This is a genomic window from Methanoculleus horonobensis, assembly GCF_001602375.1.
Lineage (GTDB): Archaea > Halobacteriota > Methanomicrobia > Methanomicrobiales > Methanoculleaceae > Methanoculleus > Methanoculleus horonobensis.
This window is the reverse complement of sequence record NZ_BCNY01000014.1, coordinates 281,122-504,041: the sequence shown is the minus strand read 5'-3', so window position 1 is coordinate 504,041 and position 222,920 is coordinate 281,122. Positions and strand designations below refer to the sequence as shown.

At 62.5% G+C, this 222,920-nt stretch carries 221 protein-coding genes, 3 tRNA genes and 3 pseudogenes (2 of these 227 only partly in view); 122 read left to right on the top strand and 105 right to left on the bottom strand.

Annotated features, from left to right (window positions below; genetic code table 11):
• The 6 genes from MCUHO_RS07560 to purH all read right to left on the bottom strand — a co-directional run.
• A protein-coding gene (locus MCUHO_RS07560; RefSeq protein ID WP_067076064.1) for a DUF4013 domain-containing protein crosses the window boundary here: on the bottom strand, nt 1-340 show its 5' portion. It extends 338 nt beyond the left edge of the window; only the first 340 of its 678 coding nucleotides appear in the window; it begins with the start codon at nt 338-340; the stop codon falls past the left edge of the window.
• 171 nt (nt 341-511) lie between these two features.
• Complete coding sequence (locus tag MCUHO_RS07555; protein ID WP_067076058.1) at nt 512-1,195, bottom strand: DUF4013 domain-containing protein; 684 nt, start codon at nt 1,193-1,195, stop codon at nt 512-514.
• A 256-nt stretch (nt 1,196-1,451) separates the two neighbouring features.
• The gene (locus MCUHO_RS07550; RefSeq protein WP_067076055.1) at nt 1,452-2,102 is read right to left on the bottom strand and encodes a DUF4013 domain-containing protein; all 651 of its coding nucleotides are present in this window, start codon (nt 2,100-2,102) and stop codon (nt 1,452-1,454) included.
• Between the two features lie 182 nt (nt 2,103-2,284).
• The gene (locus MCUHO_RS07545; RefSeq protein WP_235808203.1) at nt 2,285-2,977 is read right to left on the bottom strand and encodes a DUF4013 domain-containing protein; all 693 of its coding nucleotides are present in this window, start codon (nt 2,975-2,977) and stop codon (nt 2,285-2,287) included.
• A gap of 76 nt (nt 2,978-3,053) precedes the next feature.
• Nucleotides 3,054-3,497 carry a GNAT family N-acetyltransferase gene (locus MCUHO_RS07540; RefSeq protein ID WP_067076047.1) on the bottom strand — a complete coding sequence of 148 codons (444 nt, stop codon included), beginning with the start codon at nt 3,495-3,497 and terminating at the stop codon, nt 3,054-3,056.
• A 14-nt stretch (nt 3,498-3,511) separates the two neighbouring features.
• A complete protein-coding gene (gene purH / locus MCUHO_RS07535) occupies nt 3,512-4,996 on the bottom strand; it encodes a bifunctional phosphoribosylaminoimidazolecarboxamide formyltransferase/IMP cyclohydrolase (RefSeq protein WP_067076044.1) in 1,485 nt (494 codons plus the stop codon).
• A 301-nt stretch (nt 4,997-5,297) separates the two neighbouring features.
• On the opposite strand from purH, the gene MCUHO_RS07530 reads away from it, so the two are divergent.
• The 5 genes from MCUHO_RS07530 to MCUHO_RS07510 all read left to right on the top strand — a co-directional run bounded on the left by MCUHO_RS07530 (nt 5,298) and on the right by MCUHO_RS07510 (nt 10,803).
• Nucleotides 5,298-5,807, top strand: a complete 510-nt coding sequence (locus tag MCUHO_RS07530) for a nucleotide exchange factor GrpE (protein WP_067076040.1) — start codon at nt 5,298-5,300, stop codon at nt 5,805-5,807.
• 4 nt (nt 5,808-5,811) lie between these two features.
• Nucleotides 5,812-7,641 carry a molecular chaperone DnaK gene (gene dnaK, locus MCUHO_RS07525; protein ID WP_067076037.1) on the top strand — a complete coding sequence of 610 codons (1,830 nt, stop codon included), beginning with the start codon at nt 5,812-5,814 and terminating at the stop codon, nt 7,639-7,641.
• 5 nt (nt 7,642-7,646) lie between these two features.
• Nucleotides 7,647-8,801 carry a molecular chaperone DnaJ gene (gene dnaJ / locus MCUHO_RS07520; RefSeq protein ID WP_067076033.1) on the top strand — a complete coding sequence of 385 codons (1,155 nt, stop codon included), beginning with the start codon at nt 7,647-7,649 and terminating at the stop codon, nt 8,799-8,801.
• A 634-nt stretch (nt 8,802-9,435) separates the two neighbouring features.
• Nucleotides 9,436-10,389: a TRM11 family SAM-dependent methyltransferase gene (locus tag MCUHO_RS07515; RefSeq protein ID WP_067076029.1), complete on the top strand. Its 954-nt coding sequence runs from the start codon at nt 9,436-9,438 to the stop codon at nt 10,387-10,389.
• Nucleotides 10,390-10,434: 45 nt separating this feature from the next.
• Nucleotides 10,435-10,803 (top strand): hypothetical protein, encoded by a 369-nt coding sequence (locus MCUHO_RS07510; RefSeq protein ID WP_067076024.1) that lies wholly within the window; start codon nt 10,435-10,437, stop codon nt 10,801-10,803.
• 547 nt (nt 10,804-11,350) lie between these two features.
• On the opposite strand, the gene MCUHO_RS07505 is transcribed toward MCUHO_RS07510, so the two are convergent.
• Nucleotides 11,351-11,914, bottom strand: a complete 564-nt coding sequence (locus tag MCUHO_RS07505) for a diacylglycerol/polyprenol kinase family protein (RefSeq protein WP_067076019.1) — start codon at nt 11,912-11,914, stop codon at nt 11,351-11,353.
• A gap of 105 nt (nt 11,915-12,019) precedes the next feature.
• Between MCUHO_RS07505 and MCUHO_RS07500 the strand changes: the two genes are divergently transcribed.
• Entirely contained in the window at nt 12,020-12,793 is a 774-nt protein-coding gene (locus tag MCUHO_RS07500; protein WP_067076016.1) for a TIGR04255 family protein, read from the top strand.
• A 6-nt stretch (nt 12,794-12,799) separates the two neighbouring features.
• The gene (locus tag MCUHO_RS07495; RefSeq protein ID WP_067076010.1) at nt 12,800-13,600 is read left to right on the top strand and encodes a class I SAM-dependent methyltransferase; all 801 of its coding nucleotides are present in this window, start codon (nt 12,800-12,802) and stop codon (nt 13,598-13,600) included.
• 3 nt (nt 13,601-13,603) lie between these two features.
• On the opposite strand, the gene MCUHO_RS07490 is transcribed toward MCUHO_RS07495, so the two are convergent.
• The gene (locus MCUHO_RS07490; protein ID WP_067076006.1) at nt 13,604-13,789 is read right to left on the bottom strand and encodes a DUF2795 domain-containing protein; all 186 of its coding nucleotides are present in this window, start codon (nt 13,787-13,789) and stop codon (nt 13,604-13,606) included.
• On the opposite strand from MCUHO_RS07490, the gene malQ reads away from it, so the two are divergent.
• Complete coding sequence (malQ, locus tag MCUHO_RS07485) at nt 13,773-15,428, top strand: 4-alpha-glucanotransferase (protein WP_328585629.1); 1,656 nt, start codon at nt 13,773-13,775, stop codon at nt 15,426-15,428. The genes MCUHO_RS07490 and malQ overlap by 17 nt on opposite strands.
• 520 nt (nt 15,429-15,948) lie before the next feature.
• Here malQ and MCUHO_RS07480 read toward each other — a convergent pair.
• Both MCUHO_RS07480 and gpmA read right to left on the bottom strand, forming a co-directional pair.
• A complete protein-coding gene (locus tag MCUHO_RS07480; RefSeq protein WP_067075998.1) occupies nt 15,949-16,146 on the bottom strand; it encodes a hypothetical protein in 198 nt (65 codons plus the stop codon).
• 161 nt (nt 16,147-16,307) lie between these two features.
• Complete coding sequence (gene gpmA, locus MCUHO_RS07475) at nt 16,308-17,054, bottom strand: 2,3-diphosphoglycerate-dependent phosphoglycerate mutase (protein ID WP_067075993.1); 747 nt, start codon at nt 17,052-17,054, stop codon at nt 16,308-16,310.
• A gap of 255 nt (nt 17,055-17,309) precedes the next feature.
• Between gpmA and MCUHO_RS07470 the strand changes: the two genes are divergently transcribed.
• Together MCUHO_RS07470 and MCUHO_RS07465 are read left to right on the top strand one after the other, a co-directional pair.
• A complete protein-coding gene (locus MCUHO_RS07470) occupies nt 17,310-18,884 on the top strand; it encodes an META domain-containing protein (RefSeq protein WP_067075989.1) in 1,575 nt (524 codons plus the stop codon).
• A 217-nt stretch (nt 18,885-19,101) separates the two neighbouring features.
• Nucleotides 19,102-19,950: an META domain-containing protein gene (locus MCUHO_RS07465; protein WP_067075985.1), complete on the top strand. Its 849-nt coding sequence runs from the start codon at nt 19,102-19,104 to the stop codon at nt 19,948-19,950.
• Between the two features lie 52 nt (nt 19,951-20,002).
• Here the strand turns inward: MCUHO_RS07465 and MCUHO_RS07460 are convergent, their stop codons facing one another.
• From MCUHO_RS07460 to MCUHO_RS07445, 4 genes are read right to left on the bottom strand one after another with little or no spacing between them, the layout of a single operon-like run.
• A complete protein-coding gene (locus MCUHO_RS07460) occupies nt 20,003-20,431 on the bottom strand; it encodes a nuclear transport factor 2 family protein (RefSeq protein WP_067075981.1) in 429 nt (142 codons plus the stop codon).
• Between the two features lie 51 nt (nt 20,432-20,482).
• Nucleotides 20,483-22,282: a molybdopterin-binding protein gene (locus tag MCUHO_RS07455; RefSeq protein WP_067075978.1), complete on the bottom strand. Its 1,800-nt coding sequence runs from the start codon at nt 22,280-22,282 to the stop codon at nt 20,483-20,485.
• A 16-nt stretch (nt 22,283-22,298) separates the two neighbouring features.
• Nucleotides 22,299-23,117, bottom strand: a complete 819-nt coding sequence (gene tsaA / locus MCUHO_RS07450) for a tRNA (N6-threonylcarbamoyladenosine(37)-N6)-methyltransferase TrmO (protein ID WP_067075975.1) — start codon at nt 23,115-23,117, stop codon at nt 22,299-22,301.
• 56 nt (nt 23,118-23,173) lie between these two features.
• Nucleotides 23,174-23,815: an FmdE family protein gene (locus tag MCUHO_RS07445; protein ID WP_067076263.1), complete on the bottom strand. Its 642-nt coding sequence runs from the start codon at nt 23,813-23,815 to the stop codon at nt 23,174-23,176.
• A 321-nt stretch (nt 23,816-24,136) separates the two neighbouring features.
• Here MCUHO_RS07445 and fdhF point away from each other — a divergent pair, with 321 nt between their 5' ends.
• The 4 genes from fdhF (at nt 24,137) to MCUHO_RS07425 (ending at nt 29,110) form a co-directional block, all read left to right on the top strand.
• Entirely contained in the window at nt 24,137-26,203 is a 2,067-nt protein-coding gene (gene fdhF, locus MCUHO_RS07440) for a formate dehydrogenase subunit alpha (protein WP_067075972.1), read from the top strand.
• Nucleotides 26,204-27,442, top strand: coding sequence for a Coenzyme F420 hydrogenase/dehydrogenase, beta subunit C-terminal domain (locus tag MCUHO_RS07435; protein WP_067075969.1), 1,239 nt, complete (start codon nt 26,204-26,206; stop codon nt 27,440-27,442).
• 422 nt (nt 27,443-27,864) lie between these two features.
• On the top strand, nt 27,865-28,329 hold the full coding sequence (locus MCUHO_RS07430; protein WP_067075966.1) for a VOC family protein: 465 nt from the start codon (nt 27,865-27,867) through the stop codon (nt 28,327-28,329).
• A 49-nt stretch (nt 28,330-28,378) separates the two neighbouring features.
• Nucleotides 28,379-29,110, top strand: coding sequence for a formate dehydrogenase accessory sulfurtransferase FdhD (locus tag MCUHO_RS07425; protein WP_067075963.1), 732 nt, complete (start codon nt 28,379-28,381; stop codon nt 29,108-29,110).
• Between the two features lie 631 nt (nt 29,111-29,741).
• On the opposite strand, the gene MCUHO_RS07420 is transcribed toward MCUHO_RS07425, so the two are convergent.
• Nucleotides 29,742-32,381, bottom strand: a complete 2,640-nt coding sequence (locus MCUHO_RS07420; protein WP_067075960.1) for an aminotransferase class V-fold PLP-dependent enzyme — start codon at nt 32,379-32,381, stop codon at nt 29,742-29,744.
• A 244-nt stretch (nt 32,382-32,625) separates the two neighbouring features.
• Between MCUHO_RS07420 and MCUHO_RS07415 the strand changes: the two genes are divergently transcribed.
• From MCUHO_RS07415 to MCUHO_RS07405, 3 genes are all read left to right on the top strand, one after another.
• Nucleotides 32,626-32,934 carry a DUF1894 domain-containing protein gene (locus tag MCUHO_RS07415; protein ID WP_011843884.1) on the top strand — a complete coding sequence of 103 codons (309 nt, stop codon included), beginning with the start codon at nt 32,626-32,628 and terminating at the stop codon, nt 32,932-32,934.
• A 178-nt stretch (nt 32,935-33,112) separates the two neighbouring features.
• Nucleotides 33,113-33,742 (top strand): DUF47 domain-containing protein, encoded by a 630-nt coding sequence (locus MCUHO_RS07410; protein WP_011843883.1) that lies wholly within the window; start codon nt 33,113-33,115, stop codon nt 33,740-33,742.
• A gap of 5 nt (nt 33,743-33,747) precedes the next feature.
• Nucleotides 33,748-34,932 carry an inorganic phosphate transporter gene (locus tag MCUHO_RS07405; protein ID WP_067075957.1) on the top strand — a complete coding sequence of 395 codons (1,185 nt, stop codon included), beginning with the start codon at nt 33,748-33,750 and terminating at the stop codon, nt 34,930-34,932.
• Between the two features lie 503 nt (nt 34,933-35,435).
• On the opposite strand, the gene nth is transcribed toward MCUHO_RS07405, so the two are convergent.
• From nth to pyrH, 3 genes are all read right to left on the bottom strand, one after another.
• Entirely contained in the window at nt 35,436-36,104 is a 669-nt protein-coding gene (nth, locus tag MCUHO_RS07400; RefSeq protein WP_067075954.1) for an endonuclease III, read from the bottom strand.
• 6 nt (nt 36,105-36,110) lie between these two features.
• A tRNA-Pro gene (locus MCUHO_RS07395) sits at nt 36,111-36,185 on the bottom strand.
• Nucleotides 36,186-36,241: 56 nt separating this feature from the next.
• Nucleotides 36,242-36,946: a UMP kinase gene (gene pyrH, locus MCUHO_RS07390; protein WP_067075951.1), complete on the bottom strand. Its 705-nt coding sequence runs from the start codon at nt 36,944-36,946 to the stop codon at nt 36,242-36,244.
• 41 nt (nt 36,947-36,987) lie between these two features.
• Between pyrH and MCUHO_RS12845 the strand changes: the two genes are divergently transcribed.
• The 4 genes from MCUHO_RS12845 (at nt 36,988) to MCUHO_RS07375 (ending at nt 40,011) form a co-directional block, all read left to right on the top strand.
• Nucleotides 36,988-37,146: a ZPR1-type zinc finger protein gene (locus tag MCUHO_RS12845; protein WP_162839712.1), complete on the top strand. Its 159-nt coding sequence runs from the start codon at nt 36,988-36,990 to the stop codon at nt 37,144-37,146.
• Between the two features lie 44 nt (nt 37,147-37,190).
• On the top strand, nt 37,191-38,204 hold the full coding sequence (amrS, locus tag MCUHO_RS07385) for an AmmeMemoRadiSam system radical SAM enzyme (RefSeq protein WP_067075947.1): 1,014 nt from the start codon (nt 37,191-37,193) through the stop codon (nt 38,202-38,204).
• Nucleotides 38,185-38,676 carry a Mut7-C RNAse domain-containing protein gene (locus MCUHO_RS07380; RefSeq protein ID WP_084385959.1) on the top strand — a complete coding sequence of 164 codons (492 nt, stop codon included), beginning with the start codon at nt 38,185-38,187 and terminating at the stop codon, nt 38,674-38,676. Before amrS ends, MCUHO_RS07380 begins: the two co-directional genes overlap by 20 nt.
• 180 nt (nt 38,677-38,856) lie before the next feature.
• Entirely contained in the window at nt 38,857-40,011 is a 1,155-nt protein-coding gene (locus tag MCUHO_RS07375; protein WP_067075941.1) for a glycosyltransferase family 4 protein, read from the top strand.
• A 2-nt stretch (nt 40,012-40,013) separates the two neighbouring features.
• Here the strand turns inward: MCUHO_RS07375 and MCUHO_RS07370 are convergent, their stop codons facing one another.
• Nucleotides 40,014-41,066: an RNA-binding protein gene (locus tag MCUHO_RS07370; protein WP_067075937.1), complete on the bottom strand. Its 1,053-nt coding sequence runs from the start codon at nt 41,064-41,066 to the stop codon at nt 40,014-40,016.
• A 218-nt stretch (nt 41,067-41,284) separates the two neighbouring features.
• Here MCUHO_RS07370 and MCUHO_RS07365 point away from each other — a divergent pair, with 218 nt between their 5' ends.
• A complete protein-coding gene (locus MCUHO_RS07365; protein WP_084385958.1) occupies nt 41,285-44,779 on the top strand; it encodes a HEAT repeat domain-containing protein in 3,495 nt (1,164 codons plus the stop codon).
• On the opposite strand, the gene MCUHO_RS07360 is transcribed toward MCUHO_RS07365, so the two are convergent.
• Nucleotides 44,776-45,444 (bottom strand): flavodoxin family protein, encoded by a 669-nt coding sequence (locus MCUHO_RS07360; RefSeq protein WP_067075931.1) that lies wholly within the window; start codon nt 45,442-45,444, stop codon nt 44,776-44,778. The genes MCUHO_RS07365 and MCUHO_RS07360 overlap by 4 nt on opposite strands.
• A 53-nt stretch (nt 45,445-45,497) precedes the next feature.
• Nucleotides 45,498-45,965 (bottom strand): FxLYD domain-containing protein, encoded by a 468-nt coding sequence (locus tag MCUHO_RS07355; RefSeq protein WP_067075928.1) that lies wholly within the window; start codon nt 45,963-45,965, stop codon nt 45,498-45,500.
• A 92-nt stretch (nt 45,966-46,057) separates the two neighbouring features.
• On the opposite strand from MCUHO_RS07355, the gene msrB reads away from it, so the two are divergent.
• The 11 genes from msrB to MCUHO_RS07300 all read left to right on the top strand — a co-directional run bounded on the left by msrB (nt 46,058) and on the right by MCUHO_RS07300 (nt 54,362).
• Nucleotides 46,058-46,543 (top strand): peptide-methionine (R)-S-oxide reductase MsrB, encoded by a 486-nt coding sequence (msrB, locus tag MCUHO_RS07350; RefSeq protein ID WP_067075925.1) that lies wholly within the window; start codon nt 46,058-46,060, stop codon nt 46,541-46,543.
• Between the two features lie 31 nt (nt 46,544-46,574).
• Nucleotides 46,575-47,303 carry a class I SAM-dependent methyltransferase gene (locus MCUHO_RS07345; protein ID WP_235808200.1) on the top strand — a complete coding sequence of 243 codons (729 nt, stop codon included), beginning with the start codon at nt 46,575-46,577 and terminating at the stop codon, nt 47,301-47,303.
• 456 nt (nt 47,304-47,759) lie between these two features.
• Nucleotides 47,760-47,984, top strand: a complete 225-nt coding sequence (locus MCUHO_RS07340; RefSeq protein WP_011843868.1) for a HypC/HybG/HupF family hydrogenase formation chaperone — start codon at nt 47,760-47,762, stop codon at nt 47,982-47,984.
• On the top strand, nt 47,984-48,325 hold the full coding sequence (locus MCUHO_RS07335) for a hydrogenase maturation nickel metallochaperone HypA/HybF (RefSeq protein WP_067075921.1): 342 nt from the start codon (nt 47,984-47,986) through the stop codon (nt 48,323-48,325). Before MCUHO_RS07340 ends, MCUHO_RS07335 begins: the two co-directional genes overlap by 1 nt.
• A complete protein-coding gene (gene hypE / locus MCUHO_RS07330) occupies nt 48,322-49,317 on the top strand; it encodes a hydrogenase expression/formation protein HypE (RefSeq protein ID WP_067075917.1) in 996 nt (331 codons plus the stop codon). The genes MCUHO_RS07335 and hypE overlap by 4 nt, the downstream gene beginning before the upstream one ends.
• Nucleotides 49,318-49,396: 79 nt before the next feature.
• Nucleotides 49,397-49,846, top strand: coding sequence for a GNAT family N-acetyltransferase (locus MCUHO_RS07325; RefSeq protein WP_394328824.1), 450 nt, complete (start codon nt 49,397-49,399; stop codon nt 49,844-49,846).
• A gap of 3 nt (nt 49,847-49,849) precedes the next feature.
• Nucleotides 49,850-50,764: a DUF2156 domain-containing protein gene (locus MCUHO_RS07320; protein ID WP_067075914.1), complete on the top strand. Its 915-nt coding sequence runs from the start codon at nt 49,850-49,852 to the stop codon at nt 50,762-50,764.
• On the top strand, nt 50,761-52,023 hold the full coding sequence (gene pyrC / locus MCUHO_RS07315; RefSeq protein ID WP_067076255.1) for a dihydroorotase: 1,263 nt from the start codon (nt 50,761-50,763) through the stop codon (nt 52,021-52,023). The genes MCUHO_RS07320 and pyrC overlap by 4 nt, the downstream gene beginning before the upstream one ends.
• Before the next feature lie 197 nt (nt 52,024-52,220).
• A complete protein-coding gene (locus MCUHO_RS07310; protein ID WP_067076242.1) occupies nt 52,221-52,538 on the top strand; it encodes a DUF167 domain-containing protein in 318 nt (105 codons plus the stop codon).
• A 258-nt stretch (nt 52,539-52,796) separates the two neighbouring features.
• Nucleotides 52,797-54,014, top strand: a complete 1,218-nt coding sequence (dnaG, locus tag MCUHO_RS07305; protein ID WP_067075911.1) for a DNA primase DnaG — start codon at nt 52,797-52,799, stop codon at nt 54,012-54,014.
• Nucleotides 54,015-54,077: 63 nt separating this feature from the next.
• Entirely contained in the window at nt 54,078-54,362 is a 285-nt protein-coding gene (locus MCUHO_RS07300; protein WP_048112360.1) for a UPF0058 family protein, read from the top strand.
• A 43-nt stretch (nt 54,363-54,405) separates the two neighbouring features.
• Here the strand turns inward: MCUHO_RS07300 and MCUHO_RS07295 are convergent, their stop codons facing one another.
• A complete protein-coding gene (locus MCUHO_RS07295; protein ID WP_067075908.1) occupies nt 54,406-55,200 on the bottom strand; it encodes an ATP-grasp domain-containing protein in 795 nt (264 codons plus the stop codon).
• Nucleotides 55,201-55,291: 91 nt separating this feature from the next.
• On the opposite strand from MCUHO_RS07295, the gene MCUHO_RS07290 reads away from it, so the two are divergent.
• The 11 genes from MCUHO_RS07290 to MCUHO_RS07240 all read left to right on the top strand — a co-directional run bounded on the left by MCUHO_RS07290 (nt 55,292) and on the right by MCUHO_RS07240 (nt 63,437).
• Nucleotides 55,292-55,771, top strand: a complete 480-nt coding sequence (locus tag MCUHO_RS07290) for a hydrogenase maturation protease (RefSeq protein ID WP_067075905.1) — start codon at nt 55,292-55,294, stop codon at nt 55,769-55,771.
• 157 nt (nt 55,772-55,928) lie between these two features.
• Complete coding sequence (locus MCUHO_RS07285; protein WP_235808198.1) at nt 55,929-56,501, top strand: hypothetical protein; 573 nt, start codon at nt 55,929-55,931, stop codon at nt 56,499-56,501.
• A 21-nt stretch (nt 56,502-56,522) separates the two neighbouring features.
• Nucleotides 56,523-57,044 (top strand): hypothetical protein, encoded by a 522-nt coding sequence (locus MCUHO_RS07280; protein ID WP_067075899.1) that lies wholly within the window; start codon nt 56,523-56,525, stop codon nt 57,042-57,044.
• Nucleotides 57,045-57,075: 31 nt separating this feature from the next.
• Nucleotides 57,076-57,864 (top strand): cell division ATPase MinD, encoded by a 789-nt coding sequence (gene minD, locus MCUHO_RS07275; RefSeq protein WP_067075896.1) that lies wholly within the window; start codon nt 57,076-57,078, stop codon nt 57,862-57,864.
• Between the two features lie 285 nt (nt 57,865-58,149).
• On the top strand, nt 58,150-58,392 hold the full coding sequence (locus tag MCUHO_RS07270) for a 4Fe-4S dicluster domain-containing protein (RefSeq protein ID WP_067075893.1): 243 nt from the start codon (nt 58,150-58,152) through the stop codon (nt 58,390-58,392).
• Entirely contained in the window at nt 58,392-58,955 is a 564-nt protein-coding gene (locus MCUHO_RS07265; protein ID WP_067075890.1) for a hydrocarbon binding protein (contains V4R domain), read from the top strand. Before MCUHO_RS07270 ends, MCUHO_RS07265 begins: the two co-directional genes overlap by 1 nt.
• A 10-nt stretch (nt 58,956-58,965) precedes the next feature.
• Nucleotides 58,966-59,883: an NADH-quinone oxidoreductase subunit B family protein gene (locus tag MCUHO_RS07260; protein ID WP_067075887.1), complete on the top strand. Its 918-nt coding sequence runs from the start codon at nt 58,966-58,968 to the stop codon at nt 59,881-59,883.
• Nucleotides 59,880-61,247, top strand: a complete 1,368-nt coding sequence (locus tag MCUHO_RS07255; RefSeq protein ID WP_067075884.1) for a Ni/Fe hydrogenase subunit alpha — start codon at nt 59,880-59,882, stop codon at nt 61,245-61,247. Before MCUHO_RS07260 ends, MCUHO_RS07255 begins: the two co-directional genes overlap by 4 nt.
• Nucleotides 61,248-61,257: 10 nt before the next feature.
• The gene (locus tag MCUHO_RS07250) at nt 61,258-61,605 is read left to right on the top strand and encodes a roadblock/LC7 domain-containing protein (RefSeq protein WP_067075881.1); all 348 of its coding nucleotides are present in this window, start codon (nt 61,258-61,260) and stop codon (nt 61,603-61,605) included.
• Between the two features lie 4 nt (nt 61,606-61,609).
• The gene (locus MCUHO_RS07245) at nt 61,610-62,281 is read left to right on the top strand and encodes a roadblock/LC7 domain-containing protein (protein WP_067075877.1); all 672 of its coding nucleotides are present in this window, start codon (nt 61,610-61,612) and stop codon (nt 62,279-62,281) included.
• Between the two features lie 217 nt (nt 62,282-62,498).
• Nucleotides 62,499-63,437, top strand: a complete 939-nt coding sequence (locus MCUHO_RS07240; protein WP_067075875.1) for an ornithine cyclodeaminase family protein — start codon at nt 62,499-62,501, stop codon at nt 63,435-63,437.
• Between the two features lie 174 nt (nt 63,438-63,611).
• Here MCUHO_RS07240 and tes read toward each other — a convergent pair whose 3' ends face one another.
• Nucleotides 63,612-65,081 (bottom strand): tetraether lipid synthase Tes, encoded by a 1,470-nt coding sequence (tes, locus tag MCUHO_RS07235; protein ID WP_067075872.1) that lies wholly within the window; start codon nt 65,079-65,081, stop codon nt 63,612-63,614.
• A 142-nt stretch (nt 65,082-65,223) separates the two neighbouring features.
• Here tes and MCUHO_RS07230 point away from each other — a divergent pair, with 142 nt between their 5' ends.
• Genes MCUHO_RS07230 through argF form a run of 4 tightly spaced genes read left to right on the top strand, consistent with a single transcriptional unit; the run spans nt 65,224 to nt 68,475 of the window.
• Nucleotides 65,224-65,724, top strand: coding sequence for a CDP-2,3-bis-(O-geranylgeranyl)-sn-glycerol synthase (locus tag MCUHO_RS07230; protein WP_067076238.1), 501 nt, complete (start codon nt 65,224-65,226; stop codon nt 65,722-65,724).
• On the top strand, nt 65,718-66,230 hold the full coding sequence (gene pyrE / locus MCUHO_RS07225; RefSeq protein WP_067075867.1) for an orotate phosphoribosyltransferase: 513 nt from the start codon (nt 65,718-65,720) through the stop codon (nt 66,228-66,230). The genes MCUHO_RS07230 and pyrE overlap by 7 nt, the downstream gene beginning before the upstream one ends.
• Nucleotides 66,231-66,256: 26 nt before the next feature.
• Nucleotides 66,257-67,549, top strand: coding sequence for a phosphoribosylamine--glycine ligase (purD, locus tag MCUHO_RS07220; RefSeq protein ID WP_067076234.1), 1,293 nt, complete (start codon nt 66,257-66,259; stop codon nt 67,547-67,549).
• Nucleotides 67,546-68,475 (top strand): ornithine carbamoyltransferase, encoded by a 930-nt coding sequence (argF, locus tag MCUHO_RS07215; protein ID WP_067075864.1) that lies wholly within the window; start codon nt 67,546-67,548, stop codon nt 68,473-68,475. The genes purD and argF overlap by 4 nt, the downstream gene beginning before the upstream one ends.
• An 833-nt stretch (nt 68,476-69,308) precedes the next feature.
• Here argF and MCUHO_RS07205 read toward each other — a convergent pair.
• The 3 genes from MCUHO_RS07205 to MCUHO_RS07195 all read right to left on the bottom strand — a co-directional run bounded on the left by MCUHO_RS07205 (nt 69,309) and on the right by MCUHO_RS07195 (nt 72,658).
• Complete coding sequence (locus MCUHO_RS07205) at nt 69,309-70,178, bottom strand: glycine betaine ABC transporter substrate-binding protein (RefSeq protein ID WP_067075861.1); 870 nt, start codon at nt 70,176-70,178, stop codon at nt 69,309-69,311.
• Between the two features lie 388 nt (nt 70,179-70,566).
• A complete protein-coding gene (locus MCUHO_RS07200) occupies nt 70,567-71,412 on the bottom strand; it encodes an ABC transporter permease (protein WP_067075858.1) in 846 nt (281 codons plus the stop codon).
• Complete coding sequence (locus tag MCUHO_RS07195; RefSeq protein ID WP_067075855.1) at nt 71,399-72,658, bottom strand: quaternary amine ABC transporter ATP-binding protein; 1,260 nt, start codon at nt 72,656-72,658, stop codon at nt 71,399-71,401. Before MCUHO_RS07195 ends, MCUHO_RS07200 begins: the two co-directional genes overlap by 14 nt.
• A 426-nt stretch (nt 72,659-73,084) precedes the next feature.
• On the opposite strand from MCUHO_RS07195, the gene MCUHO_RS07190 reads away from it, so the two are divergent.
• Nucleotides 73,085-74,272 carry an argininosuccinate synthase gene (locus MCUHO_RS07190; protein WP_067075852.1) on the top strand — a complete coding sequence of 396 codons (1,188 nt, stop codon included), beginning with the start codon at nt 73,085-73,087 and terminating at the stop codon, nt 74,270-74,272.
• 8 nt (nt 74,273-74,280) lie between these two features.
• Here MCUHO_RS07190 and MCUHO_RS07185 read toward each other — a convergent pair whose 3' ends face one another.
• Nucleotides 74,281-74,685 carry a pyridoxamine 5'-phosphate oxidase family protein gene (locus MCUHO_RS07185; RefSeq protein WP_067075849.1) on the bottom strand — a complete coding sequence of 135 codons (405 nt, stop codon included), beginning with the start codon at nt 74,683-74,685 and terminating at the stop codon, nt 74,281-74,283.
• A gap of 414 nt (nt 74,686-75,099) precedes the next feature.
• On the opposite strand from MCUHO_RS07185, the gene MCUHO_RS07180 reads away from it, so the two are divergent.
• Complete coding sequence (locus MCUHO_RS07180; protein WP_067075847.1) at nt 75,100-76,596, top strand: methanogenesis marker 14 protein; 1,497 nt, start codon at nt 75,100-75,102, stop codon at nt 76,594-76,596.
• A 12-nt stretch (nt 76,597-76,608) separates the two neighbouring features.
• A complete protein-coding gene (locus MCUHO_RS07175; RefSeq protein ID WP_067075844.1) occupies nt 76,609-76,842 on the top strand; it encodes a hypothetical protein in 234 nt (77 codons plus the stop codon).
• A gap of 773 nt (nt 76,843-77,615) precedes the next feature.
• Here MCUHO_RS07175 and carB read toward each other — a convergent pair.
• Together carB and carA are read right to left on the bottom strand one after the other, a co-directional pair.
• Complete coding sequence (gene carB / locus MCUHO_RS07170; RefSeq protein ID WP_067075842.1) at nt 77,616-80,786, bottom strand: carbamoyl-phosphate synthase large subunit; 3,171 nt, start codon at nt 80,784-80,786, stop codon at nt 77,616-77,618.
• Nucleotides 80,786-81,841: a glutamine-hydrolyzing carbamoyl-phosphate synthase small subunit gene (gene carA, locus MCUHO_RS07165; protein WP_067075839.1), complete on the bottom strand. Its 1,056-nt coding sequence runs from the start codon at nt 81,839-81,841 to the stop codon at nt 80,786-80,788. Before carA ends, carB begins: the two co-directional genes overlap by 1 nt.
• Before the next feature lie 145 nt (nt 81,842-81,986).
• Between carA and MCUHO_RS07160 the strand changes: the two genes are divergently transcribed.
• Together MCUHO_RS07160 and MCUHO_RS07155 are read left to right on the top strand one after the other, a co-directional pair.
• Entirely contained in the window at nt 81,987-82,871 is an 885-nt protein-coding gene (locus tag MCUHO_RS07160) for a flavodoxin family protein (RefSeq protein WP_067075837.1), read from the top strand.
• Nucleotides 82,872-82,899: 28 nt separating this feature from the next.
• Entirely contained in the window at nt 82,900-83,244 is a 345-nt protein-coding gene (locus MCUHO_RS07155; protein WP_067075834.1) for a hypothetical protein, read from the top strand.
• Here MCUHO_RS07155 and MCUHO_RS07150 read toward each other — a convergent pair.
• From MCUHO_RS07150 to MCUHO_RS07115, 8 genes are all read right to left on the bottom strand, one after another.
• Nucleotides 83,241-83,822, bottom strand: coding sequence for a carbonic anhydrase (locus MCUHO_RS07150; RefSeq protein ID WP_067075831.1), 582 nt, complete (start codon nt 83,820-83,822; stop codon nt 83,241-83,243). The genes MCUHO_RS07155 and MCUHO_RS07150 overlap by 4 nt on opposite strands.
• Nucleotides 83,823-84,199: 377 nt before the next feature.
• Entirely contained in the window at nt 84,200-85,843 is a 1,644-nt protein-coding gene (gene ilvD, locus MCUHO_RS07145) for a dihydroxy-acid dehydratase (protein ID WP_067075828.1), read from the bottom strand.
• Nucleotides 85,844-86,415: 572 nt separating this feature from the next.
• Nucleotides 86,416-87,153 carry a uroporphyrinogen-III C-methyltransferase gene (gene cobA, locus MCUHO_RS07140; protein ID WP_067075825.1) on the bottom strand — a complete coding sequence of 246 codons (738 nt, stop codon included), beginning with the start codon at nt 87,151-87,153 and terminating at the stop codon, nt 86,416-86,418.
• Nucleotides 87,150-88,034: a hydroxymethylbilane synthase gene (gene hemC, locus MCUHO_RS07135; protein ID WP_067075821.1), complete on the bottom strand. Its 885-nt coding sequence runs from the start codon at nt 88,032-88,034 to the stop codon at nt 87,150-87,152. Before hemC ends, cobA begins: the two co-directional genes overlap by 4 nt.
• The gene (gene hemL / locus MCUHO_RS07130; protein ID WP_067075818.1) at nt 88,019-89,266 is read right to left on the bottom strand and encodes a glutamate-1-semialdehyde 2,1-aminomutase; all 1,248 of its coding nucleotides are present in this window, start codon (nt 89,264-89,266) and stop codon (nt 88,019-88,021) included. The genes hemC and hemL overlap by 16 nt, the downstream gene beginning before the upstream one ends.
• Nucleotides 89,253-90,236, bottom strand: a complete 984-nt coding sequence (gene hemB / locus MCUHO_RS07125) for a porphobilinogen synthase (RefSeq protein ID WP_067075815.1) — start codon at nt 90,234-90,236, stop codon at nt 89,253-89,255. Before hemB ends, hemL begins: the two co-directional genes overlap by 14 nt.
• Nucleotides 90,215-91,486, bottom strand: coding sequence for a glutamyl-tRNA reductase (gene hemA, locus MCUHO_RS07120; RefSeq protein ID WP_067075812.1), 1,272 nt, complete (start codon nt 91,484-91,486; stop codon nt 90,215-90,217). Before hemA ends, hemB begins: the two co-directional genes overlap by 22 nt.
• Nucleotides 91,479-92,093 (bottom strand): precorrin-2 dehydrogenase/sirohydrochlorin ferrochelatase family protein, encoded by a 615-nt coding sequence (locus MCUHO_RS07115; protein WP_235808196.1) that lies wholly within the window; start codon nt 92,091-92,093, stop codon nt 91,479-91,481. Before MCUHO_RS07115 ends, hemA begins: the two co-directional genes overlap by 8 nt.
• A gap of 165 nt (nt 92,094-92,258) precedes the next feature.
• On the opposite strand from MCUHO_RS07115, the gene MCUHO_RS07110 reads away from it, so the two are divergent.
• The 3 genes from MCUHO_RS07110 (at nt 92,259) to MCUHO_RS07100 (ending at nt 94,217) form a co-directional block, all read left to right on the top strand.
• Entirely contained in the window at nt 92,259-93,194 is a 936-nt protein-coding gene (locus MCUHO_RS07110) for a DUF7544 domain-containing protein (RefSeq protein WP_067075806.1), read from the top strand.
• A gap of 90 nt (nt 93,195-93,284) precedes the next feature.
• Entirely contained in the window at nt 93,285-93,974 is a 690-nt protein-coding gene (locus tag MCUHO_RS07105) for a PrsW family intramembrane metalloprotease (protein ID WP_067075803.1), read from the top strand.
• Between the two features lie 171 nt (nt 93,975-94,145).
• A tRNA-Gly gene (locus tag MCUHO_RS07100) sits at nt 94,146-94,217 on the top strand.
• A gap of 77 nt (nt 94,218-94,294) precedes the next feature.
• Here the strand turns inward: MCUHO_RS07100 and fae are convergent.
• Entirely contained in the window at nt 94,295-94,798 is a 504-nt protein-coding gene (fae, locus tag MCUHO_RS07095; protein WP_067075800.1) for a formaldehyde-activating enzyme, read from the bottom strand.
• Between the two features lie 413 nt (nt 94,799-95,211).
• Between fae and MCUHO_RS07090 the strand changes: the two genes are divergently transcribed.
• Nucleotides 95,212-96,315: an inositol-3-phosphate synthase gene (locus tag MCUHO_RS07090; protein WP_067075797.1), complete on the top strand. Its 1,104-nt coding sequence runs from the start codon at nt 95,212-95,214 to the stop codon at nt 96,313-96,315.
• Nucleotides 96,316-96,326: 11 nt separating this feature from the next.
• Here MCUHO_RS07090 and MCUHO_RS07085 read toward each other — a convergent pair whose 3' ends face one another.
• The 7 genes from MCUHO_RS07085 to MCUHO_RS07055 all read right to left on the bottom strand — a co-directional run bounded on the left by MCUHO_RS07085 (nt 96,327) and on the right by MCUHO_RS07055 (nt 102,793).
• Entirely contained in the window at nt 96,327-96,974 is a 648-nt protein-coding gene (locus MCUHO_RS07085) for a DUF2284 domain-containing protein (protein WP_067075783.1), read from the bottom strand.
• Nucleotides 96,975-97,698: 724 nt separating this feature from the next.
• Entirely contained in the window at nt 97,699-98,826 is a 1,128-nt protein-coding gene (locus tag MCUHO_RS07080) for a helix-turn-helix domain-containing protein (protein ID WP_067075780.1), read from the bottom strand.
• Nucleotides 98,810-99,796, bottom strand: coding sequence for a homoserine dehydrogenase (locus tag MCUHO_RS07075; RefSeq protein ID WP_067076231.1), 987 nt, complete (start codon nt 99,794-99,796; stop codon nt 98,810-98,812). The genes MCUHO_RS07080 and MCUHO_RS07075 overlap by 17 nt, the downstream gene beginning before the upstream one ends.
• Nucleotides 99,796-100,284: an amino acid-binding protein gene (locus MCUHO_RS07070; protein WP_067075777.1), complete on the bottom strand. Its 489-nt coding sequence runs from the start codon at nt 100,282-100,284 to the stop codon at nt 99,796-99,798. Before MCUHO_RS07070 ends, MCUHO_RS07075 begins: the two co-directional genes overlap by 1 nt.
• 122 nt (nt 100,285-100,406) lie before the next feature.
• On the bottom strand, nt 100,407-101,123 hold the full coding sequence (locus MCUHO_RS07065) for a DUF169 domain-containing protein (protein ID WP_067075774.1): 717 nt from the start codon (nt 101,121-101,123) through the stop codon (nt 100,407-100,409).
• A gap of 73 nt (nt 101,124-101,196) precedes the next feature.
• Nucleotides 101,197-102,009 (bottom strand): NAD(+)/NADH kinase, encoded by an 813-nt coding sequence (locus tag MCUHO_RS07060; RefSeq protein WP_067075771.1) that lies wholly within the window; start codon nt 102,007-102,009, stop codon nt 101,197-101,199.
• 7 nt (nt 102,010-102,016) lie between these two features.
• Nucleotides 102,017-102,793 carry a bifunctional fructose-bisphosphatase/inositol-phosphate phosphatase gene (locus MCUHO_RS07055; protein ID WP_067075768.1) on the bottom strand — a complete coding sequence of 259 codons (777 nt, stop codon included), beginning with the start codon at nt 102,791-102,793 and terminating at the stop codon, nt 102,017-102,019.
• Nucleotides 102,794-102,882: 89 nt separating this feature from the next.
• Between MCUHO_RS07055 and MCUHO_RS07050 the strand changes: the two genes are divergently transcribed.
• Together MCUHO_RS07050 and speB are read left to right on the top strand one after the other, a co-directional pair.
• A complete protein-coding gene (locus tag MCUHO_RS07050; RefSeq protein WP_067075765.1) occupies nt 102,883-103,260 on the top strand; it encodes a translation initiation factor IF-5A in 378 nt (125 codons plus the stop codon).
• Nucleotides 103,261-103,285: 25 nt separating this feature from the next.
• Nucleotides 103,286-104,137 carry an agmatinase gene (speB, locus tag MCUHO_RS07045; protein ID WP_067075763.1) on the top strand — a complete coding sequence of 284 codons (852 nt, stop codon included), beginning with the start codon at nt 103,286-103,288 and terminating at the stop codon, nt 104,135-104,137.
• Nucleotides 104,138-104,506: 369 nt separating this feature from the next.
• Here the strand turns inward: speB and MCUHO_RS07040 are convergent, their stop codons facing one another.
• The gene (locus tag MCUHO_RS07040; protein WP_067075758.1) at nt 104,507-105,184 is read right to left on the bottom strand and encodes a hypothetical protein; all 678 of its coding nucleotides are present in this window, start codon (nt 105,182-105,184) and stop codon (nt 104,507-104,509) included.
• 362 nt (nt 105,185-105,546) lie between these two features.
• Between MCUHO_RS07040 and MCUHO_RS07035 the strand changes: the two genes are divergently transcribed.
• The 17 genes and pseudogenes from MCUHO_RS07035 to MCUHO_RS06960 all read left to right on the top strand — a co-directional run bounded on the left by MCUHO_RS07035 (nt 105,547) and on the right by MCUHO_RS06960 (nt 120,781).
• Complete coding sequence (locus tag MCUHO_RS07035) at nt 105,547-106,119, top strand: archaellin/type IV pilin N-terminal domain-containing protein (protein ID WP_067075755.1); 573 nt, start codon at nt 105,547-105,549, stop codon at nt 106,117-106,119.
• Nucleotides 106,120-106,129: 10 nt separating this feature from the next.
• Complete coding sequence (locus MCUHO_RS07030; RefSeq protein WP_084385967.1) at nt 106,130-106,717, top strand: archaellin/type IV pilin N-terminal domain-containing protein; 588 nt, start codon at nt 106,130-106,132, stop codon at nt 106,715-106,717.
• 376 nt (nt 106,718-107,093) lie between these two features.
• On the top strand, nt 107,094-107,906 hold the full coding sequence (locus MCUHO_RS07025; RefSeq protein ID WP_067075749.1) for a hypothetical protein: 813 nt from the start codon (nt 107,094-107,096) through the stop codon (nt 107,904-107,906).
• A gap of 3 nt (nt 107,907-107,909) precedes the next feature.
• Nucleotides 107,910-108,407, top strand: coding sequence for a flagellin (locus MCUHO_RS07020; protein WP_067075746.1), 498 nt, complete (start codon nt 107,910-107,912; stop codon nt 108,405-108,407).
• Between the two features lie 2 nt (nt 108,408-108,409).
• Nucleotides 108,410-108,889 (top strand): flagellar protein FlaF, encoded by a 480-nt coding sequence (locus MCUHO_RS07015; protein ID WP_067075742.1) that lies wholly within the window; start codon nt 108,410-108,412, stop codon nt 108,887-108,889.
• Nucleotide 108,890: 1 nt separating this feature from the next.
• Nucleotides 108,891-109,634 (top strand): ATPase domain-containing protein, encoded by a 744-nt coding sequence (locus MCUHO_RS07010; protein WP_067075739.1) that lies wholly within the window; start codon nt 108,891-108,893, stop codon nt 109,632-109,634.
• Between the two features lie 3 nt (nt 109,635-109,637).
• Nucleotides 109,638-111,491, top strand: a complete 1,854-nt coding sequence (locus tag MCUHO_RS07005) for a type II/IV secretion system ATPase subunit (RefSeq protein WP_067075736.1) — start codon at nt 109,638-109,640, stop codon at nt 111,489-111,491.
• Nucleotides 111,492-111,494: 3 nt separating this feature from the next.
• Nucleotides 111,495-113,093 carry an archaellar assembly protein FlaJ gene (gene flaJ / locus MCUHO_RS07000; protein WP_067075727.1) on the top strand — a complete coding sequence of 533 codons (1,599 nt, stop codon included), beginning with the start codon at nt 111,495-111,497 and terminating at the stop codon, nt 113,091-113,093.
• Nucleotides 113,093-114,211 carry a hypothetical protein gene (locus tag MCUHO_RS06995; RefSeq protein WP_067075724.1) on the top strand — a complete coding sequence of 373 codons (1,119 nt, stop codon included), beginning with the start codon at nt 113,093-113,095 and terminating at the stop codon, nt 114,209-114,211. Before flaJ ends, MCUHO_RS06995 begins: the two co-directional genes overlap by 1 nt.
• Nucleotides 114,212-114,261: 50 nt before the next feature.
• The gene (locus MCUHO_RS06990) at nt 114,262-115,068 is read left to right on the top strand and encodes a CheF family chemotaxis protein (RefSeq protein ID WP_067075722.1); all 807 of its coding nucleotides are present in this window, start codon (nt 114,262-114,264) and stop codon (nt 115,066-115,068) included.
• A 69-nt stretch (nt 115,069-115,137) separates the two neighbouring features.
• Nucleotides 115,138-115,500, top strand: coding sequence for a response regulator (locus MCUHO_RS06985; protein WP_067075720.1), 363 nt, complete (start codon nt 115,138-115,140; stop codon nt 115,498-115,500).
• 2 nt (nt 115,501-115,502) lie between these two features.
• Nucleotides 115,503-116,537: a chemotaxis-specific protein-glutamate methyltransferase CheB gene (gene cheB, locus MCUHO_RS06980; protein ID WP_067075719.1), complete on the top strand. Its 1,035-nt coding sequence runs from the start codon at nt 115,503-115,505 to the stop codon at nt 116,535-116,537.
• Nucleotides 116,530-118,494 (top strand): chemotaxis protein CheA, encoded by a 1,965-nt coding sequence (locus MCUHO_RS06975; RefSeq protein WP_067075717.1) that lies wholly within the window; start codon nt 116,530-116,532, stop codon nt 118,492-118,494. The genes cheB and MCUHO_RS06975 overlap by 8 nt, the downstream gene beginning before the upstream one ends.
• 12 nt (nt 118,495-118,506) lie before the next feature.
• A pseudogene (locus MCUHO_RS13110) lies at nt 118,507-118,578 on the top strand (chemotaxis protein CheC); the annotation flags it as partial.
• A 100-nt stretch (nt 118,579-118,678) separates the two neighbouring features.
• Nucleotides 118,679-119,122 (top strand): chemotaxis protein CheC, encoded by a 444-nt coding sequence (locus tag MCUHO_RS06970; RefSeq protein ID WP_328585628.1) that lies wholly within the window; start codon nt 118,679-118,681, stop codon nt 119,120-119,122.
• 19 nt (nt 119,123-119,141) lie between these two features.
• Nucleotides 119,142-119,633 (top strand): chemotaxis protein CheD, encoded by a 492-nt coding sequence (locus tag MCUHO_RS06965; protein WP_067075715.1) that lies wholly within the window; start codon nt 119,142-119,144, stop codon nt 119,631-119,633.
• Nucleotides 119,618-120,781: a ligand-binding sensor domain-containing protein gene (locus MCUHO_RS06960; protein ID WP_235808195.1), complete on the top strand. Its 1,164-nt coding sequence runs from the start codon at nt 119,618-119,620 to the stop codon at nt 120,779-120,781. Before MCUHO_RS06965 ends, MCUHO_RS06960 begins: the two co-directional genes overlap by 16 nt.
• A 442-nt stretch (nt 120,782-121,223) precedes the next feature.
• Here MCUHO_RS06960 and MCUHO_RS06950 read toward each other — a convergent pair whose 3' ends face one another.
• The 5 genes from MCUHO_RS06950 to MCUHO_RS06930 form a co-directional block, all read right to left on the bottom strand.
• Nucleotides 121,224-122,993 carry a ribosome biogenesis/translation initiation ATPase RLI gene (locus MCUHO_RS06950; protein ID WP_067075709.1) on the bottom strand — a complete coding sequence of 590 codons (1,770 nt, stop codon included), beginning with the start codon at nt 122,991-122,993 and terminating at the stop codon, nt 121,224-121,226.
• Nucleotides 122,994-122,999: 6 nt separating this feature from the next.
• The gene (locus MCUHO_RS06945) at nt 123,000-123,362 is read right to left on the bottom strand and encodes an EMC6-like membrane protein (RefSeq protein ID WP_067075705.1); all 363 of its coding nucleotides are present in this window, start codon (nt 123,360-123,362) and stop codon (nt 123,000-123,002) included.
• Between the two features lie 680 nt (nt 123,363-124,042).
• Nucleotides 124,043-125,068: an mRNA surveillance protein pelota gene (locus MCUHO_RS06940; RefSeq protein ID WP_067075703.1), complete on the bottom strand. Its 1,026-nt coding sequence runs from the start codon at nt 125,066-125,068 to the stop codon at nt 124,043-124,045.
• Complete coding sequence (rqcH, locus tag MCUHO_RS06935; protein ID WP_394328823.1) at nt 125,065-126,945, bottom strand: ribosome rescue protein RqcH; 1,881 nt, start codon at nt 126,943-126,945, stop codon at nt 125,065-125,067. Before rqcH ends, MCUHO_RS06940 begins: the two co-directional genes overlap by 4 nt.
• 1,044 nt (nt 126,946-127,989) lie before the next feature.
• Nucleotides 127,990-128,730, bottom strand: a complete 741-nt coding sequence (locus MCUHO_RS06930) for a peptidylprolyl isomerase (RefSeq protein ID WP_067075697.1) — start codon at nt 128,728-128,730, stop codon at nt 127,990-127,992.
• A 139-nt stretch (nt 128,731-128,869) separates the two neighbouring features.
• Here MCUHO_RS06930 and MCUHO_RS06925 point away from each other — a divergent pair, with 139 nt between their 5' ends.
• Together MCUHO_RS06925 and cyaB are read left to right on the top strand one after the other, a co-directional pair.
• Nucleotides 128,870-130,375 carry an AAA family ATPase gene (locus MCUHO_RS06925; RefSeq protein WP_067075694.1) on the top strand — a complete coding sequence of 502 codons (1,506 nt, stop codon included), beginning with the start codon at nt 128,870-128,872 and terminating at the stop codon, nt 130,373-130,375.
• Between the two features lie 44 nt (nt 130,376-130,419).
• A complete protein-coding gene (cyaB, locus tag MCUHO_RS06920) occupies nt 130,420-130,950 on the top strand; it encodes a class IV adenylate cyclase (RefSeq protein WP_067075691.1) in 531 nt (176 codons plus the stop codon).
• Here the strand turns inward: cyaB and MCUHO_RS06915 are convergent.
• Both MCUHO_RS06915 and MCUHO_RS06910 read right to left on the bottom strand, forming a co-directional pair.
• Nucleotides 130,937-131,578 carry a metallophosphoesterase family protein gene (locus MCUHO_RS06915; RefSeq protein ID WP_067075687.1) on the bottom strand — a complete coding sequence of 214 codons (642 nt, stop codon included), beginning with the start codon at nt 131,576-131,578 and terminating at the stop codon, nt 130,937-130,939. The two genes, cyaB and MCUHO_RS06915, sit on opposite strands and share 14 nt — an antisense overlap.
• A gap of 3 nt (nt 131,579-131,581) precedes the next feature.
• A complete protein-coding gene (locus MCUHO_RS06910) occupies nt 131,582-132,691 on the bottom strand; it encodes a TIGR04013 family B12-binding domain/radical SAM domain-containing protein (protein WP_067075684.1) in 1,110 nt (369 codons plus the stop codon).
• Nucleotides 132,692-132,823: 132 nt separating this feature from the next.
• On the opposite strand from MCUHO_RS06910, the pseudogene MCUHO_RS13070 reads away from it, so the two are divergent.
• The 5 genes and pseudogenes from MCUHO_RS13070 to MCUHO_RS06890 all read left to right on the top strand — a co-directional run.
• A pseudogene (locus MCUHO_RS13070) lies at nt 132,824-132,916 on the top strand (ChaB family protein); the annotation flags it as partial.
• Nucleotides 132,917-133,088: 172 nt separating this feature from the next.
• A complete protein-coding gene (locus tag MCUHO_RS06905) occupies nt 133,089-133,457 on the top strand; it encodes a PRC-barrel domain-containing protein (protein ID WP_067075681.1) in 369 nt (122 codons plus the stop codon).
• A 318-nt stretch (nt 133,458-133,775) separates the two neighbouring features.
• Entirely contained in the window at nt 133,776-134,987 is a 1,212-nt protein-coding gene (locus MCUHO_RS06900; RefSeq protein WP_067075678.1) for a phosphoglycerate kinase, read from the top strand.
• Nucleotides 134,984-135,955, top strand: a complete 972-nt coding sequence (locus MCUHO_RS06895; protein ID WP_067075675.1) for an ATP-dependent 6-phosphofructokinase — start codon at nt 134,984-134,986, stop codon at nt 135,953-135,955. The genes MCUHO_RS06900 and MCUHO_RS06895 overlap by 4 nt, the downstream gene beginning before the upstream one ends.
• Nucleotides 135,956-136,271: 316 nt before the next feature.
• Entirely contained in the window at nt 136,272-137,021 is a 750-nt protein-coding gene (locus MCUHO_RS06890; protein WP_067075672.1) for an SDR family NAD(P)-dependent oxidoreductase, read from the top strand.
• A gap of 203 nt (nt 137,022-137,224) precedes the next feature.
• On the opposite strand, the gene MCUHO_RS06885 is transcribed toward MCUHO_RS06890, so the two are convergent.
• Nucleotides 137,225-137,980, bottom strand: coding sequence for an SDR family oxidoreductase (locus MCUHO_RS06885; RefSeq protein ID WP_067075669.1), 756 nt, complete (start codon nt 137,978-137,980; stop codon nt 137,225-137,227).
• Nucleotides 137,981-138,009: 29 nt separating this feature from the next.
• On the bottom strand, nt 138,010-138,429 hold the full coding sequence (locus MCUHO_RS06880; RefSeq protein WP_067075666.1) for a pyridoxamine 5-phosphate oxidase: 420 nt from the start codon (nt 138,427-138,429) through the stop codon (nt 138,010-138,012).
• A gap of 137 nt (nt 138,430-138,566) precedes the next feature.
• On the opposite strand from MCUHO_RS06880, the gene MCUHO_RS13065 reads away from it, so the two are divergent.
• On the top strand, nt 138,567-138,689 hold the full coding sequence (locus tag MCUHO_RS13065) for a hypothetical protein (protein ID WP_268872791.1): 123 nt from the start codon (nt 138,567-138,569) through the stop codon (nt 138,687-138,689).
• An 83-nt stretch (nt 138,690-138,772) separates the two neighbouring features.
• On the opposite strand, the gene MCUHO_RS06870 is transcribed toward MCUHO_RS13065, so the two are convergent.
• From MCUHO_RS06870 to MCUHO_RS06835, 8 genes are all read right to left on the bottom strand, one after another.
• Complete coding sequence (locus tag MCUHO_RS06870; protein ID WP_067075660.1) at nt 138,773-139,789, bottom strand: TIGR03557 family F420-dependent LLM class oxidoreductase; 1,017 nt, start codon at nt 139,787-139,789, stop codon at nt 138,773-138,775.
• A gap of 117 nt (nt 139,790-139,906) precedes the next feature.
• Complete coding sequence (locus MCUHO_RS06865) at nt 139,907-140,716, bottom strand: ABC transporter ATP-binding protein (protein WP_067075658.1); 810 nt, start codon at nt 140,714-140,716, stop codon at nt 139,907-139,909.
• Between the two features lie 96 nt (nt 140,717-140,812).
• A complete protein-coding gene (locus MCUHO_RS06860; protein ID WP_067075655.1) occupies nt 140,813-141,559 on the bottom strand; it encodes a DUF1673 family protein in 747 nt (248 codons plus the stop codon).
• The gene (locus MCUHO_RS06855) at nt 141,556-142,035 is read right to left on the bottom strand and encodes a hypothetical protein (RefSeq protein WP_011843763.1); all 480 of its coding nucleotides are present in this window, start codon (nt 142,033-142,035) and stop codon (nt 141,556-141,558) included. Before MCUHO_RS06855 ends, MCUHO_RS06860 begins: the two co-directional genes overlap by 4 nt.
• Nucleotides 142,035-142,772: a DUF1673 family protein gene (locus tag MCUHO_RS06850; protein WP_067075653.1), complete on the bottom strand. Its 738-nt coding sequence runs from the start codon at nt 142,770-142,772 to the stop codon at nt 142,035-142,037. The genes MCUHO_RS06855 and MCUHO_RS06850 overlap by 1 nt, the downstream gene beginning before the upstream one ends.
• Entirely contained in the window at nt 142,769-143,458 is a 690-nt protein-coding gene (locus MCUHO_RS06845; protein WP_067075645.1) for a DUF1673 family protein, read from the bottom strand. The genes MCUHO_RS06850 and MCUHO_RS06845 overlap by 4 nt, the downstream gene beginning before the upstream one ends.
• A complete protein-coding gene (locus MCUHO_RS06840) occupies nt 143,455-144,060 on the bottom strand; it encodes a DUF1673 family protein (RefSeq protein WP_235808194.1) in 606 nt (201 codons plus the stop codon). The genes MCUHO_RS06845 and MCUHO_RS06840 overlap by 4 nt, the downstream gene beginning before the upstream one ends.
• On the bottom strand, nt 144,057-144,503 hold the full coding sequence (locus tag MCUHO_RS06835; RefSeq protein ID WP_067075642.1) for a hypothetical protein: 447 nt from the start codon (nt 144,501-144,503) through the stop codon (nt 144,057-144,059). The genes MCUHO_RS06840 and MCUHO_RS06835 overlap by 4 nt, the downstream gene beginning before the upstream one ends.
• Nucleotides 144,504-144,737: 234 nt before the next feature.
• Between MCUHO_RS06835 and MCUHO_RS06830 the strand changes: the two genes are divergently transcribed.
• The 3 genes from MCUHO_RS06830 to MCUHO_RS06820 are packed head-to-tail and all read left to right on the top strand — an operon-like array spanning nt 144,738 to nt 147,379.
• The gene (locus MCUHO_RS06830; protein WP_067075639.1) at nt 144,738-145,316 is read left to right on the top strand and encodes a TetR/AcrR family transcriptional regulator; all 579 of its coding nucleotides are present in this window, start codon (nt 144,738-144,740) and stop codon (nt 145,314-145,316) included.
• Between the two features lie 29 nt (nt 145,317-145,345).
• A complete protein-coding gene (locus tag MCUHO_RS06825; protein ID WP_067076219.1) occupies nt 145,346-146,554 on the top strand; it encodes an aldo/keto reductase in 1,209 nt (402 codons plus the stop codon).
• A gap of 48 nt (nt 146,555-146,602) precedes the next feature.
• Nucleotides 146,603-147,379: a DUF169 domain-containing protein gene (locus MCUHO_RS06820; protein ID WP_067075636.1), complete on the top strand. Its 777-nt coding sequence runs from the start codon at nt 146,603-146,605 to the stop codon at nt 147,377-147,379.
• A 14-nt stretch (nt 147,380-147,393) separates the two neighbouring features.
• Here the strand turns inward: MCUHO_RS06820 and MCUHO_RS12760 are convergent, their stop codons facing one another.
• From MCUHO_RS12760 to MCUHO_RS06805, 4 genes are all read right to left on the bottom strand, one after another.
• Complete coding sequence (locus MCUHO_RS12760) at nt 147,394-147,552, bottom strand: hypothetical protein (protein WP_161485886.1); 159 nt, start codon at nt 147,550-147,552, stop codon at nt 147,394-147,396.
• A gap of 12 nt (nt 147,553-147,564) precedes the next feature.
• Nucleotides 147,565-148,056: a hypothetical protein gene (locus MCUHO_RS06815; RefSeq protein WP_067075632.1), complete on the bottom strand. Its 492-nt coding sequence runs from the start codon at nt 148,054-148,056 to the stop codon at nt 147,565-147,567.
• 23 nt (nt 148,057-148,079) lie between these two features.
• Nucleotides 148,080-148,847, bottom strand: coding sequence for a dienelactone hydrolase family protein (locus tag MCUHO_RS06810; RefSeq protein ID WP_067075629.1), 768 nt, complete (start codon nt 148,845-148,847; stop codon nt 148,080-148,082).
• Between the two features lie 78 nt (nt 148,848-148,925).
• The gene (locus tag MCUHO_RS06805; RefSeq protein WP_235808193.1) at nt 148,926-150,686 is read right to left on the bottom strand and encodes a dipeptidase; all 1,761 of its coding nucleotides are present in this window, start codon (nt 150,684-150,686) and stop codon (nt 148,926-148,928) included.
• 505 nt (nt 150,687-151,191) lie between these two features.
• On the opposite strand from MCUHO_RS06805, the gene MCUHO_RS06800 reads away from it, so the two are divergent.
• The 3 genes from MCUHO_RS06800 (at nt 151,192) to MCUHO_RS06790 (ending at nt 155,791) form a co-directional block, all read left to right on the top strand.
• On the top strand, nt 151,192-153,684 hold the full coding sequence (locus tag MCUHO_RS06800; RefSeq protein WP_067075623.1) for a PAS domain S-box protein: 2,493 nt from the start codon (nt 151,192-151,194) through the stop codon (nt 153,682-153,684).
• Nucleotides 153,685-153,744: 60 nt separating this feature from the next.
• Nucleotides 153,745-154,179, top strand: a complete 435-nt coding sequence (locus MCUHO_RS06795; RefSeq protein WP_067075616.1) for a hypothetical protein — start codon at nt 153,745-153,747, stop codon at nt 154,177-154,179.
• 118 nt (nt 154,180-154,297) lie between these two features.
• Nucleotides 154,298-155,791: a DHA2 family efflux MFS transporter permease subunit gene (locus tag MCUHO_RS06790; protein ID WP_067075614.1), complete on the top strand. Its 1,494-nt coding sequence runs from the start codon at nt 154,298-154,300 to the stop codon at nt 155,789-155,791.
• A 65-nt stretch (nt 155,792-155,856) separates the two neighbouring features.
• Here MCUHO_RS06790 and MCUHO_RS06785 read toward each other — a convergent pair whose 3' ends face one another.
• Both MCUHO_RS06785 and MCUHO_RS06780 read right to left on the bottom strand, forming a co-directional pair.
• Entirely contained in the window at nt 155,857-157,368 is a 1,512-nt protein-coding gene (locus tag MCUHO_RS06785; RefSeq protein WP_067075612.1) for a PKD domain-containing protein, read from the bottom strand.
• Nucleotides 157,369-157,672: 304 nt separating this feature from the next.
• Nucleotides 157,673-159,181, bottom strand: a complete 1,509-nt coding sequence (locus MCUHO_RS06780) for a potassium/proton antiporter (RefSeq protein WP_067075610.1) — start codon at nt 159,179-159,181, stop codon at nt 157,673-157,675.
• A 201-nt stretch (nt 159,182-159,382) separates the two neighbouring features.
• On the opposite strand from MCUHO_RS06780, the gene MCUHO_RS06775 reads away from it, so the two are divergent.
• The gene (locus MCUHO_RS06775) at nt 159,383-160,468 is read left to right on the top strand and encodes an AI-2E family transporter (RefSeq protein ID WP_067075607.1); all 1,086 of its coding nucleotides are present in this window, start codon (nt 159,383-159,385) and stop codon (nt 160,466-160,468) included.
• Between the two features lie 86 nt (nt 160,469-160,554).
• On the top strand, nt 160,555-160,821 hold the full coding sequence (locus MCUHO_RS06770; RefSeq protein WP_067075603.1) for a hypothetical protein: 267 nt from the start codon (nt 160,555-160,557) through the stop codon (nt 160,819-160,821).
• Nucleotides 160,822-160,885: 64 nt separating this feature from the next.
• Here the strand turns inward: MCUHO_RS06770 and MCUHO_RS06765 are convergent, their stop codons facing one another.
• The gene (locus MCUHO_RS06765; RefSeq protein WP_067075599.1) at nt 160,886-161,287 is read right to left on the bottom strand and encodes a cupin domain-containing protein; all 402 of its coding nucleotides are present in this window, start codon (nt 161,285-161,287) and stop codon (nt 160,886-160,888) included.
• Between the two features lie 348 nt (nt 161,288-161,635).
• Here MCUHO_RS06765 and MCUHO_RS06760 point away from each other — a divergent pair, with 348 nt between their 5' ends.
• Nucleotides 161,636-162,214, top strand: a complete 579-nt coding sequence (locus MCUHO_RS06760; RefSeq protein ID WP_067075596.1) for a DNA-3-methyladenine glycosylase — start codon at nt 161,636-161,638, stop codon at nt 162,212-162,214.
• Here MCUHO_RS06760 and MCUHO_RS06755 read toward each other — a convergent pair.
• The 3 genes from MCUHO_RS06755 to MCUHO_RS06745 all read right to left on the bottom strand — a co-directional run bounded on the left by MCUHO_RS06755 (nt 162,147) and on the right by MCUHO_RS06745 (nt 165,678).
• Nucleotides 162,147-163,091, bottom strand: a complete 945-nt coding sequence (locus MCUHO_RS06755) for an ATP-binding protein (protein WP_067075591.1) — start codon at nt 163,089-163,091, stop codon at nt 162,147-162,149. The genes MCUHO_RS06760 and MCUHO_RS06755 overlap by 68 nt on opposite strands.
• Nucleotides 163,092-163,168: 77 nt before the next feature.
• Nucleotides 163,169-165,424: an efflux RND transporter permease subunit gene (locus MCUHO_RS06750; protein ID WP_067075589.1), complete on the bottom strand. Its 2,256-nt coding sequence runs from the start codon at nt 165,422-165,424 to the stop codon at nt 163,169-163,171.
• The gene (locus MCUHO_RS06745) at nt 165,421-165,678 is read right to left on the bottom strand and encodes a hypothetical protein (protein WP_067075587.1); all 258 of its coding nucleotides are present in this window, start codon (nt 165,676-165,678) and stop codon (nt 165,421-165,423) included. Before MCUHO_RS06745 ends, MCUHO_RS06750 begins: the two co-directional genes overlap by 4 nt.
• Before the next feature lie 84 nt (nt 165,679-165,762).
• Between MCUHO_RS06745 and MCUHO_RS06740 the strand changes: the two genes are divergently transcribed.
• The 4 genes and pseudogenes from MCUHO_RS06740 (at nt 165,763) to MCUHO_RS12975 (ending at nt 168,662) form a co-directional block, all read left to right on the top strand.
• Nucleotides 165,763-166,341 carry a TetR/AcrR family transcriptional regulator gene (locus MCUHO_RS06740; RefSeq protein WP_067075585.1) on the top strand — a complete coding sequence of 193 codons (579 nt, stop codon included), beginning with the start codon at nt 165,763-165,765 and terminating at the stop codon, nt 166,339-166,341.
• Between the two features lie 69 nt (nt 166,342-166,410).
• Nucleotides 166,411-167,718 carry a condensation domain-containing protein gene (locus MCUHO_RS06735; protein ID WP_067075581.1) on the top strand — a complete coding sequence of 436 codons (1,308 nt, stop codon included), beginning with the start codon at nt 166,411-166,413 and terminating at the stop codon, nt 167,716-167,718.
• A gap of 67 nt (nt 167,719-167,785) precedes the next feature.
• Nucleotides 167,786-168,154, top strand: a pseudogene (locus MCUHO_RS13165) (metallophosphoesterase); the annotation flags it as partial.
• Nucleotides 168,155-168,179: 25 nt separating this feature from the next.
• Nucleotides 168,180-168,662, top strand: coding sequence for a hypothetical protein (locus MCUHO_RS12975; RefSeq protein WP_067075578.1), 483 nt, complete (start codon nt 168,180-168,182; stop codon nt 168,660-168,662).
• A gap of 18 nt (nt 168,663-168,680) precedes the next feature.
• Here MCUHO_RS12975 and MCUHO_RS06725 read toward each other — a convergent pair whose 3' ends face one another.
• Both MCUHO_RS06725 and MCUHO_RS06720 read right to left on the bottom strand, forming a co-directional pair.
• Nucleotides 168,681-169,499, bottom strand: coding sequence for a nitroreductase family protein (locus tag MCUHO_RS06725; protein ID WP_067076214.1), 819 nt, complete (start codon nt 169,497-169,499; stop codon nt 168,681-168,683).
• 11 nt (nt 169,500-169,510) lie between these two features.
• Nucleotides 169,511-170,074 carry a flavin reductase family protein gene (locus tag MCUHO_RS06720; protein WP_067075575.1) on the bottom strand — a complete coding sequence of 188 codons (564 nt, stop codon included), beginning with the start codon at nt 170,072-170,074 and terminating at the stop codon, nt 169,511-169,513.
• Nucleotides 170,075-170,224: 150 nt separating this feature from the next.
• Here MCUHO_RS06720 and MCUHO_RS06715 point away from each other — a divergent pair, with 150 nt between their 5' ends.
• From MCUHO_RS06715 to MCUHO_RS06690, 6 genes are all read left to right on the top strand, one after another.
• A complete protein-coding gene (locus MCUHO_RS06715; RefSeq protein WP_067075572.1) occupies nt 170,225-170,602 on the top strand; it encodes a winged helix-turn-helix transcriptional regulator in 378 nt (125 codons plus the stop codon).
• Nucleotides 170,599-171,078: a GNAT family N-acetyltransferase gene (locus tag MCUHO_RS06710; RefSeq protein ID WP_067075569.1), complete on the top strand. Its 480-nt coding sequence runs from the start codon at nt 170,599-170,601 to the stop codon at nt 171,076-171,078. Before MCUHO_RS06715 ends, MCUHO_RS06710 begins: the two co-directional genes overlap by 4 nt.
• 1 nt (nt 171,079) lies before the next feature.
• Nucleotides 171,080-171,577 carry a GNAT family N-acetyltransferase gene (locus MCUHO_RS06705; RefSeq protein WP_067075566.1) on the top strand — a complete coding sequence of 166 codons (498 nt, stop codon included), beginning with the start codon at nt 171,080-171,082 and terminating at the stop codon, nt 171,575-171,577.
• Between the two features lie 427 nt (nt 171,578-172,004).
• Nucleotides 172,005-173,942 carry a PAS domain S-box protein gene (locus MCUHO_RS06700; RefSeq protein ID WP_067075563.1) on the top strand — a complete coding sequence of 646 codons (1,938 nt, stop codon included), beginning with the start codon at nt 172,005-172,007 and terminating at the stop codon, nt 173,940-173,942.
• 127 nt (nt 173,943-174,069) lie between these two features.
• The gene (locus MCUHO_RS06695) at nt 174,070-174,783 is read left to right on the top strand and encodes a DNA alkylation repair protein (protein WP_067075560.1); all 714 of its coding nucleotides are present in this window, start codon (nt 174,070-174,072) and stop codon (nt 174,781-174,783) included.
• Between the two features lie 15 nt (nt 174,784-174,798).
• Complete coding sequence (locus tag MCUHO_RS06690; protein ID WP_084385955.1) at nt 174,799-175,200, top strand: DUF3795 domain-containing protein; 402 nt, start codon at nt 174,799-174,801, stop codon at nt 175,198-175,200.
• A 19-nt stretch (nt 175,201-175,219) separates the two neighbouring features.
• Here the strand turns inward: MCUHO_RS06690 and MCUHO_RS06685 are convergent, their stop codons facing one another.
• Nucleotides 175,220-175,648, bottom strand: a complete 429-nt coding sequence (locus MCUHO_RS06685; protein ID WP_067075554.1) for a pyridoxamine 5'-phosphate oxidase family protein — start codon at nt 175,646-175,648, stop codon at nt 175,220-175,222.
• A gap of 248 nt (nt 175,649-175,896) precedes the next feature.
• On the opposite strand from MCUHO_RS06685, the gene MCUHO_RS06680 reads away from it, so the two are divergent.
• Entirely contained in the window at nt 175,897-177,054 is a 1,158-nt protein-coding gene (locus MCUHO_RS06680) for a TIGR04083 family peptide-modifying radical SAM enzyme (RefSeq protein ID WP_067076210.1), read from the top strand.
• A gap of 121 nt (nt 177,055-177,175) precedes the next feature.
• On the top strand, nt 177,176-177,772 hold the full coding sequence (locus tag MCUHO_RS06675; protein WP_067075551.1) for a DUF998 domain-containing protein: 597 nt from the start codon (nt 177,176-177,178) through the stop codon (nt 177,770-177,772).
• Nucleotides 177,773-177,781: 9 nt separating this feature from the next.
• Here MCUHO_RS06675 and MCUHO_RS06670 read toward each other — a convergent pair whose 3' ends face one another.
• Nucleotides 177,782-178,588: a methyltransferase domain-containing protein gene (locus tag MCUHO_RS06670; protein ID WP_067075548.1), complete on the bottom strand. Its 807-nt coding sequence runs from the start codon at nt 178,586-178,588 to the stop codon at nt 177,782-177,784.
• A 326-nt stretch (nt 178,589-178,914) separates the two neighbouring features.
• On the opposite strand from MCUHO_RS06670, the gene MCUHO_RS06665 reads away from it, so the two are divergent.
• Together MCUHO_RS06665 and rsgA are read left to right on the top strand one after the other, a co-directional pair.
• On the top strand, nt 178,915-180,651 hold the full coding sequence (locus MCUHO_RS06665; protein WP_067075545.1) for a histidine kinase N-terminal 7TM domain-containing protein: 1,737 nt from the start codon (nt 178,915-178,917) through the stop codon (nt 180,649-180,651).
• Between the two features lie 173 nt (nt 180,652-180,824).
• Entirely contained in the window at nt 180,825-181,919 is a 1,095-nt protein-coding gene (gene rsgA, locus MCUHO_RS06660) for a ribosome small subunit-dependent GTPase A (RefSeq protein ID WP_067076207.1), read from the top strand.
• A gap of 24 nt (nt 181,920-181,943) precedes the next feature.
• Here the strand turns inward: rsgA and MCUHO_RS06655 are convergent, their stop codons facing one another.
• Nucleotides 181,944-182,606, bottom strand: coding sequence for a class I SAM-dependent methyltransferase (locus tag MCUHO_RS06655; protein WP_235808192.1), 663 nt, complete (start codon nt 182,604-182,606; stop codon nt 181,944-181,946).
• 228 nt (nt 182,607-182,834) lie between these two features.
• Between MCUHO_RS06655 and MCUHO_RS06650 the strand changes: the two genes are divergently transcribed.
• Nucleotides 182,835-184,028, top strand: coding sequence for a M24 family metallopeptidase (locus tag MCUHO_RS06650; RefSeq protein ID WP_067075540.1), 1,194 nt, complete (start codon nt 182,835-182,837; stop codon nt 184,026-184,028).
• Nucleotides 184,029-184,045: 17 nt separating this feature from the next.
• Here MCUHO_RS06650 and MCUHO_RS06645 read toward each other — a convergent pair whose 3' ends face one another.
• Nucleotides 184,046-184,918, bottom strand: coding sequence for an alpha/beta fold hydrolase (locus MCUHO_RS06645; RefSeq protein WP_067075537.1), 873 nt, complete (start codon nt 184,916-184,918; stop codon nt 184,046-184,048).
• A 159-nt stretch (nt 184,919-185,077) separates the two neighbouring features.
• Between MCUHO_RS06645 and MCUHO_RS06640 the strand changes: the two genes are divergently transcribed.
• Both MCUHO_RS06640 and MCUHO_RS06635 read left to right on the top strand, forming a co-directional pair.
• Entirely contained in the window at nt 185,078-185,905 is an 828-nt protein-coding gene (locus MCUHO_RS06640) for a hypothetical protein (protein ID WP_067075533.1), read from the top strand.
• Between the two features lie 123 nt (nt 185,906-186,028).
• Nucleotides 186,029-186,550 (top strand): deoxycytidylate deaminase, encoded by a 522-nt coding sequence (locus tag MCUHO_RS06635; protein ID WP_067075530.1) that lies wholly within the window; start codon nt 186,029-186,031, stop codon nt 186,548-186,550.
• A 50-nt stretch (nt 186,551-186,600) separates the two neighbouring features.
• On the opposite strand, the gene MCUHO_RS06630 is transcribed toward MCUHO_RS06635, so the two are convergent.
• A complete protein-coding gene (locus tag MCUHO_RS06630) occupies nt 186,601-187,677 on the bottom strand; it encodes an NAD(P)-dependent alcohol dehydrogenase (RefSeq protein WP_328585627.1) in 1,077 nt (358 codons plus the stop codon).
• 420 nt (nt 187,678-188,097) lie between these two features.
• On the opposite strand from MCUHO_RS06630, the gene MCUHO_RS06625 reads away from it, so the two are divergent.
• Both MCUHO_RS06625 and MCUHO_RS06620 read left to right on the top strand, forming a co-directional pair.
• Nucleotides 188,098-190,521: a PAS domain S-box protein gene (locus MCUHO_RS06625; RefSeq protein WP_067075527.1), complete on the top strand. Its 2,424-nt coding sequence runs from the start codon at nt 188,098-188,100 to the stop codon at nt 190,519-190,521.
• 226 nt (nt 190,522-190,747) lie between these two features.
• Complete coding sequence (locus tag MCUHO_RS06620; RefSeq protein WP_161485885.1) at nt 190,748-191,575, top strand: class I SAM-dependent methyltransferase; 828 nt, start codon at nt 190,748-190,750, stop codon at nt 191,573-191,575.
• A 25-nt stretch (nt 191,576-191,600) separates the two neighbouring features.
• On the opposite strand, the gene MCUHO_RS06615 is transcribed toward MCUHO_RS06620, so the two are convergent.
• From MCUHO_RS06615 to MCUHO_RS06605, 3 genes are read right to left on the bottom strand one after another with little or no spacing between them, the layout of a single operon-like run.
• Nucleotides 191,601-192,173 carry a class I SAM-dependent methyltransferase gene (locus MCUHO_RS06615; RefSeq protein ID WP_067075521.1) on the bottom strand — a complete coding sequence of 191 codons (573 nt, stop codon included), beginning with the start codon at nt 192,171-192,173 and terminating at the stop codon, nt 191,601-191,603.
• Nucleotides 192,174-192,184: 11 nt separating this feature from the next.
• Nucleotides 192,185-192,556, bottom strand: coding sequence for a hypothetical protein (locus MCUHO_RS06610; protein WP_067075518.1), 372 nt, complete (start codon nt 192,554-192,556; stop codon nt 192,185-192,187).
• Nucleotides 192,528-193,694, bottom strand: a complete 1,167-nt coding sequence (locus tag MCUHO_RS06605) for an aminotransferase class V-fold PLP-dependent enzyme (protein ID WP_067075515.1) — start codon at nt 193,692-193,694, stop codon at nt 192,528-192,530. Before MCUHO_RS06605 ends, MCUHO_RS06610 begins: the two co-directional genes overlap by 29 nt.
• Nucleotides 193,695-193,792: 98 nt before the next feature.
• Here MCUHO_RS06605 and MCUHO_RS06600 point away from each other — a divergent pair, with 98 nt between their 5' ends.
• Nucleotides 193,793-194,104 carry a J domain-containing protein gene (locus MCUHO_RS06600; RefSeq protein WP_067075512.1) on the top strand — a complete coding sequence of 104 codons (312 nt, stop codon included), beginning with the start codon at nt 193,793-193,795 and terminating at the stop codon, nt 194,102-194,104.
• A gap of 13 nt (nt 194,105-194,117) precedes the next feature.
• On the opposite strand, the gene MCUHO_RS06595 is transcribed toward MCUHO_RS06600, so the two are convergent.
• On the bottom strand, nt 194,118-195,383 hold the full coding sequence (locus tag MCUHO_RS06595) for an APC family permease (RefSeq protein WP_067075509.1): 1,266 nt from the start codon (nt 195,381-195,383) through the stop codon (nt 194,118-194,120).
• A 204-nt stretch (nt 195,384-195,587) separates the two neighbouring features.
• Here MCUHO_RS06595 and MCUHO_RS06590 point away from each other — a divergent pair, with 204 nt between their 5' ends.
• The 5 genes from MCUHO_RS06590 to MCUHO_RS06570 all read left to right on the top strand — a co-directional run bounded on the left by MCUHO_RS06590 (nt 195,588) and on the right by MCUHO_RS06570 (nt 201,110).
• Nucleotides 195,588-196,637 (top strand): radical SAM/SPASM domain-containing protein, encoded by a 1,050-nt coding sequence (locus tag MCUHO_RS06590; protein ID WP_067075506.1) that lies wholly within the window; start codon nt 195,588-195,590, stop codon nt 196,635-196,637.
• Nucleotides 196,638-197,132 carry a siroheme decarboxylase subunit alpha gene (gene ahbA, locus MCUHO_RS06585; RefSeq protein ID WP_067075503.1) on the top strand — a complete coding sequence of 165 codons (495 nt, stop codon included), beginning with the start codon at nt 196,638-196,640 and terminating at the stop codon, nt 197,130-197,132.
• Nucleotides 197,113-197,610: a siroheme decarboxylase subunit beta gene (ahbB, locus tag MCUHO_RS06580; RefSeq protein ID WP_235808191.1), complete on the top strand. Its 498-nt coding sequence runs from the start codon at nt 197,113-197,115 to the stop codon at nt 197,608-197,610. Before ahbA ends, ahbB begins: the two co-directional genes overlap by 20 nt.
• Complete coding sequence (locus tag MCUHO_RS06575; RefSeq protein WP_067075497.1) at nt 197,607-198,803, top strand: radical SAM/SPASM domain-containing protein; 1,197 nt, start codon at nt 197,607-197,609, stop codon at nt 198,801-198,803. Before ahbB ends, MCUHO_RS06575 begins: the two co-directional genes overlap by 4 nt.
• Nucleotides 198,804-198,986: 183 nt before the next feature.
• On the top strand, nt 198,987-201,110 hold the full coding sequence (locus MCUHO_RS06570; RefSeq protein WP_067075494.1) for a catalase: 2,124 nt from the start codon (nt 198,987-198,989) through the stop codon (nt 201,108-201,110).
• A gap of 301 nt (nt 201,111-201,411) precedes the next feature.
• Here MCUHO_RS06570 and MCUHO_RS06565 read toward each other — a convergent pair whose 3' ends face one another.
• From MCUHO_RS06565 to MCUHO_RS06535, 7 genes are all read right to left on the bottom strand, one after another.
• On the bottom strand, nt 201,412-201,822 hold the full coding sequence (locus tag MCUHO_RS06565) for a hypothetical protein (RefSeq protein WP_067075491.1): 411 nt from the start codon (nt 201,820-201,822) through the stop codon (nt 201,412-201,414).
• Complete coding sequence (locus MCUHO_RS06560) at nt 201,806-202,381, bottom strand: nucleotidyltransferase domain-containing protein (RefSeq protein ID WP_067075488.1); 576 nt, start codon at nt 202,379-202,381, stop codon at nt 201,806-201,808. Before MCUHO_RS06560 ends, MCUHO_RS06565 begins: the two co-directional genes overlap by 17 nt.
• A gap of 95 nt (nt 202,382-202,476) precedes the next feature.
• Nucleotides 202,477-202,923, bottom strand: a complete 447-nt coding sequence (locus MCUHO_RS06555) for a DUF3887 domain-containing protein (protein ID WP_235808190.1) — start codon at nt 202,921-202,923, stop codon at nt 202,477-202,479.
• A gap of 99 nt (nt 202,924-203,022) precedes the next feature.
• Nucleotides 203,023-204,453, bottom strand: a complete 1,431-nt coding sequence (locus MCUHO_RS06550) for an ATP-binding response regulator (protein WP_067075485.1) — start codon at nt 204,451-204,453, stop codon at nt 203,023-203,025.
• A 223-nt stretch (nt 204,454-204,676) separates the two neighbouring features.
• On the bottom strand, nt 204,677-205,144 hold the full coding sequence (locus MCUHO_RS06545) for a RidA family protein (RefSeq protein ID WP_084385952.1): 468 nt from the start codon (nt 205,142-205,144) through the stop codon (nt 204,677-204,679).
• 164 nt (nt 205,145-205,308) lie between these two features.
• Nucleotides 205,309-206,346 (bottom strand): PDDEXK family nuclease, encoded by a 1,038-nt coding sequence (locus MCUHO_RS06540; RefSeq protein ID WP_067075482.1) that lies wholly within the window; start codon nt 206,344-206,346, stop codon nt 205,309-205,311.
• A 153-nt stretch (nt 206,347-206,499) separates the two neighbouring features.
• Nucleotides 206,500-206,793: a nucleotidyltransferase family protein gene (locus MCUHO_RS06535; RefSeq protein ID WP_048112501.1), complete on the bottom strand. Its 294-nt coding sequence runs from the start codon at nt 206,791-206,793 to the stop codon at nt 206,500-206,502.
• A 53-nt stretch (nt 206,794-206,846) separates the two neighbouring features.
• On the opposite strand from MCUHO_RS06535, the gene MCUHO_RS06530 reads away from it, so the two are divergent.
• Entirely contained in the window at nt 206,847-207,320 is a 474-nt protein-coding gene (locus MCUHO_RS06530) for an HTH domain-containing protein (RefSeq protein WP_084385951.1), read from the top strand.
• A 269-nt stretch (nt 207,321-207,589) separates the two neighbouring features.
• Here the strand turns inward: MCUHO_RS06530 and MCUHO_RS06525 are convergent, their stop codons facing one another.
• Nucleotides 207,590-207,973 (bottom strand): hypothetical protein, encoded by a 384-nt coding sequence (locus tag MCUHO_RS06525; RefSeq protein ID WP_067075476.1) that lies wholly within the window; start codon nt 207,971-207,973, stop codon nt 207,590-207,592.
• 170 nt (nt 207,974-208,143) lie between these two features.
• Here MCUHO_RS06525 and MCUHO_RS06520 point away from each other — a divergent pair, with 170 nt between their 5' ends.
• The gene (locus tag MCUHO_RS06520) at nt 208,144-208,566 is read left to right on the top strand and encodes a site-specific integrase (protein ID WP_067076194.1); all 423 of its coding nucleotides are present in this window, start codon (nt 208,144-208,146) and stop codon (nt 208,564-208,566) included.
• Between the two features lie 75 nt (nt 208,567-208,641).
• On the opposite strand, the gene MCUHO_RS06515 is transcribed toward MCUHO_RS06520, so the two are convergent.
• On the bottom strand, nt 208,642-211,143 hold the full coding sequence (locus MCUHO_RS06515; RefSeq protein WP_161485884.1) for a hypothetical protein: 2,502 nt from the start codon (nt 211,141-211,143) through the stop codon (nt 208,642-208,644).
• Nucleotides 211,144-211,397: 254 nt separating this feature from the next.
• On the opposite strand from MCUHO_RS06515, the gene MCUHO_RS12840 reads away from it, so the two are divergent.
• A complete protein-coding gene (locus tag MCUHO_RS12840; protein ID WP_162839711.1) occupies nt 211,398-211,541 on the top strand; it encodes a hypothetical protein in 144 nt (47 codons plus the stop codon).
• Between the two features lie 367 nt (nt 211,542-211,908).
• Here MCUHO_RS12840 and MCUHO_RS06510 read toward each other — a convergent pair.
• Nucleotides 211,909-211,993: transfer RNA gene (locus tag MCUHO_RS06510), tRNA-Leu, on the bottom strand.
• Between the two features lie 145 nt (nt 211,994-212,138).
• On the opposite strand from MCUHO_RS06510, the gene MCUHO_RS06505 reads away from it, so the two are divergent.
• Nucleotides 212,139-212,591: a cupin domain-containing protein gene (locus tag MCUHO_RS06505; protein WP_067076192.1), complete on the top strand. Its 453-nt coding sequence runs from the start codon at nt 212,139-212,141 to the stop codon at nt 212,589-212,591.
• Nucleotides 212,592-212,613: 22 nt separating this feature from the next.
• Here MCUHO_RS06505 and MCUHO_RS06500 read toward each other — a convergent pair whose 3' ends face one another.
• The 11 genes from MCUHO_RS06500 to argH form a co-directional block, all read right to left on the bottom strand.
• A complete protein-coding gene (locus tag MCUHO_RS06500) occupies nt 212,614-213,372 on the bottom strand; it encodes a tetratricopeptide repeat protein (protein ID WP_067075470.1) in 759 nt (252 codons plus the stop codon).
• A 52-nt stretch (nt 213,373-213,424) separates the two neighbouring features.
• Nucleotides 213,425-214,600 carry an aminotransferase-like domain-containing protein gene (locus tag MCUHO_RS06495; protein WP_067075467.1) on the bottom strand — a complete coding sequence of 392 codons (1,176 nt, stop codon included), beginning with the start codon at nt 214,598-214,600 and terminating at the stop codon, nt 213,425-213,427.
• A 42-nt stretch (nt 214,601-214,642) separates the two neighbouring features.
• Nucleotides 214,643-216,382, bottom strand: coding sequence for a DUF2070 family protein (locus MCUHO_RS06490; protein ID WP_067075464.1), 1,740 nt, complete (start codon nt 216,380-216,382; stop codon nt 214,643-214,645).
• A gap of 80 nt (nt 216,383-216,462) precedes the next feature.
• Complete coding sequence (locus MCUHO_RS06485; RefSeq protein ID WP_067075462.1) at nt 216,463-217,353, bottom strand: carbohydrate kinase family protein; 891 nt, start codon at nt 217,351-217,353, stop codon at nt 216,463-216,465.
• Nucleotides 217,350-217,688: a DUF555 domain-containing protein gene (locus MCUHO_RS06480; RefSeq protein ID WP_067075458.1), complete on the bottom strand. Its 339-nt coding sequence runs from the start codon at nt 217,686-217,688 to the stop codon at nt 217,350-217,352. Before MCUHO_RS06480 ends, MCUHO_RS06485 begins: the two co-directional genes overlap by 4 nt.
• A 23-nt stretch (nt 217,689-217,711) precedes the next feature.
• Nucleotides 217,712-218,239, bottom strand: coding sequence for a nitroreductase family protein (locus MCUHO_RS06475; RefSeq protein WP_067075455.1), 528 nt, complete (start codon nt 218,237-218,239; stop codon nt 217,712-217,714).
• On the bottom strand, nt 218,226-218,582 hold the full coding sequence (locus tag MCUHO_RS06470; RefSeq protein WP_067075452.1) for a hypothetical protein: 357 nt from the start codon (nt 218,580-218,582) through the stop codon (nt 218,226-218,228). Before MCUHO_RS06470 ends, MCUHO_RS06475 begins: the two co-directional genes overlap by 14 nt.
• Before the next feature lie 56 nt (nt 218,583-218,638).
• A complete protein-coding gene (locus MCUHO_RS06465; RefSeq protein WP_067075449.1) occupies nt 218,639-218,947 on the bottom strand; it encodes a DUF5350 domain-containing protein in 309 nt (102 codons plus the stop codon).
• Between the two features lie 74 nt (nt 218,948-219,021).
• Complete coding sequence (gene gatE, locus MCUHO_RS06460) at nt 219,022-220,878, bottom strand: Glu-tRNA(Gln) amidotransferase subunit GatE (protein ID WP_067075446.1); 1,857 nt, start codon at nt 220,876-220,878, stop codon at nt 219,022-219,024.
• Nucleotides 220,878-222,107: a Glu-tRNA(Gln) amidotransferase subunit GatD gene (gene gatD, locus MCUHO_RS06455; protein WP_067075443.1), complete on the bottom strand. Its 1,230-nt coding sequence runs from the start codon at nt 222,105-222,107 to the stop codon at nt 220,878-220,880. Before gatD ends, gatE begins: the two co-directional genes overlap by 1 nt.
• A protein-coding gene (gene argH / locus MCUHO_RS06450) for an argininosuccinate lyase (RefSeq protein WP_067075440.1) crosses the window boundary here: on the bottom strand, nt 222,107-222,920 show its 3' portion. The gene runs 665 nt beyond the window's last position; only the last 814 of its 1,479 coding nucleotides appear in the window; the start codon falls outside the window, past its right edge; it ends in the stop codon at nt 222,107-222,109. Before argH ends, gatD begins: the two co-directional genes overlap by 1 nt.

The following is a 222,920-nucleotide window of genomic DNA, read 5'->3' as shown; positions in this document are numbered from 1 at the left end:
CCAGGTCCGGACTGATGAGCGGTTCGGGGCCTGATCCTGCCGGGGTTACCGTTGCCGAGACCGGGATGAAGTACATCAGGAAGGGAAGGACCGTGAGAACCATGAGCGGGATCGAGTAGACGATCGTGATGACGATCAGTTTGATACCGTCAATGAAAAGCCCAATCCAGCCTTCGAGTTCCGGGGCGGGCTTCGTGCCGCTCATGACCCGCACCGTGTAGCCGTACATGAACGGGAATATGATCGTGCTGACGAGCAGGAGGAGCCAGCGGATCCACCTGCCCCAGATGGCGTCCTTCGCGTAACCGAAGGACTCGCTGAGTAATTGAACGAGACCCATGTGTATCACCGGATATTCAGATAGGGATTGCCCGGGATAGGGATAAACACGCTGTTTTTGTTCGGGGAGCAGACGGTCTCCTCCGGAGATTCTACCGGTGGGGGAAAGGCGATACCGTGAAGGAGGCCAAAGGTTGCGGAACTGGAGAAAAAGGAGAGGTTGTTTCTGTGATTACGCGGAGGCCGGGGCTTCCTCGTAGACCTGCGCGAGGTAACGGGCGTAGAAGATGGCGAACGCCGCGTTGAGGAAGAGTGCAATGAGCCATCCGAGGAAGGGTATCGCACCGAGAATGCCGACCACGAAACCGTAGACCACCGCGACGATGAGCAGGACGATGACCGCAATGATCCAGGTTCCCCACCCGAGCGCACCGATCTGCGCAAAGATTGCCTTGAAGTTGAACGCCTCACCGACGCTGTCGGTGTGAGCGAACCGCAGAACGGCGAACAGGGCGATGAACGCCATGACGATCGCGACGAGGAAGGCGAGGAACGCTCCTGCCATTGCACCGAGGATCGCAGCGCCGGCCGCAGTCGGGTCGGTCGTTGCCATGCCTGCAATGACGCTGAGGCCGCCGAGAACGAGGAAGACCAGGATTGCCGGGATCATGTAGACCAGCGCGATGATGTTCATCTTCCATCCGTCAACAAAGAGCTTGCCCCACCCATCGATCTCGGGGGCCGGCGTGTTGCCGGCGAGCACCCGCACGACGTAGCCGGAGAGCAGCGGGATCAGGGAGACCGTGAATGTCTGCACGAGCGCCATGACGGCCAGGATGACCCATTGCATCCACTTGCCGACCAGGGCCTCTTTGGTATACTCAAACGAGTTGGAGATCACACTACCGTAGTCCATAGATGTACCACCTTTGTTAAATTTGAGAATTTCTTATATAAAAGTATTGGTCTAAATGCAAACTTTACTATACCCCATTCCCGAAAAGGGATAATTTGACCAGGAAAAATCGTCTAAACCCGGCACAGATCGGTTCGACCGGGACCGGAGCGGCACAGTGTATATAAAGCAGGATCTCAAAAACAGCCACGCCGTATGCCGCGCCCGGGAAGGTCGGAGTCTCTCCGGCGGCATTTTTACGAAAAGAAAGTAGGGGTTAGGCCGGTGCCTGAGCGCTCTCGTAGATCAGCGTCATGTACCGTGCCGCAAAGATGTACCAGACGGGGTACAGGAAGAGCATGATCAGCCAGCCGAGGACCGGGATCATGCCCAGGATGCCGGCGATGAAGCCGAAGACAACCCCGGCAACCATGAGGACGATGATGGCGATGATGTAGCTGCCCCAGCCGATCTTGCCGATGTGCTCAAGGATGGCGCCGAAGGCAAACGCCTGGCCCATGCTGCCCGTCTTGGCGAACCTGATGATACCGATCGCCGAGATCAGCGAGATGATGATGCCGACGATGATCACGAGCAGGAGGCCGATACCCATCGACCCGAGGGCGAGCATGGGGTCTCCGCCGTTGGCTGCCATGAGCGCCGGTATCATGAAGATAGCCATGATGATGAAGAGCGGAATGGAGTAGATGATGCCGACGATGAGAAGCTTCAGGCCGTCGATGAACATTCCTACCCAGTTCCCTGCTTCGGGAGCCGGCTTCACACCGCTGTAAATGCGGACCATATACCCCATAATGAGCGGGAATATGATCGTGCTGATGGCGAGCAGGATCCACTGGACCCACTTGCCCCATACAGCGTCTTTTGCGTAGCTGAACGAATCGCTCAGCATGTTTCCGTAATCCATAGGTGTATCACCCACGATTTACTGTGAGATAAAATGGTATAAAAGCGTTGCTATAATCGCTCAATTTACAGCCTTTTTTTGCTGAAATTGAGCGATCATTTCGATACGAATCAGGCAATTCAGACTTAGAACGTTTTCCAGATCCGGGGCAGCGCGGTACCGGCAGGCACCGGGCAGTTTCCTCACGCCGGCGCCGGGGCGGTCTCGTAGGCCGCGGCAAGGTAGCGGGCGCGGAAGATGCTGTAGACGACCCCTAAAAAGAGGTTGACGATCCACCCGAGGACGGGCAGCGAGGCGATGAGGGCGGTCGCAGCCGTATACGCGAGACCGATGAGGAGGATGACGACGACCGCGGCGATCCAGGCGCCCCACCCGATCCGCCCGATGTGTGAAGCGATCGCCACGATGTTGAACGCCTGGAGGAGGCTTCCGGTGTGGGCGAACCGCACGACGGCGATCAGGGAGATAAACGATATGACGGCCCGGACGAGAGCCGCAATCGCGATCCCGGTGACGGCGGCGGCGACGGCCGAGGCCCACACGTCCGGGTTGTCGAGCCCCCGTGCCGCTATGGCGGAGATGACCGCAATCCCGCCGAAGACGGCCAGGACCACGATGACCGGGATCAGGTAGATAAGGTTGATGATGTTCAGCTTCCACCCGTCGAGAAAGAGCCTCCCCCAGTCGTCGACTTCGGGTGGGGGCGTCCGGCCGGCGAGCACCCGCACGATGTAGCCGTTGTAGAACGGGAGTAAAAAGAGGGTGAACGTCTGGACGAGCGAGAGGAGTACCAGGAGCACCCACCGCCCCCACTCCCCGATGAGAGCGTCTTTTGCGTAGCCTAGCGCTCCCGAGAGGAGTCTCGCGTAGTCCATACGCATACCAGCCGTGGAGAGGGGCCGGGGGATATAACAGTTTGGGCGGAAACGAGGCCCCGCGGCCGCGGAGCCGTCAGAACTCCTTTCTCAGGTAGACCATATCGACGAGCTGTTCGCCGCAGTCGAAGATCGGGTGGTCGTAGTGATCGATAAAGAAGTTCTCGACGCGGTGGGAGACGGTGAACCCGCACCGCTCGTAGAATCGGAGTATACGGGGACAGTCGCCCGTCCCGACGAGCATGACGCGGCACCTGCCCCGGTAGTGCTCGAAGAGGTACTCGATCAGCCGTCTGCCGTAGCCCCGGCCCCGGAACTCCTCGTACGTGGCGATGTTCTTCAGTTCATAGACGCCGTCGCCTTCGCACGTCACCACGCAGACGCTCTTGAGACCGCCATCATAGAGGGTAAAGAGATCCCCGCGATAGAGGTAGGTCTCGATCATGGACTCCTGCTCGTCGCCTTCGAGCAGGAGGTCGAGGAACCGCCGCTTATCTTCCCGGAGCAGTTCGATCTTCATGGCGAAAAAAAGGATCAGTGCCGGAAGTGCCGGACCCCGGTGAAGACCATCGCAATGTTGAGCCGGTTCGCCGCCTCGATGACCTCAGCATCCCGGATCGAGCCGCCCGGCTGGACGAGCGCCGTCGCGCCCGCCGCCGCCGCGACCTCCATCGTGTCGGGGAACGGAAGGAAGGCGTCCGATGCGACCGCCGACCCGGCGAGGGGTTTCCTTGACTTCTTGACCGCGATCTCCGCCGACTCGACCCGGTTCATCTGTCCGGCCCCGATCCCGATGACCGCCTTTTCGTCTGCAAAGATGATGGCGTTGCTCTTCGTGTGCCGGCAGACCTTCAGGGCGATCTGCATCGCCCGCATCTCGTGGGCGGTGGGCTCCCGCTCGCTCACGACCTGCCAGTTCTCCTGGTAAGGCTCTGTGCGCTGGACCAGGACGCCGCCGTCGATGCTCCGGACTTCGGGCTCTACCACCGGCTCCGGGAGCCGGAGCACCCGCATGTTCTCCTTCGCCTTCATGATCTCGAGGGCCTCCGCCGCAAACGACGGGGCGACGACGACCTCGACGAACGTCCCCGTCAGTTCCCGGGCGATGTCCGCTCCGACCTCGCGGTTCATCGCGACGATCGAGCCGTAGGCCGAGACCGGGTCGACCTCCCGGGCAGCGATGTAGGTCTCGAGGAGATTCTCGCCGGTTGCGACGCCGCAGGGGTTGTTGTGCTTGACGATGACCACGGCGCACTCCTCGAACTCCCGGAGCAGGCCGACCGCGGCGTGGACGTCGAGGTAGTTGTTGTAGGACATCGACTTGCCCTGGAGCGGCTCTTCGCCCGCGATGCCGGTATCGCCGTAGACCGCCGCCGCCTGGTGCGGGTTCTCGCCGTAGCGGAGCGTTCTCCCGTTCCTGAACTGGACGGTGAAGACATCGGGGAACGGCCGGTCGAACCCGGTGAGGTGGTTCGTGATCGCGGCGTCGTAGGCGGCCGTCCGTGCGAACGCCTTTGCCGCGAGGTTCAACCGCTCTTCAGCCGTAAACCCGCCCCGCCGGACGGCGTCCGCGACCATGCGATAGTCGGCAGGGTCGACGACGACCGCGACGTACTTATGGTTCTTCGCCGCCGCCCGCACCATCGCCGGACCGCCGATATCGATGTACTCTATGATCTCCTCGAGAGAGAGGCCCTTGCCGCTCATCTCCTCGAAGGGGTAGAGGTTCACCACCACGAGATCGATCGGCTCGATGCCGTGCTCCTGCATCACGGCGTCGTCGATGCCGCGGCGGCCGAGGATGCCCCCGTGGATCTTCGGGTGGAGGGTCTTGACCCGTCCGTGCATCATCTCAGGAGAGCCCGTGTAGGCGGAGACGTCGGTGAAAGGAATCCCCGCCCGCGCGAGTTCCGCCCCGGTGCCGCCGGAACTCAGGATCCCGAAATCGTGCTCGATAAGCACCTTTGCGAGATCGACGATGCCTGCCTTGTCCCAGACAGACAGCAGTGCCCACTTCATGGATACACGTAAGAGGGGTAGAGAGATATATCTGGCGCTGCCTGCAGAACCGGCCGTGTTTTCCCCGCGGGGAGACGGCAGGCCCGCTCACGGGGTATGCCGGCAGGACCGGTATGGAGAACGCCGTATCTCGCGCCGATTCGGATACCGGGGTGGAGAATTCCGGTGAATGGGTGCCCAATCGGGAATCCGACACGCTACCGGAGGCGGATCTCTGCGGGAGAGGTTAATATTATATAGAACCACATTACAATAAATAATCGAACAACTCCATTACATCATTTTGAAGCAGGTTAGGCGTATGAAGGAGGATACATCCGAACCAAACGAGAAGCAACAGAGTCTCGCAAACGAGGCGGATGCAGCATCCCCGGCGCTTGAAGAGCTGCAAAAAGCATATGACGACCTTAACAGCCGTTATATGCGCCTTGCGGCGGATTTCGACAACTATCGCAGAAGGATGGCCCGGGAACTCGATGCCCGTACGACGTTCGCCATCGAGAATTTCGCTGTGGAGTTGCTCGAGGTCGTGGACAACTTCGAGCGGGCGGAGAGAGCAGGCGGCGCAGCCCTCCCGGAAGGGATGGAACAGATCAGGAAACTCTTCATGGCCATCCTCGAGCGGCACGACATCGTGCCCATCGAATGCAGGAACCTTCCCTTCGACCCCGAACGGCACGAGGCGATCGCCTACGTCCCGTCGGATGCCGGGGAGGGCACCGTGATCGACGAGGCCGTCCGCGGTTACTGTATGCAGGACAAGGTCATCAGATGCGCAAAAGTCGTAGTATCTAAAGGAATGGAGGAATAACAGAATGGTTTCGGAAAAAGTTCTGGGTATCGATCTTGGGACAACCAACTCGTGCATGGCAATCATGGAAGGCGGGCGGGCGACGGTCATCGCCAACGCCGAGGGCGGCAGAACCACCCCCTCAGTCGTAGCGTTCTCCAAGGAGGGCGAGCGGCTGGTCGGCAACGTCGCGAAACGGCAGGCGATCACGAACCCGAACCGCACCATCCAGTCGATCAAGCGCAGGATGGGCACGAACGAGAAGGTCACCATCGGGGACAAGACCTACACCCCGCAGGAGATCTCCGCGATGATCCTCCAGAAGATGAAGCTGGACGCGGAGGAGTATCTCGGCGAGAAGATCGCGAAAGCCGTCATCACGGTGCCCGCCTACTTCAACGACGCCCAGCGGCAGGCAACGAAGGACGCAGGGACGATCGCCGGCCTCGAGGTGCTCCGGATCATCAACGAGCCGACCGCGAGCGCGCTCGCTTACGGCATCGACAGGGAAGGCGACTCCACGGTGCTCGTCTATGATCTCGGCGGCGGGACGTTCGATGTCTCGATCCTCCAGCTCGGCGACGGCGTCTTCGAGGTCAAGTCGACCGCAGGCAACAACCGCCTCGGCGGCGACGACTTCGATAAGAGGGTCGTCGACTACCTTGCCGACGAGTTCAGGAAGAAGGAGGGCGTCAACCTCCAGAACGACCCGGTCGCCATGCAGCGGCTGCGCGACGCGGCAGAGAACGCGAAGATCGAGCTCTCCACCGTCCAGAAGACCAACATCAACCTCCCCTACATCACCACGACGGAGAGCGGGCCCAAGTTCCTGGACATCGATCTCTCCCGGGCGAAGTTCGAGCAACTCATCGGCGACCTCGTCGACTCGACCCTCGGGCCGGTGAAGCAGGCGCTCTCCGACGCAAAACTGAGCGCCGACGATATCGACCACGTCCTCCTCGTCGGAGGTTCGACCCGTGTCCCGCTCGTCCAGGAGACTGTGAAGAAGGTTCTCAAGAAGGAGCCCGACAAAGGGATCAACCCCGACGAGTGCGTCGCTCTCGGCGCCGCCATCCAGGCCGGCGTCCTGACCGGCGAGACGAAGGACGTCCTGCTCCTCGATGTGACCCCGCTCTCGCTCGGGATCGAGACGCTCGGCGGCATCGCGACGAAGCTCATCGAGCGCAACACCACCATCCCGACGAGGAAGAGCCAGATCTTCTCGACCGCCGCCGACGGCCAGACCTCGGTGGAGATCCACGTGATGCAGGGCGAGCGGGCGCTCGCGAAGGACAACTTCACGCTCGGCCGGTTCCAGCTCACCGGCATCCCGCCGGCGCCGCGGGGCATCCCGCAGATCGAGGTCACGTTCGATATCGACGCGAACGGTATCGTCCATGTCTCGGCCAAAGACCTCGGCACGGGGAACGAGCAGTCGATCACCATCAAGCCGCAGGACTCCCGGCCGTCCGAAGCCGAGATCCAGCGGATGATGGACGACGCGAAGAAGTTCGAGGCGGAAGACCAGAAGAATCGCGAGGAGATCGAACTGCGGAACACCGCCGACACCGCGATCTTCACCGCCGAGCGGGCGATGAAGGATGCGGGCGATTCGATCGAGGCCGCGGACAGGGAGAAGATCGAGAGCGCGATCGCCGACCTCAAGAAGGCCCTCGACGGCGACGACCTCGAGGCGATCAAGCAGAAGATGGATGCCCTGACCGAAGCGGTATATGCACTCACGACAAAGATGTACCAGCAGGCACAGGCGACCGCCGCCCAGCAGCAGCAGGCGGAGGGAGCCGCAAAGAAGGACGATAACGTCGTCGATGCCGACTACGAAGTCAAAGAGTGAGGTCGATGGGTCCGGACAGCTACTATGATATCCTCGGTGTCTCGAAGGGCGCCGAAGATAAGGAGATCAAGAAAGCCTACCGGAACCTGGCGCGAAAATACCACCCCGACGTCTGCAAAGAGCCGGGGGCCGAGGAGAAGTTCAAGAAGATCAACGAGGCCTACAGCGTCCTCTCGGATGCGCAGAAACGCGCCCAGTACGACAATATGGGGCACGAGGCCTACAGCAGCGCGTCGAAGGGCTCGTACGCCGGCGGCGGCGGATACTCGGGCGGCTTCAGCGCCGACTTCTCCGGGTTCGGGGACATCTTCGAGACCTTCTTCGGCGGCGGGGGGGGCAGGCAGCGTGCCGGCCCGCGCCCCGGTGCCGACCTCCTGATGAAGATGCGCATCACGCTCGAGGAGGCGGCGCTCGGAACCGAAAAGGAGGTCGGCGTCGACCACGTCGAGCCCTGTCCGGAGTGCGACGGGTCGGGGAGCGAGACGAAGAAGACCACCACCTGTCCGACCTGCGGCGGCAGCGGCCAGATGCGGCAGGTGAGCCAGTCCATCTTCGGGAACTTCGTCCGGATGATGCCCTGCACCGCCTGCGGCGGCCGGGGAAGGGTTCCCGAGACCCGGTGCAAGGCCTGCGGCGGAACGGGGCACCGGCGTGCCCGGCAGACGGTGAAGGTCCGGGTTCCGCCGGGCGTGGATACGGGCATGCGCCTCCGGATGGAGGGCTACGGCGACGCCGGCGATTACGGTGCGCCGGCGGGAGATCTCTACATCGAGATCAGCGTCGCGCCGCACCGGTCGTTCACCCGGCGGGGCGACGACCTGGAGACGACGGTCGATATCTCCCCGGCGCAGGCGGTGCTTGGCTCCGAGGTCGAGGTGCAGACGATCGACGGGCGCACGGTCGCCCTCAACATCCCGGCGGGCATGCAGCACAACACCGGGCTGAAGATCCCGGGCGAGGGCGTCCGGTGGCAGACGAAGCCCGGCGACATGCTGGTGCGGGTGCGGATCGTCGTGCCCACACGTCTTTCGGACGAGGAGCGCGAACTCTATACGCGCCTGCTCGAGATCGAGGGGCACAAACCCTCCGCGAAGGGCGGAAAGAAGGGCAAGGGCTTCTTTCAGGACGTCGTCGACAAGATGAAAGAGACGGTGAAGTGAGGGGGGTTCCCTCTCGCTTTATTGACTATCTTCTTTTGGTAACGGTTTTGGTGTGAGCCCCCGTTGGTGGGTCGGCGGGCTGTGATTTGAGCGTCGAAAGCGCGAGTAACGACATGTAAGAGGAGTTACTCGCATCTACCAATGCGTAAGCCCCCGTCTAATGAGGAATCGTACACCCCCTGGCACGGATTTCGTGCGGATATCGCCACGCACTGCCCCCGCCCCCTGGGGCGGGGAACGACTGCCGGGAGCGGAGCGGACGGCGGGAGTTTGAGCACCGCAGGTGCAGAGGAGGAGGCCGGAGGCCGGGCGGGGTGGGGGTTACACGTCAACTTATGGGATGGAGACAGGGGAGGGGGGAGTATCCCCCCTCCCCGTCAGCCCCACCCCCAATCGCGATATCCCCACAGTCCGCCGTACCAGGCTTTTCCCCCGCTTCTGCTGTTCCCGTGAATCCGAGAGCCCACCAGGTTTCAAGCTCGACCGACCTGATGTGCAGGGCTTACACCCCCCACAACATCCTGCCCTATACCCAGTCGCTCGAAGAACTTCGTTCTTCTCGAGCTCCTGCCCTACGGCCAGTCGCTCCCCCCATCCCCCCGCTTTATCGCCCCGCGCCCCCAATACCATAGGAATGAAGCTGCTCTTCGAACTCTCCGGCGAGCACCCCGACCTCCCCGCCATGGAACTGGAGTGCGTGGGAACCGTCCTCGACCGGCGGGCTCAGGTCGCGGTCGCGGAGTGCCCGGAACCGGAGGCCGCCGGGCGCCTCGCCCTGACGCACGTGGTGATGGAGTACCTCGGGGAGTGCGAGCCCACGCGGGCGGCGTTTGAGGATCTCCTCCGCGATCTCGCCATCACGACCGCAAAACCGTTCGTCGGCCGGGGGAAGATGATCCAGGGGAGCAGGATGGATATCGAGCGGCTCGACCTGGAAAAACTGATCGGGAGCCTGATTGCCGGCCCGGTCTCGCTCCGCGACCCGGTCGAAGAGTACCGCGCCGTCGTCTCGGAAGACCGCTGCTACTTCGGCCGCGTCATCCAGAAGATCGACCGGGGGGCGTTCGAGGCGCGGAACCCCATGCGCCGGCCGTTCTTCCACCCCGGCGTGATGATGCCCCGGATGGCCCGGGCGCTCGTCAACATCTCCCTTGTCCGCCCCGGCGAAGTGGTCTTCGACCCCTTCTGCGGCACCGGCGGGATCCTCCTCGAAGCCCGGGAGATCGGCGTCCGGATCCTCGGGAGCGACTTCGACCCCGCGATGGTCGACGGCTACCGGCAGAACCTCCCGGGGTCAGACGTGCTGGTCGCCGACGCCACGGCGGTCCCGATCTGCGACGGGGCGCTTGATTCGGTCGTGACCGACCTCCCCTACGGCCAGTCGGTCAGGATCCACGGAGAGAGCATGGACCTGCTCTACGACGGATCGCTCGCGGAGATCCGGCGCATCCTCCGGCCGGGGAGGCGCGCGGTCGTCGTCACGCACCGCGACATCACGCCGATCGCCGCCCGCCACTTCACCGTCCTGCAGGAGCACGAGCAGCGGGTGCACAAGAGCCTGACCCGCCGGATCCTGGTGCTCGGGTGACGGTGCCGACCCCGGTTTTATGATGTCGCCCGCCGAATTTTATACGTGGAAGTAAATTTTAAGCGATACGGCCTCTACCTCGTCCGGTGGCAGCTCTCGACGCCGATCCTCGCCGTGGTGCTCTACTGGCTCGCGGGCCTCGGGGCGCTCGCCGCCACCGTCGTCGCGAACCTCATCGGCGGCCTCATCTTCTTCTGGGTCGACCGGTTCATCTTCACCTCCGAGGCGCTCGCCGCCCAGTGGGAGGTCAAAGAGGAGGTCCGGTGCGTGGACTGCGGGAAGGTCGCCCGGGGCTACCGCCTCGTCCGGGCGGAGAACTACGACAAATCGAACGACCCGGCGCCCGAGTTCCGGTGCGAAGAGTGCTCGAAGAAGAAGTCGGAGGAACTCAAGAAGCGGGGTGTGAAGCACTGAGGAGAGAGAGCCCTGGAGGGCTCTGCGCGATCTAGTAAGATAGTGCTGAGGGTTCATGCTCCTTTTTTTTGCCGCACCTGCCCGTGTACGGGTTTCCCGTGGATATCGCACCTTCGGTGCTCCAGCTCCGTTCCTGCCGGAACGTCGCTTATCGCCACGCGGGGAGTGCGACTGGCCGAAGGGCAGGAGCATGAGAAGAACGAAGTTCTTTGAGGGGCTGACGGGGAGTGCGATGGGCGGAATGCGACCGGTCGCCAGAGCGGGAGCATGAGCACCGAAGGTGCGAACGCCCGGAGTTCGACCACCCGAAGGGTGTGGAGTGCGAGCGAAGCGAGCTTGAGCACCGATAGGTGCGAGGGGGGCCGCCCCCCTCGAAACTCTTCGAGTTTCTCATGCTCACTCCGTTCGCACTCCCCATTGTCCCCACCCCCCTCTCGGGGATAGCCACCACGGTCCAGAGCACGGGGCTTTTTCGTCGCCTCAACTCGTTCTGCCATCCTCAGTCAAAACCTCGCACTCCGCAAACCCAGCACTTGAGATTCTTCTGTCACAACCCCACCCCGACCCCCACCGCCGCGAGCGTCACGCACACCCCCACCTGAATCGCCACGTTGTCGTCGAGCGGGAAGCAGGCCTCGATGACGCCCGCAACCCCCGCCACGACCGCGGCCGCCCACCAGGGGATCAGGAATGCCAGCGCGAGCGCGGCCGCCGCCGCCCCGGCAACCGTCCCCTCGAGCGATTTCTTCCCGACAAGGGTGTGCCGCCCGAACCGCAGCCCCACGAGGGTCGCGACGCTGTCGAGCACCCCGACCGTGACGAGCCCGACCGCCGTGTAGTCGCGGCCGAAGACCGCGAGGCAGAAGAGCGCCCCGGCGGCGTAGGCGATCCCGCCCTTGAGCGGCACCTTCCCGGTACGCTCCGACTCGTCCATCACCCGCGAGAGGACCGGGACGTCGTAGCCGCGGGTGAAGGCGTCGCAGAGGAGGAACTGGGCGACGAGTAAGGCGCTTGCGAAGATGAACGCCCACCGGTCGTCCAGGCGGAGGATCACCGCCGCGCCGAGGACCCCCATGACCAGGTGAACCGTCTGGCGGAACGTCTCGCCCATCACACCCCGATAGCAGCCGCGGGAGATAAAGCATCGTGATGGTTCCGCTGAGCAGTCACCTTAAAGTAGTCTCCTTCCATCCAACACCCCCTGAGGGAGAAGAATATGGCAGAGGTAAGGAAGTACGTCAACCCGCCCGCCGCCGAAGTGATATGCGAATTCCGGTTTCCCGAGGATACCGCCTGGGACCTGACCTACCCCGGCATCCTGTATAGCCACCTCAAGGACATGTATCCGAAACGCGACCAGCGCTACGTGCGCGAGGTGATGATGCTCCTCGGCCCGGAAGGGCTCCGCGAAGAACTCCTGGTCGCCGAACGCTCGATCTTTCTCGCCGAGGACGAGGGGTGCGCCGTCCAGGTCGGGCCCCGCCTCTTATCGGTGAGCTGCCAGAAGCCCTACGTCCACTGGGAGGCCTTCTCGGAGCGGATCCACGGGGCGTTCGACCGATTCCGGGAGGTCATCCGCACCGACGCCATCGGCACCATGAACCTCCGGTACGTCAACTTCATCGAGATCCCGGAGCGGGAGGTGACGCTCTCGGACTACTTCGCCTTCTACCCCGCCCTCCCGCCGGAACTCCCGCGGGTGCCGGCGGGGTTCATCACCGGGTGCGAGTTCTCGTTCCACGACGATCGCGACAACTGCCGGGTGGAACTCACCGACGCCGTCCCCGAGTCGACGGAGCACAACGCGTTCCTCTTGAACATCGACTACTACCTGACGGAAGGCCAGAACATCCCGGCGGACGCGGTGGCAGACTGGCTCGAGATCGCCCATACCCACGTGCGGGATATCTTCGAGGCCTGTATCAAGGACACTCTCCGCGACCTCTTCACCGTCCGTGAGGAGGCGAAGGCGACCGTAGCGGCACGGTGATATCCCATGGGCGACATCGTGCGGCGGAAATGGATGACGATGATGGACGTCCACGCCGGGGAGGTGGAGCGGGTCTACGGCGGGCCGGTCGGGCTCATCTGGGAGATGCTCGCGAGCGAGGACGCCGATCCCGATCTTGACGCCCTCGCAGAGAGGGCCGGGATTGGTGAGGAAAGCAGGGTGCTTGCCCTCCTCCCGGGCGCGGGAGGAGCCGCCCGGCGCATCGCCCGGGAGTACGGCGCGACCGTGATCGGGCTTGCCGCGATACCGCGGATGGTCGACGAAGCCGTCAGGAGAACCGAGGAGGCCGGGCTCACCGGCCGGGTCGACTTCCAGCAGGGAAACCCGCTCGAGACGGCGTTCCACGACGGGGTCTTCGACGCCGTCTGGGGCGAGGGCACCTGGTGCTACGTGACGGACAGGGACCTGATGATACGCGAGGCCTTCCGCGTCTTAAAGCCGGGGGGAACCCTTGCGTTCACCGACTGGGTGCAGGTTCGGGCCAGCGACGACGAGTGGCATACCCGGGATACCTTCAGGATCTTCCCCTACTTCGAGACTATGGAGAGCTACGCGCTGCTCCTGGAGCGGAACGGATTTTCCGTCATGGACCGGGGGGAGATCCCGGGAGACCCCGCCAGGCAGGTCGCCGGGATCCGCGAGCGGCTGGAACGCGGCCGGGAGACGATCGTCGGGCTCTTCAGCGACGAGGCCTACGACGACACCCTGCAGGCGCTTGGCCTCTGGGAGAGGGCAGCCGGCCGGGGGCTCGTCGGCCGCGGGTGGCTGGTCGCGAAGAAACCCTGATCCTCACATCAGCATCCCGATCGTCTCGGTCACGAGATCCGGGCTCGCATACCGCCTCTCCGGCAACCGTTCGAGCGCCAGCAGGATATCGTCCGGTGCGCCGGCTTCGCGGGCGTAGTCGACCAGATCCTCCCGGGTCGCCGGGTACGGGGCGTCGCGGAGGTACTCGTGGATGCGGGATGCGGTCATGCCGGCAGGTAACGCCGTCTCAATCACCTCCTTTCCGGCCCCTATGGAGCGGGATCTATTTGACCGTACCCCTCGCCGGCGCGGGATAAGACTATACGTTGAGACCGCCCCAGAAGGGCGGGTTATCCGGAGAAGATGTATGATCCAGACACGGGGAAGCGGCATACTCCTGCATATCACGTCCCTGCCGTCGCCGTACGGCATCGGGGACTTCGGCCCGGCGGCATACCGGTTCGTCGATGCGCTTGAGCGCGCCCGGCAGCACTACTGGCAGATCCTGCCGCTCAACCCGACAGAGACGGCATACGCCCACTCCCCCTACTCGAGCCCGTCGGCGTTCGGTGCAAACACCCTCCTCATCAGCCCCGAGATGCTCGTCCGGGAAGGCTACCTCAGAAAGAGCGAACTGGAGCCGGTGCCCGGGTTCCCGGAGGGGCGGGCGGCATACGAGGCGGCCGCGTGGTACCGGGAACGGCTGTTTACGGCCGCCTACGAACGGTTCCGCCACTCCGGGCCGGATCGCGGGTTCGAGACGTTCTGCGACGGGGCGGGGTGGTGGCTCGACGACCACGCGCTCTTCGTCGCGCTCAAAGACCGTTTCCGCGGGCACGCGTGGAACCGGTGGCCGGAGGAGATCCGGGCAAGGGAGCCGGGGGCGCTCAAAGAGATGCGCGAACTCCTCGACGACCAAATACGAAAGGAGAAGTTCCTCCAGTACGTCGCCGCCCGGCAGTGGTCGGCCCTCCGGCGCTACTGCACCGGCCGGGGCATCCAGGTGATCGGCGACATCCCGATCTACGTCGCCTACGACAGCGTCGACGTCTGGGCGAACCCCGGGATCTTCAAACTCGACGAAGACCTCCGCCCGACCGTTGTCGCCGGGGTGCCGCCCGATATCTTCAGCAGAACCGGGCAGCTCTGGGGGAACCCGGTCTACGACTGGGCCGCACTCCATGAGCGCGGTTACGACTGGTGGGCGGGCCGGATCGCCCGGTCGGCCGAACTCTACGATCTCTTCCGGATCGACCACTTCCGGGCGTTCGCCGACTACTACGAGGTTCCGGCGGGAGATGCGACGGCGGAGCGCGGCACCTGGGTCGACGGGCCGGGAGAAGACTTCTTCGAGGCGCTCGCCCGAAAGCATCCCTGCTTTGCCATCGTCGCCGAGGACCTGGGGGCGAACACCCCCGCCGTTCAGGCCCTCCTCGACCGGTTCGACTTCCCGGGGATGAAGATCCTCCTCTTCGCGTTCGGCGAAGGGATCGAGAAGACCCCGCACATCCCGCACAGCTACGTCCATAACCTCATCTGCTACACGGGGACGCACGACAACAACACGGCACGGGGGTGGTTCGAGGAGGAGGCGTCGGAAGAGGATAAGGAGCGGTTCTTCACCTACATCGGGCGGAAGGTGGGGGCGGACGAGGTTCACCGGGAGCTCGTCCGGCTCGGGATGACCTCGGTCGCCCGGGCATGCATCGTCCCGATGCAGGACGTCCTCGGCCTCGGCGCCGCGGCACGGATGAACTACCCCTCGACCACCACGGGGAACTGGGTGTGGCGGATGACGCCGGAGGAGTTCGCCGGTGCGCCGTTCGAGTGGCTCCGCGATCTTGCGGAACTCACCGGGCGGGGGTGAGATGGTGGTCTTGGGATCTTTACGCTGGACGATCTTCTAGATGACCTCGTCTAGAATCGCTCCAGAGCACGGATTCCCATTTGGTATCGCCATTGGGGAGTGCGACTGGCCGGAGGGTGCGACGTTCCAACGGAACGGAGCTGGAGCACCGGTAGGAACGACGTTCCATGGGAACGGAGTTCGAGCACCGTTAGGTGCGAGGTGCGGGGCAGGAGCATGAGCACCGTTAGGTGCGAGGGGTTTCAGGGGAGGGGGGATGCTCCCCCCTCGAAGACCTTCGGCCTTCTCATGCTCGCTGCGCTCGCACTCCCCTTTGTCCCCACCCCCCTCTCGGCGATAGCCACCACGGTCCACTGCACCCGTATTGCGGGGAAAACTGGATCGTGTCTGTCCTTATCCTCTTCTAGTTGGTGCCAGACCCTAGAGCAACAACAACTCTCTCAGGAGGTCTTCTCCGAGCCACACACTCAGGGCAAGAGTGCCCCCCCGGCATCATCTGCCCCGGGCTCAGCCCATCCACTCAGTACCTGGCCGTCAGCATATCGAGTTCTTCCCTGACCGCCCGGCGGATCATCTCCTCGATATTGGTATAGTCGCGCTTCGCCTTCTCCTGTTTTTTGAGCATCTCTTCCATCTTCATGATCCCGGCCGAGAGGTTCTTCCCGTACTGCAGGGCGACCTCCAGTGCCTCCTCGTCAACCCGGACAACCCTGGACATAGAAAGATGTTTACCGGGCGGGAATTTAATTGTTACAGTTTTGTTACAGAGAGGCGAAAGATGTTACAGATATGTAACAATGGCAGTAATGCCGTTACATTTGTGTTACAATAAAGGAAATGAAAGGAAGTATCGGCGAAAGGCCGGAGGAATAGCCCCGGCTATCCCGGCCCCGCCTGCCGGGCGACGCCCCGGGCTGCCGCCGCGATCTCCTCCGGGTCGCCGAGGTAGTAGCGCCGGATCACTTTCAGGTCTTCGTCCAGTTCGTAGACGAGCGGATAGCCGGTGGGGATGTTCAGGCCCGCGATCTCGTCATCCGGAACATTGTCCAGGTGCTTGACCAGGGCGCGGAGGCTGTTCCCGTGGGCGGCGACCAGGACAGGTTTGCCTGCCGCAAGGTCCCCGGCGAGGTGGCTCTCCCAGCAGGGGAGCACGCGCTCGAGCGTGTCGTGCAGCGACTCGGTTGCAGGGAGGGTCTCCGGGTCGATACCCGCGTAGCGGGGGTCGAACCGCGGGTGCCGGCGATCGTCCCACGGGAGCGGCGGCGGCCGCACATCGTATGCCCGGCGCCAGAGGTGCACCTGATCCGCGCCGTACTTCTCCGCGGTCTCCTTTTTATTCAAACCCTGCAGGGCGCCGTAACTCTTCTCGTTCAGCCGCCACGACCGGTGCACGGGAACGTACATGAGGTCGAGATCGTCCATGACCACCCAGAGCGTCCGAATCGCCCGTTTCAGGACGGAGGTGTAGGCAACGCTGAACGTATACCCCCCGTTCCTGAGAAGTTCCGCCGCACGGTGAGCCTCATCAATACCCCGTGGCGAGAGGTCGACGTCGGTCCAGCCCGTGAACCGGTTCTCCCTGTTCCAGGTGCTCTCGCCGTGCCTTAGCAGGATCAACGTTCTCATAGCACTCTTCTCCGCACCCGGTATGGGACTCCCCTCGGGATAAAACCCCAGTACATGCAAGAAAGCGCCCGGCGAGAGATGCCAAAACGCCCGGATACGGATGGACAGCCCGTCCCCCGCCTTCCTGCGGCACAAAATAAGACAACCAGGATAAATCGTATAATCGCCAGATTCGGCAAACCGGCGATGCATAGGTTCGATTTTTTTCGTAGCCTACCATTCATTTATCACTCATTCCCGCCCATATGCAGTTGTATGGCACCGAACAGAAGAAGGAACAGAAACTATATCCTCACGACGGCGTCGCTCCTCGTCATCGTCGTGGCGTGCATCGTCACCGCGGGGTGCACAGGGGGCACGTCGACGCCGGGAACGTCCGTCGGGCTTGCCGGAACTTCCTGGACATTGGATTCGTATCTCGATGAGAACGGCACGTTCGTCCCGGTTCTGCCGGGAACGGAGGTCACGGCGGCCTTCAGCCCTGACGGAAAGGTCACCGGCTCGGCCGGGTGCAACGGCTACGGCGGCGACTACCAGATCGACGGCACGAGCCTCTCGGTCTCCTCGCTCGTTCAGACGCTGAAACTCTGTCTGGAGCCCGAAGGCATCATGGAGCAGGAGGCACGGTTCATCGATCTCCTCGGCTCGGCAGCCGGCTGCCGGATCGAGGACGACCGGCTCGTCATCACCGACGCGGAAGGCGCCGACGTGCTTGTCTTCGTGCAGGACTCCTTCGCACCCGTGATGCTCCCCGGAACATCCTGGAAACTCGCGAGCCTCACCGATGAGAACGGCACCCTGACCCCTATCATTAACGGTACGGCCGTAACGGCGAAATTCAGCCTCGACAGGAACGTCGGCGGCAGCGCCGGGTGCAACAGTTACGGTGCGGGCTACACCGTAGACGGCGCGAACCTCGCGATCGAGCCGGCCATAAGAACCGAGATGTACTGCAGCGAGCCGCCCGGCCTCATGGACCAGGAGGACCGCTACCTCGCGCTCCTCGCGGAAGTCGCCTCCTACCGGGTGGAGAACGACCGGCTGATCCTCGCCGACAGCGAGGGCAACAACCTGCTGGTCTTCGAGAAGGCCGCCCCGACGCCCGACCTCCCGCTCGTCGGGACGAAGTGGGTGCTTGACAGCTACAGCACCGGAGGGGACGCAATCTCCTCGGTGATTGCGGGGGCGACGGTCACCGCGAACTTCGCGGCCGACGGGAACGTCGGCGGCAACGCCGGGTGCAACCACTACGGCGGCGAGTACACCCTCGACGGCGCGAACCTCGCGGTTTCCTCACTCTTCAGCACCCTGATGTACTGCCAGACGCCGGGCGTCATGGAGCAGGAGAGCGCCTACCTCGCCCACCTCGCAAACGCCTCCTCCTACCGGACGGAAGGCGACCGCCTGATCCTCACGGACGCAGAGGGCAACGACCTCCTCTTCTTCGTGCAGGCACCGGAGGTGCCGGCGGCACCGCTCGCCGGGACGGCGTGGACGCTTGGGTCCTTCAGCAGCCCCGATGGGGAGACGGTCTCCTCGGTGATCGTCGGAACCACGATCACGGCGGTCTTCTCCGACGGGAACGTCACCGGCAACGCCGGGTGCAACTCCTACGGGGCCGGTTACGTGCTCGACGGCACGAACCTCACCATCGAACCGCCGATCAGCACGAAGATGCACTGCGGCGAGCCGGAAGGCGTCATGAACCAGGAGACCCGGTACCTCAACCTCCTCACCTCGGTTGCAGGCTACCAGATCGATGGAAACCGGCTCGATCTCCTCGATGAAGGAGGAGCGACCCTGCTCACGTTCAGCGCGGGCCGACCCTGATCCGGCCCCGTTTCCGGCACAGGGGCCGAACGGCTCCTGCCCGTTTTTACCCATTTCACCCCTCCGGAGGTGCCGTTTACCCCTTCGAAGCGCTCTCCGGATGGAAACCCCGGATAAACACCGCACTCTTCCGATCCGGAGGAAAGGGGGTACGAGGAAATCGCAATACAAATGAGTTACTATTTCTTCTTTCGCCTCCTATGCCTACCCGAAAGAGATGCGACGAGAGGGACAGAACATACTCGCGAAGACGGCATTCCTGATCATCGTGGCGGCGTGCATCGTCTCGGTCACCTGGACCGGGGGTGCGGACGCATCTCCTGGCGAGACCGACCGTATCACCGAACCGCTTAGCGGAACGGCATGGAACCTGGTCGAGTTCCGCGCGGATAACGGCTCCATCGTCGCGCCCCTGCAGGGGACGGAACCGCTCATCGTCTTCGGCGAGAGCGGAACGCTCACGGGGTCCGCCGGGTGCAACCTCTACTCCGCCTCCTACCGGATCAACGGCTCCGCCATCGCAGTAGAACCGGTCGTTGCCACCGCGGCCTACCCTATGAATGAGCAGGAACTCGTCCAGCAGGAGAAACGCTACCGGGAACTCCTCGTGGCGGCCGCCTCCTACCGGGTCGAGAGCGACCGGCTGACGATCACCGGGCCGTCCGGGCGGGAGGTGCTCGCCTTTGTGCGGGCCGAGCAGCCCGAGAGCGTCCCGCTGCTCGCGACCGAATGGCACCTCGCCCGCTACACCAACGGCAGCGGCAGCACCGTCGCATCGCCGGTGCCCGGCACCGATATCACCCTGGTCTTCGACGGCGACGGCACGCTCTCGGGGTCGGCCGGGTGCAACGCCTACCTGGCTCCCTACCGGGTCAACGAGACGGGGCTTGGCGTGGAGCAGGTTCTCGCGACGAAAACCTCCTGCACCGAGCCCGCCGGCATCATGGAGCAGGAGAAGGCCTACCTCGACCTCCTCCGGTCGGCGGCGGGCTACCGGATCGTCGGGGACACCCTCGTGGTCATCGACGGCACGGGGAGGGCGATCCTCTTTTATGAGGCGCGATGAGCCGAAGGGTGCGAAGTTCCATCAGGACACTTTTTTTGCAGGCTCAAAAGAGTTAGTTTGTAGGATACGACCGCCCTTCTTCCTGGCCCCCGGCCGGGAACGAGTAGTGCGCCTGGGTAAAGACCCACGCGTGGCCGGTTCCGCGGAGCACCGCCGTCATCCGCACGTCCCGGGTCTCTCCGATACCGTCGACGACAAAACGGTAGGTCATATCGGCCATCACCCAGGCGACCGTTCCCTCGGCGCCGATATGGACATCGGAGAGATCGAGCGCGACCGTCTCCGCCTGCGCAAAGTCGCGCTCGAGGTGCCGGCGGTAGGCTTCTCTCCCGATCGCCTTCTCGTCGGCACCCGTGCCGAACGCCCGGAACTCAGGATCGGTGAGCGAAACCAGGCTCTCGATGTCCTTCCGGCCCATGGCATCCGTCATCCGCCGGAGCACCGCCATGATCTGCTCCCGTGTCTGCTCGCTGACTCGCATGAGAAGTGATCATGCCAAAAAAGGATATGCGTTTCGAGCAGGTGCGGTGGTTCAGGGCGAGAAGGCGCCGGGCGCGTCTCCGTCCCCCGGATCTCTCCCGATCGAGTGGAGATACGCGCGGAACTCCGGCGAGCGTGCGGCCCCGATGAGGGCGGCGACGCCCTCGTCCGCGGCACGTTCCTCTCTCATCACCAGGTCGCACGACTCGCAGCCGATCGGCGTGAACCGGAGCCCCGCCTCCCGCGCTTCAAGGGCCGTACAGACCCGGACGTCCGCGGGAACGCCGGACGGGGAGGCGTCGATACCCTCCCGGTCGAGCCACGCATCGAGGAGGAACTGCGCCGCCGCGCTCTTCGGGCGGTTGGCGACCCGGAGCGACGCAAGGCTCCCGGCGTCGAGGGGATCGGCCGACGCGACCCCGAACTCCGTCCGGGCCACCGGCACCCGGAGGAGACGCACGCCGGGCAGGTAGCGGAGCACCTGATCGCTCCATGCCGACGCCGTCTCCGGGAGGGCAACCGTCGCCGCGTGGCAGGTCTTCGCCCGCAGGGCGAGCACCGCTCCAATCGTCGAGGCGTTACAGCAGTGGAGATGGTAGTCGGCCTCCGCAAGACGATTTCCGAGCTCGCCGAGGACGGGATCGCGCCTCCCGACGCAGACGAGCGTCCGGGCGACGGAAGCGGACGGGACGGTGAGGCGGACGCGCACCTCCTCGCCCGCCTCGATTCCTTCGCGGGCGGCCGGGATATGGAGGTAGCCGTTCGCCCGGACGACCGCCATCTGGATGCCCCCGCCCCGGGGATGGGGTGTCGCCCAGCAGGTGCCGTCGACCCGCCCGACCGAGACCGGGACGAACTCGTCGAACCCGAGATCGGACGCCAGCCTCCGCGCCAGCCGGACGTCCATCTCCCCGAGCGGGAGCGGCTCAAGCCCCCACCACGAGAGGAGGCTCCCGGCAACCTCGCGGAGAACCGTCTGGGCGGCGACGGGATACCCCGGCATCCCGAGAACCGGTTTGCCGCCGACGTTCGCGAGCAGCACCGGTTTCCCCGGCCTGACCGCGATCCCGTGAAAAACGATCTCCCCGAGCTGCTCGACGGCGTCCCGGGAGAAGTCGCGGGTGCCGGCCGACGAACCCGCCGAGAGGATGACGAGATCGTTCTCGGCTATCGCCGCCCCCACCGCCTCCCGGATCAGATCGGGTTCGTCGGGAACGATCCCGTAACGGCGGCAGGTCGCCCCGAGACCGGTGAGGTACGCCTCCGCCATCAGGGTGTTCGTCTCGATCGTCCGGCCGGGCCCGGGCGCCGTCCCGAGCGGCACGAGGTCGCTCCCCGTCGGGACGATCCCGACCCGGACCGACCGCACGCTCACCCGGTCTATCCCGTAGGTCGCGAGCGCACCGATATCGAACGGCCGGATGCGGTGGCCTTTCGGGAGGACGAGTTCCCCCGCCCGGACATCCTCGCCGGCACGGCGGATGTGCTGCCCGGACGCGGCGGACTTGCGGATCCAGGGCGTGCCGCCCTCGTCCCAGGTATCCTCGATCATGACGACGGCGTCGAACGGTTGCGGGAGCACCTCGCCGGTGTTGACGCGGGTATACTCAGGAAGAGAGAGCGGCCGCTGGTCCTGCGCTCCGCGGGTATCGCCGCTCTTCACCGCGTAGCCGTCGAACTTCGCGATATCGGCCATGGGAACGGAATACCCCGCGTACAGGGGCTCACCTGTCACCCTGCCGACAGCTTCTGCGAGCGGCACGGTCTCGGCGCGGCCCGGCGAGGGGAACTCCCGCCGCATGATCGCGAGCGCCTCGGAGAGCGGGGTGAGGTTCAGGTACCTGCGTGACATCTTCGTGACTCCTTGATCATTGTCTCTGCTGTGGCCGGGAGCGAACGGCGCAGTCGAAGAGCGACTTCTCAGGTGCCGCGAAGATCGCATCGACGCTCTCCGGCACGTCCCGGAGGGAAAAGACCGCCTCCTTTCCGGGGCAGGAGAGCACGTACCGGTCGCCTCCCGAAGACCCCAGCCGGCGGTTTCCGGGGCTTGCACCGGTGATCCCGATGAGCGCGTCGGCGATGCAGGGGTCGGGGCCGGGCGCGACCGAGACCTGCGGGTGGCGCAGGTCGCGCTCGAAGATACGCGTCGCCGCCTCCGCAAGCCGCACCCCGACCGCCACCCCGGGGCAGAGTTCCCCGTGGTAGTTCACGGCCTCGCGGACGAGGCCGGCCCGGTACTCGCCGGGGCTCATCTTCCGGATCTTCTCCGTCCGGTCGTGGCCGGTCGCGGAGAAGACGCAGTCCCATCCCGTCTGGTAGGGTTTGATGTCGATCACCGGCGTTCCGTCGATCAGGTCGACGTTCGCGAGGGAAAGGAACCGGCCCTCCCGCACACCGCGGAGCCGCACCACCGAGACGGAGAGGGGGTTCGGCCGCACCGGCGAGCGGAGAGAGAAGACGCCTTTCTCCGGCAGATCGTTCGAGATCTTCCGGGCGACCGCCGTGAGGACGTCCCGGCCGGCCTCGTGCATCCAGCAGACGAGGATCAGGTGCGAGTTCTCCTCGATGCCGGAGAGTCCCCCGGCGTATCGGGGATATATCTCGATCTCGGCGTCGACGCCCTGGACCGGCATATCGCTCCTGGAGCGGATACCTGAATGCACGAGTCCGATAGGAGAGAGTTCCATGGGCTGCCTTCCAGCGCGATAGGAGTTATGCCTCCCCGCGAGGGGGAGGGACTCCCTCAGTACGCCACCTTCTCGTAGTAGGACTGTGACCGGCAGTCGGTGCAGGCACCGTCGACAAGCAGGTTGTCGGGCACCATCTCGCCGCAGATGGAACAGATCGCGGACTTCCACGGCCATTTCTGGGGCACTTTCACCCGCACCCGCTCCTCCGAGAGGAGATCGCGCCCCGCGTCGATGATCTCGTCGATCAGGTCGAGGCCCCGGGTTCTCGGGTCGAAGAGCGGATCCTTGGTGTACCAGAGAGCGAACGTCGGATACCGCTCGATCTTATCGCCGTCGACGAAGACCCGGGTCCCGTTCACGTACGGGGCATCTGCCGGCCCGTTCATGGTGATGGCGAACTTCCCGATCGGGATCACCCGGAGGCGGTGGTTGCCGGTGGTACAGTGGGCGATCACCTGCAGCGCGTCGGGCAGACACTTCGTAGTCTCGCAGACGGCATAAATCTTCTTGCCCCGGGGGATCTTCAGGAGTTCCAGGGCGTAGTCGACCATGAAGACCCCGACCAGGAGTCCGGGGGCTGCAAAGGTGTGGAAATCGATGCAGCGTTTGAAGTCCTCAATCAGCTCCGGTGGGGAGCCTCTCGACTCGAGCCGGGCCTCGATGTCTTCCCAGGTATGATTCAGTCTCGGTTGCACGGAGAGGTGTTTGGTCAAGGTTGATTGTAAACATTTTGGATCGGTAAATGAGATTTAATTTACATTTAACGGGTTGTTGCGGCATAGCGTCGAGGAAGTGTCACCCAATCGCATAATCATGGATATCGTGACCGATATCCCGGGTGCAGAAAAATGGGCTGGAGTGAGATCAATTATATATCATGAATATATGGCAAAAGGTAAAAGAGTAAGTTTAAATTTATATACTACTTAGTAGAGTAAAGCCACTATTAACATGTCCGTTCTACCCGGACATGCCTGGCAAAACCGACGTTGAATGCAACTATCGGGAGAATTCACATGGCTGACACTAATGGCAAATTACGTTACGTTCCCACAACCTGCCCGTACTGCGGCGTAGGGTGCGGGCTCAATCTTGTGGTGAATGAAGGTAAGCTCGTGGGGGTCGAGCCCCTGAAGAGAAGTCCGATCAATGAGGGCAAACTCTGCCCCAAGGGAACCACCTGCTGGGAGTTCGTGCAGAGCCCCGACCGTCTGACGAAACCCCTCATCAAGAAGAACGGTGAGTTCGTCGAGGCATCCTGGGACGAGGCTTACGATCTCATCGCCTCGAAGTTCAAGGAGACCAGCGAGAAGTACGGGCCGAAATCCCTTGGATTCCAGGTCTCGTGCCGTACTCCGAACGAAGAGTGCTACATCATGCAGAAACTCGCGCGGGTGGCCTTCAAGACCAACAACATCGACAACTGCGCGCGTATCTGCCACGGGCCGTCCGTCGCGGGGCTCTCGCTCTCGTTCGGCTCCGGGGCCGCGACGAACCCCTTCGAGGACGTCCTGAATGCCGACGTCATCTTCATGATCGGTGCGAACACGATCGAGGCGCACCCGCTTGCTGGCCGCAGGCTCGTCCAGGCCAAGAAGGCGGGCAAGAAGATCATCGTCTGCGACCCGCGCTACACACCCACGGCGCGCCTGGCCGATGAGTGGGTCCGCTACAACCCCTCGACGAACATCGCCCTGATCAACTCGATCATGTACTGGATCATCCAGGAGAACCTCCACGACAAGGAGTTCATCGAGAAGAGGACGACGGGATTCGAGGACCTGAAGAAGACCGTGGAGAACTACGCGGACGTCGAGTCGATCACCGGCGTGCCGACCGAGCGGGTCAAGGAGATCGCCCGGATTTACGCCGGCGCGAAGAACGCGGTGATCATCTACTGCCTCGGCATCACGGAGCTCTCGACCGGCACGGACAACGTCCGGTCGCTCGGAAACCTCTCGATGCTGACCGGCAACGTGGGCAGACCCGGAACCGGTGTCAACCCGCTCCGCGGCCAGAACAACGTCCAGGGCGCCTGCGACATGGGTGCATACCCGAACGTCTTCTCCGGCTACCAGAAGTGCGAGGACGACGCCACCAGGAAGCGCATGGAGGAACTCTGGGGCGTCACCGGGCTTGCAAGCGAGTACGGCGTGACGCTGACCGAGCAGATCACCCAGTGCGGCGACCCGATAAGAGCGATGTATATCTTCGCGTTGAACCCGGTCGTCTCCTACCCCGACTCGAACCACGTCATGCGGTCGCTTGAGAAACTCGACTTCCTGGTCGTGCAGGACATCTTCATGACCGAGACGGCGAAGTACGCCGACGTCATCCTGCCCGGCGCATCCTTCGCCGAGAAGGACGGGACGTTCACCAGCGGCGAGCGGCGCATCAACCGTGTAAGGAAGGCCGTGGAGCCCCCGGGCGAGGCGAAGGCCGACTGGGAGATCTTCGTCGATCTCGCTCACAAACTCGGGCTCCAGGGATTCGACTTCAACTCCGCGGAAGATATCTGGGACGACATGCGGCGGGTCACCCCGTCGATGGCCGGCGCCTCCTACGCAAGGATGGAGAAGCCGGAGTCCGTGCACTGGCCCTGCCCCACCGAGGAGCACCCCGGAACGCCGATCCTCCACCGCGAGAAGTTCTCGTCGGCCGACGGCCTCGGGCACTTCTTCGGCATCGAGCACCGGCCGCCCGCGGAGGTCGCCGACGCCGAGTATCCGTTCACCCTGATGACCGGACGTCTGCTCTTCCACTACCACACCCGGACCCAGACCGGCCGGGCGGAGCTCCTCCACCACGAGGTGCCCAACGGCTACGTGCAGATCAACAACGAGGATGCAGCGCGCCTGAAGATCCAGAACGGCGAGATGATCAAACTCACCAGCAGGCGCGGCGAGGTCGAGACCACCGCGAGGGTGACCGACGAGGTCGCACCGGGCGTGCTGATGATGGCGATGCACTTTGCGGACGCGGCGGCGAACATGCTGACGAACACCGCGCTCGACCCGCTCTCCAAGATGCCGGAGTTGAAGCACAGTGCTGTGAAGGTCGAGAAGATCACGGGGGTGCAGTAAATGGCAGCAAAGGGAGATATGGTATACGCCTGGACGACGAGCCCCGATATCGCCAGCGTCGCGGAGTGCGGCGGTGCGGTGACCGGACTGCTCAAGTATGCCCTGGAGAACAAGATCGTCGACGCAGTCCTCGCGGTGAAGAAGGGCGTGGACCTCTACGATGCGGTCCCGACGATCATCACCGACCCGGCGGAGATCGGGCAGACGGCAGGCTCGCTCCACTGCGGAACGCTTCTGCTCTCGAAGCTGGTCAAGAAGTACCTGGGCGGGGCCGAGGATATGCGCCTTGCCGTGACGGTGAAGGGCTGCGACGCGATGGGCCTCTACGAGCTCGCGAAGCGCAACCAGGTCAACCTGGACAACCTTCTCATGATCGGCGTCAACTGCGGCGGGTCCGTCAGCCCGGTCTCGGCCCGGAAGATGATCGCCGAGAAGTTCGGCATCGACCCGAACGACGTCGTCAAGGAGGAGATTGACAAGGGCCAGTTCATCATCGTCACGAAGGACGGCCAGCACAAGGGCATCTCGATGGACGAACTCGAGGAAGAAGGCTTCGGCCGCCGGTCGAACTGCCGCCGCTGCAAGATGAAAGTCCCGCGCCAGGCGGATCTCGCCTGCGGCAACTGGGGCGTCATCGGCGACAAGGCAGGTAAGGCCACCTTCGTCGAGGTCTGCTCCGAGAAGGGTGCTGATCTCCTGAGCAGGGCCGCGAAGGCCGGGGCGATCGCCACGGAGCCCGCGAACCCGAAGGGGATCGAGATCCGCGGCAAGGTCGAGAACGCGATGCTGAAGCTCGGCGACAAGTGGCGGGCGAAATACTTCGAGGGGCTCGGCGAGGGCAAGGAGCGCCTCCAGAAGATGATGGAGGACACGTCCCGGTGCATCAAGTGCTACGCCTGCATCGAGAACTGCCCGATCTGCTACTGCGAAGAGTGCAGCACGAAGAAAGACTACCTGGTGCCGCCGGGCGTGCTCCCCGTGCCGTTCATGTTCCACCTGATCCGGTTCGCTCACGTGGCGGACTCCTGTGTCAACTGCGGCCAGTGCGAGGAGAACTGCCCGATGGAGATCGCGAACTCGCTCTACATGCACGCCCTGCAGGCGGACATGGAGAAGATGTTCGGCCACACCCCGGGTGTGGACATGGAGCTCCCGGTGCTTGCGCTCGTCGAGGAGAAGGCGGAACGGGAGCGGCTCTCCGCAACCGGCAGCGACCAGATCTTCAACGTGTTCAAATAACCGACGCGTGCCCCGAAAGAGTGCGACGGACGGAACGTCCGGAGCATGAGCACCATCAGGTGCGAGGGCAGGCGGAGTTCGAGAAGAGCGAGCGACCGGCCGAAGGGCGCGATGGGCGGCAGGCGGTGACGGGGTAACACCCCGGCCCCCTGCCTCTGCCCGACCGTTCGGCCGGGCGCGTGATCGACAACATCTTGAGTTCCATAAAAAACCTCAACGCGCCCGTGCCGGGGCGCAAAGAGACGTGTCTGGCAATACCCGGCGGCGGGGAGGATTCCCCTGTCATCGCTTCACGCCGCCGGAAACCCATGGAAAACCTTTTTTTACGATCCTTCAGGGAATCCCGACGGATCTCGTTCGCACAACAAAAAAAGGCGGAAATCGGAAGGCTGAACTGCAGCAATACCGTATGAGATATCGATATGAAGTTCGTATGCCCGCTTATTGTCGTCCGTGACGTAGAGTCCTCCCGGGCGTTCTACGAAGAGGTGCTGGGTCAGAGGGTTCTCCACGATCTCGGCGAGAACGTGGTGTTCGAGGGGGGGTTCGCGATACACCAGAGATCGCACTTTTCAAACCTCATCGGCGTCGCCGAGAGCGATATCGTCCCGCGGTCGAACAACGCCGAACTCTACTTCGAGGAGGACGATCTGGACGGCTTCCTCGAGCGGCTCAAAGGGATGGAGGCCGTGAAATACGTCCACGAACCGATCGAGCAGCCCTGGGGACAGCGGGCCGTCAGGTTCTACGACCCCGACATGCACATTATCGAGGTCGGCGAACCGATAGAGAGCGTGGTAACGAGGTTCCTTGAGAGCGGGCTCTCGGTTGAAGAGACCGCACGGCGCACCTCGATGCCCGAGGAGTTCGTCCGGCAGTGCGCGTGATCCGGCACGGTATAGTTATCTCACGTACAAGAAGACTGAAGTGAGCGCCATGTCCAGGAAGATCCCCTGTATCCCAATCAGCGGCGGAAGCGCCGCCCGTGATGCCGCCGAAGAGACGCCGGCGGCGATCTTCGTCAACGGCCGGCACCTGACGACCGTCATCTTGAGCCCCGGCGGGTTTCTAGACTTCATCACCGGCTACCTCTATACAGAAGAGATCATCGGGAGCGCTGACGAGATCGAGTCGGTCAGGATCGAAGAGAACCGGATCAGCGTCATCACGAAGAACGTCTTCAGGCGGGTCAGCGTAAAAAAGACCATCCTCTCCGGGTGCGGGGGAGCCGTCTCCTACATAGACACCCAGAAACTGCCCGCGATCGAGTCCGATCTCGTGGTTGCCGTGCCCGAGATCGAGGCCGCCGTCGCCGCCCTCACCGCCCACGAACCGCTCGACGCGGTCGCTCTTGCCAGGGGAAGCCGGATCGTCGCCCGGGGAGAAGACCTCGACCGGCACAACGCTCTCGATCGGGCGATCGGCCGGGGGCTGCGGGAATCCCTCGACTTCTCGCGGACGGCAGCGGTCTGCACCGGGACGGCCACCTCCGAGACGGTCAGGAAGTGCCTGATCGCCGGCATCCCGGTGCTCGTCTCCACCGGCGCCCCGACCGCGCTTGCCGTGGAGGTTGCAGAGGAGACCGGGCTCTGTATCGTCGGGTTCGCGGGCACGCCGGAGATGGCGGTGTATACCCACCCGGAGAGGATAACTGGGATGGAGGGGTGAGGGGGCTCGCAACTCCGGTGCTCACGTTTTTACCCGGGGCCTGATGGCTTATCAAGCCCTGGCCGTTGCACTCCTCCCCTTCATCCCCCACCCCGCCCGGCCTTCGGCCTCCTCATTCGCACCTTCGCACCTGCGGTGCTCGAACTCCGTTCCTGATGGAACATCGTTCTTCGGTGCTCATGCTCCGGCTCTACGACCCGTCGCACCTCGCCCCAGGGGGCGGGGGCAGTGCGTGGCGATAGGCGATGGTTCGGAGAACGACTGTCCTTAGGACAGGAGTTCGAGAAGGCCGGAGGTCTTCGAGAACCGGAGCTAGAGCACCGAAGGTGCGAAGCCGGTGGAAAAACCGTATACCGTTCTTCTCCGGGTTCTCCCCCGTGCTGTGGACCGTGGGAGTATCGCCATTGGGGGAGGGGGAACTCGTTCCCCCTCCCCTGTCTCTACCGGACAAGGACACCTGTATCCCACACCCCACCCAAGGGGCGGGGGCAGTCATGGCGATAGCCGGTGGAAAAACCGTATACCGTTCTTCTCCGGATTCTCATCGCAATGCGAGCGGCAACAACCGGAGATATGAAGACTCAAAAATAGACGCCGAGATCCGGACGGGCCAGAGGATTGAGAAAACCCCTCACCGTCCCCGGCTGATCTCGTCGACGGCCGCAATCAGGAGATCGATCTCCTGCTCCGTCGTGAAGGCCGCCATGCTCGCCCGCACCGTCCCCTCCGGGAGGTTCAGGTGCTCCATCAGCGGCTGGCAGCAGTGGTGCCCCGAGCGCACCAGGATATCCGCATCCTCATCGAGCATCTGCGCAGCCTCCTGCGGGTGGACGCCGTCGATGGTGAACGAGACGACCCCGATCCGGGCGCCGGGCTTCCGGCCGGCATAGACCGTGACCCCGTCGATCCCCGAGAGCCCCTCGATCAACCGGGCGGTCAGGCGCTCCTCGTGCCGGTGGATCTTCTCCATCCCGATCCCCGAGAGGTAGTCCACGGCGGCGCCGAGCGCGATCCCGCCCCCGACGTTCGGCGTCCCGGCCTCGTAGCGCTGGTAGCCCTCCGCCGGGACGTAGCCTTCGGCACTCACGCTCGCGACCATGCCGCCGCCGAGCATCGCAGGCTCGATGAGGAGATCCCGCATCCAGAGGACGCCGGTGCCGGTCGGGCCGAACATCTTGTGCCCCGCAAAGCAGAGGATGTCGCAGCCGAGGTCCGCGACGTTCACCGGCATGTGCGGCAGCGACTGCGCCCCGTCCACCAGGAGGAGGGCGCCGTGCTCCCGGCAGAGCGCCGCGATCTCGCGAACCGGCGTCGTCACGCCGAGGACGTTCGAGGCGTGGGTGACGGCGACGAGCCGGACGCCGCCAGCGGCCAGGGTCTTCTCGAGCGCGGCAAGGTCGAGCGAGTAATCGGCGTCGATCCCGATCACGTCGAGCGCGACCCCCTGTTTTGCAAGCGCCCGCCAGGGGAGGAGGTTCGAGTGGTGCTCGAGGATGGTGGTCGCCACGCGGTCGCCCGGCTTCCAGGAGAGCCCCTGCGCGACCATGTTGATCGCATCGGTGGCGTTCTTCGTAAAGACCGTCACCCCGGCTTCGCCGCCGATGAACCGGGCCACCTTCTCGTGGGCGTGCCAGTAGCGCTGCGTCGCGATCCGGGTCAGCCGGTGGACGCCCCGGCCGACGTTCGCCCGGTATCGGTGCTCGAACTCGACGAGCGCCTCCACCACCGGCTCCGGCGAGAAGGTCGTCGCCGCGTTGTCGAGATAAACGATGTCGCCGAGGATCGGGAAGTCCTTGCGGATCATGTCCGGGACGGACTCGTTCTCTGCCGGCGGTACCGGCTCGCGGATACCCGTACTCTTCATGGTCGTCACCTTCTCCACCTTCCGGACCGGGGCTTCCCGGAGGGTGAAGTCGTCGTTGACGGCGATCCCCCGATCCCTGCAGACCTCGCGCATCTTCGGGGGCAGCGCCCGCCACCGCCAGAGCCCCCACCGGTGGTAGGCGTCAGGCAACCCGTTCTTCTCCGCCCAACGGATAAGGAATTCGTCCCAGGGATCCGTCAGTTCCGGGTGCATCTCCCGGAGCCCTTCGTACTCGCTCTCGAGCACCGCCGGGCAGAGGTAGCAGCCCACCCGCTCGAGCCCCATCTCGTAGAGCGGGTTCATCGGAACCTCGCGCCACCAGAGGTAGAGGAAGACCTCGAGCGCCCGCCAGTTCCGGATCGGCGAGACGTTCAACTGCAGGGGGTTTGCCGGGTTCTGGCTCGTCTCATCGAGATCGGCACGGTTCCAGGACTCATACCACCGGTTTCCCTGGATGGTGACGCAGGGGCCGAGCCCGGCGAGATAGATCTTCAGCGGCTGGAGTTTCAGGAGTTTGCAGCACCAGCGATGATCCTTCCCCGGCGGCCCCGCCTTCTCGACCGCCTGGAAGAAGTCGCCGCCTTTTCTGATGATCTCGACGCCCTGCGACGCCGCGAACTCCACCGTCTCCGGGAGTTCGAGCCCGGTATCGATGAAGAACGCATTCTCCACACCTGCCCTCCGCGCAAGATGGAGGACGGCGGTGCTGTCCTTGCCGCCGGAGAACGAGACGTTCACGCACGGCCGGTCGTTCATGTGCTTTTTGATCGTCCGGACGGCGTTCCGTTCGAGGTTCTTCAAGTGGTAACGGTTCTTCTCGATCACCGTATCCCAGCCCGGGTCGGGCCGGCTGCGAGGCTCGACGGAGACGAGTTCCTTCACCCGAACCTGCCCGTCCCTGACGACGCCCGTGCCGAACCGGCTCTTGTAGGAGACGATGACCGTCCCGTCCGGCACGGGAGCCGCGAGCGGGAACTGTTTCCCGCCGATGCGGCCCTTATGGGCGCTCACCGCGGGCTCGGCCTCCAGGTCGATGATGCCGCGCGTCACGTGCGGCAGGATGTGCGGGAGCGCTTCGGGAGCGATATCGAGGCTGAACTTCCGCGCGATCGGGTCGAACGTGAGCCAGCCGAGCCGGTCGCCGTGGGCGATCACGAGATCCGCCCGGTCGACGCCGCCGGTCTTGTTCAGGAGCACGACGCGGGGCAACGGGACGTTGCCGAACCGTTCGGTCAGAAGACCCCGGATGAGGGCCATATCCGCCGCGAGGGCGGGCCGGAGATCGTGCGGCTGCAGGAGCGGTATCTCCCTGACTCTCGCTCCGCAGGCGCAGGTGCGCCCGATAAGGGGGACGTTGCACTGGTCGCACCAGTAGAGGACTTTCTTTACTGCCGGTTCGCGCTTCACTTAAAGGAGTATTTGGTTGCGGCAGGACATTAAGTGAACCGGTGATGAAATACCGCAGGAAAAACGGGCTCTGGACGCCTCACTGACGCCTGATCAGCAGCCCGAGACCGGTTCCGAGAACGACCAGGAGGAAGGCCGCGGCCAGGAAGAAGACTGCGGACGATAACCTTTCCCCTCCCCGGCACGCGGATAGGAGAGGGGATACGGCGCAACATTTATTCGTTTTAATGCGAACATTACTCCCATGGCATCACGTTGCGTAAACAACCTCGGTGGACGGGTGATCCTCAAGGAAGCGACATCGGAACAGGTGAACGACTACGTGCGAAAGCACTGCAGAGAATACTACGAGATGCCGCCGGACTTCGTCTTCAAAGAGATCCGGATGCTCCTGAAGTCCCCGATGCTCGTCGGCCTCCAGATCAAGAAAGGGAAGATCCTGCTGCCGTTCACGAAACCCTGCCCAGGTTATGGGACTATCCTGTATGAGATCGCGGCAAAGGAAACCGACCTCGACTTCATCCGCAGCAATCTCACGAAGGTCTCCGGGTAAGAGCAACTCCGGCCCGGAGTCCTGAGGGGGGAACCGGGCGGGCTGCGCCGGAATAGGCAGGGATAAGAGATGCGCACGTTGCGGGGCTCTGCATATATATCAACCCCATTTCACCGTACCCATGCGGCCTGACCGATCGCTATATAGTCCCTGACTGAAAAACGCTATAAAGATCATTGTGGGCATTAAGGAATGGGTAATCCCTCAGGACAAGGCATTTTTTGACCTTTTCGACAGGATGGCCCAGACGGTCGTCTCCGCAGCCGATCTGCTCGTCGAACTTGTCGAGAACTTCGAGAACGTGAAAGAGCAGTGTCACCGGATGAAACAGATCGAGCATCAGGGAGACGAGATCTCGCATGAGATCTACGAGCAGCTGAACCGGACGTTCATCACGCCGCTCGAGCCGGAAGAGATCTCCCGCCTTGCATCGGCGCTCGACGACATCCTCGACTACATCGACGGCACCGCGCAGCAGATGTACAGTTACGGCATCACCGAGACCGACGACTCGATGATCCAGCTGGCAAAACTAATCCGGCTGAGCGTCGTCGAGATCGAGAAGGCCGTGGCCGGCATCCGGACGATCAAGAACCCGGGGTTGATCGAGGAGCGGTGCATCGAGGTGAACCGCCTGGAGAACGTCGCGGACAACGTCCTTGGCCATGCCATCATGGATCTCTTCAAAACGGAGGATGCCATCACCATCATCAAACTCAAGGACATCTACGAGAACCTTGAGATGGCGACCGACAAGTGCGAGGACGTCGCGAATGTCTTGAGCGACATAGCCATCAGACACTCCTGACCGCCATGGATCCGATCATCGTTCTCGGCATTCTTCTGGCCTTACTCTTTAATTTTGCAAACGGCTTGAACGACGCCGCAAACTCGATCGCTACCATCGTCGCGACAAAGGCGCTAACACCCCTGCAGGCGGTGCTCCTGGCCGGGGTCTTCAACCTCCTCGGCCCCCTGCTCTTCACCACGGCAATTGCGGCAACCATCGGGAGGGGGATCGTCGATCCCGTTTCCCTCACGCCGATGCTGATCCTCATGGGCATGGTCGGCGCGGTTCTCTGGGTCTTCATGACCTCGTTCTTCGGGATCCCGGTCTCGAGCAGCCATGCCCTGATCGGGGGGCTTCTCGGCGCCGGGATTGCAGCCGCGGGAACGGGCGCGGTCCTCTGGCCGTCGCTCGTGCTCATTGAGCAGACCATCTTCTACGGGCTCGTAGGCGCGGTCCTCGGCGCGATTGTCACGGGCGTTGTTGCACACCATAGAGGCGACTTCAAGCCGTGGAACCTCCTCCTCGGCGGGCTCATCGGGGTGACCATGGCAATTCCGCTCGCCATCATAGCCGGCTTTTTGAAGATCAGCGGCATCCTCGCAGTCGTAATCTTCATCGTCATCTCCCCCACGCTTGGATTCCTCTCCGCGTTCGCCCTCGCCACCCTCGTCACCTGGATCTTCCGCAACCATCCTCCCCGGCGCCTCTCCCGTACATTCAAGAACCTCCAGATCTTTTCGGGCTCGCTGCAGGCCATCGGCCACGGCAGCAACGACGCCCAGAACGCGATGGGCATCATCACCGCGATGCTCCTTGCCGGCGGCCTGATCGCCGAGTTCTCCGTCCCGCTCTGGGTCATCCTCACATCGTCGCTTGCCATATCGCTCGGAACCCTCCTCGGCGGGTGGCGCGTCATCGACAAGATGGCCAACCGGATCACGAGAATCCGGCCCTACCAGGGGTTTGCTGCGTCGACCGCCGCCGGAAGCGTCCTCTCGCTGATGACCGCGTTCGGCGTCCCGGTCTCGACGACCCACGCGGCAACCGGCGCGATCATGGGCGTCGGCGCGACCCGCGGCTATTCGGCGGTCAAGTGGGGCGTTGTCCGGGAGATCCTCGTCGCATGGATCCTGACGCTCCCGGCGGCGGCGATCGTGGCCGGAGGGTGTTATCTTGCCGCGCGGGCGCTGGTCGGCGGGGATTTTTGAATAAACGGGCTCTCTGCCCGGTCGCCCAAACTCCCTTTTAATCGAACTTTGTGAGGGTTGACGATCGCGTAAGCCCATCTACGGATTTTTTCGGACTCTGTTCTTATTGGAATGCTGCCTATCCCATGCACGGCTTTCCACTGGATATCGCCACGCACTGCCCCCGCCCCTGGGGCGGGGGAGGAGGCCGAAGGCCGGGCGGGGTGGGGTCACAGATGTCCACGTACAAGGTAGAGACAGGGGAGGGGGGCTGCACCCCCCTCCCCGTCAGCCCCTCCCCGCGTGGCGATATCCCCACGGTCCAGTGTACGGGATCTCTCACAGTTATGATTCGTGTTCGTGTTTGAGACGTCACGGGGTTCGAATCGCGATATTCACTAGAACTGAAACAGAAGCGCTGCCGGTAACAAGCCGCCCAGCCGCTGAGAAATCCGTAGATGGGCTTTGCAGGAGTCCCGGAGAACAACAACTCAGAGCGCAACCCCGAGCCGCCCCCGTCCGCCCTACTCCCCGCCCTTCTCGTTTGCAGCCCGCAACTCCCGGTAATACCGGCAAAGCCCCGCGACAACACAGACCTCGTGCTTCGGGTTCTTTGCCGTGCAGACGGCGCGCCCGTGGCGGATCAGGAGGTAGTTGATGTCCCGCCAGACCTCCTCGGGGAAGAGGGCGACGAGATCGCGCTCGATGATATCGGGGTTCGTGCTCCCGGTGAACCCGAGCCTCTTCGAGACCCGGCGGACGTGGGTGTCGACCGCGATCCCGACGTTGATATCGAACGCGTGGGAGAGGACGATGTTTGCGGTCTTCCTCCCGACACCAGGGAGCGTCCGGAGTTCCTCCATCGTCCGCGGAACCTCGCCGCCGAACTCGGCGACGAGTTTTCTTGCCGCCCCGACGATGTAGCAGGCTTTGGCGTGGTGAAACCCGATCGTCCTGATCAGCGGCTCCACCTCCTCAGGCTCCGCGCGGGCGAGCGCCTCCGGCGTCGGGTAGCGGGAGAAGAGATCGTCGCGGACGGCGTTCACGGCACGGTCGGTCGTCTGCGCCGAGAGGATCGTGAGGATCAGCGTCTCATACGGGTTATGAAACTCGAGAAAATGGCGCCTGCCGTCAATGACGGGATACTGCTCGAGAAGGCGGCGGTGGATCTCGCAGGCGGTCGTACGGTTCATGATAGATGGGGCAGGGCAGATTCGAACTGCCGTCAAAGCGTCCCAAACGCTCTAGGATGGACCAGGCTACCCTACTGCCCCCTGTACCTGCATACGTTGGGAATCCAGGCAAAAATAGTTGCCGATGAAGGAGAGGTTCAGGAGAGCAGAGGGGTCACACCCTCTTCGCAGACGACGGTGCCGACGAACGCCCCCTCCACGATCGCCCGGTAGAGGTTCTCCGGGTCGCGGCCGTCGAGCACCAGGAGCGGGATGCCCGACCGCTCGATCACCTTTCCGGCCACGATATCGAGCACCGTGTTCGCGCCCGCGTCCATCCGGCTCCCCGTGATGATATCGAGGAGCTCCTGCGGCGTGAGGCGCTCGTGCCTCACCGCACCGGCATCCTTCTTCGGGTCAGCGCTGTAGATCCCGTTCACCGACGTCGCGTTGATGAGGAGATCGGCACCGACGCTCTCGGCGAGAACCGCGGAGACCGCATCGGTCGTCTGCGCCGGGGTGATCCCGCCCATGACGACGATCTTGCCGGTCTCTGCAAACTCCAGCGCCTCCGTGTAGTTCTCCGCAACGCGCGGATAGGCTGCATCCCCGAGCCCGGCGATGAGAAGACGCGCGTTCAGCCGGGTCACCATGATGCCGAGCTCGTCCGCCGCCGCCTCCCCGGCGCCGAGACCGCGGGCGACCCCGATATACCGGCGCGCCTCCCCGCCGCCGCCGACGACGATGAAAATCCGGCACTTACCGCCCATCTTTTTCAGAACAGACACGTATCGATCGATATTGTTCGATTCAAGCGAAGGAACCAGAACCGACCCGCCCAGAGAAATTACGATCTTCTTCATCCCACCCTATTATTATCCCCAATATCACTCATATACCTGTTGTGAAGAGGCTCCACTGCCCCGTATGCGGTTCTACGGATGTCTGGGCGGTTACCGGCGGGTATACCGGCTGTATCTACCGCTGCAAGCATTGCGGCTACTCCGGGGCGCTGGTCGTCGAGTACGACGACGAAGAGAGCGAGGAGCGGGGCGACCGGTAGCCCGCCCGCAATGACTATCATGGTTCCCCTCCCGCGGTGATCATATGCACGAGGCGCGACTCTACCGGAAACTGGAGGAAAAGACCGTCCGCTGCTCCCTCTGCGCTCACCGGTGCACCATCAAAGAGGGCAGACAGGGAGTCTGCGGCGTCCGCATCAACCGCGGCGGCACGCTCTATGCCGCCACCTTCGGCAAGGTCATCGCCGAAGCGGTCGACCCCATCGAGAAGAAACCGCTCTACCACTTCCTGCCCGGAACCCTCTCCTACTCCCTCGGCACCATCGGGTGCAACTTCCACTGCGAACACTGCCAGAACTGGCAGATCTCCCAGCAGACACTGGAGATGGAATCGCTCAGGGATATCAGCCCGGAACAGGGCGTGGAACGGGCGATCCGGTCGGGCTCTGCAAGCATCGCCTGGACCTACAACGAGCCCGCCATCTGGCACGAGTACCCGCTCGCGATGGGGACGCTGGCGCGGCAAAAGGGCCTCGGGACAGTCTACGTCACGAACGGCTACATCACCGAAGAGGGGCTCCGCGAACTCGCGGGGATGCTCTCAGCCTTCCGCGTCGACATCAAATCGTTCTCCGACACCTTCTACCGGAAGGTCTGCGGCGGGCGGCTGCAGCCGGTCCTCGACGCGACGGCGCTTGCAAAAGAACTCGGGATGCACGTCGAGACGGTCACGCTGGTCATCCCGGGGCAGAACGACTCGATGGAAGAGATGGAGACGCTTATCCGGTGGGTGCTCGAGAACCTCGGCCCCGACACCCCGATGCACTTCACCCGGTTCCACCCCGACTACAAGATGCTCGACGCGAGGCCGACCGAGATCAGAACGCTTGAGAAGATCTACGAGCGCGCGAAAGAACTCGGGATCCACTACCCGTATCTCGGCAACGTCGGCGGGCACCCCTACGAGAACACCTACTGCCCTGCCTGCGGCAGCCCCGTCATCGAGCGGTCGGGCTACGCCGTCAGGATACGCGGGCTCGAGGGGCAGACCTGCACCGAATGCGGCGGGCACATCGAGTATGTCTCCAAGATCCGGTGAACGGCAGAGATTCCTGACCGACCGGATGCTCGGGACGCTCACCCGCTACCTCCGGTTCATGGGCTACGACACCATGAGCGCAAACAGCCTCTCCCCGGGGAGTTCCCGGGAAGACACCCTCCTCCTCGAGATCGCCGGCCGGGACGACCGGCTTCTTCTGACCCGCGACCGCGAACTCGCGCGGCGGGGCGGCGAGCAGGCAGTCTACATCGCGTCCGAAGAGATCATCGCCCAGATTCGGCAGATCGCCGACCTCGGGCTGATCGAGCCCGAGATCCGGATGAGCCGCTGTTCCCTCTGCAACACCCGCCTCCGGCCGGCCACCCTGCGGGAGATCCGGGAGGCACGCTACGCCCCGCGGTCGACCCGGGGGAAGGAGTTTTCATGGTGCCCCGTCTGCCGGAAACTCTACTGGATGGGGTCGCACGGCCACCGTCTCGAGCGGCGCCTGAAAGAGTCTTTCTCGTCCTGACCCGGTGCATCGGAACCCCCAAAACACCTCATTTTGGGGTTTTTTTGAGAATCCAAAGATATATCATCTCGGAGGCGATATGAAGCGCTCGAACTGCATGCCGGCACGATAGAGATCCAGATGCTGAAGAGGGGCCGTAAGCCCCGGTGGCCGGCAGAGACGATAGAGACGAGGAATACCATGGAGAGTCTGAAGATCGCATTTTTCTGCTGGGAGTCGCTGTATGCGGAACGGGTCGGCGGGCTCGCAAGCGCGGCGTCAAATCTTGCCGAGACATTGGCACAGAACCACGAGGTGCATTTTTTCACCCGGGGAGAGGGAAAAGACACCGAGATCAACGGAGTGCGGTACCACTACTGCTGGCCGTCGGGAGAGGACATCGTCCGGTACTGCTCCGATATGAGCGGGAAGATGCTTGAGAGGTTCCACGAGTTCGACACACCGTCGTTCGACCTCCTGCACTTCCACGACTGGCACGTGGTCGACGCACTCCAGAAACTCCGCGACAGGGAGACCGTCTTCACCTACCACTCGACGGAGTTCGGCCGGAACGGGAATACGTTCAGCAACGGGTGGCCGTTTACGGAGATATCCGGGATCGAACGCTGCGGCGCATCGATTGCAAAGCATATCACCGCGGTCTCCTCGACCCTCCGGCAGGAGGCCATGAGCCTCTACGAGATCCCCGACTGGAAGATAGACGTCGTCCATAACGGCATCGTCCCGGATCACTACCAGGCGGACGTCGATCCGGAGGAGATCAAGCGGCGCTACGGATTCGACCCGGACTCCCCGCTGATCCTCTTCGTCGGGCGGCTTGCGTGGCAGAAAGGGCCCGACATGCTGGTGGACGCAGTTCCCGCTCTCCTCCGGGAGCACGCCGACGGCCAGTTCGCGTTCATCGGCGACGGGCAGATGCGCCGGGGGCTCGAGACCCGGGCCCGGTCGCTTCCGGTCCGGTTCCTCGGACGACTGCCCGACGCGGAATACGTGCCGCTCCTCAACGCAAGCGACATCGTCGCCATCCCGAGCAGAAACGAGCCGTTCGGGCTTGTGCTCCTCGAGGCGTGGAGCGCCGGCCGGTGCGTCGTCGCCTCCGACGTCGGCGGGCTCTCGGAGAACATCGAGCACGGGACCGACGGGGTCAAGGTGCGGCCGCACCCGAACTCGATCGCCCGCGGGCTCTCCCGGGTGGCCGACTCACCTGAAAAAGCGCTCGCCATGGGGAGGGAGGGGCTCGACAAGGTGAAGAAAGAGTTCCCGTGGGGCCGTGTCGCCGGGCGGATGGAAGGCGTCTACAAAAAACTCGCGACGCACGACACGATCCCCTGCTGATATCACGGCAGCATGGCGGCCGTAAGGTGCTCCATCAGGCGGAACGGGTCGGATGCGACGATCGGCGTCCCGGCGTAGAGTTCCATCCCCCCGATATCCGATGTCCGGGAATGGAGGTCGCCCCGGTCGACCACCCACGCGACGTAATGTCCCTCCTCCTCGAGCGGGGGCATGTAGACCGCCGCGTTGTAACTCTGGACCCCTATGTTGCGGTAACACTCGAGCACCTTTGCGAGAGCCGGGGCGATATCGTGCGGCGACTCCGCGATGATCGCGACCTCGTGCTCCTTTCTCGGGGTGAGGTGCGCCATGACGCGGGCGCCCCTGTAGACGAGCCCGAGGCCGACGGCGGTGTGGGCAGCGAAGAGATCGTCGTAATACTCGCTCCCGTAACGGCACCGGTACTCCTCCCGAACCCCCTCGAGCCGGGCCGGAGCGGCATAGGGGAGGTGGGTGAGCAGCACCTGGGCATGGTTGTGCACGATGCTCCCTCCCGCACGCCAGAGGAAGTTCCAGATGATGAAGGGGTAGATCGCCCGGGGGTTTGTACGGTTCGCATCCTGGCACCACCGGACGGCCACGCTGATCATATCGGCGATCTGCGGTTCTCCGGTCACGTAGGGATCGTTCTCTTTTGCGATGATGACGGCGTGAAGGTAATCGTACTTGGCGATGTTGCCTGCCGTCACCCAGTAATCGCCGTCGATCCGCCCGAACGTGTCGGCCGGCGTCTCCTCGATTGGGTTCGCGAACGGCCCCTCCGCCGAGAGTGCCCGGAGATCCCGCGTCTCCTCGGCACGGGGCGTCAGCACCGGGCGGCGAGACCGAACGGAGTTAAAAAGCGTGCTCTCGCCGGTCTGGTTATTGGTCACCCTCACGATCTGCTGCGTCTCGATATCGCCGTACTTCTCCCGCACCCATTCAAGCATCGGATCAGGGAAGACCAGGTGTCCGGGTTCGACATACCAGGAGTATATCCGGCCTACGAGTTCCTCCGCATCCGGCGCGAGTTCCTTCACGATGCCCGGCAGTCGGGTGATATCAAGCCTTTCCATAGGGTTCCCGTATACCGGCCTTCCCCCGATAAAGATTCGCATCGGCCGGGGCGAACCGCAAGACTGCCCCGATAGGGTAAACCATTCCCGGTTACAGACCCGGCGTATCAGGAGACGCAGAATGGAAGATTTATTGGTAACGGATAACGAATATAATTTGAATAAGCGGGATTCAGGGAAACAGCACCTTCGACAACGCATTTTACCGGCAGCAGGAAATGGCATTCTTTGATAAGTTCCGGACGAACATCGACGGGTTACAGCAGGCGAAGGATTATCCCGGCCTGGTTGCGGTTCTGAGCAGTGAAGATCCCCGTAACCGTGCCGATGCAGCGCGGGCACTCGCCGCCCTCGGGGTTCCCGCCATCCCGGATATTCTCAGGACGCTCGAGAAAGCCCGTCCCGCGTCGCGAAACCGGATGGCCGAATCTCTCGTTTCAGCCGGGGCTCCATCTATTCCGCTGCTTCTCGTCCTGATTCTCCGGGCCAGCCCCGGCCTGCAGGCATCCATCGCCCACGCAATCGCGGAGACGGACAACTCGATGGCCGAGACGCTGCTGCCCGCACTGCACCACGAACAACCGGCAATCCGGCGTGCTACGGTGATCGCTCTCCAGGGGATGGGCAGGAAGGCAATCCCGCCCCTCGCGAGAGCGCTCCGTGACGGCAACCACTCAGTGCAGAGAGAGGCCGCAAACGTGCTTGCCTCGATGCAATGGTCGCCCGACGACGTCCAGGAGAAGGTGCAGTTTTACTACCTCCGGGAAGACTGGAAGGAGCTGGCCAAACTCCAGGGAGCCGCCGTCCCGGTTCTCCTCAAAGCCCTGGCGAGCGACGACCCACGGATGCGGAGCGAGTCGGCGCGAACCCTCGGGAAGATCCGTGACTCCCGGGTTGTCCCGCCGCTCATCAAGGCGGTAAAAGATCCCCGGCTTGACGTCCGTATCCGTGCCGTCGAGGCGCTCGGGGAGATCGGTGACGACCGGGCGAAACCCCCGCTGGCCAATGCCCTGAGCGATCCCCACCACCAGGTGCGGATGGAAGCGGCATGGGCCCTCGGCAAGCTGGGCTGGGTGCCGCAAAGCGACCTGCAGAGAGCAGATTACCTGATTGCAGGCGAACAATGGAAAGAACTGGTCCGGATGGGAAGACCGGCCATCCCGCCACTCATCCGGGCGCTGGGGACTGATTACTCGGGTGTTCGCACCGGCGCGAGCGAAGCATTGCGGCACCTGGGGCAGCCCGCACTCAACGCCCTGAAGATGGAAGCCTCGTTGAAAGACCCCGCACGGAAACAGCGGGCTCTGGCTGCCCTCGAGTACATCCGGCAGCGCCAGGAAGAAGTCTCCCGGACAAAGCCCGCACAGGAAGACACCTCGAGGTACGAGGAGGAACTCAAAGAGGGGCTTACCATCCAGAAGAGGTTTGAGAAGCAGTTCGGGCGCCCGAACTACGTGCCGGACGGGGGGGTCACGATACCCTCGCCGCCGGCACAGGACGAGACGCCGAAGGAACCCGAGCAGCCCACCGAGCAGGCACCGGAAGAGCCTGAAGCGGCCGTGAGCCTCAGCGACCTCATCCAGGAGAGCCAGCAGGCGGAGGCGGCGTGGGCACAGGTCAAAGAGCGCTGGAAGACCGATATCTCGGCGGCTCCCGGCGGCGCAATCCCGCTGGACCAGCTCATCCCGATCGAGTTCGAACAGGAGATCGTCGAGACCGACGAGGCAGAACAGGAGGAGCAGTTTTCCTACCGGCCCGAGGAGGAACGCGAGCCGCAAGAACTGGCGATCCCGGAGATCTTGAGGGACACGGTTGAGCCGCCGGAACCCCCTGAGTTGTTCCCGGAAAAGACACCGCTTGAAAAATGCCTTGAAGCGCTCAGGAGCAGCGACGACAGCATCCGGGCCGCGGCGGTCGCCGCGCTCCAGAGCATGGGGAAAGAGGCGGTCGGATACCTCATCGAAGCGTTAAGCGACCCCCACTACAGCGTCCGCATCGCCGCAGCGGAAGCGCTCGGCGAGATCGGGGATCCGGATGCCGTCGAGGCGCTGGTCAGGACTCTCGGTGACGAGAGAGAAGATGTGCGAATCGCCGCCGCCTCGGCGCTCAGCCGTATCGGTGACCGCCGCGCAGTTCAGCCGCTCATTCACCTCTTCCGCGACAGGTACCACGGCGTCCGGGTCGCTGCGGCGGATGCCGTCGCGGAGTTCGGCCGTGGCGCACTCAGAGAACTCGAAGAGGCACTGAACGACCCATTGCCGGTCGTCCGGGTGACGGCGGCGAAAGCAATAGGCCTCATCGGCGCAACCGAGTCGATCCCGCTCCTCATCACGTACCTCGGGGATGCAGCACCGGATGTCCGGTGGAGCGTTGCCCGGGCCCTGGGCGACTTCGGCGCCATGGCAATCGAACCGATCTCGCATGTGCTGAGATCAGGCACCAGGGAGATGCGTCTTGCAGCAATCGACGCCCTCTGGGAGATCCCGGACGAGGGTGCAGGCGACGTTCTGCGCTACGCTCTCGATGACGAAGACGAAGAGGTGAGGACAAAAGCTGCGGCCGCCCTCAGAAAGCGGCAGGTGATAGATGTCTGGCGGAGGACGCTCGGCAGCCAGGTCGAGGAGGAGGAGCGCACCCCGAAGAAGAAGAGGAAGGTCCGGCTGGAGGATAAGAAGGCGTTCGAACTGTCAGGCAAACAGGATATCGATACCCTGATCAGCGCGCTCAAGGACAAGGATTGGAACACGCAGCTCGGTGCCGCCACACGCCTCATCATGATGGGGCGCCCCGCCGTGGACGGCCTCATCCGTGCACTCAGGGACGAAGACCCGGATATCCAGTCCGCTGCGGCCAGTATCCTCGGCGACATGCGCGAGACCGCGGTCACGCCGCTCATGGATGCCCTGGACGACAGCGACCGGTTCGTCAGGCTCGTCGCCGCCCGCAACCTTGGCAGGATCGGGAACAAACGGGCTATCGAAGCCCTGATCGGCTCCCTGCACCAGGAACTCGACACCGAGGTCCGGGCGACCGTGGCGGAGGCCCTCGGGTACATGGGGAGCAAGCAGGCGATCGAGCCGCTGGCCCTGGCGCTGCAGGACCGGGATGAGGAGGTCAAGATTGCCGCCGCGCGGTCACTCGGCTACATCGGGGATCTCAGTGCCCTGGAACCGCTGGTTCTGGCGCTCCACGACGTGGATGACCGGGTCAGGTATGCCGCGCTCGAGGCCCTGAAGGCTCCCAGCGACACGATGCGCCGCCACCTGATCGCCGCTCTCCGAACAGGGGACGAGACGTTCCGGGCGGGGGTCGCCGAAGCGCTGGAAGCGGGCGGCTGGAGACCGGAGACCGGCGAAGAACGGACGCTCCACCTCATGGCACAGGGGAGGTGGGCGGAGGTGGAATGGGTCGGCGCCGACGCGCTCCCGGTGCTTGCGGAAGCGCTCTCCGATCCGTTGATCGAGGTTCGGGCGAACGCCGTCCGGACCATCGACCGGATCGGAGGAGAGGACGCCGTCGCCCCGCTCGTCGAGGCACTCAAGGACGATGCGCTTGCGGTCAGAAAGCGGGCCGAATGGGCCCTGATCCAGATGGGCGAGGCGGTGCTCCCGACGCTCGACATGGCGATCAGCGAGGAAGCACAGCCGGAGGGCCGGGAGGGGCTGCAGCGGGTCATCGAGGAGATCCGCGGGAAAGAGACGGGGAGGATCTAGGGTATCCGCCCGGCTTCCTTCCAGTAGTCGTACTCGTGGTGCCAGCGGTCTTTGTTTGCCGTGACCAGCGCCCGCATCCGATCACACATCGCGGCGTGAAGTTCCTCCTGCTCGGGATAGGTCTCCTTCTTCTCGATGGCTCTTGCGAGTTTCTTCCCGAGTTCGTAGGCCCTCCCCTCCGCAGGCACGATCGTCTCCGGGTCGCCGCCGAGCACCACGTCGATCCCGCCTACGGTGTTCGCGCCCAGGGTCTGCAGGATCCTGTTCAGATATGCCACGACCTCGTCCGCCCCGGAGCCGCCTGCCGTGGAGACGGCGCACCCGTACTTCCCGATGAACATCTGGCAGTGGATGGTGTCCGCCATACGGTCGAGCAGGGTCTTGATCTGGGCGGTGACCGAGTCGATGTAGTTGGGCGACCCGAGGACAATCCCGTCGCTCTCAAGCATCTTCCGGTAGAGTTCGGCAAAATCGTCTTTCTTGATGCATTCTCCCCGCTCGCAGCAGACCAGGCATCCGTTGCAGTACTCGATCCGGAGCTTCGTGACGTCCACGAGTTCCACCTCGGCCCCGGCGCTCTCCGCTCCGTCGAGGACGGCCTGGACGAGCCGGAGCGTCTGGCTCTTTGAGCCGCGGGGGCTTCCGTTTATCCCAAGTATCTTCATTGTATCTCCTCTCGTCTGTAAACCCGTATCCCGGATAACGCTTGCCCACGGCCTTACGGGATGTCGTGCGTTATGTCGATATCAGCGTGATACTGCCGGTCACAGTCCCCGGGGAACGCGTTGACGGTGAATATCTTCGTCTCCCCTGCCTGGAACCGGGGAGCGAGAACGGTCTCGGTCGCCCGGATCATATTGCTCTCGTCGTCGATGAGCATGAACCGGATGACGGCGTTTCTTGCGGGCCCGTCACCGTCGTTGGTCACCGTTCCCGTCACGATCCAGTAGCAGGATCCGTCGGTGCGCATATGCTTCTCGGGCGTGGTGACGCTGGCCGAGAACGACGGTTTCGGCCCGGCGGGAGAATAGGTGGTGTAAGCACCAGGTGTCGCCTCCGGGGTCGGGTCTTCCGGTTCCGGCTCGGCGGAGTTCCCCATGCAGCCAGCCGTGACGGCAGCACCGAAGAGGCAGCCGAGGAGGATAAGCGTTACGAGGCTCCTTCCGAGAAGAGAGTGTTTCTTCATGATGGTTCATCGACCGGCGGATATATAACGGATGCGAAACCGTATCCGGAACGGGGAACGGTTTATCTGCTCTCCGGACAAGGGCCGGGACGATGAACAGGGTGACTGGGGAAACTGCCGGGACGGTGACGGTCTGCAACGCCGTGACCGGGAAGGTGGAAGAGGTCGAGAGGGTCGTCATGTCCGACGAGGAGTGGCAACGCCGGCTGACGCAGGAAGCGTTCTCCGTCGCCCGGAAGGCGGGCACGGAACCGGCCTTCACCGGGAGGTACTGGGACTGCAAGGAGGATGGCCTGTACGTCTGCGTCTGCTGCGGCAACCACCTCTTCTCCTCGGAGACGAAGTTTGAGTCGGGGACGGGCTGGCCGAGTTTCTCAAAACCGGTCTCCGGCCGGAACATCAGGACGGAACCCGACACGCAGTTCTCCATGAACCGGACGGAGGTGCTCTGCCGGCGATGCGACGCCCACCTGGGCCACGTCTTCGACGACGGGCCGCCGCCGACCCATACACGCTACTGCATGAACTCGGCATCGCTCCGGTTCGTGCGACAGAAGGATCTCGGCCGGCGCGAATGATTATCCGGGAGCGGCGCCGACCCACTGATCAGTGACAGCCCATCCATCCCCCTGGGACGAGGACTACCGGAGGCGGGGAAACCTCTGGGGAGGAGCCCCGGCGCCGCTCCCGGATCTCCCCGCCGATGCCGCCGTCCTCGAGGTCGGCTGCGGAAACGGCAAGACCCTCGAGGCTATCGCCCGGCGATCCTCGTGCGTGACCGCGGTCGATATCTCTCCCGAGGCCGTCGCCCTCGCCCGGCGCCGCCCGGGGACGGCGGAGATCGGTCTCGCCGTAGCCGACGCCCGGCACCTGCCGTTTTGGGGTGCGGCGTTCGACGCGGTCTTCCTGGTACACGTCGCCGGCCACCTCCCCGCACAGGGGAGAACGGCCATAGCCGCCGAGGCCGTCCGGGTGCTCAGGCCCGGCGGAACGCTCTTCTTCCGGGGTTTCTCCGTCGAAGACATGCGCGCCGGGAAAGGGACGGAGCCGGAGCCGTGGACGTTCCGGCGGGGCGAGGGCATCATCACCCACTACTTCACCGAGGCCGAGACGGCGGAACTCTTTTCGCCGCTTGTCCCGGTCTCGGTCCGGACGCACCGCTGGCGGATGCGGGTCAGGGGGGAGGATCTCCCCCGGGCGGAGGTGGAGGGGGTGTTTCGGATGCGACGGGCTGAAGGATGCGACTGCCGGAACGGCAGGAGCATGAGAAAACGCGAAGCGTTTTCGGGGCCGGAGCATGAGCACCGATCGGTGCGAACGGAGCTGGAGCACCGGTAGGAACGACGTTCCATGGGAATGCGGCGGGCCGGAAGGCCGGAGTTCGAGCACCGGAGGTGCGAGGTGCGGGGGCAGGAGCACGAGAAGACCGAAAAGTTTCGATTCAGGATCTAGCACCCGCGGTGCGCAGGCCACCACAGTCCATTGCACAGGGACAGGCGGGAATAAGCAGATACAGTACCCCCATAACATTACGCTCCCAGGCACAAACACAGAAGGGCACGGGCCGGCGGCACCGGGGCCGGCGCACCACGGTCGGCCCCGCCCGGAGCCCCTGCACCGACCGGAACCGGAGACAAACATATCTTTTTTACCCGCCCGAACCGATCTATACGTACCTGATTACGGAGGAAGCCCGAACCGCGCCGGTCGATGCGGTCGCTTCCGGGTTCCTCCGTGCAGCATGGTCAACCTTTTTTGACAACGGAACAAAATAACAGGAGAGGAAGAGAGGTCATGTGTATTGCAATGCCCGCTGAGGTACTCGAGATAAAAGAGGGCAACATCGGCGTCGTCGACTTCGGCGACCTGCAGCAGGAGGTCAGGCTCGACCTCGTCGACGTGAAGGTCGGGGAGTTCGTCCTCGTCCACGTCGGGTTTGCCATCCAGCGCCTCAGCAGAGAGGAGGGGCTTGAGACCCGCGAGGTCTTCAGGCAGGTTTACGCCGCGATGGAGGAGTAATGCACGAGTACAGCATCGCCTACGACATCTACACGACCGCCCGCCGGGCCGCGATCGAGAACGACGCAAAAGAGGTGAAGTGTGTCAGTGTGGATGTCGGCAAACTGGCGATGGTGAACCCCGAACAGGTGGAGTTCCTCTTCAACGTCATCATCGAGGACGACCCGCTCTTTTCGGGGGCACAACTCTCGTGCCGGGAAGCCGAAGCACGCACCCGCTGCTCCTGCGGCTACGAAGGGGACGAACGGTTCGTCTGCCCCCGGTGCGGAAAACTCCCGGAGATCGTTGCAGGAATGGAAATCGTAGTAACCAACATCGAGATAGAAGTGGACGAAGAATGAAAGTCAACCTCATGCACGGTGCCGGCGGCGAGGTGATGGGCGAGCTCCTGCGCGTCATCACCAACCTCAAGCACAACAATGCCGGCGGGATCGGGCTCGAATCGCTGGACGACGGCGCAGTCATCCCACTGAACGGCCAGAACATCGTCTTCACGACCGACAACCACGTAGTCTCGCCGATCTTCTTCCCCGGCGGGGATATCGGGCGCATCGCCGTCTGCGGAACCATCAACGACCTCGCGATGATGGGCGGGCGGCCGATCGCCCTCTCGTGCGGCATGGTCATCCCCGAAGGCTTCGAGGTCGCCGACCTCGAACGGATCGTCGCGTCGATGGACGCAGCACTCGGGGAGTGCGGGGCAAACCTCGTCACGGGGGACACAAAAGTCCTCGAGCGGAGCGCGCTTGACACCATCGTCGTCAACACCGCCGGGATCGGCGTCGCCGAGCGGGTGGTGCGGGACAACGGCCTTGCCGTCGGCGATAAAATCATCGTCAGCGGCACCATCGGCGACCACGGCATCGCCATCATGGCCCACCGCGAAGGGTTCGACTTCGGCGGCCAGATCAAGTCCGACGTCGCCCCCCTCTGGCCGCTCGTCGAGAAGGCGCTCGCGGCCGGGAATATCCACGCCATGAAAGATCCGACGAGAGGCGGGTTTGCAAACGCCATCAACGAGATGGCGAGTAAGAGCGGCGTCGGTGTCGTCATCGAGGAGGAGGCCCTCCCCTTCCGGGCGAGCGTCCGGAGCGCCGCCGGGATGCTCGGTCTCGACCCGCTCGAGGTGGCGAACGAGGGCAAGGTCGTCATGGGGGTCGCACCCGAGGAGGCAGAGGCCGTCCTCGCGGCGCTCCGGAGTCATCCCTACGGGCGTGACGCCGCGATCGTCGGCGAGGTCGTCGAAGGCACCAACGTGATAATGCGAACCGCCATCGGCGGAGAGCGTTTCATAGAACCGCCGGTCGGCGACCCGGTTCCGCGTGTCTGCTGAAAGGGCACGACAATTTTTTTTCCCACCGGCCGGGTGAGACCCGCGCCTGTCATATACGATAAACGCCGTGAGCACTCTTATGGAGAGGCATGAGACGATGACGGAGGAGGCGGAACTCGAGGTGCGCCTCGTGAACGTCTGGGACGTCGAGACGATCGCCGACCTTTACCGGGCGGGCGGCTGGTGGAACGAGCGATGGGATCCCGCCGACCTTGCCGCCCTCATCGCGGGAAGTTTCGCCTTCGCCGTCGCCGTCGACCGGGCGACCGGCAGATCCGTCGGCATGGGCAGGGTGATCTCGGACGGGGTCTCGGACGGCTACGTCCAGGATCTGGTCGTCCTCCCCGGATACCGCGGCCGGGGCATCGGAACGATGATATTATCTACGCTCCTCGATTACTGTACGTCTGCAGGTGTCGCCTGGGTCGCCCTCGTCGCCGAACCCGGAACCGAGCCGTTCTACACCGCGCTCGGCTTTAAGAGGATGGAGGGGCACACACCCATGCGGTGGTACCCGGATAGGAGGTGAAAGATGCTGAAACCGGCCGATTTCAAGCCCGTGAGCCTGGACGATCGCGACATCTTCTCCAGGCATTACCGGCAGTTCCCCCAGGTGCACAGCGACAACACGTTCGCGAACATGGTCTGCTGGAACCACTACGCAGACTACCGTTTCGTAGAGGTCGAAGGTTCGATCGTCCTCTCGAGCACCATCGACGGCGTGACGGCGTTTCGCATGCCGATCGGCCCGAGAAACCCGGCTCTCCTCGAGGACGTCATCGACCTCGCGCTCCGGGAGGGCGGCGAGATACCGCTGCGGGTTCTCGACCCGGCAAGCGAAGCGTGGCTCCGGGAGACCTACCCGGACCTCCCGCTGCACGAGAACCGGGACTTCTTCGACTACGTCTACCGGACCGAAGACCTCGCCGAACTCGCCGGGAAGGACTATGCCACCATCCGCCGCCAGGTCAACCGGTTCGGCCGGGAATACCAGTATACGGTCGAGAAGATCACCGAGGAGAACATCGAAGAGGTCTGGGAGTTCCTGGTCGTCTGGTGTGAGTGGCGGGACTGCGACGCCGAACCCATCCTCGCCGCCGAGAAAGACGCCATCCTCTTTGCTGTGAACAACTTCTTCACCATCGGCCTCGAGGGCTGGATCGTCAGGATCGGCGGCACCATCGGTGCGATATCGGTCGTCGGGCCGGTCAACGCATCGATGGCGGTCGTCCACTTCGAAAAAGCGCTTCCCGAGACCTATCGCGACATCTACAAGGTGATCACGACCGGGACGGCGGCCGGGCTCAGTGACCGCTACCGCTACGTCAACCGGGAGTGCGACATGGGCGTCGCCGGGCTCCGCGAGTCGAAGACGCGCTACCACCCCGCGTGCATGGTCGAGGTCCACTCCGCGACCCGGCACGACCTGGAGGCATGCTGCCGATGAACGCCGACCTGCTGCTCCGAAACGTGACGCTCCCGACAGGGAGGCGCGCCGATATCGCCGTCGCCGACGGTATCGTCCGGCACGTCGGCGCGGCGGTGCGTGCCGGCGAGACGATCGACTGCACCGGCTACACCTGCCTTCCGGGTGCGGTCGATATGCACGTCCACATGCGGGGCGGGGCGCAGGCCGGGAAGGAAGACTGGCGGACGGGGACGACGAGCGCGGTCGCCGGGGGGGTGACGGTCGTCGTCGACCAGCCGAACACCGTCCCGCCCATCACCACGCCCGAACTCCTCCGGGCGCGCATCCGCGAGGCGGAGGAGCAGGCCGTATGTGGGTTCGCGGTGAACGCGGGCGTCGTGCCGGAGGCCGATCTCGCCGGGATGTGGGAAGCCGGCGCGATGGCCTTCGGGGAGACCTTCGCCGCTCCGTCGAGTTACGGCGAGGGGCTGGATGCGGAGACGCTCAGAGGGTTGTTTGCCCGCATCCGCGCACTCGGGGGGGTCGTGACCGTCCACGCCGAGGAGGTCGGCGGCCAGGCGCCGGCGACGCTCGCCGACCACGACCGCGCCCGGTCGGGCGAGGGGGAGGCCCGCGCCGTGCAGAAGGTCGTCGGCCTCGCCCCGGCAGGGCTGCGGCTCCACTTCTGCCACGCGAGCACCGCCGCCTCGGTCAGGGCCGCGCGCGGCACGGTGGAGGCAACGCCGCACCACCTCTTCCTCTCGCGCGAGAACTTCGAGGACGACGAGACCCGGGCCCGGGTGAACCCCCCCCTCCGGGACGAGAAGACCCGGCGTGAACTATGGTCGTGCTGGGAGAGGATAGACGTCGTCGCCTCGGACCACGCCCCGCACACGGTTCAGGAGAAGCAGGCGCCCTTCGAGACCGCGCCCTCCGGCATCCCCGGGGTCGAGACGATGGTGCCGCTTCTCGTGGCGGCGGTGCAGCGAGGGCGGATCACCCTTGCCTCGGTGATCGAGAAGACGTCGTGGAGACCCGCCGCCATCCTCGGCATCCCGCGCGCGGGATTCGAGCCGGGCGACCGGGCGGACTACGCCCTCTATCCGGACGAGATCACCCGGATCGACGCCTCGCGCCTCCACGCGAAGTGCGGCTGGTCGCCGTTCGAGGGGCTCGATGCGGTCTTCCCGGAGGAGGTGATCGTCGGGGGAACGCGGGCCTACGCCCACGGCGACCTCCGGGAGGCACACGGAGCGTGGTGCCCCGGGCAAGGATATTTATCCCCGGAAAATAAATAATACAGAGCCGATAAAGCGCACCTTATAGGTCCCCGGGTGATCATCTGGCGAGACGCCCGGAAATGATCCGCGGGACAACCCAGGTGCGCGACAGGCACGCCCGGCATATGGGTTCGATCGGGTGAGGATCGGCACAAGCCGCCTGTGAACACCGATCGTTAGTGTCGGGCGACATCCCTTTCAAGAGGACTTTTCTCATGAACACCTACGCCGATGCCGTCGCCGAAACCCCGCACGGGGTGACCATCACGCTCGACGTCACGGCGGGTGCAAAGCGCTCCGCGTTTCCAGCAGGCTACAACGAGTGGCGCAAAAGCATCAAGTGCCAGATAGCGGCCCCCGCCGTCGGCGGAAAAGCCAACCGTGCCATCACCGATCTCCTCGCGGAGACGTTCAATGTCCCCCGCGCCGACGTGGAGATCATCGCCGGACACACGTCATCCTCAAAGACCGTGGCAATCGCCGGCGTATCGAGATCTCATGCTCTCGCGTGCCTGAACGGCGCCGGAACCTGATATCACGCGGACAGGGAACCCAAGACTCCCCGGAGATAGCGACTTTTGCCCCAAAAGAGTTATACGACAGGAGATTTCAAAACGCTGTTCCCCGGAGCCATAATTTTAGATTTATCCTTTAAAAAGTCTTGCGTCAAGACCGCCATCTGATTTAAGTAATTTCACCCTAGATATATGATTAACCCGTACGTCCGCGCAGATCAAAACCCGTGCGGTTGCGGCGATCAGATTTATCCATACAAAAGGAGGCAAGACTCCATGTATTCACCGGATACCACAAAGTATCTCATTCATCTTATCCTGCAGATCGAGGGGGTGGTCGATAAACCCGACGTAGTGGGCGCCATCTTCGGCCAGACCGAAGGGTTGCTCGGCGAAGACCTCGACCTGCGCGATTTACAGAGAACCGGCCGCGTCGGCCGGATCGATGTCCAGATCACCACGAAACGAGGAGAGACAAAAGGCGAGATACTCATCTCGTCTTCACTCGACCGGGCGGAGACCGCGCTCCTCGCCTCGTCGCTCGAGACGATCGACCGGGTCGGGCCGTGCACGGCACGCGTGAAGGTCGACCGCATCGAGGACATCCGGGTGACCAAGCGGCGCAAGATCGTCGAGCGTGCCAAAGAACTCCTCCTCGAGGACTTCGATGAAGGCTCCATCAACAGCGACGATCTGCTCGACGAGGTCAGGGAAGCCATCCGGATCGAGAAACTCGAGTACCTCGGCGAAGAGAAGGTACACGCGGGGCCGAACGTCGTGGACTCCGACGCCATCATCATCGTCGAAGGACGGGCCGACGTCATCAACCTGCTGCGCTACGGGATCAAGAACGCCGTTGCGGTCGAGGGGACCAACGTCCCGCGCATCATCATCGACCTCTGTTCGCAGAAGACCGCGACGACCCTGCTCGACGGCGATCGGGGCGGCGAGTTGATCCTCCGCGAACTTCTCCAGGTCGCCGAGATCGACTTCGTGGCCTACAGCCCGCGGGGGAAGAGCGTCGAGGAGATGAGCCGCAAGGAGATCGTCAAGGCGCTCCGGAACAAAGTGCCTGCGGTGGGGATCATCGACCAGCCCTCCTCCGAGGAGAACGTCGGGCGGCTGCCTGCGTATACGGCCCCCGCCGAGGCACGGACTCCCGCCGGTGCGGGCAATGGCGAGCGGTCGCCGCGCCGTGAATGGGACGCAAAGCCCGCCTCGACGCTCGGGGAACACATGGCCGACGTCCGGGACAAGAAAATTGCGCGGTTCCTCTCACCGGATTACACCGTCCTCCTGGAATCCAACGCAACCGACGTCGAAGGCGCACTCCAGAACCTGAACGGCGACGTCGAGGGGGTTGTCGTCGATCGTATCATCGACCAGAAACTCCTCGATCAGTTTGGAGGGAGAGACATCGAGTTCGTGGCTGCCCGGGACTTTAAGGGTATAATAAAGCGTCCGCTCTCCATCAGGCTCATAAAGATAGGGTGACGGTTATCCCGGGTGCAAATTTATATATATTTACATCCACCATTTTTATCTCTGGGAGAGAATATGCACAAGGAAGAGTTGATAGCCTTACATGGGATTCTTACTGAGATTAAAGACTTTTTTGAGTTGCAGAACCCGGAGTTAAAATTTTCGCAATATTACGCATTGAAGATAGACCCTTCTCAGGTGCATAAGAGCAAGATGGAACACAAGTATGCAATATTCGTGCTCGGCACGGAACTTGCCAACGCCATGAAGGACGTGGAGTTCTCGTCATCCGGCCGGATCTCCGCCCGGATGAAGGAACTTGCCGAGAAGACCTTAAAAGAGATAGAGTATCTCCAGTAAGAACGTTACGCAGGGCCCAAGGCCCTCCGCTCCCCCCTCTCCTTCAGGCACGCATCTCGCGCTCGCGCTCGATGAGATATCGGGCGAGCAGCTTCGGGATGGGTGCCGCCATACAGTGCCAGTTCGGCGTCCCGTTCACCTCGAGAACGGTGTAGCCTTCCCGGTCACGAAGGAGATCGACGCCGCAGTAGTCGATCCCGATCGCCGCCGCCGCCGCCTCGGCGACGGCGCGCATCTCCTCGTCGATCGCGACCGGCATCCCGGTCCCGCCCTGGTGAATGTTGTGCATCAGGGTATCGGAGATGCGGGCTATCGCGCCGACGGCCTCCCCGCCGAGGACGAAGATGCGAAAGTCCCGGTCGTTCTTCACGTACTCCTGCAGGTACCAGGGCCCCGGCCCGAGTTCCCCGGACTCCGTCACGAGCCGGATGCCGTTTCCATCATACCCGTAGAGCGGTTTGTAGACGACTTTTCCGTGGCGCCGGAGAAACTCCCGTGCCTGCTCCTCCGACTGCGTGTAGGACGTATCCGGCGTCCTCACATTGTTTGCCAGAAGGAGTCCCGTCGTCATCACCTTGGATGCGCAGGCAACGATGCTCTCGGGTGTATTGATCACCCGGTTATGGAGCGAGAGCACGTTTAAGGTCTCGAACTGGTGCCCGTCCTGCCGGATACCGCAGACCCATATCAGTTCGTTCTCAAGCCCGGAATCGAGGGGGTCGAGTTCACCGAGTTTGAGAACCCCGTATCGGGCGTCGGCTCTCTCCAGTTCCCGCATAACAGCGCCGGTCGAGTTGTCGTCCGGCGTATCGGTCGGTTTTGGTACGATGTGGATCATGCGCCTCACATCCCGCTCCCGGAACGGCAGTTCACGGTCAGGGAATTTCCAGTACCATTTTGTACCTTGCCGGATATAACCGGTAGGTACCATGCAGAAGAACCGGGTATGTATCATCGGGTGCGGAAACCCCTTCATGGGCAACGACGGGGCGGGGATCGCGGTGATGCGCCGCTTTGACGGGAGATTGCCCGGGGTGGATGCGATCGACGGCGGCACCGGCGGGTTTGGCCTGATCCCGCTGATGGAAGACTACGAGATGGTGGTGATCGTCGATGCGATGACAGGTATCGGCGACCGCATCGGAGAAGTCCGTACCTTTGAAGTCCCGCCGTCGTGGGATCTTCCGGTATACGCGCTCCACGACATCGGGATCGGAGAGGTGGTGACGATTGCCCGGGAACTCGGATACGCCGGAGAGATCGTGACCGTCGGGATTGAAGTGGGCGAAATTCAGGCGTTCAGCAAGGATATCGACCAGGAGGTTGAAGAGGGGATCCGTGTTGCCGAGCAGGAGATCCTCACCATCCTCCGGGAGCGGATCGGTGCTCCAGGGAGCAATCATAGATAGACGTCGCCATACCACCCCAATTATTGCGTATTCGGCTCCCTCACGAGGGGTATAAATAACAAGGTTTATCTTATACCACAGAGCTAAATCTGTCTGAATGCAACTGCCACGCGGTCGGTTTCATCGTCTAATCAAGTCCACGACAACCCGTGCCCTGATGGATGAGTTTGTCTCGGAACAGTTTAGCGGGATATGCACGATTGTCCTCGGCAGCGAGAGCGCTACTCTGGTGTTGAACGATGGTCAGGTTGTGCTTGCCGAATATGGGGGCATGAAAGGGCAGCACGTACTGGACACGGTGCTGGAGGACGAAGAGAACGAGGTGGCGGCTGAACTGAACCTTCTGACGCCGGAGCAGGTACGGCTCGCTCTGGAGTTCAACCCCCTGTTTGCGGTGGGAAAGCCCGAACGATCGGGCCGGCCATCGGCGGGGAGAAGTGCTCCGGGAGGGGCTACGCCACCCACAGCACCGAAGAGTGCCGGTGGAACCTCTTCCTCCAGGCGTCGTCCGGCACCGACCGCAGAAGTGCATCGAATTCCCATGCCGGGAGTGAAACCCGCGCAGGGGACGGCCGAGGCGTCTCCATCAGGAGGTGACGAACTCGACACGCTCGTCCAGAACATGGAAGAGATGGACGTCGAGCAACTGGTCAGCAGTTTCAAAGTAAACTGCAAGGACATGCTCAAGAAGATTCACCTCGACCACCTCATCAAGGACAAAGAGACCTAAACTTCAGGAGCTGGTAACAGAATGGATTCAACAGGCATTATCCAGTTTTTCCTCATCCTCCTCACATTAATAACGGTAGCCGGTTTTGCCGGCATTACGTACTACCTTGCGGAGATCTCCCGGGCACTCAAAGGGCAAGGCGCCTCACAGGTTTCGGTAACGCCGGTGGAGCCCCCGGCTCCCGATCCGGCCGCGCCCGTCTCCACGCCTCCTTTGAGGCCAATCGAGCCCGCGAAGATGGGGAGCCTTGAGGAGACGCTCGGTGCAATCAGCGAAAAATACAGCCTTGCATCCCTGACGCTGGCGACCGCGGACGGTCTTCTGATCGGCTCGACGAAGCCCGGCAGCGAGGACGAGGCCGCACGATACAGTCACCTCTACTCACAGGGAAGACCGTACGGCGAGGAAGGGATGGAACTCCTTGGAGTCTCCTACCGCGGGGAGACGGTGGTCGGCATCGCCCACCCTTCGGAGCATCTCTCCGGCGAACAGACGAACGCACTCGAACAGGATATCCGGGAAACCCTGCAGCACTGGGTGTAAGATCGGAAAGATCAAAATAGCGAGTGATTACATGGTAAAAGTATACACGATTGCGTCCGGTAAGGGCGGTACCGGCAAAACGACGGTCACAGCAAATCTGGGTCCGATGCTTGCCCAATTCGGAAAGAAGACGTGCATCCTCGATGCCGACGTCGGAATGGCGAATCTCGGGCTCGTCCTCGGTCTTGAAAACCTCCCGGTGACCCTGCACGAGGTGCTGGCAGGCAAAGCACGCGTCCGGGACGCCATCTATGACGGGCCGTTCGGCGTGAAGGTCGTCCCGTGCGGTCTCTCCCTGCAGGGCTTCCAGCAGTCGAACCCCGACCGGCTCAAGGACATTATGACCGACCTTGTGAGCGAGTTCGACATCCTGATCCTGGATGCTCCTGCAGGGATCAGCAAGGACGGCGTCATCCCGCTGACGATCGCCGATGGGGTAATTCTCGTGGTAAACCCCGAGATCTCCTCGATCGTCGACTCCTTAAAGACAAAGATCCTGACCGAGACCGTCGGCGGGCACGTCGAAGGGGCGATCATCAACCGGGTCACGGCAACCGGAAACGACTTCAACAGCACACAGATGGAGAAACTCCTCGGGGTCCGGGTGCTCGGGATCATACCGGAAGACCCGAACATCCGCCGCGCATCGGCCGGAAGATCGCCGATCGTGGTGAAGTTCCCGACGTCCAGCGCATCCCGTGCCTTCAAGCGTCTTTCTGCCGACGTAGCCGGGATTGAGTATACCGAGGAAGAGACACGGCCGTCCAGGGAGAGCTTCGTCGACCGGCTCGCCCGCGCCCTCTTCCGTGCAAAAGCGTGATCGTTCTGGCCGCTAAGGCCTATCACACCCATTACCGCCTTTTTCTACCCGGTCTTCGCATGAACAGCACAGGTAGTGACCCGTGCAAGCACAAGGCAGAGTTCGCCGGTGCCGGCTCCAGCCGCACGAATATTTTCTGCATGAGAGCTAAAAGGCCCTGTACAACCGGCAAGCGGAACGAAACGAACCAAAATCCGAAATATTCTTTTCCGGGATGGATCCTTTTAGCGAACAAACTATATACTTTTAATAGCAGGAAGTGTTAATCACCTTCTGAGGCTCGCAATGGAGATACATGTGGATAAGGACGCGTGCGTCGGGTGCGGTCTTTGTGTCAAAGACTGCCCGATGGATGTGTACGAACTCCAGAACAACGTGAGTGTCGCGGTCAGGCCGAACAACTGCATGGGATGCCTTTCCTGCCATGAGATCTGCCCGGCCCAGGCACTCGAGCACCGCGGCATCTACGCCGCCCGGAGACACTACATCGACATCAAGGTTTGTGAAATGCTTCGGAAGGTGATTTGATGAGCGCTGGATATATCGATGAGATGCACGAGGCTTTTCACTCCGATCTCGTCTACCGTTCCGAGGATATTCCCCTCGAGTGTTCGCCCAAGCCAAGAGAGATGGAACATACGCTTCACGGCGTGATGAAACTCAACGGCCTCGTTATCAGGTCGCTTGAGGAGATCGCCGGCCGTGGAGCGAACGCAGTCACCTACCGTGCCGGAAAGAAGTTCGGCCACGAGGTCGCCCAGTACTTCCAGAAGCGCGAGGACGTGGAAGGGGCGCTTCATGAACTCTCCGACCTGCTCCGGGGCCAGTACTCGTTCGAGGTCTGGAAGCCCGAGGACAAGGAGACGTTCATCATCGAGGAGAACGGCGAGACGTTCATCTACCTCGTCTTCCACGACTGCATCGTCCGCCAGACGCTCCGTCGCAATGGTCTCGACCAGGGCGGCCCGCTCTGTCAGACGCTCTTCGGGTACGTCGTCGGCGCGGTCGAGGAGATCACCGGCAGGAAAGCCAAACTGGAGATCGTTCACACCGGCCCGAACGCCTGCCTGAAGAAACTGGTTCTGAAATGAGGCGAGGACGATGAAGATTGCTATTGAAGAACTGGCAGGATGTTCGGGATGCACGATCGCGGTGCTTGACCTTCACGAGATGCTCCTCGATATCGTCGCGGAAGCGGAGATCGTCTACTCCCCGGTGATCATGGATGTCAAGGAGCCTCCTGAGGGTATCGATATCGCGTTCGTGACGGGAGCCGTCCGGAACGAAGAGAACCGCGAGCGTCTGGAGAAGATCCGGAAGCGGTCGAAGACCCTTGTCGCACTCGGAACCTGCGCCTGCTACGGGGGCGTATCGGGTCTCTCGATGCTGAGTTCGAACGAGGATCTCTTCTCCTGCGTCTACCGGGAGGTGGAGACGACGAAGCCCGACGGGGTCATCCCAACGGACGTGCCGCCGTTCCTCTACCGGGCGTTCGCGGTGGGCGACCTCGTGAAGATCGATTACTACGTCACGGGCTGCCCGCCGAAAGAGGCGTTCTTGAAACAGATCATCCCGGCAATGGTCGCGGGAGACACCCTCGAACTCTCGCGCAAGTCCGTCTGTTCGGAATGCGACAGGAAGATGGGGACGGTCGAGAACTGGACGCTCAAGCGTCGGCACGAGGGTATTCCCGATCGCGAACACTGCCTGCTCGGACAGGGCTACCTCTGCCTCGGGAGCGTCACCTTCGGGAGATGCGGCGCATCGTGCCCCAAAAACAACATCCCATGCCACGGGTGCAACGGCCCCTCGCTCGATATCCTTCGCGAGCCCTGCCGGGATATCTACGGCATGATGGCGCGAAGAATCTCAGATCTCACCGATAAGCCGCAGAAAGAGGTGGAGAAGGAACTCTACGACGTCGCACACACGATGTATGCCTTCACCATCGGGAGCCTGATCATGGAGGACAAGGAGAACTCAAAGATCCGGGATCTGGTAAAGGAGAGGAGCAGATGAAAGAGATCACGATCAACCCGGTGACCCGGATCGAGGGTCATGCCGGCGTCAGGATCAACCTCAACGATCAGGGACAGGTCGACTCGGCCCACTTCCAGGTCGTAGAACTGAGGGGGTTCGAGAAGTTCCTTATCGGCGCTTCAATCGAGGAGGCACCCCGAATCACGCCCCGCATATGCGGGATATGCCCCTCGGCACACCACCTGGCTGCAGCGAAGGCGACCGACCAGATCTTCGGCGTCGAACCGCCCGCGAACGGAAAGAAACTCCGGGAACTCCTGAGCATCGGGCAGTTCATCCACTCGCACGCTCTCCACTTCTTCATGCTCGCGGCTCCGGACTTCATCCTGGGCCACGACGCACCTGCGGAGAGCAGAAACGTCATCGGGCTTGCCCGCCACTCGCCGGATCTCGCAAAGAAGGCGATCGCGGTCAGGAAGTTCGGCCAGCGCCTGACGGAGGCGGTCGGCGGCAAACCCATCCACCCGTCGAACGCGCTGCCCGGCGGGATGTCGGCACCGCTCACGGAAGGAAAGAGAACCGAGCTGGTGACCATGGCGAACGAGGCTCTCGGGATCGCGCGTGAGGGATGGGAGATCGCTCGCGGCCTTCTCGACGGCGTCGATATGGAGCTCGGAGCAGTAAAGACCGGATTCCTCGGCATGGTCAACAACGGGGTCTACTCGACCTATGAAGGGCCTGCTATGATGCTCGGGCCGGACGGAGGCCAGCTCGGTTCGTTCTCGGGCCAGGACTACACGAACTTCATCGAGGAGTACTCGGAGGACTGGTCGTACCTGAAGTTCGCCCGGTTCAAAGGCGGAAACTACTACCGGGTCGGGCCGCTCGCCCGGCTCAACATCGTGCAGAAGATGGGCACGGAGCACGCGGACGCCGCTCTCGCGGAGTACCGCGAGCGTTTCGGCACCGTCACCCAGGCCACGCTCGCATACAATCTGGCGCGCTACATCGAGTTCATCGCCTCGTGCGAGCAGGCCGTCCAGTTGCTCTCCGACCCGGGCGTCACCGCTTCAAGCATCCGGACGCCGGTGGGAGGAGTCGTGAACCGCCGGGGCGTCGGGATCATCGAGGCACCCCGGGGCACTCTGATCCACGACTATACCGTCGATGAGAACGGCATCATCGAGCGGTGCAACCTGATCGTGGCGACCTGCCAGAACAACTACGGGATGGACCGCGGCGTGGAGGATATGGCACGCCGGGTGGTGGAGAACGGAGCGCTGACCGAGGGGGCAGCAAACCGCATCGAGATGATCATCAGGGCGTATGACCCCTGTATCTCGTGCGCGACACACGCGATCGGGAGAATGCCCATGAAGATCGAGTGCGTTCGGAGAACATAGGAGATAAAACATGCTTAAACAGATCCTGGGAGAATTCCTGAAACTTGACGGGGTTACCGCCGCAGTCGTGGCGGGGCGGGACGGCTTTGTGATCGAGAGCGTCGTTGCCGGGGACGTGGACGTCGAGGCCCTGGGCGCGATGGCGTCGACAGGTATGGGTACGTCCGAAGCCATGAGCGACGAACTCGGGAAGGGCGAGATGAGCCAGATGCTCATCGAACTGGAGAACGGGCCCATCCTGCTCTCCCCGCTCTCGGAAGACGAGCTGATCGCCATCGTGGCGAACGCGAACGTTAATGTCGGGAGAATCCGCTACGAACTGAAGAAGAACAGGGATCGGATAACTGCTGCTCTGTGAGACGATGCTACCCGACGGCATCTCACTTGGACGACTGCAGGGGCCTCTCTCGGCCCTTGCGTCAATCAGCCCTCACTTCACCGGAGCGTTGCGTGTCAGCGAGCCCGGAGGAACCGGGTTCGTCCTGGTTCAGACCGGGAAGCCATATGCAGCCGCGTTCGAGAACAGCAGCAAAGGTTTGCTGCTCAGTGGAGACGAATCTTACAGATACCTGCTTGACCGGCCGTCGCTCAATGCCGAACTCATCGCCTACACCGCCGGGGAGACCGAGGCAGCCCGGGAAGCCTCCCGTGAGGCCGGGTGCCTGCTCACCGAGGGCGATGCAGAGCCTTCTTCCCGGATTGGGTCGGTGGAGACGAGTTGCCTCGACCAGATAGCGCGGCAGCCGGGCGTCGTTGCGGTCTCGGTCTTCCACGAGGGGTTTGCCCTTCAGTCGCTCGGCTCCGCGGACTTCGAGCAGGTGGCTGCGGTCGCCGAAGACCTGCTCCGTGCCGGCACCCGCATCACCGGCGATATGGAGATGGGCGATCTCTCCCAGATGAACCTCGAGACACCGACAGGGAAACTCATCATCGCACCCTACGGCGATCTCTCTCTCTGCATCCTTGCAAAGCCGGATGCCAACCTCGGCCTGATCCGGCTCGCGATACGGGGGATGCAGGAGAACCCCGAGTGAGAGGCGGTTCCGGCACTCCCGCTCTCTTCCCGGTGAACCGCACCGACGGTGCACGCGAGGCCCATGTACGGGAGATCCCGTACGCACTCTTTTCTTGCCGCATTGTATGAGCGCACCAAACAGTTGATATCTCCGCTCGCTGGAGTAGTCACATGCATCTCTCGATCAAATCGAGGAGAACGGCGAGGCGATCCTGCTTTCGCGGGGTGATCGCCCTATGAAGTATTACCCGGTTCATGCGGGGTACCCGCCGTATGCCGAGGTGAACCCGGCGGTTGAAGCGGCCTTTGCCGAGCATGGGAGGGGCAATGTTCAGATGCCCCCGAAGGTCTACGTGACGTTCGTCGAGAGCGGGGATTTCCGGACGATGCCGGCATACCTCCCGGCCCGGGGGATTGCCGGAGTGAAGATCGTCAACGTTCACCCGCAGAACCGCACGAGGGGCCTCCCCACCGTCATGGCGCTCACTGTCATCATCGATATAACAACCGGTATCCCGACGGCGATCATCAACGCCACCGAACTCACCGCGCTGCGAACCGGGGCGGCGGGCGCCATTGCGGCGAAGTATCTCGCGCCCCGCCACCCCATCACCCTCGGGATCGTGGGGGCCGGCCGGCAGGCGGAGGCGCAGGTCGAGGCGACGGCCGCCTCGCTCGCGATCGAGGAGATCCTGGTCTGGAGCAGGAGCGAGAAGAGCGCGGAGGCTTTTGCAGAACGTTACTCCGAGTACAACGCCCGGAGCGTCCCGCTTGAGCGCGCCTGCGACTGCGACGTGCTGACCACGACGACGCCGTCGACGAAACCGGTCGTGATGGCGGACTGGATCCACGAAGGGACGCACATCAATGCGATCGGAGCGGATGCCCCCGGCAAACAGGAACTGGATCCCGCGATCCTCGCGAAAGCCGAGGTCTTCGTCGACGACCCCGGCCAGGCGGCCCACTCGGGCGAGATCAACGTCCCGGTCGGCACCGGGGACTACGACCCCGCCCGGATCGCGGGGACCCTCGGCGAGGTCGTCATCGGGAAGAAAGGACGGTCGTCCCCGGACGCCATTACGATCTTCGACTCCACCGGGCTTGCCATCCAGGACCTCGCCATCGCCGCCCTTGTCCTGCGGGACGACGGGGAGTACGAGCTGCCGTTCCCGTGAGGTCGGCCTTGCGGGAGCCGCTCCCCGGGGGCCGAACCCCCTCCGGAATTATGCTTCAGGGAAGTCGTTCCTCGCGTGGAACCGTATCCTTATCTGCTCAGATTAACGCACGCAAAAGAGTATTCAGGGAAGAGATCGGTCAACTCCCTCCCCGTCTCGTATAAGGCAGGCGAGTTACTCGTCCGTCCCGGGCTCTGCGAAGGCCTTCCAGACCTGCTCGCGGTAGACCGGGCCGCTGTTGTAGGTGCAGAACGGGATCAGGCGGCCGTCGGGGGTCGCGTAGTGGATGCAGCACCGCTGCACCCGGGAGAGATCGTAGTTGTATCGGTCCATGAAGTGCATCGTGCCGATGAAGAGGGCGTTCCAGTGGAACTCACGCAGGGCCTCGAAGTTCTGCATGATGAGAGCCTTCCCAATCAGTTTCATGAACTCCCCGGTGTTCTTCTGCTCCGCCTTCCTCGTGGAGCCGTAGAGGTCTTTGACCCCCTCGACAAGGGTCACGTACTTGTTGAGCGACCCGCCTTTCGCGAGGTTCGCCGTCATCTTCTCGACCGACTCGAAGAAGGCGTCGACGTCCACCATCTTGTTGACCGGAACCATCCCTTCGTCGGTGACGAAGACGTAGGTCGCTGCGCCGCAGTGCTGGTGCGTGGTGAACGTGATCTGGGGTTTGCCGGTATACGTCCGAACGAGTTCGGAGATCGGAACGACACAGGGCACCGGGTAGAAGTAGTCCTTCTTGATCACGCCGTCCGTCTGCTCCTCGATCCGCTCCGCAAGCTCGGGGATGGTGATCCGCTCGTTCCTGACGTCATCCTCGCTTGCGGCCCCGGTGAACGCCACCGGCTGGAAGTTGACGCCCCGGATGGTCTTGATATGCTCGGCGGCGTACTTGATGATGGCCCCCACCTCGTGGTCGTTCCTGCCCTTGATGACCGTGGGCACCAGCACCACCCCCATGCCGATCCTCTCGCAGTTTTCGATGGCCCGCCGGTCGCTTGCGAGTTTCGAGTTCGTCTCGCGGGACACGCCGTCGAAGTGGAGGTAGACGGTGGAGAGCCCTGCCTCTTTGAGCTGCCTGGCGTAGTCGGGCTCCTGCGCAAGCCGTATACCGTTCGTCGCGACCTGCACCTGGGACATCCCGAGTTCTTTTGCCTTCCGGATGATCTCGGGAAGATCGTCGCGCATCGTCGGCTCGCCGCCCGAAAACTGGACGGCAGGTGCCGGGACGGGCTTCTGCTCGCGCAGCATGCGGAGCATCCCGACGACCTGGTCGAAGGTTGGTTCGTAGACGAAACCGCATGCCCTGGCGTTCGCAAAGCAGAAGTCGCAGTTGAGGTTGCACCGGTTCGTCAGATCGATATTTGAGAGCAGCGTCGTCGACCGGTGGTTCTCGCAGACACCGCAGTCGTTCGGGCATCCTGCCGGGGAAGCAACTTTCTGTGGGTTCGAGATCCCATCTCCGGTGTGCTCGTAAGCGTCGAATCTCCGGTACATCTCTGCGTCGGACCAGTAGAGGCCCCGGTACGCACCGTGTTCCGGGCAGGTACGGACAAGCCAGACCTTACCCTCCTCCTCAACGATATCGGCATCGAGCACGCGACCGCATGTTGGGCAGAGGCTCTTCGTCTTCTTTATCAGCATTCTCTCACCGTGCCCACCTTTTCATTCGTATCTCATGTTTCGACACTTTAATCTTTATATTTACTGATTGTACTGGATATTGACAGTAATCAGTACAGACATCGGCTACTGGATTTTCGCCGGGCTCGCGGCACTCTGGATCATGCTTCCGGCATACGTGCCGAACTCAGCGGCTGCACTCTTCGGCGGCGGGAGACCCATCGATCTCGGACGGACGTTCTCCGACGGGAGGAGGATCTTCGGCGACGGAAAGACGTACCGCGGATTCTTTGGCGGCGTCCTCTCGGGGGTGCTGGTAGGTCTCATCGAGATCTGGGCGGCTGCCGCGTTCGATCTAGGTGCTCTTCCCCAGCAGACGTTCCTCTCCATCACCCTCCTCGCGACCGGTGCGCTCCTCGGGGATCTCGCTAAAAGTTTCCTGAAGCGGAGACTGGGGAAGGGACGGGGAGAATCCTGGTTCCTGGCAGACCAGTACGACCTGGTCGTCGGTTCCTTCCTGCTGATCCTCATCTTCGACCCCCAGTGGTTGTCCTGGAACATCACCATCCCCATCGCAGTCTGGATCGTCGTCATGACGCCTCTCCTGCACCGGGTGGTGAACATTATCGGCTATTACATCGGAGTTAAAGAGGTACCATGGTAAACCCAATCGCGACACTGTTGCTTGAGTGCGGGGCTATCGAGTTCGGGGAGTTCGTCCTCGCCTCAGGAGCCCGGAGTTCTTACTACATCGACATAAAGGCTGCGACGACGAATCCCGCCGTCCTTGGAGAGATCGGGAGAGCCATTGCCGAAGAGGAGGAGTTCGAGATGGTCGCCGGGGTGGCGGTCGGCGCCATACCGATCGCCGTCGCCGTCTCGCTCGCGAGCGGCCGGCCGTACGCGATCATCAGGAAAGAAGCCAAAGATCACGGCAAAGCCGGGACGATCATCGGCAATGTTGCCGGGAAGAACGTGCTGCTGGTCGAGGACGTGACCACATCCGGGGGGAGCGCTCTCTACGGTCTTGAGGCTCTTCGTGCCGCGGGCGCGCACGTCGACCGGGTAATGACCGTCGTCGACCGTGAAGCGGGCGCTCGCGAGGCACTTGCAGAAAAAGGCGCGTCTCTTCTTGCACTTGTGCGGGTCAGCGAGCTGCTGGACGGATAAACATTTTTTAAGAGCGGGCATATATGATGGATATGAAAGTACTCGTTGTAGGCGGTGGTGGCAGGGAGCATGCGATCACCAGGGCGCTTTCCTGCAACAGTGACACGAAGATCTTTTCTGTCATGGCACGTAAGAATCCGGGAATTGCCCGGGTCGCGGAGCGGGTGCTCCTCCAAAAAGAGACCAATATCGAGAAGATAATACCATTCGCCACCGATTGCGGAGTCGATGCTGCAGTCATCGGGCCGGAGGCCCCCCTCGAGGCGGGCATCGTCGACCACCTCGAGGCGGCGGGGATACCGTCTCTCGGGCCGACGCGTGCCGCGGCCCGGATCGAGACGGACAAGGCGTTCTGCCGCCGGCTGATGGAGCGGCACGGTATCGCGGGGTGCCCGGATTACCGGGTCTGCCATGACCCGGAGGAGGCGCGGCGATTCATCGAGTCCTACGACGGCGACCTCGCGGTCAAGCCGATCGGGCTCACCGGCGGGAAGGGCGTGCGGATCATGGGCGAACACGTCGATGTGGCGGGAGCGGTCGAGTACGCCCGGGAGATCGGGGGGGACGTCGTCCTGGAAGAACGGCTCGTGGGTGAGGAGTTCACCCTCCAGACGTTCGTCGACGGCGAGCACCTGGTGCCCATGCCGCTCGTGCAGGATCACAAGCGTGCATACGAAGGGGACGTGGGACCGAACACCGGCGGCATGGGCTCCTACTCCCTGGCGGATCACATGCTCCCCTTTGTCTCCCGCCGGGACTACGAGAAAGCCCTCCGGATCATGGAAGATACGGTCGCGGCCATGCGAGCCGAAGGGACGCCATATCGCGGGGTTCTCTACGGCCAGTTCATGAACACCCGCGAAGGCCCGAAAGTCATCGAGTTCAACGCCCGCTTTGGTGACCCCGAGGCCATGAACGTCCTCTCGCTCCTGGATTCGGACTTTGCCGGGATTATCGGCCACATCATCGAGGGCGACCTTGCGCCGTCGCACGTCCGGTTCGCGAAGATGGCGACGGTCTGCAAGTACCTCGTCCCCGAGGGCTACCCCGATGCGCCGAGAGCTGACGAGCCGCTCACCCTCGGCGACTACGGCGACGCCCTGCTCTACTACGCAAGCGTCGAGGAGCGGGCCGGGACGCTCCATACCCTGACGTCGCGGGCGCTCGCGTTCGTCGGGAGGGGCGAGACGCTCGAGGAGGCCGAGGCGATAGCCGAGAAGGCGGCGTCTTCCGTCTCGGGAAGCGTCTTTCACCGCAGAGACATCGGCACCCCCGAGCTCCTCGAAAAGCGGTGCCGCCACATGAGGGAGATTGCATGAAGAAGGATTTTCTCTCGATCCTCGATATCGACGAGTACGAACTCGAGAGCATCGTCGCCGACGCGGTGCGCCTGAAGCGCCTGAAGTCAGCGGGAACCGCGCATGAACTCCTGAGGGGGAGGAGCCTCGGGATGATCTTCGAGAAGGCGTCCACCCGCACCCGGGTCTCGTTCGAGGTAGGGATGTCCGATCTCGGCGGCCACGCGCTCTTCCTGAACCCCCAGGATATGCAACTCGGACGGGGCGAGGAGATCCGGGACACGGCACGGGTGCTTGCCCGTTACGTCGATGCGGTGATGATCCGCGCCTACAGCCACGCCACCATCGAGGAGTTCGCCCGATACGCGAATATTCCGGTCGTCAACGGCCTTTCCGACCGCCTGCACCCCTGCCAGGTGCTGGCCGACATCATGACCTTGAGCGAACGGTTCGGCGACCTTCACGGCCTGAAACTCGCGTGGGTCGGGGACGGCAACAACGTCTGCAGTTCCTGGCTTCTCTCCACCGCCCTGACCGGGATGGAGGTTGCGGTTGCGAGCCCGTCGCGCTACCGGCCGAAGGACGAGATCGTCGACCAGGCACGGGCAGCGGGAGGAAAGGTCACCATCGTCACGGACCCGGACGAAGCGGTCAGGGACGCGGACGTCCTCTACACCGACATCTGGGTCTCGATGGGCGACGAGCAGGAGCGTGCCGAACGGCTGCAGGCGCTCAAGGGCTACACGATAGACTCCCGCCTCCTCGCGCAGGCGTCCCCCGACGCTCTCGTGATGCACTGCCTCCCCGCCCACCGGGGCGAGGAGATCACCGACGAGGTGATGGAAGGGCCGCAGAGCATCGTCTGGGATCAGGCCGAGAACAGGCTCCACGCGCAGAAGGCGCTCCTCGTGCGCCTGATCGCGGGCGGGATGACGTCGGTCGATTGAAATATCGTTGCAACTGTTTCACCCGGGTTCACGGGTGAGAACGATTGTGGGCTCTTCCCGGCCGGAAGCCATAGGGTTCCCCGGTGGGGGAGCCCGTCCAGGGATTTTTAGCGGACTGTGCAACTCGCACCTTGTAGTAATCTAGTTCCATTTCTGACGCATCGTTGTGGCTCGAAACCAGATAACGCCTCAAACTCGAATATACGGCCCTAACCGTGAGAAATCCCGGGACACTGGACCGTGGGGATATCGCCACGCACTGCCCCCGCCCCGAGGTGTGGGGTGCGACGGGCCATAGGGCCGGAGCATGAGCACCGAAGAACGATGTTCCATCAGGAACGGAGTTCGAGCACCGCAGGTGCGAAGGTGCGAGTGAGGAGCGCGAAGCGCGGGCGGGGTGGGGGCAACAGTTAGGGGCTTACATGGTAGAGACAGGGGAGGGGGCAGGCCCCCCTTCCCACCTGACGGTGGTCGAGCTCTGCTCCTTCGGAGCATCGCACTCCCCGTCGGCCCCTTCCCCAATGGCGATAAACGATGCGTGCCCGAAGGGCAGGCGGAGTTCGAGCACCAAAGGTGCGAGTCTCCCACGGTCCACAGTATGGGAGAACCTGGAAATGTAAAGGGTCCCGGCTCGCTCCCGGGATAAGGCTTTCCGCCAGGCTAGCACCAGGAGGTGTTCGAACCCTGTTCCTGTCGAAACATCGTTTATCGCCATGGCTGCCCCGCTCCTCAGGAAGGGGAGGAGGCCGAAGGCCAGGGCAGGTGAGTACCACCAGATAACAAACCGGCAGAGTATGCGAAGCGTTTAGAGCGAGTTGGAAAAAAAGAGAGGGTTATGCGTTCCCGAGCCAGACGTCGACCTTGTCGCGGTTGGCGTCGACCCACTTCTGCGCGGCTTCCTCTTCGGACATGCCGCCCTCGATATCGGTCATGACCAACGCGATGTCCTCGGCAGTCCACTCGAACCGCTCAAGGATGGCGTGGGCCTCCGGGTCGTCTTCCGCCAGACCCTGGCGCGCGAGAGTCACGACGTCCTCGGCCCCGCCGTAGACGCCCTTCGGGTCTTCGAGGAACTTGAGGTCGAAGCGGCCGAACTTCCAGTGCGGCGACCATCCGGTCACCACGACCCACTCCTCGTTGTTGATGGAGGAGGAAAGTTCAGTTGCCATGCCGGCGCTGCTGCTCGCAACCAGCTCGTAGTTGAGATCGTACTCATCGATGGCCTGTTCGGTCCGGGTCATGATGCCCGCACCGGGCTCGATGCCGACGATCCTGCCGCCGAACTGATCCGAGACGTCGTTCATCTCCTCGATCGAGTCGATGGTCACGTAAGTCGGGACGACAAGCCCGATACGTGCCGCGCCGGGGATATTTTCATTGACGTAATCGATCTGGTCGCCGTACTGCTCCCAGTAGTGCTCGTGGGTGTGGGGGAGCCATCCGGTCGTCGTGAAGTCGACGTCCCCGCTGGCGAGCGCCTGGAAGAGCGGTCCTGCGTCGACTGCGACCATTTCGACATCGTATCCCGCTTCTTCAAAGACCTGCTTCATCACGTTGCTGCTGGCAATTGCACAGTCCCACGTGACGTAGCCGATGCTGACCTTTTTTGCCTCAGTTTCCGTACCGGTGCAGCCGGCAGAGAAGAGGCAGAGTGTCAGAATTAAGCCCGTCAGTGCGAGCAGGCTTCCAATTTTTCGAACCATAATTCACCTTATAGATTTTTGTCCCGCCAGAAGGCGGGTAGATTGCATTCAGAACCCGGCTGTGTGGGGTTCCGGGCTCTCACGAACTGTCCGGGACGACGAAGGCGCCGTTGACCCGGACATAGAGCAGAGGTGGCGGTAAATGCCACTCCTGGCGTGTTTGCACCCCAGGGCAAAAAGGCCAGTTTTTGACCGGTTCAACGTATGGACTTAACCCTATTTAGGTTTTACGGGTTCTGTTCGACAAACGGAGGTCTTTTGAAACCGGATTTCAAAGGTTGTCCGGCCGGGAAACCATGCCCGGTGTGCATGCAGCATCGTCGTTCTGCCGTTGCCGGGCATCCGGGAAGGACGCGAAAAAATATGAGGTCCGATCCGCTTTTCCCGGTCACGACCTCTCATTGTGCTGCGGCACGAGGTTCTGGGTGATCCGGTCGAGGATGATCGCGATGATCACGATGGCAAGCCCCGCCTCGAACCCCATGCCGATATTCACCCGCTGGATGCCCACGAGCACCTGGTAGCCGAGCCCTCTGGCACCGATCATCGATGCGATGACGACCATGGAGAGGGCGAGCATGATGCACTGGTTCACCCCTGCCATGATGGTGGGAAGCGCAACCGGGAGCTGCACCTTGAGGAGTTTCTGCCGCGGCGTCGAGCCGAACGCGTCCGCGACCTCGATCAGTTCGATCGGCACCTGCCGGATCCCGAGGTTGGTGAGGCGCAATGCCGGCGGTATCGCGAAGACGACCGTTGCGATGGTGCCCGGCACGTTCCCGATGCCGAAGAAGATCACGGCGGGGATGAGGTACACGAACGAGGGCATCGTCTGCATGAAGTCGAGGATCGGCCGGAGCGCTGCATTGAGCGCGTCGCTTCCTGCGGCCGCGATACCGAGCGGGATCGATATCGCGAGCGCGACGATCGTCGAGACGAGGACGAGCGCCAGGGTGAGCATGGCGAGGTCCCAGAGCTGGAGATCCCAGATCAGCAGCAGGCCGAGCGCGGTAAGCCCTGCCAATTTGATATCGCGCCGGGTGACGAACCAGACCAGCACGCTTACCAGGACGATCAGGATCGGTGCCGGTATGGCGATCAGGATGCTCTGAAACCCGCCGATGAGGAACCCGAGCCCTTCGCTGATGGCATCGAGCAGCCAGCCGAAGTACTGCTCGATCCAGTCGACGAGCGCTTCGACGGCGTCTCCAATAGGAATTTTAGGCAGTTGCATTCACATCCTCCCCCTTTCTTGCCAGAGCGGCGAGTATGGCGCCGCGCGATATGACACCCCGGAGCCTGCCGGTATCGTCCACCACCGCCACAGGGTAGGGACTCTCGACGATCAGCGAGATGATGTCGGAGAGCGATGCATCGGGAGCCACGATGGGAACGTCGGTGATGAGGATGTCGGCGAGCTGCTTACCCTTCTTGACCGCCAGGGCGGCGTCGTCGAGCGTAACCCGTCCACGGAGCAGGCGCTGGCGCGTGACCACGAATATCCCGGGGATGTCGTGCTCCTCCATGAGGTGCAGGGCAACCCTCGGGCCCGCGGTGCACTGGGCGACCGGCTCGGGGCGCCGCATCACGTCGCTTGCCGAGAGAACCCTCGTGAGGTCTACGTCGGCAACGAACTTCTCGACGTAGGCGTTCTCGGGGTTCGTCAGGATCTCTTCCGGCGTGCCGATCTGCACGATTGCGCCGTCCTTCATCAGGGCGATCCGGTCGCCGAGTTTCAATGCCTCGTCGAGGTCGTGGGTGACGAAGATGATCGTCTTGCCGAGCCGCTGCTGGAGATCCAGCAGTTCGTCCTGCATGTCCCTGCGGATAAGGGGGTCGAGAGCGCTGAACGCCTCGTCCATCAGGAGTACATCCGGGTCGCTGGTGAGCGCGCGGGCGAGCCCGACACGCTGCTTCATGCCGCCGGAGAGCTCCCCGGGCATGCTTCCCCCGTAGCCCCCGAGCCCCACCATCTGGAGCACTTCCTCGGCTTTTGTGTGCCGTTCTTCCGCCGGAACGCCCTGGATCTCAAGGCCGAAGGCGACGTTGTCGAGAACTGTCTTGTGCGGGAGGAGAGCAAAACTCTGGAAGATCATCCCGAGCTTGCTCCGCCGGGTCGTTCGGAGTTCTTCCTGGCCCATGCCGACGATGTCCTCGCCGTCAAGCATTATTTTGCCCGCAGTGGGTTCAATGAGCCGGTTGATGCAGCGGAGAAGCGTTGATTTCCCGCTTCCGGACAGCCCCATCAGCACGAACGTCTCGCCCGGCATGACGTCGAACGAAACGTCATCGAGGGCCAGCGTCGAGCCGGTCTCCTCGTAGATCTCCTGTTTCGAGCGGCCTGTTCTATGGAGTTCCAGTGCCTTTTCCGGGTCCTGCCCAAATACCTTGGTCAGGTCCCTGATGCTGATTATTGGTTGTAATGATCTTGTGTACTCTATGGGTATCTCCTCAAAAATGATGGAACCCTCCAGCTTCACGATTTCTATGTTATCTGCTTTATAATTTCGGGTTCCTTAAAATCCGCTTACTTTTGGACGGTTTTTAATTTTTGGGCCATTTTGATGTTTTTTAAACGCTGGGCTGTATGAATGCCCCTTATCCCGTGATTTATCTATAGTGTGCCGACTATTTTCTATATAGTGCTCATTCTTCCGGATCCCGGGATCTCCTCCCCGGCCCCCGGTGACCTCCGGCCGCGCAGACAGGCGCCGGGGTTACCCGGTCGTTGCGGCAGCGCCTCCGGGGCCTTCGCGCCCAATCCGTCGGCACCCGGAAAAAGAGGAATGGCCGGGCTTCCTGCCGGTGCGTCCGTCCATACCATTTCTTTTATTGGGTGAAAGGTCATATCAATGTAGAATACTCCAGTCTGCCGTTAGGCAGGGAAGAACGCGGAGATCAATACCATGGAAAAGGGAAAAGTCGTCCTAGCATTTTCGGGAGGTCTCGACACCTCCATCTGTATTCCCCTCCTGCGCGAGCACTACGGGTTCGACGAGATCATCACCGTTGCCGTCGACGTAGGCCAGCCCGATGAGGAGATCGCCCGGGCAACCGAGAAGGGCCGGATGCTTGCAGACAACCACTACACCATCGACGCGAAGGAGAAGTTCGTGGCGGACTGCATCTTCCCCTCGATACGGGCCAACGGGTCGTATGAAGGTTACCCGATGGGCACGGCGCTTGCCCGCCCGCTGATCGCAGAGGAGATCGTGAAGGTCGCAGAGAAGGAAGGCGCCTCGAAGATCGCGCACGGGTGCACCGGGAAAGGAAACGACCAGCTCCGGTTCGACTTCATCTTCAGGGCCTCCGGATACGATATCGTTGCGCCGATGCGGGAGATGAACCTGACCCGCGAGTGGGAGATCTGCTACGCACAGGATCACGATATCCCGGTGACGGTGGCGAAGGAGAAGCCCTACAGCATCGACGAGAACTGCTGGAGCCGGAGCATCGAGGGCGGCAAACTCGAAGATCCCGCCTTCCACCCGCCCGACGATATCTACGCCTGGACGGTCTCGCCGAAGGATGCTCCCGACACAATGGAAGAGATCCGTATCGAGTTCGAGCAGGGCGTTCCGGTCGCTCTCAACGGAAAGAAGATGCCCGGCCTTGCCCTGATCCGGGAACTGAACCGGATCGCCGGAAGGAACGGTGTCGGCCGCAACGATATGGTCGAAGACCGGATCCTCGGCCTGAAGGCCCGCGAGATCTACGAGCACCCGGCCGCGACCGTCCTCCTCGCCGCGCACAGCGACCTCGAGCGCCTCGTCCTGACCCGTTCGGAGCTCGCATTCAAGCGTATCGTCGACGATAAGTGGTCGGAACTCGCCTACATGGGGCTCGTGCACGAACCGCTCTTCTACGCGCTCGATGCGTTCGTCGACAAGACGCAGGAGCGGGCGAACGGCACTGTGGACGTCGGCCTCTACAAGGGTAGCGTGAAGGTGCTCGGACGGAGCTCGGATTCCGCGCTCTACTCGGACGACCTTGTCTCCTTCGACTCGACGACGCTCGACCAGAACCACGCCGTCGGGTTCTCGAATTTCTTCGGCCTGCAGGCTCGCCTGCTCAAAAACCTCAAGAAACGTTGAAGGGGTGCCTAGAGCACCTTCTTCCCGGCTTCTTTTCCCGGCGTGCACTCGAAGACGTCGGTGATTGTGATGACGATGAGCGACTTCGCCGGGTACTGGTGGCCCTTCGTCCTGACCTGGTCGCGGAACTTCTCGTAATCGGGGCCGGACGTCTTGATCTCCGTATCACCCTTCACCTGGAAGCAGCGCTTGGTCTCCTGGTCATAGAAGTAGAGTGCCGTGACAGGGTTCTCTTTGAGGTTCTCAAGCGTCTTTACCATGTAGTTGTCCATGATCCAGACAGTGTCGTCGCCGACGAGCTGGATCGATGCCATCGGCGCTACGTTCGGAACACCGTCCTTCGACGCGGTGGCCATCGGCATGACTTTGGTCTTTGTAAAAATCTCTTTAACATCACCTGAAAGCGCAACCATACGGTTCACCTCTCCCCCGGGCGGAACGGGCGCGACGGAGCGCCGCAGCCTGTCCGGTAATGTGGTTATCCGTGTTATCGATATATAAGCGCTCTGCCGGAACCGGCAATCCCGGTCGTTCGGCGATGATCCAGGATGGCGGCAGGGCATACTCCCGCCCGGTGCGGTGTCCCAAAAGCCGGGCGGCTTCCGACATCCTCTCTCTCCCCCGCAGATAACAAAGCCTCCTCAGTCTCCCGGCTTTGAGCAGGGCCGCAGGAGATCTCCAGAATCAGTTGATCCTGCCGGAGAATCCGGTGTGCTCTCCCGGGAACCGGAAGAACGAGATCCCGGGGAATTTCCTCCCTATCCTGGCCGCAGGAGCCGTATGGAATCATGGAAAGGTATAAAGTGGGAGACGGGGAAACGACTACTATGTGTGCCCGCTTTTTGGAGCGCTTTTTCAAACCCACGCCGCATATCGTCGAAAGCCCGCCTCCGCCGGCGATCTCCCACGGAGCGGGCGCGTGTGTTCCCGAGTACCGGGTGAAGCCCTATTTTATCGTAGCGTCTGTTGAGATGGGCAACACCACGACAAAGTGCATTCTCACCGGCACGAGCCTTGAGACGGGCAGGTCGTACATCATCAACAAGACCGTGACCATGAGCCGTGATGTGCGGCCAGCGAAGCCCGGTGAAACGGTCTTCGGGGCGACGCTGGACGGGACGGAACTGACGCGGGAGTCGGTCACGGAACTGGTGCGCGACACCCTGATCCAGTGCCACAAGGAAGCTCACCTGAGCATCAAGGACGATCTGGACTTCGTCGTCCGGAGCACCGGTGTCGTGGCGGCAATGGACTCTCCCGACCAGGTCGGGGACTTTGTTATTGCTCTTGCAAACGGCTGCCTCGCCGCCGGCGTCCCTCCGCGGAAGATGACCCCGCCGATGTCGATCGACAACCTCCCGCCGAAACTCCGGCAGTTCTCGTTCGCCGATAAAGTGGTCTTCGTCGGTGCGGTGGCCGGCGTCGTGCCGCCGGTCGGGTGCACCGGCGTCGAGATGGTGGCAAACGAGATGGAAGGGGAACTTGCGATGGCAGGCATCAAGGAGGGCGCCAAATGGACGGCGGTAGACTTCCGCAACCCCTGCATATCCATCGACTTCGGGACGACGCTTGATGGGCGGATCACGAGCGACGTCGCACCCGATGAACCGAATCCGTTCGCCCAGACGACCGGGAACTTCTGCGGGCTCGCGGGCGCCATACCGGACGCGATCGTCCGGGGCACCGGGCTCGTCAAAGACCGGACGGGAACCGCCCTCGACCTCTTTGGCGACCACAGCATCAAGGGCACGTTCGGGGGCAGAAAGCGTTCCGTCGTCGATGATTACGTCGACCGCTGCCACGAGCACATCGATATCCGTATCGTCCCTCCCGACCGGACGAGGTTCGGGCGGGTTCCGGTCTGCGCCGACGTGGCCGATAAGTCGGGCGTCGCTCTCATCGGGTGCGACTGCGGCGTCAACGGCAGTGGAATGCCCGCCCTTGCGGAGATCGGGCACGAGATCCACGAGAAGCACGGCATGGGCGTACTGACCGAGGTCGTCGACCGGGTCTGCGCGAGGATGGCGCTCCGGCTCATCGACGTCGCCGTCGAGAGGGGGATGGTGCCGCCGAACTCGTCGATCGGGTTCACCGGGCGTGCGGCGATATCGGGGAAGAAGCCCGAGTACATCCTCGAGGGCATCACCGAGCGGAACCTCTACGATACCCCGAACGACCACTTGGTCTTCGTGGACGACGGTCTTGCCCGGGGAGCGGCACTGATGGGGAGGTGCATGAACTCGCTCGGGAAACCGAAGGAACCGCTCGGCGGTGTGCGGGGAGGACCATGTATTATGTCCCGCCGGATCAAAATAGGAAAGTAGGATTGGTGTCCAATGACTGAAGAAGAACTCTACGATATGCTCGTTCCCCCGGGCGTACCCCGGAAGATGATCTACGACGTCGTCGAGAAGTACGATGTTGAGGTGGTGCGGCGGCAGCAGAAGATGTCGTTCGCGAACATGGACGGGGATGCGAGAGAACTGATCGCGTTCCGCGGCAAACGAGAGGTCGTCGAAGAGGTGCAGGAATACCTTTTCGCGCGGCTCAAAGAGTTCGTTGCGGAGTAACGATATCTTTTTTTCCCGGTTTTAAGCCGGGGAGTTCCGGGCGAGGTGTGGTTTTGGGGTGCCACGGCGAGGGCCGGGGTGGTGGTTTGAGGAGGAGTTGCTGCACGGGGGCTATTTGGGGTATTCTAGGGCATTCCTGGCTGAGAGTCTCGTCAAAGGGTTTTTTTAGGGCACTGTCCTTACTGGATCATCGTTTATCCTGATGCACGGATTTCCAGGGGATATCGCCACTGGGGGAGGGGCTGACGGGGAGGGGGGTGCAGCCCCCCTCCCCTGTCTCTACCTGGTTCGAGGACACTGCTAACCCCCACCCCGCCCGCGCTTCGCGCTCCTCACTCGCACCTTCGCACCTGCGGTGCTCGAACTCCGTTCCTGATGGAACATCGTTCTTCGGTGCTCATGCTCCGGCCCTATGGCCCGTCGCACCCCACACCTCGGGGCGGGGGCAGTCATGGCGATAGGCGATGGTTCGGAGAACGACTGTCCTTAGGACAGGAGTTCGAGAAGGCCGGAGGTCTTCGAGAACCGGAGCTAGAGCACCGAAGGTGCGAAGCCAGTGGGAAGCCGTCCACGGTTCTTCTTCAGAGGCTCCCCGTGCTCTCGGCAAGAGGCCGTTCACAACGCAGATATACATATTGGGCCAACGGCGAAATTACAGGAAAATCTGCGAAAAATCTCGCAAGATGGGACAGCAATAGAATCAGGCAGCACTATCAGGAATAGAGTAATCGCGCGCAAAACCCGGTAGAAAAAAAGAGTGCGCGAGAGGCGCATTACATCAGCCCGTGGTAGTGCCCGAGCGGCTCGAGGGTGATCTCCTCGCGCTGGATGGCGTCGATCGCCATTGCCGCCGCCCGCGCCGCCTGGAGGGTGGTGATGTAGGGTATGCCGTAATCGACGGCGGCCCGCATGATCTGGATGTGGTCCTGCCGGGACGCCTTGTCCGCCGGGGTGTTGATGATCAGCCGGATGCTGCCGGAACGCATCGCGTCGATGACGTTCGGGGAGCCTTCCTGAACCTTCCGCACAAGGTTCGCCTCGACGCCGTTCTGGGTGAGGAAGTCGACCGTCCCGCTCGTCCCGTAGAGGGAGAGGCCGAGTTCCCGGAGTTTGCGGGCGACCGGCAGGAGTTCCTCCTTCTGCTCGTCCGTCACCGAGATGAAGACGTTTCCGCTTGTCGGCAGGGTGTTGTCTGCAGCAGTGCTCGCCTTGTAGTAGGCGCGGCCGAAGTCGTAATCGATCCCCATCACCTCGCCGGTGCTCTTCATCTCCGGCCCGAGGACGGTGTCGACGCCGGGGAGTTTGTTGAAGGGCAGGAGCACCTCTTTGACCGCGACGTGCTCGATCTCGGGCTCGGTGATACCCATATCGGCGAGTTTCCGCCCCACCATCACCTTCGCCGCGATCTTCGCGAGCGCGATGCCCGTCGCCTTCGCGACGAACGGCACCGTCCGGCTCGCACGCGGGTTCGCCTCCAGGACGTAGAGCACGTCATTCCTGACGGCATACTGGATGTTGATCAGGCCGACGACCCCAAGGCCGAGAGCGATCTTCTTCGTGTAGTCCCGCACCCGCGCGATCACCGAGGGCGTGAGGGACTGCGGCGGTATGACGCAGGCCGAGTCGCCGGAGTGGACGCCCGCCCACTCGATGTGCTCCATGATGCCGCCGATCAGGACGTCCGTCCCGTCAGAGACCGCGTCGACATCGATCTCGACGGCGTTCTGGAGGAAGGAGTCGATCAGCACCGGGTGCTTCCGGCTCACCCGGACGGCCTCCTTGATGTAACTCTCGAGTTCGGCCTCGTCGTGGACGAGTTCCATCGCCCGGCCGCCGAGGACGTAGGACGGCCGGACCAGCACCGGGTAGCCGATCTCGCCGGCCATCCTCCGCGCCTCCTCCTCCGAGTAGGCGGAACTGTTCGCCGGGCTCGGGATACCGAGCCGGGTGAGAAGCCGGCTGAACCGGTCGCGGTCTTCCGCCACGTCCATGGCGTCGGGCGACGTACCGAGGATCTTCGTCGGGAGATCGAGACGTTTGATCTCCGCTTCCAGCGGTACGGCCAGGTTCACCGAGTTCTGGCCGCCGAACTGAACCATGACGCCGTAGTAATCATCCTTCTTGAGGATGTTCATGACGTCCTCAAGCTGCATCGGCTCGAAGAAGAGCCGGTCGGAGGTGTCGGCGTCGGTCGAGACCGTCTCGGGGTTGTTGTTGACGATATGAACCTCGATCCCCTCTTCTTCGCGAAGCGCCATCACCGCGTGGACGGTGCAGTAGTCGAACTCGATCCCCTGGCCGATCCGGATCGGCCCGGAACCGAGGATCAGCACCTTCTTCGCGTCGCCCCGGACGAGCTCGCATCCCTCCTCCCAGGTGGAATAGAAGTAGGGCGTCGTCGCCGGGAACTCGGCGGCGCAGGTGTCCACCATCTTGTAGGTCGGGGTTCCTCCGAGCGCCTCGATCTCGGCGGCGGTCTTCTCCGTCAGCGCCAGGAGGTCTTCGTCCGAGAAACCGTGGCGCCGGGCGACCCTGACATCCTCCGGTTCGAAGTCGGTCTCGAGTTTCCGCTCGAGATCGACGATGTTCTTGATCTTCTCGAGGAAGAACGGCGTGATCGCCGTGAGTTCGGCAACCTCACCGACCGTGAACCCCACGCGGAAGGCATCGAAGAGGCACCCGAACCGCTCGTCCGTCGGGGACGTCAGGATCATCCGGATCTCGCTCGGGCTCGTGTGCCGCTGCATATCGTTGTCGAGCGATCGGAGCGCCTTCTTGAACGCCTCCTCGACCGTCCGCCCGATTGCCATCACTTCACCCGTGCTCTTCATCGCCGTCGTGAGCGTCCGATCCGCCGACTTGAACTTGTCGAACGGCCACCGCGGCACCTTCACCACCACGTAGTCGATGGCAGGCTCGAAGGATGCCGGGGTGACGCCGGTCACGGTGTTCATGATCTCGTCGAGCCGAAGCCCGATCGCGATCTTCGCCGCGACCCGGGCGATCGGGTAGCCGGTCGCTTTGGAGGCGAGCGCGGACGACCGCGAGACCCGGGGGTTCACCTCGATGATCCGGTAATCGCCGTCTTTGTAGGCGAACTGGATATTGCATCCGCCCTGGACGTCGAGCGCCCGGATGATCTTTATCGCAGCTGTCCGGAGCGTCTGGAACTCGTCATCCCGCAGGGTGAGGATCGGCGCGACGACGACGCTCTCGCCGGTGTGGATGCCCATCGGGTCGACGTTCTCCATGCCGCAGACGATGATGCAGGTATCGGACGCGTCGCGCATCACCTCGAACTCGATCTCCTTCCACCCGGCGACGCTCTCTTCCACGAGCACCTGGTGGATCCGGGAGCGGGCGAGCCCGAGCTCGCATATCCGCCGCATCTCTTCAAGCGTGTGCGCCACGCCGCCGCCGGAGCCGCCGAGAGTATAGGCCGGCCGGATGATCGCCGGAAGGCCGACCTCGCGGATCGCCTCGTCGATCTGGTTCATGTGCTCGAGGATCATGCTCCGGGGGACGGGCTCGCCGATGGCGTTCATCAGGTCGCGGAACTGCTCCCGGTCTTCGCCCCGGTAGATCGCCTCGAGCGGTGTCCCGAGGATCTCGACGCCCTCGAGCGCACCCATCTCCGCGAGTTCCGCGGTCATGTTGAGGCCGGTCTGGCCGCCCATGCCGCTCAGGATCCCGTCAGGCTTCTCTTTTGCGATGATCTTCGCGATGAGTTCGGCCTTCAACGGCTCGATGTAGATGACGTCCGCCGTATCGGGATCGGTCTGGATCGTCGCGGGGTTCGAGTTGACGAGGACGACCTCGACGCCCTCCTCCCGGAGCGCGCGGCAGGCCTGCGACCCCGAGAAGTCGAACTCGGCCGCCTGCCCGATCTGGATTGGGCCGGAACCGATGATGAGAACTTTCTTGATATGAGATTTCTTCGGCATTATGGAATCTCCCTGTATATGCGGTCAAAGAAGTGCATCTCCGTGTCCCGGGGGCCGCCGTGCGCCTCCGGGTGGAACTGGACGCAGGTGATGGCAAGATCGCGGTTCTCGAACCCCTCGACCGAGCCGTCGTTCACGTTCCGGTACGAGACCGCGCATCCCTCGGGCAGGGTCTCTTCGTCCACCGCGAACCCGTGGTTCTGCGTGGTGATGTAGATGCTCCCGTCCTTGTAGCGGACCGGTTGGTTCGTCCCCCGGTGTCCGAACTTCATCTTGTAGGTCTCGGCGCCGAGCGCGAGCGCGGCGACCTGAATGCCCATGCAGATCCCGATGACCGGCACCTCGCCGGCGAGGTCGCGGACGCACCGGATGGCGTGCGTCGCCCTCCTCGGGTCGCCGGGGCCGTTGGTGATGAAGAGTGCGTCGGGCTCTGCCGCCATCACCTCGTCCGGTGTGGCGGTGTGCGGGAAGACGTGGATATCTGCGCCCCGGTGGCCGAGGCTCTCGAGAATGTGCCGCTTCACCCCGAGATCGATGACGGCGATACGCTTTCCGGAACCGGCGATCCGGTAGGGCTTGGGAGAGGAGACGCTCCCGATGAGGTCGACGTCACTGATCGGGGGCGCTGCCCGGGCGCGCATGACCGCCTCGTCCCCGTCATCGCTGCCGACGATGAGCGATGCCCTGAGCGTGCCGACCATCCGGGTCTTTATCGTCAGGCTTCGGGTATCGACGCCCGATATCCCGAGAAGGCCGTTCTCTTCAAAATATTCTGCAACCGAGGGTCGTGCCGCGGGCACGCGTGCGATCTCGCGCGCAACGCAGCCCTGCGCGTGAACCTTCGGGCTCTCAAAATTCTGCTGGTCTACACCATAGTTCCCGATGAGGGGATACGTAAACATCAAAAGTTGTCCGGCATAACTGGGATCAGTCAATGCCTCCATGTAACCGGTCATCTGCGTCGTGAAGACGAGTTCGCCGGAACATGTCCCCTCAACGCCAAAACCATCCCCTACAACAAATGTTCCGTCTTCAAGACCCAGAACCGCCTTCATGAATTACCATACCATGTGGATCAGATTCCTTATTAACGGTAATGACGGATCGAACGCCCACCCCCGCACCCCGGCAGGAAACCCGGAACGGCGGGGCTTCATCGACCCGAAATATTGAAGGCGGCCGGGCGTGAGGTGACACGTAATGAGCGAGAGCGCGGCGGAGAAGATCCGGACCATCGAGACACCGGAAGGGACGTTCACGCTCAGGCTCGTCCGCGACGACCTGGGGAAGATCTATCCGGGCATGCTCCGGTATACCGTCGAGGTTCTCCGCGGCACCGAGACGGTCTACACCTACGCGATCAACACCTACGAGAGCGGACGCCAGGGCAGCCTCTTCGACACCCGGATGGCGGCGGAGATCGTCTTCGCCCGGCTCGCGCACGACGTGGCGTCCCGCCCACGCCTCTACACCCGGCCACGGCCCTTCACCCGCCCCCTCCCGGGCACCGGGACGGCCGAGGTCGTCATCCTGCAGGGGAGCCCGCGCCGGTTCGGGAACTCCGCGAAAGTTGCGTCCTGGTGCGACGACGAGGCCGCACAGTCAGGCCTCACGTCCCGGATCTTCTACCTGCAGGAGATGGACATCCGTCCGTGCATCGGCTGCTACGTCTGCTACGACCAGGGTTACTGCCCGGTCGAGGACGACATGCCCCCGATCATCCGGGCGCTCGAGGCCGCTTCCGTAATCGTCGTCTGCACCCCGGTCTACACCGGCACCGTCCCGGCGCCCCTCAAAGCGATGATGGATCGCTGCCAGTGGCTCCACGCCCGGGAGAAGATCCTGGGGAAGGAACTGCATGCCCGGGGTCTGCTCGTCGCCGTCGCAGGACGGCGGGGGAGCGAGCCGTTTGTCTGCGTAACGAGAGTTGTGGGGATGTTCATGGAGAACCTGGGCATCCGCCCCGCCGACCCGGTGCTGATCGGCGACCTCGACCGGGCGAGGGACGTGGAAACGATCGGCGGGGTTGAAGAAGGCGTCAGGGAGGCGCTCTCCGCGCTCCTCGCGTCCCGAAACGAAAGATAATATAGCATCCGTTCCCCACCGATGATGCATGGCAGAAGTGACTGTTGAGATTGTCGGGTTCATGGAGTCCGAATGCGGCCCGTTTCCCTGTGACGAGACGAGATCCTGCGGACTCGAGACCTGTTACCCCTCGAATAACCTGATGGACGCCATCAGCGCCCTGCGCGACGAACTTCTCGACCGATACGGCGATACGGTCGAGGTGAAGACGATCCTGCTCGACGACGAGATGCCCGACCACGTCCGAACGCTCATTGAGGAGCGCCACCCCCCCATCCCGATCATCCTGGTCAACGGCAGGCTTACGTCGATCGGGAGGGTCTCGCTCGACCTGATAAAAGAAGAGATTGATTATGCGCTTGAAGAGTCTTAGAATATCTTCTTCAACTCTCCGGTCGCAAGGTCGAAGTACAGGCCGTGGAGCCGAACCCGCCCCTCTTTTTCAGCAGCCATGACCGGCGGATAGGTGCGGAGGTGCTCGAGTTGCAGGCCGACGTTCTCGATCTCGATGAGCCTCCGCCGGATATTCTCTTCCTCCGGGGTTTGCGGCACCTGCATCCGGGACTCAACGCGGCGTTTCGCCTCTTTGGCGTTGTTGAGCCAGAGCGGGATATATGCATCGCTGCTCTCGACGTCGAGCCCCTTTATGGCACCGCAGTCCGAGTGCCCGCAGATGACGATATCCCCGACTTTGAGGTGATTGAGCGCGTATTCGAGCACGGTCGCGAAGTTCCAGTCGTGAACCGGGACGATGTTGCCGATGTTCCGCTGCACGAAGATCTCGCCGGCCTTGGAACCCGTGATACGTTCGGGATCCACTCGTGAGTCCGAGCACCCGATCCAGAGGATCACCGGGCTCTGGCCTGACGCCAGCGGCCCGTAATGCTCCGGATCTTTTGAAAAGTCTTCCTCCTGGAAGCGCTTGTTACCTTCAAGGAATTTATCGATCATCCGTATACTCCGTAAGATGGTAATGGGCGACCGTGTCGAACAGGTACGCCCGGGGAGGAAGTTACGCCCGAGAATTTAAAAACATATATACCTTGAGTTCACGGCAGGCAGACGAATGCCGGAACCAGGGAACAAACGCCATTCTGACCAGGAATGAGGCCGGAAGCGCACGGGCGCTCGAGGACGCCGATGCCCGGATCCGGGATGATGAAGGCGGAATGCACCAGGGTCAGGACAGGTCTGGTTAACCATCTCGATTTGTTTAGTTCCCGATCGCTCGACCGAGCGGCGATCCACGGCAGGGAGTATGCGCTCCCCCGTGGCGATGTACCGGGAGCGGGTCTCTCAATGCAGACCGTAACGGCCGAAAAAAGGGGTTACCTCTGGACGGCGCCGAGGTTCGCCTGCTCCACGGTCTGCGCGTAGCGGGCGAGCACGCCGGTAAGCCGTTTTTCCGGGGGTTTCCAGGCCTTCCGCCGCTCCTCGAGGGTCGCTCTCTCTACGGCGAGGTCGAGGCTTTTCGCGTAGAGGTCGATCGCGATCTCGTCGCCGTCCTCGACGAGGGCGATCGGCCCGCCGACCGCGGCCTCGGGCGCGATGTGCCCGATGCAGGGGCCGCGGGTGCCGCCCGAGAAGCGGCCGTCCGTCACCAGGGCGACCCGGGCGTAGCCGAGGCCCATCAGTGCCGAGGTCGGCGAGAGCATCTCGGGCATCCCGGGCCCTCCCCGCGGTCCTTCGTAACGGATCACAATGACGTCGCCTTCCGCGATCTCGCGGTGGAGGATCGCCTCCATCGCGGCGTCTTCACCGTCGAAGACCCGTGCCGGCCCCCGGTGCCGCCACATCGCCTCCGGGACGGCGGCGCACTTGACGACGGCGCCGTCGGGGGCGAGCGATCCTCTCACGATCTTCAGGCCGCCGGCGGGGCTGACCGGGGCGTCGGTCGTCTTGATGATCTCCGGGTCGGCAACCCGGGCGTCTCCCGCGATCTCAAGGATCGATCGGCCCGAGACCGTCGGGGCGTCGTCGAGGTAGCGCTCGAGCATCTTTAAGATCGCAGGTATTCCTCCGGCCCGGTGGAGGGCGAGCATCGAGTGCGGTCCTCCGGGCTGCATGTGGCAGATGTGCGGGGTCGCCTCGGCGACGGCGTTGAAGGTCTCGAGATCGAGGGGAACCCCCGCCTCGCGGGCGATGGCCATCAGGTGGAGCACGGTGTTCGACGACCCGCCGAGCGCCATATCGACCCTTATTGCATTCGCGAGGCTTGTCGGGGTGACGATCTCGCGGGGGTGGACACCTTCCCGGACAAGGCCGACCGCCCGCTCCCCGCTCTCCCGGGCTATGCGGAGTTTTGCGGCGTCGACCGCGGGAATGGCCGCGCACCCGGGCAGGGAGAGGCCCAGCGCCTCGGTCACGCAGGCCATGGTGTTCGCGGTGTAGAGCCCCTGGCAGCTCCCGCACCCGGGCATCGCGGCGCATTCGAGTTCACCGAGTTCCTCCTCGCTCATCGTGCCGGCGGCGACGCGGCCCACGCCCTCGAAGACGTCGATGAGGGAGAGTTCGCGGCCCGCCGCGTAGCCGGGGAGCATCGGGCCGCCGGTGACGACGATCGCCGGGATGTTGCACCGCACCGCCGCCATCAGCATGCCGGGGACGATCTTGTCGCAGGTGCCGACGCAGACCAGACCGTCGAACCGGTGCGCCTCGACCATCAGTTCGACGGCGTCGGCGATGTTCTCCCGCGAGGGAAGGGAGTAGCGCATCCCTTCGTGCCCCATCGCGATCCCGTCGCAGATGGCGATGGTGCCGAACTCGAACGGCACGCCGCCCGCGGCCGCGACGCCCTCCTGCACCTTCTGCGAGATCGACCGGAGGTGGAGGTGGCCGGGGACGATGTTGTTGTATGCGTTCGCTATCCCGATGAAGGGCTGAGCCATCTCACGGTCGGTGACGCCGAGCGACCTGAGCAGCGCCCGGTTCGGAGCACGCTGGTAGCCAGTCTTTACCGTCTCACTCCGCATGGTAATCCTCGTAGGAGAATAAACGCGTGGGGAGAAAAGAGTATTCCGGTTGCGGGGGTGTGGTGCAGGGGGAGGAAGATTTTTTCCTGCAGGGTGGGGGCGGGTTTTTTGTCCATGGTAATGGAGCAGGTACTGGAGTTTAACGGGAATAGTATGGTCTCCGATAACATGAGCTCCGGCAGTGTAATTACGACCCCCTAACACAGAACTGTTGGACTCAGAGAGAGCCCCATGCACTGGACCGTGGGAGTATCGCCTTGGGGGAGGGGCTGACGGGGAGGGGGCATGCCCCCTCCCCTGTCTCAACTCTCAAAGATCTGTACTTCTCGTCACCCCACCCCACCCGCGCTTCGCGCTCCTCCCCCTTCCTGCGGGGCGGGGGCAGTGCGTGGCGATAGGCGATGTCCCGTGGGGACATCGCTGGAGAAGACCGAAGGTCTTGGACTGGCGACTGGCCGAAGGGCAGAAGCAGAAGAGAACACGAAGCATTTACAAGTGGCGATGGTGCGCAAAAATCCATTGTTCACTGAGCGTTCAAACTGTGCAAAAAAGAGGAGGATATGGAATCCGTTTCACCTCTCAAACCCCTCATACAACTCCACAACCCCCCCTATCACGATCACCGCCGGGGGCCGGACGCCGGCGGCGCGGGCTTTATCGGCGATATCCGCAAGCGTCCCGACCGTCACGCGCTGGTCGGGCCGGAGCCCCCGCTCGATGATCGCGACCGGGGTTGCGGGGTCTTTGCCGTTCGCGGTGAGGGCCGCCGCGATGGCGGGGAGGTTCTTTACGCCCATCAGGATGACGAGGGTCCCCTTCAGCCGGGCGAGGACCTCCCAGTCGAGGGCGGACTCGGGTTTCGTGGGGTCTTCGTGGCCGGTGATGAAGGTCGCCTGCGACGCATATCGCCGATGGGTGACCGGGATGCCGACCATCTCCGGGACGGCGATGGCGCTCGTCACCCCCGGCACCACCTCGACCCTGATACCGTGCTCCCGGAGGGTCTCGACCTCCTCCCCACCGCGTCCGAAGAGGAAGGGGTCGCCGCCTTTCAGGCGCACGACCGTCTTCCCTGCCCTGACCCGCTCGACCATCAGCGCCTCGATCTCGTCCTGTTCAAGGGTGTGGTTCCCGCCGTACTTCCCGCAGTCGACGAGCTCGGCGTCCCGCGGGAGGGTTGCAAGGATCTCCTCGCCCGGGAGTTGGTCGTAGAGGATCACGTCCGCTCCGTCGATCACCTCGCGGGCCTTCATCGTCATGAGGCCGAGCCCGCCCGGGCCGGACCCCACGAGATACGCTTTTCCTGTCATGGTTTTATCCCCAGTGCCGCATGAGCCTCACGAATCAGGGCGGCCGCCTGGACACGCAGCGCCCGCCCCCACTCCCGGGCTTCGCCGACGGTCGCGACGTGCCGCTCGATCCGCTCCCACCGGGAGCCGTCGAGCGCGAGCACCTCGGCGATCAGGCTCCCGTTCCGGCAGTAGATCCCCTGCGGGGTGAAGCACCCGCCGCCGACCTCCTCCATGACGGCACGCTCGATCTCGACGTCGAGGCGGGTCGGCGCGTGGTCGAGCGGCGCGAAGGCGCCGGCGACGGCCGGGTCGTCCCGGCAGACGACCGCGATGGTCCCCTGGTTCGGGGACGGGACGAACCGGTCGGTGGGGAGGGCTTCTCCCGGCAGCGTGAGCCCGAGGCGTTCGAGGCCCGCCTCCGCGAGCACGATGGCGTCGTACTGCCCCTCGCGGAGTTTCCGTATCCGGGTGTCGACGTTCCCGCGAAGCTGTTTCACCTCAAGCGACGGGGCGTCGCGAAGGAGCTGGGCGCGCCGCCGGGTGCTCGACGACCCGATGACAGAGACCGCATCGAGGGGGCACTCGTGCACCAGGAAATCCGCCGGCGAGTCCCGCTCGAGCACCGCAGAGCAGGTGAGCCCCGCCGGGCGGGCCGCGGGGATGTCCTTCATGCTGTGCACCGCGGCGTCGATCTCGCCGCGGAGGATGGCGTCGTCGAGCGCCCGGACGAAGACCCCCTGCCCCCCGATGGCGTGGAGCGGGACGCCGGTCGCGGTGTCGCCCTCGGTCGCGATCGTGACGACCTCCGCCTCGATACCCCGGTCGGCGAGGATGCCGACAACCTTGTTCGTCTGTGCAAGCGCGAGAGCGCTTCCCCGTGTGCCTATCCGAAGAGACATGATCCGTATGCGTCCGCTATCTGTTCGATATCCTGTTCCGTGTGCGCGGCCGAGAGGAAGTTCGTCTCGAACTGCGACGGCGGGAGGAAGATCCCGGCCTCGAGCATCCCTCGCCAGAACCGCGAGAACGCCACCGTGTCGCACTCCTTGACCTCGCGGTAGTCTCGCGGCGGCTCGCTGCGGAAGAAGTGCTTGAAGAGCGAGCCTATCCTGACGAATGTTCCCCTGCCCGCATCCGCAGCGACTTCCCCGATCGCCCGCGTGGCATCGTCGAGCCGCCGGTAGATCTCCGGGTGCTCGTGCAGGTGGCGAAGCGCCGCGTACCCTGCCGCAAGGCTCGCCGGGTTGCCGCTGAAGGTTCCGGCCTGGTAGACCGGGCCTGCGGGGGCGACCAGTTCCATGATCTCGCGCCGTCCCCCGAACGCCCCGATGGGGAGGCCGCCGCCGATGATCTTGCCGAACGTGGCGAGATCCGGCTTTATCCCGTAGAGAACTTCCGCGCCGCCGATCCCGATCCGGTAGCCGGTGATCACCTCGTCGAGGATGAGGAGGACGTCGTGGGCGGCGGTGATCTCCCGGACGTCGGCGAGGTAGCCGTCGTCGGGGAGGACCGGGCCGACGTTCCCCATGATTGGCTCGAGGATGAACGCGGCGACGTCGTCGTTTCCGGCGAGGAGGGCTTCCAGCGCCTCCGTATCGTTGTAGGGGACCTGCCGGGTGTGCGCCGTGAGGCTCGCGAGGACGCCCGCGGAGTCGGGCACCCCAAGCGTGGTCGCCCCCGACCCGGCCTTCACCAGGACCGCATCATGGGCGCCGTGGAACCCGCCTTCGACCTTGATAATGTCCTGCTTCCCCGTGTAGCCGCGGGCGAGCCGGATCGCGGCCATCGTCGCTTCGGAGCCCGACGAGACGAACCGCACCATATCGACCGCGGGATGATCGCTGGTGATGATTCCCGCAAGGTCGAGTTCGAGCGGCGTCGGCGTGCCGTAGAGCCACCCCTTCTCGAGCTGGCGCTCGATCGCCTCCCGGATCGCGGGGTGCGCGTGGCCGAGGATGAGGGGGCCGTAGCCGAGGCAGCAGTCGATGAGGTCGGCTCCGTCGACGGTCGCAAGGTGCGACCCTGCAGCGCGCTCCACGTAGAACGGGTAGGGTTTGATTGCCCGGACAGGGCTGCTGACCCCGCCCGGCATCAGGACTTTCGCGCGGGCGAAAAGGTCACTGCTCTTCATCGAGCCACCTCGCCGCGTCTTCTGCAAAGTAGGTGATGATCAGGTCGGCCCCGGCACGCTTGATGGCCGTGAGGGTCTCGATGGCGACCGCCCGCTCGTCCAGCCACCCGCGCTCGGCGGCGGCCTTGATCATCGCGTACTCACCGCTGACCTGGTAGGCCGCGACCGGCAGTCCGAACCCCGTGACGGCCGCGAGGATGTCGAGGTAGGCGCCGGCAGGCTTGACCATCAGGATATCCGCCCCTTCGGCCGCGTCGAGCTCCGACTCCATCACCGCCTCCCGTGCGTTGCCCGGGCAGACCTGATAGGTCGTCCGGTCGCCGAAACTGAACCCCGAGTCCGCCGCGTCGCGGAACGGCCCGTAGAGAGCGCTCGCGAACTTCGAGGAGTAGGACATGATCAGGACGTCCTGGTATCCGGCGGCGTCGAGAGCCTGCCGGATCGCGCGAACCATCCCGTCGAGCATGCACGACGGCGCGACGATATCGGCGCCGCTCTCCGCATGGGAGACAGCTATCCGTGCCATCAGTTCGAGCGAGGGGTCGTTCAAGAGGTCGGGGCCGTCGGCAGTCTCCCCGACGATCCCGCAGTGGCCGTGGTCGGTGTACTCGCAGGCGCAGACGTCGGTGATGACGACGATCTCCGGCAACCGCTCCTTGATATTGCGGACGGCACGCTGGACGACGCCGTCCGCCGCGTAGGCGCCGGTCGCCTCGCCGTCCTTTGCGGCCGGAACCCCGAAGAGGAGCACCGCCCGGATGCCGGCAGCCCGGAGGCGCTCGCAATAGTCGGCGACGTCGTCCGTCGGGTGGCGGAACTGCCCCGGCATCGAGGCGATTGGAATCGGCGCATCGATCGATTCGTCCACGAAGATCGGCGCAGTGAGGTCGGTCTTTCGCAGTTCGGTTTCGCGGAGGAGCGGCTGGACGATCCGCCGCCGCATCCGTCTCATTCTTCGTTCTGGAAACATGGTTCTCCCCGGGTAATCGCCCTCATCAGGGCTTCTGCCGTTGTTATATCGCCGCACTCCGCACACGCACGGATTGCCGTCGTCACATCCGAGAGGATTTTATTGGTGAGCGCATGCGTCAGGTCGTCAATGACCTCCGCCGTGCGGTCGTCCCTCTCCCCCAGGCGTGCGAGCGCCCTGTCGCGTTCACGCGCCCGGATCGACTCCGCCCAGGTGTAGAGGAGGGCGAGCGTCTCGTCGGCCGCCGCCCGACGGAGGAGCCGGACGAAGTGGTCGGCCTCCTCGTCGATGATCCCCCGTGCGCGATCCGCCTCGCTCCTCCGCGACTCCATGGCTGCGTCGTTGACGGTTCTCAGGTCGTCGATGGTGAAGAGGTGCACGCCCTCGATCGACCGCACCCCTTCCTCGACATCGCGGGGCTGGGCGATGTCGATGAGGATCAGGTGGCGGGGGTGGGTATCGAGCGGCCAGAGCCGCTCCTCCATCACCGCCCGGATATCCTCCGTTCGGATGACCGGGTGCGGTGCGGCGGTGCAGGAGATGACGACGTCGGAGAGCGCGATGTAGCGGTAGAGGTCCTTGAAGTTGACCGCGCGGCCCCCGATCTTATCCGCAAGCATCACCGCGCGCTCGTAAGTCCTGTTGGCGACGTAGATTGCCGTGAGATCCCTGGCGGCGAGCGCCTGCGCCACCAGAACGCCCATCTCCCCGCTCCCGACGACCAGGATGTGCCGGTCGCGCAGGGTGCCGAGGAGGTTCTCCGCGAGCGTCACGGCCGCGGAGCCGACCGAGACCGCTCCCCGGTTGATCTGCGTCTGGCGCCGGACACGGACTCCCGCGTGCACTGCCTTCTTGATGCAGAGGCCGATGGCGCTGCAGCAGGCTCCCGCCTCCTCCGCAGCCGCGAGCGCCTGCTTGAGCTGCCCGAGGATCTGGTCTTCCCCGACGATCAGCGAGTCGATCCCTGCGGCCAGTTCCAGGAGATGGCGGGGCACGGCCTCGCCCTCGATGACCGTAAAGCCGTGCCTGCCTTTCTCCTGCAGGAACCCTTCGAGGCTCCGTGCGTCGCCCTGCACCAGAACCTCGATGCGGTTGCAGGTCTGGAGCAGGAGCGCGCCACGAAACCGTTCCCGCGCCTCGCGGAGAAACGCCGCTTCGTCGGGAAACCGGAACGTCTCGAGCGTGGCGATGTCGGCAGTATGGTGGCTGATCCCCGCGAGCGCGAGGGGGATGGTGAACGGTTCAGGCATGGAGGTACCTCTCGATCGCCAGTGCGCGTGCCCGGCCGTAGTCGGTGGCGAGCGCTGTCCGGATCTCGTCGTCTCGGAGGATCTCCCAGAGGATGCGGGACCGCTCTGCCTGCACCGGTTCGGTCTCCCGGAGCATCGAGCGGATCTCCTCCTGCAGTTCGATCATCGTATCGAGGTCTGCGTAATCCGCTTCGAGCCTCGTGCGGAGGTACCGCGATACGGCGGGACTCTTTCCGCGGGTGCTGATCGCGACGAGAAAACGGCTGCCCCGGACGACCGAAGGGATGATGGCATTGCCGGGAACGCCTGCGGCGTTGTTGAAGAGGACGCCGGCCTCGGCGCACAGCCTCCCTATACGGTCGTTGAGATCCGGATCCGGCGTCGCAGCTACCGCGAGGAACGCACCCGAAAGAAAGCCCCGGAGCGCCTCATCCGAAAGAGCCGAGAGATCGGCCTTCTGCCGCCGGACCGCAAGACCGTCGAGGTCCGGCGAGAACGAACGGCTGATCACGGTCACCACCGCCTCATGCTCAAAGAATGCAGCCTTCCGGGCACCGACGTCGCCCCCGCCGAATATGAGCACCCTCCGGCCCGTCAGGTCAAGCATGAGAGGGATCATTCGTTCTATAGTGTGGTGAACGGACTACATTAAGGTGTTGAAAAACCGGTTTCCTCAAAAACCCGTGAGCGTATGCCACGCGGCAGGATCACCGGGATCCGTTGACCAAAACAAGGTATTAATGAGACGAAGAACATCTTCTACGTGAGAGATATGGCTGAAGATACGTATGCATTCAGCAGACTGGACGGCGCCTTCCAGCGCACCAAAAGCCTGCTCTGGCCGGTCCGGTGGGGCGTATGGCTCCGCCTGGCCCTGATTGCGCTCTTTGTGGGAGGGGGCGTAAGTTTACCGAACACCTCCGGGTACAACTTCGAGGAGGGCGACCTCCCGCCCGGCGTCATGGAGTCCCTTCCCGAGATCGCGCCGCTCATCGTGGCGTTCATCCTCATCGTGCTTGCGATCGCTCTCGTCTGGTGGATCATCGGCACGGTGTTGCAGTTCGTCTTCGTCGACATGTTGCGGACGGGTGACATCCACATCAGGCCGTTCTTTGGAGAGCGGCTCGGAAAAGGAGTGCGGCTCTTCCTCTTCCAGGTCGGCCTCTCGCTGATCCTGATCCTCGCCATGATGGCCTTCATCCTCATGCTTGTCGGGATCGGGGGATCGGGTATCGGCGGTGCTGCATTCATCCTGGTGTTCATTCCGTTCATCCTGATCGCAGCCCTCCTCTTCGGGATCGTCTTCCTCCTGACCACCGACTTCGTCGTCCCGATCATGATTCACGAGGACTGCGGGGTGATCGAGGGATGGCGTCGGCTTTTCGGGATGATTTCGGAGAACGTCATGCAGACCGTCGTCTACATCGTCACCAGGCTCGTGCTCGGCCTCATCGCCGGGATCGTGCAGGCGATTCTGGTCATCCTTGCAATGGTGATCATCGCGATACCCTTCATCCTTGTCGGGATCGTGCTCCTCGCCGCACTCCAGGCGAACTACGTGCTGCTCCTCGCGCTCCTCGTCCCCTACCTGATCATCGCCATTCCGGTGGCGCTCCTGATCGCGGTGCCGTTCGTCACCTTCTTCCGGTACTACGGGCTGCTGGTGCTCGAGGGGCTCGCCCCGGGATACCGTCTCCTCCCCGAATAACCCATTTTTCGGGCGGATATGCTCTCCTCGCCGGCCCTGCCCATGTGACGGAAAGACTCTTCCTCTCTGAAACCATGAATCCCAGTTAGCATGGTCGTCGAACCGCTGGTGATCCTTTCTCTGGCGCTGGCGCCGGGGGTCTTCTGGGCGTGGTACTTCTACCGCAGGGACAAATTCGAGCCCGAACCAAAGGCGCTGATCGTGAAGATCTTCCTCCTCGGCGTCCTCGTCACGTTCCCCGTCGCCTTCGTCGAAGGCTTCTTCGGCCTCTTCATCGTATCCCCACTGATCATGGGCGCCGTCATCGCGCCCATCGTCGAGGAGTACGGCAAGTTTGCGGTCGTGCGCCGGTTCGCCTATCCAAACCCCGAGTTCGACGAACCGATGGACGGCATCGTCTACGCCGCAGCCGCCGCCCTCGGTCTCGCAACGCTTGAGAACGTCCTCTACGTCTTTACGGCATACCTGACGTCGCCGGCGCTTGCCCTCAGCACGATCGCCGTCCGCGCGATCTTCTCGGTCCCCGGGCATGCGCTCTTTGCCGGCGTATGGGGCTACGCCCTCGGCAGGGCCAAGTTCACGGCCGCGGAACGGCGGCCGACGATCGTCCTTCAGGGACTTCTGCTCGGGATGGTGCTGCACGGTATCTTCAACTTCCTGCTCTTCTCTGCCGAGATCTTCGCCTACGCCATCGCCGTCTTCATCCTGGTCCTGACGCCGGGGCTCTGGATCCTTGCGAACCGAAACATCAGGCAGGCGCTCGACCATGGAGACCGGTAGGTGCGCGGGGGCGGCGCGGTCGGCCTCCCGCAGGGCCGGCCGTCGGCCCGGAAACGCCGCCCATCGTGTGATCCTGCAGGGACGGCAACGCCCGATCCGGGCCGCGCTTCGATAGGCTTATTAGCCTGAAAAACCCATGTTGTAAGGCACACAGTGCGAAAGCACAGGCGTGCGCCGATAGTGTAGTGGTTATCACTAGGCGTTGCCAACGCCTAAACCCGGGTTCGAGTCCCGGTCGGCGCATCAGAACTTCGGTCTGACCTTTCTTCCAATGTTTCCGTCAGAGCATACCGGCTCTTCCGCATTCCTCAACGGCAGGTTCACGCGAAGGGATGCTTCGCCGTATCCTTCTGTGCAAGCACCTCGGCAACCGCCGGTTCACCCTTGACAGCCCGGCGGATGGCGAGCTTCGTCGCCTCGTAGTTCCAGTCGTAGATCTTCTTCTTCTCCGCCGCATCCCACTCGATGAAGACCGACGCGATGATCAGCAGATTGTCGGCCTCCGCCTCCGGGATGACACCTTCCGCAACGCTGTCCACCACCGCCTTCGCGACGGCGGCCTGGGCCGGGCCGAAGATCAGGAGGGCCTGGCCTGCATTCTTGATCGTGACCTTGTTGACCATCAGCGTCGAGGGCTTTGCCGGAATGTTCGGGGTGAGCACGGCAAGAAGCGGAGTGTGCCCCCGTGCAGGCGATGCGAGAGCCGTGACGAATGCCTGCTCCACGCTGCTCCCTCTCCTCCCGATGACCAGATCGACGTGGGCAACCTCCGGCCCTTCGCCGACGAGCGCTTCTCCGATGAGTGCATCTTCGAGATCAACCATGATCGGATACCTCCAGAATCTGGATTACGCCGGTATGGATGCATGAAGGTAATAAAACGTTGCGGGGAGTGGATCCCGCCGCGAGCGGGAGCGGCCAGCGGCCGCTCCACATGCTGCGGTTCAGGCCATCCGCGTGTTCGAAACAGAGTGCTCTTCCAGAGGAGACCTGCCGATATGCGGCCGCCATACCATCCGTCCGCACACGCAAAGCCGGTGCGGCCGGCGGCCGGGCCGCACGGAACGCCGTCGGGTCTAGCGAGATCAACCATGGCCATCAGATGCTTCCCGAACCATACCCTTATATTTCCCGCTCCGTATTATACCCAAAAGCGCAACTCGGAGAGAGTTGCACCGTCTCAATCTGCGCCCGGCCGGAGAGTGGGTGTGCCGGGGAGATCTATCGGGGGGCTGTCGTGGACTCGATCAGGATTGCAATCGTGGGCGTCGGGAACTGTGCCAGTTCACTGCTACAGGGGATCGAATACTACCGGGGAAAGAGTGAGAAGGACGCAATCGGGCTGATGCACTGGGAACTCGGCGGCTACCGGCCGTCCGACATCGAGGTGGCTGCGGCGTTCGACATCGATGCGAGGAAGGTCGGAAAAGACGTTTCGGAAGCCATCTTCTCCCCCCCGAACTGCACCACGGCGTTCTGCCCCGGGATGCCGAGAACCGGTGTTCCCGTCCGGATGGGGCGGGTGCTGGACGGTTTTCCCGGGCACATGCAGAACTACAAGGAAGAATGCAGGTTCGTGCTCGCCGATGAGGAGGAGGCGTCCCGCGAGGACGTCATCCAAGCACTCATGGACTCGGGCGCCGAGATGCTGCTCAACTATCTCCCTGTGGGCTCCGAGGAGGCCGCACGATTCTATGCCGATTGTGCGCTGGAGGCGGGCGTCGGCCTCGTCAACAACATGCCGGTCTTCATCGCGAGCGATCCTGCCTGGGCGGCGAGGTTTCGCGAACGCGGCCTTCCGATCATCGGTGACGACGTCAAGGCCCAGCTCGGCGCGACGATCACCCATCGTGTTCTCGTGAACCTCTTCCGGCAGCGGGGAGTGAGGCTCGACCGGACGTATCAGTTGAACACCGGCGGCAACACCGACTTTCTGAACATGCTCAACCGCGACCGCCTCGCCTCGAAGAGGACATCGAAGACCGAGGCGGTGCAGTCGGTGCTCGAGGTGCCTCTCGATGACGACGACATCCACATCGGCCCGAGCGATTACGTCTGCTGGCAGAAGGACAACAAGGTCTGTTTTCTGAGGATGGAAGGGCGGCTATTCGGGGACGTTCCCATGCAGATCGACCTCCGCCTCTCCGTCGAGGACTCGCCCAACTCCGGGGGGATCGTCATCGATGCCATCCGGTGCTGCAGGCTCGCCCTTGATAGGGGTGTCGGCGGCCCGCTGATATCACCGTCCGCCTACTTCATGAAGCATCCTCCGGTGCAGTTCCGGGACGACGAGGCATGGCACATGACCGAGGAGTTCATCCGGGGCGCCCGGGACGACTGAAGGCCGGCACGTCACTCGATGAGGACGAGCCCTACCGAGGTGATGCTGCCGTGCTCGATCTTCCCGTACTCGAGGTCGCGGCAGGGGACGACGTGCAGGTCCCATCCGACCTTCCGGGCGGTGGAAAAGACGTCGATTCCGGCCCCCTCCATCGTCGGGCGGACGAGATCCATATGCCGGCAGAGCCTCCGGATGCTCTCGTCGACGACCCCTTCGTGCTCTTCTGCGACGCAGTGCAGGTGCTCGCAGTAGATGCAGGGGTATCCCCCGAACCCGAACGCCTTCGGGAAATCGTCGTAGAACGCCGTCTTCTCGAGGAGGTGCACCGTCGAGTTCACCCAGAGGATGAGGTCGCGGAAGAACGGGTGGAAGTCGAGCGGTATCTCGTCGGGTCTGAGGCCGGGGTGCCCGGGGATGCCCTCGAACCGGAGAAGGAGGGTGGTGCTGTACTCGGCGAGCAATCGCTCTGTCTCAGCGGGGGTGGGGGCGTATGGCGGGCAGGACATGTGTTTCCCGTAGCCCTTGCACCCGAACCGGCACTTGAACCGCACCCATTCCGCGACGACGACGTCGTGGGCCGCTATCCGCCGCGCTTCCGCGCCCCGCTCCCGTGCGAGGGAGGAGAGTCTCTCGATCTCCTCTTCAAGTTCGCGTCTCATCGCCTTTGCCTCGATGAGGGATATCTGCCGGCTCCGGGTATTTATGGGTAGCGAGGGGGGGGAGGGGGTTCCGGCGGGTGGTGAGTGAGAAGGGAAGGTATGGAGACACTCAGGAGAAAGGCGTGCCGGAGGATACGAGTGCTGCAGGTGAGTGAGCATGAGAAGGCTCTAGGATAACTATCACGGCAAATAGAACAATCGAAGCGATAATATAGCCTGGTACACTGGACCGTGGGGATATCGCCATTGGGGGTGGGGCTGACGGGGAGGGGGGAGCATCCCCCCTCCCCTGTCTCCACGTTGTAATGGATCTTTGTAACCCCCACCACCCGCGCTTCGCGCTCCTCCCGCCCCCATGGGGGGCGGGCAGTGCGTGGCGATAGGCGACTGGCTGAAGGTGCGACGTTCCGGAGAGCGACTGTCCGTAGGACAGGAGTTTGAGAAGACCGGAGGTCTTCGAGGAACGGAGCTGAAGCACCGTTAGGTGCGGGGCAGGAGCAGGAGAAGACCGAAGATCTTGGACTTGCAATGGATGGAACATCTGGAGCATGAGCACCGCCAGATGCGTAGTCCGATGGAAATCCGTGTACGGTTTTGCGACATCTTGGTGCGTGACGGACTGAATGGCGGGTATATCTAAAGCCACAAAATTCCAAAAAAGAATGCCCCTATAATCGGAACTCAGAGACGAACACCGCGAGCGAAAAACTCACCCACCCCCCGCTCACTCCACCGGTTCCCACCCGGTGCAGACGTCCCGTCCGGGGTCGAGGAGCACGTCGTGGGGGAGCCCGATGAGCGAGACCGCCGCGAGCGCCCCAATGACGCCACGGCCGCCGTAGAGGTGCGCCCCGAACCGCCCGGCAGCCCTCTCGGCCTCTTCCCGGCCGATCACCGCCTCCCTCGCGCTTCTCCCGTACGCCCGGAGTGCGCCGGGAACCCGGAAACCCTGCCGGACGGCGACGCCCCACTCGGGGGACGCCGCCTCCCCGGCGACGAACCGCACGACGGCCTCCTCGATCCGCGGCACGAGATCGGGCTCCACCGCGAGCTCGATGCAACTGCAGGAGTTCCCGGCCGTCCGGGCCTTGAGCCGGGGGTTGAGCATCGCCACGCGGTGGCCGATCGGCATGACGCCGTCGAGTTTCGCGAGATGCTGGAGGAGAGCGAGGGCGAGGGCGAAGGTCGCGCCCTCGGTTCCGGTATCGGTGTCGTCGATCCCGACGGCGACGTAGGCGAGCGCCCGGGTGACCACCTCGCCCTCGACCACCGGCCCTTCGCGGTGTACGGTGACGCCGCAGACACCTTCGGCAAGGGACATCATATCGGTGAGCGAGTAGGCCGGGCCGCCGATGCACCGGATCTGCTGGCGGATGTAGCCGTCCTCGTGGAAGACGCCGACGATCCCGACCGCCGGCGCGGGATCGAGCCCAACGGCCACCTCCCGCCGCCCGAGGCTTGCCCGCTCGCGGAGCAGCGTCCCGTCCCGGCGGACGGACTGCAGGGCGCCGCCGGCTCGGGCGTGGTGGAACTCGCAGAAGGCCGCACATCCCCCGCTCATGCACTCATGGTAGATCTCGACCTCATCGCCGTCGACCGTGGTGAAGACCCGGCGGCAGGCGCTCTCCGGCATCACGCTGCTCGCCGCATACCGCGCCGCGTGCCGCCCCCGCTGCTCCTCCGTGATCAGGACGCACCCCTCCTCGATGAGACGATTCACCCAGTCCTGGACGGTGCTCCGGGGGGTCTCGGTCGCCTCAGCGATATCGACCACCGTAAAGTAGCCACTCTCGAGCGTCGCCTGACGCATCAGCCGCAGGTACTGCTTTCTCCGCTCAAGAACCCTGGACATGCCGATCACGGATATAGAGGAGGTCGCCGATCACCGCGCTGGCGGTCTCGGTGGAGCCCGCGCCCTTCCCGATGAACGTCAGGTCCCCGGCGAGATCCGTCTCCACGGTGACCGCGTTGAGTGTCCCTTCGACGACGAGCGGGTGCGCTTTTGCAATGATCCGCGGCGAGACCCGGAGCACCCCGGCCCGGGGGACGATCTCGCCGATCAGCCGGATGGTGCAGTCCTGGTCTTCCGCAAGCCGCAGGGCTTCGGGCGTCAGGAGGGTGATCCCCGTCCGCTCCACGTCGTCGAGCGTGGTCCGCATATCCAGGATGGTGTTTGCCAAGATGACCAGTTTAACGCCCGCATCGATCCCCTCGACGTCGTAGGTCGGGTCGGCTTCGGCATACCCGAGTTCCCGGGCCTCGGCAAGGGCCTGCTCGTAGGTGAGGCTGTCCTCGGCCATACGGGTCAGGATATAGTTGCAGGTGCCGTTGAAGACCCCGTAGAGCCGTGAGATGGTGTTGCCCGCAAGGCCCTCCTGCATCGCGTGGATGAGCGGGATCGCCCCGCAGACCGTCGCTTCGTACTTCAGGAAGACGCCGTTTGCCGCTGCAAGCGCCCGGAGTTCCGGATAGGCAAGGGCAATCGGGCCTTTGTTCGAGGTGACGACGTGTTTGCCCCGCCCGAGGGCTCCCCGGATGTGGCCCAGCGCCGGCTCGCCGTCATCCACGTTCGTCGGGGTCACCTCGACGAGGACGTCGTAATCCGCCTTCGCCACAACGTCGCCGGGGCTGACGTCCGGGCTGCCGCAGGGGCCGCCGTTCTCCTTCCGGGCAAGCGCCGCCGCGAGGTCGATCCCGGCCGGATCGATGAGCCCGCTCCGCGAGTCGGCAAGGCCGGTGACCGCGATATCGAGGTTTTTTGCAAGTATTGCCCGGGCGATCCCCCGGCCGACGGAGCCGAACCCGAGGATGGCTATCCGCATCATGCATCCTCCAGCGGCTCGATGATGAGGAGATGCTTCTGCTCCGCAACGCTGCGCAGGATCCGGATCGCCTTCTTCATCTCCTCGCGGGTGGTCGAACGGATGGTGATCCGGGCCGAAGACGGGGAACTGATCGCCGGCATGGCAAGGGAGAGATCCGTCACCTCGGCCGAGCCGGTCGTGTCGATCCGGTCGACCGTGTCGGAGAGATCCGTGTGCATCAGATGGCCGATCATGATCATTGTGCATTCGTAGAGAAGCCGTTCCTCGCCGATACGCACGACGTTGACACCCTGCTCCCGGAGCAGTTCAAGGAGCCTCGAAAGACGTCCCTCGGGGAGTTCCAGCACGATCTGGACGTCCAGCGTCTCCGTAGCCGCCGGAGTCTCCCTCTGGTGGATAACCGCGATGATATTTCCCCCGACAGCCGAGATCGGCTGGAGGGCTGCAACCAGCTGTCCGGGCTGGTCCCTCATCTCGAGCTTCATGGATACCTGCAAAAAAAACCACCTGCTGAATAGTTGACCTGCCGGGGTGATAAGCCTTGTACCTCCGGGCGGTTCCCTTACGGGGAGACGTAACGGAAAAAAAGATGCACCAGGGTGGCCGGTCACTTCACCGATCCGGGTGCGGCGGTGACGATCGGGAGCGCCCGGGCAAACTCGGGAAGGAGCTCGGCGGGGATGCCCATGACGAGTTCGTCATTCTCAATCCCCGAGAACCGGCGCGAGCCGTCGCACCCGAGCGAGTAGTTGACGTTGCCGGTGAGGTAGGGCAGCGCGGTCGCGTCCGCACAGACCGACTGGATCCCCGCCATCGTGGACTCGATCCGCCCGCCGAGCAGGTAGAGCGTCGTCTGAGCGAGTTTCAGCATCGCCCGTGGTTCAGCGACGATGACGACGACGTGCGGGTCGAACGGCGTCTTCTCAAGCGGCGCATAGACGGTCGCATACGTCTCGAGTTCCGGGACATGCGGCACCTGCCGGATGGTCCGCATGCAGGCGGCCCAGCTCTCGAATTTGCCGAGCTTGTAGTAGAACTCTCCCGTGCGAAGGCTCGGCGTGAGTTCCTTCAGCCCGAGGGCCCAGCCGCCCCCCATGCAGACGTGTTTGTCGGCGGTCGCGTAGAAGATCTCGCCGTTCAGCCGTGCCCGGGTGATCATCTGGCAGTGGCGGACGGTCTCGTCGATCGGCCCGACCCCTTCGGGGATGCCCGCGGGGTTCTTTGCGAGTTTCACCGCGACCGGCGAGCCCCGCAGGTTGAGAGCGTTCTTGAGCGTCTCCGCGATCTCCGCGTAGGGGATCTCCGTGCGCATCTGGTCTTCCATAATCGTGCTCACTCCTCTGTGGAGATAATCCCCGCGGTCATTCATAAAATCTCTGTTCGGGGTATCGGCAGGGTCAGAGGTTGCGCAGTTTATGGTTCACCTTCTCAAAGAAGGGCTTGCCCGTATGGGCGAAGAGGGCAGGCTGCTCCGACTTCTTGACCGTGAGCGTGGACTCTTTCGCGAGCTCGAACGTGCTCTGCCCGTCGATGACGAGGTGCGCCGGTTTCTCGGTCTCGAGGGTGATCTCAAGCGCCCTATGGGTGCTGATGAGGTGAGGACGGGACGAGAGCATATACGGCGCGAGCGGTACGAGGAGGAACCCCTCTATCTGCGGGTCGACGATCGGCCCTCCCGCGCTCATGGCATAGGCGGTCGAACCGGTCGGGGTCGATACGAGCAGGCCGTCCGCCCGGAACCGCTCCGCAGGCGTTCCGTCGACGTAGACGCCGAACCGGAGCATCTTCGCCGGGCGGTCGGTGACGACGAGCCCCTCGTTGAGGGCGTCGCCGAGCGGTCTCCCGTTGACGGCGAGGCTGACCCGCATCCGGCTCTCGACACGGAACCCATCCATGTGGTCGGCGAAGAACGCTCCTGCTTCGTCGGGTTCCAGGTCAGCGAGGAATCCTACCTCGCCCCAGTTGATCCCGAGGACCGGAATCTGCTTCTTCATCTGGTGGACGGTGAGGAGAACCGATCCGTCGCCGCCGACGACCACGACGAGATCGCCGGCGATCTCCTCAAACGGGATACCCCCTTCACCGAGATGTTCCGCCGTGCCTTCCTCGAGAGCAACCTCGTGCCCCATCTCCTCGAGTTCCCGGGCGAGCGACGCGGTGTAGCGGAGCGCATCCGCCTCATCGAGACGCGATACAAGGACAATCTTCATGCGCGGTTCACCTCAGGTACTCGATGACCTTGTTGTGCACGATACTGTTCGTGGCGACGAGGCTCCGCCCGACGGATACCTCGTCGGGGAAGACAAGCGCGTTTCCTTCGAGATCAGAGACAGTTCCCCCGGCCTCCTCGCAGATCAGCATCCCCGCCGCTGCGTCGGTGACCCGGAGCGTCCCCCGCACGTCGATGAAACCATCGATGCGGCCGCACCCGACGTAGCAGAGCTCGAGCGCCGATGCGCCGAGGAGGCGCCACCGCCGGATCTTCCGGCCGATCATCTGGACACGGGTCGGGTCGAACTTCCGGCCATAAACGCTCATGGCGCTCTCTTCGAGGAGGGAGACACCCGAGACGCGGATGGGATGGCCGTCGAGGCTGGCCCCCCGCCCCCGGACAGCGCAGAACGTCTCCCCGGTGGCGAGGTTCTGGACGTATCCCGCCTGAACGACCCCTTCTTTTGCATACGCAATCGAGAGGGCATAGAACGGGATCCCGACCACGGCGTTGTAGGTGCCGTCGACCGGGTCGAGGAAGATGGTGCCGCTCTCCCCGCCCATCTCGGCGCACCCGAGCTCTTCGCTGATCAGGCGCCGGCAGAACGGGTGGCTCGTGAAGTAGTCAACGATGATATCCTCTGCGACCTGGTCGATCTTCTTCGTGGGCGTGCCGTCCGCGCCCATCTTGACGTACGCACCGCCCTCAGGCGTTCCGACCATGCCGGCCACGGCATCCCGGACCGCCCCTGCCACGTCCTCACATGCCCGGATGAACTCCATCAACTCTCCTCGTCCCGTCCCTTATTCTACGGTGTATTTATGTACTGTAATTCAGATACATTAATCACGCGTTTACCGAGTGAGACAATATGAAGGAACAGACAGAAGTTGGGAAACTGAAAGAAGGACGTTACGTCGTCGTAGATGATGAGCCTTGCAGAATTGTCTCCATCGCCACCTCCAAGCCGGGGAAGCACGGGGCAGCAAAGTCCCGGATCGACTGCATCGGCATCTTCGACGGCGTCAAGCGCTCGATCGTCCAGCCGGTCTCGGCAAAGACCTACGTGCCCGTAGTGGAGCGGAAGATGGCGCAGGTCATCTCGATCGCCGGCACGACCGTCCAGCTTATGGACGTCAAGGACTTCGATATGTTCGAACTCAACGTGACCGAGGAGCAGATCGCCGGTCTTGAGCCGGGTAAGGAGATCCCGTACATATCATCCCTGGGCAAGAAGAAACTTGAGTGACCTTTTCTGGCTTACGAAAACGGGCATGCATGAGCTCGCCCATCTCCATTTTGCGGATGCGGATGCATCGTATGAGGATGCCCGCTACGCCGTCTTCGGCGTCCCCTACGACGGAACGACGTCGTTTCGGCCGGGGGCGCGGTTCGGACCCCGGGCGATCCGGGAGGTCTCGTTCAATTTCGAGTCCTACGACCCCGGGACCAGAATAGACTTTTCGGAAGTGCCGGTGACGGATCTCGGCGATCTTGCGGTCTCCCGGCTGCCGGAGGAGGTCGCCGGAGAGGTCGCGGACGTCGCGGGAGATATCGTCCGCGACGGCAAGGTGCCGGTGATGCTCGGCGGCGAGCACACCGCGACCGTCGGCGCGGTCAGGGCCGTCCGGCCGGAGGTCTACGTCGTCTGCGACGCTCACCTGGATCTCCGGGACGAACTCGACGGGACGCCCTACAGCCACGGGTGCGTCACCCGGCGCGTCCTCGATACGGTCGAGGACGTCGTCATCATCGGTGCCCGGAGCGGCGATCGCGAGCAGTATGAGATTGCGGCGGAGAGGACGCGCCTCTACACCGCCGACGCGGTGCGCGAGCGGGGGATCGCCGCCGTCCTCCGGGAGGTCCGGGAGCACGTTGCGGGGAGGAGGATCTACCTCTCGATCGATGCCGACGCGATCGACTGCTGCCTCACCCCCGGCCTCGGGACGCCTGAGCCGTTCGGGATGACGCCGCTCGAGATCCGGGAGGTCGTGCGTGCCCTCGCGCCCGAGGTCGCGGGTTTCGATTACGTTGAGGTCGCGCCGTTCGATACCGGGCAGACGGCGGCAGTGGCGGCGCAGATCGTGCGGGAGTTCATCGCCCGGCACTGGCTCGCTGGGCAATGAAGACAATATAACTTTTTTTTTTAAAAACGACTGCCCGTAGGGCAGGAGTTCGAGCACCGAAGGTGCGAGTGACGACTGTCCGTAGGGCAGGAGTTCGAGCACCGAAGGTGCGAGTGACGACTGTCCGTAGGGCAGGAGTTCGAGCACCGAAGGTGCGAGTGACGACTGTCCGTTGGACAGGAGTTCGAGAAGACCAAAGGTCTTCGAAGAACGGAGCAGGAGAAGCCGTCAGGCTTTGAGACAGGATCTTGAGAACCCCGAAGGGTTCCGAACGGGGGTCAGAGCGCCATCCAATACGAACCGGAGGGGGGAGGTGCCACCGGGAACCGCACTCACCCTCTACCGGGTTTCCGGTTTCACGCACCCGTCTCAGGCATCCAGGTACGTCTCCGGCACCTGGATCGCTAAGTTGTAGGAGTCGATGCACCGGGTGTTGATGACCAGGTAGTAATCGTGGTAGCCCTCGTAGAAGGTGCTCACCCACTGCTGCTTCCTGAGATCGGGCTTATCCTTCACCGCCAGGAAGTCGGCGAAGTTGAGGGTGACGACCCGGACGAACCGGTTCGGATCTTCGGCATCCATGACCTGGCAGTTGAAGAGCGGGATCTCGTCGTTCGAGGTCGTGACATCCGAGTAGTCGAGCCGCCAGATCGGGAACGGGATCCGGACGATCCCGGTCGTCCCCGACCACTGGCCGTCGATCGTCGCGTAGGTCACCCACCGGGTGATGCCGGGCGCGTTCACGGTTCCGGGCGGTGGGACGGTCATGTTCAGGCGGCTCTCCCCGGCCGGGACCTGGTAGACCCCGGGGTCGACGAACTTGACCGGCCGCGGCTTTCCATCCCAGGTGGGCACCGGCGTGGGTGTCGGCACCGCAGTTACGGAGGGGATCGTGGGCGTCCATGCCGGGGTTATCGTCGGCTCCGGCTCCCCGGCCCCCCATAGTCCCGACGGCTCGCCGGTCGCCGCCGGCTTGATGATCAGGGCCAGCACGAGGACGACCACGATTCCCAGAACGACGTAGATAAAGTCCTGCTTCTTCGTCATATCCAGTTCCTTCCTCCCCTTCGATTGAAGGCCATCCCGTGCGGCCGATCCCTCATTCACCCTCAGCACCGGAGAGGTGTGCTGAATATTTCCCGTATGGAAACATTGTTTCCAAAATGAGGCGATCGCTCGCGGGGTTTTTCGGTACAGGTATCGTTGTACCTCCGGCTACAAATACTTGCCTGAGAGCGATACAGGCCGATAACGTGGATTTAATAAGTATTCATTATCCAAAACAGCAATTTTCGAATCTCCGGATATTTGAATAGTTTTTTATACAGGCTTACGCAAATACTCCCGTGTAACCGTATCGGCCCGGATGAGGCCTTCATTCGGACTCCGGTAACAGGAGGAAACGTTACATGAGCAAAATGATGAGAAACGAAGACGCATTCACCGGCCTTGAGGCCGCGATCGTCCTGATCGCCTTCATCGTCGTTGCCGCAGTCTTCTCGTACGTGGTGCTCGGCGCCGGGTTCTTCACTACCCAGAAGAGCCAGGAGGTCGTCCACACCGGTGTGGCCCAGGCAAGTGCGAACATGGAAGTGTCGGGACCTGTGGTACTCGAGACAAACAGCACTGCACACAGCGTGTATAATGTGTCGTTCTACCTGCAGCTTGCAGCGGGTGGATCTCCGGTCGACATGAAGAAGGTCACGTATACCGTCTCGACGAAAGACGAGCTGAAAACGTATGACTATGGCACTGCAGATAAAAACGTCACACTGACCTGGTTCAACAGCGCGACACCAGCAAACGAGCTTCTGGAGAAGTTCGAGACGGTGCGTGTTGATGTGCCCGTTGGAGACTACATAACCATCAGCGAGAACCAGAGGTTCACCATCGAAGTGAAGCCGGATATCGGCGCTTCCTACCCGGTATCCCGTGTGGCTCCTCCGGATCTGGCAGCGAGTAAGTTCTATGAGGTCTACTGAGGTGACGAGAATGAGAAAGAACTTTAACGAAAACGCATTCACCGGTCTTGAGGCGGCGATCGTCCTGATCGCGTTCATCGTCGTGGCCGCGGTCTTCTCGTACGTTATACTCGGCGCCGGCTTCTTCACAACCCAGAAGAGCCAGGAGGTCGTCCACACCGGCGTGAGCCAGGCAAGTTCCAGCATCGAGATCGTCGGCAACGTCTATGGCGTGAACAACACCACAACCGATGGTGGCCTTGGGTACATCAAGTTTGCAGTCGCAAACACCGCCGGCGGTACCCCCATTGATGTGACCCAGATGGTGGTCGTCTACATCGATGAGAACACCCGCCAGGAGATGGACTGGGAGGCTGGTGCGGACGAGGATGACCTCAAGACAGCAAATTACAACAACTGGACAATCCTTGAGTTCTACAACAACGTGACCGACAACACGCTCCTTGAGCCGGGCGAGCAGTTTGTATTGGGCATACATGTCGCGGACCCCGCCCCGAACCAGCAGTTCTCTGTAAACCTGCAGCCGGCTGCCGGTGCCGTTTACCCGATCAAGAGGACGGTCCCCCCCGCTATCAACACGATTAACATACTCCTCTAACCTTTTTTTTGCGTTGAGCCGTTTGAGGCCGACCAGACCAATGTTTATCACCAACCTTGCTCATCCAGCCGGGGCCAGGTGTCACACCCTGATTTGTACGAGGTCGCCTGCAAGCAACCATACTCGTACCCGAGGGTCGGGGACGATCGTCTGCAGGTCTATCGTTGAAAGGAGAATCACCGGCTACAACCGATCGAGCGCAGTGTAAGGCGCTGCTGCCGCCCGGCCACCATACCCATCGGCCTCGATAAGATGCCCCAACGAACCGTATCCCGAAAAAATCCACTATTGTGTTTAGAAGACGTTAAGGCGAACGGAAATCAATTATCAACACAAGCAACTTTTATTAACTATGACATTGATATAATCCACTATTATGGTGGGGGTAGACCAGGCTCAAATCGATAAAATTCTCTCCGGCGCGTCCAGCGAGGACCCGGAGGCACGTCTCGACACCCTCGAGAAGGAACTGGACTTCGTCAAGACGTCGATCAAACGGCTGCTCATCGATCTGCGGGAGCGGATGAACGAACTGGACAACCCGTTCACCACCGCCACCGTACCGTACGGAGGGAGCCGGTTCGCGCAGCCCTATGACGCCACGGACAATGAGGAGCCGGACGATACGACGCCCGAACTGGATGCTCTGCCCAAACTGGATCCGATGCCGGCCAATATCGGCACTCCGGCGCCCATCGGAGTTGAGGGGCTAGACGGCGGCGAACTCTTCCCGGCCGACCTCGGGGAGGCACGCGTCCCGGAGATCCGCACTGCAGATCTCCCGCAGGCGAAACCCACGGGAAAACTCAAACTCCAGAAGGTTCACCGGCTCTTCGAGTGGGTTCACCGGGGATGCTCCCGGTACGGGCACGAGCACATGGCAATCATGATCGACGCCTACCGGTCGATGGGTTACATCACCGAAGGGGTCTCCGACCAGATCGGCGAGATCATGAGGATGGCGCCCGAAACCCGCAGAGACGTGCAGGAGATCGGCCCGAACGAGTTCGTCTCGGAACTCTATATCTTGAACAGGATCCTCGACCCCGACGACTCCACACTCGATAGGGACATGATCGAGGTGCTGATGCTCTCCCGGCGGGATGGAGGGGAAGCGAGCAGCGAAAAGATATCTTCACAGGAAAAGAAGACCGGTGATGCCTGGATAGAGTTGCTGGACAGGATATGATGGATGTCGAGCGAAACCTTCACCACAGCGATGTTCCTTATCGCCGCCATCATATCGGCCGGCGTCCTCATTAACGCAGTATTCCCGGTAATCTACACGCTCTCGAGCACGATCTCGTCGTCCTCCCACAACGTGGACGAACGGTTGAGTACGGACGTAAAGGTCGTCACGACCTACGCCAGCAGCTCCGGCCACACGGCCAAGATCTGGCTGAAGAACATCGGCACCGGGAGGGTTCCCGATGCCAGCATACAGAGGGCCGACGTCTTCCTCGGCGGCCGGGGAAACTTCATACGGTTAACGCGAGCGGCGACGCTTGATGAGGGAGGAACCTGGAGGTATGAGATCCTCGAAGACGCCAACAACTACTGGGACCCCGGCGAGACGCTCTATATCGAGGCGATGACCACACAGATTCCCGTTAAAGGGGATATCGTCTACTTCCAGTTCGTCCTCCCCTCCGGTCTCTCCCGGTCGACCACCTTCACCGCGAGTGATTGACCATGAGTGCGGGACCCCTCGTTGCATCCGGAATCGGCATCTTCCTCCTGGTCGTCACCGCCTACATCCTGATAGGCGGCACCCTCACCACCACCGAAGTGATGGTCGAAGCGCAGAGCAATCTCGCCTCCTACCAGGAGGTTCGGATGCGGACGGCGATCGCAGTCCAGAACACGACCCTCGACGGCCCGACCCTCTCCGTCGAGGTGAAGAACACCGGGAGCGAACCGGTCATCGACGTCACGTCCATCGACGTCTACCTCCAGATCGAGGGCGAACCGGTCTACATCCCCTACGGCACCGACGCCTGCCACTGGAGCAAGGTGAACATAACTCCCGACGGGATACACCCGGCCGAGCTCGACCCCGGCGAGACCCTCACCCTCTCCGTCACCTGCACGGAGGACGCCAACCTCACGTGGGTTCAGGTCGTCACGCCAAACGGGGTCTCCAGTTCGGCATACATAACCACAGGTGACTAGTATGGCTATGAGCGACGACGAAAACAGCAGTCCCTTCGAGATGCCCGACCAGACGATCCTCTCGACCGGGAACTCCGAACTCGACAAGAAGATCGCCGACGGCCTCCCCCTCGGGTCGCTCAGCCTCATCGAGGGCGAGAACGACACCGGCAAGAGCGTGCTCACCCAGCAGATCATCTGGGGCGCCTTGAAGCAGGGGTTCAACGTCGACCTCTTCTCGACCGAGAACACGAGCAAGAGTTTCCTCACCCAGATGGAGTCGATGAGCCTCGATGTCTCCGACTACTTCGCCTGGGGCTACCTCCGGGTCTTTCCCATGCACGTCGTCGGGTTCGAGTGGACGAAAGAGAAGATGCAGGGAACGCTCGAGCGGATGATCACCTTCATGGAGCAGAGCAAAGCACAGGTGATCGTCATCGACTCGCTCACCCTCTTCACCGAGTACGCCAAGCAGGACACGGTCCTTACGTTCTTCACGAACTGCAAGAACCTCGTCGACCACGGCAAGACCATCCTCGTAACCCTCCACACCTACGCCTTCGTCGAAGACTCCCTCGTCCGGATTCGTTCGATCTGCGACGCTCACCTCTTCATGAAGAAGGCGCTCGTCGGGGGCAAATACGTCATGATGCTCGAGGTCGTCAAGGTTCGCGGCGCACGAAAGACTACGGGTAACATCATCAGTTTCGAGGTTCACCCCGGGTACGGCATCAAGATCATCCCCGTCTCGGTCGCGAAGGTGTGAGAGATGGGATCGGCGCTGGAAGCAACGGTCACCCTCCCCTTCGAGCCCGAGTTCATCGACGAGGGGAACGACTGCTACAACAACGTGGAGTCCTGCGCACTCTACCGGATGCTCCCGGCAAACGCCCGCGACTACGTCAAGGCAAGCCCCCACCTCCTCGAGTATCTCCACATCCTGCCGGTCAACACCGTCGGCATCCCGCTCTTCCTCTCGGAGCTGAAGCGGGACTTGAAATCGATGGAGAACCCGAACATCATCTACCCGGTGAACGAGACGACGTTCATCCATATCTTCCCCGACCCAAACGATGTCCGGAACTGGTACATCCCGATCGAGCCGTCGTTCCTGCACTCCGTCAAAGAGATCCTCCCGGTGATCGAGGAGAAACTGATCGATCTGATCGACGCCCTCGATGAAGAGCCGGTGACCCAGCAGGCACGGGTCGGGGTGCTGAAGAACTTCATCCAGCAACTCGTCTACGTCAAACGGCCGGGTGAGGAGATCGACGAATCCCTGCTTGCCGGCGGAACGGCAAAGGATCTCGCGGTCCGGATCAGAACCTTCCTCACCTCGGAGATCGGCGCGCCGAAGCGACCGCAAACTTCGGGGCGCCAGGAACTTGCCGACGGGCGGATCATCCTCACGCAGCAGGAGTACAAGGCGCTCGAGTACATGATAATTCGCGACAAGATCGAGATGGGGACGCTCAAACCGTTTCTCTCCGACAGGTATATCGAGGATATCACCTGCGACGGCGTCGGGCCGATCTTCATCGAGCACAAGATCTTCAAAGGGCTGAAGTCGGTCATCGGGTTTCGAGACTCCCAGGAACTCGACAACTTCGTCATCAAACTCGCCGAGCGGATCAAACAGCCGTTGACCTACAGGAACCCCATCGTGGACTCGACCCTCCCCGACGGCTCGCGTATCAACATCGTCTACGGAACCGAGATCAGCAAGCACGGCAGCAACTTCACCATCCGTAAGGTGAACGAGGTCCCCCTGAGCATCCTGCAGGTGATCGAGAGCGGGGCGTGCGACTACATGATGGCCGCCTACCTCTGGATCTGCCTCGAATACGGGATGTCGATGTTCGTCTCCGGCGAGACCGCAAGCGGCAAGACGACCACCTTGAACGCCCTCACGACCTTCCTCCCGCCCGAGAACAAGATCGTCACCATCGAGGATACCCCGGAACTGACCGTCCCCCACAGAAACTGGACACGCGAGGTCGCAAAAGCCAAAGGAAAGGGCGAAGGAGAAGGCTCGGAGGTCACGATGTTCGATCTCCTCAAAGCTGCGCTGCGTCAGCGTCCGAACCAGATCCTGGTCGGTGAGATCCGTGGTGTGGAAGGGTCCGTCGCCTTCTCCGCAATGCAGACCGGTCACCCGGTGATGAGCACCTTCCACGCAGCGTCGGTCGAAAAACTGATCCAGCGTCTCTGCGGCGACCCGATCAATATCCCGAAGACCTACGTCGACAACTTAAACCTGGTCATCATCCAGAGCGCCGTGAAACTCCCCCATGGGGGGACCGTGCGGCGGATGCTCAGCGTCAACGAACTCGTGGGCTACGATCCCGAGACGCAGGGGTTCTCCTTCATGGCGGCGTTCGTCTGGGACCCCGCTACCGACGCCTTCACCTTCACCGGGAGAGGAAGCAGTTTCCTCCTCGAGAACAAGATCGCAACGATGCTCGGCATCCCCGAGAACCGGCGGGCCGACATCTACGATGAGGTCGACAAACGCGCGAAAATCCTTGAGCGGCTTCACAAAGCGGGATACACCCAGTTCTGGGATCTCTTCCACATGACCACGAAGATCAAGAAGCAGGGACTGCTCAACATCGAGGTGTAGGCGTTGTTTGAGGATGTGACCGAACGGCTGCGGGCGGCAAACCAGGGGAAGATCCCGTTCGAGGAGCAGGCGAAAATTCTCGGCGATCTCCGCTCCACCATCCTCGAGAACAAGAAGATGGAGCAGGATCTGCTCCTCATGTACACCTACATGGCCGCGATCACCACATCGACCGTGACCAGACCCGAGATCTTCCAGTACACCGCCGAGCGGTTCGAGTACATCCCGTCGCGCTACATAGCAAAGGTGCAGCGCCTCGTCAGCGGGTGGGGCCAGAACTACTCCAATGCCCTCCGGGCGGTCGCGGAGCGGTGCCGGAACGGAACCCTCCAGAGCATGCTCAACCGCTACGCCAACTCCATCGACTCCGGTGTCCCGGACGACGATTTCATCGGCACGGAACTCTCGAGCATCCGGAGCATCTACCGGAACTCGTTCGAGCAGGGGATCGAACTCCTGAAGAAGTGGGGCGACGCCTACATCGCGATGCTCCTCTCGGGAGCGCTCGTCGCGATCATCATCATGATCTCGGTGGCCATCTATGCTCCCGACGGGATCGAATCGGCGCTGAACTCATCCTACTTCATCATCCTCGCAATATCGGTCTTCGGCCTCTTTATCATGTACCAGGCCGTCCCCGACGACCCCCGCACGCACGGCCTTGTCGAGATCTGCTCGCGAGAACAGGCCCTCATCCGGCGGCTGGAACGCCTGATCCTGCCGATAACCGCGGCAATCGGGCTGATGCTCATCCTCGCCGGCGCCAACGCGGGCATCATCTTCCTGCTTGTCGGCCTGCTCCTGATGCCGCTCGGGGTCATCGGCTACATCGACGACGCGAACGTCGTCAACCGCGACAACGACTTCTCCACGTTCATCCGGGGCCTCGGGTCGATCATGGGCGGCAAAGGCATCACCACCGGCGACGCGCTCCAGGAGGTCGACAGGAAGTCGCTCGTCCACTTAGAACCGTTCATCAACTCGGTCTCGACGAAGCTGAACCTCGGGCTCGACGAAGCCGGGAGCTGGAAGAAGTTCATCGGGGAGACCGGCAGTTACCTGGTCTACAAGTACATGAACATCTTCCGCGACGCGGTGGCTCTCGGCGGATCGCCCGACGCGATCGGAAAGATCGTCGGTTCATCGATGCTCGAACAGGTGTTGCTCAGGAGGAAGCGCGACATGATGGTGAAGGGGTTTATCGTCCTGCTCGTGCCGATGCACGGAGCGATGATCGGCATCTTCGTCTTCCTCTTCGAGATTCTCCTCTCGATGTCCCGCGCCGTGACGGAGGTGATGAGCCATTTCGAGGAGACCTCAGCAGCACTCACGGGAGGAACGTCCTCGCTCGGCGGCTCCATGGCAACGTCCCTGAACATCTTCGTGAACTTCCCCGAAGACGTAATGCGAACCTACGTGGTGACGATCCTCTTAATGCTGACCGTTGCAAATGTACTGGCAGGAAAGATTGTCATGGGCGGCGACCGATACCTGTACTACTTCTTCACAAGCCTGCTCTGCGTGGCAACCGGTGCCGTCTACATCATTGCACCGATCATGGTGAGCGCATTCTTTAACATTCCGGCATTCGTGGAGGTGTGATGTTGAGAGAAAGTCTACGTCGTCCGCTCTTGTTTCTGATCACCGTCGGTACAGGCTCCGTGATCATCATCTTCGACGCCACCACCGAGATCATCGTCGCGGGCACCGTGCTCGCAGGGTTCCTCGCGCTCATCGTCACCGGGGCGCTCGATCTCGCGGAGTTGAAACCGTCGAGGCTGCGCGCCGCGTTCCGGGAGCGCGGAAAGAAGAAGGAAGAACCCGACCTGCCGAAGACAGCAAAATCAGATGCACCGGCAGAGAGCGCGTCCTCCAGGATCACCCTCCCCGGCATCTCCGGTATGCTCGGAACCTTCAAGGCATCGGTCATGGAAGCGATCGCGCACGCCCGCGCTCCTGAGGGGGAGAAGAAGAGCAACATCCAGAAGATCGATGCCATGCTCGATCAGGCGGTCGAGGGCGCGGTTCCCGATCAGTCCATCACCCCGGTGCCCCCGAAGGCCAGCGGGAATACTAACGACCCCCTTGCTTCACTTGCGGACCTCGACATCGACTCGCTGGAGGATCTTGACCTCGACGGCGAAGCGTCAGGTCAGGGGACGATATTTGATCCCGATCAGATCTCTCTTCTCTCGGCAGAGGATGCGGATGCCATATCGGACATCCTCAAGTCGCACGAGGACGAACTCGACGACTTCGATCTCCCGGCCGGTATCAACCTTGGCGGAGGCGCCGGCGAACCCGACGCAGCCCTCCCGCCGGTAGCAGCGAGCATCCCGGAACTGTCCGGAGACGACGGCATGCCGGACATGAGCGCGCTGAGCGAAGAACTCTCCGCGCTTGACGAACTGGATCTCGACGAGATCGAGATCGAGGGCGAAGAAGAGGAAGAAGAGGAGATCGACGCTGCAGAATCTGTCCCGGAAGAAGACATCTTCGGGGATATAGCGGAGGAGACGAAAGAAGACTTCGACATGGTCTCCTTTGCGGCCGGCGGCGCGGTCGAGGACGACCTGATCACCGCACTCAAAGCCGATGCCAAGAAGAAGGATTTCGTGGAGGATGTCAGCCTGGTTCGCGAACTGAAAGGAGAGAGGTTCCATGCGAAGGACCTGGCGGCGGAACTCGAGGATATCCTCACGACAATGAAATCACAATGATGATAGCATCACGCAGAGTATAGTAATACAGGGAGGTAGGGGAGGAAAGGATGAAATCGGTTCCGGTAAAGGTCGAGCACGAAGGCAAGTGGGTCCCGACGACGATGGGTATCGCTGAGGACCGTTTCCGCATTGATGCCCCTCTTAATCAGGAGATCCCTTACAAGTCCGTGGTCGATCTCGAGGAGAAGAAGAACCAGGTGCTCATTACCGTCGGGGCAGACGGAGAAGCCGTTTACCGTATCGCATCGGTCGAGAAGGTCCTCCTGGTCTTAAAGAAGTTCATCATCACCCAGGCCAGCGCCTACCGGCTGAACGCTTTCTTCATGTCGCCCGCAATCCGTGGGGGGGTGCTCGTCCAGAACGCCCAATGGGAGAAGGGCGCGATCACCGTCATGAAGACCGGGATCTGGTTCACGAGCCCGGAGAAGCAGGTCTGCATCCCGCTCGAAGAGGTGACCGGCATCGAACTTACGTCCAGGGAGATCCAGGAGAAGAATCTCGACGTCGTGAAGATCGATCACCTGATCGAGAACGAACTTGTGACGAGCTTCGTCCTCTGCCCGCTGACGACGCTCCAGGTTCTCTACAACTTCCTCAAAGAGGCGACACACGATACCGAGACCCGCGAGGAGATCGATCCCCTGACAGGGCAGGTGGCCATGCTCGTGTACAGCGGGATGGACTCAAGCGCCATCGAGAACATGCTGAAACTCTCGCACAAAGAACTCGACGCCATCTACGAGAATCTCCTCGGCTCAGGACTCGCCGAAGTGCTCTACGTCAGGAAGGAAGTGCAACTAACCCCGAAAGGTGTAAGATACATCTCAGAGTCTGTAAAATCTCCATTGGATTAAAAACTTTATTTCTTCAAAATAAGAAGACATATATAACTTTTTTATCAAATATTCAAAGAGTGGTGTTCGATGGGGAGAATCCTAATCGTCGATGATACAATGTTTATGAGAACGTTGCTGAAGAATATCCTCTTCTCCGGCGGGCACGACATCGTCGGTGAGGCAGCGGACGGGGCGGAGGCCCTCGCCAAATATCAGGAACTCAAGCCCGACCTCGTCACGATGGACGTGGTCATGCCGAAGATGAACGGGATCGAGGCGCTCAAGGCCATCAAAGCGGCCGATCCGGCAGCAAAAATCGTCATGTGTACGGCGGTCGGCCAGGAGCAGATGGTCAAACTTGCCGTCAAGAGCGGTGCACGAGGCTACATCGTCAAACCGTTCCAGGCTCCGAAAGTTCTCGAAGAAGTCAAGAACGTCCTCAGTGCGTAACCATGATACGGGTTCTGATCGTCGACGACTCGCTTTTCATCCGTACGATACTCCGGGATCTACTCAAAGACAGTCCGGATATTGAAGTGGTCGGAACGGCGGTCAACGGCATCGATGCCCTCGAAAAGATATCCGCTCTAAAACCCGACGTCGTCACGCTCGACATCGAGATGCCCCGGATGAACGGCCTTGAGACGCTCGAGGCGCTTCAGGATGTCCGCGCGAAACCGAAAGTGATCGTCCTGAGCACCCTGACGTCCCGCCAGGCCGATATGACCCACCAGGCGCTGCGGCTCGGGGCGGACGACTTCATGCTCAAACCGAGGGACGTTCCGAACGTCAGGGGCATCGAGAGAGAACTCATCCAGAAGATCAGGAACCTTGTCACGCTCCCCACGATCGTAAAATCCACCGAAGTCAGACGGGATGAGGCGGATGCAATCGTTCTGATAGGTTCTTCTGCCGGGGGCCCACCGATGCTCGACACGCTCCTCTCCGCGCTTCCGCAGGACCTGCCCGCGGCGGTCGTCGTCACCCAGCACATGCCCGAGGGGTTCACCGCATCGCTCGCCGAGCGCCTGAACAGAGTCTCTGCTCTCCCCGTCAAAGAGACCGGGAACGGAGACAGCCTCGATACCGGAACCGTCCTGATCTCAAAGGCCGGATTCCATACCGTCATCTCAGGAGTCGCATCGGGCAACGGGAAGAACCACGGGCGAATCATCCACTCGACCGCCCCCCGCCTGCACGCGGTTCGGCCTGCCGTCGACAAGACATTTGCCTCTGCAGCACGCGTATTCGGCCCGCGCACCGTTGCCGTGCTCCTCTCGGGGATGGGGAACGACGGCGGCGAGGGAATGCTCGCGGTGAAGACTGCAGGCGGCAAAACGATGGTATGCGCCGAAGAGGACTGTCTCGTATACGGGATGGCACGCTCCGCTCTCACCAGGGACTGCGTCGACAAGGTGGTTCCGTTCGAGGGTCTCGCACGCGAGATCGCGAGAGCAGTCGGAAAACTCGAGGTGAATCATGTTTGATGAAGAGGGGTATCGGAAGCTGTTTGTTGAGGAGTCGCGGGAGAATCACGAGAACATCGTGAACAACCTTCTTGCCCTTGAGACCGGGGACGACCAGCAGGCAGCCATCGACGAGATCTTCCGGTCCGCACATACGCTCAAGGGGATGTCTGCATCGATGGGCTTTGACGCAATGGAGCATCTCTGCCACTCGATGGAAGACGTATTCTCCCTCATCAGGAACGGGCGGCGCGAGGTGACCGCGTCGCTCACCGATCTTCTGCTCACCTGTACCGATGCTATCGAGGGGATGCTGGATGCCATCGAGGCAGGAGGGATGCCGTCCGACGAGCAGTCCGCAACTCTGGTTCAGGAACTCCTGGTGTTTGCCGAAGAAGAGGGGGAAGACGAGCAGGAACCACCTCCCGGTGAGGCGCCCCCGGCCGAGGCTCCTTCAGCACCAGAAGGAGACGCCGACGATCGCCCGCTGTATACGCTGACGGTTGCCGTCGACCCGTCCAGCACCATGAAGGACGTTCGGGCGATACTGCTCCTGCAGAACCTGGAAGAGATCGGGACGATCCACGCGACGACCCCCTCACGGGAACTTCTCGAGGACGGGAAGTTCGAGGGGCCGTTCGAGATTCTTATCGAGAGCGAGGCGGGAGAGGACGCGCTCATGACAATCGCTTCCGGCACGGAACTCTCGTTTCTTGCTCTCTCCAGACCGCAGTCGCTGCCGACGACTCCGGCCGTAATACCCCCGGCCGCGAGCGAAGGGACCCAAAAATCCGAACCGGCTCCGGAACCACAGGTGCAGCGGGTGATGAAAGCCGAGAAGAGCCGGGAGATCAAGAATATCCGCGTCGATATCCAGCGGCTCGACCGGATGATGAACCTGGTGGAGGATCTGGTCATCAACCGCGGGCGGCTCGAACTGATCGCGAAGAAGCACGGCATCAAGGAGTTCGACGAGGCGCTCTCCATGGTCGGCCGTTCGGTCTCCGATCTTCAGAACCTCATGATGGGGATCCGGATGATGCCGCTCGAACGTATCTTCAACCGCCTTCCTCGGGTCGTGCGGGACGTTGCGAACCATGACGGGAAAGAGGTCGAGTTCACCATCGAGGGCGGCGAGACCGAACTCGATCGCAGCATGATGGACGGGCTCTCCGACCCGCTCCTGCACCTCATCAGGAACGCCGTGAACCACGGCATCGAGACGCCGGATGTCCGGGAATCCAGCGGTAAACCCCCGAAAGGATCGCTGCGGCTGATGGCAAGGAGGGACAAGGACAACGTCATCATCGAGATCGAGGACGACGGTGCCGGCATCGATCCCGAGAAACTCCGGAGGAAAGGCGTTGAGAAAGGCCTCATGACGGCTGAAACGGCGGCAAACGCAACGAAAGACGAACTGGTCGGCCTGCTCTTCGAGCCCGGGTTCAGCACGGCAGAGACGATCACCGACATCAGCGGCAGGGGCGTCGGCCTCGATGTGGTCAAGAAGACGATCGAATCGCTCAAAGGCTCGATCAAGGTCGAGACCAAGGTCGGCAAAGGAACCAAGTTCGAGCTGGTCCTTCCCCCGACGATGGCGATCATCGATGTCATGATGGTGCATATCAACGGCAGGCGGTGCGCCATCCCGATCAGCAACGTCGTCGAGGTGGCGCTGACGAGGCCGGAGGCAATTCATCGGATCGGCAACAGCGAGGCGATTCTGCTCCGGGACCAGACCCTCCCCATGCACCGCCTGGAGGACATGTTCGGCCAGGCAGGGGAGAGCAACACACTGGTCGTGCTGCAGAACGACGGCAGGAGATGCTGCATCGTCGTCGATTCCGTCGACGGCCAGCAGGAAGTGGTGGTGAAACCGCTCTCCAGCATTGCAGGCAACTGCCGCGGGATCAGCGGGATCACCATCCCCGGAGACGGGGACGTCGTGCCGGTACTCGATGTAAATACAATGATTTAGGAGAAGATATTCATGGAACTGGATCCATTTCAGAAGGATGCGCTGGCAGAGTTTGGGAATATCGGTGCCGCACACGCGGCAACGTCGCTATCGCAGATGCTGATGAGCCCCATCGAGATGACGGTGCCGGAGGTACAGGCCGTCGATATCGCCGATCTGCACAATCAGCAACGAGATAACCGCCATGGTCGTCTTCCAGATTCAGGGCGAGGTCGCGGACGGTGGATATGTCGTCGTCAGCATGCCCCGGGAGACCGTCATCCAGCTGACCAACCAGATGCTCGGCACCATCGATGCCGATACCGATCGCGAGATCAACGAGATGGATCAGAGCGCTGCGATCGAGATCGGGAACATCATGATATCGGCATTTCTCGATGCGACAGCCGAACTGCTGGGTATCGTCATGCTCCCGTCTCCCCCGGCGCTGGCCATCGACATGGCGCATGCCGCCTTCGAGTCCATCGTCGCGCAGGTGGCCGGCGACGTGAACGACGTGCTGATCTTCAACACCGAGCTCACGAGCGAGGCGCCGCCCGTCTACGGGAGCATCTACATGCTTCCGAACGCCGAACTTACCCAGCAGCTCTTCCTCATGCTCGAACGGATGATGGAACCGCTCTCATAACCGGTATCCGGGATATACCATGGAGAACAATTTTTTTGGTGAAGAAACGGCAATAATCCTGGGCCTGGGTGAACTCCGGGTCGGGATGTGTCCGATGGGGACGATTGGGCTCGGTTCCTGCATCGCGCTCATCCTGCACGACCAGCGGAGATCCCTTGCGGGGCTCGCCCATATCATGCTCCCCGAGAGCAGAGGGAGTACCGATCGTCCCGGGAAGTTCGCAGATACTGCCATGTCTGCTCTCCTTGAAGAGATGGGGAAAGCCGGGAGCATAAAATCCTCGATCGCCGCAATTGTGGTCGGCGGTGCAAGCATGTTTGAGTTCTCGGCCAATTCCCTGAACATCGGCGAGCGAAACGCCGCCGCAGTGAAGGAACTGCTTCAGGAACAGGGCATCCGAATCGAGCACGAGGAGACCGGCGGAAAGGTCGGGCGGTCCGTGTATTACTGGCCGGAAGGAAAGGGCCGCCTCATCATCAAGAGAGCGGACGGGACATGCGACGCGCTCTGATACTCATATTAGCCGCGGCATCCTTCTTCGTCCCCTTCGTATCAGCCCTCTATATCGATGTGCCCGATTATAGTTCGGGTATCGCGTCCGCCGGGGTAAAGGACGTGATCAACGGCCGGTATGGAGACGTCATCTTTGCGACCGACGGCGGCATCTCCGTGTACACGGAGAACGGCACCTGGTATTCGGTCAACGCAAGGCATCCCGGGGAGACGGCCTATGGGTCGCTCGCGCCTATCGAGACCATGGTCACTTCGGTCGCGCTCGATGCGGAGGGGCACCTCTGGCTCGGGTATCCGAACGGTCTGCAGATCGGAGACGGGGCGGGATACCGCGCCGTCCAGGATCTGCAGTTCCTCAAGAACCTCAACATCAACTGCATCGCACGGTGGGGGGACGAGGTGTGGGTTGCCACCGGGCGGGCGGGCCTCCACCGCTGCCACGGCGATGTCTGGACATGGTACAAGCCTGCCGGGCCCGAAGGGCTCGGGTGCTATACTGTCGTGAGCATGGCGGTCGATGCCGCGAGCGATGCGCTCGTCATCGGGTCGGAGAGCGACGGTATCCGGGTGCTCAAAGATCGGACAGGCGACGTCCGCTTCGAGCAGGTCACCTACGGTAGCGACACACTTCGCCGGGTATCCGAGGTGCGGGTCGATCCGTTCGGGGGGGTGTATCTCTTCAACCGCACGACGGTTCTCCATTACGCCCCCGATACAGGGGTTACACAGGTCCTCAACGCCGGAAACCTGAGCACGTTCCCGGTCACGATCAACGACGTCGCAACGACGCCCGAAGGGATGCTCTACATCGCATCCGATAACGGGATATACGGGTGGAACTCGTCGGGGGTCGCCCTGCATATCACGGCCGGAGACGGTATCCGTGTAAATGCCGTCAAGAAACTCTTCGTCGACGCCTACGGCCGGTGCTGGTTCGTCGTTCCGGGAAACGTGGGCTACATCCCGCCGATGACGGAACTCGCCACCCTCGATCTCTCCGCTGTCCCGGTGCCGACACCGGTGACGACCGGGACGCCCCTGCCTCCGACCCCGGCACCGGTGGAGAGACCTGAAGAGAGTGCCGGGCTGTTTGACGGGATTTGGGCTTTTTTTGAAGGGTTGATCGGCGCGGTGAGCCGTGGGTGAACGGGGCTTGAGAGCGCAGAACGGGGGGAGGAACGCCGGCTTTCTGGATACCATGGCAGAGCGCGGGCGTGTTTGGGCCGCCATTTGGGTTAGTTAGGATTGGTTCTAGAAGGGTAGAAACGGCTCTGCTATCGGGAAATCACAATCTATCCTCCTTTTACGAGATTGACGGGTCGTTAGAGGCGCGAAAACCCGATACACTGGACCGTGGGAGAATCGCCACGGGGGGTGGGGACAAAGGGGAGTGCGAGCGTAGCGAGCATGAGAAACTCGAAGAGTTTCGAGGGGGGTCTCCCCCTCCCCTGCAACCCCTCCCCAGACGCGATAGCCACCAGAAATCCGTGTTCGGGAACGCTGACGAACACGACCCTATTTCCAATTAAACCTTCAGGACTACCACCAGCAGTCCACCGGAAAAGAAAAGAACTTCCCGCCCCGCTCACTACTTCGAGATCTCAGTATAATAATACTCCCCGGCGGCGATCTGCTCCCGGTCGAGGAACGAGCCGGGCTTGTTGATCCGCGGCCTTCCGCTCTTGTCTCGCCGGAAGGTGATCCCGAGCGCCTCGAGGAACCGGTTCATGCCCGGCGCCATGTCGAACGGCCCGGCGGCTTTGCCGCTGATGCCCGGCTCGCCCTCGAAGACCAGGATACGGTCGCTGATCATGTCGATGACGTAGATGTCGTGATCGATCACGAGCGTGCTCGCCTCCCGCCCTTCGGCATGCTTCCGGATCATCCTTGAGATCTTCACCCGCTGCTCCACGTCGAGATGGGCGCTCGGCTCGTCCAGGATGTAGAGGTCGGCGTCGCGCGAGAGGCAGACCGCTATCGCCACGCGCTGGAGTTCGCCGCCCGAGAGCGTGTTTATGGGCGCCTGGAGGAACTGCGCAAGGGAGAGCGGCTCTAAGATCTCGTGCTGGTAGTACGACGTGTCGAACTTCGTCGTCGTCTGCCGGAGAACCTCCTCGACGGTCGCCTCCGTGTCGCCTTTGAGGTACTGGGGCTTGTAGGAGATCCGCACCCGGGTATCCATCGCCCCCGTATCAGGCTCGAGCACCCCGGCGAGGAGCTGGGCGAACGTGCTCTTCCCGATACCGTTCGCCCCGAGCACCCCGAGAACCTCGCCGCTCCGGATCTCCCCGCCGTCGACGGTGAGCGAGAACTGCTCGAACGCTTTCGTCATCGCCGGGAACTCAAGCAGCACCTCCCGGTTCACGTCGGAAGCATGCGCACGGGTATCGAACGTCACCGCATACGTCCTGAACCTGACGTTCTCCTCCGGGAGGAAGCCTTCCAGGTACTGGTTGATCCCCACCCGGACGCCTTTCGGGTAGGTGATGACGCCGAAGACCGCCGGTTCTCCATAGGCGATATGCACGGTATCGGCGAGCATGTCGAGGATGGCAAGGTCGTGCTCGACGATCACGACCGGCCGCTCCAGGGCGAGTTCCCGGATCAGGTTCGCGACGGCCATCCGCTGGTAGACGTCGAGGTAGGGCGTGATCTCGTCGAGGAAGTAGAAGTCGGCGTCACGCGCAAGGCAGGCGGCGAGCGCCACCCGCTGGAGTTCACCGCCGGAGAGGGTCGTGATCGGCCGGTCGACGACCGCCTTGAGCGACAGCCGGTCGATGTAGTAGTCGAGTTTGCCGCGCTCGTCCGTCGTTCCAAGAAGGTCGCGCACCGAACCGGAGAAGACCTTCGGGATCTGGTCGATATACTGCGGTTTTACCGCGACCTTCACGTTCTTCTGCGAGAGCAACTGGAGGTAGTCGAAGAGTTCGGTTCCCTGGTAGAGGTCGAGGACTTCTTTCCAGGAGATCTCGGCATCGGTTCTCCCCAGGTTCGGGACGAGCGTCCCCGAGAGGATCTTCACCGACGTGCTCTTCCCGATGCCGTTCGGGCCGAGGATGCCCGTGACCTTCCCCTCGACGGGGATCGGGAGGCCGTAGAGGACGAAGCCGTTCTGGCCATAGCGGTGGGTCGGCTGGTCGAGTTGTTCGGGGAGATTGACGATGTCGAGCGCCTGAAAGGGGCACTTCTTCACGCAGATACCGCACCCGACACAGAGTTCTTCGGATATGACAGCCTTCTGGTCTTCGCCGATGACGACGGTTTCGTCGCCGGTTCGGACACGAGGGCAGTAGAGGATGCACTCGGTGCCGCACTTGACAGGGTGACACCGATCACGGTGTACAACAGCAATACGCATGGGTGATCACAGAACGGTGGTAGTCAGAAGGATTGTCCAGGTCATGAACCAGAGCGCGAACGTCATGAAACTCTGGTAGAACCAGTCCTTTCCGGTCAGGGCCATGTGGTCGATCCGGATGAGCATGAAGATGTGTTTCTGGAAGACGACGCCCGCCATGAGAAGAAGGATGCCGATGATGGCGTTTTCCTGAAGACCGCTCGCCGGGTCGGGCGTGCCGGAGAGGTAGAACGAGAGTCCCCCGGCCAGGATGCCCATGAAGCAGGCTACAAGCGTCCGTGTTATCCGATTTCTGTGCTCGGCCTGCTTCTCGGCACGCGTCCGTGGCCGTGTCTTTTCAGACTCTGCTGCTACCGCATTCTCGCTCATCGTGACACCAGTGTTGCGCCATTCCTGAAAGGGAAGCCCCTTCGGGGCGACAGCCCGACGGGAGCAAACCGACTTCTGGCCGCTTCCCGGGATTGACGGAATTACTACATAATAGGGCGTTCTCCGGTAATAAAAGATAGGTACCTCCCGCCCGGCGGGGCAGGAGGGGCGGCGGAGCGGGGTCATCTGTGATTGTTCTTCTCGCGGGAGATATATCAGGAGAGGTGAGGGTGTGCAGGGGGCGTCCCGGCTTTTGGAGGTCTCAGACTTGGTCACACTCAAATATCGCGCAGTATCTGCTCGATTCTCGAATATCGAGGGGCTTCTATGCTCATGCTGTCGCGCATCCCCGGACACGGCTTTCCACCGGATATCGCCACGCACTGCCCCCGCCCCTTGGGGCGGGGAACGACTGCCGGGAGCGTAGCGGACGGCAGGAGTTTGAGCACCGAAGGTGCGGAGGAGGAGGCCGGAGGCCGGGCGGGGTGGGGGTTGCAGGTATAGCCTTACAGGGTAGAAACAGGGGAGGGGGGAGCATCCCCCCTCCCCGCGAGCCGCCTCCCCCGCGTGGCGATATCCCCGCAGTCCACTGTACGGGGCTTTGTCCTTGATTGAGACCGTTCTGTCACGTAAATCGCACTAACGGTGCTCAAACTCCCGGAATGAAAATCCTTCAGGCCTCACTCGATCTTATACCGCAGAAGCGCCGCGGCGCCGCCGATTGCGTCAAGACGCTCCCCGGGCTCGAACTCGGTGCTCAGCACCACGATCGTGGCGTTGACGCGCTCGGCCTTCTCGATGACGCCCGTAGCCTCATTGTCCCGGAGCAGGGTGTCGGCGACCAGCACCGTCTCCGCCGCCCCGTAGGCAACCGCTTTTTGGACTTCGTCGATGCCGTAGACGACGGCGCCCTCGGTCGCGATCCGGAGCAGAACCTCGTCCATCAGCGCGACCTCCCGTGCAAGATGCAGGTCGCCGAGCAGCCGGTCAAGGATCCCCTGCCCGATCACCTCCTGCACGGCGCCCCGCCCGATGCGCCGGGTCTCGACGGCGACCATCCTCCCGGCGAGATCGGGAGCGCGGGCCTTCACGTACTCCGCGAACTCGTCCTTCACGAACCCCGGGCCCGCGACGACGAGAGGGCCGGTGACCGCGGCGACCGTCTCAAGCGTCTTCTCGAAGAGCGCCGACCGGGTACCGGTCTCGGCACCCTTGCTGCTCCCGATCGTGACGGTCGTCACCCACTCCGGGCCGAACTGGCGCAGCCGGTAGACCTGCGCCTCTCCTTCCTCGACGCTCACGACGTGAACCACGCCGTACTCAGAGGCGTCGACCGCCCGCCGGATCCGTTCGCAGTCGACGGCACGCCAGCGTTTGACGACCGAGATCTCGAACCCGGCATCGACATTCAAGGTGTGGTGTGCGGAGACATCCACCCCGCTCTCGATGACGCCGGCGATCCGGAGACGACTCGTATGCTGGTGGAACTCCACCTTCTCGACCCGGATCCCGAGCCGCACCGGCCGCTTCTCGACCTTCTCCGGCCGGAGTTTGTCGGTCGCCGCCTCCACGCTCCGGAAGGTCGTCGCAAAGACGAGATCCCCCGGCCCGACCAGGTGGGAGAGGTGCCAGAGGTCGTCGAGCGTCTCCGGGAAGAGACGTATCTCGCCGAACTGCCTCTTCATCTCCCGGACTTCGGCCTTCATGATTCCACGATATCGGAGCCTCCCGGCGGGACGAAAGCGGCGACCGCTTCGGTGTTCAAGGCGTTTTTGAGCCCTTTCCACTCGTCCTCCGAGAGTTTCTCCCTGAGTGCCCGGACTACCTTCCTTGCGGTGTCGTTCGGTTCGAACTGGCCGGGACGGAGTTCCACCCACACTTTCGTACGCCCGGTGACGGCACCGGGGGGACCGCCGATGACGGCGACCTCGGGTGCTGTCGCAAGACCGATCGCCACCCCGAGCGGCACGTTCCTGAAATACTGCCGCTCGCCGCGGACGATGAAGGCGCCTCTCGCCACATACTCGCCGGATTCGGCCGTCTTGCTCACCTGGTCGGGCCGGGCGGCATAGACGTCCGCCGTGAAGTGCCCGACCTTCCAGGCGTTGGAGTAGGAGGCGGCGAACTGCACGGCCTCGTCAAGGTGCTCGGTCGTGCCCTTCACGATGACGACGCTCCCGCCGTGGACGTCGGCGTGGACGAAGAGGTCTCCCCCTTCCATATACTTCTTGACGAGTTCCTCGTTCTGGGAGGCGTCGCGGCCGCCGATGACAAGAATGCCGTCGCTGGTGGTGAACCAGCGAAAGCGGTGATACCACCGCTTTTTCAGGAGGGCAAGGTTCCGTTTCGTCCGGGGCTTCTCGGGAACTGTCCGTTCCATCGCCACGAGCGCGCCTGCCTTCTTCTTCTTGAACTTCTTGATCTGGTCGTAGTAGCGGCCGAGGTTCTGCTCGATCGTCTCGTGGATGTGAATCTTCACCCGCTCCCCCGAAAGATCGAGATCGACCGCCGCATCGGCAGGATGGACGCCCCTGACCATCTTTACCGCAGGGTTATCGCCGTTCGCTTTCAGGATCTGCTCGATCTCCTGCCACGACCGGTTTTTGCTCGCCTCGTCGAGCGTCGCTATGATCCCGGCAACGTCCGTGTAGTTCTCGTAGATCACCTCCACGATCCGCCCATAGCGCTCGATCTTCTTCTCGAACCCCTTGATCGCCTCCGCCTGCCGCAGGCGGATCACCTCCGCCTGGGAGAGGCGGGGCTTCTCGGCCGCGGGCCCCTGCTTCTCGCCCGCCGTCTTCGGGTAGAACGCATCCAGGGCCTCACTGAAGGTCGCAAACCGCTCGCGAACCTCTTCGCCGGCAAGCACCACCGGCCAGCATCCGGACGCCGTTATCACCGGCTCACGGCGTCCTCCTACATCGGTCATCAGCCGTTCGAACGCATCCCGGACAGCCTCCGCGTCCACCTCCGCGGCGGCGGCGCTCTTCTCGACGCCCGCCATCCGGCAGACCTCTTCGGCATACGCGCCGCCGAGCATGCACCCGACGGCGAGCGTCCTGACGATGTCGCGGTCGGACTCTGCAAGCATCGTCCGGAACGCCTCCGGCGACTGAGACAGGCAGTCTGACCCTTCGAAGGCGTAGACCGCGCCCGGAACCACCTCCCGGGTCTTGAACCGGTGGTGCCAGAGGGGCTTGACTATCGTATACGCTTCATCGCAGAGAACGGCGTTCCCCTCGTCGAAGAGTTCGAAGATGAGGTGGTAGGTCGTATCCCGCTTCCCGATATCGAGGCTTACCGTGCGCTCGAGCCCGAGCTGGCGGATGCCGAGCACCTTCCCGCCTTCGAGATGTTTTCTAAGCAGCATCGCAAAACTGGGCGGGTTCTTCGGAGGAACAGGAAACTCCGCGGTGAAGTGGGCGCGCCGTCCCGTCTCGACGAGGAAGAAGTATTTTGCCCGGTCTTCACCGTTCAGCCTGATGCCGAGGGTCTTCGCATCGAACTGGTAGATCTTGCCGACCCAGAGCGGGAGGCGATCGGCAGCCTCCGCTACCAGCGCCCGAAGATCGACTCCGCTCATTCCCTGTAGTGTCGCCATTGATTCAGAATACATTCGGCCCGGTACCTAAAGAAGGGTACGGGCAGTTGGGACTGGCTCTTGATCTGGCGCGGAGCGGGCGGAGGAATGGGCCGGGGATGGCAAGGAGCGTGAGCACCGTCAGGTGCGAGGGACGGAGCACGAGAAGAACGATGTTCTTTGAAAGGGCAGGGGAGGGGGGATGCTCCCCCCTTGCCACCTGACGGTGGTCGAACTCCGTTCCTGCGGAACGTCGCCCTCCCCGCCAGCCCCGCCCCGCGTGGCGATATCCACCTGAAATCCGAAGACGGTGACATGTGACCGAAGAGAGCAGCGTAATTAAGTAAAGAATCTCAAAAAACTTTGAGAAACAATCTCCTCAACGCCCACCTCTTTCAGATTCCCATCCCCCGGCTTCTGCTCCCCGCCCCATCCTCTAAACACCGTCGCTTCCTAGAGGAATGTCACCCTCCGATGCTCTGGTTTGTGCCCTCCGGTCAGTCACAACTCATACACGGCTTTCAATGGGGTATCGCCACGCACTGCCCCCGCCCTGAGGGGCGGGGAACGACTGCCGAGAGCGGAGCGGACGGCGGGAGTTTGAGCACCGAAGGTGCGGAGGAGGAGCGCGAAGCGCGGGCGGGGTGGGGGTTACAGATGTCCGAGTGTAAGGTAGAGACAAGGGAGGGGGATGCCCCCCTTCGAAGAACGAAGTCTTCTCGTGTTCCTGCCCCCGCGCCTCACACCTTCGGTGCTCGAACTCCGTTCCCATGGAACGTCGTTCCTAACGGTGCTCCAGCTCCGTTCCAGAGGAACATCGCACCTTCGGCCAGTCGCACTCCTCCAGACGCGATATCCCCACGGTTCAGCGTACGGGGTTTTGCCCTCGCTTCCGGCTACTCAAACTCCTGCTTGGACAGCAGTCGTGCTCACGAACCGTCGCACTTCCCGTGAGTCGATGATGTGCGGATAACTCTGGAGGCGATTCGGCCTTTAGAGAAGGGATTCAGCAAAGTTAAAAGAAAAAACCGTAAGAGCAGAGGAGAATTACTCCTCGGACTCTTTCGTCTCTTCGGTCTCGGCGGGCTCTTCGGCCTCAACGACCTCCGGTGCCGCCTCCGGCATCTTCGGGCGGGAGATCGTCTCCTTCATGACAACGTCCTTGATATCGGAGTTGTTCTCGAATATCTCGCGGACGAGGGTGCCCCGCCAGACCATCCAGCGCCGGTCGTAGGTGATCGCGGGAGGGAGCTCCAGTTCGACCGTGCCGTCGACGATGCTGATCCCGACATCGGTTCTGCCCGAGAAGAGCTTGATGAGACCCTTGATCTGCTCCACCGGGTCCTCGACCTTCTCGAGGATCGCGTAGGAGTAGTTCAGGGTCTTGCCGGCAAGCGGGTGGTTGAAGTCGACGACCGCGCGTCTTCCGATGACGTCGACGACGACGCCCTCGCGGCCTTCGACCTCAATCCGCATCCCCCTCTGCGGCTTCTCGCGGAACTGCGTGACCGGGACGGACTTTACGGCTTCATCCTCGTGCGCCCCGAACCCCTTCTCGGCCGGGACGTCGACCTCGCCCTCGGCGCCGACCTCCTTTCCGATCAACTCGTCCTCAAGGCCGACGATGACGTGATGGCCTCCCAGGCGAACGGTGACAGGACCGTACTCCGCCTGTGGGTTGTAAATTCCCTCTTCCTTCGCGTTCTCCTCATCCGTGGTATCGAAGATATTCTCACCGACGCGGCCGGTGTATCTGAGCCTGATAAAATCTCCTTCCTGAAGTGCCATTCCATTCACCTTGGATAGCGGATGCGCTACGGTCGCGGTACGCCTCCCGCACCGGCCCGCCGCATGCCTGCGTCTTGTTGTTCCACTTTATTTGGATGGAATGGTATTTATACTGTCTACCGGAACACCCGGCGGGATCATGGACGAGATACAGCAGCAGGTCGGCGGGGTCTCATACGCCCCATCGCCTCCAGAGGAGTTCTGCGGCAGACGGGAGGAACTTGAGCAACTCTCGACCATCCTCTCGCGGGCGGGAGAGCGCGGTCAGACGGTGATGATCTCCGGCCCGCCGGGCATCGGGAAGAGTTCGCTCCTGAACTGGCTCGCATACGAGGTGCAGGAACGCCCCGACGGGCGGGAGTCCCCCGTCCTCAGGGCGGAGGTCTTCGACCTCCCGGGGATGATCTTCGCTGCGTTCCGGGAGTTGTTGAACGATCTTCGGCGAACCTCGGCATCCGCGAGGTTCGCAAGCATCCTTGATGCCGAGAGCATGAAAGAGGCTATCCGGTACGCCGACGACGTCTTCGAGAAATACGCCGCGCCGGTGGAGCCGATCGGCCTGCTCCCGAAGGCCGGCGAGGAGATCATCGGCGTCTTCGCCCGAACGCCCGAGGTCGGATACGACCGCGTATACCAGGCCTTCGAGGAACTGCTCAGGGAGCTCGGGAGAGAGATGAGCATGACCGGCCACGTTGCGGCGGTTCTCCTGGACGACGTTCACCTTGCTTCGAGCCACGACCGGCGCCTCCTCCGGGATGTCGTGCGCGACCTCCCGCCCGGCATCCTCCTCGCCTTCACCTGCCGGATAGAGGATGATGCCGGTTCCGGATACGCGGCGATGCAGGAGGAGATCCGGGAACTCGGCATCCACGAAGTGCAACTCTTCGGGATGCAAGCGGCCGAGATCCAGGAACTCGGGAAAAGGCGGTTTTACTTCTCCATCGACGACGCAGCCGCCGGCCTCCTCGAAGAGAGATCGGGCGACCCGTTCCGTCTCATAGCCTGCTTCAACGCTCTGCGCAACCGGGGACTCGCACCGTCCCAGGAGAACGTTGCGGACGTCATCGCCGGCGCAGAAGATCCCGCAGGGCTTGTCTTCGCCGCGCTCCCCGAGCCCGTAAAGGCATGGACGGAAGGTCTCTGCGTCTTGAACCCCCCGTTCCCCGTGCCGGTCATGGCCTGCATGCTCGATCTCCAGGAGGGGGGCGTGGCACCGGCGACCGACCGGTTGCTGGAGAGCGGCGTCTTCCGCAGCCTCCCCGGCGGCGAGTATGCCTTCGCGCACCCCCTCCTGCAAGAGCACTGCAGACACGGCCTCTCTGAAGAAACAACGGTTGCGCTCAACGCCCGCGCTGCAGACTGCTTCGAGCGTTCCATACATCGCCTCCCCGGCAGGCTGCACGTCCTCCTCTCGCTTGCCGGCCACCTCTATCACGCGCGCGAGTACGGGAAAGCCGCCGACCTGAACCTGGAGATCGGGCTCCGGTTCCACCATCGCGACGACCACGATACCGCCCTGCGGCTCACTGACCGGGCGATCGTCTCCGCGGAGCATCTTGGAGACGACGCCCTCCTCGCGGCCGCAGAGCGGCAGAGGGACCTCATCCGGCAGAGGGCCTCCGGTGCGCTCACGGCCGGACGGTGAGGGTTTATCGTCGTTCCCGAGAGACGATCTGACGCAGAGTTGGCATGCTCGAGATAGAAGCAAAATTTGCGGTCGGAGACCTGGAGAGCGTCAGGGCCGGGCTCGGCCGGAAGGGAGTGCGGATGGGGAGAAGACAGCGGGAACACGACGTCTACTACAACGCCCCCCACCGCGATTTCGGAGAGACGGACGAAGCATTGAGAGTCAGGTACGACGACACCGGAGCAACCGTGACCTACAAAGGCCCGAAGATCCGGGTCGGGAGTGCAAAGGCCCGCGAGGAGTTCAACCTCGCGGTCGCCGACGGGGAGACGCTTGAAGGAATCCTCTCCCGTCTCGGGTTCCGGCGTGCCGCCACGGTCTCGAAGGTGCGGGAGTTCTACGAGATGGGGGACGTGACGGTTACGCTCGACGACGTCGAAGGGCTCGGGACGTTCATCGAGGTTGAGATCCTGACAGAAGAGAACAAAGAGGATGCCGCCGACCGGATCGGGGCTATTGTAAAAGAATTGGGTGTAGACGGTCCACCGATCTACACCTCGTATCTGGAGATGCTGTTATTTAAACAGCAATAAGGTCGATATCGATATCTTTGGGCTCCTTCCCGAAACGGATGATAGCACCGTAGCCTTCTGAAGCGGGTCCGGGGTTGACGATCTTGACGCCGTCGACCTCGGTGACGCCCCGTGCCTCATGGATGTGAGCACAGCAGACCAGATCGAACCGGGTCATGTGCTTGCGGATGCTCTGGCTGCCGACGTGGTTATCCTCGACGGTGTCCAGCGCCTCATACGGCGGGGCGTGGCAGAGCAGGACGTTGTGGACATTTTTGTCCATGTGATTGGTGATCCGGGTGAGTTCTTTATCGATCTCTTCCTCCGTCAGCTCGAACGGTGTGTCGAACGGGGTCTTGTTCGAACCGCCAAGACCCGCGAGCGTGATCTTGCCGAGCGCGATCCACGAATTGTGCAGGCAGACCGCATCTGAGCGCTCGAGCACGTCGATGATCTCGCGGGGATCGCAGTTGCCGGGGATTGCGAAACACGGTACCTCGAAGTTGGAGAGTACCGAATCTACAGGCTCAAGTGGACCGAAATTGGTTATGTCGCCTGCAATGATGACTGCATCGTAGTCGTAGCTGAGAAAAGCGTCAAGCTTTCCGTAGTTACCGTGCAGATCTGCTAAGAGTAGCACATCCGTCATGCTCTATAAGTGAGAAGTGCGTCTAAAAAACCTTATCTCATGATCCATCCACGAGCCGGTAATTCTGCCGTCGAGCGCAAGTTTCCCGAGGACCTTCTCCGTCTCGACAAGGAGCGGACGGGGGCGTCCGTCCTGAAGAGGAGTCCCGGGCAGCGGCATGAAGTAGTGGATGTGCGCCTTCCCTCCCCGGGCAACCATCTTCACGAGGTCGAGGGTCGCGCGCTGATCGTCGTCGCTCTCGAACGGCAGTCCGAGGATGAAATCGACGACCGGAACGAGCCCGTGCTCCCGGCAGAGGTCGTAGGCACGGACGACGTCCTCGACGGTATGCCCGCGGTGCAGGTGGCGCAGCACGCGATCGCTCCCGGACTGCGCCCCGAAGTGCAGGCGGGTGTTGGTGCAGTGGTCGAGGACGAGTTCGACGGACTGCCGCGAGACGCACTCCGGGCGCACCTCGCCGGGAAAGGTGCCGAAGTAGACCCGGCCTTTGAGGCTCCGGAGGAGCCGCTCGACTTTGTCGAGGCGGAGATGAACGCCGTCGGAGCCGTAAGCGAAGGCGTTCGGGGTGACGAACCGGATATCCCGGTAGCGCGAGGCGTAACGGACGATCTCGTCGATGGAGCGGTGGCGCATGCACCGCCCGAAGAGGCGCGGCGTCTGGCAGTAGCCGCAGGAGAACGGGCATCCCCGGGTGATCTCGACAAACCCCTTGATCCGCGAGAAGGACGGGTAGCCGTCGAGGAGGACGGTGTGGCGTGCGGGCGTATAACCGGCGGCGGTGGCGACCCCGGGAGGAGGGTCTCGTTCCTCCTCGATGGCGGAGAGAAGCGCCGGGAGGGTGTACTCTCCCTCCCCGACGACGACGTAGTCGGCGTACTCCGCCACCTCGCGGTAGCAGGCGGAGGCGTGGGGGCCGCCGACGACCGTTATGCAGTCGGCCTCCGCGATCTCGTCGCGGTAGATGCGCTCGTTGATGGAGTTGATACTGTAGATGGTGACGTCGGGGCGCGGCCCGTCCGCCACCTCGAGGTCGTATCCGTGCACCTCGCACGCTGCGGCAAGCGCGGCGAAGGAGTTGTTCGCCTGGGGGATATGTCGCCAGTAGACCTTCATATTAGGGGTATTCCGGCCGTGCAGCATGCGCTCACCGGGTTTCCCGGCGGTTTCGCCTGCACGGCATGTATCCTAACAATCTCTCCGGGCACGCGATTAAGGTGACGACCTGTCGAAGACGCGCGCGAGGAGGTTGCCCACAAGGCCACCTGGGCGGCGCTGGAGCGGGTCTACGAGAAAGGGCCGGGCGGAGAGTGGCGAAGAAGGGAGGAGGCGAAGCATTAGATCGTGCTCCGGCGCCTGCCCGGGAGAACGCTCCTGTGGCTCCACACATCCGACCACAATTATATTCCAATAAGAATTAAATATCCCCGGCCGGTATTCACCCTCTTACCGTGGGACAGGACGTTCCACGATTCATGGAGACGTGATGCAGATGAGAGGAACTGCTACAGAGATGCAGACACGGAATATTATACGGGGGAAGGATATCGCGGATTATTCCGTCAGAAACCCGCAGGGTGAGGATCTCGGGACGATCAAGGACGTCGTGATCGATACGAGCGAAGGCTGCGTCGCCTATGCCGCCCTCTCGTTCGGAGGGATCCTGGGGCTCGGCGACAAACTCTTCGCCGTCCCCTGGGAGGCCCTGCAGTACAACGCGACCGACGACACCTTCGTCCTCGACGTGCCCAAAGAGCGGCTGGAGAACGCACCGGGCTTCGACAAGGACAACTGGCCGACGACCGCCGAACGCGGCTGGCTCACCGGGATGTACAGCCACTACGGCTACACGCCCTACTGGGAGCGCCGCATGGAGCGGTGAACCCGCCGACGAGACCCGAGATCCGACCGCCGCCGGCCCCTGCCGAAAACCGGGGCCGGCGACTGTTTTGAGGAGGCTGCAGCCCGGGACGACGGCCTCGCCGCCTTTGCCGCGTGGGTCTCCCGGGCGGCGCACCCCGAACCCGCGCCATGGGTGGCGCTACGAACAGTATATATGCGAGGGCACGCATGCACTGCGACACCGTAATCCGGCGGGGAACGGTTAAAAGACAGGCAGGGGCCGGAGAGGGGGGCACGGTTGCCCGCACACGCGGCAAGGAAACCCTGTCGTTCTCCGCTGCTCCGGGGGTATGCCGGTATGCAGAACGTGATACCAAGACGGAAGAAGACAGTCCGGGAGATCGACGTGCGGGGCAAAAGGGTGCTCGTCCGTGCCGACTTCAACGTGCCGCTCGATGAGGAAGGGGTAATCGCCGACGATACCCGTATTCGAGCCAGCCTGCCGACAATACGCTACCTCTGCGAGCAGGGGGCGCGGGTGATCCTCTGCTCCCACCTTGACCGGCCGAAAGGTGAGATCGTTGAGCGGTTACGGCTCGCCCTCGTGGCAAACCGGCTCTCCGAACTGCTGGACCGGCCGGTCGTCGCGCTCCGGGACTGTATCGGGCCTGAGGTGGAGAGCGCGGTCGCGGCGATGAGCGACGGGGATATCGTCCTCCTCGAGAACCTCCGGTTCCACCCGGAGGAGCGGGCCGACGATCCCTCTTTTTCAGAAAAACTCGCCGATCTTGCCGAGATCTACGTCAACGATGCGTTCGGTGCCTCGCACCGGGGCCACGCATCGGTCGTGGGGGTTCCACAGCACCTGCCGGCGGTTGCCGGGCTCCTTCTGGAGAGGGAGGTCGACGCCTTCACGCGGATCCTGGAGAACCCCGAGCAGCCGTTTGCCGCCGTGATCGGCGGTGCCAAGGTGAGCGACAAACTGGAAGTCCTCGACAACGTCATCTCCCGGGTGAACCTCCTTCTCATCGGGGGAGGGATGGCGGCGACGTTCCTTGCGAGCCGGGGTTACCCGACCGGTGCGTCGCACGTCGAGACCGACCGCCTGGAAGACGTCAGAAAGGTCGAGGAGAATGCAGAAAAGCGCGGCGTCCGCCTCATCCTTCCCCGTGACGTCGTCGTCACGGAGAGGCTGGAAGCGGGTGCCCCGACCGAGGTTGTGGCCGCAATGGAGGTCCCGGACGGCCGGCTCATCGCCGATATCGGGCCGGAGGCTGCCGACGAGTTCTCCCGGGAACTCGGCGGTGCGCGAACCGTCGTCTGGAACGGGCCGATGGGGGTCTTCGAGGTCCCGGAGTTTGCGGAAGGGACGCGCCGGATCGCCGCGGCCCTCGCCAACCTCCGCGGCACCACGGTCATCGGCGGGGGTTCGACCACGGATGCGGTGCAACGGTTCGGACTTGCCGACGAGATGACCCACGTCTCGACGGGCGGCGGGGCGGCCCTCGCCATGCTCGCGGGTAAGTTGCTCCCGGGCGTTGAAGCGCTCGACGATGCAGAGACGCCATGAAGCGCATCGGCATCCTGACGAGCGGGGGCGACGCTCCCGGCATGAACGCCTGCATCCGGGCGGCGGTGCGCACCGCGCTCGCGAACGACCTTGCCGTCGTCGGGATACGCCGGGGGTATACCGGGCTCATCGCAGGCGACGCGATGCCGCTCGACCGGAAGGCCATCCGTAACACCATCCACCTGGGCGGCACCATCCTCGAGACCTCCCGGAACAAGGACTTTTACACCCGCGAAGGGCGGCTTCGGGCGGCCGCGGCCATCGACCGGATGGGACTTGACGGGATCATCCTGATCGGGGGCGAAGGGACGTTTCACGGGGGAAGCCTGCTTGCCGCCGATGCGGATACGGCGGCGCTCGTGGGGGTGCCGGCAAGCATCGACAACGACGTCTACGGGACCGACTACTGCATCGGGTTCGATACGGCGGCGAACTGTGCTGTCGAGGCGATCGACCGCATCCGCGACACCGCCCGGTCGCACGACCGCCTCTTCTTCATCGAGGTGATGGGGAGGACGGCCGGGTTCCTGGCGCTCGAGAGCGGGATCGCCGGCGGTGCCGAGGAACTGATCATCCCGGAAGAAGCGGTCTCGATCGATCGGATCAGCGACCGCATCGAGAGAGGGTTCTCCATCGGCAAAAAGAGCGCGATCGTGGTGGTGGCGGAGGGGAAGACGCCGGGAATCTCTTTCTCGATCGCCCGGGAGGTCGGCGAACGCCTCAACTTCGAATCCCGCGTCGTCGTCCTCGGGCACCTCCAGCGGGGCGGGCCGCCGACGCTGCGCGACCGGGTGCTCGGGAGCCTCCTCGGTTTTGCCGCCGTCGAGGCGCTGATGGAGGGGCGGAGCGGGTGCATGGTGGGGGAGGTCGGCGGGAACCTCACCTGCACCCCGCTCGAGGAGACCTGGCAGAAGAAGAAGCCGCTCGACAAGGACCTGTTGCGGATATTCCCGTTCCTCTCGGAGTAGGGGGGCAGACGCTGCCCGAGCCCCGGGGTGGATGGGGCAGCAGACAGATTGCCTCGTAGGCATGCCACGGGCACGACTATGGGTACATCGCCGTGATGCCGGAGACAGATCGATTGTCATATAAATTGTTGAGGAGAGGGTAGCCATGGCGCGCTCGAACGCGCGAGCATCATCGAGAAGATCGTCCCGCTCTTAATCGACCTGAACACCAGGAACAAGCGCCATTTCGGTGGCATCCGGATCGCCTACCTCGACAAGGGTCAGGAGCGCGTCTGCCAGGACCGTCATTCGAACAGAACGTCAATGAGGAACCATTATGGGAAGAATGGAAAACAAAATCTGTGTCATCACCGGATCCACCAGCGGTATCGGTGAAGCCTGCGCGAAGGACATGGCAGCCGAGGGCGGCAAGGTCGTCGTCTCCGGCCGGAACGAGAAAGAAGGCGCCAGGATCGTTAACGAGATAAAAGAAGCGGGTGGAGAGGTGATCTTCATCCGGGCGGACGTCACCGTCGAAGACGATGTCAGGAACCTCGTCGCGAAGACCGTCGAGGCCTTCGGGAGACTGGACGTCTTCGTCGCCAACTCCGGCGTCGGCAGCCTGGGCGACCCTCACGAAGTAGAGACGGACGAATGGGACAGGGTTCTCGACGTGAACCTGAAGGGAATCTTCCTCTGTGACAAGTACGCTGTCCAGCAGATGTTGAAACAGGGTCAGGGAGGGGCCATCGTGAATACCGGATCCATACATAGTTTTGTCGCCAAGCAGGGCGTCACAGCATACGGCGCCGCCAAAGGGGGCGTCGCGATGCTGACCCGGACGCTCGGCACCAGTTACGCGGCGCAGGGGATCCGTGCGAATTTTGTTGCACCCGGGTATATAGACACGCCCCTGCTCGCGGCCCTTCCGCGGGAAGCCTACGAGGAACTGAAAAAACTGCACCCGATCGGGCGCCTGGGCCGGCCGATGGAGGTCGCGAAGGCCGTCACGTTCCTGGCGAGCGATGATGCGTCGAACATAACCGGAACCAGCCTGCTCGTCGACGGCGGGTACACTGCAGTATAGTCACCCACGGGCCCGGGCAGGGCCTTCGGGCGAATCGTTGAATCCGGGGAACCTGGAGAGGATCCCCCGGATGCCTCTCTTCACAGTGCGATCTGACCCGTACTGTGGAGTTGATTGATATGCACTGCTCGGCCCGTTCTCCCGCCGAAGGACGTGAGGTGTTCGCCCTGCCCCCGTTTTCCGGGCGGAGCACGATAACCGGGTCAGTAAGCGGTCCAGCCGGCATCGGCGACTACCGTCGCCCCGTTCACGAAACTTGCTTCATCCGAGACGAGAAAGAGGGCCACTGATGCAATCTCTTCGGCCTCCCCTACGCGCGGGTTGGTGCCCATGCCCGCCATACATACGGCCGCACCTCCCTCGTTTGCTTCCTGGCCGGCGCCAATCTCTGTCCTGACGGCGCCGGGGGCGATGATGTTCGACCGGATGCCTTTTTTCGCATACATGTATGCAACGTTCTTCGCGAGGCCGATCACGCCGTGTTTCGACGCCGTATACGCCGCCCCGGCACGGGATCCCTGGAGCCCGCCGACTGATGCGATGGTGACGAACGAGCCGCCGCCGGCCTTCTCCATCTCCGGGATCGCGGCGCGGAACATCCGCATCGGCCCCGTCAGATTGACGTCGATGACCGCGTTCCAGAGATCGTCGTCGAGCTCGGCAACCGGCACGAACCGATCCAGCAGCCCGGCGTTGTTGACGACGATGTCGAGTTTGCCGAACTCCCGGACGGCCGTCTTCACCGCGTTCTCGACATCCTCATCACGGGTCACGTCTCCGGCAACGGCGATGGCCTTTCCCCCGGCGGCGGTGATCCGCTCGACAAGACTCTGCAGCCGCTCTTTCCGCCGCGCAATCACGATGACGGAAGCGCCTTCCTCTGCAAAACGTTCTGCGATTGCGGCTCCCATCCCGGAACTTGCCCCGGTGACGATGGCAACCCTGTCTTTCATCCTCATGAGAATCACCCTGAGCTAACGTAGGCGACTCAGATAGACTGCTCCCAGCCCTGGCCCATATCAACGAGGGGCCGCACTTCAGTGACCTCGAACGTCACCGTGGCGTGGATCATCGCCGCCGCATCCTCACCCGCGACCTTGGCGACCTGTTTCTTGTAGATCTCCAGCGTCTCCCCGGAGGTCGCATACTCCTTCATCTTCAGGTAGACCCGGAGCCCCTTCCAGTCCATAAACGCCTCTCCCTGCTCCACGATCGTGTAGACGGCGTTCGGGTTCTCCTGCAGGTATTCAAACGTGCGGTTCTCCCCGAGCCCCATGACGACGGTCTTCTCGTCAAGCATCATCGGCGAGCCGAAGATTGCCGCATCGACCTTTCCCTCTTTGTTTGCGCTGCTGAGAAGACCAATCCTCGGCTGTTTGTTGAAGTAGTCCATCAGTTTTGATACCACAGTTCTTTCCTCCTGTTGATCCCGGAATCATCGCTTCTGCTTAAAATGGTATGGGTGATGGAGGCCCCTGCAGAGGGCATCCTCACCTCATCATCACAGACGAGGGCATCGAATCCGGAGGGGCAGACCGGATAGGAATGCCAGGTGTTGCAGGTGGGTCTGCCGGAGTCGGAGCGGCGCTCGGGATGAACGCGGGACTGATGCGTGCCGGGCTGCCCGGCGGGGTTGCGGGCACCGCAGTCGGTGCGATCATCGGGTGATACCTCGGAGAAAGGGCACGCCGGTAGCACTGCCTGGCCCTGGACATGGCAGCGACCGTAAAAAAGATTCACCGGCCTCCGGCTCACCGCGCAGGGCCGGGTACCATCCTGCCCCCGGACTCGGGCCGGGGAGGCTTGATCCCGAACTCCGGCAGGATGACGTCGTGCGCGAGGTTGATGAACTCTTTCTGCTCCGGGCCGACCTGGTGCAGCAGGACGCTGTCATAGCCCATATCGACGAATTTGCCCACCTTCTCTATGATCTTCTGCGGGTCGGGGCCGCAGAGGACGTTCTTTGCAACATCGTTCGGTGTCACCATCTGCTGCAACTGCTCGAAGTGCGTCGGGGTGGGGACGATCCAGTTCAGCTCCCCTTTGTTCGCAGCCATGGGGAACCACTCGTAGGCCGTCCGCTTCGCCTCCTCAACGCTTCGGCCATAGCAGACCACGGTCTCGATCATGCATGACTTGCCCTCGCCGCCCGAAGCGCGGAACGTCTCGATGACCTCCTCGGGTTTCTGCTCGAAGTGGATGAGCGCGTCGCCGATCTCACCGGCAACCTCTGCCGAGATCGGCCCTTCCGCCGAGATGCGGATCTGGGGGAGCTCGCTCGGCAGTTCGTAGATCTGCGCGTTGTCAAGGGTGTAGTAGATGCCGGAGTAGTCCTGCATGCCCCCTTTCCAGAGCAGTCGGATGATCTTCACCGCTTCGCGGAGCATATCGAGCCGCACCGGTTCAGACGTCGGAAAGACGCCGTTGACGATATGCTCGTTCAAACTCTCGCCCGTCCCGAGGCCGAGCTCGAATCTTCCCGGCATCAGCGTGGCGGCGGTTGCGGCGGCCTGCGCGACGATCGCCGGGTGGTAGCGTATCAGCGGGCAGGTCACGCCGGTGGAGACCTTTACCCGCGAGGTGGCCTGCGATACACCGCCGATGGTGCACCAGGCAAACCCGGCGCGCCCGTGGTTCGAGATCCACGGGAGGTAATGATCGCTGATGCTCAGAAACGAGAACCCGGCATCCTCGGCCAGTCTTGCGTTCTTCACCAGTTCGGGCGCACTGTGCGACTCGGTGAAGAGTTTGTAGCCAATCTCGACCATGTTTCTCTCTCCTCTCGGATTCCCCCACACGTTGGTGCCGGGGTATAGGCGGCGGGAGAGATCGTCACCGGCCTTAAGCGTTGTGTCGATTGGAAAAATGAGGTTTCAGGGGGTCTTTCAGTAGCCCGTCGCGTAGTAGTAGCCGTCCTCCTCCCGGACGCGGACCGGGACGCGGAAGAGGTCGCCGACGGCTCCGTCGGTCAGGACTTCCACCTTCTTGCCGTCCATCCGGACGGCGCCATCCCGCATCAGGACGACCCGGGAGATCTCGGGAATGATGTCGTGGAGGTTGTGGGTCACGAGGATGATCCCGGTTCCCGACCGTGCGATCTTTCGGAGCGTCTTACGGAAGGTGTGGAGCGCGTGCAGGTCGAGGCTGTTCGTGGGCTCGTCGAGGACGAGGGTGCCGGGGTCGTGGACAAGCGCCCGCCCGATCAGGAGCCTGCGTGCCTCGCCAGAGGAGATCTCCGTCATCGGGCGGTCGGCGAGGTGCGCGACCTCGAGGAACTCGAGGATCTCGTCGGTCTTCTGCTCCATCGCGTCCGTCACCTCGTGGGATAAAAAGAGCCCGATGCTCGAGAAGAACCCCGAGAGCACGACCTCGCGGCCCGATATCCTGCGGGTGAAGGTCTGCTGGAGGTCGCCGGAGACAAGCCCGATGTGCGACCGAAGATCGAAGGCGTCCCAGGTCTCCCGGCCCCGGAACCGGAACGTGACGTCCGGGCCCGGCGAGGAGGGGTAGTACTCGCGGGTGATCGCCCGGATGAGCGACGACTTCCCGGCACCGTTCGGCCCGAGGATGGCGATATGCTCTCCCTCGCGGATCGTGAGCGATACAGAGTCGAGGAGTCTGTGGCCGTCCCGGACGACGCTGACGTTCCGGAACTCGATGAGCGGCGGGGGAGAAAGGTGGGCACTGCTGGTCATGCCGGCTGCTCCGTCGGGTGGGGTCTGCGATACGGGGGGCTCATTGAATCTTACCGTTCTGTATGTTGGACGGTTCTCCTCAAAAGGTATGCCCCGTCATCGTGGGGAACCGAGCAGCGCTGCAACCCTCTCCGGGTCGTCCGCATAGATCTGGAGGAACCCGGCGGGCTCCAGCCTCACCCAGACGCGGCCGGGATACCGCAGACTGACCAGGGCGCGATAGAGCCACTCCAGCATGAATGCCATCCAGCCGACCGCCAGAAGAACCTGAAAGCCAAGATAGGGATCAGCGACCGAGTCGCCAGGATAGCGCATCAACCAGTTCCCTACGCCGGCAAAGAATATCGCTGCAGTCATGAGTACCAGGAGCAGTGCGGACAACCAGCGGGGTATGGAGAGGTAGGGTCGTTTCACCTCGACCGACCTTACCGTATCCATTCCAAAGGCGAGGGGCCGGGAACGTGGTCTCCGGACGATGACGGAGTTCCCGGAGAATTCTATCATGGTTCGGTAGGGATCGAAGTAGATGCGCCATGCGGCCCACGCCAGAAGGGAAACGGCCAGGAAGGTAAAGGTGAGCCCTGGCCACAGGGAGGGGATCAGGACGGATATCACGAAGAGGAGGAGGAAGGTGAGGACGGCAAACGGCATCAGCACAAAGAAGCGAGGACTGGTGTACTCCACGAACACGTCCTCCACCACCTCCCGGTTGCCGGCCGCCGCCGTCCCGAACCCGACCTCGCCGACCGGCGCGGCGTACCGCCGCCGACCGGTGCCGGCCGCTGCCGCGTTCGGGCACCAGCCCATCCACCGGCGTATCGCTTCAGCGAGTTTCAGCGTCATGCGGATGCCTCCCCGGCGAAGTTTGCGCGGTAGATCTCTTTCCGGTGGAAGAGGTAGATCGCCATGATGATGATCCCGCCGACAAGCGTCGCTGCTCCCCAGGTCAGCGGCTGCCAGGTGACGATATCGCCAAACAGCGTCTCCTTCTCGAATTTTTCCCCGGCACGGATGCTCTGCGCGTCATAATATACGGCGACGGCGGAGAGGAGGATGAGGATCGGGAGGAACTCACGGTCGTACACGACCGGGAGGAGCCAGGCCAGGGCAATGAGGATCAGCAGCATGTTGTCCTGGTAGCCGCTCCGATCGCCGCCTGCGGTGCCGGCGGGCTCCGGGCCGGGGTCTGGCTCCGGCTTCTTTCCCTGCCACGCATCCCCGTAGCCCGCTTCCGCGCTCGTGCGCCGGACGGGCCTGACGGCGTCGGCGTTCGGGCACCAGCCGAGTTTCTTCCTGAGATACTCCATAAAGACCGTCATCAGGAACCCCCCAGAACCCGGGCTACCCGTTCGGGGTCGTCGGTGTAGACGTGGAGGAATCCGGCGGGCTCCAGCCTCACCTTGAGGTAACCGGGATACCCCAGACTGAGAAGGGCGTGATATAACTTCGCTAGCAAATACACCACAAAGCCGGCTGAAAAGAGAAGATGAAACGAGAGATCGGGGTCGACGACCTGGCCACCTAAAAACTGCGTCAACCCCCTCCCTGCGAGGCCGAAGAATATCCCCGCAACCAGGAGAAGAAAGAGCAACGCGACCGCCCAGCGGGGAATGGGAAGGTTTGTCTCTTTCACCTCGACCGACCTGATGGCATCCTTTCCGAAGACGAGCGGTCGGGAATGTGGTCTTCGGACGACGATGGCATCCCCGAAGGACTCTACTACTGTCTGTTTCGTATCGAGATAGAGACGCACCGCGGCATACGTCGTGAAGGTGAGGGCGAGGAGGATATAGAACCCGGAACGCAACTGGGGGATCAGGAAGCCTACTACGAGGAGCCCGAAGAACCCGCCGAGGGCAAGGAGCATCAGCGGTAAGAGGCGGGGACTGACGTAGTCCACGAACACGCCCTCTACCACCTCCCGGTTGCCGTCCGGCGCCGCCCCGAGCCCGATATCGCCGGCCGGCTCGGCATATCGCCGGCGGACGGGCCTGACGGCGTCGGCGTTCGGGCACCAGCCGAGCTTCTTTCGGATATACTCCAGAAAGACCGTCATCCGGCCACCCCCAGCGTTCGGGCCATCCGTTCGGGGTCACCGGTGTAGATTGCGGCGATCTTCTTCTCCGTCGTTATCGTCAGGATTTGCGGGTAATGTGTCCTCACGTAGGTGCGGTAGAAGATCACGGGGAAGAAGATCGCAGCGCCAAGCCCGGAGATAAACCGCATGGAGGTCGGATTTGAGAGTCCATAGTATATACCGCCGGCCGCCGATAGGAAGATCATCGCCAGTGCCCCCACAAGGAGCCAGTAAGGGATGGGGAGTTTGTTCTCCTTCACTTCCACTTTCACGACGGCGTCCTTCGGGATGACGATGGGCCGAAAGAGTCGCGTGATGGTAATCGTGTCCGGGGTGACCTCGACACGGGCTCTTCGCATGACTCCATAGATCTCCATACCGGAGTAAGCCAGTATGATGACCAGCACAAAAAGGCCCACAGCAGGTGCCATAACGAAGAGGCATCCAATGAGGAGAGCGGCGGCAACAAGCAGAATGAAGAGCCTTCCCGGAGTGCCGATCGGGCCGTAGTCCACCAGTGCACCCTCCACCACATCCCGGTTGCCTTCTCTCGCCATACCGACCTCGCCCTCCGGCGCGGCGTACCGGCGCCGGACGGTGCCGGCCGCTGCCGCGTTCGGGCACCAGCCCATCCATCTCCGTATCGTCTCGAAGAACTTCATCATACGCGTTCACCCTCTGTTGCCGTATCCACGGTATACACCGACCCCCACTCCGCGATCATGATCGCCTTGTGCCGGCGCTCCCAGAGGATCGTGAGGCCGTACCAGATCCAGCAGATGAGACACATGCCCAGCACGATCCCGAGAATCCGGTCGAACATCCCGCCCAGAACAAAATACGCCATACCGGTGGCGAGGAGAACGGAGGCCACCGGCACCCTCAGGTACTGGACAATGCGCTGTCTCCGGGTCATGTTGTCCCTGTGGAACTCGCCGGCGGCAACCCGCGCATACCGGGAGCGGTAACTGAGCAGAGAGCCGAGGAGCGCTCCTACCCCGACGGCAAGACCCGTCCACATGGCAAGGTGCCCTGAAGCATCCTCGAACAGAATAAAGAGCGCCGCTGTCGCCGCCGAGAAGGCTACCGCCGTTATCAGCAACTGGTTATGGTAGCGCTTCCACCACCCGGGTTCGACCCGGAGGGGGCCATCCTGCCCCCCCGCCGCCGCGGCCGTCGCCGGCCGCACCGTGAGATCCGGCCGCATCGACGCCTGCATGGGGCACCAGCCAAGATACGCCCGGATCGTCTCCAGGAGCGGCATCATACCATCTCCCGGAGTTTTGTGAAGAGTTCGTCGGCCAGGCGGGTCGGGTCGTCGGTCTTCTCAAGCGCAATCCCCAGTTCGTCCGCGTAGCCCCAGAGGAGCTCGATGCACCGGGCGTACCGGGGGCATGCGCCGCAGTCGCCCTCGTGCTCGTACCAGACCTGCACCCCGTGGTCTGCCGAGACGAAGACGATGGCCGCCGCGTCGAAGGGAACCGAGCGGCCGAAGAGGACGCCAATCTCTGCGTTCATGCGCTCGACCTCGATCTGGTTCGCCTGCGCCATCTCGATGAGCGTCTCCTCGACCTTCCTGTTCATGGCAAGCAGCGCCTTCGAGACCGCCTGGCGGGATATCTTGAAGCGGTCCGCGATCTGGATGTTTACAAGACCGCTCCGCCTGAGCTGCCAGAACGCAAACTGCCTCTCGTCCAGGGATAGGGGCATACGTCAACATAGACGGGTTGACATTATAAATAATTCGGTTTGTCCCTCATCGAACTCACCGCTGGGCCCTTCCATGTGCCGGAGGATACCTGCACCTCACCCGAACCCATCTTCGCCTGAGAAGAGACGTTGCATTGCTATACGGCCGCACAAAACGCAAGCCTTAACTGCCCGGAGATCTTTAGAGTGAGTGGTCACTCTAGAGTGACCGGTCGCTCTGAGGAATGGATCCGTATGACCGAGGAGAGGAACGAAAAGAAAGCAGCCATCGCCGGAGCAGCCGTCAGGCTCTTCACGGAGAGGGGGTTCCACGGCACCCCGACATCGCTCATCGCGCGCGAGGCCGGCGTCTCGAACGGGACGCTCTTCCATTACTTCCCGAAGAAAGAGGAACTCATCAACTTCGCCTACTTCGAGGTTAAAAGCCGGATGGTGGAGGAGATCGGCAGGGGAGTCGACGGGGAACAGGCGAACAGGGAGAAGATGCGGAGATTATGGCGCAACGCGGTTCTCTGGGGGGTCGAACACCCCGACGAGTATATGTTCGTCCAGCAGTTCTGCTCGTCCCCGTTCGTCAGGAAACTGCCACCGGAGGAGTTCCTGAAGGACGCCCCGGCCGTCTACGAGATCCTTACCGAAACCCTCGGGAAGACCTGCTTCGAGGGCATGCCGATCGAGGTCGCCTTCTCCGTCATATCCTCTCCGATCGACGCCGTCGTCAGGTCGATCATCAACTCGGGCGGCAACCTTGACAGAGACCGATTGATCGACGCTTCGTTCGAGATCGTATGGAGGGGGTTGACGGGAGAATGACGGAGAGTGCAGGAGAGGAGGAACTGACCATGCTGTATCGGAAGATGGAGAAGACCGGGGACGAACTCTCGGTACTGGGCTTCGGCTGCATGAGGCTGCCGACGAAGGGTATGGGCATCGATGAAGAACGGGCGATACGGCAGATCAGGTATGCCGTCGACCACGGGGTGAACTACCTCGACACCGCGTTGATGTACCCGGGGAGCGAACAACTCCTCGGCCGGGCGCTCGCCGACGGTTACCGGGAGAAGGTCAAACTGGCGACGAAACTGCCGCATATGCTCGTTACGTCACGCGAGGATATGGACAGGATGCTCGATCTCCAGCTCAGGACTCTGAAGACGGACCATATCGACTACTACCTGATTCACAGCCTCACGAGCGGCGAAGGCTGGAAGAAGATGAACGACCTCGGGGTCGCCGGGTTCCTCGATGCGGCAAAGGCGGACGGCCGCATCGTGAACGCGGGCTTCTCGTCCCACTGCGGCGTCGAGGCCTTCAAGGAGATCGTCGACGGCTACGGCTGGGACTTCTGCCAGATCCAGTACAATTATTTAGACGAGACGAACCAGGCGGGAACCAAGGGGCTCATGTATGCGGCTTCAAAGGGGCTCGGCGTCGTCATCATGGAGCCGCTCCGGGGCGGCTACCTTGCGAGGGACCCGCCGGCAGAGGTACGGGCGGTCTGGGACGAGGCCGACGTGAAGAGGACTCCGGCCGAATGGGGCCTCCGGTGGGTCTGGAACCACCCCGAGGTGAGCGTGGTTCTCTCGGGGATGAACGACGAGCAGCATATCGAGGAGAATATCAGGATCGCCGGCGAAGCCCACGCGAACTCTCTCACCGAGAAGGAGCTTGCGATCGTCGGCCGGGCGGCGGAGGCTTACCGCAGCCTGAACCGGGTGGGCTGCACCGGGTGCCGGTACTGCATGCCCTGTCCGGCGGGCGTGAACATCCCCGGATGCTTCGAGGCCTACAACACCGATGGTGGAACGCTCCAGTCGAAGGTGATGTATCAACTCCGTATCGGCGGGAAGATGGACGGGGCGGAACCGGCGTATGCGTCGTTATGCAAAAACTGCGGCAAGTGCGTGAAGGTATGCCCGCAGCATCTCCCCATCCCGGAGCATCTCGCGGAGGTCGCGAAGGAGTATGAGACCGTCGGCGCCCGGTTCATCGGGAGCGTGACGGAGTACGCCCTCAGGCTCATGCGCTGGAACACGCTGAGGAAAGCCTGAACCGGCACGGATCAGAATATTAATCCCCGCTGCCCCGGACAAACCCATATGGACACAGCACTGCGCGACGCCTACACGCGGCTCCACGGGAAGTACTTCCCGGGAGCGGAACTCCCGATCGCCTTCGAGGTCGGGGGTTCGACCGACGGGGTGGAGGAGGCCCCCGCCCCGAAGGGCTGGAGGTGCTTCGTCTGCGACCTTGTAAAGGTACGGAACGGCAAAAGCCTCGCCTTCTCCGAAGACTCCATCGGATGCCGCGGGGGGAGGTTCTACCTCGGCTACGACGCCGAGCGGTTCCCCGACTTCCGCTACTTCCTCTCCTGCGGGAAACCCGGCGAGATGGAGGGGGAGCGCTACAAGCAGACGCCGGAGATCGTCGACGAACTCGACCGGGGAACCGCCCGGATACCCATGAAAGGAAAGAGCATCGTCTTCAAGCGCTGGGACAACCTCACTGACGCGGACAACCCCGACGCCGTCGTCTTCTTCGCCCGCCCGGAGGTGCTCTCCGGCCTCTTCACGCTCGCAAACTTCGACCAGAGCGACCCGAACGGCGTCATCTGCCCGTTCGGCGCCGGGTGCAGCTCGGTCTTCTACTTCCCCTGGCTCGAGCAGCAGAGCGAGAACCCAAAAGCGGTGCTCGGGATGTTCGACCCCTCGGCACGGCCCTGTGTCCCGCTGGACGTCCTGACGATGGCCTTCCCCATGAAGAAGTTTACAAAGGTGGTCGGCTTCATGGAGGAGAGTTTCCTCATCACGGGGTCCTGGGAGAAGGTGATGAAGAAGATCGAGCGGAGCGACAGACTGTATTCACCTAAAAAATGACCGGGTAGTGGAGATCACCCGAGCGTCCGGTCGAAAATGCTGCGCATTTTCTCCAGCTCCTGCTGGGCGCTTGTCGGAAACACCAGTCGCTGGTCGAAAATGCTGCGCATTCTCTCCAACTCCTGCCGGGCGCTTGTTGGAAACACCAGTCGCGGGTCGAAAATGCTGCGCATTTTCTCCAGCTCCTACCGGGCGCTTGTCGGAAACACCAGTCGCGGGTCGAAAATGCTGCGCATTTTCTCCAGCTCCTGCCGGGCGCTTGTCGGAAACACCAGTCGCCGGTCGAAAATGCTGCGCATTTTCTCCAGCTCCTGCCGGGCGCTTGTCGGAAACACCAGTCGCCGGTCGAAAATGCTCCGCATTTTCTCCAACTCCTGCCGGGCGCTTGTCGGAAACACCAGTCGCGGGTCGAAAATGCTCCGCATTTTCTCCAGCTCCTGCCGGGCGCTTGTCGGAAACACCAGTCGCGGGTCGAAAATGCTCCGCATTTTCTCCAGCTCCTGCTGGGCGCTTGTCGGAAACACCAGTCGCTGGTCGAAAATGCTGCGCATTTTCTCCAGCTCCTGCTGGGCGCTTGTCGGAAACACCAGTCGCCGGTCGAAAATGCTGCGCATTTTCTCCAGCTCCTGCTGGGCGCTTGTCGGAAACACCAGTCGCTGGTCGAAAATGCTGCGCATTTTCTCCAGCTCCTGCCGGGCGCTTACGCGCCCGCCAGTCGCTGATTGAAAAAACCCGCCATCTCCGAATAAGCGCTCTCTGCGACAGGCGTCTCCACCAGCTGCCCGCCCTCGCCGATCATGAACCCGTGCGGCTCGCCCTGGTAGACCTTGAGCTCGAAGTACTTCCCGGCCTCATCGAGGTCGGTCGCATACCGGTAGATATCCGCCACCGGGCTCGGCTCGTCCGCAGTGCCGTGGATGATCAGCATCGGGTCGGTGATGTTCTCGATGAACTCCGCCGGGGGAGTCCCGTTCGCCTGCCCGCCGGAGTAGGGGAAGCCGTACCAGGCGACACCTGCACTGAACTCCTCGATCCGGGGCAGGAAGAGCATCGTGTAGCGTCCGCCCGCGCAGAACCCCGTCAGGCCGATGCTGCTCTCGTTGACCTCCGGCCGGGTTCCAAGATACGCGACCGTATCTCGAACCAGCGCCTCCGTCACGTTGTCCGCCGGCGCCTCTTCGAAGGTCTGCCACTCAGGGGCGATGACAACGAACCCCTCTGTCGCCAGGCGGTCGGCCATGACCCGGTAGCCCTCCTCCAGGCCGTTGAAGGAGTGGATCAGCACCACGGCAGGATACGGGCCGCCGTCATCGGGCATCGTGATGTAGGCCGGATAACTCTGGCCGCCGCTCTGGATGTTCACCGTCGTTGCGTTCCGCACCCCGGCAGTCCCGACATCCGCGGCGCCCGCACTGCCGACGAGGAGGAGCAGGGATACGACCGCTGCAAGCAGGATCACACTTCTCATGAATCTCCCTCCATCCAGGGGTGCACTCCCCATCCTGCTCAGGTCATATAACGGTGTCGCCCGGCAAAAAAGAGATGATCAGATAAGTTCCCGGATCTCTGCAAACGTTGCATTCTTCGGGACCCGGACAGTGCTGCCGGTGTAGTTCAGCCCGCCGGTCGCGCGGAGTTCATCCAGTTCGTAGACCCGCGGCCCGTACTGGTACCCGGTCTCGTTCAGCCACCACGCCGGGTACCCGGGCTCCTCGACCGCCTCCGTCGCCGGGTCGGTGATGAGGCCGTTCGAATATGTGACGATCAGCGTGCCCGTGAGGGCGTGCCACTCGTCGATGATCTCATCGCCCCGCGTGACCGTGACGTTCGTGAGGAGACGTGCCGCCCCTTCATTGTCGCCGGCGGCGATGAGGTCGGCCGCCGCTCGGTCGGTCTCCTGCACGAGGGCTATCGATTCGGCCTCGAGCTCGCCCTGTTTTGCGGTGATTTCGTCGATCATCGCGTCGTAGCGGAGCATGGCCCAGTTCGTCACAAGGTCGAATGTCCAGTACGCGGTACTGCTATCATATGTTAACCGGTCGCCGGCCGCGTACGCAGCGGATACGTTCGTTGCGCCCGCATAGATCGGTGCATAGACCGTCTCGTACGCGACCGCCGGACCGAACCAGAGCACGCCTCCCACCGGATCGGGGAGGGAGGAGCGTGCCTGGGCGACGTAACTGTAACTGCAGAAGACCGCCGAGACCGGCCGCGGGTTCGCCCCGGCACGGACCTCCATGTACGACGCGTTCTGGAAATCCGTGTGGCTGTCGTCGGGCCCTAAGTAGCGGTACGGGTTCCCGAACGGCCCTGCAGCCTCGCCGGTAGAGAGGTCGAACCCGGTTCCCTCGTAGTGGTCCCGGAAGAGCGAGAACGCCCCGGTGAGGTTGACCTTCTCGTCGGGCGTGATGGTGAACGGGTACGCCTTCGTGTAGGAGTTCTCGACGTACGGGCTCAGGTTGAGCGACGGGGCAAGCCGGTCCTGGATGCGCCAGACCCGCATCAGCGAGTAGTAGGGATGCGCATACTCGCCGTAACTGACGGCCTCGAGCCAGTCGAGGGTGCCGTTCGCAGGCGACCATACGCCCGCCTCTTCGAGTTTGGTGAAGAGATCCTTCGAGTAGATCTGGTCGGGGTTGCCGGCAACGATTTCGCGGATCCTGAACTCGTTTGCCGCGACGAAGACCTCTCCGTCGGGGATCTTCTGTGCGACCCAGAGGCCTCCGCCGTCCGCCTCATCGAGGCTCGAGCAGATCTCGATGACCCACGCCTCCTCCGGGTCGGCGAAGATGAGTGTCTCGCCGGTTCCGTAGTAGCCGTAGGTGTCGATCAGGCCGCCGACCAGTTCAACCGCCTCACGTGCTTTCGTGCACCGCTCGAGCGCCACGTTCGAGAGCTCGGAGGAGTAGAAGATCCGCTTTCCTTCGGCTGCACTGAGCTCGACCTTCGCGTATTCGGTGCATTCGGCGGAGAGGAGCTGGTGTTCGTTCATCATACCGTACGACCCGGTGTAGTAGGCGTAGGTGTGCGGCACCTGGTCGATATACCCGAGAACAAGGCCCGAATCGCTGCTGTCCTCGCCTCCCGCCGCATCCGAACCGCTGTCGGGATCGAAGAAGACCGGCCTCTTCTCTCCGGGCGCATGGTCGGCCGCGGGGACGAAAGAGAGGCTGATGTCGTCGATGTTTCTCCAGTCTTTCCCGACACCGTCGTTCGTATGCCCGACATACATCGATCCGTCTTCGGATGCGCCCGGCGTTATCGCAAAGACGGTGCATGCCGCTGCATTCGATACCAGCAGAAGCACGGCGAAGAGACAGAGGAAATTTTGAAGAAAATGAGTCGTACCGATACGCTTTCGCATAAAGGAAAAAGGCAACCCGGGTAGAAAAGCATAGCGGATTTATCGCCGTATCCGGTGCCGCCCCGGGGAAAAACGCTCACCTCAATGCAAGGTTCTTCACGCACCACCCTCACGGCGCCGGCTCCCGGCCTGACGGCTCCTGCCGGCAGTTTACGAGGGTGCGATAACAGATGAAGAATATGAGGATTCCAGAAGGAGGAACGTCCGTTCTTGTGCCGTTGCGGGTACCTAATGCCAAACATTAATTGCAAACCCATCCTAAAATTGGTTCGCAAACAACATCCACCTCAATTTCAGCTCGACATCCTGAAATCCGCCGGATAACCCCACAGTAAGGTGCAGCACCGGGAGCATTCGAGAGGGAAAAACTGCTCCGGGCCGCCGGCGATAACCCCCGAACGAGGCACTGGTTTGCTCTAAGACGCGTTATCCAGAGGAGGATCGAATTTTGATACGCGATCACGAAACACCTAATAAAGGATCTGAAACGACTCAGTACCTGGAGAACCTGATCAGATACGCCAATGCCCCCATCATCGTCTGGGATGCGAGTCTCAGGATAACGCGGTTCAACAACGCCTTCGAGCGGTTGACGGGGCGGGCCGCGGGGGAGGTCATCGGCCGGTCGCCGGAGATCCTCTTTCCCGAAGCCCGGCGTGAAGAACTGATGGTTCTCATCCGCGAGACAACAGCCGGGGAGCGGTGGGAGACCGTCGAGATCCCCATACTCACGGCGGACGGCAGGATCAGGACGGTTCTCTGGAACTCCGCCGCCGTGTACGAAGACGACCAAAAGACGGTCTCCTCGGTCATCGCGCAGGGCAACGACATCACCGAACGCAAGCGGGCCGAAGAGGCGCTGCAGAGAGCGCACGACGAACTCGAGAGGCGCGTCCTGGAACGCACCCTCAAACTCCGGGAGGCGAACGAAGCGCTCCAGACCGGGATTGCTGAGCGCATCGGAGCAGAGGAGGCAGTGAAGGCCGAGCGGAAACGGCTCTACGACGTCCTCGAGATGCTGCCGGTATACGTGATACTCCTCTCACCGGACTACCATGTGCCCTTCGCCAACCGCTTCTTCCGGGAGCGGTTCGGCGAATCCGACGGCCGGTGCTGCTTCGATTACCTCTTCTCGCGATCGGAGCCCTGCGAGAACTGCGAGTCCTACAACGTCCTGAAGACGGGAGCGCCCCACCACTGGGAGTGGACCGGCCCGGACGGCCGCAATTACGACATCTTCGACTTCCCGTTCACCGAAGCGGACGGCTCCCTCCACATTCTTGAGGTGGGCATCGATATCACCAAACGCAAGCGGGCCGAGGAGGCGCTGCAACGGCTGAACGAGACGCTTGAGGAGCGCGTAGCCGAACGCACGGACGAACTTGCGAAGGCCAACGCCATCCTCAACGCCATCTGCGAGAATACACCGGCGCCCATCTACGTCACCGATCACCGGAGCCGTCTTGTGATGTGTAACCCCGCCGTGCTCCGGACAATCGGCAGAACGCACCCCGAAGTGCTCGGGAAGTCGGAGGCCGAACTCTTCGGCCCGGAGGTCGGAGCACCCATCGTAGCCCACGACCAGCGCGTTATGGAGACCGGGATCACCGAGACCTTCGAGGAAGAGATCGGCGACCGGATCTTCTACATGACAAAGACCCCGCTCCGGGACATCCAGGGGGAGATCACCGGGGTCATCGCCGTCGGAACGGAGATTACGGAACTGAAGCGGGCGGAAGCGCAGAAACAGAGACTCCTGGAGCAGTTGCAGCAGTCAGCCGAAGAGATGGAGGTTCAGAACGAAGAGCTGCAGTGCACCACCGAGCAGTTGCAGGAGAAGACCGAAGAACTGGCACTTCTCAACCGGGCCCTGCAGGAGAGCGAGGAGCACTTCCGTTCCCTCATCGAGAACGCATCCGATATCATCCTTCTCCTGGATATGCAGAGACGCATCACCTATGCGAGCCCTTCGGTGAAGCAGATCGGGGGTTATGAGCCCGAGAACCTCATCGGCACGGACGTGCTCGACCTCCTGCACCCCGACGACGTTACAAAGGCCGTAGAAACCGTGAAAACCGGAATGGACAGGCCATCCGCGAGGCTCACGTTCGAGGTCAGGATCAGGGATTCTTCCGGCCGGTGGATCATCCTCGACATCACGGGTGCGAACCTGATCCGGGAAGGGAGCGAGCGGCGATTCATCGTGAACGCACGCGACATCACCGACCGAAAACATGCCGAGGAGGAGCGGAATCGACTGATCGCCAGTCATGAGGAGGCGCACCGGGAGGCGAACCTCTACCTCGACATCATCACCCACGACATCAGGAACGCAAACAATGTATCGAGCATCTACGCCGACCTCATGCTCGATCTGCTCGAGGGCCCCGAGAGAACCTACGCCCAAAAACTCCGCGACAGCATATCGCGGAGCACCGAGATCCTCATGAACGTCTCGACGATCAGGCGCATTCACACCAGTTCGACCGGGTTTTCACCGGTCGACCTCAGCATGGTCGTCAGCGAGGAGGCCGGAAACTTCCGCGGCGCATCGATACGCCGGGAGATTCCGCCGCTCGAGGTCATGGCGGACAACCTCCTCTCCACGGTCTTCATGAACCTCATCGGCAACAGCGTCAAGTTCGGCGGGCCGGACGTGGAGATCGTCGTCCGGGCGGAGGAGCAGGACGGCGAGGTGCTGGTGGCGGTCGAGGACAACGGGCCCGGCGTGCCCGACGACGTGAAGGAGAGACTCTTCCACCGCTTCGAGCGGGGGAAGGCACGGGGGAGGGGCGACGGGCTCGGGCTATTCATCTGCAGGACAGTCATCGAGCGCTACGGCGGGCGAATCTGGATCGATGACCGCGTGCCCGGCCGTCCGGAGGATGGGGCGGCATTCAGGTTCACGCTCAAACCGGCAAACCAGGATCCCACTTCGTGAGCAGAACGGTGCGCCGCCCCGCGGGGATACCTTAATCGCCCGCGACTGCGACACCTGTGCATGAACACCGTCGCAGTCGGCGTCTTTTCCCTCACGCTGCTGACAGGAGCGGTCATAGTGGGAGCGGCCGCAATGGCCCTTGCCGCTCCGCTGTATGCCCTGGCATACCTCGCCGTCGCCGCCCTCCTCATCGGGACGGTCATCGCAGTCTTCTGCACGAAATGCCCGCTCCGGGGGGAGAAGTGCCTCCACATCCTTCCCGGCAGGCTCGCCGCCCTCCTTCCGGCCCGGCGGGGGAAGTATACGGCCGTCGAGATCGCTGTGGTCGTGGCTGCACTCCTCCTCATCGCCGCGATCCCCCAGTACTGGCTGCTCTCGCAGGTTCTGCTCCTTGCACTCTTCTGGGTGCTTGCCGGCACGGGCGTCTTCCTGATCAATCGCCGCGTCTGCCCGGTCTGCGGCAACAGGTGCTGCCCGTTGCGGCCGAAGGAGTGAGGCGCAGAGACCGAGGGATTTCGCGTCCCTGTGCGCACAATCCTCGCCACCCCATTTGGGCATCGGGGGACCGACCCTTTTCCAAAATATCTTAATCCAAACAACAAGCACATTCAGTATGCATCAGCCGGCCGGCAGCGCCTCGCGGCAGCAGTATACCCTGCTCATGGTCTCGATCGCCCTTGCGATGTTCATGACGTCGCTTGACGGCACGATCGTGAACATCGCTCTTCCCACGATATCGACGATCTTCGACCTCCCCTCGACAACGGTCAGCTGGGTTGCAACGGCATACCTGCTGGTGCTGACGGGCTCTATCCTCGTCTTCGGCAAGGTGGGCGACCGGATCGGGTTCAAGACAGTGTTCCTCGTCGGGTTCGGCGTCTTCACGGCAGGCTCGTTCTTCTGCGGATTCTTCCCGGAAGTCTTTGACTCGTTCGAGACGCTGATCGCTTCACGGGTGCTCCAGGCGATCGGCGGGGCGATGATCGCCGCCATCGCCCCGGCCCTGGTCGCGGCGTACCTCCCGATGAAGATGAAGGGGAAGGCGATGGGGGTCGTGACCACGTTCGCGGCCTTCGGGACCGCGGCCGGCCCGGTTCTCGGGGGCATCCTGACGCAGTACCTCTCCTGGAACTGGATCTTCTACATCAACGTCCCCGTGGGCGCCGCAGCCATCCTGCTCGGCTCCTACGCGATACCGGCAGGCGTCACGGCGTCCGGCACGCCCTCGCCGTTCGACCGGCTCGGCGCGGTTCTGATATTCGCCGGGCTTGGATCGCTCATATATGCCGTCAGCCAGGGTTCCGCGCTCGGATGGACCGACCCGACGATCCTTGCGGCACTCGCGGCTGCCGTTATCGCGCTCGGCTACCTCGTCCTCCACGAGCGGAGGACGGCCGACCCGCTCCTCGACTTCCGGCTCTTTAACAACCGCAACTTCCTCTACGTCAACCTCATGCTCGCCCTCGCCTACTTCCTCATGGGCGGCGTCAACTACCTCCTCCCGTTCTTCCTCGAACTGGTGAAGGGCTTCGACCCCTCGACCTCCGGGCTCGTTCTCACCGCGCTCTCGTTCGCCATGATGGCGAGCGGCTTCCTCTCCGGGATGCTCATAAACCGTGTCGGGAACCGGAGACTCTGTATCGCCGGCGCACTCGTCATCTCCGCAGGCTACCTGATGTTCCGGTTCTTCTCGGCGGAGAGCACGATATACTTCATCAGCGGAGCGCTTGCCGCCGTCGGATTCGGGCTCGGCCTCATGCTCTCGCCCGGCACGAACATGGTGATGAACATGGCACCCCGCGACCGGCAGGGCATGGTATCGAGCCTCATCTCCGTGGAGCGCACCGGCCCGATCACCCTCGGCATCTCCTTCATCAGCATGATCTTCGTCCAGGCGATGCTCATGGTCGCGTCGCACCGCCACGTCACGACGTCGTCCCCGGCGGAGATCAGGATAGACGTGCTCGCCACGGGGTTCGACCTCGTCTTCTTCGCCGTCTTTGCCCTCTCCCTCGGCGTCATCGCCCTTGCTCTCTTAAGCCGGGACGAGGTTCATGCCGACAACCTCGAAGAAGAGACACCCGGCATTGCGGCCGCCGGGGCGTGATCCCCGCCCCGCACATTCCGAGAAGAAATGGGCGGGGTTATTTCCCCCGCCGCTTTTTTGACGTATCAGAAGATCACGAAGGCCTGCGTTGTCGCCTGGCAGGTGTTCCCGTCGTCGAGTGTCACGGTCAGCGTGACCGTATAGGTTCCTTCCGCCGCATAGTCGTGGGTGACGTCCTGGCCGCTGCCGGTCGCTCCGTCACCGAAGTCCCATGACCAGGAGGTCACGGAGCAGTCGCCCTGGATATCGGCCTCGCCCTGGAACGAGTTCCCGCTTGACGTGATGCTTGCCGAGCAGGAGCAGGGCTCCGGAGGAGCGGTCACCGTCACATCCGTCGTTGCCTGGCAGGTGTTGCCGTCGTCAAGCGTCGCCACCAGCGTGACCGTGTAGGTGCCCGCCGCGGCGTAGGCGTGGCTCGCGGTCTCGCCTTCACCGGTCGCTTCGTCGCCGAAGTCCCACGCCCAGCCGGTCACGGAACAGTCCCCGTCGATCGCAGCCGAGCCCGTAAAGGCAACCGGCTGCTCAGGTTCGGCCTGGTCGCGGTCTTTCGCGATGCTTGCCGTGCAGGAGCAGTTCTCCTCCGGCAGCGGCGAGACGGTGACGTCACTTGACGTGTTGCACGCCGTGCCGTCGTCAAGGGTCACGTTCAGCCCGACCGTGTAGGTTCCTGCCGTGGCGTAGGCGTGGCTCGCGGTTCCGCCTTCACCGGTCTCCCCGTCGCCGAAGTCCCACGCCCATGCCTGGATGGCGCAGTCCCCGTTGACCGTGGTCTGATCGGTGAAGTCGACCGTCTCGTTGACGACAGGGTTCTCAGGGCTCCAGGTGAAGTCCGCTGCGCAGGAGCAATTGTCGGCGGGAAGCGGTGTGACCGTGATGTCCTCGGACGCATTGCATACCGTGCCGTCATCGAGGGTCACGTTCAGCCTGACCGTATAGGTTCCTTCCGACGTGTAGTTGTGGGTGACGTCCTGGCCGCTGCCGGTTGCACCGTCGCCGAAACTCCAGGCCCACGCATCGATCCCGCAGTCGCCGTCGACCGTGGCGTTCCCGGTGAAGTTAACCGTAGCGTTGACGGCAGGGCTCTCGGGGCTCCAGGTGAAGTTCGCCGTGCAGGAGCAGTTGCCGGACCCGGGCCCAGGCGTCGGTGTGGTGGTCGTCGTGGTAGTCGGGAAACAGACCACTCCCGCAGGGCAGCCGGGCCGCCCCTGATCGGGGCCCGTGCAGACCGGGTAGGCTGCATCGTCTCCGTGGAGTTTGAGGAGGACGAGATCCCAAGCCCCGGTCGAGTTATCGTACCAGGCGACGAGGTCACAGGAGATCGTGGGGTTCATCTGGTCGTAGGTGTCGTTCGTGAGCTGGTACTCTCTGCCCGAGGTGTGGTTGAACAGGAAGATATCCCAGTTTCCGTCTCTATAATCGCTATAGACGATCCGATTGCCGGATATATCCGCGTGTGAGAGGTTATTCGGGTAAACTTCAAGCGCCCGGGTGATGCCGGGCATGCCCGGCTCGCCGCTCATGAAGGTTCCCGACTGAGGAGCTGCGGTGGCGACCACGGCAATCGAGATGACCGCCACAATGAGAACTATCAGATATGTTACAGGTACTCGGGGTTTTCTCATACAATCCCCGAGGGGACTAAACAGCACATAATATATAAATATTATTATAAATTGGCGAAAAACCAGGTTGCACACGGACGGATCCCGGCGGAGATCCCGGGCAACTCGAAGCCGGAACCGGCCGGTGACAGGCCGCATCTCCCGGGGGACATCCTCGCGGAACTACGGCGACAAAATCGCGCCACCCAGGCCCAATAGACGATCCAGCTCCCGAACGGATGCGATGCGGGTGGGATTTCTCTCCGGTCCCGGGCGGCGTTTACGCCCCCCCGCCCGGTGCATCGGGGTCGGGGGGGCCCCCCGGCTCCTCCCGGCTGAGAAGCCTGGTGCGGACGGTATCCGCCAGGTCGCCGGTCGTCAGGAAGAGAAGCGTGTCCTCGGCCTCGATGACGGTGCTCCCCCCCGGGACAAAACGCTCCTCCCGCTTCTGCATCAGGATGATGAGTGCGCCCTTCGGCAACCCGAGCTCGACGACCTGCTTTCCCACTGCCGGAGCGTCGGAGGGGATGACCAGTTCGAGCAGCTCGCTCGGGGTATCGGGATCCACATCGAACTCCCGGGAGAGTTTGCGTGTCTCCTCGAGTGGGGCGGCAAGGCCGAGCCACCGGGCGACGGAGGGGATCGACGTCCCGTGAACCAGCGCCGAGACGAGGACGATGAAGAAGACGAGGTTGAAGATCAGCTCCGCGTTCGGCACCCCGGCGACAAGTGGATAGGTCGCGAGGATGATCGGGACGGCTCCCCGCAGCCCCACCCAGGAGATCAGAGCCTTCTCCCGGATCGGCATCTTCCAGGGGAGCAGCGTGATCATGACGGCGATCGGCCGTGCGATCAGGAGCAGGAAGAGGGCTGCAAGAATGCCCGGAACGGCCACCGGCAGGAGGGACGAAGGGAAGACGAGCAGGCCGAGCGCAAGGAACATCACGATCTGCATCAGCCACGCAATTCCGTCGTGGAACCGGATCAGGCTCTTTTTGTGAACGACGATGCTGTTGCCCATGACCAGTCCGGCTATGTAGACCGCGAGGAACCCGTTCCCTCCGAGGGTCGTGGTCAGGCCGTAGGTCATCAGCACCATCGTGAGGCTGAGCACCGGATACAGCCCCTCGAACTCCAGTTTGAGACGGTTGATGAGGAAGACGACGGCCTGACCCATTGCGTAGCCGAGCAGGCCGCCGACCGCCATCTGCTGCACGAACATCGGGACGACGGTAAACAGCGACGTGCCCGGGATAAGGAGCACCCCGATGATGCCGATGGTGAGCAGGACAGCCACGGGATCGTTGCTCCCCGACTCGAGCTCGAGCAGCGGCCGCAGGTTGCCCTGCAGGCGCGCCCGTGCCGTCCGCAGAACCGAAAAGACCGCTGCCGCGTCGGTCGACGCGACGACCGCACCGAGGAGGAGGGCCGTCAGCGGGGAGAACCCGAGGACCAGGACGGCGAACCCACCGAGCAGGGCTGCGGTCAGAATAACGCCGACCGTGGAGAGGGCGACTCCCTGCCAGAGGACAGGCTGGATCTGCTCCCACCGGGTGTCGAGACCTCCGGAGAAGAGGATATACGCAAGCGCGATGATCCCGATGATCTGCGCAATCGCAGGGTCATCGAACGGAATGCCGCCGGGACCCTCGGAACCCGCGAGCATCCCGACGACGATGAAGATGAGGAGAGCGGGAACGCCCAGGCGCTCCGAGAACTTGTTTGCAACGATGCTGATCAGGAAGAGCAACGCTACGCCGACGAGAATGAGTTCGAGGGTGAGTATCATCAGTGCATATGAATCATGCTTGCGGCGCCTTAATATTGACTCTTTGATCGTTCGAACGGGCATCCTTGTACGTTCTGCCTTCAGAACCCGGCCGGCGACACCCCCGCCTTCTACCCGCCGACGGAGTATGAGACGCACGTCATGCCGCCTCCGCCACGTATCGCGGGATTAATATAGTTTCCGTTAGAACTCTCACTCAGGATGACAGAATCCCCGGTTTTACCCAGGCACCTGAGCACCGTACTCCTGCTGACGGCATTGGTCTTCCTCATCATCGGGATCCAGGCAATCGGGTACATCATCACCATCATCGCCGTATCGGTGATCCTCGCCATGATCGTGTATCCCGCGACGAGAGCGCTCCGATCGAGGGGATTGCCCGAGATCGCCGCCGTCGGCGCGGTCACCATCGTTGCCGGCCTTGCCGTTCTGCTGATGTGCTACCTCGTCTTCTTCTCGTTCGAGAACCTGGTCTCGGCCATCCCCCTCTACCAGCGGGAGTTGACCGCCAGGCTATCGGAGATCATTGCCCTCTTAGACAGGTACGGGATCGAGACGGGGTCGTTCACACCGTCTTCGGTGAACCTGCAGGGATTCGCAGGATTCCTCTCCTCATCGGCTATCAGTATCGCGGATCTCCTGCTCTACCTCTTCTTCATAGTGGTAACGACGATCTTCACGCTCTTTGAGGCGCCGCGGATGCCCGGACGCATACAGAGGGTGTTGAAGAGAGACGAGGCCGCTGAGGCGTTCTCCCGCATGAGCCGGTTCCTGATCGACTTCGTCATCGTCAGAACCGAGGCAAACCTCGTCCACGGCTTCCTCTTCGGCGGGTTCCTCTGGGTCATGGGGGTACACGCGGCCGCACTCTGGGGCGTGCTGACGTTCCTGCTCTCGTATATCCCTTACATCGGCCTGGTCATCGCTGCGCTCCCGGCGATCTTCTTCGCCTGGCTCCAGTTCGGAATCTGGGGCGCGCTCGCGGTGATTGCAGCCGTCGTGGTTCTGAACATGCTCGTAGAGAACCCGATCTACGCGCACTTTGCATCGCGGCGTTTCGATATCCCCGCCCTCGTGGTCATTCTCTCGGTCATCTTCTGGGGATGGGCGCTCGGCGTTGCCGGGATGATCTTTGCCGTCCCGCTCACCCTCATCGTCCTGATGGTCTTCCAGGCGAGCCGCGACTGGGCCTGGGTGAACACGCTCCTCGGCGTCGATCACCTCTTTACGGGCGAGCGAGTGCCTCCTGCGGAAACCCGGGAAATTGACACGCCGCCGGCGAGGTAGGAGAAGAAGACCCCCATTTTTTGCGCAGTTGCCGCTCCGGAAGGTTGATACCTTCTTCCCGCAACCATCTCATCCGGGAAGAAAGAATGCTGCATACACGCGAGCTCATCCGAAAGATCTGGGATGCACAGGGGTACGGGAACCTTGCCGTCTGGGGCGACGGGACGACCGTCGTCATCGCCCCGGGCGAGAAACCGGAGAGAAGCGGAGAAGCGCCGCTTGCTATCTTCAAGCCCATCCCCCTCGTGGCGGGGTTTCCGATGCTCGACTTCGCCACTCACGACACCGCTCTCCTCGAGCATATCGAGGCGACGATCCGGGAGGCGGGAGGCGAGATCGAGCGGGAGAACTGAAGACGTTCCGGCTTTTAACCGCAACTGAAAAAGAGATCGGGTTTTCGAGCGATTCCGGAAAGGATCACTCCGTCGTCTTCCCGTCGAAGTGCTCTTCGTGCGCCATGGCCTCTTCGCGGGTCTTTGCCACGACCTTGTCCTGGTGCTCCGGCGGGGAGTAGATCGTGTAGAGTTTGAGGTCGGCGGTCTTTGAGGTGTTTATCACGTTGTGGTTCGCGCCGTTCGGCACGACCACGGCGCTGCCGTCCTTGACGGCGTGCTTCGTGCCGTCGATCACGACAACCCCTTCCCCTTCCTCGAACCGGAAGAACTGGTCGACGTCGTCATGCACTTCCGCACCGATCTCCTCACCGGGCTTCAGGCGCATCAGCACGAGCTGGCTGAAATTGCTCGTATAAAGGACCCTGCGGAAGTCGGTGTTCTTTACGGTTTCTGTCTCGATATCGATTGAGAATCCTTTCTTCATTTCCAAAACCTCCTGATGAGGGGTGCTGTAGGGTAGCAACAGTATCTCTTGTGGTGCCCCCGGTATTTAATCGTTAGGTCATCCCGGGGGATCGTTTGTGAAACGGCCCCCGGGCAACCCTCACCGGGCGACAATGGCCCCGGTTCAACGATCTCGACCGGCCGGGGGTAGTGCGCCGGATCCGCACGTTTGCCCGGGTTCGGTTCGCTGCCGCAATCGGTCGCCGGCAGGTTCCGGGCCGTGAAACTCGTGTCATCTCTGACCCGGGGCAGTGACACCGGCGACCGTCACCCGGAACGTTGATGGGGCAGGTGAAAGAGATCTTTCAGGATAAGACCAGAAACTAGCATGACCCTTCCTGCTGCATTCTACGAACGCGACACCGTGACCGTCGCAAAGGACCTGCTGGGATGCCTGCTCGTCCACCGTGAAGAGACGACGACGGCCGGACGGATCGTCGAGGTCGAGGCCTACCTCCGGGGTGACCCGGCGGCCCACTCCTACCGCGGCGTGACACAGAGGAATCGGGTTATGTTCGGCCCGGCAGGCCACGCTTACGTCTACCGGATCTACGGCCTGCACACCTGCGTCAACGTCGTGACGGGAGCAGAGGGCGCGGGGGAGGCCGTCCTCATCCGGGCGCTCGAGCCGGTCACCGGGATCGACCTCATGCAGGCGCGGCGGGGGACGGACGACCCCCGTTCGCTCGCAAGCGGCCCGGGCAAACTGACGCAGGCGCTAGGCATCACCATGGACCTGAACGGAACCTCCCTTCGCGACGGCCCGCTCCAGGTCCGGTCGCCCGCGACACCGCCGGAGTTCCGGCCGGAAGATATCGTGCAGACGACCCGGGTCGGGATCACGAAGGCGGCGGACCTCCCCCTCCGGTTTTACCTGAAGGGGAGCCGGTACGTCTCGCGACGGTAAGGCCGGGCCCGTGGCCGCGGCCCATCCCGGAACCCCGGCGCTGAGCCGTCCGCTCACCCTCCTCCGCGACCCTCCCGCTGATCAGGATGGTGTGCTCGTTGACCGGGATCTCCTTTCCCGAGCGTTCCAGTGCCTGATCCACGACGTACCGCACCCCACTGCAGCAGGGAACCTCCATGTGCAGAACGGTGATCGAGCGGATGGCATGCTGCGAGAATATCTCCGCGAGTTTGGTGACGTAGCCCTCGACGTTTGAATCCAGTTTCGGGCAGAAGAGGATCACGATCTTGTCGCGGAGAAAGTCACGGTGGAAATCCGCGTATGCAAAAGGAACGCAGTCCCCGGAGACGAGGAGATCCGCGTCGTCGAAGTACGAGGCTGCGGGGTTGAGGAGCTGCAACTGGATCGGCCACTGCCGCAGTTCCGATTCTATTCGTCCGGCACGCTCTCCCTCAGTGGTCTCCCTTCGCGGAAGGCTTCTTGCGGCGGAGCCCGGGCACGCGGCACCGCCGCCCGCGGTTCCGTGCTCGGGAACCGGGATCCCCTTCGTATTCAGGTACTCGACGGCCTCGCGGTACAGCCCCTCCTCCCCGTGACCGAGGAGGTGCTCGAGGTGCGCCCTGATGACTCCTTCTCCCTGGGGCACGATCTTCTCCATCACCGCCCTTTCGTCATACGGCCCGGCCTCCCGTTCGACGACGCAGATCGCCCCCTCCGGGCACGTCCCGATACAGGCGCCGAGCCCGTCGCAGAAGAGATCGCTCACGAGCCTTGCCTTCCCGTCGATGATCTGAAGCGCTCCCTCCGGGCAGTCGGGTATGCAGAGCCCGCACCCGGTGCACTTCTCCTCGTCGATATCGATGATTTTTCGCTTCATTCTGGGTCTCCTGCATCCACCTCCTGGCCGCTTATCAATCAAATAGATTTGCAGCAGAAGGATGGAAGCGGGGCGCGCTATGTTTCGGCCGCGGCCTCGCTCCGGTGCCCGGAAGGCTCCGGCGCCCTGCGCAGCACCAGGGCGACGACCGCAGGCATGACAATGATGCCGCCGACGAGCGAGAAGAAGATCGTGATCACGGTCGTCTGCCCAAAGCCCGCTACAAGGGAGAACGAGGACGCGAGCATGGACGAGAACCCGAATATCGTCGTCAGCCCGGATATGGTGATGGGGATCCCGATCCGGGTCACGCCCTCGCGTATGGCCTCGTAGATCTCCAGGCCTCTCTCCATCTCCTCCCTGCACCGCTCGATGATCAGGACGGTGTACTCCATCGCAAGGCCGATGGTCATCGAACCGAGGCACGCCGTGAGCGGGGTGTACGCGATATCGAGGGCGTACATGATGAGGTCGTTCCACCCGATGACCATGACGACGGGGAGGAGCGGTGCGAGAGAGTCGAACCGGCGGTATACGACGATCATGAAGGCGGCGATCAGGATCAGGCCGAGGACGGTCATCTGGTTCTTTGAGTGGATGATCCCGTCGTAGAGATCGCCGTAGACCGTCGACCTGCCCGTGGGCTGAATGTCCAGTCCTGCCGGCGGTTCGAGCCAGACGATGTCGCTCCTGAGCCGGTCGATGAGGGCGCTCACCGCGTCCATCTCCATATCGACCGTCGCGAACTCGATCACCGCACCGGTATTGCCCGAGAGGTATGCGCCGCGGACTTCGGCGGGGATGCGCGCGACGACCGCTTGTATTCCTGTTGCTGATGCAGGCAGCGACCCGCCGTTATACTCCCGGATAAGGGTGGCAATGCTGGCATGACCGGTGATCTCGTCCCGGTGCGCCGCTTCATACGTTCCGAACGCATCGATCCACTCGATGACCTCCGGATCGAGGATATCGCTCCCTCTGATCATCACCGGCACAGTGGACGTCCCGCCGATCGCCCGTTCCACCTTCTCGAGGCTGACCCGTGCAGGCATGGTCTCGGGGACGAAGGACTGCTGGTCGACGTTGATCCCGATGGCGCCGTCGTACTGGATCCCGGCGACAGCAACGAGCGCAAAGAGAAGAATAACCGGAACGGGATGCCGTGCCACCCGGACCGCCAGATCGCCGAGGAACCGGCTGTAGCCCGCGAGCGCTCCTGTCTCCGGAGCCTCCGCCGGGCCCGGCCGGCCTTCCGGCCCCCTGCCGTAGCCGAAGATGGCGAAGAAGGCAGGTATGATGACGATCGCGAGCAGGAAGCACGAGACGACCCCGATAAGGCACGCGGTTCCGAAGTCCCTGATCATGGGTATGGGAGCGGTGAGGAGGGCTACGAACCCGAGAGCGGTCGTGCACATGGCGATCAGGATCGGGCCGGCGTGGGAGAGCGTGGCGACGATCGCGTCGTGCAGGCTCTTGTCCTGAACTTCTTCATGGAACCGTGAATGGAGTTGCACCCCATAGTCGATCCCGAGACCGATGATCACGGGGAACGATCCGATGACCGGCGAGGTCACCCGGAGGTTGAAGAACCCGAGAGTGCCGAACGTCATGAGTATCCCGCAGAGGATGATCCCCACGGGAAGGAAACGGTGGCGGACGTGGGTGAAGAGCAGCCCGATTGCCGCGACCATCAGGGAGAGGGCGATCCCTATCAGCAGGCCCATCTCTTTGCGCATGGCCTCCTGCATCTGTACATCAAATGCGGGATCGCCGGAGATCGAGACGCTCACGCCGGGGGGTGGGGACGAGACTGAGACGATGGTCTCGATGGTATCGAGAACCCGGGCTTTTGCGTCGTCGGAGAGGTCGGGCTCGAGGGTGACGAAGAGGAGGGTCATCGTCCCAGAAGGCACGTACCGTGCCCGGGCTGCCTGCGGGAGGCGGGAGATCGTTTCGACGACTTCAGCCTCGGTTCCGGGGATCCGGCCGCCGTTCACCGATCGTATCGCCGCGGGAAGCGACCGTATCCCGTCCACGTAACGTTCGTCAGCGATATCCGTGCCGAGGGTGTCGACGTACCGGAGAAGTGCGGGGTCCCGCACGTTCTCCGACTCGACGATCAGGATGACCAGTTCGGTTCCGAACGTCCGCGTGTAATGGTCGAGCAACACCCCCCCGGGAGAGTCGGCGTCGACGAACGTCTCGATGCCCGTCTCCATCCGGATCGAGGAAGCGCCGTAGAGCGAGAAGACCAGCAGCGAGACGACCAGGCCCGCGACAAGGTACGGGCGGCCGGCGATGAGCCTGCCGAGAGACCCGAACGCCGCCTTCATCGTTCGCCCTCCCGCTCGACCGCCCGGTGTAGCAGTTCGACGACGGTGCACAGGAGCGCGGGCGGTCTGTCGCCGCTCTCCTCCCAGACGGCCGGGGTCAGGTAACCGTTCTCCGGAGAGCGGAGGCACTCGAAGAACCCTATCCCGCAGTATTCCCTCACCAGAGCCTCGAAGAGCGCAAAATTTTCCTCCTGCTCCAGAAGGTCCTTACAGCAGGCGTCAAGTTCCCTCTGCGGCTTCCCCTCCCCTGACACACACGTAATTAAATTTGACACGAGTGTCACTATTCAGGGTACGGATCGATCGTATATAAGATTGCTGACACATGTGTTAGTATCATGCCGAAGGTCGTGCCCGAATATAAAGACGAAGCGAGGCGGAGGATCATCGAGGCCGCGATAGCCGAGGCGGACGAGAAGGGATTCTCCAACCTGAAGATGGAGGGCGTCGCCGTCAGGCTCGGCATCTCCCGCGCGACGCTTTACCTCTACGTCAAGAGCAAGGACGACCTGATCTCTTCAGCCCTCGCCTACATCCGATCCCGGCTCTCGGAGAGCCTGCAGGATGCCTGCTCTAACAATACTCTCGAGGGCACGTTCTCCGCGATATTCGATCACGTCATCTACCCCGAAGGCAGGATGGGGATGAATGCAATCATCGAGATGTTTGCAAGTGCCGTGCGGGACGACTCCCTCCGTGATGCCGTCGGGAAGAACTACCGGGCCATCCATGACCTGATCGCCGCGGTTCTTGAAGAGCAGAAGGCCGCGGGACGTCTCGGCGATCTCGATACGGATCTCTCCACAAGCATCGTCGTATCGGTCGCTCTCGGGATCAGGATGGGAGCGGCGGCAGGGCTCGACCGGGACGAGGCGCACCGGGTCTGGGAGGCCGCCGTCCGGAGGATTCTGGAGTAGCAGGACTTCTCCTGCACGAGAGAGTACTGAATAAGAAAGCAGTTATCCCGCAACCAGGAGATGGTTAAGATGATGTCTGCCCCGCCTATCCGCCACCCCGCCCCCGCCTTCGACGTCTTCAACGTCTACTTCGAGCGCATCTACGATCCGACGATGCACGTCGTCTTCACGCTCGACGGCGAAGTCGACGCCGAAGCCATGAGGGAGGCGACGATGAGGCTCGTTGCATCCGATCCCTACCTCCGATCGAGATTCGCGGAGGTTGACGGCCGGCCGGTCTGGGAGGAGATCCCGGAGGAGCGGTGGGAAGGAGCGTTTGTCCTCGTCCCGGCCGGCGGTGACGAACCCCTCCACACGCCTCCACCGCCCCTCGACGTCCGTTCCGGGCCGCAGGTGCGGGTCGGCCTCTATCAGCGAGAGGGAGCGGATATCGTGGCCGTCACCTGCCACCACGGCTTCTGCGACGCCACCGGCGCCCTCACCCTTGCCCGGGATCTCTTTGCGGCCTACCGGGGGATCGTGGACGACCCCGGGTTCCGGCCGGCCCCCCGCGCTCCTTACGAGCGGAGCACGGAGAGGGTTCTTGCGCTCTACTCGGAGGAGGAACGGCAGCAGGCGCTCGCTGAGGAGGAGCCGTTCGTCGACCGGTGGCGCTTCCCCATCGAGCGAACCGGGAGGGGGACGCCCCATATCGCCCGCCGGACGCTCTCCCCCGAACGGCTCGGGCGCATGAAGGCATTCGGGAGAGGGCACGGGGCCACGGTGAACGACGTCCTGATCGCTGCGTTCTTCCTTGCGTTCCAGAAGATCCGGGGTGAATTCTCCGACCGGGGGGAGCCCCGGTCGCTCCTGACCTCGGCCGACCTCCGAAGGAGGTATCCCGGCCTTTACGAGGACGCTCCGCTCACGAACCTCTCCATCGCCTACGAGGTCACCCTCTCGGCCGGGGAGGGGGCCCGGCTCGAGGACGTCATCGGCCGGGTGACGGCGATAACGACCCGCCGCAAGGCAAGCAGCCTCGGCGTTGCCGCCATCCTCTTCTACGAGGAGATCATGGCGGGCGGGATGCCGGCGGTGCGGGCGTTCTTTGATGAGATGATCGAGCGGTACGAGACATCCGGACAGAAGAACCCGGTCTTCTCGAACCTCGGGGTCTTCGACCCCGGCGATTACCTCCCCATCCCCGGAAAGGGCGGTGCGGCGCTCGATATCCGGGAGATCCAGTACCTCCCCTGCGCCTGCTGGCCGTACGGCTTTTTGATGATCGCCTCCACCTTCCGCGACCGCCTGACCCTCGCGACGGCCTACGAGGAGGGGCCCTACTCGACGGCCGTCGTGGATCGGTTCCTCGAGTACGTGGACGGGTATCTTCCGTGAGGCAAAGGTGCTGGATTGCCGAACAGACCGCGAAACCTATCATCTCCTGTGGTAGTATCTCCGGGTCATGCCACGGACGAGGATACTCGCATTCAGCGATCTCGCGTGGGGGACGCAGGAGAAGGGGCCGTCCGGCGGCCGGGTCGCGATCGGCTCATTCCTCCACCATATCGAAGATACTGACCCGGCAATAGTCATCTTCGCCGGCGACGCCGCCTACGACCGGTGCTCGCGCTCAAGGCTCGACGAGACAGAACTCTTCCTCGGCCTCCTCCGCGAGATTGCATCGGCGGGAAGGCACTGCGTCGTCATCGAGGGGAACAACGACGACACGATGGGCACCTACGGCCGCGTCCGGGAGGCGGCGGGGGCAAGCCCCTATCTCCACGAGATCTCGGGGGAGGTGCAGGACGTCCTCGGCATCCGCTTCCTCGGCGTTCCCACCGGGGGGGGAGAGGAGAATGGCCCGGTCGGCCGAAGGGCCGGTCGATATCGTCGTCGCCCACGCGCCCCTCGCCGACCGGATCTGGCTCTTCGACATCCCGGCGGCGTGCATCCTCACCGGCCACTACGGGATGATGGCCTCCGTGGTCGCCGGGAAGGCGTATATCGCCCTCGACTGCTCCCCGGCCTCGTATGTGGTGATCGAGTGGGAGGAGGGGTGGCGGCGAATCGGGTACGTCGCCGGGTCGTGCCGGATCGATCTGCGTCCGGGGGAGAGGTTCGCCGCGGCCGGCTGCAGTACAGCGGAACTCCGGCGGCTGACGGAGGGACAGGGGACGCTCCCGTATCCCGACGAAGTCGAGACGCTGCGGCAGGCGAAGCGGGAGATCGCGATCCTCGGCCGTGAGAAGGTCTTCCGGCGCCTGCTCGGGATGGGGATCAAGAAGACGCATATCGAGCGGTATCTCGGGAAGGGCAAGAGGGATCGCCCCGGCCCGTAACTCCCCGGCAAGGCCGTATCACCGCCACGTCACCCGCACCGGGTTGCGGCGGGGGATGCCGTGAACCGTATGCTGCGGATTCCCAAAGAGCATCGCGTAGGCGAATTTCCGTCCGGCGAGGATGCCGAGTTCCCGCTGGAGCGGTTCGTATGCCGCGGCGGCCATCGAGACGAAACCCGCCCAGCAGGTGCCGATACCGAACGCCGGGGCGGCGACATCGAAGTGCGCGAGCGCGATGATCGCGTCCGCGGACGCGACCGGACTGCCTTCGGGGATATGGGCGACGAGGAGGTGCGGGGCGCCGCGGCAGATGACATCGTTGCCCGCCTCCCAGGCTCTGATGAGCCCCGGCACGTAGCCGCTCATCGGGTGGCGGCTCTCCGCAAGGATCTTCATCCAGTCGACCGTCAGAGCGGCGACCGTCCTGACCCCCTGTGGGTCGTGGACGACGATCCATTCCACCGGCTGCCCGTTCCCGCCCGACGGAGCATACCGGACGATATCGAGAACCGCGAGGATCGTCTCCCGGGGAACGGGTTCGCCCGTGTAGCGGCGTACGGAGCGGCGTTTCTGCAGGTAGACGCCGAGGTCGCCGGGTGAGAGGGTACCCGCACCGGTCGGGATACTGACCTTCTCCTCCGGCCCGACGTTCAGGAGGAGTGCCCCCGCCGGGCAGAAGGCCTCGCAGTGCCCGCAGGCGATACACATCCCGGCCTTCCCCTCCGGAACCCCGGGAAGGGCATCCTCATCCGCCGCATCGATGATCGAGGATGGGCAGACGACCGTGCAGGTTCCGCACCGGGTGCAGAGGTCCGGGTCTACGAGTATGGTTCCCATCCGATACCCCATCAGGCCCTCTGCACCAGGCTTCTGCCGGCACTCCAGGCGTCGCCGGCATCTTCCCCGAGCCTGTGGTAGCGGTTGTCGGGCATCGTCAGGAGGAGCGGGTCGATCGCCGCGTAGTCCGCCTTTCCGTCCCGGATCACCCCTTCATCCGCATACGCACCGACGATCTCGCCGATGAAGACTGTATGGGTCGGGAGCGCTACGGTCTCGACGAGCCGGCACTCGAGGTTGACCGGGCACTCCCGGATCATCGGTGCGGTCTCGAGCGTCCCGTAAAAGACGTCGAAGACGCTCGACTTGTCGACCGTGTTACCGGAGACGATCCCGCAGTAATCGGTCTTCTCCACCAGGGCCGCGGAGGGGACGTTCACCGAGAAGGTCTGCGTCTCCGCGATCCCTTTCGGGGTATGGTGGGTATTCGCGATCCCGCAGAGGATCATCGGCGGGCTGGCATTCGCCCGCGAGCACCAGCCCACGGCCATGAAGTTCGCCTTTCCGTTCACCTGCGTCCCGACGAGCACGACCGGCATCGGGATGAAGAAGTTCCTTCCAATCTCGTTTTTCATGGTTGCACCTCACTCCCGGCAGGGTGCCGGGTGTGTCAGCACGGATAGTCCTTTCGCCCGCGGCGTTCCGGACCATCAGGATAAAATATTCCATAAGAGGAGATATAGGGAATACAGGCATTCCGGTAACTTACTTTCGTTGGTGTAACCATGACCTACACGAAGAACGGCAGGACCTTCCACTGCCCCGTGGAAGCGGCTCTCGACGTCATCGGCGGCAAATGGAAGCCGCTCATCCTCTGGCACCTCTGCGACGGGGTCAAACGCTTCTCCGAACTGCAGAGGGAACTCCCCGGCGTCAACGCGAAGATGCTCACCCGGCAGCTCCGGGAACTGGAGGGGGACGGGGTCGTGCAACGGACGGTCTACCCCGAGGTGCCGCCCCGGGTGGAGTACGCCGTCACCGAGTTCGGCAGGACCCTCCTCCCGATCATGGAGGCGCTCTGCGCCTGGGGAACGCAGTACCTCGGCATCGATGAGGGGGCGGCACCCCGGTGCCCGGCGAAGGCACCAAGAGAGGAGGCATGACCGCACCGGCGCCTCCCGTCGAGTACCGCACGACGGATATCGCCGGGATCGAGACGATCCGCCCGCTCTGGGAGAAACTCAACGCCCACCACCATGCACATGCCCGGGCGTTTAAGACCCTTTATGAGCAAATGACCTTCGACGACCGGAAGGCGTACTTCGCCGGGCTTGCAGAGACCGGGGCGCTGCGGGTCGATCTTGCTTTCGACCCGGCGGTGGAGAAGTGCGTGGGCTACTGCATCAGTTCCCTCTCACCGGAATCGGCGGGCGAGATCGAGTCCGTCTACGTCGACGAGGTATACCGCTTGCAGGGTGTCGGCACGGCACTCGTCCGCCGGGCTCTTGCGTGGCTTGACGCGAACGGTTCGGCCGCAAAACGGGTCTCGGTCGCCGACGGAAACGAGGAGGCCTTCCCGTTCTACCGGAAGTTCGGGTTCTACCCCCGCCGAACGGTGCTCGAGCAGAAGAGGGAGTAAGATGGAGTTCACCGTCAGAGAGATGACCGCCGCCGATTGGGACGAGGTCCGCCGGATCTATTTCGAGGGGATCGCTGGCGGCAACGCGACGTTCGAGTCCGAGGCGCCGTCCTGGGAGCGCTGGGACGCGAGCCACGTCAGATCCTGCCGCCTCGTCGCGGCCAACGGCGAGGGGATCTTCGGCTGGGCGGCGGCGAGCCCCAACTCCAGCCGCCCGGTCTACGCCGGCGTGGCCGAGGTCAGCGTCTACGTCGAGAGAGACGCCCGGGGGCTGGGAGTCGGGAGCGCGCTCCTCTCCGCGCTCATCGCCGCATCGGAGCGGGAAGGGTTCTGGACGCTGCAGGCAGGCATCTTCCCGGAGAACGAAGCGAGCCTCGCTCTCCACAAACGGCATGGGTTTCGAGTTGTCGGCCGCCGCGAGCGCATAGGCCGGATGAAGGACGGCAGATGGCGGGACGTGCTCCTCCTTGAGCGCAGGAGCGACAGGGTGGGCCAGTGACTCCGCCGGAGACCGGACAGGGCCTTTCCATGAACCTTCACCCGGGGTCGTGGTTACGCCTTCACCGTCGGGAAACCGGATATACGCCAGTCCTGAGCCTCTATCGCAGTTCTAAGATGCTCATTTAACTAAAGAGGCAGGATAACGGCCACTGAAAAAAGCAAATGGCTATATAGGATTGAATGCTTCTGTTGGCTATAGATAGCCGTATGTTCGGACCATTGCCGACGGGACAGCGGGCCGGACCTCGACGCCGCAATACACCGGGTATAAGCAGCATCAAACATCGGAGAACCTCATAACGGGTTCCAGCATATCTGCTGACCGGCGCTTTTCATGTAAGGAAAGGCCGGAACAGGGACAAGCACCTGTAGTTTCTCCGGCAAAACCCCATGTGTCGCCCTACCAAAACCGCACAGGATCTGACATGGAGCAACTGGAACACCTCCGAAGAACACTCCAACCCCTGCTTGAACAGCTCCCTGCAGAAGAGCAGAAGGAGGTTGCCGCGGCACTCGCCGGGATGGAGAGCGGCGTAGCCAGTCTTACGGCAGACTACAACCATATCCAGAGATACCGGAGGGTCTTCGAGAACACCAGCACCGCAGTCATGGTCCTCGAAGCCGATTGCACCATAGGCCTCGTAAACGCGCAGTTCGAGCGTCTTGCCGGCTACCCGAAGTCCGAGATCGAGGGAAAGAAGCGCTGGACAGAGTTCGTCGTCCCCGAAGACCTCGCGAGGATGAAAGAGCAGCACCTGCTCCGGCGCGAGAGTGAAGAGAAGGCCAAGACCCAGTATGAGTTCAGGTTCCTCTCGCGTTCCGGCGAGATCCGCGATCTCTTCGCGAACATCGACATGATCCCCGGCACGACGGAGAGCATTGTCTTCCTCTTCGATATCACGGAACGGAAGAGAGCGGAAGAGATCGCACGCCAGACCGAGGCCCAGCTGACAAACGCGATGGATATTGCCCAGCTGGTGAAATGGGAGGAGGACGTCGAAGCCCAGACGTTCACGTTCAACGACCAGTTCTATTCTCTTTACGGGACGACCGCGGCCAGAGAGGGCGGGAACGTGATGCCCATGGAGAGGTATGCACGAGAGTTCGTGCATCCCGACGACCTCCAGGCCATTGGCGAGGTGATGGCCCGAACGACGGAAGGGGCCGTTCCGGAAGTCCAGCAGGTAGAGCACCGGATCATACGCAGGGACGGCACGATCCGCCATATCATCGCCAGGATCAAGTGCGTGAAGGATGCCGACGGGAAACCCGTGAAGGTCTACGGCGCGAACCAGGATATCACCGAACGCAAGCGGATGGAGGAGGCGCTGCAGAAGAAGAATGCCGAACTGCAGACCATCATCGACAACATCCCGGATCTTGCCTGGCTGACCGATGCCGACTCACGATTCATTGCGGTGAACAGGAAGTTCGGCGAGGTCGTAGAAGCTGACCCGGAGAGCCTGATAGGCAATACCTGCCACCGCTGTTTCGGGAGATGCGCGGCAGAGATATTCGAAGAGGAAAACCGGAAGGTGATGGCGAGCAAAGAACAGGCCGTAGCCGAGGAGAGTTTCATCGACGTGGGGCAGAGCAGATCCGTCTTCGAGACGATACGGTCGCCCATCCTGGACAGACACGGGGAGGTCATCGGAACGGTTGGGATCGCACGCGACATCACTCAGCGTAAGAAGACGGAAGAAGCCGTCAGACTGGCAAACAAAAAGTTGAACCTCCTCTCGAGCATCACCCGGCACGACGTCCTCAACCAGCTCACCGTGGTTCTCGGCTACCTCCGCCTTGCTGAGGAACAGGCAACCGATCCGCTCTTCCGCGATTACCTTGAGAAGATGGGCAAGGCCGGAGCGATAGCCCGCCGCCAGATCGAGTTCACCAAGGAGTATCAGGAGATCGGCGTCCAGCTGCCCAGATGGCAGGACGTCAGGTCGACGATCATGCAGGCGACGGATGACCTCGACCTCGGATCAGTGACGCTCGCGGTCGATATCCGGGACATCGAGGTCTTTGCCGACCCGCTCCTCGAAAAGGTCTTCTACAACATGGCGGAGAATGCCCTGAGGCACGGTGGAAAACTCTCGAAGATTGCGTTTTCCACCGAAAATTCTGACGGCTGCCTGCGGATCGTCTGCGAAGACGACGGAGCCGGTGTCCCCGGGAGCGAGAAACAGAACATCTTCGAGCGAAAATACTTCAACCACACCGGCTTCGGGTTGTTCCTCGCAAAAGAAGTCCTCGCCATAACCGGGCTCTCCATCAGGGAGACCGGGGTTCCGGGGGAGGGAGCACGGTTCGAACTCCTGGTGCCTGCAGGCGTGCACCGCCGGAACGGCCGGCAGCCGTGATCTCCCGATAGATCCTCTGCATCTTTTGATTCTTACGCCGCCACCAGGCACGCCCCGCCCCCGGATCGGGCGGCACGTGGATATGAGTGCCGCATTGTTTATCCCTCCTCTCTCCGTACACCTGCATATGGATCCGGTCGTTGAAGCGATACGGGAGGAGTTTACGGCGCACGCGGACCCCGAGATCCGGGAGAGCGGCCAGCGATTCTTCAAGGAAGAGGTCCGGTGCTACGGGATGAAGACGGCAACCGCGGTCTCGATCGCGAAGAGATACTGGAAGGAGGTCAAAGCCCGCGAGAAAGAGGAGATCTTCGCCCTCTGCGAGGAACTCTATTCGTCGGGGATGATGGAGGAGGCGTTCGTCGTCTCGGAGTGGGCCCAGCACCTCGCCGACCGCTGCGAGCCCGGTGATATCGCCGTCTTCCGCCACTGGATTGAGAACTATATCACCAACTGGGCCACCTGCGACGGCCTCTGCAACCATGCCGTCGGAGACTTCATCGTCCGCTATCCGGAGGGGATCGAGGAACTGAAACGCTGGACGCAGTCGAAGAACCGCTGGATGCGGCGGGCGGCGGCGGTCTCGCTGATCGTGCCGGCGAAGCACGGGGAGTTCCTTGCCGAAGCCATCGAGATTGCGAATCTCCTCCTGACCGACACGGACGACCTGGTTCAGAAAGGCTACGGGTGGCTCCTCAAGGAGGCGAGCCGGAAGCATACGGGCGAGGTCTTCTCCTACGTCATGGCGAACAAGAGAGTCATGCCCCGGACGGCGCTCCGTTACGCGATCGAACTGATGCCGAAGGACCTGAAGGCAGAGGCGATGAAGAAGGACTGGTAGATCGTCCGGGGTAGCATGGCGCGAACTCTCTATCCGGATACTGTCGGGATGTGCGGCGTGAACTGCGCTCTCGCCTCCTGCTTTCTCTCCGGGAGGTGCCACGGCTGCCGTTCCGAAGACCCCCGTCAGAAACGCACCTCGAAGTGGAAGTGCCGGATCCGGAGATGCGTCCTGGAGCGGCAACTCGACCACTGCGGCGAATGCCCGGAGTTCCCCTGCCCGACCCGGGGGTCTCTCGATAAACTCTATCGTGGCCGATACCGGATCGACCTTACGGAGAATATCAGGAGACTCACCGCTCTCGGGCCCGAAGAGTGGGGACGGCAGGTGCAGGCCGATTACACGTGCCCGTCGTGCGGAGGGTGCATCGACCCCTACCGGCGGACGTGTTCCGCCTGCGGGAGGTCGATGGACTGATCTTCGCACTCCAGGGCGCCTAGAACCTGACGCGGGGCGCTTCGGCTTCCCGCATGTTCTGTTCCATCGTCCAGAAGTATGCCTCGCCGTGCGCCACGCGAAAGACGGCGAGTTTCGGGTCGGCGGGGCCGGTGATCCCGATCTGGAGGAGCCACGACCGCTCTCTGACGAGCCGCTCTTTTAAGGCCGCATCGTCGAGAAACTCGACCGCTCCCGTGACCCGCATCATCCTGCCGGCACCCTCGGGGTTGTAGAAGCAGAGCTCGACCTTCGGGTTCTTCGTGAGCTGCTTCCAGACACTCTTCGGGGTTCCGGTGTGGTAATAGAACCCGGTCTCGTCGGCAAACCACATGGCAAACGCCCGGACCCGGGGCTGGTCGCCGTCCATTGTCGCGATGTAGGTCACGGGGTTTTCGTTGGCGAATTTCACGCAGTCGGAAAAGTCCATTCTCCTTCCTCACCCATCAGTACGGAGAAGAAGTAAAAATGTTTTCGGGATACGCCGGGACGAATCGGTCGGGAACACTCGCAGCACCCGCATATTCCGGCACCACAACGTGAACACCCTGCACCGGCGATTCAGCGCACCGGGATCTGCCATCGGTGCAGATGGCTGCGCTAACCCGGAAAGAGACGGCCGCAGGGTCCGATGCCGCATGAATAAATTTTACATCTTATAGCGTGAAGTTGAGTGTGATGAAGAGCCCTTTTCACGTCATGATCATCCCCACGCTCGGTTGCCCCTCGAAATGCCACTACTGCTGGAGTTCCGAGGAAGGCTCTCCGAAGATGAGCATCGAGACGGTCCGGGAGATCGCTGAGTGGCTCAAAGACTACCGCTCCGACCAGGTCACCATCACCTTCCACGGGGGAGAGCCCCTCCTTGCAGGCGCGGAGTTCTACCGGCAGGCACTTCCTATCCTCTCCGAGGGCCTCGCCCACCTCGAACCGACGTTCGCCCTGCAGAGCAATCTCTGGAGGCTCACCCCGGAGATGGCCCGGATATTCGCAGAATACCAGATCCCGATCGGGTCGAGCATCGACGGCCCCGAGGAGATCAACGACCTGCAGAGAGGGAAGGGCTACTTCGAAAAGACCATGCGGGGCTATGAGATTGCAAAGGCAAACGGGCTTGAGGTCAGGTTCATCTGCACGTTCACCTGCCGTTCGGTCGAGCGCAAAGAGGAGATCGCCAACTTCTTCTTGACCAACGGCTTCCCCCTCAAACTGCACCCGGCGCTGCCGTCGCTCCGGAGCGAGAACCCGAAAGAGTGGGCGCTCGAGCCGGAGGTCTACGGGGAACTCCTGGTCTACCTCCTCGACAAGTACCTCGATAACCTGGGCAAGATCGAGATCATGAACATCAACGACCTCTGCAAGTGCGTCTTTACCCGGCACGGAACCGTCTGCACGTTCGTGGACTGCATGGGAAGCACCCTTGCCTTCGGGCCCGACGGGAGCATATATCCCTGCTATCGCTTCGTCGGAATGCCGGATTACGTGATGGGGAACGTCTACGACCGTCCCACAGCCGAAGACCTCGCCGGGTCGAAGGCCGGGAGACTCATGAACGCGTTCAGGGACTACGTCGACCGCGAGTGCGCCGGATGCTCCCACATCAAATACTGCCGGGGCGGGTGCCCCTACAACGCGATAGCCCCTACGGACGGAGAGATCCGGGGTGTCGATCCTCACTGTATCGCGTATAAGCGGATATTCGACGAGATCACCGACCGGTTGAACGAGGAGATGTTCGGCTCCAGTGATATGGAGATGGAAGAGTTCGGCTCGCCATTTGCGAGGGGGACAAAACCCGGGATCATGGCGATCCTGCGCGCGATGGCGACGAAGTAGGCGCCCGGTGTTGCTCCCCGATTCCATTAACGCCGTTAACAGCAATCCGGGCCACGCTGCGAAAGCCGGCGCCGCCGGGCCTGTGCAGGAATTATAAAGGGGGAGCCACTATCCGTTCACCATGCGCCGAACAAACAACAGTCAGATGATTGCAGGGGTGCTGCTCTTCCTGCTCCCGGTCCAGTTCATGATCGCCCTCATGGCCGGCGCGGCCATGGCGCCGGGCTATAGCATCAATATAAATGCAATCAGCGATCTCGGCGTGACCGGCGCGACGGCATGGCTCTTCAACTCCTCCCTCTTCCTTGCAGGCCTCCTGAACGTCATCGGCGGCTACTTCCTCTACCGCTCCTATGGCAGAGGCTGGATCCTGCCCGTCTTCGTCCTCACGGGTGCCGGGGCGATGGGCGCCGCGGTCTTCACGCTGGATATTCCCGGCATCCACGGCCTCTTTGCACTCGCGGCCTTCGTATTCTTCAACGTCGAGGCGATCGCCTGTGCCTCGCTGGTCCGGGGACCCTTAAAGGCGATCTCGATCATCGCCGGCATTGTCGGCCTCGTCTTCCTCGTGACGCATGCCGCGAGCGACTTCGGCATCATGAGCCTCTATGGCCCTATCGGCCATGGGGGGTCGGAGAGGATGATCGTCTACCCCGCGCTCCTCTGGCTCGCGGGATTCGGGGGATACCTCATGGTGCCGTTTGGGGCGAAGCGGTAAGTATCCCGGTTACTTTCTTCCCGTCGCTTTAAAAAACGTATAGCAGAAGACCCCGTCCGGCCCCGCAGCACGGTAGAGGTCGGCTATCCCCCGAGCCCAGTCCTCCCGGCTCATCATCCCCCGGCTCACCGCGTTGTCCCCCACGCCCTCGACCATGGCGGTGAATGTCAGCCGCGTGAACCCGCGGATAAGGTCAGGCCGGGACCCGTCCGCGTAGACCATCCGCGGCGAGACATGGACGTCGCGGTAGCCTGCGCCGGTGGCGAGCGGGTAGAGTTCCCGCCCGATCAGGGCGTTGCCGCCCATCTCCCGCTGGAGGGTGACGAGGCACCCGATCGTCCGGCGGGCGTGGGCGCTGTCCGGGTGGAAGTACGCCGAGCCGTGATCCCCCTCGATCACGGTGATCGTGCCGCGCTCGCGGAGCAGCGGGCGGAGGCGCTCGAGCGCACGGCGGGGCTCCTCCAGGTGTTCGAGAACAAAACAGAGGAAGATATGGTCGAAGCTCCCCGGCTCGTACCGGAGGTCGAAGATGTCCCCGGTCTCGAAGGTGACGTTCTCTATCCCCGCGTCCTGGACACGCATTTTTGCCTCCCCAAGCGAGGCTTCGGAGATATCGACCGACGTGATCCGCGCCTCCGGACAGTTCCGCGCCAGGATCACCGTCTGGGCGCCGGTGCCGCACCCGGCCTCGAGCACCCGTGAGCCTGCCGGGTACCGGGTGTCGCCGTGGAGGAGCCCGGCAAGGGTCTCTGCCTGATCGCTCAACCGCTCCGCTTCCCGCGCCGTATACCCGTGGACATAACTTCTGCCGCTCATTCCGCTTCCCTGCAGGATTATAGCATGAACCCCGTATTAAGCGCCTGTGGTAGCCGAAGCAGATCCCTTCCGGCGGTGCAGGCCGCCGACCATGCCTCTCCTGCGAGGGAACCGCACCGGATTCGGCCATTTTAGGCCCTGATCCGAAAATCCGGACTGAATGCGGAGCCATCGCGGCCACGGGATGCCGGCTGCGCACGATAGAAAGAGAAGGGATTTATGAGGAGACATAGCAAATAATCACGACGGGCCTGCGCTGTGTTCTCACGGTGACGAGGACAGGGCAGCGGGCTGAGAACACAGAGTGTGCAAGGGCTCAGGCAACCATGTCGGATCTCATCACGGTTCTTTTTCCCATCCTGGTCGGTGTCTGCGCCGTCTCGGCGTTCGCTACCTACGGTCTCGGGATGTACGTTTTTGCAAAAAACCCTTCTTCGACGGTCAACCGCCTCTTCCTCGCAGTAGCGCTCAGTGCGACCTACTGGGCCCTCGGCGAGTACTTCCTCTGGCAATCTGCCGACTATGACGGCTACCACTTCTGGCTGCGGGCCAGCGCCCTGTGGACGTTTACCATTGTGCTTGCCGTCCATTTCACGCTTGCCTTCACCGGCCACCCGCTCACCCGAAGGGATAAACGTGGAATCCTCCTCATCGGCCTTTACCTGCCCGCCGTTCTCCTTGCACTGATCGGCATCTTCACCGACCAGATCTTTACGGTGATCTTCCAGCCCGGGATGGGGTATGTCTACCTGCCGGCGCCGGAAAGCGCCGTCTCCCTGGCCGCGAGGGCCTATATTGCCCTAGCAATACTTCTAGCGACATACATCGGCATCTCGTCCTGGCGGGGAGCGCCCCGGGGGAGGATACGACGCCAGAACCGGCTTGTCGGCATCGGTATCGCAACCATTGTCGGCTTCGGCTCACTCTCCGGGCTGATCCTTCCGGCTCTCGGGATCTATACCGTCAACCTCGTCTTCATCGGGATTGTCCTGTTCTGCCTTCTCATCGCCTATGCCATGCACCGGTACGGGTTGTTCACCCTGAGTCCCGAGACGGCTGTCCCGGAGATCATCCGGACGATGCCCGATGGCCTGCTCCTTACCGATATCGAGGGCAGGATCATCACGACGAACGCATCGGCCGCGGAGATCTTCGGCGTGGCCGAGGCCGATCTTCCCGGCCAGCCGGTTGGGCGGTTCGTCCCCGAGGAGATGTATGCCTCGATCCGGGCCGCCATCCTCGAACAGGGACGGGTATCGGATATCGAGGCAACACCCAACGGCAGGAAGGAGAGCGTCGTCAGCATCGCCGGAACGCTCGTCAGGAATCCGGAAGGGGATCCTGCAGGGTTCGTCATGATCCTCAGGGACATCACCGGCCGAAAAGCAGCGGAGACCGCTCTCCGGACGGCCAACCAGAAGTTATCCCTCCTCTCCCGGGTGACCTGCCACGATATCGGCAACGACATCACCGCCCTTGCCTGGTACCTCAACCTCCTCCAGGAAGACCGGACGCATCCCGAGGCCGACACGTATCTCTCCCACTCGATCGAGACCGTGGAGACGATCAAAAAGCACCTCGAGTTCTCCCGTGAATACCAGATGCTCGGCGTATACCAGCCGGTCTGGCAGCCGCTTGAGACGATGATTGCCGGGGCCGTCACCGGCATCCGCCACCCGGGAGTCGAGATCTCCACCCGTGTCGCCCCGGTGGAGGTTTATGCCGACCCGCTCTCGCCCAGAGTCGCGTACAACCTGATCGAGAACGCCCTCCGGCACGGGGGAGGAGTCACCCGGATTCTGGTGACGGCCGGCGAGCAGAGCGACGGGACGCTCACCGTGGCGTTCGAGGACGACGGGGCAGGAATCCCGGACGACGAGAAGGAGAGGATCTTCCGCTACGGGTTTGGGAAGAACACCGGTTTCGGGCTGGCGTTCTCCCGGGACATCCTCTCCGTAACCGAGATCGGGATCCGCGAGACCGGCACGGCTGGCAGGGGGGCCAGATTCGAACTCCTCGTCCCTCCCCGGGCATGGAGGCCGGCCGAGGAGGCGGATACATGATCCGGGGATGCAGGCACTGAGAGTCGCGCCGGGCTCCGTGAAGCGGGGGGCACACATGATGGTACTGGCGAGATCCCCTGTTCCATAGCGGCACGCGCCGCCTCTCTCCGAAAACTGCTACCACAAAGCACTTGCCATCCCGTATGCACTCTTGTATGGAGTTCAGATTTCCCATGAGCCAACCCTCGTTCCGGTGCGGAGAAGAGCACCCCTACACCCTCAACGACCTCGGCTGGACGGAAGAGCACGAAAGAGCCTTCTCGAAGTACACCGGGCCATACCTTCCCGGTCGCGTGGCCTGCCGGCAGAAGACGGTGTGGGACGTGCTCATCGACGGCGGTTCGGTCACGGCCGGGATCTCCGGGGCGCTACGGAGGCTCGGCCGGTTCCCGGCGGTGGGGGACTTCGTCGTGCTCCTCGACCAGCCGGAGGCCGGAACCACGGTGATCGTCGATATCCTCCCGCAGAAGACCCGGTTTGCCCGGGGGGCACCGGGACGCGAAGGCGGCGATCAGGTCATCGCGGCGAACATCGACACGGTCTTCATCGTCACGGCCGCCGGCCACGACCTCAACGCCCGCAGAACTGAACGTTATCTCGCGATCGCCCATGCATCCGGCGCCAGCCCGGTCATCGTCATCAACAAGTCCGACCTCGCGGACGACCCCGCAGCGCTCGCCGACGAACTCGCCGCGGCCTCTCCCGGCATACCGGTCATCCCCGTCAGTGCCGCGAGCGGGGAGGGCCTCGACCGGCTCGGCCCCTACCTCCTGCCGCGAAGAACAATCGCCCTCATCGGCTCATCAGGCGTCGGCAAGTCCACCCTGATCAACCGGCTCATGGGCCGCCCGGTGCAGGAGACCTCGCACACCCGGGACTACGACGACAGAGGGCGGCACACCACGACCGTCCGCCAGCTCTTCGTTCTTGAGGGCGGGGCGCTCATGATCGACAACCCCGGGCTGCGGGAGGTCGGCATCGGCACGGCATCCGCCGGCATCGCCGAGACGTTCCCCGAGATCCTCGAACTCGCGGAGGGCTGCAGGTTCTCGGACTGCCGGCACGAGGGGGAGCCGGGCTGTGCGGTCCAGGCGGCCGTCGCGGCCGGAGCCCTTCCCGCAGCACGGCTGGAGAGTTTCCAGCGGCTCATGCGCGAACTTGCTTTCGAAGAGGAGAAAGCGGAGATAGGGCTTGTCAGGCTCGAGAAGAAGCGCTGGAAGGCGATCGGGAAGTGCGCACGGGATATCGGGAAGATGAAGGGGAAGTAGGAACTGCCTTCCGGACCAGGCGGATCACCCCTTCTTTTGCAGAATGAAGAACTCGTAGCCGTACTCGCTGCCGTGCTCCCGGTGGACGGCGATCTCACGCTCCTCGAACTCGATGAGAGCCTCCGCTTCGGGATTGCCTGCGACTTTCGGCCGCAGGTCGGCGAGCCGTTTGCTCATCGGCGTATAGTAGTCGTCCCACCACGCGGATGCCGGAAGCGGGAAGGTCGCGACGACCTCGTAGCCGGCGTCTTCGGCGATAACGCGGTTTGCCGCGACCGTTTTTATCGCCGGGTAGCAGTCGTTCCAGAACTCTGCCGCCTCCGGCGAGGGGTCTTCGACGAACCAGGCGGCCTCGGTGAGGCAGAGGTAGCCGCCCGGCCGGAGAAGCCTCTTCCACGAGGTAAGGCCCTCCCGGAAGCCTATGATGAAGATCGAGCCCTCCACCCAGAGGACGTCGAACGATGCGTCCTCAAACGGGAGGGCGTCCATCGAGGCCCGGAGAGTGGTGATCCGATCGCCCACCCCGGCCGATGCCGCGCTCCGGGCGAGGTCGTCGAGGTAGGGCTGGTGGACGTCGGTGGCGGTGATACGGCAGCCGGGGCAGGTTCGGGCCAGTTCAACCGTCTGCATCCCGGCCCCGCACCCGATATCCAGGATCTCCGGCCGGGCGGGGAGATCGGCCAGCATCGAGAAAGCCTTCCTCGTACACTCGTTGCTCCCCGGCCCCTGGCGGGGCAGGCCCTCGTGCATCGTAAAAATAAAGGGGGGTTCCATGATAGTAATGCACTGTGCGGCTCTATAACCCAGGTGGTCGGAATTGCTCCTGATCGTCGCGGGAAACCGCCCGTGCCGAACCCGGGGCATACGCGGGGTTGCCCCGCCAGAGCTAAATACGATCGCCGCCCACTCATGCGTATGGAGCGTAAGACCCCCGCCTCAGAACTCCGGAACCGCATGGAACGGTTCCGGCTCCGCATGGATGCCGAGAACCCCTCCTGGGAGCTCGCCGCGATATTCGGGCGGACGAACCAGTTCTACCTCACCGGGACGATGCAGGACGGGGTTCTCCTCATCCCCCGCGACGGCGAGGGCGTGCTCTGGGTGCGCCGGAGCCTTGAGAGGGCGCTTGACGAGTCGCACTTCCCCGATATCCGGCCGATGAAGAGTTTCCGCGATGCGGCAGCCGTGATGGGGGCAACTCCAGGGACGGTTCACGTGGAGACGGAGATGGTACCCCTCGCGCTGCTCGAACGGTTCCGGAAGCACTTCCCGATCCGCGAGACACGATCGCTCGATGCACAGGCGGCGAAGGTCAGGTCGGTCAAAAGCGCTTACGAACTCGCGATCCTGGAGGAGGCCGGGAGGATTCACCGCCACGTGCTCGAAGACGCTGTTCCCGCGATGCTTCGCGAAGGGATGAGCGAGGCGGAACTCGGGGGCGAGGTCTTCTCGCACCTGGTACGGGAAGGGCATCATGGGATTGCCCGATTCGGGATGTTCGGGACGGAGATGATCCTCGGGCAGCTCGGCTTTGGAGAGAGTTCCATCTACCCGACCGGTTTCGACGGGCCGGGGGGGTGCCTCGGAGCGGCTCCCGGCGCACCGGTGCTCGGCAGCCACGACCGGAAGCTCGGAACCGGGGATCTGGTCTTCGTCGACTGCGCGTGCGGGGTGCAGGGCTACCACACCGACAAGACGATGACGTACATGTTCGGGCGACCGCTCCCCGAAGAGGCGATCGAAGCGCATCGCCGGTGCGTGGACGTCCAGAACAAAGCAGCCTCGATGCTGCGGCCGGGGATAGCACCCTCGGAGGTCTACGCGACGATACTCGACGGCCTGGAACCCGGGTTCCTCGAGAACTTCATGGGGTTCGGCGAGCGGCGGGTGCAGTTCCTGGGCCACGGCGTCGGCCTGCAGGTGGACGAGATGCCGGTGATCGCCCGCGGTTTCGACGAGCCGCTCGAAGAGGGGATGGTGATCGCCCTCGAGCCCAAGAAGGGGATCGCGGGTGTCGGGATGGTCGGGATCGAGAACACCTTCGTGGTCGGCCGCGGGGGCGGCCGGTGCATAACCGGGACGAATCCCGGGATGATCCCGGTATACTGAGAGGAGCCTCCACTTCTCTACGTAGGATTTGCGGCGAACGGCTCCGCCTCCAGAATCTCCTGCCCGAGGAAGTCCAGCAACGCCCGGTTGACCCGCTCCGCGTGCGTCCAGATGATCCCGTGCGGGCCGCCCTCGACTACCACCAGGCGGCTCTCTTTGGCCATCTCGCCGGTGCGCTTTCCCGATGCGGCGAAGGGCACGATCCGGTCCGTATCGCCGTGGATGACGAGAACCGGCACGTCGATGCTTTTAAGGTCGTCCCGGAAGTCAGTCAGCCACGCCGGGACACAGTCGAGCGTGCCCACCGGGGAGGCGGCGGCGGCGACGTTCCAGCTGAGGCGGACGGCCTCGTCGCTGATGAGGTCGCCCCCGAGAATATCGACGTTGTAGAACTCAGAGAGGAACCCGGCGAGGAACGCCGGACGGTCGGCGGCGATGCTCTCCATGATCCCGTCAAAGACGCTGCCCTCGACCCCCTCGGGATTGTCGTCCGTCTTCAAGAGGAACGGCGGGATCGCGGATATGAAGACCGCCCGCTCCACCCGCTCGCTCCCGTAGGTACCGAGATAGCGGGCGACCTCCCCGCCGCCCATCGAGAACCCGACGAGCGTGGCGTCGACGAGATCGAGTTCGGTCACGATCCTGTGCAGGTCTTCGGCCAGGGTGTCGTAATCGTAGCCGAAGGTCGGTTTCGCGGAGTTCCCAAACCCCCTGCGGTCGTAGGCGACGACGCGGTAGCCTGCATCGAGCAGCGCCGGCACCTGCTTCTCCCAGGATTTGCTCGATAGCGGCCAGCCGTGGATCAGGACGACCGGTCTCCCGGCACCGTGATCTTCGTAATAGAGGTCGATGGTGCCCGTATTTTCCTTACCGACGGTGAGATACGACATGAAATACCTCCTTGTTATGGGCTTCCGGAACCCACCGTACTATAAAAGATTGTGGCCCGGACCGTTCGTCCGAACCGGGGAGAAGTCCGGCGGCCGGGATCGAGAGACGGGCGCCTGAAAATGGATACCTATAATACCGCCAGTCCCCTGATCTGATCGATGGGAAACCACGCAAAGACGCTCAGGAACCTGCTCATCGCAGCAGGCATCCTCGCAGCGGTTCTGCTCGTAATTGTCGCGCTGATCGCGGCAAATCTCGGCCAGTCCGCGTCCGAGAGTTTCAGGTCGACGTATCACTACGAGCTGAAGGTCTCGACGTCGGGGCCGATCGAGGACGCGGTTCTCCTGATCCCTCTTCCTTCCCGTTACGACCCGGCAACCGGAACGAACGTCACCCCGATCAATCTCTCCCGGGCGAGTCTTCGCAACTTCGACAGCGATATATCGGTAAAGATCGAGAACGTCGACGGCGTTCCCATGCTGAATATCTCGGCCGACCGGATAGACCCCATCTACAAGAACCGCATCACGCCGATTCCAATCATGCCGGGGCAGAACGAGTCGGAACTCCCGAAGCCGACCCAGATCTACTCCGACCGATACTCGGAGGAGACACCGGTGCTCGTCGACAGGGAACTCCACCTGCACGACGCCGATCCCGGCCGCGAGATCGAGACCCGAATGCCGATCGGGACGGAACCCCTGCTTGCGCCCTACCGGATCGTCGGCAACCTCACCGGCTCCGACGATCATCTGAGCCCGGGATCGTCCGGGTACGTCGTCGAGGTGCCGTTCATCTTCTCGTTCGAGGCCGCCGACGATAACGTCCTCACCATCTCGGCCGACCTTCAGGGGAGAAACGAGTGGTGGGTCATGGGCTGGCAGTTTAACTCATACCACGAGCAGGTGCGCCACGAGTTCACGGGCCCGTGCAACGGCACCTACCTGGTTAAGGGCGTCCTCGTGACGGGCGAGGGCGTGTACTGACGCTCCACCGATCGCAGGCTATCCCGGGGGAGCACAAAAACACCTCTTTTTAATCCCGCACCGTGGAAGATCTATCATGAGCAAAAACCTGAGCGGCCGGAACCCACTGCCGGAGGGACGGCCATGACGGATCGGCATACCGATGCACCACCCGTACCGCCCCGGGCCTCGCGAACCGAATGGTACATGAATATCGCGGTCGAGACCGCCCGGCGGTCGACCTGCATCCGGCGGTGCTACGGTGCGGTCGTGGTCAACTCGGCGGGAGAGATCGTCTCCACCGGGCACAACGGTGCGCCGCGGGGGGAGGCCCATTGCGATGAGTTGAACACCTGCATAAGGAAGCAGTACAACATCCCCTCCGGCGAACGCTACGAGTTCTGCCGCTCGGTGCACGCGGAGATGAACGCGCTCCTGCAGGCGGGACGGGCCGCAGCCGGTTGCACGATGTACCTGGCCGGGTTCGAGCGCCTGACGGGAGCGCCTTCCTACGACCCCCCCTGCCTGATGTGCTCGAAGATGCTGGTGAACGCCGGCATCGACAGGGTGATGGTCAGGACTCCGGACGGGCTCGGGGAACTCGACCCGCAGGAGCTCTACCGGCAGCACCTGGATCGCGTGATCGCGAAGGTCTCGGGGAAGTAGCGTGCGCACGGCGGAACGAAACCGCCTTGCCGGCCGACATACCCGGGCTCCTACGGCTCCACGAGAACGACAGGCTTGATCAGGTCTTTCGGCTTCTCCTTCATCAGGAGGAGAGCCTCTTCCAGCTTATCGAAACCCTTGAAGACGTGCGTCGCCATGAGCGACGGGTCCATGCGTCCGTGCATCACCACCTCGGCCAGTCTCTCCATCCTCACCCTTCCGCCGGGACAGAGCCCGGTCATGATGTTCTTATCCGCCATCCCGAACCCCCAGGTGATCCGGGGAAGCGGGATGATGTCCTGATCGCCGATACCCGAACCAAAGTAGTTGATGTTCGAGATCACCGATCCGGGTCTGGCCGCGTTTACGGCATCTATCATCACCTCAGGCCCGCCGCCGGCGACGATCACGGCATCGACACCATATCCGCCTGTTTTGTTCCGGATCTGCTCCGCGGTGTCTCCCTCCTTGTAGTTGATGATGTCCGTAGCGCCGTACTCCTTCGCCACCTTAACAGCGGCAGGCCTCGTGCCGACGGCGAAGATCCTCCCGGCGCCCCGGAGTTTCGCACCGGCGATGGCGGAGAGCCCGACCGGCCCGATACCGAGGACGGCCACCGTGGACCCGAACTCGATCTGAGCGTTCTCCGCACCCATAAACCCGGTACTGAGCATGTCCGGGAGCATGACCCCCGCCTCGAGAGGCATGCCCTCCGGCAGGTGCGCGAGGTTGTAGTCCGCCAGATTTACGTGGAAGAACTCGCCGAAGACACCGTCCTTGAAGTTCGAAAACTTCCAGCCCCCGAGGGGTCCGCCGGTCTGCGAGGGATACCCGCGCTGTGCGGCTTCCGTCTCCCAGTCGGGAGTGATCGCCGGTACGATGACCCGATCGCCGGGCTTGAAGTCCCGAACCTCGCTCCCGACTTCGTCGACGATCCCGAGCGCCTCGTGCCCCAGGATGAGGTTGTGCCTCTCGCCGATCGCTCCCTCCCAGACGGTGTGGACATCGGACGTGCACGGAGCGAGCGCCAGCGGTCTGACGACGGCGTCTCTCGGGCCATACGCCGGCTTCTCCTTCTCTATCCATCCGATCTCTCCGATCCTGAGCATTGCCAGGCCTTTCATCATCTACCCCTTCTTCTGACCGGGGTCAGAGGGGGAGATCCTATAAAAACACCGGGGTCACCGCCGACCTTCCGGCGATCGCGCAGAACCGGAAAAGGGCGGGAGCATCGCGCAGACGTCATGCCGATGACGATACAGGCCGTTCGGGAAGGAGACTGGATGATGACCGGTTCTCGCAGCGGGCAGACAGATCTCCCGATGCAACCGGAAGCGAGAGAATCCGCCGGCCATTCACCAGCCCGCTTCATCATCTCGCATGTACTTCAGTATAAAGCGATATCGCAATGATCAGAACCCAATTAATAGAGAACTGCTTTTTTTACCCCCGCACTCCAGGAACTCCTGCGTAGCCCGGTAGCGCTACCGTTATTACTATATATGGGTAATTCACTGTACCTGCCTTTTACCAGGAGCCCACACCAGATGCCGCCGCCCCCGGAAGTTCAACCAAGGAAGTCTGATCCTGCAGGCCGGGATGAGATTTCACAGGAGATCCCTTCAAAGGCCGAGAGGCTCGCCGATGAGCGGATCAGGAAACTCCAGGCAGAGATTGACGCCCTCCGCCGGGAGAATGCAGAACTCAGGCTGGCCGATACCGAACGCAGGAGAGACGAGGAGGAACTGCGCAAAGAGAAAGATAGAGTAGGCGCCATCCTCTCCGCACTCGACACGGGGCAGTCCCTTGTCGACCCGGATATGACAATCGCCTGGGTCAACCAGGAGGCCCGTGACATACTTCCCGAACAGGAGCCCGTCGGCCAGAAGTGTTACCGCTACTTCGAAAGTCTGGACGAACCGTGCGAAGTCTGTGCAGCACAGCGCGTCTTTGCAACGGGCGAGGTTACGAGAGTAGAGAAGTGCGTTTTGCGCCGTGGGCGCTGGATGAATATCGTTGCCCAGCCGGTGAAAGATGCATCCGGCCGGGTAACACATGTCCTCGAGAGTTTCACCGACATCACCGAGCAGAAGCAGGCGGAAGAAGCCCTGCGGGAGAGCGAGGCCAAGTACCGAACCCTCGTGGAGACCGCTCTCGACATCGTCCTCATTCACGACAGTGAGAAGATCCTCTACATCAATCCAACCGGGGTGAACCTTCTCGGCGCATCCAGTCCGGATGAGATCCTCGGCAGAAACTTCCTCGAGATCGTTCATCCCGACTTCCGCGACCGCACCCAGGCGAACGCTACGATGGATCTCCAGGGCGAACCTTCGCCAACCACCCAGCTCCAGCTCCTCCGGCTGGATGGAACCCCCTTCTGGGTGGAGGGGAAAGGAGTCATGACCTCCATTGCCGGCACCCCCGCCGTCCAGGTGATCATGCGGGACATCACCGGGAGAAAGCAGATGGAGGATGCCCTCCGGGAGAGCGAGGAGCGGTACCGTTCCCTCGTCGAGCTCATGCCGGATGCCGTGGTCGTACACCGGGACGGCATCATCGTCTATGTGAATCCTGCCTGTGTCCGGATTGGGGGCGGGAGGGGTCCCGAAGACATCGTGGGCAAACCGCTGGATCTCTTCGTCTCCCCCGAATACCGCGAGCGTATCGCCGGGCATATCCGCCGGATGGAACAGGAAGGTACATTTACCCCATTCGCCGAACAGGAACTCAGAACCTTCGACGGCCGGACGATTCAGGTCGACATCACGGCCACCCCCATACTCTATCGGGGCAGGCCCTCTATCATGGTCGTCTTCCGGGATATCACCGAGCGCAAGCAGGCTGAGGCGAAACTCCATGCCGTCATGGAACGGGAGCATCTGAGAGCCACCGAACTGGATGCTACTCTTGCGGCGATCGCGTCGGGCGTCATCATCTACGATGCCAACGGAACCATCGTCCGGGTGAACGAAGCGGTGCGTAAGATGATCGACAGGGCGCCGGCATCTCTCGATCCAACCCATTTCGAGGAACGCCGGGAGATTTTTGGGGTTCTCCGTCCGGATGGGACGCCGCTGCCGCTGGAGGCGACCCCCTTCTACCGGGCGTTGCACGGAGAGACCGTACAGGGTGAAGAAGTGATGGTTACCCGCCTGAACCGGGAACCGCTCTGGGTGGACACGTCGGCAGCTCCTATCCGCGACAGCAGCGGTGTTATCGTCGGTACCATTGCCATCCTCACGGATGTCACCGAGCGTAAACGTGCACAAGAAGCGCTCGTACGTCATACCGATGAACTCACCCGGCTTCACGGCGATCTGGAAGCCGCGAACCGGGAGACGAACCTCTACCTGGACATCCTCACCCACGATATCGGCAACACCGAGAACGTCTCCAAGCTCTACACCGATCTGCTGCTCGAGACGCTCGACGGCGAAGCCGCCGAATACGTGGAGAAACTCAAGCGGAGCATCAACAAGAGTATCGAGATCCTGGGCACCGTCTCAACCATCCGCCGGATCTGCCAGGCTTCACCGGAACCCGGACAGACGGATCTCGACGGGGCTATCCGGGGAGCGATCGAGAACTTCCCCACCAGCGCCATCCGCTATACCGGGGCTCACCATCAGGTTCTCGCAGACGACCTGCTCCCCGTGGTCTTCAACAACCTCCTCGGCAATGCCATGAAGCACGGCGGTCTCGGGGTCGGGGTCGCGATCCGGGTTGAAGAGAAGGACGGCGAGGTGCTGGTGACGGTCGAGGATACCGGCCCGGGTGTGCCGGATGAGGAGAAGGAGGCCATCTTCCATCGGTACCAGCAGCAAAAGCGGGGCGTCGGCGAAGGACTCGGCCTCTACCTGGTGCAGATCCTCATCGCGCGCTACGGAGGACAGGTCTGGGCCGAGGACAGGGTTCCGGGCCGACCGGAGGAAGGGGCGGCGTTTCGGTTTACCCTGAAGAAGGCGTGAGAAGAAGGCGGCCCGTCGAGCGGCACCAATCCTGCGAGGGGTGTCCTAGTAACGGGCGAAGGCATGTGCCGACCCCCCGGGATCCTTCTTCTCCACAGCACCATCCCCGATGGCGACAAACAGGCGCCGGAAGTCCGTACGACAGCCCATTGTGCCACCATTACGAACCTTTTAAATATTTGATCTCATTCAGAGGGAACCTCACAGAGGTGAGTTCACGCAGGAGTTGAAGAATCAACGCGATGCGTGGGATGAGGTAACTAGCCGGCATATCCACCACCCGCTCAGGGCAGTGATCGGCGTCGACGATCTGAACAACACCTATATCGACGGCAGCCAGAAACGCCTCATCTCAAGAGCGGTCGCGCTGGAGCCGAGCTTTACGGTGCTCGATTACGGGTGCGGCGTCGGCCGGTGGACGCTCTGGTTCGCCCGGCAGGTGCACCACGTCGTCGGGGTGGACATCTCGCCGAAGATGGTGGAGACGGCGCGGCAGGAGGCGGATGCGGCGGGCATCCAGAACGTCGAGCACCACACCGTCAGGAAACTGCCGCTCCCCTTTGAGAACAGCACGTTCGACCTCGTCAATGCCGTCTGGGTTCTCCGGTACATCACCGACGACGACGAACTTGCACGCACCGTCAAAGAGATCTGCCGTGTGGTCCGGCCCGGGGGGCATGTCACGTTCATCGAGAAGATCGCACGGAGACAACCGGTCTTCAAGGAGCATGAGGGTGAATTCAGCGGAGCCGCGGCATACCGGGAATCGGAGCAGTATCGAACGCTCTTCGAGGGATGCGGTATGGTGATGAAGGAGAGCGGAGTCTCGAGCGCATCCCCTCTTTACTGGCCGTATGCCTTCGTCCGCGACACCCTAAAGCGCCGGGGCATGCCGGATCTGCTATCGCGGTTAGCTCCCTCCATAATCTCTGCAAGCATCACGAGCGAGAACCTGACTGCACGGATGATGCACTTCCTGGACGATCGCGACATCATCTCCTGCAGCCACCGCTTCTTCTGCTTCCGGAAACCGGAGAACGGCAATACCCGATAACGACCTTCAGGGAAGAGACCTCTCCCTAACTCCTTTCTGCGGCAATGACCGAGAACCCGGCCCCGGACTCTATCTCCGCCACGCAAAACCCGGCGCGCCGGAGGGATTCGAGGATCTCGTCAATCGAGTAGAACCGGGCACGGGAGAGGAACCGATGTTTATCTCTCTCGTGCAGGTACTTTCTGGCAACCTCTCCATCCCGCTCGAGGAACCCGAGGACGAGCGTTCCCCGGGGGGCGAGGATCCGGTGAACCTCATGAAATGCCGGGACTGGGTCGTCCAGGAAACAGATGACCGTCACCATGAGAGCGGACGAACACGACCCGTCCCTGATCGGGATCGACTCCGCCCGCCCGCGGATCACCTCGATCCCTCGCCGCCGCGCCATCCGGCCGAGGGCGAGCGAGGGCTCGATCCCGAGCGCGATGCCGAGCGGCGCGGCAAACCGCCCCGACCCGACACCCACCTCGACGGCACGACCGTCGGGACGGGGGAGGAGACGCCGGATCCTGGCGAGTTCCGCGTGGTACACGGTGCGGTGCTCCTCGAACCAGCGATCGTAATCCTCTGCGAACTCCTCGAACACATCCCAGGGCATTGCGCCTTCCTTCAATCAGGCCCGTACAGGTGTTCTCTCACCCGTCTTCCGACCGCCTGCTCCCTCTGTTTCAGCATCCTAAGATCCAACGGCCCTTCCCGGTAGGAGGAGAAGAGGAGGTAGAGGAAGTCTATCGTCAGGTCCATGACCTCTTTCTTGAACCTGACCTCGACGGTGGTGTCCCCGGCAAGCCCTTTGATGGAGAACCAGTCGGTCTTCTCGAACTTGTAGAACCCCTCGCCGATCTTCGGGAGCGCCTCAACCTCCCCGAAGTCCTCCAGGTAGGAGAAGAACCCCGCCGGTACCGGTTCGCTCAGGAGGAACTCCTTCATGAACGAGCCGTCGGCACAGGATTTATGGCGAATCGAGCGACGAATCCGCATTTCTCGCAATCTCCTTTATCGCCTCTGCGGCTGTCCGGCACTCTTCGTCCGTGGTGAACCAGGAGAGGCTGAGCCGCACGGAGCCTCTCCCGCCGTCGATCGCCCGATGCACGAGGGGCGCACAGTGCAGCCCCGTGCGGGCGACGATCCCGTAGGCACGGGCGAGGATGAACCCAACGTCGTCGTTCTCCAGCCCCCGGATGTTGAAGGAGACGATGGGGAGAGCGGGCGACTCGTTGTAGACCGTGACGTTCGGCTCTTCTTTCAACTCCCTGATAATAAACGCCGTCTGGCGCTCCGCCTTCTCTGCGATGGCCTCGACTCCGATCGAGGCGATGTAGTTCACCCCGGCAGCGAGCCCCGCAAGACCGGGGTAGTTATGTGTTCCGGCCTCGAACCGCTCCGGCATCTCCCGGGGCTGGAAGAGCGAGAAGGAGTCCGTCCCGGTTCCCCCGTAGCGTGTGGGAGCGATCGAGTCCGGGTCGCGCAGGTAGAACCCCCCGGTGCCGGGAATCCCGAGAAGGCCCTTATGTCCGGTGAAGACGTAGGCGTCGACCGGGAGGTTTCCAAGATCGACGGGGATGTGGCCGGCGGTCTGTGCCCCGTCGACGATGAAGTAGACCCCGCGATCATGGAGGATCTCGCCGATGCCGGCGACGTCCTGCACGGAGCCGAGCACGTTGCTCCCGTGGGCCGTGACCATCAGCCGGGTATCGGGCGTGATGGCCGCTTCGACGGCATCTGGGCGAACGGAACCGTTCTCGAAGGGAAGGACGGTCAGGCGGATACGGCCCTGCCGCTCGAGTTCGTGAAGCGGTCGCAGAACCGAGTTGTGGTCGAGTTCTGTCGTGATGACGTGGCACCCTCTCTCTTTGGCGAGAAAACCCTGGATGAGGATGTTCAGGGAGTCGGTCGCGTTCTGGGTGAAGACCACGTGCTCCGGCGGGTCTGCGGCAAGAAAGCCCGCGAGCGCCTCCCGGGCCAGCGTTATGTAGTCCTCGCCCTGGCTCCCGGTGGTTCTTCCCGACCCGAAGACCGGGAGGGCGAGGGACTGCCCGACGGCCTCGAGCACCTCCGGGGGTTTCGGCCAGGTCGTGGCGGCGTTGTTCATGTAGATGATCGGCGGATTCTCAGCCATAAGACTCGGTTTGAATGGTTCTGTCCTCTGCGGCCAAAAAGAGATCGCTCCGGGCAGTTCACAACACTTATCCTGCAGGCACCGCATACACATCTTCGATGGCCACAATAACCGCCGGGCGGCTGAGGGAGGCGGCAGAACTGCTCGGCATCCGTGACCGGGCCAGCCTGAGTGAGATCCGCGCCCGCTACTCGGAGCGGATCAAGGAGTGGCACCCGGACGTGTCGCAGAGAGACCCGGCGGAGTCGCACGAGATGACGATACGCCTGAAGGCGGCCTACGACCTCCTGGTCGATTACTGCATGAACCGTCCCGTCTCGTTCAGGATAGAAGACCTTGAACGAGACCTGGAGCAGAACCCCGCCGACTACTGGATGAACCGGTTCGGCGACGACCCGATCTGGGGCTGACGCCCCGCCCCCGTCATGAACCGCGCCGTTTCTGTGCGAGATAGATCGGTATGCCCGCCAGCATGACCGCGCTCCCGACACCGACGGCCGCGGCCGGCAGGGTGAACGCGAGCACGAGACAGCCAAAAAGACCGAGAACCGCGAGGTGTCTCCCGTACAGCCTCTCCCGCTCCGTCAGGGTGTATGCGGAGAGGTTCGTGACCGCGTAGTACAGCAGCACGGTGAAGGAACTGAACCCTATCGCCGTGCGAAGGTCCCCGAGCAGCACCACCGCGACCAGGATGATGCCGACCGCCAGTTCGGCGAGGTGCGGAACCCTGTGCACCGGGTGAACCCGGGCGAGAACCGAGGGCATCCTTCGGTCCGCCGCCATGGCAAAGAGCATCCGGCTGATGCCCGTCATCAGGGAGAGGAGCACCCCGAGCGTCGCGAAGGTCGAACCGACCCTGACGATCCACTGCCACCGGCTAAGGCCCGCCCCGGCGAGCGCCGTCACCAGGGGGGCGCTGGACTCCGCGAGCAGGGCAGGCCCGACGAGGAGGAGCGCCGAGACGACGACGGCAACGTAGACGAGGAGCGTGATACCGAGGCCGAGCACGATAGCCCGGGGGATGGCCGTCTCCGGATCTCTGACCTCTTCTGCCAGGGTGGCGATCCTCGAATACCCCGCAAACGCGAAGAACCAGATCCCCGCCGACTGGAGAATCCCGTAGAGGCCGTTCGGCCCAACGATCGGGCTTATGTTGTCGATATCCGGCTCGCCGACGAAGAGAAGGGCAACAACCGCGGCAAGAGAGAGCAGAACCACCACGACGATGACCTTCGTCGCACGGGCGGTCTTCTCGATCCCGTGGTAGTTCAGTACCATGAACGCGATCACCGCCCCCGCGGCAAGGAGCCGTGCATACTCCGGGGCCAGGTAGTAGCCGAAGGTGAGTGCGACGGCAGCGCAACTGGCGAGTTTCCCGACCACAAAACCCCAGCCCGCAACCCAGGCCCAGAACTCGCCCAACCGTTCTCGCGCGTAGACGTAGGTGCCGCCCGATGCCGGGTAGAGGCGGGCGAGCTCTGCGGACGAGGAGGCGTTGCAGTAGGCAACAGCGGCCGCAATCGCAAGGCCGAGAAGCAGCCCGGCCCCGGCCGCGGCCGCCGCCGGTGCAAGAGCCGTGAAGATGCCCGCCCCGATCATGGAGCCGAGCCCGATGAAGACGGCGTCCCCCGTAGTCAACCTTCGCGAGAGCCTGCTCGGCCGGATTCCACCGCGAGGGGTCGCTGCCATACGCCCTCCACGCTCACGACGACCGGCGGGATAGTTAACCGTTCCGGCGAGAACGAACGCAGGGAGGAAAGGGAAAGGTGCCGCCACGGGCGGGATACCCAGAACGTCCTTCATTTTGCCGGGATCTGCGATACTTTGATATAGGGTTGTCCGGGTATACCCACTCCTCTCTTCGGGGGAGCATACGAGACTGGTGATCGGTTGATGCGGAACAGGAACGGAGACGGCGCGAAGAGCGGACCCACCCTCATATCATGGAACGTCACCTACCGGTGCAACCTGCGGTGCGCCCACTGCTACATGGATGCCGGGGACGGGGGAGGGGCTCTTGAACTCTCCACTGGTGAAGCAAAGATGCTCATCGACCAGGTCAAACAGGCAGGTTCCCCGGTGCTGATCCTCAGCGGGGGAGAACCCCTGCTGCGGGACGATCTCTTCGAGATCGCCGAATACGGGACGCAGCGGGGGCTTCGCATGGCTATCGGGACGAATGGAACCCTGATCGACGACCGCGCCGCGGTGCGGCTCGCCGGGGCGGGTATCCGGAAAGCGGCGATAAGTCTCGACTCGGCGGATCCAGGGGTTCACGACCGGTTCAGAGGGGTGACGGGTGCCTGGGAGCGTGCCGTCGCGGGCATCGAGGCCTGCAGGGATGCCGGTATTCCCGTTCAGGTGCACACGACGGTGACCCTGCAGAACCACCGCGACCTGGAGGGGATCGCGGAATTCGGGGAGAGCCTCGGGGTGCGCGACTTTCAGTTCTTCTTCCTCGTCCCCACGGGGAGGGGGAAGGAGGTCGTCGACATCTCCCCGGAGATGTATGAGTCCCTGATACGCCGAATCCTCCGGCTGAGAGCAGATAGGGGTCTCTCTATCCGCCCGACGTGCGCCCCGCAGTACGTGCGGATCGCGGCCGGGATGGGGCTTCCCGTAGCCGAAGGAGAACGGGGATGCATTGCCGGCATCCGCTACTGCAGGATAGACCCGACGGGCGAGGTCACCCCCTGCCCCTACCTCCCGCTGGGTCTCGGGAATATCCGGAGAACTCCGTTCGCCGAGATCTGGAACGGGTCGGAGGTCTTTGCGGCCCTCCGCTCCGGCGAGGGGCTGAAGGGCAAATGCGGTGCGTGCGAGTACCGTTCTGCCTGCGGGGGGTGCCGCGCCCGGGCATACGGGATCGCGAAAGGGGGTTCGGGTACCGGCGACTGCCTCGCAGAAGACCCCTGGTGCCTCTACGAACCGGGGGTGCGGTGAGTGCGCCTCGACCCGCTCGACCGGGCGCTCCTCCAGCAGGTGCAGGACGACTTTCCTCTCGATCCCCGGCCGTACCGGGTCATCGGCGAAGCGCTCGGGATGCCGGAACTGGAGGTGATGGCGCGGCTGGCCGGTCTCTCCCGCCGGGGGGTGATCAGGCATATCGCGCCGATCCTGGAACCCGGAAGTCTCGGGATTCGCTCTTCCACGCTCGTCGCGATGCGGGTGCCGGAAAAGCGGATGCACGAGGTCGCGGCAATCGTGAACGGGTACGACGGCGTCTCCCACAACTACCGCCGCGACGACGATTACAACCTCTGGTTTACCGTCGCCGCTGCGGGCGAAGAGGAACTCCAGAGGATACTCGAGGAGATCGTGCGGCGGTCGACGATCCCTCCCGGGGACGTCCTGAACCTTCCCATGGTGCGGAGGTTCAAACTCGACGTCCGGTTCCGGTTTTTAGCGGAGGAAGACGATGATGGACAGGGTCGATAAAGAACTACTCATATTGACACAGGACGGTATCGGGTTTGAGGAGAGGCCGTTTCTCCGTGCGGCGAGAAGGCTTCGGATCAGCGAGGAGGAGGTCGTCGCCCGGCTGGGAAGGCTCGTTGAAGCCGGCGTCGTCCGCCGGTTCGGGACGAGGATCAACCCCCGGAAAGCCGAACTCATGGCGAACGCCATGGTGGTCTGGCGCGTTCCTCCGGATCGCATCGCCGGGATCGGAGCCGCGATGGCGGAGAGCCCCGACGTGACCCACTGCTACGAGCGCCGCACCATCCCCGGTCGCTGGGAGTACAACCTCTACACCGTGCTCCACTGCCGCGACCGCGATGACCTGCACCGCAGGGTCACGGCCCTCTCCCGGGCGGCCGGTGCCGCCGACCACCGGGTTCTCGTCAGCACCGAGGAGTTCAAGCAGCAGCCGAGCGGCCGGATCGGGCCAGTAGAAGAGGAAAGGCGTCTGCAATGAACCGGATCACGAGATACATCCACGCGACCGGCACGGTCAGCGAGGTAATCCGGCACCGTGCGGCCGAAAAGAGACCGAGCGGCATGCTCGCGTTCTCCGAACTCCGCCGGCCGGTCGTCTTCTGGAACATCACGAACCGGTGCAACCTCCTCTGCTCCCACTGCTACATCCGGGCAGGGCCGGGGCGGGGGCGGGAGGACGAACTGACGACGGAGGAGGGGCTCGCTCTTATCGACGACCTTGCAGAGATGCGGGTTCCCCTTCTGCTCTTCTCCGGCGGCGAGCCGCTCGTCCGGGAGGACTTCTGGGAACTCGCCGGGCACGCGAAGGAGAGTGGCCTCACCACCGCCCTGAGCACCAACGGCACGCTGATCACGCCGGTCGTTGCACGGCGGCTCCGCGACGCGGGGGTGGAGTACGCAGGCGTCTCGCTCGACGGGGCGACCGCCGAGACGCATGACGGTATGCGAAACGTCCCGGGGAGCTTTGATAAGGCTGTCTCAGCGCTCGATAACTGCAGATCCGCCGGGCTGAAGTGCGGCGTCCGGGTGACGGCGACGCGGGAGAACTACGCCGAGATCTGCGCCCTCATCGACCTCTCCCTGGACACCGGGGCGGAACGGTTCTGCGTCTACTGGCTGGTCCCGAGCGGCCGGGGAGGGGAGGGGTATGACGCCCGGCAACTTCGATCCCGGGAGATTGCCGGCCTCCTTGACCTGCTCATCGAGAAGGCACGCGAGGTAGACCCGGCGGCCATGGAGTTCCTCACGGTCGACGCACCCCAGGACACCGTATACCTCCTCGAGAGGCTGGATAAGGACGATCCTTCCGCATACGAGAGTATGTGCACCCTTCTTGCACACGCCGGCGTCGGGTGCAGCGCGGGAGACCGCATCGCAAACATCGATCCCTCCGGTGCCGTCTACCCCTGCCAGTTCGCCCAGATGGACAGACTCAAGGTCGGGAGCATCCGGGAGAAACCGTTCAGCACTATCTGGAACGACCCGGAGAACCGGATCCTCGCCGACTTCCGGAGAAAGAAGGATCTGGTCGGGGGCTCCTGCGGGCGATGCTCCTACCGCGACCGTTGCGGCGGCGGGTGCAGGATCCGGGCGTTTGCCGATACCGGCGACCTCTGGGCCGAAGACCCGCTCTGCCCCATCCGCCGCGAGGAGCCACGGGAAGGGGCGTAACCGGGGAGGGCCGATCCTCAGGACATCTGTTTTAAAGGCGTATTTGACGGATATGGCCGTTTTACGCGCCCGCCCGGGCCGCGCAGTTACATTTATGAGACCCGACCGGGATGTGGGGGCACGCCCGCCGGGGGAGCAGCGGTGTTCGACCGGGCGGGGCGAGAGGGGTGCAGGTGAGAGAGTATGGATGAGAGGAGAAAGATAGATGAGAAGAGCAAGCAGGAGCAACTCGACGAGTTCCGTCAGAACCCGGAACGCGAGTACCTGACGACGAACCAGGGGGTTCGGGTAAGCCATACCGACGACTCGTTAAAAGCGGGGGAGCGGGGGCCGACGCTCCTCGAAGACTTCCACTTTCGCGAAAAACTGACGCATTTCGATCACGAGCGGATCCCCGAGCGGGTCGTCCACGCCCGGGGATCGGGCGCCCACGGCTACTTTCAGGTCTACGAGCCGATGACCGCGTATACGAGGGCGGCGTTCCTCCAGGATCCGGGGAAGAAGACGCCGGTCTTCGTCCGGTTCTCGACCGTCGTCGGGTTCCGCGGCTCCGCTGATACGGTCAGGGATGTCCGGGGGTTCGCGACGAAGTTCTACACGGAGGAGGGGAACTACGACCTTGTCGGCAACAACATGCCGGTCTTCTTCATCGTGGACGCCGTCAAGTTCCCCGACCTCGTACACTCCATCAAACCGGAGCAGCACCACCAGATGCCGCAGGCCTCCGCCGCCCACGACACCTTCTGGGACTTTGTCGGGAACCTGCCCGAGATCACGCACATGATCATGTGGGTTCTCTCTGACCGTGCGCTCCCGAGGAGTTACCGGATGATGGAGGGGTTCGGGGTCAACACCTTCCGGTTCATCAACGCCGAGGGGAAGGCGCGGTTCATCAAGTTCCACTGGCGACCGCAGCTCGGGGTTCACTCGCTCGTCTGGGACGAGACGCAGAAGATCGCCGGGAAAGACCCGGACTTCAACCGCCGCGACCTCTGGGAGGCGATCGAGATGGGAGACTACCCGGAGTTCGAGCTCGGGGTGCAGATGATCGAGGAGGCGGACGAGCACAACTTCGAGTTCGATATTCTGGACGCGACGAAACTCTGGCCCGAGGAGGAGGTGCCGATCCGGTGGATCGGGAAGATGATTCTGAACCGGAACCCGGACAACTTCTTCGCCGAGACCGAGCAGGTCGCCTTCTGTCCGGCGAACGTCGTGCCGGGGATCGACTTCTCGAACGACCCGCTCCTCCAGGGCCGGCTCTTCTCGTACCTGGATACCCAGCTGATACGCCTCGGCGGCCCGAACTTCCAGGAGATCCCGATCAACCGGACGCTCGCGCCCGCCGCGAACAACCAGCGGGAAGGCTACAACCGGATGACGATCGATAAGGGTGTCGTGAGTTACTTCCCGAATGCGCTCGGCGAGAACAAACCCCGGCCGGCCCGGGTGGAGGAGGGCGGCTACGCCCACTACCAGGAGAAGATCGAGGGGAGGAAGATCCGTGCACGGAGCGAGAAGTTCAACGACCACTTCAGCCAGGCGAAGCTCTTCTGGAACAGCATGTCGGACGCGGAGAAGGAGCATATCGTCAAGGCCTTCCACTTCGAGCTCGGGAAGGTCTCGGACTCCGGGGTCCGCAAAAGGGTGGTGGACCTCATCAACAACGTCGACGGCGATCTCGCGATACGGATCGCGGAAGGGATCGGGGTGCCGCCCCCGGCGGAGAAGGGCGCGTCCTCCGGCACGAAGAAGTCCCCGAACCTCAGCCAGGAGAAGACCGTCAAAGACACCGTCAAGAGCAGGAAGGTCGCGATCCTCGCTATGGAGGGCTACGACCACGACGAGGTGATGCAGGTGAAGAAGGCGCTCAAGGATGCGGGCGCTCACCCGCAGATCGTCTCGCAGTTCCACGGCAAGATCAAGTCCGCCGACGGTAAAGAGATGGAAGTCGATAAGAGTTACGTCACCACCACCTCCGTCGTGTACGACGCCGTGTATGTCCCGGGCGGGAGGCATGCGGATACCCTGAAGAACCAGGGCTTCGCGATCCACTTCGTCAACGAGGCCTTCAAGCACTGCAAACCGATCGGAGCGATGGGAGAAGGGATCGAACTCCTGAAGGCATCGGATATCAAGGGCGTGACCTTCGTCGATGCAGGAACCGGAGGAGAGGCCGTCTCCGAGATGGGGGTCGTCACCTGTGGGAGCCAGGGGGACGTGAACTCGTTTGTCGAGCAGTTCAAGACGGCCATCGGACGGCACCGCCACTGGGACCGGGAGAAGAAGGAGCAGGTGCCCGCCTGACGCGGAACGCTATAGGGCACCCTCCCGAACCACTTCTTTTGCACGTTGCCTTGTCAGCGCGGGGAGCAGCACCGGGAGTCGGCGATTGCCCGATACACGAACCCCTGTGCAGTAGCCCGACCGGGGAACCATCGCATCCGGTGAAAGCCACTCCGGGTGCGCTCCGAGATCGTCGCAATTGTCCGGGATCGCGAAGTACAGTCGGGCCCTCGGGTGGAGACTGCTGAAGATTGTCGGGGAGCCACGCCTTCGACCGGGCGGTTGCGGAAAAAGACGGGAAGCTTCCCGGGCCGCGATGAAGTCATCCAAGGAGTATCGCAATCTTCTGCACCAGAGCCTCAGCTGCGCTCACCGCAAATTCCGCTTCGGCGACAGATATTATACCCACGGCATCGTAGACCGAACTGTGCCGCTTGCGGCGCATACGGTCGAAGATAAGAAGATCATCTTCGCCAAGGAAGAGCCCGGCAAACTTTACCACCGAGATGTGCTGGTTTGCACCGTCCGGGCGGTATCCTCTGGCAAACATCAGAGCCCGGCCGGCCTGGAGGGTCGCGTTGTAGGCGATGTTGTACGCCCAGTCGCAATCGGTCGAAAGAAGCGTGCGAGCGGTTCCAATGTCCCGATGGGCGAGCGCCATCGCATCGGCCACTTTCTTCGGATCGCGGGGGAGCCTCTTTATCAGCCCCAGTCTCTCAAGGTCTTCGATCATCGCAGGTTCCGACGATCATGATCTTTCTCTCACTCAATACATTCTTTACGAAAGGATCTCCGGCCTCCCTTCGTCGCGCAAACTCGCTGCCGTGCATGAGCGTGTAGTTGATCTCACGATTGATCGCACGCTCGCTCGCATGCACGAGCGGGATCAGCACCTCTTCGTTCAGATCGCCCACGATGAAAAGGTCGATATCGCTCCTTCCCCCTGCAGTGCCTCTTGCAAACGATCCGTAGATGAAGATGCACTCGATATCCTGCAGGGGTGAGAGGTTCTCCCGGATAACCCGTGCAACCCCCTCCGTCTTGAGCACGAGTTGCTGGAGGTCGTTGTAGAGGAAAAAATCAAGGTCGACCGTGAAGTATTGCTGGTTTCCCCGCCGTCTCCCGGTAAGAAGCCCGAACGATTCCAGGTTTGCAAGCTCGCGGCGCACCCCGTTGATGTTCTCGCCGGTCATGCGGACGATTTCGCGGATATAGAACTCGCTTTCCGGGTTGAGGAGAAACAGGGTGAGGAGTTTCACCCGGACCTTTGAGGAGATGAGTGCCTCAAGCATGAATACCTAATGTATTCAAAAGGATAAATAATGTATTCATATGAGTACAATATGTATTCATCTATCCGGCCCACGACAGACCCTGCCGGGGTTTTTCAACTGCGCAGCTTCGGCGAGTTGAACCAGAGGCCGTGGAGCCGGTGCGACGGATCATCCTTTTTGAAGACGAACCGGAGCGCCACCCCGTCCTCCCGCTCGAACGTTGCCCTGTAGGTCACGGCGATGTACTCGCCGGTCTGTGTGACGACGGGATCGCTTCTGGACTCATAAAGCCCGATCCGGGACGTGACGTCTTCACGGTTCCGCTCAAACGCGGCCTCGTCGAGAGCCTGCTTCATCTCCGGGCTGAAGTCGCGGGAATACATCGTGTAGTTGCCTTCGTTGAAGCCCTGCATGACATTGTCGACGATCGGGTCCGCGTATGCAAGCACCTCTGCCGCCGCCTCGCCGGAGACCACCGTCTCCTGGCCCATGCAGCCGCATGCAGAGACCGCGGCGAGGAGGAGCAGGGCGGCGAGGAGTGGAACCAGGGAGAATTTCATAGGATAAGGTCGAATTAAGAGGAGATTAAGATAGGGATCAAAACGAGGGAGGCCGACAGCACGGCGACGCAGGAGACCGTCTTACGGTCACGAGACCCCTCATCCTTCAACCCGATACATCCCGCCGGGCACAAGCATCTCGAACCGTGCCCCTTTCCCGGGCTCGCCCGTCTCGGTGATGCCGATCCCGGTGATCCCGAGAATCTCCCGGATCAGGAAGAGCCCGAGCCCCGTGTTCTTCCCGACGCCCCGGTTGAAGATCCGCTCTTTCTCTCCGGCAGGAACACCGGCGCCGTCGTCCTCCCAGAGGAGGATGAGATCTCCGTTCTCTCCCGGGCGACGCCGGACGCGGACCCGGGTCGCCGTCTCCCCATGCCGGATCGTGTTGTCCATCAGGTTGGAGAAGACCGTTGCAAGCATCGGATCCGCGTAGACGACAAGATCTCCGGCCTCGTTCTCGACCGGCAGCCCGTGAAGCACCTCGGGCCTGACCACGTCGGAGACCCGCTGCCACTCCGGCGACCGGACACCGAGATCCGTGTAGTCCCGGGTGAACTCGATCTGGCGGCGTATCCGGTCGGCTGCGCCCTGCACCCGGGCGAGGTACTCCGTGATGTCCTGATCAGGCTCGGCCTCCTGGGCAAAGAAGAGGTTGCCGAGAAGGATCGTCAACTGGTTCAGGATGTCGTGCCGGGTGATGCTGCTCATCAGGTTGAGTTTCCTGTTCGCAACCGCGAGGCTGTTCGTCTGCCGGACGAGTTCCTCGGCGTGATACGCGATCTCCTTCTCCAGCGCCATGTACTCGCTGATGTCGAGAACCGTAAACGTCAGGGCGCGGGAGGCGTCCGCCGGATCGAGAGGGGTGCCGGAGAAGAGCACGTCGAGAGTCGCTCCGTCCTTGCGCATACAACGGGTCTCGAGCGTGCATGTCCCGGACTTCTCGATCTGGGCGTACATCCTCTGCAGGGCGGACTCATACTCCGCGTCACCCGGAGAGAGCAGCCGCAGGGGCTGGCCGAGGAGTTCGCCGCGGGTGTATCCGACGATCTCGCAGAGCCGTTCGTTGACCTCCGTGACGACGCCATCCAGAGCCGTTCCGATACCGGCGGGGGCGGTGCGGAAGATCTTCTCCGCCCTCTGCTTCCCGGCCAGTTGCCGGACCGCATTGGCAAGTTCGGCAAACTGCGCCCTCGGGTCGCCGCCTTTCGGGAGGTAGAAGTCGGCACCGCTCTTCAGCGCCTCGATCGCCACTTCCTCGCGCCCTCTGCCGGTGAAGATGATGAAAGGAACCTGCGACCCCGTCTCCCGGACCTGCTGTAAGAGAGCAATCCCGTCCATCTCCGGCATTATGTAGTCCGAGACGACCACGTCGTACCGGCCGGTTCGAACCATATCAAATGCCTTCAGCGGGCTTGGGGTTATATCGACGGTGATCTCTCCCGTCCGTTCGAGGAAGGCACGGCCTATCTCGAGCAACGCCTCTTCGTCGTCCACGTAGAGGATGTGATCGGGGCCGGCAAGGGACTGCACTATACCTACATGAGAGAGGAGATATAAAAATCGTTTCTAATTGTAAAGGCCGTATTGAATCGGATCGGGGCATTACCTGGAATGAAAAGAGTGCCTTGATCTCATGGCAGTCGATACGATCGGAGATTGGCAAACAGAACCTCTCACCGCGTAAGCACGGCCACGGCCCCATGATCATCTCTTTCGGGTAACGCCGACGGTGCGGGGTTGCACCGGAGCCGGTTCACCGCACCTTTGCAACCATCTCGATCTCGACCCTCGCCCCTTTCGGGAGGCCGGCGACCTGCACCGTTGCCCGTGCGGGGTAGGGCTCGTTGAGATACTCGGCGTAGACGGCGTTGACCGTATCGAAGTCCGCGAGGTCTGTTACGTAGATCCGGGTCTGCACGACGTCCGGGAAGTCGAGGTCGGCCTCGCGGAGCACAGCCCGCAGGTTCTCCATCGCCTGCCTCGCTTCACCGGCAACGGTATCGGAGAGGTTGCCGGTCGCCGGGTCGAGACCGATCTGCCCCGAGAGGTAGAGGTAGTCCCCCGACAGCACGGCCTGGCTGTACGGCCCGATGGGCTCCGGCGCGTTCTCGGTGTAGAGAGCGGTCTTGCCCGGGTCGGAGGATAGAACCGCATATATGCCGAACCCTGTAAGGAGTCCGCATGCAAAAACGAGAGCCAGGATCGTCGTACCGCCGTTCATGACCTCTCCCTGCCCGTCGAAACCGGAGCGTCCATATGAGGTGTTCGATGCGCCGGGTCGTATACCTTTGGAGGAGAGTGGGGGGCAGGTGCCGTACCGGGGCTTCCCCCGGCGTCAAGCAGGCACTCAAGGACATTTATGCGTCGACGGATGGCGTCCGGTCTCTATCCGTTCCCTTCCTGCAGCAGGGTGGAGATGTCTTTCTCGGTCTTACAGAGGCGCACCATCGATTGTGCAATCCAGTACGGGTCGATCTCTTCCCCGAAGAAGAACTGAAGCCTCGTCCACCCGGACGGGTCGGTAACCAGTTCGACCCGCTGGGTCTTCGAGATGGCCGTGGCGAGGTGCTCGCGGAGTCTGGAGAGGAAGTCCGCGACCTTCGGGTACTCCCTGTGCCGGACTTGCAGCTCGATACTGATGGAATCCCCCCGGTCGCCGAACTCGTAGTGCACCGCTGCCGGCCACCCTTCGCGGTATACCCGGACGTTCTCCTTCCCTGTCGCGTGCGTCGAGAATATCGGCGGTTTCATCTTCGAGAACTTCTCGACGATCAGGCGAAGCCGTAATCTCTGCCTCTTTATCTCCGGATCTGCCTCTCCCGATACCAGGAATCGCGAATGGTAGAAGTACTCGTTCCTGCCGAGCCGGTAGCGCTCGACCACCAGCAGCCGGAGATCGAGATCGCTGTGTTCGTTGAGGTAACTGAACTCCCGGATAAGGTCGTCGGGGGCAGCGTCGAGGACGATGATGCCCCGAACCTGCCCGGCTCTCAGATACGAGGCGAAGTTGCTCTTCAGCAGGGCGAGCCGTTCTCCGGGGCTCTCTTCTCCCTCGGCATCGGCCATGGACTGGAGTGTTTCTTCGAGAAGGCCCGCGGATCGCTCGTTCACCTCATCGGGCGTAAGGTTGCGCATTGCTGAAAGAGAGTCGCATAACCGGCCGACAACCTCGCGCCGCGACTCCTCGTTCCGGGCCAGTTTCACCTCGACGATGACCGGCAGTCCGTTGTTGTCGATGAGAATAATATCGGCAAACCCGCCCTCAAACGGCAACTCCCGGCAGATCGTGACGAGCGCGGAATCGTCCCGGTCGACGAGGAGCACCGGGTGCCCGGCGAGGATCTCCTGCAGTTCATATTCATTCTTGAAGGGTTCCGGCTGCTGGGCCAGCTCGCTCCCTTCGCTTATCCGTATCGCGGGCATCGAATCTCTCCATAGCGAGTATGGAGGGGGAGGTTGATAGATGTTTATCAATAGGAGTGCCGTGGGTTTGGAATGCGGCGGGGGACGGGTATCACGTCATTCGCGTGTCAGACAGCGCCATCCCGAAGTTACCGCCCGCGCTCCTGCTCGATCTCATGCGACAAGGAGGTCCCGGGTAACCGATCTCTGGATCTCCGGGCGAAGTGCCGCCTTCGGCACGACGTCCACGCCGGACCCGAGTTTTTCTTCGAGGTACTGTGACAGCCCGACAAAATCGAAGAGATCCGCACCGGAACCGAACTCGACGAGTATGTCGATATCGCTGCCCTCCCCCTGTTCTTCACGGGCATACGACCCGAAGAGGGCGATGCTCTCGACGTGATAACGCTCTCTGAGTTCGCCCTTCAGGGAGCGAAGAACCTCGAGGACTTCGGTGCGGGTTTTCATCTGCGCAACGCTCCTGCTGTATCTCCTCTTACGCTCGCGGGTTGCTTTAATCTATTGTTCTTCGTAGGAGCAGCAGCCCCGGTCACCTCCCGAACAACCTGACGGTGGAAAAGATTCGGGCCGGCAACTCCAATATCAGAAACCCGATTCTTGCATCGTACGTCGCAAAGGGGCTGTTGCCGTACCGCGGTCTCGGCTCTGGTATCAAGAGGGCACTCGAAGACTGGCCTGAGATCGACTTTACCGACGATCAAGAGGGAGATCTTTTCACCGTCACGGTTCACCGAAAAGAGGAGAGAAGTTCGGAGAAAGGTTCCCAGAAAAGTTCCCCAAAAGGTTCCCAGAAAAGTTCCCAGAAGATCATTGAACTCATGCAACATGACCCAACCGTGACCATTGCTGAACTCGCCCGGAGCGTAGGTGTAACCGACCGAGCGATCAAGAAACAGATCGAAAAATTGAAACAGCAAGGCCGGCTCCGTCGCATCGGCCCTGCCCGGAGCGGTCACTGGGAGGTACTGGAATGACCTTCACTGAAGCATGCTCCATCCCCGGGACAGGTGAGCCGACGACATGAGCGAGGGGAAAGACCGGTTCCATGAGGAGATGTTTTCCGGGTTACCTGAACCAGCTCGTGATATTAGAGTGAACAAAAGAACAAACTACCGTCCCACAACGGAACGGTAGCGAGTATAATAGGTACACATGCTGTACAATCCCATAAGTGGTTCTCGGTGCTCAACAGATCCAGAACAGGGCGGTTATAGATTAGCGAAAAATTAGACGCTCCCCCCCGTCACTGCGCCGCCTTCTTCTCCTGCACCGGGGGATTCTTGATCGTAACATCGACCGACTTCGAGTTCTTCCCGCGAACCTCCACCTTGTAGGTGCCCGCTGCCGGGAACTTGTGCGCGAAGAACGTGTAGGTCTGCGGGCCGCCGGCGGAGAGGTCCTGTTTCTTGCCGATCTGTTCGCCGTTGATCCACAGCTGCGCCTTGAAGTGCGTGTCCCAGTCCGAAGACGGAACTCCTTCGTTGTCGAACCAGTAGCCGATGCTCACCGAGACGTTCGGGAAGAAGTACACGTTGCCCTTCTCGTCGCGGCCGCCGCCCGTGCTGCCGCTGACCGTGGCAGTCGCTTCGACGGTGTTGATGGTTGCATCACGGAATGTTGGAGACATGGCACTCCATGTATAAAAGTAGTATAATAAATTGCGTGTGCAGTTCGTTGTGGTGTCGGGTTCGTCGGCATCGGGTGCGGGATCACTTTGCCGCCGACCGGATTCGCATGCGGATATAGGGCATTCGTGAGATTTACAATCATAAATTCCAGATGCGAGGGGTGGTTGGCATGACAAGACCGATTCACCCGCACGCCATCCGCCACGCCAGGCTCACTGATCTTACCAAGAGCAACGGCAGGAAGCAGGGGCTATCTGAGATGGAGCTCCGGCTCGTCGCCGGGTGGGAGAAGAATAGCACAATGCCGGAGGTGTATATTCATCTGTCGGGTGCGGATGTCGAGCGGAAACTGCTGGAGAACGCCGGGTTCATTAATGATATACCCGATCAGGCAGATGCCGCGCTCGAACCCCGGCAGTGCCCGCGGTGCAAGGCCCTGAACGCTCATGACGCTCTCTACTGTGCGACGTGCTCGATGGCGCTCGTCGAGGAGGCGGCAAGGAAAGTGGACGAGTCGACGGAGGAGGCGAAGCGGAGTGAAGATTACCTGCAGTTGCTCCTGCAGATTAAGAAGGACTTGGGGTTGTCATAACAACCCTCTCTCCGAAGTTCAATTTTGGGTTGTATACAATAATGCTGCCAACGCCGCCTTCAAGACTTGACACCCTTACCTATCCCAGAGGGTCGAGATTGCAGCTAGAGATTCGTACAACCCAAATGAGATTGTTTTGAGGTTAGCGGGTCTCATCTGTTTACCAGTCTGGCTAAAATACTCTTCCTCAATTACATCGTTGAAGAGGGCTATCATTTCATCTCTATTAACGATACCCTTCTTTATCCTAATGGCTGCCTCCTTGAAACTCTGGAGACCTAGACCATTAATTTCCTCTACGAGCGAGTTCTTTAGCTGCTCACTTTTCAAAAAACTAGCATAGTTACTTAAGTCCATCCCGTCGTGTTCGAGCAAGTCGTATACACTTTGCGCATTAACAATCTCCAGCAGGTCAAATTTTCCATCAAAGATTGCCAAAGTTGCCTTTTCGGGCAAATTCAAATAATCATATTCGTTTGCCAATCGTAATATTTTGCGAGCAACTTGAAGATCTTTTGTCTGAACCTTTTCCATATCCGGTAACATGCCAAAGCTGTACTTTGAGGGATTAATGCGCAAAATGGCAACACCCAACTTCATTATATCCGATTTCGTTAGTTTTCGACCTTCATACTCGAGAATTTTTATTAGATCGTTGAAAAAATCTTCTTGGAACTGTGAAAAGGGCGTGCTTCTATCGATGATACCGATCTTAGTACCTTTCGAATACTGTTCAAAGTGATATTTTGGCTTTCCATTCTTCCGCAATTGGATTCCGTATTTTCTTTCTGTTTCTTCAATTTCAGACTTGTCCTTATTCGCGGTAGACAGTTTTTCGACCATATTTACAATTCTTCCGCCAGCCGAATGCGTTAAAATCACATATGCGGAGAAAAGATTCGCATCTATTGCTTTATCAACGGTATTAATACTGACATCTTCGAAGTGGTTCTTTATCAATTTCTGAACAATTTTATATTTCCTTCCTTCTTCAAGATGTTTGTCCAATTTATCGATTCCATTCTGCAAAGTTTCTCTGATGAGGAATATTTCATCAGTAAACCATCTGCCATTTGACAAAGCTGCCCTGTATGTCTGAAATCGCTCTACTACTTCGGTTTCGTTATCCAATTGCGAACGGAGCTCATCTAACGTCTCATGCTCTATTAACAAATCCGAAATTTTGAACTCCTCACGATTTTCCCTCTTACGCTTCAGTAATTCAAGATATACCATTAGAATTAGAACGGATTCATCATCAGATGCATTATGGCATACCGTTTCCTTGAAACTCAAATCAGAATTTAGGAGGATTGCTAATATTGCCTTGACGTATGCTTCTGGTGGCTCAATGCTCAAGTTTTCTTCCAGTTCACTTGAAAAAATGTTGATAAAGTTGAACTTGAAATCTTCAAGGAAATTGATCCTATGAACAATGTCCTTTGCACTATACACATTTCTGAGGTTAATCTGATTTTTCAATAGTTCTTTGTGATAATCGTCCAAATATTCACAGATTCGTTGATACAGCAAACAACCGGTGAAGATTTTATTTAAGTCAAACTCAGGTGTCCTTTTTAAAATTTCAAAAAGTGCGGACAGAGTCACTCTTGTGCGGTCAAGATCCACATGTTTTGAATTGTATAGGATTTTTGCAACTAACTCGAGTTGACGATCCTTATTTTGGATATCATCCCATTCTAATTTTGTCTGTCTTCCCTTGTAATATTGAAACAGCAGGTTCAGCACTTCGAAGCCGACAATGACATTTCCAAACTTGATTTGGCCAGCAACGATTTGAAGTACCTTCCTTTCCCGAAGGACTTCATTATCTGCTAAATTCGCTGTGACATCAGGTAGTAACGGAATTTTTTCAAACGCACTTCCAACATCTACGTTGAAGTATTTCAGGGACTTTTCAATCTCACCTGTAGTGATGTCCCATTTGGCCTTATCCCGAAACAACTCATAAAACTGATTTACTAAAGGAATTACTTCACTGCAACGTACAACTAACGCTCCAACCCCATTTGTTAGAGTATCTAATAATCTCGGTTCAAGGATCTCCTCAACTTTAAATTTTGGGGGGGCAACTTGGCAAAAGCGTATTTCTCCTATTGAGGTCTCACAACTAGCAGTGGTTGCCTCGTCTATTTCGGACTTACATTTAAAGATTTCATAGAAGTATGCAACAGACATGAAGAGGAGGGGGATATAGATTACTCGAAGAGCATAAATCGCGAGAACAAACGGACCTGGAATGAAACCTGATAGAGACAAACCAATGTCGACAACAAATAAAAATAGCGCGCATCCTAGCGTTAAAAATGATTTTTGAAATAGTTGATAGATTTTTTCAATTCTTCCTAAATGCTCTTTGCACAAGCGTTTCCACTGAAGGAGTTGCTTACTGAGATCTGTTTTTACTCTTTCTTCTTCATTGTGGATTTGCTCTTCGTACTGGGTAATTTTTGAGAGAGTGGCATCAACCCCAGCCACAATATTCCTCTTGATTATATCCTCCTGTTGTTTTAAGTCACCTCCTTCGTCAATATCCTTTTTTGATTCTTCAATCAATCGCTGGATATTCCCTTCAGTCTGTGCGATTGGATCGTTTTTATCGGAATTTACCATGCTAATTTGAAATACTATTCAATTACACATAGGCTTTCTCCTATCAGGCATGTTCTCACGTTCACCGAGCACGGTTCTCGCTTAAGACCACTTCTCGCTCACCTCTTTTTGCGTGCGGGAACGCGCCCGGGGTCAACTGACCAGACTCCGTCCTTTTCAGCACCGATCATCCCGATCCACCCGCACAGGAGTAGTCCATGAGAGAGATCACCCAAGAAGTACTCGATCACATCCCGGACCCGATAGCAAAACTCGTCTGGGAGAAGTGGATCGCCGACGGTAAAGCCAGATTGATAACGCCACACAACGAGGGAACAAAATGCAACGCACAGACAGGATAGACGGCAGCCCACATGATGAAGCGTGCACCAACATCGATTCACACGGGACTGCCAACAACTCTTCTCCGTCCAGAGAAATAGGGTCAGCTCACGGGAAGCAGACGGCAGGCGTCGCCCCGCTCTTCGGAAGATAGGCCGGCTCGCCCGGGCCGACTTGAGAGCCAGATATGGAGTAGAGAGGGGTCTGCGAGTAAGTCATGATAGGGGCAGGGAACGGACAATTGTCGGATCCAAGATCATGTCAGAAGAAGGGATAAAGGGCTTAGAAGAAGAAACTACCGTCCCACAACGGAACGGTAGCGCGTATAACAGGTACACATTACGCGGTATGATATAAGTGATTTTCGGTAATCCATGCGTTCCAGAATGCGAGGGATGGGATTCGAACCCATGGACCCCTTCGGGAGTGGATCTTAAGTCCACCGCCTTTGGCCGGGCTTGGCTACCCTCGCTCGAAAAGTGCCATTACCTATTCTCCACCGCATGTATTAAGTCCAGCGCCCGCATGCCGCCGGGGAAAAACCCGCTCCGGGAACCGTTCTCCGCCGCAACCCCCGGGGCCAAAGGTATTTGATGCCGGGCCCGAAGGTGGGAAGCATGAAGCGAGACCATAACCCGGACACGCCCGAAGTCCCCTACTGGCACGTCTGGACCGACGAGAACGGCGTGAGCCGGCAGGACCGGTGCCGGATGAGCAACTTCGCATTCGCGAGCATATCGACCGGTGCGGCGCCGTCGTGGATCGGCAGGCTCGCCGACCCGGCTGCCCATGTGGTCGCCCTGGTCCTCCCCGCAGGCTGGGTCGGCGAGTGGCACGAGAACCCTGAGCCGCAGTGGATCGTGCCACTCTCGGGCCGCTGGTTCGTGGAGACCATGGACGGCACCCGCGTGGAGATGGGGCCGGGCGAGCTCTCGTTTGGCAACGACCAGAACACCCGGCCCGACGAGCGGGGGCAGAGGGGCCACCGCTCGGGGACCGTGGGCAATGAGCCCGCGGTGCTGATGCTCGTCCAGGTGGAGCGGGCTCCGGCCCCCGGCTGGCCCGAGTAGGGGATGGTGCAGGCCTCCGGGGTCAACGCCGCCGGAGAGACCACGCACCGATCGCAAGCAGGCCGGCGACTGCGACCAAACCCCCGAACGGCGCCGCCGCCGGAAAAGTGGCTGCCTGCATCGCCGCCGCCAGGTCCTCGCGGGCGTCCGGCATATCCGGCCAGGGAAGGCTGTAGTCAGGGTCGAGCGTGAGCGAGCGGTTCAGCGCCGCGGCCGCACCCGTGGCGTTGCCGGCGGCAAGGAGGACCTCCCCCCGGACGTGCCAGAGGTGGACGCTCTCCGGAGCGAGGGCGAGTGCCCGGTCGACGGCCGACTCTGCGCCGGCAAGGTCGTCCATCCCGGCGAGCGCCATCGCCTTCACGCCCCAGGACGTGGCGTCGGCAGGGTCGAGGAGGAGCGCGGCCTCCGCGTCGGCAAGCGCAGCAGAGGAGTTCCCCATCGCGACATAGGCATAGCCGCGGTTCGCGTAGCGGACGGGTTTCGGGTCGAGGGCGATCGCCTCGCTCACCACGGCCGCCGCCTCCGGGTAGCGCCCGAGTTTGCGCAGGGCGTAGCCTTCCATGCAGAGGAGAGAGACGTTGCCGGGCTCGACGGCCAGCCCCTCGCCGGTCGCGACGAGGACGCCGTCCCAATCCCTCTCCGCGACGGCGGACGTGGCCCGGTCAACGGAGTCGGAAATGTTCGCGGTATCGGCGGCGAGGCAACAGGGGACGACGAGCAGGAAGATGAGGAGAGCGATGCAGAACCGGAAATGGCCCGGAAGAAGAGAGCATGAGGTCATTGAAGAGTACAGGACTCTCCCCGCCGTTAAACATTACGAAACAGCGGGGAGATCAGGCCAGCCGCCGCACCACCCTCGCCAGCCGGTGGATCCCCTCGACGATCTCCTCCTCGCCCGCCGCCGAGAAGTTCAGCCGGATCGTATCCTCCCCGCCCCCGCCGACGTAGAACGGAACCCCGGGGAGGACCGCGACGCCTTCCCTGACACCCTCTGAAAAGACCTCCATCGACGAGATTCCATCCGGCAGCGTCGCCGTCATGAACATCCCGCCCTCGGGGTTGGTGTGGGTCACCTGCGGCATCAGGTCGTCGAGGAGTTCGCACATCAGCCGGCAGTGCTCTCCGTAGACCGCAGAGACCCGGGCGACGTGGGCGTCGAGATCGTGGGTCGATAGATAGCGGTGGAGGATCACCTGGCAGAGGAAGTTCGAGTGGAGGTCGGCCGCCTGCTTCGCGACGTTGAACTGCCGGAGAACCGGCGCCGGCGCGTATATCCAGCCGATCCGCATCCCGGGTGCGACGATCTTCGAGAACGACCCCGAGATCACCGTCTGCTCCGGGAGGTAGCGCTTCACCGGCACCCGCGGCTTCCCGTCGAAGAAGAGTTCCCCGAAAGCGTCGTCCTCATAAAAGACCGTGTCCGTCCCCTCGAGGATCTCCGCGACGGCCCGCCGCTTCCCTTCCGAGTAGGTTCTCCCCGAGGGATTCTGCGAGTTCGGGATGCCGTAGAAGAACTTCGGCGCACGACCGCGGATGAGCGACTCGAACGCCGCGAGATCCGGCCCGTCCTCCTCCAGGGGAACCGAATAAAAGTCCGGCTCGTAGAGGGAGAAGGCCTCGATCGCGCCGAGGTAGCCGGGCCGCTCCATCCCGACGGCGTCGCCGGGATCGAGGAAGATCTTCGCGACGAGATCCAGGCACTGCTGGGAACCGTTCACGATCTGGATCTCCTCAGGGATCGCCGGGAGACCGAGGCGGCGGCGGTAACGGTCGGCGATGAACTCCCGGAGCGGCAGATAGCCGTCCGTCGTCGTGTACTGCAGCGCCGTCCGCCCCTCTTCGGCGAAGACCTCGCGGGCCGCCTCCCGGATTCCCGCAACATCGATGTATGCCGAGCCCGGCAGCCCTCCTGCAAACGATATCACTCCGGGGACGCTCGAGACCCGGAAGAGTTCTTTGAGGAACGACTCCGGAACACGACCCATCCGGGAAGAAAACCGGTACTCCATATAACCAGTATTGAGCGCCTCAAAAGAAAAGATGCGGGTATCTTACTGCAGCAGGAGGTAGGCAAAGACCGAGAGCAGGAACGCGAGGATCAGGATCATCAGGCTCAACGGGGCGATGAACGCGAGCATCGCGTTCACGGTGCTCGCGAGCTGCGAGACCCGCTGCGACCCGAAGACCGTGATCCCCTCGCACGATGCCGTCGCCGCCCCTACACGGGCCGGCGCGAGATCGGCGATCGCTTCCCTGACCGCCTGCTCGATGTAGGGGACGATCTCCTCCACCGGCACCGCGTAGCCGACCGGGTTCTTCCCGCTGATCGTGTTCACCGTATGTGTGTCGGTCGTCATGATCTCCGCCTCGTCGACGTGGCCGAGCACCACCGCGCGCAGTTGCTCGCGGATGCCCTGGGCCACGTTGTTCCCGTCGATCAGGACGTAGGCCGCCCGCTTCCCCTCGACCTCCGTTACCAGCGCCTGCACCCCGAGCGACCCGAAGCCCTGCTCGCGGGTGAACGGAACCCGGACATGGGAGACTCCTATCGCGAGAGGCTCAAGAGGCAGGTCTCGGGCGACCCGGACTCCCTCGCGTGCGGCGGCGATGTACTCCGTCGCGATCCGCGTCGCCGGGAGAACCGGGGAGCCCACGCTGGTCATGCAGTTGTGAGCGTCGACGAACGCGACCTCCGAGAAGGCGCACCGCCCTTCGGCCATGATCGCCATCCCGACCGAGTAGTCGAGATCCTCCGTCCGCTCCGGCGATCTCGTGCTCACCATCAGGAGGGCGTCCCCGAACCGCTGGCAGAGGATCGAGACCGAGCCTGATTCGACCCGGACAGGGCGGCTCGCGACGGCGGAGAAGACGAGTCCCTCCCGGGAGGCCTCGACGGCGCGGGCGATCTTCTCGATCTCGCTCTCCGAGACCAGGTTGAAATCGTGGGTGGCGCAGCCATGGGCGACCAGCGTCTCCTCGGGAAACGTGTCGTGGAGTATCCGGGGGAGATTCCCGCCGCCGACGTCCCCCATCGGGCCGGGGTGGACGTTCGGGACGGTGAAGAGGACGTCTCTTCCGGAGTCGCGGGAGAAGAAGAGCGAAACCTCCGGCACATAGACCTCCTCGCCGATCTCGCGGAAGAAGTCCTCCATGTTCTTCGACCCGTCGGTCAGGTGGGCGATGAAGGTGTTGAGGAAGTTGAGCCCGCTGATCTGGAACGCACGCTTCAGCGGACGCTCGATCAGCCAGATCAGGAAGACGGAGACCAGCCCGAAGAGTACCTGCAGGAGGAGGGCATAGGGGATGAAACCGGGGGTGAAGAACCAGGCCCCGACCGCTATGGCGGCTGCGCTCTGGGTGAACGCGGGAAGAGCCATACGGCTGATCCGGTAATCGGCCACGGCCGCGAGGACCAGCAGGCGGAGACCGAGGGTCAGGCCGAGCGCGATCGCGTACAGCGTGGGGAAGAGAGAGCGGTCAAGGACGAGCACCGGCGAAAGGCTCAGGATCACCGTAAGAACCGTGCAGGCCAGTGCGAGGAGAGCCGACCGGTTCCAGGTGATATGCCGCCCGAAGACCCCCACGAGCGGCACCGTCAGCAGGAAGGCAACCAGTGCCGGAACCGAGAACCCAAGAGTGCCGACCAGGAAGTACTCGGTTCCGGGCCGGTAGGTAGCTACGTCGATGATGAGCCCGAGCACCACGATGATCGCGAGCGACCGCGGCCAGGACGGAGCGGAGAAGATATACCGGGTGAGCCGCTCAACACGCACGTCGGGGCCGGACTCCATCAGGCGCCTCCGGGTATCTTCAGGCCGGAAACGGCGGCCGGCACGAAGATGCCGGCCATCAGCGCAGTATTTCCCATAATTCAGATGATAATTTCGCCGGGCTCGCCAAAGACCTTCCGGTACCGCCCAAGCATCCGCTCCCAGTCGGGGAGGTTCGTCTGGGTGCCCGGGCGCTCGACGACAAAGGACGAGACCACCGCACCGACGCGGCAGCAGTCGAGCGGGGCGTAGCCCCTCCGGAGCGCCGTGAGGAATCCGGCACGGTAGCCGTCGCCGGCACCGGTGGGGTCAAGGGCCTCGACCGTGACGGCCGGAACGTGGTGATCCTCGCCGTCCATGCAGAGGATGCTCCCCTCCGCCCCCCGGGTCGTGACCGTCATCGGGATCGACGCGACGAGCGCGGTGCGCTCCAGCCCCAGCATATCGCACATCCTGTCCATCTCATGGTTGTTCGAGAAGAGGATATCGACGTTCGCGAGGATGATCTCGAGCTGATCCGGCGTGTAGCGGAGGAGATCCTGCCCCGGGTCGAAGGAGGCGAACGTGCTCTTCTGGGCCACCCGGACGTTGAAATCGGGGTCGGCCGTCGCCATGTGGACGAAGTCGAGAGCGGGAGCCTCCGCACGGGAGAACGCGACGGACGCGCCCCACTCGAAGAAGGTCTCCTGGTCGCCGTCATCGTCCGTGAAGACGTACGCGGTCGCTGTCCGGGCATCCTTCACCAGGGTGAAGTCCTGCACGATCTCGAGGCTGTGCAGCCACCGATCGTAGTCGCTGCCCGGGAAGTCTCCACCCACCGTGGAGACCAGCCGGCAACGCTCCCCGAGCATTGCAATCCCGGCCGCGATATTCGCCGCTCCGCCGCCGAAGTAGACCTCATGACCGGCGATGTAGGTCGAGTTGTGCCGCCCCGGGAGTTTCGGCACCCGGAAGAGATGGTCGATGGCGGTATGCCCGACGACGGAGATCATAACTCCTGCACTTCCTGGACCTTCAGCGGCACGTCGTGAAGTGCTTTCCCGACGACCGACTTCGCTATCCGGGTCGCGTGCTCTTCGGACTCCGCACGGAAGACCTTCATCTGCAGCACGAGCCCGACGAGGGCGGTGCCGGCGACGACGAGAGCGGTGTTCAACTCCCCCTCGCAGAAGGGGCAGGTGATCATCCCCGCCTCGATCTCCACGAACTTCGCAGAGGGGTTGAGTCGCTTCCCGGCCTCGCTGATCGCGATGCTCACGGCATCGTCCATAGACTTGACGTCTTTAATTATCCACGCTGATTCAAGCGTAACCAAATAATCCGGCATATTCTCTCCGAAAATGTTAGATCCTACCAGGTCTCGCGGTGCACGTGCTCCTCGAGGGGCATCCGTTCCATGGGCTCGAGCGACGGCCTCCCCTTCCCGACCGCGAGAAGCGCGACGGGGCGGATATGCTGCGGGAGGCCGAGAAGATCGCGAACCTCGCTCTCCTCAAACGCCCCCGTCCAGCACGAGTGGAGGCTACGGGCGTGGGCGGCGAGCATCATGTAGGTGCAGGCGATCGTGGCGTCCTCGAGCGCGTAGAGAATCCCCCGCTCCCCGTAGTGCGACATCGACCGGACGTAGTTCGCACAGACCACGAAGACCGCCGGGGCCTCCCGGATATGCACCTGATCGAGGGCCGCCGACGCGAGTTCCAGCCTGACATCGTCGTCGGTGACGACGACGACGTCCCAGGCCTCGCGGTTGCCGGCGCTCGGCGCCGTGCTTGCGCAGGCGAGGATGTAGTCGATATCCTCGGAATCGAGCGGCTCCCCGAAGTATTCGCGAACAGAAGAACGTGCTCTCACGAAACGAAGGTAATCAGAGGAGTTCATGCTCTTTGAGCGTCTCCCATGCAGCCTGGGCTGCGGTCGTGGCGGCGCTGACGGCCCTGCTCATCCGCTCCGACGCGGCACCCAGTTCCATGCTCTCTGTCAGGCTGATCGCCTCGTTGAGATGATCGATGGCCTTCTTAAACTCGGAAAGTTCCGTATCCCCGTACGCAAACTCGAGTTCCGAGCGGATCGACTCGAGCACCATCACAAGCATCCGTTTTCCGCCGGGCTTCTCCTGGAGCGGAAACTGGATCAGGGCTGTCGTCAGCTGCGACCCCACAATCAGTTCGGATTTTGCCCGTTCGGCAAACTGATAGGTCCTGATGGCGGATTTGAGATCCATACCACATACTGGAACTCTCAAGTATAAAAAGTATTGAAGGAGAAGAGGGGAATGGCTTATCTCGATTTCTGCTTAGTCCCGAGAGCCGAAACCTTCGCGCGGCGTATGCCCCGGCGTACCCGCACATCCATGGTCGGGGCGCCTCCTCCTCTGCCGCCGCGTCCGCCACGTCCGCCGCGTCCACCGCGTCCGCCACGCCGCTGGTCCTGCCCTTCCCTGCTCGCCCGCTTCTGGATGGCCGCTGCCGCCTTGAACCGCTGGTTCGGGCCGGGTTTCTTCACTTCGCCTTCACTTGCAGGGACGAGCCGAATCTGCCCCTTAACGCCCTTGACCTGGGCCCACTGAACACTGCCTGTCTTTCCCATGATAAAACTCCTTTATATTTATGCACCGATCCGGAGATAAAAGTAACCCGACCGGGACTGTCCCGGGTCGGGGATCAGGAGAGTAAACGCTGGAGCTCGCGCCGGAGAGTCTCGCTGATGACCTTCCCGTCGACGCTCCCGCGGAGTTCCTGCATGACGACGCCCATCAGGGGGCCCAGCGCGCCCATACCCTTCTCGCGGGCGAACGCCTCGCGCTCGGCAACGATACGGCGCACGACCTCTTCCACGTCCGCCTGCGAGACGGCGGGCCCCATCTTCTCGATCGCCGCTTCCACCCGTTCTCCGGGTGCCCCGGCGCCTCCGGCGGTCCGCGCGAGTTCGGTCAGAAGGCCGGGGATCGCCTCCTTTGCCGCCCGGCCGGCCTCGACCGCCGAGAGAAGGGCAAGGATCTCCTCCTCGCTCACCCGGGCGACCTCGACACCGTCGCGGGCGAGTTCCCGGCAGGTGGCAAGCAGCGTCCGTGCAGCAAGGGTGGGGCGGACACCGGAGGCGACCGCCTTCTCGAAGAGCGGCAACCGCTCGGAGAACGCCACCTGGCGTGCCAGCGCCGGATCAAGCCCGAACTCCCGGACGAACCGTTCCGCCCGGTCGGTGAGGAGTTCAGGCACCGTGATGCTCTCCCAGCGAGCCTCGTCTATCGTGACCGCAAAGACGTCGGTCTCGGGATACATCCGGGCGGCTCCCGGGAGCGGGCGCATGTAGGCCGTGCTCCCTTCCTCGAGCATCTTCCGGGTCTCCTCGGGGACGCCGGATATAGCCATCTCCGCGCGGATCATCACCTGCTCGGCCGCACACCCGGCACGCTCTCTCCCGGCCGCGACGATGACGACGCAGTCCTCTTCTGCGGCGCCGACGAACTCGCGCAGGTGCGCCACCTCTTCTGCCGTGACGCCGTAGGCGGGGAGCTCGTCGGTGTGGAAGATCCCGCCGACGCCGCACTTCTTCGCGTAGTCCGACATCTCGCTCCCGAGACGCCTGCCGGGCTGGATCTCGCGTCCCACGAGGCTTGCAAACCCGCAGAGCCGGACCGCGAGGATGGACTTCGCCTTCTTCAGGATCGAGGATTTCGTCCCGGCAAAGAGGGCGGTGACGTCGATGACGGTATGGTCGACCCGGGCGCTGCGTTCCCGAAGGGCGTCGCGGATGGCAAGGAGGGAAACCTGCCGCTCGACCTCGCGGCGCACCACCTCGGCGATCAGGTCGAGGTCCTGGACGCCCTTGATCTCCACCCTGGCGCCGCCGGAAATAGAGATGTTGACGTCCTGCCGGATCGTCCCGAGGCCGCGCTTCACCCGGCCGGTCGAGCGGAGCACCATCCCGATATGCCCCGCGACCTCCTGGACGGCCTCGGGGGTATGCATGCAGGGTGCGGTGGTGATCTCGACGAGCGGGATCCCCAGGCGGTCGAGGGAGAAGGTCTCGCCCTCCACCCGCTGCGCCGCCTCTTCTTCGAGGCAGATCGTCTCGACCCGGCAGCCGCCGGGAAGGGCGCCGGAGAGCGCGACGAGTGCCGTCCGCTGGAACCCGCTGGTGTTCGAGCCGTCGATGACGAGTTTCCTCATCGTCTGCACCTGCTCGACCGGGGTCATCCCGAGCATCTTTGCTATCGTGAGGCAGACCTCGAGCGCCTCGGGGTTCAACGGGGCCGGGGGCTCCTCGTCGTGCTCCACCAGGCAGACCGTATCGTAGGTGTAGTAGCGGAACTTCCGGACGAGTTTCATCTCCTCACGTGCCGCACGGTCGATCTCGCCAAGCTCGCTCTCCGTCGCCCGGAGGTAGCGGTGGAACTCCCCGGTCCGCTCCGCGGTCTCCCGGAGACAGGTCGGGCACCGGCAGAAGAGTTTCTCAGCGGTGTCGAGCTGCTGGTGGATCTCGATACCGGCCTTGAGGCCGAGCTGCTCGTAGTCCATCATATCGACCTCCGCCGGATCTCGCCGGCAAGATCGGTCTCTATCAGCGTCCTCGCCCGTTCGGGGTCGGGTTCGTTCCCGAGCACCCACATCAGTTTGACGAGCGCCGCTTCAGGCAGCATATCCTCGCCCTCGACGACGCCGGCGGAGAGAAGGTCTCTACCCGTGTTGTAGACCCGGTCGCAGACCCGGCCGTGCAGGCACTGCGACGTCATGACGACCATCGTCCCGCCCTCGATCATCTCCTGAAGCCGCGGGATCCACCCGGTCGCCACGTGCCCGAGCCCCGTCCCCGATATGACCAGGCCGGCGTAGCCCTCGAAGGCGTCGAGAACCGCGGGCGGCATCCCGGGGTAGAAGTGGATGAGGGCGCACCGCTCCTCGAGGTTATCACGGAGTTCCGGCTCTTCCGCACCCCGTCTGACCGCCTCGTCCGAGAGGGTGACGGAGAGGGAGGGGTAGTCGACGTAGCCGAGCGGTTCCATCCCCATGCTCTGGAAGGCGTCGCGCCGGGAGGTGTGCATCTTCCTTACTCTCGTCGCCCTGTGGACGGCGCACCGGTCGTCGTTCGTCGTCGCGTGCATCACCACCGCCACCTCGCCAAGATCGCCGGTGGCGACGGCGGCGCTGCAGAGGGCGTTCATGGCGTTGTCGGAGCTCGGGCGGTCGGCGGACCGCTGCGACCCGACGAAGACGACCGGCACCGGCGTCTTGAGCATGAATCTGATGGCCGCGGCCGAGTAGGCCATCGTATCGGTGCCGTGAGTGACGATCACCCCGGCAACGCCGGCCCGGATCTCGTCGTAGATCGCCCGGGCGAGTTCCCGCCAGAGCGCCGGCTGCATGTTCTCAGAGAGGATGCTTGCGACCTGGCGGTCGCGGTAGCAGGCGATATCCCCGAGTTCCGGGATCGCCCGCAGGATATCGCTCGCCGAGAACTGGCTCATCACCGCACCGGTCCGGTAGTCCACCCTGCTCGCGATCGTCCCGCCGGTGGAGATGATGGCGAGGTCGGGGAGGTCGGGGCTCTGGACGACGACACCCGCGCCTGCCGGCGCCTGCCGGGCCGGGCGCTCGATGAACTCGATCTTCTCAAGCGACGTTCCGATGTTGTAGCCGCTCTCCAGTTTGACGACGGCCATACCGTCCCGTTCGGCGATGTAGGTGCCGGTGAGCGCGGTTCCGCCGTTTGCGTACCGCACCAGGTCACCAGTCTCGAGTCTCTCCATTATGCTGCAAACCTCCGTGCTTCAAGGATAAGGTCTTCGAATGCGCTCGATAGTGCTGAATTCGTCTCCTCGGCCCAGGCCGCATCGCGGGCGAGGAGGTCCCTCTGCTCGTCGATCTGAACGCCAACCGCCTCGGGGGCCGGGCCGCCGACGATCTTCCTGACCGCTACGGCGTGGCGGGGATCGAGGACGGCATCGATCTTCTCCTGGGTCAGCCCCAGTTCCACGACCGAGAGGTCGGCCGCTTCGCGAGCGGCGGCCTCGAGTGTCGCGAGGTCGAGCGACCCGTGCCGGACCGCCCGCCCGACGATCCGGTGGGCGGTGCGGAAGGGGAGCCCGTATTCACGGACGAGGACGTCGGCGAGTTCCGTCGCGGTGGAGAACCCTCTCCCCGCCTCGGCGGCCATCCGTTCCGTATCGAACGTAGCAGACCCGAGCATCCCGGCGAGAAGCGGGATGCTCTGCCGGGCGGCCTCCACGCCGCGCCAGAGGTGCGGGGTCAGTTCCTGGAGGTCGCGGTTGTAACTCATGGGGAGTCCCTTTGTGATCGTGATCACCGCTGTAAGCGAGCCTGCGGCCGACCCCGCCTTTGCCCGCATGATCTCCGCCACGTCCGGGTTCTTCTTCTGGGGCATGATCGAGGAGGAGGAGCAGTAGGCATCGTCGAGCCGGACGAACCCGACGAACGAGGTGCTCCAGAGGACGAGCTCCTCGCAGAGGCGGCTCGTCGTCGTCATGCAGATGGAGGCATCGGCAAGCACCTCGATGGCGAAGTCCCGTGCTGCGACCGCGTCCATGCTATTTCCCGCCGGG

What these genes read in the sequence shown, in the direction of transcription:
- MCUHO_RS06575 (WP_067075497.1), top strand. Translation starts at nt 197,607, where the DNA reads ATGAACCGGATCACGAGATACATCCACGCGACCGGCACGGTCAGCGAG.
- MCUHO_RS06755 (WP_067075591.1), bottom strand. Translation starts at nt 163,091, where the DNA reads ATGAAGCGAAAAATCATCGATATCGACGAGGAGAAGTGCACCGGGTGC.
- MCUHO_RS06595 (WP_067075509.1), bottom strand. Translation starts at nt 195,383, where the DNA reads ATGGCAGCGACCCCTCGCGGTGGAATCCGGCCGAGCAGGCTCTCGCGA.
- MCUHO_RS07110 (WP_067075806.1), top strand. Translation starts at nt 92,259, where the DNA reads ATGGCTGAAGATACGTATGCATTCAGCAGACTGGACGGCGCCTTCCAG.
- MCUHO_RS07465 (WP_067075985.1), top strand. Translation starts at nt 19,102, where the DNA reads ATGCGACGAGAGGGACAGAACATACTCGCGAAGACGGCATTCCTGATC.
- MCUHO_RS06860 (WP_067075655.1), bottom strand. Translation starts at nt 141,559, where the DNA reads ATGACGCTGAAACTCGCTGAAGCGATACGCCGGTGGATGGGCTGGTGC.
- MCUHO_RS06870 (WP_067075660.1), bottom strand. Translation starts at nt 139,789, where the DNA reads ATGGTCGAGATTGGCTACAAACTCTTCACCGAGTCGCACAGTGCGCCC.
- MCUHO_RS07205 (WP_067075861.1), bottom strand. Translation starts at nt 70,178, where the DNA reads ATGGTTCGAAAAATTGGAAGCCTGCTCGCACTGACGGGCTTAATTCTG.
- MCUHO_RS06770 (WP_067075603.1), top strand. Translation starts at nt 160,555, where the DNA reads ATGCTGCATACACGCGAGCTCATCCGAAAGATCTGGGATGCACAGGGG.
- MCUHO_RS06605 (WP_067075515.1), bottom strand. Translation starts at nt 193,694, where the DNA reads ATGGCTGAGAATCCGCCGATCATCTACATGAACAACGCCGCCACGACC.
- MCUHO_RS06645 (WP_067075537.1), bottom strand. Translation starts at nt 184,918, where the DNA reads ATGTCGTATCTCACCGTCGGTAAGGAAAATACGGGCACCATCGACCTC.
- MCUHO_RS06830 (WP_067075639.1), top strand. Translation starts at nt 144,738, where the DNA reads ATGACCGAGGAGAGGAACGAAAAGAAAGCAGCCATCGCCGGAGCAGCC.
- MCUHO_RS07065 (WP_067075774.1), bottom strand. Translation starts at nt 101,123, where the DNA reads ATGGAAGACCAGATGCGCACGGAGATCCCCTACGCGGAGATCGCGGAG.
- MCUHO_RS07115 (WP_235808196.1), bottom strand. Translation starts at nt 92,093, where the DNA reads ATGCTTGACCTGACGGGCCGGAGGGTGCTCATATTCGGCGGGGGCGAC.
- MCUHO_RS07415 (WP_011843884.1), top strand. Translation starts at nt 32,626, where the DNA reads ATGGCATCACGTTGCGTAAACAACCTCGGTGGACGGGTGATCCTCAAG.
- MCUHO_RS06640 (WP_067075533.1), top strand. Translation starts at nt 185,078, where the DNA reads ATGGGAAACCACGCAAAGACGCTCAGGAACCTGCTCATCGCAGCAGGC.
- gatD (WP_067075443.1), bottom strand. Translation starts at nt 222,107, where the DNA reads ATGGAGAGACTCGAGACTGGTGACCTGGTGCGGTACGCAAACGGCGGA.
- MCUHO_RS12975 (WP_067075578.1), top strand. Translation starts at nt 168,180, where the DNA reads ATGGCCCGGTCGGCCGAAGGGCCGGTCGATATCGTCGTCGCCCACGCG.
- purH (WP_067076044.1), bottom strand. Translation starts at nt 4,996, where the DNA reads ATGAAGTGGGCACTGCTGTCTGTCTGGGACAAGGCAGGCATCGTCGAT.
- MCUHO_RS07200 (WP_067075858.1), bottom strand. Translation starts at nt 71,412, where the DNA reads ATGCAACTGCCTAAAATTCCTATTGGAGACGCCGTCGAAGCGCTCGTC.
- MCUHO_RS07075 (WP_067076231.1), bottom strand. Translation starts at nt 99,796, where the DNA reads ATGCGGATAGCCATCCTCGGGTTCGGCTCCGTCGGCCGGGGGATCGCC.
- MCUHO_RS07550 (WP_067076055.1), bottom strand. Translation starts at nt 2,102, where the DNA reads ATGGATTACGGAAACATGCTGAGCGATTCGTTCAGCTACGCAAAAGAC.
- MCUHO_RS06780 (WP_067075610.1), bottom strand. Translation starts at nt 159,181, where the DNA reads ATGATACTCACCCTCGAACTCATTCTCGTCGGCGTAGCGTTGCTCTTC.
- MCUHO_RS07245 (WP_067075877.1), top strand. Translation starts at nt 61,610, where the DNA reads ATGCTACCCGACGGCATCTCACTTGGACGACTGCAGGGGCCTCTCTCG.
- MCUHO_RS07425 (WP_067075963.1), top strand. Translation starts at nt 28,379, where the DNA reads ATGTCCAGGAAGATCCCCTGTATCCCAATCAGCGGCGGAAGCGCCGCC.
- MCUHO_RS07290 (WP_067075905.1), top strand. Translation starts at nt 55,292, where the DNA reads ATGCAGAAGAACCGGGTATGTATCATCGGGTGCGGAAACCCCTTCATG.
- cyaB (WP_067075691.1), top strand. Translation starts at nt 130,420, where the DNA reads ATGCTCGAGATAGAAGCAAAATTTGCGGTCGGAGACCTGGAGAGCGTC.
- MCUHO_RS06965 (WP_067075715.1), top strand. Translation starts at nt 119,142, where the DNA reads ATGGAGAACAATTTTTTTGGTGAAGAAACGGCAATAATCCTGGGCCTG.
- hemB (WP_067075815.1), bottom strand. Translation starts at nt 90,236, where the DNA reads ATGTTTCCAGAACGAAGAATGAGACGGATGCGGCGGCGGATCGTCCAG.
- MCUHO_RS06725 (WP_067076214.1), bottom strand. Translation starts at nt 169,499, where the DNA reads ATGGGAACCATACTCGTAGACCCGGACCTCTGCACCCGGTGCGGAACC.
- MCUHO_RS06810 (WP_067075629.1), bottom strand. Translation starts at nt 148,847, where the DNA reads ATGAGAAGTGTGATCCTGCTTGCAGCGGTCGTATCCCTGCTCCTCCTC.
- MCUHO_RS06795 (WP_067075616.1), top strand. Translation starts at nt 153,745, where the DNA reads ATGAACACCGTCGCAGTCGGCGTCTTTTCCCTCACGCTGCTGACAGGA.
- fdhF (WP_067075972.1), top strand. Translation starts at nt 24,137, where the DNA reads ATGGCTGACACTAATGGCAAATTACGTTACGTTCCCACAACCTGCCCG.
- hemA (WP_067075812.1), bottom strand. Translation starts at nt 91,486, where the DNA reads ATGCCTGAACCGTTCACCATCCCCCTCGCGCTCGCGGGGATCAGCCAC.
- MCUHO_RS07270 (WP_067075893.1), top strand. Translation starts at nt 58,150, where the DNA reads ATGGAGATACATGTGGATAAGGACGCGTGCGTCGGGTGCGGTCTTTGT.
- MCUHO_RS06475 (WP_067075455.1), bottom strand. Translation starts at nt 218,239, where the DNA reads ATGAACTCCTCTGATTACCTTCGTTTCGTGAGAGCACGTTCTTCTGTT.
- malQ (WP_328585629.1), top strand. Translation starts at nt 13,773, where the DNA reads ATGCGGGATGCGGTCATGCCGGCAGGTAACGCCGTCTCAATCACCTCC.
- hypE (WP_067075917.1), top strand. Translation starts at nt 48,322, where the DNA reads ATGAAAGTCAACCTCATGCACGGTGCCGGCGGCGAGGTGATGGGCGAG.
- MCUHO_RS07055 (WP_067075768.1), bottom strand. Translation starts at nt 102,793, where the DNA reads ATGGAGTTCATCCGGGCATGTGAGGACGTGGCAGGGGCGGTCCGGGAT.
- MCUHO_RS07405 (WP_067075957.1), top strand. Translation starts at nt 33,748, where the DNA reads ATGGATCCGATCATCGTTCTCGGCATTCTTCTGGCCTTACTCTTTAAT.
- argF (WP_067075864.1), top strand. Translation starts at nt 67,546, where the DNA reads ATGAAGAAGGATTTTCTCTCGATCCTCGATATCGACGAGTACGAACTC.
- MCUHO_RS06615 (WP_067075521.1), bottom strand. Translation starts at nt 192,173, where the DNA reads ATGCCCTGGGATGTGTTCGAGGAGTTCGCAGAGGATTACGATCGCTGG.
- MCUHO_RS06570 (WP_067075494.1), top strand. Translation starts at nt 198,987, where the DNA reads ATGGATGAGAGGAGAAAGATAGATGAGAAGAGCAAGCAGGAGCAACTC.
- MCUHO_RS07340 (WP_011843868.1), top strand. Translation starts at nt 47,760, where the DNA reads ATGTGTATTGCAATGCCCGCTGAGGTACTCGAGATAAAAGAGGGCAAC.
- MCUHO_RS07105 (WP_067075803.1), top strand. Translation starts at nt 93,285, where the DNA reads ATGGTCGTCGAACCGCTGGTGATCCTTTCTCTGGCGCTGGCGCCGGGG.
- MCUHO_RS13065 (WP_268872791.1), top strand. Translation starts at nt 138,567, where the DNA reads ATGCCAGGTGTTGCAGGTGGGTCTGCCGGAGTCGGAGCGGCGCTCGGG.
- MCUHO_RS07335 (WP_067075921.1), top strand. Translation starts at nt 47,984, where the DNA reads ATGCACGAGTACAGCATCGCCTACGACATCTACACGACCGCCCGCCGG.
- MCUHO_RS07020 (WP_067075746.1), top strand. Translation starts at nt 107,910, where the DNA reads ATGTCGAGCGAAACCTTCACCACAGCGATGTTCCTTATCGCCGCCATC.
- MCUHO_RS07500 (WP_067076016.1), top strand. Translation starts at nt 12,020, where the DNA reads ATGGCAGAGGTAAGGAAGTACGTCAACCCGCCCGCCGCCGAAGTGATA.
- hemC (WP_067075821.1), bottom strand. Translation starts at nt 88,034, where the DNA reads ATGTCTCTTCGGATAGGCACACGGGGAAGCGCTCTCGCGCTTGCACAG.
- MCUHO_RS06990 (WP_067075722.1), top strand. Translation starts at nt 114,262, where the DNA reads ATGAAATCGGTTCCGGTAAAGGTCGAGCACGAAGGCAAGTGGGTCCCG.
- MCUHO_RS07035 (WP_067075755.1), top strand. Translation starts at nt 105,547, where the DNA reads ATGAGCAAAATGATGAGAAACGAAGACGCATTCACCGGCCTTGAGGCC.
- MCUHO_RS06720 (WP_067075575.1), bottom strand. Translation starts at nt 170,074, where the DNA reads ATGAAAAACGAGATTGGAAGGAACTTCTTCATCCCGATGCCGGTCGTG.
- MCUHO_RS07470 (WP_067075989.1), top strand. Translation starts at nt 17,310, where the DNA reads ATGGCACCGAACAGAAGAAGGAACAGAAACTATATCCTCACGACGGCG.
- MCUHO_RS06655 (WP_235808192.1), bottom strand. Translation starts at nt 182,606, where the DNA reads ATGCTGGCCGATCTCCCCGCCCGGCCGGAGATCCTGGATATCGGGTGC.
- MCUHO_RS07160 (WP_067075837.1), top strand. Translation starts at nt 81,987, where the DNA reads ATGAGCGAGAGCGCGGCGGAGAAGATCCGGACCATCGAGACACCGGAA.
- MCUHO_RS07295 (WP_067075908.1), bottom strand. Translation starts at nt 55,200, where the DNA reads ATGATCCACATCGTACCAAAACCGACCGATACGCCGGACGACAACTCG.
- msrB (WP_067075925.1), top strand. Translation starts at nt 46,058, where the DNA reads ATGAACAGGGTGACTGGGGAAACTGCCGGGACGGTGACGGTCTGCAAC.
- MCUHO_RS06685 (WP_067075554.1), bottom strand. Translation starts at nt 175,648, where the DNA reads ATGGACTTTTCCGACTGCGTGAAATTCGCCAACGAAAACCCCGTGACC.
- MCUHO_RS06635 (WP_067075530.1), top strand. Translation starts at nt 186,029, where the DNA reads ATGACGGATCGGCATACCGATGCACCACCCGTACCGCCCCGGGCCTCG.
- MCUHO_RS07505 (WP_067076019.1), bottom strand. Translation starts at nt 11,914, where the DNA reads ATGGGCGAGACGTTCCGCCAGACGGTTCACCTGGTCATGGGGGTCCTC.
- MCUHO_RS06485 (WP_067075462.1), bottom strand. Translation starts at nt 217,353, where the DNA reads ATGATCTCCGTCGTCGGGCATACCGCCATCGACCATCTCTTCCGGGTG.
- MCUHO_RS07255 (WP_067075884.1), top strand. Translation starts at nt 59,880, where the DNA reads ATGAAAGAGATCACGATCAACCCGGTGACCCGGATCGAGGGTCATGCC.
- MCUHO_RS07175 (WP_067075844.1), top strand. Translation starts at nt 76,609, where the DNA reads ATGACTGAAGAAGAACTCTACGATATGCTCGTTCCCCCGGGCGTACCC.
- MCUHO_RS06505 (WP_067076192.1), top strand. Translation starts at nt 212,139, where the DNA reads ATGAAGCGAGACCATAACCCGGACACGCCCGAAGTCCCCTACTGGCAC.
- gpmA (WP_067075993.1), bottom strand. Translation starts at nt 17,054, where the DNA reads ATGAGAACGTTGATCCTGCTAAGGCACGGCGAGAGCACCTGGAACAGG.
- MCUHO_RS07515 (WP_067076029.1), top strand. Translation starts at nt 9,436, where the DNA reads ATGAAGCTGCTCTTCGAACTCTCCGGCGAGCACCCCGACCTCCCCGCC.
- MCUHO_RS07480 (WP_067075998.1), bottom strand. Translation starts at nt 16,146, where the DNA reads ATGTCCAGGGTTGTCCGGGTTGACGAGGAGGCACTGGAGGTCGCCCTG.
- MCUHO_RS07430 (WP_067075966.1), top strand. Translation starts at nt 27,865, where the DNA reads ATGAAGTTCGTATGCCCGCTTATTGTCGTCCGTGACGTAGAGTCCTCC.
- MCUHO_RS06855 (WP_011843763.1), bottom strand. Translation starts at nt 142,035, where the DNA reads ATGACGGTCTTTATGGAGTATCTCAGGAAGAAACTCGGCTGGTGCCCG.
- MCUHO_RS06540 (WP_067075482.1), bottom strand. Translation starts at nt 206,346, where the DNA reads ATGCCCGCGATACGGATAAGCGAAGGGAGCGAGCTGGCCCAGCAGCCG.
- MCUHO_RS07080 (WP_067075780.1), bottom strand. Translation starts at nt 98,826, where the DNA reads ATGTCCAGGGTTCTTGAGCGGAGAAAGCAGTACCTGCGGCTGATGCGT.
- MCUHO_RS06940 (WP_067075703.1), bottom strand. Translation starts at nt 125,068, where the DNA reads ATGAAGGCCGAAGTCCGGGAGATGAAGAGGCAGTTCGGCGAGATACGT.
- MCUHO_RS07155 (WP_067075834.1), top strand. Translation starts at nt 82,900, where the DNA reads ATGGCAGAAGTGACTGTTGAGATTGTCGGGTTCATGGAGTCCGAATGC.
- MCUHO_RS06690 (WP_084385955.1), top strand. Translation starts at nt 174,799, where the DNA reads ATGGCGCGAACTCTCTATCCGGATACTGTCGGGATGTGCGGCGTGAAC.
- MCUHO_RS06715 (WP_067075572.1), top strand. Translation starts at nt 170,225, where the DNA reads ATGACCTACACGAAGAACGGCAGGACCTTCCACTGCCCCGTGGAAGCG.
- MCUHO_RS07250 (WP_067075881.1), top strand. Translation starts at nt 61,258, where the DNA reads ATGCTTAAACAGATCCTGGGAGAATTCCTGAAACTTGACGGGGTTACC.
- amrS (WP_067075947.1), top strand. Translation starts at nt 37,191, where the DNA reads ATGCACGAGGCGCGACTCTACCGGAAACTGGAGGAAAAGACCGTCCGC.
- dnaJ (WP_067076033.1), top strand. Translation starts at nt 7,647, where the DNA reads ATGGGTCCGGACAGCTACTATGATATCCTCGGTGTCTCGAAGGGCGCC.
- MCUHO_RS06775 (WP_067075607.1), top strand. Translation starts at nt 159,383, where the DNA reads ATGACAGAATCCCCGGTTTTACCCAGGCACCTGAGCACCGTACTCCTG.
- MCUHO_RS07010 (WP_067075739.1), top strand. Translation starts at nt 108,891, where the DNA reads ATGGCTATGAGCGACGACGAAAACAGCAGTCCCTTCGAGATGCCCGAC.
- MCUHO_RS06840 (WP_235808194.1), bottom strand. Translation starts at nt 144,060, where the DNA reads ATGATGCCGCTCCTGGAGACGATCCGGGCGTATCTTGGCTGGTGCCCC.
- MCUHO_RS06465 (WP_067075449.1), bottom strand. Translation starts at nt 218,947, where the DNA reads ATGGGAAAGACAGGCAGTGTTCAGTGGGCCCAGGTCAAGGGCGTTAAG.
- MCUHO_RS06995 (WP_067075724.1), top strand. Translation starts at nt 113,093, where the DNA reads ATGTTGAGAGAAAGTCTACGTCGTCCGCTCTTGTTTCTGATCACCGTC.
- MCUHO_RS06845 (WP_067075645.1), bottom strand. Translation starts at nt 143,458, where the DNA reads ATGATGAAGTTCTTCGAGACGATACGGAGATGGATGGGCTGGTGCCCG.
- MCUHO_RS06700 (WP_067075563.1), top strand. Translation starts at nt 172,005, where the DNA reads ATGGAGCAACTGGAACACCTCCGAAGAACACTCCAACCCCTGCTTGAA.
- MCUHO_RS06735 (WP_067075581.1), top strand. Translation starts at nt 166,411, where the DNA reads ATGATGTCTGCCCCGCCTATCCGCCACCCCGCCCCCGCCTTCGACGTC.
- MCUHO_RS07180 (WP_067075847.1), top strand. Translation starts at nt 75,100, where the DNA reads ATGTGTGCCCGCTTTTTGGAGCGCTTTTTCAAACCCACGCCGCATATC.
- MCUHO_RS07555 (WP_067076058.1), bottom strand. Translation starts at nt 1,195, where the DNA reads ATGGACTACGGTAGTGTGATCTCCAACTCGTTTGAGTATACCAAAGAG.
- MCUHO_RS06675 (WP_067075551.1), top strand. Translation starts at nt 177,176, where the DNA reads ATGCGCCGAACAAACAACAGTCAGATGATTGCAGGGGTGCTGCTCTTC.
- MCUHO_RS07490 (WP_067076006.1), bottom strand. Translation starts at nt 13,789, where the DNA reads ATGACCGCATCCCGCATCCACGAGTACCTCCGCGACGCCCCGTACCCG.
- MCUHO_RS06610 (WP_067075518.1), bottom strand. Translation starts at nt 192,556, where the DNA reads ATGCGGATTCGTCGCTCGATTCGCCATAAATCCTGTGCCGACGGCTCG.
- MCUHO_RS06500 (WP_067075470.1), bottom strand. Translation starts at nt 213,372, where the DNA reads ATGACCTCATGCTCTCTTCTTCCGGGCCATTTCCGGTTCTGCATCGCT.
- MCUHO_RS07325 (WP_394328824.1), top strand. Translation starts at nt 49,397, where the DNA reads ATGGAGAGGCATGAGACGATGACGGAGGAGGCGGAACTCGAGGTGCGC.
- MCUHO_RS07320 (WP_067075914.1), top strand. Translation starts at nt 49,850, where the DNA reads ATGCTGAAACCGGCCGATTTCAAGCCCGTGAGCCTGGACGATCGCGAC.
- nth (WP_067075954.1), bottom strand. Translation starts at nt 36,104, where the DNA reads ATGAACCGTACGACCGCCTGCGAGATCCACCGCCGCCTTCTCGAGCAG.
- MCUHO_RS06850 (WP_067075653.1), bottom strand. Translation starts at nt 142,772, where the DNA reads ATGACGGTCTTTCTGGAGTATATCCGAAAGAAGCTCGGCTGGTGCCCG.
- MCUHO_RS06490 (WP_067075464.1), bottom strand. Translation starts at nt 216,382, where the DNA reads ATGGAGTCCGGCCCCGACGTGCGTGTTGAGCGGCTCACCCGGTATATC.
- MCUHO_RS06630 (WP_328585627.1), bottom strand. Translation starts at nt 187,677, where the DNA reads ATGATGAAAGGCCTGGCAATGCTCAGGATCGGAGAGATCGGATGGATA.
- MCUHO_RS06680 (WP_067076210.1), top strand. Translation starts at nt 175,897, where the DNA reads ATGAAGAGCCCTTTTCACGTCATGATCATCCCCACGCTCGGTTGCCCC.
- rsgA (WP_067076207.1), top strand. Translation starts at nt 180,825, where the DNA reads ATGAGCCAACCCTCGTTCCGGTGCGGAGAAGAGCACCCCTACACCCTC.
- MCUHO_RS06750 (WP_067075589.1), bottom strand. Translation starts at nt 165,424, where the DNA reads ATGAAGGCGGCGTTCGGGTCTCTCGGCAGGCTCATCGCCGGCCGCCCG.
- MCUHO_RS06960 (WP_235808195.1), top strand. Translation starts at nt 119,618, where the DNA reads ATGCGACGCGCTCTGATACTCATATTAGCCGCGGCATCCTTCTTCGTC.
- MCUHO_RS07240 (WP_067075875.1), top strand. Translation starts at nt 62,499, where the DNA reads ATGAAGTATTACCCGGTTCATGCGGGGTACCCGCCGTATGCCGAGGTG.
- MCUHO_RS06710 (WP_067075569.1), top strand. Translation starts at nt 170,599, where the DNA reads ATGACCGCACCGGCGCCTCCCGTCGAGTACCGCACGACGGATATCGCC.
- MCUHO_RS07380 (WP_084385959.1), top strand. Translation starts at nt 38,185, where the DNA reads ATGTCTCCAAGATCCGGTGAACGGCAGAGATTCCTGACCGACCGGATG.
- MCUHO_RS06975 (WP_067075717.1), top strand. Translation starts at nt 116,530, where the DNA reads ATGTTTGATGAAGAGGGGTATCGGAAGCTGTTTGTTGAGGAGTCGCGG.
- MCUHO_RS07185 (WP_067075849.1), bottom strand. Translation starts at nt 74,685, where the DNA reads ATGGTTGCGCTTTCAGGTGATGTTAAAGAGATTTTTACAAAGACCAAA.
- MCUHO_RS06825 (WP_067076219.1), top strand. Translation starts at nt 145,346, where the DNA reads ATGCTGTATCGGAAGATGGAGAAGACCGGGGACGAACTCTCGGTACTG.
- MCUHO_RS06560 (WP_067075488.1), bottom strand. Translation starts at nt 202,381, where the DNA reads ATGCTTGAGGCACTCATCTCCTCAAAGGTCCGGGTGAAACTCCTCACC.
- hemL (WP_067075818.1), bottom strand. Translation starts at nt 89,266, where the DNA reads ATGAAGAGCAGTGACCTTTTCGCCCGCGCGAAAGTCCTGATGCCGGGC.
- pyrH (WP_067075951.1), bottom strand. Translation starts at nt 36,946, where the DNA reads ATGAAGAAGATCGTAATTTCTCTGGGCGGGTCGGTTCTGGTTCCTTCG.
- MCUHO_RS07085 (WP_067075783.1), bottom strand. Translation starts at nt 96,974, where the DNA reads ATGAGACGCGAACTTGAAGAGGAGATCGAGAGACTCTCCTCCCTCGCA.
- MCUHO_RS07540 (WP_067076047.1), bottom strand. Translation starts at nt 3,497, where the DNA reads ATGAAGATCGAACTGCTCCGGGAAGATAAGCGGCGGTTCCTCGACCTC.
- MCUHO_RS07025 (WP_067075749.1), top strand. Translation starts at nt 107,094, where the DNA reads ATGGTGGGGGTAGACCAGGCTCAAATCGATAAAATTCTCTCCGGCGCG.
- MCUHO_RS07070 (WP_067075777.1), bottom strand. Translation starts at nt 100,284, where the DNA reads ATGAAGCTCGAGATGAGGGACCAGCCCGGACAGCTGGTTGCAGCCCTC.
- MCUHO_RS06900 (WP_067075678.1), top strand. Translation starts at nt 133,776, where the DNA reads ATGCAGAACGTGATACCAAGACGGAAGAAGACAGTCCGGGAGATCGAC.
- MCUHO_RS06495 (WP_067075467.1), bottom strand. Translation starts at nt 214,600, where the DNA reads ATGGAGTACCGGTTTTCTTCCCGGATGGGTCGTGTTCCGGAGTCGTTC.
- MCUHO_RS07150 (WP_067075831.1), bottom strand. Translation starts at nt 83,822, where the DNA reads ATGATCGATAAATTCCTTGAAGGTAACAAGCGCTTCCAGGAGGAAGAC.
- MCUHO_RS07060 (WP_067075771.1), bottom strand. Translation starts at nt 102,009, where the DNA reads ATGAAGATTGTCCTTGTATCGCGTCTCGATGAGGCGGATGCGCTCCGC.
- cobA (WP_067075825.1), bottom strand. Translation starts at nt 87,153, where the DNA reads ATGACAGGAAAAGCGTATCTCGTGGGGTCCGGCCCGGGCGGGCTCGGC.
- speB (WP_067075763.1), top strand. Translation starts at nt 103,286, where the DNA reads ATGCATGAGCTCGCCCATCTCCATTTTGCGGATGCGGATGCATCGTAT.
- MCUHO_RS07355 (WP_067075928.1), bottom strand. Translation starts at nt 45,965, where the DNA reads ATGAAGAAACACTCTCTTCTCGGAAGGAGCCTCGTAACGCTTATCCTC.
- dnaG (WP_067075911.1), top strand. Translation starts at nt 52,797, where the DNA reads ATGTATTCACCGGATACCACAAAGTATCTCATTCATCTTATCCTGCAG.
- MCUHO_RS07360 (WP_067075931.1), bottom strand. Translation starts at nt 45,444, where the DNA reads ATGAAGATACTTGGGATAAACGGAAGCCCCCGCGGCTCAAAGAGCCAG.
- MCUHO_RS07050 (WP_067075765.1), top strand. Translation starts at nt 102,883, where the DNA reads ATGAAGGAACAGACAGAAGTTGGGAAACTGAAAGAAGGACGTTACGTC.
- MCUHO_RS06835 (WP_067075642.1), bottom strand. Translation starts at nt 144,503, where the DNA reads ATGCCCCTATCCCTGGACGAGAGGCAGTTTGCGTTCTGGCAGCTCAGG.
- MCUHO_RS06470 (WP_067075452.1), bottom strand. Translation starts at nt 218,582, where the DNA reads ATGGATCTCAAATCCGCCATCAGGACCTATCAGTTTGCCGAACGGGCA.
- MCUHO_RS06705 (WP_067075566.1), top strand. Translation starts at nt 171,080, where the DNA reads ATGGAGTTCACCGTCAGAGAGATGACCGCCGCCGATTGGGACGAGGTC.
- MCUHO_RS06625 (WP_067075527.1), top strand. Translation starts at nt 188,098, where the DNA reads ATGCCGCCGCCCCCGGAAGTTCAACCAAGGAAGTCTGATCCTGCAGGC.
- ilvD (WP_067075828.1), bottom strand. Translation starts at nt 85,843, where the DNA reads ATGCGGAGTGAGACGGTAAAGACTGGCTACCAGCGTGCTCCGAACCGG.
- MCUHO_RS06905 (WP_067075681.1), top strand. Translation starts at nt 133,089, where the DNA reads ATGCAGACACGGAATATTATACGGGGGAAGGATATCGCGGATTATTCC.
- MCUHO_RS06650 (WP_067075540.1), top strand. Translation starts at nt 182,835, where the DNA reads ATGGAGCGTAAGACCCCCGCCTCAGAACTCCGGAACCGCATGGAACGG.
- MCUHO_RS06520 (WP_067076194.1), top strand. Translation starts at nt 208,144, where the DNA reads ATGACAAGACCGATTCACCCGCACGCCATCCGCCACGCCAGGCTCACT.
- carA (WP_067075839.1), bottom strand. Translation starts at nt 81,841, where the DNA reads ATGAAGGCGGTTCTGGGTCTTGAAGACGGAACATTTGTTGTAGGGGAT.
- MCUHO_RS07190 (WP_067075852.1), top strand. Translation starts at nt 73,085, where the DNA reads ATGGAAAAGGGAAAAGTCGTCCTAGCATTTTCGGGAGGTCTCGACACC.
- MCUHO_RS07370 (WP_067075937.1), bottom strand. Translation starts at nt 41,066, where the DNA reads ATGGAAAGGCTTGATATCACCCGACTGCCGGGCATCGTGAAGGAACTC.
- MCUHO_RS06985 (WP_067075720.1), top strand. Translation starts at nt 115,138, where the DNA reads ATGGGGAGAATCCTAATCGTCGATGATACAATGTTTATGAGAACGTTG.
- MCUHO_RS07530 (WP_067076040.1), top strand. Translation starts at nt 5,298, where the DNA reads ATGAAGGAGGATACATCCGAACCAAACGAGAAGCAACAGAGTCTCGCA.
- MCUHO_RS12760 (WP_161485886.1), bottom strand. Translation starts at nt 147,552, where the DNA reads ATGCGCAGCATTTTCGACCCGCGACTGGTGTTTCCAACAAGCGCCCGG.
- MCUHO_RS06950 (WP_067075709.1), bottom strand. Translation starts at nt 122,993, where the DNA reads ATGCGTATTGCTGTTGTACACCGTGATCGGTGTCACCCTGTCAAGTGC.
- carB (WP_067075842.1), bottom strand. Translation starts at nt 80,786, where the DNA reads ATGCCGAAGAAATCTCATATCAAGAAAGTTCTCATCATCGGTTCCGGC.
- pyrE (WP_067075867.1), top strand. Translation starts at nt 65,718, where the DNA reads ATGGTAAACCCAATCGCGACACTGTTGCTTGAGTGCGGGGCTATCGAG.
- MCUHO_RS06895 (WP_067075675.1), top strand. Translation starts at nt 134,984, where the DNA reads ATGAAGCGCATCGGCATCCTGACGAGCGGGGGCGACGCTCCCGGCATG.
- MCUHO_RS06670 (WP_067075548.1), bottom strand. Translation starts at nt 178,588, where the DNA reads ATGAGCGGCAGAAGTTATGTCCACGGGTATACGGCGCGGGAAGCGGAG.
- gatE (WP_067075446.1), bottom strand. Translation starts at nt 220,878, where the DNA reads ATGGACTACGAGCAGCTCGGCCTCAAGGCCGGTATCGAGATCCACCAG.
- MCUHO_RS06695 (WP_067075560.1), top strand. Translation starts at nt 174,070, where the DNA reads ATGGATCCGGTCGTTGAAGCGATACGGGAGGAGTTTACGGCGCACGCG.
- MCUHO_RS06525 (WP_067075476.1), bottom strand. Translation starts at nt 207,973, where the DNA reads ATGTCTCCAACATTCCGTGATGCAACCATCAACACCGTCGAAGCGACT.
- MCUHO_RS07040 (WP_067075758.1), bottom strand. Translation starts at nt 105,184, where the DNA reads ATGACGAAGAAGCAGGACTTTATCTACGTCGTTCTGGGAATCGTGGTC.
- tsaA (WP_067075975.1), bottom strand. Translation starts at nt 23,117, where the DNA reads ATGGAACTCTCTCCTATCGGACTCGTGCATTCAGGTATCCGCTCCAGG.
- MCUHO_RS07285 (WP_235808198.1), top strand. Translation starts at nt 55,929, where the DNA reads ATGGATGAGTTTGTCTCGGAACAGTTTAGCGGGATATGCACGATTGTC.
- MCUHO_RS06890 (WP_067075672.1), top strand. Translation starts at nt 136,272, where the DNA reads ATGGGAAGAATGGAAAACAAAATCTGTGTCATCACCGGATCCACCAGC.
- MCUHO_RS07230 (WP_067076238.1), top strand. Translation starts at nt 65,224, where the DNA reads ATGCTTCCGGCATACGTGCCGAACTCAGCGGCTGCACTCTTCGGCGGC.
- MCUHO_RS06930 (WP_067075697.1), bottom strand. Translation starts at nt 128,730, where the DNA reads ATGGCACTTCAGGAAGGAGATTTTATCAGGCTCAGATACACCGGCCGC.
- MCUHO_RS06910 (WP_067075684.1), bottom strand. Translation starts at nt 132,691, where the DNA reads ATGAAGGTCTACTGGCGACATATCCCCCAGGCGAACAACTCCTTCGCC.
- MCUHO_RS06820 (WP_067075636.1), top strand. Translation starts at nt 146,603, where the DNA reads ATGGACACAGCACTGCGCGACGCCTACACGCGGCTCCACGGGAAGTAC.
- MCUHO_RS07365 (WP_084385958.1), top strand. Translation starts at nt 41,285, where the DNA reads ATGGCATTCTTTGATAAGTTCCGGACGAACATCGACGGGTTACAGCAG.
- pyrC (WP_067076255.1), top strand. Translation starts at nt 50,761, where the DNA reads ATGAACGCCGACCTGCTGCTCCGAAACGTGACGCTCCCGACAGGGAGG.
- MCUHO_RS07460 (WP_067075981.1), bottom strand. Translation starts at nt 20,431, where the DNA reads ATGCGAGTCAGCGAGCAGACACGGGAGCAGATCATGGCGGTGCTCCGG.
- rqcH (WP_394328823.1), bottom strand. Translation starts at nt 126,945, where the DNA reads ATGAGCGGAGTCGATCTTCGGGCGCTGGTAGCGGAGGCTGCCGATCGC.
- dnaK (WP_067076037.1), top strand. Translation starts at nt 5,812, where the DNA reads ATGGTTTCGGAAAAAGTTCTGGGTATCGATCTTGGGACAACCAACTCG.
- MCUHO_RS07435 (WP_067075969.1), top strand. Translation starts at nt 26,204, where the DNA reads ATGGCAGCAAAGGGAGATATGGTATACGCCTGGACGACGAGCCCCGAT.
- MCUHO_RS07545 (WP_235808203.1), bottom strand. Translation starts at nt 2,977, where the DNA reads ATGGACTACGCGAGACTCCTCTCGGGAGCGCTAGGCTACGCAAAAGAC.
- MCUHO_RS12840 (WP_162839711.1), top strand. Translation starts at nt 211,398, where the DNA reads ATGAGAGAGATCACCCAAGAAGTACTCGATCACATCCCGGACCCGATA.
- MCUHO_RS07260 (WP_067075887.1), top strand. Translation starts at nt 58,966, where the DNA reads ATGAAGATTGCTATTGAAGAACTGGCAGGATGTTCGGGATGCACGATC.
- MCUHO_RS06970 (WP_328585628.1), top strand. Translation starts at nt 118,679, where the DNA reads ATGGTCGTCTTCCAGATTCAGGGCGAGGTCGCGGACGGTGGATATGTC.
- MCUHO_RS06545 (WP_084385952.1), bottom strand. Translation starts at nt 205,144, where the DNA reads ATGAACGGCGGTACGACGATCCTGGCTCTCGTTTTTGCATGCGGACTC.
- MCUHO_RS06760 (WP_067075596.1), top strand. Translation starts at nt 161,636, where the DNA reads ATGACCCTTCCTGCTGCATTCTACGAACGCGACACCGTGACCGTCGCA.
- MCUHO_RS06885 (WP_067075669.1), bottom strand. Translation starts at nt 137,980, where the DNA reads ATGAGGATGAAAGACAGGGTTGCCATCGTCACCGGGGCAAGTTCCGGG.
- MCUHO_RS07015 (WP_067075742.1), top strand. Translation starts at nt 108,410, where the DNA reads ATGAGTGCGGGACCCCTCGTTGCATCCGGAATCGGCATCTTCCTCCTG.
- MCUHO_RS07280 (WP_067075899.1), top strand. Translation starts at nt 56,523, where the DNA reads ATGGATTCAACAGGCATTATCCAGTTTTTCCTCATCCTCCTCACATTA.
- MCUHO_RS06740 (WP_067075585.1), top strand. Translation starts at nt 165,763, where the DNA reads ATGCCGAAGGTCGTGCCCGAATATAAAGACGAAGCGAGGCGGAGGATC.
- MCUHO_RS06790 (WP_067075614.1), top strand. Translation starts at nt 154,298, where the DNA reads ATGCATCAGCCGGCCGGCAGCGCCTCGCGGCAGCAGTATACCCTGCTC.
- minD (WP_067075896.1), top strand. Translation starts at nt 57,076, where the DNA reads ATGGTAAAAGTATACACGATTGCGTCCGGTAAGGGCGGTACCGGCAAA.
- MCUHO_RS06925 (WP_067075694.1), top strand. Translation starts at nt 128,870, where the DNA reads ATGGACGAGATACAGCAGCAGGTCGGCGGGGTCTCATACGCCCCATCG.
- MCUHO_RS06865 (WP_067075658.1), bottom strand. Translation starts at nt 140,716, where the DNA reads ATGACCAGCAGTGCCCACCTTTCTCCCCCGCCGCTCATCGAGTTCCGG.
- MCUHO_RS06590 (WP_067075506.1), top strand. Translation starts at nt 195,588, where the DNA reads ATGCGGAACAGGAACGGAGACGGCGCGAAGAGCGGACCCACCCTCATA.
- MCUHO_RS07375 (WP_067075941.1), top strand. Translation starts at nt 38,857, where the DNA reads ATGGAGAGTCTGAAGATCGCATTTTTCTGCTGGGAGTCGCTGTATGCG.
- MCUHO_RS06945 (WP_067075705.1), bottom strand. Translation starts at nt 123,362, where the DNA reads ATGAGCGAGAATGCGGTAGCAGCAGAGTCTGAAAAGACACGGCCACGG.
- cheB (WP_067075719.1), top strand. Translation starts at nt 115,503, where the DNA reads ATGATACGGGTTCTGATCGTCGACGACTCGCTTTTCATCCGTACGATA.
- MCUHO_RS07455 (WP_067075978.1), bottom strand. Translation starts at nt 22,282, where the DNA reads ATGTCACGCAGGTACCTGAACCTCACCCCGCTCTCCGAGGCGCTCGCG.
- MCUHO_RS07030 (WP_084385967.1), top strand. Translation starts at nt 106,130, where the DNA reads ATGAGAAAGAACTTTAACGAAAACGCATTCACCGGTCTTGAGGCGGCG.
- MCUHO_RS06555 (WP_235808190.1), bottom strand. Translation starts at nt 202,923, where the DNA reads ATGAAATTCTCCCTGGTTCCACTCCTCGCCGCCCTGCTCCTCCTCGCC.
- MCUHO_RS06765 (WP_067075599.1), bottom strand. Translation starts at nt 161,287, where the DNA reads ATGAAGAAAGGATTCTCAATCGATATCGAGACAGAAACCGTAAAGAAC.
- fae (WP_067075800.1), bottom strand. Translation starts at nt 94,798, where the DNA reads ATGGTTGATCTCGAAGATGCACTCATCGGAGAAGCGCTCGTCGGCGAA.
- MCUHO_RS06600 (WP_067075512.1), top strand. Translation starts at nt 193,793, where the DNA reads ATGGCCACAATAACCGCCGGGCGGCTGAGGGAGGCGGCAGAACTGCTC.
- MCUHO_RS06665 (WP_067075545.1), top strand. Translation starts at nt 178,915, where the DNA reads ATGTCGGATCTCATCACGGTTCTTTTTCCCATCCTGGTCGGTGTCTGC.
- MCUHO_RS07495 (WP_067076010.1), top strand. Translation starts at nt 12,800, where the DNA reads ATGGGCGACATCGTGCGGCGGAAATGGATGACGATGATGGACGTCCAC.
- MCUHO_RS06815 (WP_067075632.1), bottom strand. Translation starts at nt 148,056, where the DNA reads ATGCGCAGCATTTTCGACCAGCGACTGGTGTTTCCGACAAGCGCCCAG.
- MCUHO_RS06565 (WP_067075491.1), bottom strand. Translation starts at nt 201,822, where the DNA reads ATGATCGAAGACCTTGAGAGACTGGGGCTGATAAAGAGGCTCCCCCGC.
- MCUHO_RS06480 (WP_067075458.1), bottom strand. Translation starts at nt 217,688, where the DNA reads ATGCCGGATTATTTGGTTACGCTTGAATCAGCGTGGATAATTAAAGAC.
- MCUHO_RS06535 (WP_048112501.1), bottom strand. Translation starts at nt 206,793, where the DNA reads ATGAAAACCCGCACCGAAGTCCTCGAGGTTCTTCGCTCCCTGAAGGGC.
- MCUHO_RS07300 (WP_048112360.1), top strand. Translation starts at nt 54,078, where the DNA reads ATGCACAAGGAAGAGTTGATAGCCTTACATGGGATTCTTACTGAGATT.
- MCUHO_RS07005 (WP_067075736.1), top strand. Translation starts at nt 109,638, where the DNA reads ATGGGATCGGCGCTGGAAGCAACGGTCACCCTCCCCTTCGAGCCCGAG.
- MCUHO_RS07310 (WP_067076242.1), top strand. Translation starts at nt 52,221, where the DNA reads ATGAACACCTACGCCGATGCCGTCGCCGAAACCCCGCACGGGGTGACC.
- MCUHO_RS06915 (WP_067075687.1), bottom strand. Translation starts at nt 131,578, where the DNA reads ATGACGGATGTGCTACTCTTAGCAGATCTGCACGGTAACTACGGAAAG.
- ahbB (WP_235808191.1), top strand. Translation starts at nt 197,113, where the DNA reads ATGATGGACAGGGTCGATAAAGAACTACTCATATTGACACAGGACGGT.
- purD (WP_067076234.1), top strand. Translation starts at nt 66,257, where the DNA reads ATGGATATGAAAGTACTCGTTGTAGGCGGTGGTGGCAGGGAGCATGCG.
- MCUHO_RS07265 (WP_067075890.1), top strand. Translation starts at nt 58,392, where the DNA reads ATGAGCGCTGGATATATCGATGAGATGCACGAGGCTTTTCACTCCGAT.
- tes (WP_067075872.1), bottom strand. Translation starts at nt 65,081, where the DNA reads ATGCTGATAAAGAAGACGAAGAGCCTCTGCCCAACATGCGGTCGCGTG.